The sequence below is a fragment of the Corynebacterium gallinarum genome (genome assembly GCF_014837045.1).
In the GTDB taxonomy this organism is placed as follows: Bacteria; Actinomycetota; Actinomycetes; order Mycobacteriales; family Mycobacteriaceae; genus Corynebacterium; species Corynebacterium gallinarum.
In genome coordinates, this window is record NZ_JACSPR010000002.1 from 114,269 (window position 1) to 344,954 (window position 230,686).

A 230,686-nucleotide genomic window follows, 5' to 3' on the forward strand; every position below is an offset into this window, starting at 1 on the left:
GCATTTGATCTCGGTGTCCAGCGGCAGCGCGGTACCCGGTTCGATGGAGGCCGCCAGTTTCTTGTCACGCAGCTGCACCCGCCAGATGCCGGATCCGGTGGAACCGCGGTTCTGCTTGAGCACCCGCTCGCCGTAGGACAGCGAGGTCGGGAACGTGGCGTGGAAGGTCTCCACATCGTAGTAGGCGTGGGTGTCGGTGGGCACCAGGTCGGTCGATGACAGCTTCACCAGTGCATCCTTGGCACCGTAGGCCATCATCTCCTCCGGGGTGGACATGCCCACCAGGCCGGCCTCCGACAGACGGGTGAGCAGATCGAAATACCCACGCTCACCGCCCGGGATATTGCCCGGATTCACCCGCGAGATATAGCCGTCGAAGGCGCCGGTGACGTAGTCGAAGATGTCCTCGGTCCACTCGGGCCGGTAGTAGACCACCTCGGCGCTCCACCCCTGTTCGGTGATGGAGTTGATGATCGGCATGGTGTCCCTGCGGTGGCCGTCGAGGTACTTGTCGGAGCCGCCTTCGACCTCAAAAACAACGATGCTCTTGAACATGGTGGTGGATGTCACTTTCTCTTCAACCCCGGGGTGTGGCGGGTGCCTGGGGTGCGACATGGATACACGCCCCCAAGGGGCGGTGCTGACGCGACCGGGGTGGGAATCAACAGGATCAAAAATGGGGGGCAACATGGGAAACCCTCATGGCAGTCGATTCGCAGAGCAGCTTCGGGAGTCAGGTTCTTTCACGTTGACACCGATCACTTTAAAGCACGTGCCGAAAACCCGTGCATCGGGAGAACGCACAAGTAATTAAGGACACAGGCGGGTGGAAGGAATATGCTGGATAACGCAGTTAGAAAAGGATCACCTAATACACGGAAGGCAGCGACCTCACATGGCAGCACCGTTCGACCCGTTCCCCCCATTCCAGGAGTACGCACATCCTGAGCGGCTCGTCTCAGCGTCCTGGCTGTCAGCGCGACTGGGTTCACCTGGTCTGAAGGTGGTCGAGTCCAACGAGGATTCCATCCTGTATGACATCGGGCACCTGCCCGGCGCGGTGCGCATCGACTGGGAGAAGGATCTCAATGACCCGGTCACCCGTGACTTCATCGACGGCCAGGCCTTCGCGGACCTGATGAACCGCAAGGGCATCCACCGCGATGACACGGTGGTCATCTACGGTGACAAGTCCAACTGGTGGGCGGCGTTCACCCTCTGGGTGTTCGAGCTCTTCGGCCACGCCGATGTCCGTCTCCTCAACGGCGGCCGTGATGCCTGGATGTCCGAGGAACGCGACACCTCCTATGTGGTGCCCGCCTACCCTCCGACCAACTACCCGGTGGTCGAGCGTGTCGACGAAGGGCAGCGCGCCTTCGTCGCCGAGGTCCTCGAGAGCCTGCGCGGTGACGCCGGGATGAAGCTTGTCGACGTCCGGACAGCCGAGGAGTACCGGGGCCGTGACGAGGAGGGCACTCCCATCCCCGGCGAGGGTGTGCTGCGTGGCGGACACATCCCCGGTGCCGTCCACATCGACTGGGAGCAGGCGGTGCTGCCGAACGGTAACTTCCGCACCCGCAAGGAGATCGAGGAGGTCTATTCGCACCTCAACCCCGCCGAGGACACCGTGGTGTACTGCCGCGTGGGGGATCGCGCGGCCCACACCTGGTTCGTGCTGAAGTATCTGCTGGGATTCGAGAACGTCCGTAACTACGACGGTTCCTGGTCCGAGTGGGGCAACATGGTGCGCATGCCCATCGTCCAGGGTGACGAGCCGGGTTCGCTCTAACCACCCCGGGGTCACCTCCCTGGTCACCCCCGGACCCTCCCGGGTACACCCCGGGGCCGAAGTGTGGCAGGGATCTCTCCCGACTGTGGCCACCGGGAAACTTTGCCTGGGAAATGACCATCCAGTACCGTTATGCAGGTATGTTAACGCGGTCACAGGGTACACCGGAATCCGGGTTGTCTAACCCCCTTAGCGGGATTCGCTAAAAGATCACCGAGTTAGTGTGCAAGAATAATGCTGATCGCAGGGGCACTGACCTACGCTGTCATGCCGTCAATGAACAGTGCGGTGCTCTGTCGTGAAGAAAATCAAAACCAGGAGGGTTTTAGTGTCAGTCGAGACCAGGAAGATCACCAAGGTACTTGTCGCCAACCGTGGTGAAATTGCAATCCGTGTTTTCCGCGCAGCCCGGGACGAAGGCATCGCCTCTGTCGCCGTCTACGCAGAGCCGGACGCAGATGCCCCTTTCGTCGAGTATGCCGATGAGGCCTTCGCACTCGGCGGCCAGACTTCCGCAGAGTCCTACCTCGTCATTGACAAGATCATTGACGTAGCACGCAAGTCCGGTGCAGACGCTGTCCACCCCGGCTACGGCTTCCTCGCCGAGAACGCCGACTTCGCTGAAGCCGTCATCAACGAGGGCCTGATCTGGATCGGACCCTCCCCTGAGTCCATCCGCTCCCTCGGTGACAAGGTCACCGCCCGCCACATCGCCAACACCGCCAACGCACCGATGGCACCCGGCACCAAGGAGCCCGTCAAGGACGCCAGCGAGGTTGTCGCCTTCGCCGAGGAGTTCGGTCTCCCCATCGCCATCAAGGCTGCCTTCGGTGGCGGCGGACGTGGCATGAAGGTCGCCTATGAGATGGACGAGGTCGCTGACCTCTTCGAGTCCGCCACCCGTGAGGCCACCGCCGCCTTCGGTCGCGGCGAGTGCTTCGTGGAGCGCTACCTGGACAAGGCCCGCCACGTCGAGGCACAGGTCATCGCTGACAAGCACGGCAACGTCGTGGTCGCCGGTACCCGTGACTGCTCCCTGCAGCGTCGTTTCCAGAAGCTCGTCGAGGAGGCACCGGCACCGTTCCTCACCGATGAGCAGCGTGACCGCATCCACTCCTCCGCCAAGGCCATCTGCCGCGAGGCCGGTTACTACGGCGCCGGCACCGTGGAGTACCTGGTCGGTTCCGACGGACTGATCTCCTTCCTGGAGGTCAACACCCGCCTGCAGGTGGAGCACCCCGTCACCGAGGAGACCACCGGCATCGACCTGGTGCGCGAGATGTTCCGCATCGCCGAGGGCGCCGAGCTCTCCATCAAGGAGGACCCGACCCCACGCGGCCACGCCTTCGAGTTCCGCATCAACGGCGAGGACGCAGGCTCCAACTTCATGCCCGCACCGGGCAAGATCACCCGCTACCGTGAGCCCGCCGGCCCGGGTGTCCGCATGGACTCCGGCGTTGTCGAGGGTTCCGAGATCTCCGGTCAGTTCGACTCCATGCTGGCCAAGCTGATCGTCTGGGGCCAGACCCGTGAGCAGGCTCTGGAGCGTTCCCGTCGTGCACTCGGCGAGTACATCGTCGAGGGCATGCCGACCGTCATCCCGTTCCACTCCCACATCGTCTCCAACCCGGCATTCGTCGGTGACGGCGAGGGCTTCGAGATCTACACCAAGTGGATCGAGGAGGTCTGGGACAACCCGATCGAGCCGTTCGTCGATGCAGCCGACCTGGACGACGAGGAGAAGACCCCGTCGCAGAAGGTCATCGTCGAGATCGACGGCCGCCGCGTCGAGGTCGCCCTCCCTGGCGATCTGGCTCTCGGTGGTGGCGCAGGTGGCGCCAAGAAGAAGCCGAAGAAGCGTCGCGCAGGTGGCGCCAAGGCCGGTGTCTCCGGTGACTCCGTCGCCGCTCCGATGCAGGGCACCGTGATCAAGGTCAACGTCGAGGACGGCGCCGAGGTCTCCGAGGGTGACACCGTCGTGGTTCTCGAAGCCATGAAGATGGAGAACCCGGTCAAGGCACACAAGTCCGGTACCGTCTCCGGTCTGACCATCGCCGCCGGCGAGGGCGTGACCAAGGGTCAGGTTCTCCTCGACATCAAGTAAGCCCTGTCTGAGGGAACAGAAATCCCTGTTCTGAGCTGAAGCACCCCGTCTGATCGCGGGGTGCTTCACTCGTTTCACCTGCTCCCCCTACGGTCGGACACCCCACTCTTTGGTAAAGGATCTTTCATGGAACCGATGGATATCAACGGCGGGCGTTTCTACGCCCGGAAACTCACCAGCGACGAGCGCATCAACGATCTGCCCGCCCTGGCCACCGCACTCGGGCACCCGGTGGATGATGATGCCGTGGCCCGCAGCTACCAGGCATGGGAGGAGGACACCGTATACACCTGGGCCATCTGTGAGCAGACCAGCGTGGAGATGCTGGCTCTGGCCCGCCTGCGCCGCGGCGATGATGACACCGCCGACCTGGAGGTCCTCCCCGTCGGGGATCCCGCGACCCCCGTGCCCAATGATCCGATGCTCACCCCGGTCACCATCGCGGATGCCGTTGAACAGGGCGGGGCGACCATCCGACGGTGGGCGACGGGGTTCCTGGGCATCCACGTCTGAGGCTTCCGGCTCCCGCTCATCGCTGGTCGATCGGCACCACCTCACGCTGCTCCACACCGTTGTAGGCCGCCAGCGGGCGGATGAGGGAGTTGTTCTCATACTGTTCGACGATGTGGGCGGTCCACCCGGCCAGACGGGCCAGGACGAACAGCGGGGTGAAGAAATCCACCGGGAAACCGAGGATGTGATAGGCCGGGCCTGCCGGGAAATCCAGGTTGGGTTTGATGCCGGTGCGGTCCTCCATCACCTGCTGCATCTGCTCGTACATGCGCACCCACTTCTCCGCATCGTGACGCTGCGCCAAGGCCCGCAGGGACTTCTCCATCGACGGCACCCGGCTGTCACCACTCTTGTACACGCGGTGGCCGAAGCCCATGATCAGGTCCTTGTTGTCCAGGGCCCGGTGCACCCAGGCCGCGGCCCGGTCCGGATCGTCGATGTCCAGCATGGTGTGCATGACGAATTCATTGGCACCACCGTGCAGGGGTCCCTTGAGGGCACCGATGGCCCCGGCGATCGCGGAGTAGGCATCCGAGCGGGTGGAGGTGATCACCCGGGAGGTGAAGGTGGAGGCGTTGAAGGAGTGTTCGGCATACAGGATGAGGGATTTCTCGAAGTCGCGGACATCCTCCGGGGTGGTGGCCACGGAACCGGGTGCGGTTCCGAAGACCATGGACAGGAAGTTCTCGGCAATCCCCTTGTCAGGGTCGGGTGCGATGATGTCCGCCCCGCTGCGGCGTCGGATGTCCATCGCCACCACCATCGGCAGCTGGGCCAGGAGGTTGTGGCCGATCCGCAGCACGTGGTCGGCTCCGGTGGTGAAGGGTTCCGGGTCCTGGGTGCCCATATAGGACACCGCGGTGCGCAACACATCCATCGGGTGGCAGCCCAGGGGCAGGGAATGGATGAGGGCGATCAGTCCGGCATCGAGCACCCGGTAGGACCTGCCACGGGTGTTGAACTCCCGCAGCTGGTCGGGTGTGGGCAGTTCACCGTTCCACAGCAGGTAGATCACCTCCTCGAAGGAGCAGTGTTCCACCAGGTCCTGCACCGGGTATCCGCGGTAGGTCAGGGAGTTGGTTTCGGGCATCACCTTGGAGATGGCGGTGTAGTCGGAGACCACCCCGTAGAGACCCCGGCGGACCTCCACGTTCTTGTCATTCATGTCTGGGTTCCTTCCCGTGAGTTCTTGGTCAGGTTTTCGGCCGGTAGGTGAACAGGTTCTGGTCGAAGACGTTGAAATCGGCGTAGCGGACAAGTTCATAGAGGCGACTGCGGTGCTGCATCCGGTCGACCCAGCCCGCCTGGGTGCCGGCATCCGCCATCTCCCACAGGGCCTGCTCCACATGGCCCATGGCGATGCGCAGGGTGGTCACCGGGTAGATCACGGCGTCGTATCCGATCTCCTCCAGCTCCCGGGTGGTGAGCAGTTCGGTCTGTCCGAATTCCGTCATGTTGGCCAGCAGCGGCACATCCGGCACCGCGCGGCGGAACATCTCGAAGTCCTCGCGGGTGTGCAGGGCCTCGGGGAAGATGAGATCCGCCCCGGCGGCGGCGTATTCGTGGGCGCGGTCAATGGCATCCGCCATACCCTCGATGCCCGCGGCGTCTGTCCGGGCGCAGATGAGGAAGTCGGGGTCTCGGCGGGCGGAGACCGCGGCACCGATTCGCCGGACCATCTGCTCGGTGGTCACCACCTCCTTGCCGTCCAGGTGACCGCAGCGTTTGGGGTTGACCTGGTCCTCGAGCTGGCATCCGGCAACACCGGCGTCCTCGAGTTCGGTGACGGTGCGAGCGGCGTTGATGGGTTCGCCGAAGCCGGTGTCGGCGTCGACAAGCACGGGCAGGTCCGTGGCACGGGCGATCTGGCGGGCCCGGTTGGCCACCTCGGTGAGGGTGGTCAGGCCGATATCCGGCAGAGCGAGGTCGGCGGCGACCACCGCGCCGCTGACGTAGACCCCCTCGAAACCGGCCTCCTCGATGGAGCGGGCGACCAGCGGGGAGAAGGCTCCCGGGAGTCGCACGATAGGTTCGGCCGCCAGGGCCGCGCGGAGAGCCTGACGACGCTCCGATGGTGTCTTAGCCGTTGAGAACATGTTCATAACAATCCCTTTCCGATGTCCGGGGCGGTAGCCAGGGTGGCGTGATCAAGCATGATGTTGAGCTCCGTCAGATCACTCAGATCCGGCAGTGCCTGGGCGGCGGTGAGGAACCGGTCCTGTTCCGCCTCGGGGAGAATGCCCTGGGCCAGCGTCCGGAATTTGTCGATGTACTGTTCCCGCCCGAAGGGGCGTGCCCCGAGCGGATGTGCATCGGCCACGCCGAGTTCCCCCTCGATCACCTCACCACTGCGCATGGTGATCACCGCCCGCGCACCGAAGGCCTTCTCTGAAGGGTCCTCGGAGTGGTAGCGGCGGGTCCACTCGGGATCCTCCACCGTGGTGATCTTCTGCCACAGCTCGACCGTGTCCGGGCGGGTGGCACGTTTGCGGGTATAGGAGTGTTCGTGGTGCCACACGCCGTCCTGCAGGGCGACCGCGAAGATATACATGATGGAGTGATCCAGGGTTTCACGGGAGGCCTGCGGATCCATCTTCTGGGGATCCTGGGCACCCGTGCCGATGACATGGTGGGTGTGGTGGCTGGTGTGCAGGACCACCGATTCCACCTCCGTGATGCCCCCGGCTTCCTCCACCTGCGGTTTGAGGCTGCGTGCCAGGTCAATCGGTGCCTGGGACTGGTATTCCGCGGAGTGTTCCTTGGTGTAGGTCTCCAGAATTCCGCGTTTGGGTTCTCCCTGTTCCGGCAGTGGCACATGGTAGGTGTGATCCTTGCCGGACAGCAGCCAGGCGATCACACCGTCCTCCCCCTCCCAGATCGGTGCCGGGGCGCCCTCCCCGCGCATGGCGCGGTCCACCGCCTCGATGGCCATCTTGCCGGCGAACGCCGGGGCGAACGCCTTCCAGGAGGAGATCTCCCCCTTGCGGGACTGCCGGGTGGCGGTGGTGGTGTGCAGGGCCTGCCCGATGGCGTGGTAGATCACTTCCGGAGGCAGGTGCAGCAGTGTGCCCAGCCCCGCCGCGGCCGCCGGACCCAGGTGCGCAACATGGTCGATCTTGTGTTCATGCAGGCAGATTCCCTTGACCAGGTCCACGTGGATTTCATAGGCGGTGGTGATCGCCCAGATCAGGTCCTCGCCATTGCTACCGTGGGACTGCGCCACCGCCAGGATCGGTGGGATGTTATCTCCCGGGTGGGAGTAGTCCGCCGCCAGGAAGGTGTCGTGGAAATCCAGTTCCCGTACCGCGGTGCCATTGGCCCAGGCCGCCCATTCCGGGGAATACCGGCCGGGGATCCCGAACACCGTCGCCCCGTGGGACTCACGTGGGTGCGCCTGCGCCTGGGCCCGGGCGGTGGTGACCGGGCGACGCAGCAGGGAGGCCACCGCCACCGCGGCATTATCGATGATCCTGTTGATCACCATCTCCTGCACCTCGGGCAGCACCCCCACCGGGTCCACCGCCACCTGCGCGATCTTCCACGCCAGGTGGTCCTCAAGCGGGAAATGCTCGGCCGAGGGACGGGTTCGGACTTCATGGATACGCATGACGGGCTCCTTACAGGTCACACACCCTCAAGGGCTCACCTTCCCACACCATCTACGCGCCCTCGGAGGTAATGAAACTCGTTTCTCTTTCCTCCACCTTATGCCCTAATTGTGCTGTGGGCCACACCCCGCTTACCCCGCAAACTGGAGCTTCGCATGTCGTCGTTTTCCCGAACCGGAATCGTCACCATTGTGCAAGAGTCAAGATCAACGTAGTTGGACGTAGTTGGACGTAGTTGGACGTAGTTGGACGTAGTTGGACGTAGTTGGACGTAGTTGGACGTAGTTGGACGGTACAATCACCTACAAATACGCATTCCCACTACCTTGTTAGGGATCACATTGAAAGACCTGAGTACCGACAGTCTTAATAAGACAACTGATGAGCTAGTGAAGGAAATACGACGTAAACAATCAGAGCTTCCCGACGTGGAGCTCAAAGAGAGCCGTACAAAGCTCTCCAAGAATTTGGTAGAAACCATAAGCGCCTTCGCCAACACGAAGGGGGGCGTAATATTGCTCGGCCTAAGTGACCCAGCGAAAGGCGCTCTTCCCGTAGAAGGCTTTTCACCCGAGAAAGCGCGGGATTCCATGGAGTCCCTCCTGCAGAAGCTGCAACAAATACCCAAGACTCAAATAGATATTGAAGTCATAGACGAACAGCGCATTCTCCGAGTCGACATCAAAGAACTGGAAAATGATCTCAAACCGTGTTTCATCCAAGAGCGAGGAATGTACAGCGGAAGCTATACGAGAACCGGTGAAGGCGAACGAAAGTTAACGCACTATGAAATTGATCGTCTATTAGAAAACAGATCGGTTCCAGATCACGACCAACAAGCAGTTGACGGGGCGACTCTTGACGATCTGGATAAACATATTCTTCAGAAGCTGGTGGATCAGCAAAAAGCTACTAAGCCCAGAGCTTACGGCGACAGCAGTGACATTGAGATTCTGAATAGTCTTAGCGTTGTCAAAAAAGACCCAACTGAAGGAATCTACGTAACACTCGCAGGTTTGCTCGCAACTGGTCTTGACCCCCAGCGCTTCTACCCGCGATTGCGCGTGACATATGTCGAATATCCTACTAATGAACCGGGGGCAAACGGACCAGACGGTGAACGATTCATCGTTAATGAATCCGTCGAAGGATCCATTCCAGAAATCGTTGCCCAGACTTTAACCATCATGCGTAGATATATGAGTAAAAAGACCTATATTCAAGATGGAAAACGAATTGACAAATATCCATATCCACTCACAGTAATACGTGAGTTGCTGGTCAATGCCCTGATGCACAGAGACTACTCGCCGGCAGGCTGTTTGAACCAAGTGCAAATAGAGGTGTTCCCTAACCGCATTACGATCTCTAATCCCGGTGGTTTACACGGCAGTATCAACGAAGAAGATTTGGGAGCCGAATATGTTTCCTCCTCCCGAAATCCAGTGCTATCCCGGCTCCTAGAATTTGTTGAGCTTCCCCAAGGAGGGGCAGTAGCCGAAAACCGTGGCAGCGGAATTCGAACGGTATTCAAAGAATTGAGCGATGCGGGTATGAATCCTCCAGCGTTCAAATCCAGTTTGAAGCAAATGTTAGTAACAATCACGCCCGACTCTCTCCTCGATCCAGAGACGGTCGAGTGGATCGAGAGTTGCGGTCTCAGTGACTTAACTAGTCAACAAATGCAAGCGATCGCCACAGCCTATAAAGGAAACCGAGTTACGAATGCAACCCTCCAGAGCTGGGGTTTGCATCAAGCAGATGCCACCAAAGAACTCACCAAACTCGTTGAGTCGGGGATTTTTCTCAAAGAAGGCGATCGTCGCGGTGCATCATATGTACTCAATGAAGCTTATGAACCACCTGCATCGACAGGGCTGGGGATATCGGACTTATCCCCAGCTGGTGAATCCGTTTACACATACTTGATGGGAGAAACAGACTCTAAGTCAGCTCGGGATATTGCAGCTGCAACAGGTTATGAAATACGTACTGTCCAAAAACACCTATCAACGCTTCTCCGCAGTGGGGCAATTGAGAGACTGGGGAAACCTCGTTCACCGCACCTTAAATACCGCAAGGTTGGTTCTCAGGACTCGGCAAACCCAAGCCACTGACCGGTATTATCCTTTTCTACGCTAATTCCCCCAAGGGTGATCCAATTTTGACTCAACCCTAAACTACGGAAATATACCGCGGGTTTGAGTATTGGGTATCTCCTTTCTCCACGGAGGCGAGGAGCTGGCCTTCTGTAACCAGCTCCTCGCCTCTGAGGCAGTTCGACTCCTTAGTCACGGTGACAGCTCGCCGATAGGAAGCGTGAGTAATCTACCGTGAGGTCCATGCGCACAAGCGACGGTTCTAGGCCACAACCACGATGAGGTCGCCGCCCTCCACCTTGGTGGCGGCGGGCACCACGACGCGGTCGATGACACCGTCGACAGGCGCGGTGATGGTGGCCTCCATCTTCATGGCCTCGATGATGGCCACAGCGTCGCCGGCCTTGATCTCATCACCCTCGGTGACGGTCACGGTGACCACACCGGCGAACGGTGCGGCGACATGTCCCTTGTTGGTGGCGTCGGCCTTCTCCGCGGTGGCGGTGACGGATTCCACGGAACGGTCGCGCACCTTGATGGGGCGGATCTGTCCGTTGACGTTGACCACCACGTTGCGCATGCCCTTGTCATCCGGTTCGGACACCGCATCCAGGCGGACCACCATCGGGGTGGATACACCGGGCAGGCGGATCAGCTCCTCGCGTCCCTCCTTCAGGCCGTAGAAGAACTCACGGTCATCCAGGGCGGAGGTGTTGCCGAAGCGACGGCGGTGCTCGAGGAACTCCTCGGTCGGCTTCGGGAACAGCAGGCGATTGAGGGTGCCACGGCGCTCCGCGGAATCATCGGAATCCAGGTGCGCCTGCTCCTCGGCGGGGATCTCCGCCAGCGGGGCCTTGCCCTGGGAGCGGCCCTCGAGGGCACGGGTGCGCAGCGGTTCGGGCCAGCCACCGGGAGGGGTGCCCAGTTCGCCACGGAGGAAGGCGATGACCGAATCCGGGATGTCGTACTTCTGCGGATCGGCGGCGAAGTCCTCCGGGCTCACACCGGCACCGACGAGGTGCAGTGCGAGGTCACCGACGACCTTGGAGGACGGGGTGACCTTGGTCGGGCGGCCCAGCATCTCGTTGACGGCCGCGTAGTAGTCCTCGATGAGCTCGAAGCGGTCAGCCAGACCCAGGGCCACGGCCTGGGCACGAAGGTTGGACAGCTGACCGCCGGGAATCTCGTGGCGGTAGACGCGTCCGGTCGGTCCCGGGGTGCCGGATTCGAACGGCAGGTACAGTCCGCGGACCGCCTCCCAGTACGGTTCCAGGTCGGAGACGGCCTGCAGGTTGAGACCCGTGTCGCGTCGGGTGTGCGCGAAGGCGGCAACCAGGGCGGACATCGACGGCTGGGAGGTGGTGCCGGACAGTGGTGCGGAGGCGGCGTCAACAGCATCGGCACCGGCGTTGGCGGCGGCCAGGTAGGTGGCCAGCTGACCACCGGCGGTGTCGTGGGTGTGCACGTGCACGGGCAGATCGAATTCGCGGCGCAGGGCGGTGACCAGCTTGGTCGCCGCGGCTGGGCGCAGCAGGCCGGCCATGTCCTTGATGGCCAGGATGTGCGCACCGGATTCGACGATCTGCTCAGCCAGCTTCAGGTAGTAGTCCAGGGTGTAGAGGTTCTCTCCCGGGTTGGACAGATCACCGGAGTACGCCATGGCGACCTCGGCGACGCTGGTGCCGGTCTCCAGGACGGCGTCGATGGCCGGGCGCATCTGGGAGACGTCGTTGAGCGCATCGAAGATCCGGAAGATGTCCACGCCGGACTTGGCGGCCTCCTGCACAAACGCGCGGCACACCGAATCGGGGTACGGGGTGTAACCGACGGTGTTGCGGCCACGCAGCAGCATCTGGATGTTCACATTCGGCATGGCCTTGCGCAGCTCATCCAGGCGTGCCCACGGATCCTCGAAGAGGAAGCGCATGGCCACGTCGTAGGTGGCACCGCCCCAGGCCTCCACGGACAGCAGCTCCGGGGTGAGCTTTGCGACGGCGCGCGCCGCCGGGGTCAATGCGAAGGAGCGCACGCGGGTGGCCAAGAGGGACTGGTGGGCGTCACGGAAGGTGGTGTCGGTGACGGCCAGGGCATCCTGTTCGCGCAGATCCCGGGCGAATCCCTCCGGGCCGAGCTGCTTCAGGCGGTCGCGGGAGCCGCGTGGCAGTGGGTTCTCCACCTCGGGTAGCTTCTCCATGGGACGGGCTGTCTCGGGGCGGTCGCCGTGGGGCTTGTTCACGGTGACATCCGCCAGGTATTCCAGGATCCGTCCCTGCTCATCATCGGCCGGTGGGGCCTGGAGCAGGTGCTGGTGGGAGCCGATGAAGCCGGTGTCGATGCGCCTCTTGGTGAAGTCCTCCTCGCGCAGCAGTGCGCGGAGGAAGCCGATGTTGGTGGCTACACCGGAGACATTGAACTCGGCCAGGGCGCGCTGGGCGCGGGACACGGCGGTGTCGAAGTCGGAGCCGCGGCAGGTCATCTTGACCAGCATGGAGTCGAAGTGCGCGGTGATCTCGCCGCCGAGCTGGGCTGCGCCGTCGAGACGCACACCCGCACCACCCGGGGAGCGGTAGGCGGTGATCACACCGGTGTCGGGTCGGAAGTTGTTGGACGGATCCTCCGTGGTGATGCGGCACTGCAGGGCGGCACCGTGCGTGGTGATCTTGTCCTGGGTCAGGCCCAGTTCCTTCAGGGTGGCGCCGGCGGCCAGGTGCATCTGCGACTTGACCAGGTCGACGGAGGTGACCTCCTCGGTCACGGTGTGCTCCACCTGGATGCGGGGGTTCATCTCGATGAAGACGTGGTTGCCCGCCTCATCCACCAGGAACTCCACGGTGCCGGCACCCTGGTATCCGATGAATTTGCAGAACTTCACGGCATCCGCGCAGATGCGGTCACGCAGTTCAGGGTCGAGGTGCTGGGCCGGGGCGATCTCGACGACTTTCTGGTGACGGCGCTGCAGGGAGCAGTCGCGTTCATACAGGTGGATGACATCACCGGTGTGATCGCCCAGGATCTGCACCTCGATGTGCTGGGGTTTAATCACAGCCCGCTCGACGTAGACGGCGCCGTCACCGAAAGCAGCCTCGGCCTCACGGGAGGCCTCCCTGGCCAGCTCGCGCAGGTCCTCGGGCTTCTCGACGAACCGCATGCCGCGCCCGCCACCACCGGCGACGGCCTTGACGAAGATCGGGTAGGTCTGACCCTCTGCACTCTTGACGATCTCATCGATGTCGGTGCTGGGGGTGGACTCCGCCAGGACGGGCAGGCCGGCCTTCTTCGCGGCGGAGACAGCCTTGGACTTGTCACCCGTGAGGTCGAGCACCTCCGGGGTGGGGCCGATGAAGGTAATGCCGTTCTCCGCGCATTCACGCGCGAGCTGGGCGTTTTCCGAAAGGAAACCATAACCCGGGTAGACCGCGTCCGCTTTCACCTTCTTGGCGGCATTGATGATCTCATCAATATCGAGGTACGCCTTGACGGGCGAGCCCTCGGTTCCGATCCGCACCGCCTCGGAGGCAAAGGAGCGGTGGAAGGAGCCACGGTCCTCCCGCGGGTAGATGGCCACGGTTGCGGCCCCGGTCTCATAGGCGGCACGGAATGCCCGCACCGCGATTTCACCTCGGTTGGCCACCAGGATCTTTTTGAACGCAGGCAGCGTGGAGGGTGTTGTTGTTACCACTGTTTTTGTTCCTTTCGACGAGTACCAGCCTGTTGGGTGATGGCAGTCACTCTCTAGAACATCGTAATGGCCAGTTGGTAAAACCACGTATAACTTTCCGTTTTCGTTCTGGTTTCCACCGCGTACCGGGGAGTGACCTGCGGAATTTCACCGCCCCGGCATGAAAAGATTGCCCCCGATCAAGACCCCCATTGCCGTTTTTCTACATCCCAGGGGGAAGGTTAACGTCGCCCCCAGCAACTCCACTTCTGTCACATAAATGCGCTCCACCTGCGGACATCTTATCTCTATCGACTTTGCAGACTTTGCAAAAAGGGAGGCACTCTTCACAGAAAGCCACTTCCCCGCCCCAGTCAACCCCTGAAACGTCAAAACCGGGCATGATCACAGATCAATCTGTGATCATGCCCGGATGGGCGGCGGGAGCAACTACCCGAGGTCGTCGTGCTGCACCAGCTGGCGTGCAGCCTCCGTGATGGAACCGGATAGCGACGGGTACACCGCGAAGGTCTCCGCCAGATCGGCGACGGTGAGACGGTTGGTCACCGCCACCGCGATCGGCAGGATGAGTTCAGAGGCGGTCGGGGCAACCACGACACCACCGACGATGAGACCGGAGTTGCGACGGCAGAAGAGTTTGACGAAACCGTGACGCAGGGACCGCATCTTGGCGCGCGGGTTGGTCACCAGCGGCAGGACCACGGTGCGGGCGGTGACCTCACCGGCATCCACCTGGGCGTGAGTAACACCGACGGCGGCGATCTCCGGGCGGGTGAACACGGCGGTGGCGACGGTCTTCAGGCGGATCGGCGACACACCCTCGCCGAGTGCGTGGTACATCGCGATACGGCCCTGCATGGCCGCCACAGAGGCCAGGGGGAACAGATCGGTGCAGTCACCCGCGGCGTAGACACCGGCCACGGAGGTACGCGAAACACGGTCAACCTTGATGTGACCCGACGGGGCGAGTTCGACACCGATGTTCTCCAGGCCGAGGTTCTGGGTGTTCGGGATGGAACCGACCGTCATCAGCGCGTGGGAGCCGTAGATCTCACGACCGTCGGCGGTACGCACGCACACACCACCATCCGGGGTGCGGGTGACCGAATCCACGCGGGCGTGCTTCTCCAGGGAAACACCGCGTTCCGCGAGGACGGTTTCCAGGACGTCGGCGGCGTCCGCATCATCGTGGGGCAGGATGCGGTCACGGGAGGCCACCATGGTGACCTTGACGCCGAGTTCGGCGAATGCGGAGACGAACTCCGCACCGGTGACACCGGAACCGACCACGATGAGGTGGGTGGGCAGCTCGTCGATGTCATAGACCTGACGCCAGGTGAGGATGCGCTCCCCGTCCGGCTCCGCGCCCTTGAGGATGCGTGGGGTCGCACCGGTGGCGATGAGCACGAGATCACATTCCAGGCTCTCCGTCTCCCCGGTCCCGTTGTGGGTGACCTGGACATAGTGGGTGGTCTGCTTGGTGCTGTAATCATCGAAACGGCCATAACCGTCGATCATTCGGACACCGGCGCGCTTGAGCTGACCTGCGATATCACCGGACTGGTGGTTCGCCAGCGCCTTCACACGCTTGTTCAGCGCATCGATCTCCAGGTGTGCCTTACCCAGTCCACGGTTGAGACCCATGTCATCCGCACGGCGGAGGTCTGTCTTGATCCCGGTGCCGGCGATGAAGGACTTGGAGGGAACACAGTCGAGAGTGACCGCCGCCCCACCGATTCCAAAATCCTCGATGAGGGTGACATCGGCGCCATACTTTGCACCTGCCAGCGCCGCCTCATAGCCTGCAGGGCCTCCGCCGATGATTACGATCCTCTTTGCCATTAATGGCACCTCCACACGTGTGAGCTGGGTGAATGCTAGTTGGAATCACTGATGCGTGACCCAAGTCTAAATCAAAGAGGCCAGACTCGTGCCGGGTTGGGCAAGACTGGCCGTTTAGATCCAGCCCTTGATACTACCCACACTAGGGGTGAAGAAAAGCCTCAGATTTGCTGCTGTACTGCTGTACCAGACTACCGAAAAGTTTCACGCCCACACCGATGCAGCGTTCATCGACGTTGAGATCCGATTGGTGCAGGTCCTGGCGGGGTCCTTGCCCCGACCAACAACCCAGACGGGCCATGGAGCCGGGGACATGTTCGAGGTACCAGGAGAAGTCCTCACCACCGGATGACTGCGGTGCCTGGACCACCGACTGGGGATCCAGATCCCGCGCCGCACTCGCCAGCAGCGCGGTGGCCACATCGTCATTGAGCACCGGGGGCACACCCGGGTTGTAAATGAGTTCATGCTCCACACCGGTGGGTGCCAGGACCTGGGCCACCAGCTCCCCGATCAGCGGGCGCATGCTGCGCCAGGTTCCGATGTCGGCGGTACGCAGGGTGCCGCTGACAATCCCAGATTCGGGGATGGCGTTGGAGGCGAAACCGGCGTTGATGGTGCCGAAGACCAGGACTGTGCCGGTGCGGGGATCCACCCGGCGCGAGAGCAGGGTGGGCAGTTCGGTGACCAGCTTGCCCAGGGCATAGACCACGTCCTTGGCCAGGTGCGGGCGGGAGGTGTGGCCACCCTCGCCGCGGACCCGGACCTCGATGACATCGGAGGCCGAGGTGATCGCACCCGCCCGGACACCGACGCGACCGACCTTGAGTTTCGGTTCCACGTGGAGGGCATAGATGGCGTGGACCCCCTCCAATCCACCGAACTGGATGACGTCGGTGGCACCACCGGTCATCACCTCCTCCGCCGGCTGGAAGATCACGCGGATACCCAGCGGCAGGTCGATGGAGTTGAGGGCACAGGCCAGCGCCAGGGCGATGACGGTGTGGATGTCATGCCCACAGGAGTGCGCGACCCCGGGGACCGTGGAACTGTAGTCCAGGCCGGTGGTCTCGGTGAGGGGCAGCGCGTCGATATCTGCCCGGAAGGCCAGGCGTTCGCCCTCCGACGGTCCGATATCCACCATGAGCCCCGTACCGGGGAACAGCGTCGGCGTCATGCCGTGCTCGGTCAACACCCCGGCGAGGTACTCCGTGGTGTTGTACTCCATGTGGGAGAGCTCCGGGTGGCTGTGCAGGTGTCTGCGCCATCCGATCACCTCGTCATGGTGGCGGTCCATCCATGAGGTAACCAGCGCACCAATATCCGTCACAAGAAGGCCCTTCCTAACTCTTCGGCGGGCATGTCCGGCAATACCCGCATAGCGGTAGAGTCAAGTCTAGTAGCGAATCCAACCCTATTGAGGATCGGGGTGTTCATGGACGAGTCCCGTCAGCTCTCCTTCGGCACGGCAGGCATGCGGGCACCGGTGGGTCCCGCCGCGCATCAGATGAATGTTCTCCAGGTCACGCGCACCACCGCGGGGGTCGCCAGCTGGCTTGCCGCACGGGCCGCGGAACACCGGGTGCCCCATCTCGTGCCCGAGGATGAGGCCGGCATCGGCCGTACCTTGTACCCACAGGACGGTCCTCTGCGCGTGGTGGTCGGTTATGACGCCCGCTATGGTTCCCACACCTTCGCCGCCACCACTGCGGAGGTGTTCGCCGGTGCCGGGTTCGAGGTGATGCTGCTGCCCACCCCGGGCCCCACCCCCCTGATTCCCTGGCTGGTGCAGAACCGGCGGATGGATGCCGGGGTGCAGATCACCGCCTCGCACAACGGTGCCGCGGACAACGGCTATAAGGTGTTCCTGGCCAACGGTCGGCAGCTGTATTCGGAGATGGAGGCCGACCTGGAAGCGCATATCCAGGCGGTGGAGGATCCCGTGCAGGTGCCCCGGGTGACCGTGCGCCCGGCCGGTGATCAACTGCGCCGGTACATCGATGAAATCGTCTCCCTGGTCACCCCCGGCCAGGCGGATCTGCTGCGGGTGAATTCGGAACGGGCGAACCTGCGCATCATCTACACCGCCCTGCACGGGGTTGGTGGTCGGGCGATGTCGAATGCCTTCCAGTTCGCCGGGTTCCCCCTGGCCCATCCGGTGCGTGAACAACAGCACCCGGACCCGACTTTCCCGACGGTGCCGTTTCCCAACCCCGAGGAGCCCTCGGCGATCGAGCTGTTGTTGGCCCGGGCCGCGGAGGAGGATGCGGATATCCTGTTCGCCCTCGACCCGGACGCCGACCGGTGTGCGGTGGGCATCCGCACCCCCGATGGTGGCCACCGGATGCTGACCGGTGATGAGACCGGCACGCTTCTGGCCACGCGGATCGTACCGGAGTGGGACGGCCAGGGGGCTGCTCCGGTGGTGGCAACCACCGTGGTCAGCTCCCAGCTGCTGCGCGTGATCGCCGAGGACAAGGGGTGGGATTACCAGGAGACCCTGACTGGTTTCAAGCATCTCTCCCGCGCTGCGGATGGTCGCCCGGGCCCATTGGCCTTCGCCTATGAGGAGGCAGTGGGCACCTGCCCGGCGCCGGATATCGTGCCGGATAAGGATGGTATCGCCACGGCGCTGTTCACCGCGGCGTGGGCCGCGGAGCTCAAGTCCGCGGGCATCAGTCTGCAGGACCGGCTCGACGAGCTCTACCGCCGTCACGGGTACTTCACCTCCACCCAGGTTGCGGTCCGCACCACCAGCCCCAGGGAGCTTGTCGACGCCTGGTGCACCACACCCCCGACCGAACTGATCGGTGTGGCACTGAGCAGTTCCGCCCTCCCCGAGAATCAGGGCGTGGTGCTCAGGGGGTATCTCGGCGGGACCCAGCTGCGGGTGATTGTCCGGGTCTCCGGCACGGAGGCGAAGGCGAAGATCTACATCGAGATCGCGCAGGCCAATTCACATGCGGAGGCCACCCAGCTGCTGGAGAAGCTCCAGGATGAGGTTGAGGGCTGGGGTCGCAGCCTCTAGCGCGGGGGCTGGTGGCCTACTCGCTTGGGGTTCTCCGGGGGTGTGAGGGGGACGTCGAAAAGCACCTCGTCCCGGGGCGCGGGCCAGCGCACATCGACGGGGAGGGACTCGTCGACGCAGATGGCCTGCGGTTTCTCCCCCACCGCGGGCAGGAGCGCTGCGGGTGGCACGTCAAGGGCCCAGGACAGTTTGTACACAGTGCTCAGGCGCGGATCGCCCGGTTTGCCGTTGTTGTTTTCATTGCGTTCCAGGTTGGAGATCGCATTGCGGCTCATGTCGACGATCTCCGCGAGCTCCTCCTGGCTGTAACCGCGGATCTTGCGGATTTCGCGCACGCGGGCACCCAGGGTGTGACCGTAACTCGGCCAGTGGAGCTGTTCTCTTCCCTCATGCACGCGACCCAGAATGCCCACTGGGATGGGAATTCACCGCCAACTATAGTGGGCAGCAAAAAGGGGTATTACAAATCGATGTTCCGTGGTCCGTAGAGACGATCACCGGCATCACCCAGACCGGGGACGATGTAGGCATCCTCGTTGAGTTCGGGATCGATGGCCGCGGTGACCAGGCGACACGGCAGGCCGGAGTTCTTCAGGGCATCCACACCCGGCTGCGCGGAAACCATGCAGATGGCGGTGATGTCGGTGGCGCCACGCTCAGCCAGCAGGCGGATGGCGTGCAGGAGGGAACCTCCGGTGGCCAGCATCGGATCAACGAGGAAGACGGGCTGATCACTGAGATCCTCCGGCAGGGCCTCCAGGTACGGGACCGGCTCATGGGTCTCCTCATCACGGGCCAGGCCGATGAAACCGACCTGGGCATCCGGGATCATGGACAGGGCGGGGTCGATCATGCCGAGACCGGCGCGGATGATCGGAACGATGATCGGGGGGTTTTCCAGCCGGGTACCCTCGGCGACGGCGACGGGGGTGTGGGTGTCGAAATGCTCCACGGCGAGTTCGCGGGAGGCCTCGTAGATGAGCATGGCGCCCAGATCGGAGGCGGCGGCACGGAAGGCCGCGTTGTCGCTACGCTCATCGCGCATGAGGGTCAGCCGGCTTGCGACGAGGGGATGATTGACGATGGTGATGTCCATGCCCATCATGTTAGGGCATGCGTGGGGGTGGCCAATTCGTCGAAAAGCACCCCAGGGATGACCCTGGGACAATGTGGTAACACTTTCCCACCTCGTGGGAAACGTCGGTGTTTGCCCACCGGTGGGAACCTCCCGGGTGTTTGCACAGTCCTACCGGGCATGAGGATGGATATCGATCACGCCCGCACACTCGCCCAGACACTGCTGCACCTGGAGTTAACACCGGTGGCCGGCTCCCCACCGCCGGACCCCGATCCCGGGGATAACGCATCCGGCTTCCACGGTGCCCTGGCAAAAGCCCTGGCCATCTATACCCGGAATGCCTCCACCCTGACCCGGACCACCCACCTGATGGCCGACAGTGCCCTGCACACCCTCGACGTGGTGGGGTCCGTCGATGCCCGGCTCTCCGGTGATTTCCGGCAGAGGGCGGGGCAGCACCCATGATCGATCTCACCACGGCTGTGCGCCTGATTTTAGGACATGCGCCCGCCCCGGTGCCGGAGGTGATCTTGCCCACCCTCCCGGATGTCAGCCCGGCCCTCGGCCTGGCCGCCGAGCTGGGCACCTCTCCCGCCGCACTGCTCACCCTCGCCGGTGAACTGGAGGGGCAACGCACGGTGATCATGGGTGCCCTGCGTGATGCCACGCCCCACCTGGAGGCCGCCCGCCTCGATCTGCACCACCTGGTCACCGACCTCATCCACCGGGTGCCCGCACTGCTGATGGAGTCCTGGTCCCCCAACCCCGGCGCGGCCGTGTCCGCCCGGATGCAGTTGATGGCCCTGCCCGGGATCTTCATCGACGCCGCCGCCTCCCGGGCGCTCGAGCTGGTCACCGCCCTGCAACCGGTGGCCGCCCGACTCGAGGAGAAGGTGGTGGCACTCCAGGCCGGTGAGATCGGGATGGTGCAGGAACCGGAGGCCACGGGGAGGACCGGGTTGGTTGCCCCGGTCCCGGGCCAGCCTGCAGACGCCCCGGAGGAGATCAGCTACCAGCCCGCAGCTCACACAGCCCACACGGTCCACAGCACCGGGTCCAGCTCGGACTCACGGGCCACCGGGGAACAGGCGGTGGCCGCGGCACGCAGCATGATCGGGACACCGTATGTGTGGGGTGGCACCACACCGGGTGGGTTCGACTGCAGCGGCCTGACCCAGTGGGCGTGGCGGGAGGCCGGGGTGGAGATCCCCCGCACCGCGGATCAGCAGGCGGTGGGCCGACAGGTTGCCTATGAGGACCTACAACCCGGGGATCTGCTCATCTGGGATGGGCACGCCGCGATGTACGCCGGTGAGGGCCAGATCATCGAGGCCGGAAACCCGGTGCAGACCAACCCGGTGCGGACCTCCAACATGGGTATGGCCTTCCACGGCTTCTACCGGCCGACCGGTTAACCCCACCTGACTGCGGTTTCCCTCCTATCGGTAGAGATAGGTGACGGAGAAATATCTCACCGGCTAGGATTTAGCAGCATGGCTGAAAATGGAATCGTTCCCGTTAGACTCTCCCTCACTGAAGGTGACTTCTACACCCTCTGGGCCCCCAGCTGGAGGGAGCACGGCAGTGAGTGGCAGGCGTTTCTCGGTGCGAATGAGGAGCTGTATGTCTTCAACTCCCCTGAGGAACTGCTTGTCTTCCTCGAATCCGATTCCCGCCACGATCTGACCTCGCACCCCGGGTGGGCATCCTTCAACGCCGGTGACGCGACCCGCGTAGTCCCGGATGACAATGAGCAGCACGATATCATCGGTGCTCCCGCCCTGTTGGCAGAACGTCCCTCCTATGTCAATGTCAAGACCATCTCCCGCATCTTCGCGGTGGTGCGCAGCCTGGGCAATGTCACCTCCGCCATGCCGGTCAGTGGTTTCTTCTCCTCCCACTCTGTGCTTGGCAATGTGGACCGCGGTGCCGACCACTTCTCCGGCCCCAACGGCCTCGGGGAGTGGTCCGCCATCGGTCGCGCGGTCCTGACCAACTGGTCAGGAGTGGTGGATGCACTCGATGAGTGCGTCACCGTCAAGGAGGTGGACAAGGTCTTCGTCGACGATGCCGCCACCCGCATCCGCGAGGCTCAGGCCGCCCGTGAGGCAGCCCGCGAGGCGGAGGAGCAGATCGCCAAGGAGGAGGCCGAAAAGGTTGATCCTTATGACACCTCCGCGTGGGGCCTGGCCGGCATCGACCCGATCAAGATCAGCATCGACGGTCGTTCCGTCTACACCCTGCGCACCTACATCGAGGGCCAGCCGGTGTTCCTGGGCAAGTTCGGTGAGATCTTCACCTTCAACAGTCAGAAGGCCCTGCTGCGCTGGCTGGTGGAACACGACGACCACGACCTGGCCCGCGCCGCCACCTGGCCCGACCTCATGCTGGGTGTCAACGCCGGTGAAACCGACCTGCTGGTCCACAGCGACAATGTATACTCCTTCAACGGCCTGGCCCAGGACATCAACACCTCCGTGGATGCCGTTGACACCACACAGATGGGTCGCGCCTATGAGCTCATGGCCGACGCCGCCGACTGGGCCGGTGATGACTCCATGAACTCCTACTTCCTGGCCAACCCCCGGATGCAGGATTACATCTCCTACATGCTCGGTTCCGGTGACACTGCCGGTTATGTCCCGCACGCCCCCTTCAACGATCACTCCCAGTCCTGGCGTGAACTGGAAGACATGCTGACCAAGCGTTTCTCCAAGTTTTAAGAGGTTGCGCCTGTCCGGTGGCAGGTTGAGCCCACTATTGCCCTGTGATGGATCGCATTGGCGGTCTATCACAGGGCATACGAATTTCAGCCACTCTTATCCCCCACCAGGGCCGCCCTTGTGGTGGTTGGGCATTGTTCCACTGGACTCCCGAACCCCAACTGTAGAACAGCGCCCGCGCGCAGAAGCTGGCAGAGACTAAGATCACCGCGTTGATCACCGCTCCTTTAGGCTTCCACTCAGGAAAACGTCATAGAACTAGCTCCTGACTACTGACGGGACTCATATCACCAGGTGTTGACTGCCCCCAGTTGCCGCGACCCAACTGACATTCAGAGTGGTCCCCTGTCACACTGCCCCCAAAAAACAGGTCTTGTCGGCTTTCTGTAGACCACAGGAGAATGAATGTAGTCCCACTTTCCAGATCAAAAGGAGTTTGACGGTGTTCTACTACGATGCTTCCCCCTCTCAAAATGGCAACGCCAACGTCCGACGCGTGTGTAAGAACAACAAGTGCAATGGCACCTTCTACGTCACTGCCAACGCGCAGTGGTTCCGCTGCCCACACTGCGGGCACAACCAGTAGCGAATCACCAGGGACCGGGATGGGCGCCACACCACCCCCTGTGAAATCACAAACTGCTGCCCGGGGTTATGCCCGCCACAACTTATGCCTCAGGCATGCACGACGCACTCTTAACGTAATCCCATACTGCTTTTTAGTTCGTGGACTGATTCCTGAATGCCCCTGGCGTACACGGGAAATGGACCATGAGTGTGAAAGCGAAAGGCAAACTACCGTGACGCAAAGCCTCATCAACCCCACCATTCACGATCTTCTACTGCAGCTCAGCTTCACGTGGGCAGACGCAGAAGAGGTTTATGGCACCAGCACCAAGATTGAGGAGACCGGAGTCTCCCAACCTATCTTTCTTCTCCCCAGAAACGGAAAGTTTCTCATTCTTTGCTGGATCGGAGAACGCCAAGAACTTGAGCCAGCCTTCCTCGAAGGTGCCCGCACGGATAATGACGGATACAGTGTCGAGATCTTCTATCAGAATAGTGCTCTCTGCGATGCTAGTACCTCGATCGCCGAAGCAGAAGAAGACCTGAAAGGGTTCATTGACAGAGTATTTGCTCTAGCCAAATACACGGCCCACCTGGATGAGCAGATCAACCGGAATATCACCCGCTTCAATGAATTGCTCAACGAATGGGATCCCTACTTCAAGAATTCTGAAACCCTTACTCACCCCGAAGCTGCATATGTCATTCCACTCCTGAAAGAGAGCCTGGATCTTCGTCCCTCCAGGGACATGTGGAACTGGATGAGCGGATCAGCCGCCGGATTCGAACAATACCAATGGGCGATTGGAGTAGAAGAGAAACTGGGGAATCAGCCCTGGTCCCCGGTTGATTCGTTCCTTAGGGAGTACGGTGAGGCACGTGGGTGGAAGCTGAGCTGAACCATCCCCCCGACGGTGGTGAGAACGGTAGAACCGATCCGGATATCGATACCGCCATCCGAGTGTTCTTCCGCAGAGTCACGGGTCTATTTCGGCCTATCACTCAGCCCTTACCGGACAGCGGTACTATTTAGTCCCCATGAGGACAACCCTTGTGGCGGTTACCACCGCACTCACCATCGCCCTGTCGCCCACCCTCGGCGCAGCCACCGCCCAGGACACTCTCCCACCGGAGCCCTCTCCACCGGCGGTGACCGCGGAGAATGCTGAAACCCTGGACGAGCAGCAGGACGACGGTCAACCCACCACCCGGGAGCGGGCACCGGACACTGATGACTGCCCGCACCTGGAGTCCCCCGCCACCGCTCGCACCACCTCCGAGGCGGTCGCACCCGGTGGCCGGGCACCGGTTGTCCTGCCGGTCCCCGAGGTACCCGCCGGTGGCCCGCTCATGGCCAGCTGCGGTGTCATCGCCCCGGCGGGTTTCACACTGCCGGAGAATCAGACGGCCTCTGCCTGGATGGTCTTCGACCTGGATTCCGGGGAGATCCTCGCCGCCAAGGATCCTCACGGCCGGTACCGTCCCGCCAGCATCATCAAGGCGCTGATCGGTCTGATCGCCATTGAGCAGCTCGACCCGGCGCAGAAGGTGACCGGCACCTGGGATGCCGCCAATATCGAGGGTTCCCGGGTCGGTGTCGGTGAGGGTGGTGAATACACCGTCGATGAGCTCCTGCACGGTCTGCTGCTGGCCAGTGGCAATGACGCCGCCTATCTGCTGGCGCAGGAACTCGGTGGCGATGAGGCCACCCTGGAGATGGTCAATGAGCGGGCCCGTGAGATCGGCACCCAGGACACCTTCGTGGCCACCTACTCCGGCCTGGATGCGCCGGGGATGTCCACCTCGGCCTATGACATGGCCCTGATCTATCAGCACGCATGGGAAAATGCGCGTTTCGCGGAGATCGTGGACACCGAGTTCGTCGACTTCCCCGGCTGGGGCGACAACGAGGGATTCCAGGTGTGGAATGACAACGGCCTGTTCATGAATGACCCGGACGGCATCGGCGGCAAAACCGGTTACACCGATGACGCCAACCACACCTTCGTCGGTGCGCTCAACCGCGAGGGACGCCGCATCGGTGCTGTCATCCTAGACACCACCATCGACAAGGGGCGTCCCTGGGAGCAGGCCAGGGAGCTTATCGACGCCTCCCTGGTCACCCTCCCGGGCGAAGGTGTGGGGCAGCTCGGGCAGCCGGGTGAGGAGGAGAACACCACTCCCACCCAGCGCCCCGAACCGTCAGCCTCCCCCGCCCCGCAGGCGCAGGACGGTCAGGACACCACCGCCCTGGACATCGCGCGGGTGGTACTGCCGATCAGCACCATCGTGGTGCTGCTGCTCGCCGCACTGGCGTGGACCTTCGGACGCAGGCGCCGGGGGTAGCTCCCCTAACCCTGTTTCTTCACCACCTCGGCGTTGGCCAACTTGTCGTGGCCACCGCGCATGTTGTTCTCCTCATTGATCTGGCTGCCGTAGTAACCGGCCATCACCAGGGTGACGATGCTGGCCGGGGGCACCAGGTTGAGGAACTTCCACCAGTTGCGCTTCAGGGAGGCCTGGGCGGACAGACGGGAATGGGTGTCCACATCGCGGACCTCATATCCGAAGAATTTCTTGGCCGGTGTGGCACCCATGACGGTCTCGGAACCCACCACGTAGGCAATCATCACCAGAGCGGTGACGATCCACCCACCGAACGCATTCATCCCGAGAATCCCCACGATGATGCCCGAGGCCATGGATGCCAGGATGAGATCCAACCAGGCCATACCCAGGCGGGCGCCGGCGGTGGGGCGCTGCACATTCATGGTGTGGTCGAATCCGAAGGGAGCCACCTGGGAGGCACTGAACGCCGAGGATCCCGCCATCGAACTGTGGACCTGCTGGTCGAAGGGGTTGAAGGCGGGTGAGGAATACTCCGCGGTGGGCTGGCCGAACTGGTACCCGAAGGTGGTGTCCGGTTCCGGCTGCGGGGCGGGTTGCGGAGTCTGGTGGAACGACTGCTGTGGGGGTGCATCGGGAATGGTGCCGAAGTTACCGAGGTGCTGGATCTGATCCCAGGTCAGGGGTGTGCCGGAGTCCAGTTTTTCGTCGTAAAGCGCCCGCCTGGTGGGGTCGTTGAGCACCGAGAACGCCATCACCGTCTGGGTGCGACGGGGATCATCGGGAAGCACACCCATCTGCTCCAGGCGCAGATCCCGGGCGGACAGGACGATCCCGAGCGCATCACAGTCATCTCTCCGATCGAGATCAAACGCGGTGTACAGGTTGGGCAGATTCGTGTTCATACCTTCTACTCTATGCAACAGGGCATCCCCCGGGAATCGGGGAATGCCCTGAACGTCCACCCAACCTGCGGGTCCTGGCGATTACTTCCTGCGCAGCAGCGCGAGCGCACCGGCAGCAGCCGCGCCCACGGCCACACCGATGCCGACGTTGCGGGCGGACTCCACCGGCGGTGCCTCGGGGGAGATCTCATTGCGCACCCGGATCACCGCGGGCTCCGGGGTGGGCACCGCGGCCAGACGCATGGATTCCTCACTGGTGGCGGCCCAGGCGGAGCAGTACATCAGGATGCGCCACACCAGGTAGAGCACCACCATGATGCCGATGATCGGACCGAAGGTGGCACCCGCCGGGTTGCCCAGGGCGTTGGAGGCCAGCACGGAAGCCAGCTGCTTGACCACCTCGAAGGCCAGCGCACCGAACAGCGCCCCCTGGACGGCGGATTTGAGCGGCACCTTGGTGCGTGGCAGGAATTTGATCAGCCAGAAGAACACCAGGAAGTTGGCCAGAATACCGACCAGCAGCGCCACCGTCCAGGTGATCACGTTGATTCCGGGGATGTCCCCGAACCCGACCCATTCCAGCAGGGTGGTGGTCAGACCGGAGGCACCGATTGCGGTGACGCCGAAGGCGATGGCGAGGGCGAGCAGGAGAAGAATCAGACCGAGCAGGTCATTGAGCTTCTTCATCACGAAGTTGCCCTCGGTGGGGTCCAGTGACCACATGCGGCTGACACCGAACCGGAGGTTGTTCATCCACCCCAGTCCCGACCATAGGGCCGTCAGACCACCGATGCCCAACACCGCACCACGCTGGGCGATCGCGCTCTCCAGGATACTGTTGACGGTGTCGCCGACCTCACCGTCGAATGCCCCCGCGATCTCCTCCTGCACCCGGGTCAGCAGATCCGGGTTGCCGGCGAGGACGACACCGAGCAGTCCGAAACCGAGCATTGCAATGGGGAATACGGACAGCACCGAGAAGTAGGTGATGCCCGCGGAGAGCTGGTTGCCACCCTTGGAGCTGAACCGCTCCTGCATGCGCATGATGTGATCGAACCATTCGTACTTGTCCCGCATCTTGTCGACGAAGCCGGGGTCATCCTCGTTGATGCGCTCGATGCCGAAATCGTCGGTGTTCCGTTCGTCTGGCGAGGTTCTTGTGGCCATGAGGGTGTTGATCCTTCGAGGGTCTCAGGGAGATTCCCGAGGCGATTGCTCCGGGGGTTCTCGGCGGGCGGTGTGGACAGATACCCCCAAGGATAGGAAAATCCGGCCACCGAGGCTCGTCGCGTGGCCGGATTGTAATAATCACCCGGTTACCAGCAGTGCTGATACACCTGGGTTGTTACCTGGAACGTGGTGCCAGGAAACCGATCTTGTCGTAGACCTCAGCCAGCACCTGGGTGGCAATCTCCCCGGCGCGTTCCGCACCGATGGCCAGGACCCGTTCCAGCTCGGCGCGGTCGCTCATGTACTCCTCGTACTTGGCGCGCAGCGGGGTGGTGAACGCCTCCAGCGCGTCGGCGGTGTCGGTCTTGAGCGCGCCGTAGCCCTTGCCCTCGTACCCGGCCACGAGCTTGTCGACGCTCTCCCCCGTCAGCGCGGACTGGATGACCAGCAGGTTGGACACACCCGGCTTGTTCGCCACGTCGAAGGCGATGACACCGTCATTGTCGGTGACGGCGGACTTGATGCGCTTGGAGGAGACCTTGGGATCATCGAGCAGGTTGATCAGGCCCTTGGGGTTCTCCCCGGACTTGGACATCTTGGCGGTCGGGTTCTGCAGGTCGTAGATCTTGGAGGCGCCCTCCGGGATGAAGCCCTCCGGGACCTCGAAGACCTGGCCGAAGCGGTTGTTGAACCGTTCCGCCAGGGTGCGGGTCAGCTCCAGGTGCTGGCGCTGATCCTCCCCGACCGGCACCAGCTGGGGGCGGTAGAGGAGGATGTCCGCGGCCATGAGCATCGGGTAGGTGAACAGGCCGGCTGAGGTGCGGTCCGCGCCCTGCTTGGTGGACTTGTCCTTGAACTGGGTCATGCGCGATGCCTCGCCGAAACCCGTCAGGCAGGTCAGGACCCAGGACAGCTCGGCGTGCGCCGGGATGTGGGACTGCACAAACAGGGTGGACCGCTCCGGGTCGATGCCCAGGGCCAGCAGCTGGGCGGCACCGGAGACGGTGCGGGCACGCAGTTCCTCCGGGTTCTGGTCCACGGTGATGGCGTGGAGATCCGGGATGAAGTAGAACGCGTCATAGGAATTCTGCAGGTCAATCCACTGTTTGACGGCACCCAGGTAGTTACCCAGGTGGTAGGAATCAGCGGTGGGCTGGATTCCGGAAAGGACGCGGGCGGGGGTCTGTGCGGTGTGATCATTATCCTGCGAAGTCATGGTTAGACAGTCTAGTCACCCGCAGGTGCCAGGCTGGGGTGAGGCGAGGTTAGCTGCTGGGCGGAGGGCGTCGATGTCCCCGGGTTTTAAGATGATCTTTATGCAGTGGTCACCCGAAAGTTTGGGGTTTTGCTCATCCGGTTGGCTAAGCTGGTCAGGTACTCTTTTAAACGTAATTTTCATTAAGGGATGTAGTGTCGCGAACTCACAGCAGGTTGACCACGCCGGTCGTGATCATCGGATCACTCATTCTGCTCGTGGTGTCCTTCGTGGTCTCCCTCATGATGGGCCCGGTCACCGTGCCGCTGGCCGATCTCGCCTCCTCCCCCGTGGTCACCGAGATCCGTGCCCCGCGCATCATCATCGCTGCCCTCGTCGGTGCCGCCCTGGCGGTGTCCGGGGCGATCATGCAGACGGTGTTCCACAACCCACTGGCCGACCCCGGCATCGTGGGTGTCTCCTCAGGCGCCGCGGTCGCCGCGGTGTTGGCGATTGTCACCGGAGCCAGCTTCTTCGGCGAATGGACCATCCCCTTCGCCGCCTTTGTCGGCGCCATCATCACGGTGGCGGTGGTCTACCTCATCGCCAGTTCCAGGGCGATGGACGGCCGGGGCGCTGACCCCGCCACGCTGGTGCTGGTCGGCCTGGCGATCACTGCCTTTCTGGGTGCGGTGATCTCCGCGGCCACCGCCAACGCCCCACAGGATTCGGAGCTGCGGTCAGTGGCCTTCTGGCTCAACGGTGATCTGGTGTCCCGGACCTGGGACCATGTGGGGGTGTCGGTGATCCCCATCCTCCTGGGTCTGATCCTGGCGGTGGGTGCCTCCCGTGACCTCAACCTGCTGCTGCTCGGTGAGTCCACCGCGCAGACCTCGGGGCTCAACGTCGGGCGGGCACGCATCTTCCTGCTGGCCCTGGCCGCACTGCTCACCGCCACGGCGGTCGCGGTGTCCGGCACCATCACATTCGTAGGACTGGTGGTTCCCCACCTCATCCGCATCGTCATCGGCGCGGACCACCGGGCTCTGCTGCCCGCCGCGGCGATCCTGGGTGCCACCTTTGTGATCGTGGCCGACACGGTCGCGCGCATGCTCTTCTCCCCCATCGTCCTGCAGACCGGCGTAGTGGTGGCCTTCATTGGTTCCCCGATCTTCCTCTACCTGTTGCTGACGGTGCGCAAACGCAGGGGGTTGGGCCTGTGAGCGTGGATATCGCCGTGGAGCATCTCGATGTCACCTTCCCCACCCACCACGCCGTGCGTGATGTGTCCTTCCGGGCACCCGCCGGTCGGGTCACCGCGCTCATAGGCCCGAACGGTGCCGGCAAGTCGACCGCCCTCAATGCCATCGCCGGCCTGATCCCCAGTACCGGGAAGGTGCTGATCGGAGGGGCGGATGTGACGTCGCAAAGCACCCCGGAACGCGCGCGGCAGATGTCGCTGGTGCCGCAGAACACCGAGCTGCGGATCGGGTTCGCGGCGCGCGACGTGGTCGCGATGGGCCGCTACCCGCACCGGAAACGGTTCACGGCCGAATCCGAGGAGGACCGCCGCGCCACCGAGGAGGCGCTCGCCGCCATCAATGCCCTCGACATCGCGGACCAACCCGTCAACGAGCTCTCCGGCGGGCAACGCCAGCTCATCCACATCGGGCGCGCCCTGGCGCAGGACACCGCCGTGATGCTTCTCGACGAACCCGTCTCCGCCCTCGACCTGCGCCACCAGGTGGAGGTTCTCCAACTGCTGCGCACCCGCGCGGCAGCCGGCACCACCGTGGTCGTGGTCCTCCACGACCTCAACCACGTGGCCAGGTGGTGCGATCACGCCGTGCTCCTGCACCGGGGTGTACTCGCGGCCGCCGGCAGCGTGGCCGAGGTGCTGCAACCCGGCACCCTCTCCGATGTCTACGGGCTGCCCATCGCCGTGGACAGTGACCCCCTGACCAGCAGCCTGCGTGTGACACCGCTGCCCACCAACCCCGATCCACTGCTGTAACAAGATTGAAGGATGATCCCCCAGTGAAAAAGACCATCGGTACACCCGTGAAGTTCACCACCTCCCTGCTCGCGGCGGTGCTGTGCGCACCACTGGTGCTGACCGCATGTTCCCCGGCGGAGGAGAACCCCTCCAGTAGCGGGGCAGACACTGCCACTGTGTCCGCCGATGTGGATGACACCGGGGCGGCCTACCCCCGCACCGTCACCATCGACGACCAGGAGATCACCCTGGAATCCGAGCCGGTGCGCATCGCGGTGGTCACCCCCGAGGCGGCCTCCCTCGTGCTCCCGCTCGCCGGTCCGGAACGGGTGGTGCTCACCTCGGAGATGAACCCCGAGGACGAGGACCTCTACACACTGGCCGAGCAGGTCCCCACGAAGGTCAAACCGGGTGGTTCCGTAGACCCCGAACAGGTCATGGCCGCTGATCCCGATCTGGTGATCGTCAGCGCCCGGTTCGACACCGAGCAGGACACCATCGACATCCTCGAGGGCTTCGGGGTGCCGGTGGTCAACTTCGACATCGACGGGTGGAACGGCATCGACTCCATCATCACCCACATGACCTACGTCGGTGAGCTCGTCGGCGCGGAGGAGGAGGCCGCCCGGGCCATCGCCGAGATCGAGGAGACCCGCGCGGAGGTCGAGCAGCCGGAGGAGGCACCGCGGGTACTGGCCATGATGCAGCGGGGACCACGCCAGATGATCATGCCGGAATCCTCCATGATGAGTGGCCTGATCCGTGAGGCCGGCGGCATCCCCGTGGTGGATTCCCTCGGCGCGACCGGCACCGTCACCGCCGACCCCGAGCAGGTGGTGGCCATGAACCCGGACATCATCATCATCCAGGACTACCTGGGCCGCGGCCGGGAGGATTTCGCCGATCTGCTGAACAATCCGGCGCTGGCGGAGGTGCCCGCGATCGCGGAGGACAAGGTCTTCTACGCCGACACCCGCACCACCGGTTTCACCGCCGGCACCGACATCACCCAGGGCCTGCTGGAGGTCTCGGAGATGATCCGCTCCTAGACGATTGACTCCAGCCCATCGAAGAAGACGCTCCACTTTTTGGTAGTACATTCTCTTGGCGAGCACAATACCCAGTTGTGCGTATCCGTGACACAAACATAGTCGGTCCAATTATTGGGAATGGAAAAACGCAGACTGCAGCTCGGGCAGATGCACATGCTCAGATTCTCTAGCAGTATGGAATCGGATACCACTTCCATCGCGGCGCACCCCCACGGTTCAGCGGTGCGGGCGGTAGCGGTGGCTGGTAATTTATTTCAAACTACGACAAAGGTAGTAAACATACCCCAGTATGTTTACTACCTTTTATCATCCGGCACGGTCTCTTCACTGAAGCTGCTAAAGTGTTCTACGCCCTCAAATTGTTTCATCACCTCGGAAACAATGGAGTACACCTGCATGCTGAGAACATCAAGTTTTGTAGTTCCATCAGAGGTAAAGAGAAAATCAACACGTAATAATACATGAGCGTAAGGATTATTGCTCTCGCCGAATTGTTGTTGCCAATAATCTTTTAGGCCCATTTCATCTTCCTCCAGTGGTTGGCCAGTGACACCCTGAACGAAAAGATGTGGTGCTAAACGCACAAACTGCTTTTGTAATGTCTTCGAAATCGTTTCGATCTGCTCAGGAGTGGCATAGAGGACAAGCTCTTCTACATATTTCTTTAATTCATTCATGTAGGAAGAATATCTGGCGACCCCAATTTTGATTCTAGAACGGGCCTGACCCCCGTTTGGTAGACGCTCTGAAACAATCATGACGCTGGGAACGATACCTGCCACCACGCCAAGCGAGACCAGTGCCGATGAGTTTAAATGCCTTCACGGTGCCAGGACCTTCCCTAATCTCTTGGTCTGTCGCCGTGACTTTTCCGCTGGTGTAACCGTTATAGACGGTGCAGGAAAAACGATAGTGCCACACCATCCCTCCATAATGGGGAAAGGGTGTGGCACCACTGTTTCGATCTCTCACCCGCACCGGGGCGGGGAGTAATCCTTAGAGCTTGCGGGAGGTGGGGGAATGGATGTCCAGGGCCACGCTGATACCCCACACGATGATGCCGCCACCGAGAGCGATGATCAGCGCTGCGACGATGGCCATCACGGCGTATCCGACAGCTGCCGCGTACCAGATACCTGCGGCCAGAATGACGGCGCCCAGGATGAGAAGAATGAATGCCTTGCCCATGTGCAATCCTTACGTTGTATTCCAACCGGGCCGAGTGCCCCACAGTTGATCTAACTCAAAAAAGTTCCGGCTAACACCCTACCCTGTCCTATCAATAACAGGGAAAATCAGGGCAATTCTTTCATAATCGGATACCGTCGCCGGTGGTTTACTTCTTCCAGTTCCAGAAACGCCAGATCCGATTAGTGGGATCACGCTGGACCTCACGCTCCTGGTATTCAAACACCGGCAGGGACCAGCCCCGCCACAGGGCGAGCAGGCGGGCGGTGAAGGCCACCAGCACGGACACGATCACCGTGGTGTTCTCCCCAGCGCCCAGGTACATCATGACGAAGTACACGCAGGTGGCCAGCAGGGCGATGGAGGCGTACAGCTCCTTCTGGAACACCAGCGGGATGCGGTCGCACAACAGGTCACGCAGCACACCACCGAAGACACCGGTGAGCACGGAGGCCACCACCGCAATGATGAAGCCGTACCCCATCTCCAGGGCGATCTGGGTGCCGATCACCGCAAACGCTGACAATCCCACGGCATCGAGCACCAGGAACAGCACCCGGAAGTGCTGCATCAGGTAGGAGATGGACACCGTCAGGATGGCGGCACCGATGATCAGCAGCAGGAAGTGCGGTTTCTCCACCCACACCAGGGGGTAGTGGCCCAGCAGCATATCGCGGATCGATCCACCGCCGATGGCGGTGACGCAGGCGATGACCGAGACACCGAAGAGATCCATCTTCTGACGCCCCGCAGCCAGGGCACCGGTCATCCCTTCCGCGGTGATGCCGATCACCCAGAGAATTGTCAGCAGCATATTATGAGTAAATCACATTCAGGGGCGAATGATCCGACCATCGCAGATCATAGGCGGCCGCCTTGTCCACCCAGCTGCGCTCGGCGCGCTCACACATGGGCTTCGTGGCGGCCTGGTAGTCGATGCGCCACCCGGCGTTCGTGTCGAAGGCCTTACCGCGGTAGGTCCACCAGGTGTACGGTCCCTCGCCCTCCGGCTGCAGGCGACGTGCGACGTCGAACCACGCCGGGTCGGGGTTCGCTTCACGACGCCCCGCTGTCCCCACATAGTCCACCGCCCCGAAGAAGTCTCCCCCGCCGACCAACTGGGACTGCTCATCCGGGAAACATCCGAAGACGGAATCCATCCAGGCGCGTTCATCGGGCAGGAAACCGGATTTCTTCTGGTTGGTCTTCCAGTTCTTCAGGTCCTCCCGGCGGTGGCAGATGTTCCAGTCGCCACCGATGACCATGTGCGGATGGGTGGCGGCACGCTCGGCGAGCACGTCGGAGAACTCATCGAGGAAGTGGTATTTCTCGTCCTGTTTATCCGTGCCGGTGGAACCGGACGGCAGGTACAGGGAGGCGACCGTCACGGGCACCCCGAGTGTGGTGTCCGCGATGGTGGCCTGGATGTAGCGGCCGGAGTCGAGGAAGGAACCGAAACCGATGGAGACGTCGCTAAGCGCGTGGCGGGAGAGGATACCCACCCCGGCCCTGCCCTTGGCGGCGGCCGGGGCACCGACATAATGCCACCCGGCCTCCAATACCGGCTGGAGGGCCTTCTCGGTGTCCTTCTCGCTGGCGCGGACCTCCTGGAGGAGGACCACATCACTGCCTGATTCCTCCAACCACGGGATGAATCCGAGGTTGGTCTCGCTGCGTTCCTTCACGGCCGCCCTGATGCCGTTGACGTTGACGGTGGTGATCTGAAAACTCATGGTTTCAACCCTAACCCGGGAGTGGGGCCCCTCCCCCATCCGCACCCCAGGCGGTTATGTCCGCCGGCGCAGCCACACCATCGGGAACCAGATGCCGATGGCAGCCGCTGCCAGGAGCGCACCGGCCAGGGCGGGTGCACTGTAGGAGTATCCGGCGGCGATCACGGCACCACCCATGGAGGCGCCCACCGCATTGCCGATGTTGAGGGCGGAGTGGTTGAGGGAGGCCGCGAGGGTCTGCGCCCGGCCGGCGACATCCATGAGGCGGACCTGCAGGGACGGCACCAGGGTGGAGCCGAAGAAACCGACCAGCCCGAAGTTGATGGTGCCGGCCACCGGGTGGTGGGAGGTGAAGTAGAAGCCGATGAGCACCACCACGATGCAGATGAGTGCGAGCAGGATGCCGCGGTCGACATTCCAGTCCGCCAGGCGTCCCCCGACGTAGTTGCCGATGACCATGCCCACGCCGTAGGCCATGAGCACCACCCAGATCAGGGAGGCCGGCATCCCGGCCTGCTCGGTCATGGTCCAGGAGATGTAGGTGTACACGGCGAACATGCCACCGAAACCGACGGAGCCAATGGCCAGCGTCAGCCACACCTGGCCCTTCTTCAGTGCGCTGAGTTCGGTCAGGGGGCTGGTGGTGGCCATCCGGGACATGTGCGGCATGAGGAACCAGAGCGACACCAGGGTCACCACGCCGATGGCCGTGACCAGCCCATAGGCCGCATGCCAGCCGAGGCTGGTGCCCAGCAGCTGCGCGGCGGGCACACCGATGACGGTGGCCACGGACAGACCCATGCCCACGAATGCCACGGCCCGGCCCCGCTGACCCTCCGGCGCCATGGAGGCCGCCGAGAGTCCCGCCACGGAGAAGTACGCGCCGTGCGGCAGTCCGGCGAGGAAACGGGCCACGAGCAGCATGGTGTAGGAGGAGTCGAACATCGACAGGGCATTGCCCACGACGAACGCCGCCATGAGGATGAGCAGCAGGCGGCGCCGGGGGATGCGCCCGGTGAAGGCGGTGATCAGGGGTGCGCCGATCACCACGCCGAGGGCGTAGACGGTGATGATCAGACCGGCCTGGTCCTCCGTGATGGAGAAATCCTGGGCGATCATGGACAACAGCCCCATGGAGACGAACTCGGTGACTCCGATGCCGAAACCACCCAGGGCGAGGGCGGTCATGACGATATAGCGGCGGGTGGAGGAGATCTCCGTCTGGCGGGGCACCCGGCGACGCTGCAGGCGCGGACCGGTACCACCACCGGTGGGTTCTGTGTGGGCGACCACCGTGACGGGGGAGTTTCCTGAGTCGTGCATGGAGGACACCCTAACGGACGCGGTGGGGAATCTCTCCATCATCCCAGGTCACTGTGGGCATTTTAGGCCCGGGGACTAAATGTGACCTGCGCCATTTAAACTTCACAGACCCCTCGTGTTAATGTTGGTCACCCTAACCTAAGTAAGGCTCCACTAAGCAACGAAAGCGATCCCCCGGACCATGCGACGATCACGCGGCATCAGCGGCCTTCTAGCCGTCACCCTCACCCTGACACTGGCGGCCTGCACAGATTCCGGCTCCCAGACCAGCACCCCGAATAACACCCCGCCGTCGGCCGAATCCAGCGACGGGACCTTCCCCGTCACCATCGAGCACGCCTTCGGCGAAACCACCATCCCGGCGCGCCCCGAACGTGTGGCCACCGTGGCCTGGAGCAACCACGAGGTGCCGCTGGCCATGGGTGTCACCCCCGTCGGTTTCGAGAAGGCCACCTGGGGTGATGATGACGGCGACGGTGTGCTGCCGTGGGTCGCGGAGCAGCTCGCGGTCCTGGGTGCGCCGGAGCCGGTGCTTTTCGACGCCACCGACAGCCTCCCCTTCGAATCGATCTCCAATACGCAACCCGATGTCATCCTGGCGGCCTATTCCGGTCTGACGCAGGAGGACTATGACCAGCTCTCCCAGATCGCACCGGTGGTGGCCTACCCGGAGCAGCCCTGGGGTACCACGCTGGAGGATCAGATCCTCATGAATGCCACCGCCCTCGGGTTGGAGAGCGAGGGTGAGCAGCTCGTCGCAAAGCTGGAGGGTGAGGTGGCTGCCGCGATGGACGCGCACCCACAGCTGCGGGAGACCACCCCGGTGTTCGCCTTCTTCGATGAGTCGGACCTGTCGCAGATCGGTGTGTACACCCCGCTGGATCCGCGGATGGGTTTCCTGCTGGACGCGGGCATGCAGCAGGCCTCCATCCTGGAGGAGTACGCCGGTTCCGACAGTTTCTATGAGCAGATCTCCGCCGAGAACCCCGAGGCCTTCGATGATGTGGATCTGATCATCACCTACGGCTCCGAGGATGCCGCCGTCAACGCCGCGCTCCTGGAGAAACTGCAGGCCGATCCCCTGCTGTCCCGCATCCCCGCCATCGCTCAGGGCCGGGTGGTGTTTCTGGGTGAGAACCCCATCGCGGCTGCCGCCACCCCGTCACCACTGTCAATCCCCTGGGGTATCGACGAGTACTTCGCCACCCTCGCCGGGGGACTCGGCTAACCAGCCATGACCACCGCCATCCTCTCCCGACACCAGCTCCCCCTCATCGTCCTGGGCATGCTCCTGGTGGCTGCATGCATCTGCTCGCTGATGTTCGGTGTGCGGTCCATCGGCGCCGGTGATGCCCTGCACGCACTCCTGGGGCACACCACCACCGCCGAGGAGGCCGCGGCCGCCAAACGCATTCCACGGACCGTGCTCGGCATCCTGGTCGGTGCGGCGCTGGCGGTATCCGGCACCACCCTGCAGGCGGTCACCCGCAATCCGCTGGCTGATCCCGGGATCTTCGGTGTGCTCTCCGGTGCGTCCCTGGCCGTGGTCACCGGCATCGCCTTCTTCGGCCTGTCCGCGGCGGTGCCCACCATGATGGTGGCGGTCGCCGGTGCGGCGCTGGCGGCGGTCTTCGTCTACACCGTGGGATCCATCGGTGGGGCCACACCCCTCAAACTCGCCCTCGCCGGTGCCGCCACCGCCGCCGCATTATCCTCGCTGGTCAGCGCGGTGCTGCTGCCCCGTCTGGAGGTGATGGACAGTTTCCGGTTCTGGCAGATCGGCGGGATCGGTGGCGCGGACTGGGAACGGATCACCCTCGCCACACCGGCGCTGGCTGTCGGTTTCCTCATCTGCCTTACGTGTGCCCGCGGACTCAATGCCCTGGCCCTGGGGGATGACATCGCCACCGGCCTGGGTGAACACGTCTGGCGGACCCGTCTGCTGGCCTCCGCCGGAGCCGTGCTCCTGTGTGGTGTGGCCACCGCACTGGCCGGCCCAATCGCGTTTGTCGGCCTCATCATCCCGCACCTGTGCCGCCTGGTCATCGGCACGGACCACCGGTGGCTCATCCCCGTCACCGCTGTCGCCGGCGCAGCTCTGCTGCTGTCGGCCGACACCGTCGGACGCGTACTCACCCGCCCCGAGGAGGTCGCCGTGGGCATCATCATGCCGCTGCTGGGGGCACCGCTGTTCATCTGGATCATCCGTCGGCAGAAGGTGAGGCAGCTGTGACCACCACCATGCGCATCACGGGGTTGCGTCGACAAGCCCAGGCCCGGCGCGCGGTCACCACCACCGCCCTGGCGCTGATGGTGATGGCCGTGTTCTGCGCCAGCCTGGTCTGGGGTGAGGTCATCTACTCCCCCGCCCAGGTGTGGCAGGTCCTGTCAGGTGAGCAGGTGGCGGGCGCCAGCTACGCGGTGGGCACACTGCGGTTGCCTCGGGCCGTGCTGGGTCTGGTTGCCGGGATCGCCTTCGGCGCGGCGGGTGTGGTCTTCCAGACCCTGCTGCGCAATCAGCTGGCCTCCCCGGACATCATCGGTATCTCCTCCGGTGCCTCGGCGGCCGGGGTGATCTGCATCGTCTTCCTCGGGCTGGGGCAGACCCTGGTGTCGGTGGTGTCACTGATCGCGGCGCTGGGGGTGGCGGTGCTGATCTATGTGCTGTCCCACCGCAGCGGGTTCTCCGGGGCGCGGTTGATCCTCATCGGCATCGGGATGGCCGCCATGCTCAACTCGCTGGTGACCTATTCCCTGTCCAAGGCCGACACCTGGGATCTGCCCACCGCCACCCGGTGGCTGACCGGTTCCCTCAACGGTGCGACCTGGGAACGGACCCTGCCCCTTATCGTCACTGTCGCGGTGCTCCTGCCGGTCCTGCTCGCCACGCAGCGCAACATCACGCTCCTGCGTCTGGGGGATGCCACCGCCACCGGCCTGGGGGTCAATGTCACCGCCACCCGGGTCATCGCCATCATCGCGGCGGTCGCGCTCATCGCCGTGGCCACCGCGGCCTGCGGTCCGGTCGCATTCGTGGCATTTGTCTCCGGCCCGCTGGCCATCCGGTTGCTCGGCCCGGGTGCCCCACCGGTCCTGCCCGCGGCACTGGTCGGTGCCCTCGTGGTGCTCACCGCGGATCTGGCCGGCCAGTACCTGCTGGGAACCCGCTATCCGGTGGGTGTGATCACCGGCGCACTTGGTGCCCCATTCCTTATATATATGCTCATCCGTTCCAACCGGGAGGCGGGATAACCCCCATGACCATCCACCACACACTCACCGCACGCGGGATCACCCTGGGTTATGGCGAGCGCATCGTCGCCCGTGACCTCACCCTCAACCTCCTGCCGGGTCGAATCACCTCCATCGTCGGCCCCAACGGATGCGGGAAATCCACCACCCTGCATGCCCTGTGCCGACTCCTGCAGCCGGTCGCCGGCACGGTGCAGCTCGACGGGGCGGCACTGTCCAGCTACCGGGGTAAGTCCCTGGCACGGGTGCTCGGTCTGCTGCCCCAGTCCCCCACCGCCCCGGAGGGCATCACCGTCACCGAGCTGGTCGGCCGGGGCCGGCATCCCCACCAGGGGCTGATGGGTCGCTGGAGCAGCCGTGACCATGAGGCGGTGGCCCATGCGCTGGACATCACGGGCACCGCGGATCTCGCAGACCGGTGCGTCGATGAGCTCTCCGGCGGTCAACGCCAGCGCGTGTGGATCGCCATGGCACTCGCCCAGGAACCGGACATCCTGTTATTGGATGAACCGACCACCTACCTGGATATCGCCAACCAGCTCGAGGTGCTGGATCTGCTCACGGACCTCAACACCCGGCTGGGCACCACCATCGTCATGGTGCTGCATGACCTCGGCCTGGCCGCCCGCTACTCCGATCACCTCATCGCCATGCACGCAGGTGCCGTCCACGCCACCGGCACACCTGCGGAGGTGATCACCCCGGCGACCATGCGCGAGGTCTTCGGTATCCGGGCACGGGTGATCCCGGACCCGGTCTCCGGCGCACCCCTGGTGCTGCCGCTCGGCAGACACCACACCACCACTGGAAAGGTCCCCTCATGAACACCACCACCCGGACACGTCCCACCCACGCACCGGTGCGTGCCGCGGTGGTGGGCGTCGACAAGCTCTCGGAACACTTCACCCGCATCACCTTCGCCGCGCCCGGGGTGGGCACGCCCGACGTCCCGATCTATGACCAGCGCATCAAGCTGATCTTCCCCGCCCCCGGCCACCCGCTGCCGGACCTGGGTGCGGACTGGTACGCCAGCTGGTGCGCGCTGCCCGAGGACACCCGTGGTGTCATGCGCACCTACTCCATCCGCGCACTGGACCTGAGTACCGAGCCCGCACGTCTCACCGTCGACTTCGTGCTGCACCCGGATCCCGGTCCGGCGGCGGCGTGGGCGGGGCAGGCCGCACCGGGTCAGGAGATCATCCTCGTTGCACCGCAACGGGGCGCGGATCCCTCCGGCATCGAATTCGCACCCGGGGCGGCCACGGATGTGGTGCTCGCCGGGGATGAGACCGCGGCACCCGCCATCGCACGCATCCTCGAGGACCTCGGGCCCGACATCACGGGGGTCGCCTTCATCGAGATCCCCACCCCGGATGACGCACTGCCGATCAGCGCACCACCCGGCATTGAGGTACGCTGGCTGGCCCGCGCCGGTGCCGCCCACGGCACGCTGCTCACCCCCGCCGTCCTGGGGCACCTCGGGGCGGTGCTTGTCGACGACGAACCCCCCGCCGCCGAACCAGTCGCCGATCTGGTGTGGGAGACACCCCAGTTCTCCTCACTGGGCGAACAGGTGTCCAAAACCCGTCCCAACAGGCACACTTACCACTGGATCGCCGGGGAGAGCGGCATGGTCACGCGCCTGCGGCGGGCACTGGTGAAAGATCACGGCCTGGATAGATCGCAGGTGGCATTCATGGGTTATTGGAAGCATGGAGTGGCCATGAGGGGTTGATATCACTTGCCTGAGGGTCCGCTGGCTTGCCTGACCCTGTATTCTTGATAGTTGAACAAAAGAGCCCACATTAACAAGGAGACTCATGGCTAAGATCATCTGGACCCGCACCGACGAAGCACCGCTGCTCGCGACCTACTCGCTGAAGCCGGTCGTCGAGGCTTTCGCCGCCACCGCGGGCATCGAGGTGGAGACCCGCGATATCTCTCTCGCCGGTCGCATCCTCGCGCAGTTCGCGGACCAGCTCCCCGAGGAGCAGAAGGTCTCCGATGCACTCGCCGAGCTCGGCGCAATGGCTAAGACCCCCGAAGCCAACATCATCAAGCTTCCCAACATCTCCGCATCCGTACCGCAGCTCAAGGCTGCCGTAAAGGAACTGCAGGAGCAGGGCTACGACCTCCCCGAGTACGAGGATGCCAAGGACCGCTACGCCGCTGTCATCGGCTCCAACGTCAACCCGGTTCTGCGTGAGGGCAACTCCGACCGTCGCGCACCGGTGGCCGTGAAGAACTTCGTGAAGAAGTTCCCCCACCGCATGGGCGAGTGGTCCGCCGACTCCAAGACCAACGTTGCCACCATGGCTGCCGATGACTTCCGTGCCAACGAGAAGTCCGTCATCATGGACGAGGCCGACACCGTGGTGATCAAGCACGTCGCCGCCGACGGCACCGAGACCGTGCTCAAGGACAGCCTCCCGCTGCTCAAGGGTGAGGTCATCGACGGCACCTTCATCTCCGCCAAGGCACTGGACGCCTTCCTGCTCGAGCAGGTCAAGCGCGCCAAGGAGGAGGGCATCCTCTTCTCCGCACACATGAAGGCCACCATGATGAAGGTCTCCGACCCGATCATCTTCGGCCACATCGTCCGCGCCTACTTCGCCGATGTCTACGCACAGTACGGTGAGCAGCTGCTCGCAGCCGGCCTCAACGGTGAGAACGGTCTCGCCGCCATCTACGCTGGCCTGGACAAGCTGGACAATGGCGCCGAGATCAAGGCAGCCTTCGACAAGGGCCTGGAAGAGGGCCCCGACCTGGCCATGGTGAACTCCGCCAAGGGCATCACCAACCTGCATGTGCCCTCCGACGTCATCATCGACGCCTCCATGCCGGCCATGATCCGCACCTCCGGCCAGATGTGGAACAAGGACGACCAGACCCAGGACACCCTGGCTGTCATCCCGGACTCCTCCTACGCCGGTGTCTACCAGACCGTCATCGACGACTGCCGCGCCAATGGCGCCTTCGATCCGACCACCATGGGCACCGTCCCCAACGTCGGCCTGATGGCCCAGAAGGCAGAGGAGTACGGCTCCCACGACAAGACCTTCCGCATCGACGCCGACGGCAAGGTGCAGGTTGTCGCCTCCAACGGTGACGTCCTCATCGAGCACGACGTGGAGAAGGGCGACATCTGGCGCGCCTGCCAGACCAAGGACGCCCCGATCCAGGACTGGGTCAAGCTGGCCGTCAACCGCGCACGCCTGTCCGGCATGCCCGCTGTGTTCTGGCTGGACCCAGCCCGCGCACACGACCGCACCCTGACCTCCCTGGTGGAAAAGTACCTGGGCGACCACGACACCGAGGGCCTGGACATCCAGATCCTCTCCCCCGTCGAGGCCACCCAGCACGCCGTCGACCGCATCCGTCGTGGCGAGGACACCATCTCCGTCACCGGTAACGTCCTGCGTGACTACAACACCGACCTCTTCCCGATCCTCGAGCTGGGCACCTCCGCCAAGATGCTCTCCGTCGTGCCACTGATGGCCGGCGGTGGACTCTTCGAGACCGGTGCCGGTGGCTCCGCCCCGAAGCACGTCCAGCAGGTCATCGAGGAAAACCACCTGCGTTGGGATTCCCTCGGCGAGTTCCTGGCCCTGGCCGAGTCCTTCCGCCACGAGCTCAACACCCGCGGCAACACCAAGGCCGGCATCCTCGCCGACGCCCTGGACCGTGCAACCGAGAAGCTACTAAACGAGGAGAAGTCCCCGTCCCGCAAGGTCGGCGAGATCGACAACCGTGGCTCCCACTTCTGGCTGGCCACCTACTGGGCCGACGAGCTGACCAACCAGACCGAGGACGCTGAGCTGGCTGAGACCTTCAAGCCTGTCGCCGAGGCTCTGAACTCCCAGGCTGCCGATATCGATGCAGCACTCATCAACGAGCAGGGCAAGCCCGTTGACCTGGGTGGCTACTACGCTCCCTCCGAGGAGAAGACCTCCGAGGTCATGCGCCCGGTGGCTGCATTCAACGAGATCATCGACTCCCTGAAGAAGTAGTTTCCTCTCCGGATTCAACGACCAACGGCCACGCTCCCCCACTCACGGGGGACCGTGGCCGTTGGTCGTTGCTGGCATTGGTGTATCCATTTCGGTGATAATGGTGAGATGAACAGCCCCCGTGTCCCCACCGTCCTGGCCGCCACCGTTTCTGCCGTGGGCCTGATCGCCACGCTGGGTGCCCCGGTTGCCCTCGCGGACACCATCACCGCGGACACCGAACGGGAAACCTGCGTGGCCAGCCAGAATGACAACTCCAGCGTGATCAGGTTCTGGGAGAATCTGGAGGACGATGTCCGCGACCAGCGTCTGACCGAGCTGGACGCCGAGGACCCCGGCATCAAGACCGACATCGAGGAGTTCATCGCCGAGGAGCCGGTGGCACCCTCCGCCGCCGAGCTGCAGCGACGTCTGGATGCGGTCGAGGCCGACGAGGGCCTGGCCATGCTGCTGCCGGAATCCCGTACCGACCCCGAGGTGGTGGACCTGCAGAACCGGCAGCGCTTCCAGACCGACTACACCTATGACGAGGCCCAGCAGATCATCGAAGACATCCCCGAGGACCCGGCGGCCAATGTCCAGCAACAACTCGACCAGGCCGCCGATGCCGGTACCCGACTGGCGGAGATCCGCTCCGAGGTGTTCTCCGAGCGCACCGAGGAGTACAACCAGACCCAGTTCGAACTGCGCGAGGATTTCCAGGCCTGTGTGGATGCGATCGACGACGCCCGGCCCATCCCCCTGCAGTACCTGATCCTGGGTGGCGCGATTGCCCTGGCGCTGGTGGCACTGGGCATCCGGGCGTGGAGCAATTCCCGTAAAGGCACCCGGCACGCAGGCTGATCCGGGGAGCGGCTGACAAAAAGCGTTGTTTTGTGCTCAGGAGGGGGCCGAAAATGCCTGTTTCTGACGCAGAACAACACTTTTTGTCAGCACCCCCCTCAACACGCACCACCCCGGCTCCTCCACGAGGGAGGGCCGGGGTGGTGGTTCGTCGATAAGCACGCGGTTAGCAGCAGCGGGCGCCGGGGTTGGCGTCCTGGGCGGCGTAGCGGGCGCGCCAGTACTCACGTTCGGTGGGCACGGGCGCACCGGGATGGTGTGCCTGCAGGTGCGCGACGTATTTCGCGTAGGCGGTATCCCCCATCAGCTCGGTGAGATACCACCACACGTGGGCGGGTGCCTTGAGGATGGTGCGGGTCAGACCGGTCATGGCCGCCACCCTAATGGCCCACGCCACGGTTGACGTGCACACCGGTCTCGGCTTCGCGCTGGTCCCACATGGCCTGGACCTCCTTGTCCCTGGCGGTGGCCACGAAACCGGAGGGGGCGAACAGCTCGGATTCCACGCCCGGTTCCTCGGAGGTGAGAACCTCCCCGCCACGCGCACGGGTCTGGATGGCCTTGGCGCACACCACCAGCGCGGAGATGACCACGATGAGCACCAGCACGGCGAACACGATGGACAACACACCCTGGATGAAGGTGTTGCGGATGACGGCGTCGATGGCCTCCGGGGTGGCGGCGGCACCGAACTCGGTGAGCCCGTCGGCCTTGGCCTGGCGGAAGTTGCTGTTCTGCGCCCAGTAACCGATGGCGGGGTTGGAGTGGAAGATCTTCTGCCAGGACGCGGTCATGGTCACCACCACATCCCACGCCAGCGGAATGGCGGGGATCCAGGCCCACTTGTACAGGCCCTTCTTCACCACGACCACCAGGATCAGCGACAACGCCATGGCTGCGAGCAGCTGGTTGGCGATACCGAACAGCGGGAACAGCACGTTGATGCCACCGAGGGGATCGGTGACACCCATGAGCAGGATCGCGCCCCACAGGGCACAGACCACAATGGTGGAGATCCAGTTGCCCACGGTCCACGTCGGGTCCTTGAAGCGGCGCAGGCCGGGGATGGAGCCGAGGGAATCGGTCATCATGAAGCGCGCCACGCGGGTGCCGGCATCGACGGTGGTGAGGATGAACAGGGCCTCAAACATGATGGCAAAGTGGTACCAGAACGCCTTCATGCCAGCCCCGCCGAAGATGTTGGCGAGGATCTCGGACATGCCGAACGCCAGGGTGGGTGCTCCACCGGTGCGGGAGATCACCGATGCCTCACCGACGCCGTCCGCGGCCTCCTGGATCTGGGCAGCGCTGAGATCATTGCCCGGCAGCCCGATGGAGTTGACCCAGGTGGCGGCTGACTCCGGGGTGCCACCGGTCAGTGCCAGCGGGGCGTTCATGACGAAGTAGAGGTGACGGTCGAGGATCACCGCGGTGATCAGCGCCATGATGGCCACGAAGGATTCCATGAGCATGCCGCCGTAACCGAGCATGCGCATCTGGGATTCCTTCTCCACCAGCTTCGGTGTGGTGCCCGAGGAGATCAGTGCGTGGAACCCGGAGAGGGCACCACAGGCGATGGTGATGAAGAGGAAGGGGAACAGGTCACCGGAGAACACCGGTCCGTTGCCCTCGAGGGCGAAGGAGGTGACGGACGGCATCTGGATCTCGGGGCGGTCAATGAGGATACCCACCGCGAGCAGGCCGATGACGCCGATCTTCATGAAGGTGGACAGGTAGTCACGTGGTGCCAGCAGCAGCCAGACCGGCAGGATGGCGGCCATGATGCCATAACCGATCAGGGCCAGTGCCAGGGTGGTCTTGGACCAGGTGAACCACTCCACACCCCAGGAAGTCTCGGCGACCCAACCGCCGGCGACGATCGCCAGCAGCAGCAGGGCCACACCGATGATGGAGACCTCGGTGACCCGGCCCGGGCGCAGGTAGCGCAGGTACAGGCCCATGAACATCGCGATCGGGATGGTCATGGTGATGGAGAAGACACCCCATGGGGAATCCGCAAGCGCATTGACCACCACGAGCGCCAGGACCGCGATGATGATGATCATGATGGTGATGGTGGCCAGGATGCCGGCGAAACCACCGACGCTGCCCATCTCATCGCGGATCATCTGGCCGAGTGAGCGGCCGCGGCGGCGGGTGGAGATCCACAGCACCAGGTAGTCCTGGACCGCACCGGCGAAGATGACGCCGAGGATGATCCACAGGGTGCCGGGCAGGTACCCCATCTGGGCCGCCATGACAGGGCCGACGAGGGGGCCCGCACCGGCGATGGCGGCGAAGTGGTGGCCGAAGAGCACGCGGCGGTCGGTGGGGACGAAGTCCTTGCCGTCATTGACGTATTCGGCCGGGGTGGCGCGGTTGTCCTTCGGCTTGACCACCTTGTACTCGATGAGGCGGGCGTAGAAGGAGAAGGCGATGATATAGGAGCCCACGGCGGCGAGCACGAGCCACACGGAGTTGAGGGTTTCACCACGGGCGAAGGCGATCGCACCCCAGCCGACCGCGGCCAGGACACCGAATATCAGCAGACCCACCCGGGCGGTGGGCGACATCTTTGCGGGTTTCACACCCACCGGGAGGTCGGTGGCATTACTGTAGACCAGGTTGTCATCTGTCCTGGCATCGTCTTGTTTAAGGGTCACGAGGTTCCAAGCTTTCTCTATGAGGCAGGCAACGCTGCGGAAATTGCGGGAAACTGCGGAGAACCCCATCCGCGCACGGTGCATGGGTGGCCGTGGTGCGGATCGGGTGGAAAGCTGTGAGCAGGCGTTTCTGCCCCGGGCGACCGGGTGATGGTCATCCTTGAGGGAAAAATATCACCCAAGTGTGATTAGCGCCATGGTTTCGCCCGGTTATCAACCAAAAGTGGTCTGTCCACACCCCCGCCTACCCCGCGTGGGGGCCGAACCGCTCGGTCTATTGCACTAGACCGAGCGGTTCATTAGGGTGGCTGGTATCGCTTTGACGCCGTCACCCCGGTCGCACCCGCGGGCTTGTCGACGACAAACACACCACTACATCAACAGAGGACTTAAATAATCATGGCACCGAAATACGACAACTCCGACGTTTCCGACTGGGGTTTTGAGACCCGTTCCATCCACGCCGGCCAGCCGGTGGATTCCGATACCGGTTCCCGCAACCTGCCGATCCACCTCACCACCGCCTTCGTCTTCAACTCCGCCGAGCACGCCAAGCAGCGTTTCGCCCTGGAGGATCTCGGCCCGGTGTATACCCGCCTGACCAACCCGACTGTGGAGGCCGTGGAGAACCGCATCAACAACCTCGAGGGTGGCGCACACACCGTCTTCTTCGCCTCCGGCCAGGCCGCGACCACCGCCGCGATCCTCAACCTGGGTGGCGCAGGTTCCCACGTGGTGACCTCCCCGCGCCTCTACGGTGGCACCGAGACCCTCTTCCAGGTCACCCTCAAGCGCCTGGGCATTGAGTTCACCTTCGTGGAGAACCCGGATGATCCCGAGTCCTGGCAGGCTGCGGTCCGCGACAACACCATCGCCTTCTTCGGTGAGACCTTCGCCAACCCGCAGGCCGATGTCCTGGACATCCCGGCTGTCTCCGAGGTGGCACACCGCAACCAGGTGCCCCTGATCGTCGACAACACCATCGCCACCGCCGCCCTCGTCCGCCCGATCGAGCTGGGCGCGGACATCGTCGTCGCCTCCCTGACCAAGTTCTACACCGGCAACGGTTCCGCCCTCGGCGGCGCGCTTGTCGACGGCGGCAAGTTCGACTGGACCGTTGAGCGTGATGGCAAGCCCGTCTTCCCCGACTTCGTCACCCCGGACCCTGCCTACCACGGCCTGAAGTACGCCGACCTGGGTGCCCCGGCCTTCGGCCTCAAGGCCCGTGTCGGCCTGCTGCGCGACACCGGTGCCGCCCCCTCCCCCTTCAACGCGTGGGTCACCAACCAGGGCCTGGACACCCTCTCCCTGCGCCTGGAGCGCCACAACGAAAACGCCATCAAGGTCGCCGAGTTCCTCAACAACCACGAGAAGGTGACCAAGGTGCACTTCGCCGGTCTGCCGGATTCCCCGTGGTACGCCACCAAGGAGAAGCTGGGACTGAAGTACACCGGTTCCGTGCTCACCTTCGAGGTCGCCGGCGGCAAGGACGAGGCCTGGGCCTTCATCGACGCCCTCAAGCTGCACTCCAACCTGGCCAACATCGGTGATGTGCGTTCCCTGGTGGTCCACCCGGCCACCACCACCCACTCCCAGTCCGATGAGGCCGGTCTCGCCCGCGCCGGTATCACCCAGGGCACGGTGCGCCTGTCGGTGGGCATCGAGAACGTCGAGGACATCATCGCCGACCTCGAGCGTGGTTTCGCCGCGATCTAAGCCGGTCACTGTCTGTTGATGCCCTGTCTGTGGGTGCGCGTTGCCGCGCGTCCTGCCGGACAGGGCATCACTGCGTTCACATCCCTTGGGGCCCATGCATGAAAGGCCACCGGAAACTGGCCTAGACAGAGCTGTCCATATAAACTTGGCCCGAGTTCCCACCCTAGAGTTCTAACCCCGGGTTCCCACCCAGCGACCCACCCCGACGCTCCAACAGTCTGAACAGGCGGTATTCCCGATGCCACAACTTGCCCCCGAAGGTCAGCTCACCACGCAGCAGATCGGTGACATCCGGACGGAAGCGGGTGCCGTCATCCCGGACGTGACCATCGCCTACCACCGCTGGGGCGAATACGAGGAGACCTCCGACGGGTCAACCAATGTCGTCCTCATCGAACACGCACTGACCGGCGACTCCAACGCCGCCGACTGGTGGTGCGACCTGGTGGGGCCGGGCAAGGCGATCGACACCGATCTCTACTGCGTGATCTGCACCAATGTCATCGGTGGATGCAATGGTTCCACGGGCCCGTCCTCCCAGCACCCCGACGGTGGATTCTGGGGCAGCCGCTTCCCCGCCACCGACATCCGTGACCAGGTCAAGGCGGAGAAGCAGTTCCTGGACACCATCGGCATCACCCGGGTCAAGGCGGTGCTGGGCGGGTCCATGGGTGGCGCCCGCACCCTGGAATGGGCAGCCATGTTCCCCGAGGTGGTGGACGCAGCCGCGGTGCTGGCGGTCTCCGCCCGCGCCAGCGCCTGGCAGATCGGCATCCAGTCCGCCCAGATCATGGCCATTGAAAATGACCACCACTGGCATGAGGGCAACTACTACGAATCCGGGTGCAACCCCTCCAAGGGACTCGGTGCCGCCCGCCGCATCGCCCACCTCACCTACCGCGGCGAGCTGGAGATCGACGAGCGTTTCGGCACCCAGGCGCAGAAGGGGGAAGATCCCCTCGGCCCCTACCGCAGTCCCGATCAGCGTTTCGCCGTGGAATCCTACCTGGACCACCAGGCCGACAAGCTGGTCAAGCGTTTCGACGCCGGCTCCTATGTCACCCTCACCGACGCACTCAACCGCCACGACATCGGCCGGGGGCGCGGTGGCCTGAACAAGGCCCTGGAATCCATCACCATCCCGGTGATGGTCGCGGGCGTCGACACCGACATCCTCTACCCCTACCACCAGCAGGAACACCTCTCCCGAAACCTGGGCAACCTGCTGGCCATGGCCAAGATCGTCTCACCTGTTGGCCATGATGCCTTCCTCACCGAATCCCGTCAGATGGATCGCATCCTGCGCAACTTCTTCAGCCTGATCTCACCCGAGCAGGAGAACCCCTCGACCTACATCGAGTTCTTCATCTAACTGTCCGGCTGGGTGGACCTGCCCGCCCCGCAAGCGCAGATAACAAAAGACCTGAGCTCCAACTCCCTCGAAGGGGGTTGGAGCTCAGGTCTTCATGGTCCTGCACTGCGCCTCAGCAGGCGATCAGGTTACTTCTTGTAGAGGGTGTCCACCTTCTCGGCGAGAGTGAGCACGTCATAACTGGCGACAATCTCATCGTTCTGGTTGTACAGCACGGCGTCCCAGCAGACCTCGCCGTAGTCATCGGTGACGCGCGGGGTGATGCGCTTGGCGGTCAGTTCGACGCGGATGGAGTCGTCGTAGGTCACCGGGGTGATGAAGCGGAGGTTCTCCAGGCCGTAGTTGGCCAGGACGGGGCCCGGCTGTGGCTCAACGAAGAGGCCGGCGGCCCAGGAGACCAGCAGGTAGCCGTGGGCGACGCGACGTGGGAAGAACGGGTTCGCCATGGCGGCCTCCTCGTCCACGTGGGCGTAGAAGGTGTCGCCGGTCTTCTCGGCGAATTCGAGGATCTCCTCGAGGCTGACCTTGCGCAGGTCGGAGGCGAACTGGTCGCCGATGCGCAGGGTGGCCAGGTCCTTGCGGAAGGGGTGCACGCCGGTGCCGGCCGTGACATCCGCGCGGGTGACACGGTTGACGGCCGCACCGCGGTGCCACTGGCCGGTGATGGCGGTGAGGTGGTCCGGGGTGCCCTGGATGGCGGTGCGCTGCATGTAGTGCTTGACGCCGCGGATACCGCCGAGTTCCTCGCCACCACCGGCGCGGCCCGGGCCGCCGTGGATGAGGTGTGGCAGTGGGGAGCCGTGGCCGGTGGAGGTGCGGGCGTCGTCACGGTCGAGGAAGTGCAGGCGGCCGTGGTGGGCGGCGATGCCCATGGCGAACTGGTTGGCCAGGGCCGGGTCGTGGGTGATCACGGAGGCCACCAGGGAGCCCTGTCCGCGGGCGGCCAGGCGGATGGCGTCGGCGGTGTCGGTGTAGCCGATGATGGACACGACCGGGCCGAAGGCCTCGGTGTCGTGCACGGCGTCGGCATCGGCGTTGTCGAAGGTGAGGATGGTCGGGGCGAAGAACGCACCGTCGAACTCTTCCGTGCCGCCCAGGCGCACGGTGCCGCCTGCTGCAATGAGCTTGTCGACGGCCGCCGCCACATCATCGCGCTGCTCCACGGAGACCACCGGTCCCATGGTGGTCTTCTCATCGCGGGGGTCACCGACGACGATCTTGGCGGTGATGCGGTCCGCAAGGGCGGAGGCCACGTCGTCGATAAGCCCCGCAGGCACGATGGCGCGGCGCACGGCGGTGCACTTCTGACCGGCCTTGGAGGTCAGCTCGCTGAAGAGGGTCTTGACGTAGGCGTCGAATTCCGGGGTGTCCGGGGTGGCGTCCTCACCGAGGATGGCGGCGTTGACGGAGTCTGCCTCGGCGCTGAAGCGCAGGCCGGCGTGCTGGACGTTGTCATGTGCGCGCAGGGTGGCGGCGGTGGTGGCGGAACCGGTGAAGGCCACGTGGTCACGGTAGTCCAGGTGGTCGAGCAGGTCGCGGGCGGAACCGGAGATCAGCTGGATGGAACCCTCCGGCAGGATGCCGGACTCGACCATGAGGCGCACGCAGGCCTGGGTGATGTAGCCGGTGGGGGTGGCGGGCTTGACCACGGAGGGCACACCGGCGATGAAGGACGGTGCGAACTTCTCCAGCATGCCCCAGACGGGGAAGTTGAAGGCGTTGATCTGGACTGCCACACCCGGCAGCGGGGTGTAGATGTGGGTGCCCTGGAAGGAGGAATCCTGGGACAGAACCTCGGTGGGGCCGTCGATGATCACATCGGAGTTGGGCAGTTCGCGGCGTCCCTTGGAGGAGTAGGTGAACAGGGTGGAGATGCCGCCGTCGATGTCCACGCCATTGTCGCGATTGGTGGCACCGGACTTATAGGCGATCTCGTAGAGCTCCTGCTTGTGCTCGCCGAGGTAGAGCGCGATCTCCTTGAGTTTCAGGGCACGCTCGTGGAGGGTGAGTGCGCGCAGGTTCTTCTGTCCCACGTCGCGGGCGTAGGCGACCGCTGCGCCGATATCCAGCCCGTCGGTGGATACCCGGGCCACGATCTCGCCGGTGGAGGCATCCGCGACCTCGGCGATGCGGGTGGGGTTGTCCGGGGTGACCCACTGGCCGCTGAGGTAACTGGGGACGATGGCCACCTCACGGTCGAGGATGGCGGTGGTGGAGGACTGGGTGTCGGTATGAGCTGTGGTCATTGGTCCTGTTTCCTTTCGGGAAGATAGGGCCGAACAAGTGATAGTTACCGAACGGCCGGTCAGTAATTACTGTTAGTATAGTCACAAACAGTGAAAGCACCAGAGGGTCTTTCACAATTATTCAGTCAAAGGAGTTGGAGAAGATGGAACCCTGGAAGATTGTTCTCGGCGAACTGGACGAGAAGATGGGCGTGAAGGTCATCGAGGAATCCGCCGAACGGGTGGTGGCCACGATGCCGGTGGAGGGCAACCGCCAGTCACTGGGACTGCTGCACGGTGGCGCGATGGTCTCCCTCGCCGAGGCGGTGGGCAGCTGGGCCGCCGTCATCCACGCCTCCACGATGGGCAAGGTGTGTGTGGGCGTGGACATCAATGCCACGCACCACAAGTCCAGCCGGGACGGACTGGTCACCGCGACCGCCACCGCGATCCGCCTGGGCCGCTCGGTCTGCAGCCACGAGGTGGTCATCACCAACGAGGATGGTGACCGCCTCTGTACTGCGCGGATCACGAATATGGTCGTGGATAAGCGCTAGCTGTAGTCGTAGAAACCGCGGCCGGACTTCCGGCCCAGCTCCCCACGCGCGACCATGTCGCGCATGAGCTGCGGTGGGGCAAAGCGCTCACCGAGGGTGGATTCGAGGTACTCGGCAATACCCAGGCGCACATCCAGGCCCACGATGTCGGTGAGCTTGAGCGGGCCGACGGGGAACTTGTACCCCAGCACCATCGCGTTGTCGATGTCCTCCGGGGAGGCCACACCCTCCTCCACCATGCGGATCGCCTCAAGTGCGATGGCCACACCCAGGCGGGAGGAGGCGAAGCCCGGCGCGTCCTTGACCACGATCGGGGTCTTGCCCAGACCGGCGACCCACCCGCGGGCCAGGTCCACCAGTGGCTCCGGGGTGGAATCAGCCACCACGACCTCCACCAGCTTCGATGCCGGCACCGGGTTGAAGTAGTGCAGACCGATGACCGGGTTGTCCACGGACAGGGCGAGATCACTCACCGACAGCGAGGAGGTGTTGGTGGCGATGACCGCCCCCGGTGCGGCCGCGGCGATCTTCCGGAAGGAATCAGCCTTGAGATCGATGATCTCTGGGACCGCCTCAACCACCAGGGGGTGATCGGCGAAGGCTGCCGCATCGGTGCTCAGGGTGAGGCGTTCCAGCCACTGCTCCACCGTGCCCTCGGCCCCACGTTTGATGGACCCTTCGATGTCGTTGGTGATGCGTTCGCGGGCGGCCTCGACCGCGGCGTCGTTGATGTCCACTACGGTGACATGCGCACCGGCGGCGAGGAAGGAGTGGGCGATACCCGCACCCATCCGGCCACCACCAAGTACGCCCACCACGGTGGGCACACCGACGTCGGTGGAATCGAAGGTGAGGTTGAAGGTGTCTGCTGGGCTGGTCATGGGTGTGTCTCCTGCTTACTTGTTCTTCTTGCGGTCGAGGAAGGCCTGCATCCGGTCGAACTTGGCCTCGGATTCAAAGAGGATCGCCTGGGCGATGTTGTCCACCTGGGGGTGGGCACCGGCGGGCATCGCCATGACCTGCTTGGAGATGCGCACGGCGAGGGGATCGAGCTTGGCGATGCGGCCGGCGAGTGCCAGGGCGGCGTCGAGAAGCTCTGCCGGTTCGTGCACCTCGGTGACCAGGTGGACGGCGAGCGCCTCATTGCCGTCGAGGACCTTGCCCGCCAGGAGGATCTCCTTGGCCACGGCCTCCCCGATCAGGGCCTTCAACCGCCACAGGCCACCGGCGGCCGCCACGATTCCGAGGCCGGCCTCCGGCTGACCGAACTTGGCGCCCGGGGTGGCGAGACGGAAATCGGCGGCCAGCGCCAACTCCATCCCCCCACCGAGTGCGTACCCGTCCACGGCCGCGATGACGGGGGCCGGCAGCTGGGAGATGCGGTGGAAGAGCATGTTGTTGATGCCGCGCAGGGCATCATCGCGGCGTCGTTCACGCATCTGGCCGATGTCGGCGCCGGAGACGAAGATGCCCTTACCGTTGGCCTCACAGCCGGTGATGATGAGGATCTTGGGATTGAGTTCGAGGTAGGAGCACACCTCATGGAGTTCACCGACCATGGTCTCGTCGATGGCGTTACGGACCTCGGGGCGGGTGATCTCCACCAGGAGGTAGGTGTCGGTCTCGGTGAGGGTGAGCGCGGTGAAGTCGCTGCTCAGGGTGGTGTCGGTCATGGTGTTGGTCACGGTGTTTCTACCTTTCCTAAACCTTCTCGATGGCGATGGCGGCACCCTGGCCGACCCCGATGCACATGGTGGCGACACCCTTCGTGCCGCCCTCCTGCTCCAACCTGTTGAGCAGGGTGATGGTGATGCGCGCACCGGAAGACCCCAGCGGGTGCCCCAGTGCGATGGCGCCACCCCAGGTGTTGACCTTGTCGGTGTCCAGTCCCAGTTCGCGGATGCAGGCCAGTGACTGGGAAGCGAAGGCCTCGTTCAGTTCCACGGCATCCACATCATCGATGGACCAGCCGGTGCGTTCCAGCACCTTCTTCGTCGCCGGGACCGGGCCCATGCCCATGATCTCCGGGGCGAGTCCGACGCTGGCGCCACCGACGACGCGGGCGCGGGCGGTGAGGCCATACTTCTCGAGTGCACGCTCGGAGACCACCAGAATCGCCGAGGCACCGTCATTGAGGGAGGAGGAGTTACCGGCGGTGACCACCTCTCCCCCGCCCACGACCGGGCGCAGCTTGGCCAGCACCTCGGTAGTGGTTCCCTCGCGGGGTCCCTCATCGGTGTCCACGACGGTGACCTTCCCCTTGCGGCCCGTGACCTCGACGGGGACGATCTCGGAGTCGAAGCGTCCGGCCTTGATGGCCTCGACGGCGCGTCGCTGGGATTCCACCGCGAAGGCGTCGGCGTCCTCGCGGCTGATGTTCTTCACGCGGGCGACCTCCTCCGCGGTCTCCGGCATGGAGTAGGTGGTCTTGTCCTGGGCGGCGAACACCGGGTTGGTGAAACGCCAGCCGATGGAGGTGTCGAAGATCTGTCCCGGCTTGGCGAACGCGGTTGCCGGCTTCTCCTGGACCCAGGGTGCACGCGACATCGATTCCACGCCACCGGCCACCACGATGTCAGCCTCGCCGGCCTTGATCATGTTCGCTGCCATGGTGATCGCGGACATGCCCGACGCACACAGGCGGTTGACGGTGATGCCGGGGACGGAATCCGGGTATCCGGCCAGCAGCCACGCCATGCGGGCCACATTGCGGTTTTCCTCACCGGCGCCGTTGGCGTTGCCGAAGATGACCTCATCCACGGCGGCCGGGTCGATGCCGGCCTCCTCAACGACAGCCTTGATGGTCAGTGCGGCCAGATCGTCCGGGCGCACGGCGGACAGGGCGCCACCGTAGCGTCCGACGGGGGTTCGACGGCCGGAGACCAGGTATGCAGTGGGGGTGGACATGGGTGGGGAGCTCCTTGGGTTCGTTGCGGTGTACGTGGTGCAGCAAGCTTGTCGACGCCCGACCTACCGGGCGTTGTCGCCAGCCTAACGGCCAGCGAATACCGGGGGGCGCTTTTCGTTGAAAGCGGCGAAACCCTCCGCGTAATCATCGGAGGAGCACAGCTCGCCCTGGGCGATGTTCTCCTTCTCCACCGATTCCCACAATCCGACGCGCTGATCGCGCAGATCCTGGATGAGGGCACGGCTGGTGAGGAATGCGCGGGTGGCTCCGGTGGCCGCCTTGTGGGCAGCCTCCCGGGTGACCTCCAGGAGCTGGTCAGCGGGGATGGCGCGGGAGAACAGACCGGCCTGCACCGCCTCCGCACCGGAGATGAGATCCCCGGTGACAATGAGGTCCATGGCGCGGTGGGCACCGAGACGCTCGAAGAAGAGGGCGTGTCCACCGGAATCCAGGGTGGCGCCCAGGTTGGCGAAGGGGGATCCGAATCTGGCGTCCTCGGCCACGTAGACGATGTCGGTGGCGATCACCAGGCCCAGTCCCACGCCCAGGCAGGCGCCCTGCACGGCGGCGAAGGTCGGTGCCGGGAAGTTGCTCATCTGCTTCAACACCGGGGTGACCTTGTTGGCCAGGTAATCGGTGGCGTCGTCCTCAGCCGGGACCACGCCGCGGATGTTGCGGCCCGCACAGAACCCCTTGCCCTCGCCCCGGAGGATGAGCGCCCGCACACCGCGGACCTCGGCCTCGGTGTAGGCGGCGGACAGATCCTTGAGGTCAGCCTCGGCCAGGGCATTGCGTGCCTGGGGGTTGTTCAGGACGATCTCGGCGGTGTCGTTCTCGATGTGCAGGTCAATCATGGACTGGTACTCCCTTGCGTGTGTGTTGTGTCTATGCGTCGTAGTCCACGACCAGGGTGTCACCCTTGGGTCGCGTCTGGCAGGTCAGGACATAACCGGCCTCGACCTCATCGGGTTCAAGGGCGTAGTTCTCCTCCATCTCGTACTCACCTTCGACGACCTTGGCGCGGCAGGTGCCACAGACGCCACCGGCGCAGGCGAAGGGGACATCCGGGCGGGCACGGAGTGCGGCGTTGAGCACGGATTCGCGGGCACTGGAGGGGGATTCGATGGTGCCGGAGAGCCCATCGAGGGTGAAGGAGATGGTGATGTTGTCACCCTCCGGGTCGGCGATGACGGGGCGTCCGGTGTTGCCCTGGCCCGGGCCGTCACCGGGCTTGCCGGTGGTGAACAGCTCGAAACGGACGTTGGAGGAGTCCACTCCCCTGCCCTCGAGTTCATCGCGGCACAGCTGGACCAGCTCGAAGGGTCCGCAGAGGAACCATTCCTTGACCTGGTCGGTGCGCAGCACCTGATCGAGCAGCAGGTTCAGCTTTTCGTCGTCAATGCGCCCGGAGAACAGCGGGTTGACGCGCTGCTCGCGGGAGAGCACATGGTGGACCGCGAACCGCTGGGGGTACTTATCCTTCAGGTCACCGATCTCCTCGGCGAACATGACATCGGCTCCACCCTTGTTGGCGTAGACGATCTCGAAGGTGGCCTTCGGGTTCTCCGCCAGCACGGTCTGGGCGATGGCCATGATCGGGGTGATACCGGAACCGGCGGCGATGGCCACCAGGTGGTTGTTGCCGGCCTGCTGGGCGATGGCCTCGGCATCGTTGAGGGAGGTGACGTGGGTCTTGGAGGTGAACGCACCCTGGGGGTTCATGACCTCGAGGGTGTCACCGGCCTTGAGCTCCTCGTTGGCCCAGGTGGAGAACAATCCACCGAGGTTCTTCTTCACCGCGACCCGGATGGTGCCCGGACGTGGGATGTCGCAGATGGAATAGGACCTGCGTACCTCGGCACCGTCGAGCTGGGTGCGCAGCGCCACGTACTGGCCCGGGACGTAGTCGTAGTCCGCCTGGAGTTCCTCGGGGACCTCGAAGCTGATCTCGACCGCATCGTCGGTGAGTCGGCGCACCTCTGAGACGGTGAGGGCGTTGAACTTTGCCTTTTGCTTAGGAAGGGTGGGAGTAGTCATTAGTGCACCTTGAAGTAGTCGAAGGGCTCGAGGCAGTCCAGGCAGTTGTAGAGGGACTTGCACGAGGTCGAGCCGAAGTGGCTGAGCTTGCGGGTATTGGTGGAGGAACACTGGGGGCAGGCGATGGTCTCGGGACGCATCAGGGTCAGGCGGACCACCCTGCTGCCCTCATCATCAGTGCGGCGGGCAGGCGGGGCGATGCCGTAGTCACGCAGTTGCTGACGTCCCTGCTCGGTCATCCAGTCTGTGCTCCAGGCCGGCTGGAGCACCAGCTCGACCCTGGAATCCTCATATCCGGCACCCTGGAGTGCCTCCCTGACATCACTGGTGATCCGGTCCATGGCCGGGCAGCCGGAGTAGGTCGGGGTGATGGTGATGACAGCGGTGGCCCCCTCGAACCGGGCACCACGCAGGATGCCCAGGTCGGCGATGGAGATCACCGGGATCTCCGGATCAGGAACAGTCGCTGCCAGATCCCAGAGCTCTGCTTCTGCTGCCGTGGTCGGTCGCAGTGGGTGAATCACAGTGTCAGTGGTGTCCACGGTTGCTCCTTATATATAGGGTGCGGATGAATGGGGGGTGATCGGTTACCAGGTGGCGCCGGGGTGGCGCCTGGCCAGGGACTGCATCTCGGCCAGGATGTAACCGCGGTACTCGTTGTACTTGCCGGTGCGCTGGCTGCTGCGTGCGGAGGGCACCTGCGGGATCTCCAGGCCGGCCTCCTCGAGGACGTAGGCGATGTTGCGGTCGAACTCATCCCGGAGGCTGGACGGCAGAACCGCCTCACCGGTCTCGGCGAGCTTGGTGTGGATGGGCAGGTCCTCGAAGAGTTCCGCCACGTAGGGCCACATGTAGTAGAGGCCCTCGGTCATGCGGCGGTGGGACTCCTCGGTGCCCAGGCCCAGTCGCAGGGTCCACTGGTTGGCGTGGTCGGCGTGGTATTCCACTTCCTTCACGGCCTTGGCGGCGATCGCGGCGAGGGTCTCGTCGGTGGAGTCCTGCAGCGCGGTGTAGAGGCCGAGGAAGTAGTGGGACATCAGCAGCTGACGGGCGATGGTCTGGCCGAAGTCACCGTTTTCGGTTTCGGTCAGGCGGGCGGAGCGGAACTCCTCCTCATCGCGGAAGTAGGCGAGGTCATCCTCGGTCTTGTTCCAGGCGGTGCCGGCGTAGCTGTAGAGGAACCGTGCATGTCCGACCAGGTCGAGGGCGATGTTGCCGATCGCGATGTCCTCTTCCATCTCGGGTGCGCGGGATACCCACCAGCCCAGGCGCTGGGCCAGCATGAGTGCGTCATCGCCGAGGGTCAGTGCGTAGTTGGCCACATCCTCGGTTGCGACTGCGCCGGTGGCCTGGATGTCTTCTGCTGTAATGCCGTCGCCCTGGGTCTGTCGGGTCGCGGAATCAACGGATGCGAAGCTGCTCACAGGTGTGGCACCCCCTCGGCCTTGGAGTAGTAGGTGGCGTGGCGGTAGTTCTTGCCCTGGGAGGACTCGAAGAACCCACCCTTGGAATCGGGATCGGAGGACACGACGACCTCGGCGGGGACGACCCAGACGGAGGTTCCCTCATTGCGGCGGGTGTAGAGGTCGCGGGCGTTGCGCAGCGCCATGGTGGCGTCAGCTGCGTGCAGGGATCCTGCGTGGACATGGGAGAGGCCACGGGAGGTGCGGACGAACACTTCCCACATGGGCCAGGACTGGTTAGACATGATGTGTCTCCTTATATATGGGGTGGTTTAGGCAGTGAGTCGGGTGGCGGCCGGGCGCTGGCGATCCGCGTAGGCGGCGGCCGCCTCGCGGACCCAGGCACCATCGTTGAATGCCTGACGACGGCGCTGCATACGCTGGACGTTGCAGGGGCCCTCGCCCTTGATGACGGACTTGAACTCATCCCAGTCGAGCTGGCCGTAGTCGTAGTGGCCGCGCTCCTCATTCCACTTCAGGTCCGGGTCCTCGAAGTGGAGACCCAGTCCCTCCGCCTGCGGAACGATCATGTCGACGAAGCGCTGACGCAGCTCATCGTTGCTGAAACGCTTGATCTTCCATTCCATGGACTGCTGGGAGTTCGGGGAATCCTCATCCGGTGGGCCGAACATCTGCAGTGCCGGGCCGTAGAAGCGGTTGATCGCCTCCTGGGCCATCTGCTTCTGCTCCGGGGTTCCGTTGGCCAGTTCGTAGAGGATCTCCCAACCCTGGCGCTGGTGGAAGGACTCCTCCTTACAGATACGGACCATGGCGCGTCCGTAGGGTGCGTAGGAGGCGCGGCACAGCGGGACCTGGTTGGCGATGGCGGCGCCGTCGACAAGCCAGCCGATGGCTCCGATGTCGGCCCAGGTACGTGCCGGGTAGTTGAAGATGGAGGAGTACTTCGCTTTGCCGCTGAGCAGCTGGTCAACCAGCTCATCACGGCCGGTGCCGAGGGTCTCGGCTGCGGAGTAGAGGTAGAGGCCGTGGCCGGCTTCGTCCTGGACCTTGGCCATGAGGATGGCCTTGCGCTTGAGGGACGGTGCGCGGGTGATCCAGTTGGCCTCCGGCTGCATGCCGATGATCTCGGAGTGCGCGTGCTGGGAGATCTGACGGGTCAGAGTCTTGCGGTATGCGGCTGGCATCCAGTCGGTGGGCTCGATGCGGGAATCCTGGGCGATGAGAGCGTCGAAGTGCTCCTGGGCCTGGGCATCATCGGTGGATGTCCGCTGCTGTGTGGCTGTCGTCATGAGGGTCCTCCTCGTAGTGTCGCGGTCTACCCGCAGGTTCGCCGCTCTCGGGCGAAGGAAGTGGCTGGGTGTGGAAGTTTGTGTGTCGGTTAGCCGGTTACCATTTACTAACCGACCGCCCGGTCAGTATATGGGGGAAATGTGATCTACGTCAACACTTTCACAGCCGACCCCGGACCGCGGGCGACCTCCCCCACACACCGCACCCACATTGATGCAGGTCACATCGTTGGGCCGGGGGTGTTTCCGGTACCCCCTACACCGCCTTCACCACGCGGGAGGTGCCACGGAACTCCGCCACCACACGATCCCCGACGCGGAGGATGACATCGGTGATCCCGTTACGACCCCAGGCCTGACGGCAGATAGCCTCCGCCTCCACAACCTCGCCCACCCGGGCCGGGGAGAGGTAATGGATACCCACCTGTGCCGCAACAGCGATATCGCCGGCCGCATTGCACACACCGGCGAACACGGCATCGGCAAAGGTGAACAGGATGCCACCCTGTGCGGTACCGTGCCCATTGCACATGTCCTCGCGGATGGTGAAGTGCCCCCGGGCCCCCTCGGGGGACAGCTCAGTGATCACCACGCCCAACATTTTCGAGACGGCATCATTGGCGAACATGGCGCGGACATGATCATATTCAGCACCCTCTGCAACACCGGGGGCGAGAATCTGGTCGGTTTCAACTGCATTAAGCATGTGTTTTCCCCTTTCGCAGGAAAAGTGGTGGAGATTACTTACCGAGTGGACGGTAATATCATGGGAGTGTACGGATCCAGGCACATTCCCGCGGGGAAATGAGAGCTTCACACCGTCCCCCACATCAGTCCGATGGTTCCGACAAGGAGAAACCATGAACTCTGTCACCACCGCCACCACCAACCGGGGTAGGCCCGGCTACGCACGCGAGGATGTCATCCGCATCGCGGTCGACCAGTTCAACACCCACGGCTACGAGGCGACCTCCATGGGCGCGCTCGCCACCACCCTCGGCGTGAGCAAGTCAGCCATCTACCACCACATCACCTCGAAGGAGGAGATCCTGGTCGAGGCCACCGACCAGGCCCTCGAGGCGCTTTTCGACGTGATCGAGGAGGCCGACGCCACGCCCGGCACCGCAGAGGACCGCCTGGCCGCGGTGATCAGCGGTGCCACCCGGGTGCTGTGCGAGAAACCCGAGAATGTCACCCTCCTCCTACGCCTGCGGGGCAATACGGAGGTGGAGAAACAGATCCTGGAGCGCCGACGCCTCATAACCCGCCGTTTCATTGACTTTGTTGCATCCGCCCAGGAGGAGGGCGCCGTGCGTTCCACTCTGGATGCCGGCATGGTCGCACGCCTGACCTTCGGCATGATCAACTCCCTGGTGGAGTGGTACCGACCCGATGGACCGATCTCACCTGAGGAACTCAGTGAAATCATGCCGGACTTCGTCTTCAGGGGGCTCGCTGCCCGATAAACAACTGCTAACCAGGGGCCTCTGCCCGTACGTCCTGCGAACAGGGGTACGGGATGGGGGCCCTTTTTCGCACAATTTATGACGGATTTCATTGTGACTCTGGAAATAGCTGATTCAATAATGTAGCGTCCATCACATACCAACTTACCGACTGGTCAGTTGGTAAATGGGAAACGTACTCACAGAGGATCCTGCACCATGACGCCCTCCTCCTCACAACCGGATGCCACACCGAGTCGCAGGCCAGGTCGCACCACACCCGTTGCGGGTAACGATGCGCGCCAGCACCACCGCGCACAGCCAGAAAGGAACATCCCAATGACCTCCGTCACTGAAATTCACTCCACCCACATCGGTCCTCAGACGGGTATCGAGTACGCATCACGCGATGAGATCACCGCACTGCAGATCGCACGTGCCAAGAACACACTGCGTCACGCCTACTTCAACGTCCCCCACTACCGTAAGGCCTTCAACGAGGCCGGCGTGCACCCGGACGACTTCCGTGATCTGTCGGATCTGGCACGGTTCCCCTTCACGGACAAGGAGATCCTGCGTTCGGAGTACCCCTTCGGTATGTTCGCGGTTCCCCAGAGCCAGATCGTCCGACTGCACGCCTCCTCCGGCACCACCGGGCGTCCCACCGTGGTCGCCTACACCCGCAATGATATTGAGAACTGGTCCGATCTGGTCGCACGGTCCCTGCGCGCGGGTGGTGTCCGCGCCGGCGACAAGGTTCAGGTCACCTTCGGTTACGGCCTGTTCACCGGCGGCCTCGGCGCCCACTACGGCGTGGAGAAGCTCGGCGCAACCGTCATCCCCACCTCCGGTGGACAGACCGAGCGCCAGATCCAGATCATGAATGACTTCCAGCCCGATGCGATCCTGGGCACCCCGTCCTACATGCTCACCGTTCTCGACCGGATGCGTGCCGACGGCGTGGATCCACGCGAGACCTCCCTCCGTGTCGGCGTCATGGGTGCCGAGCCCTGGACCGAGGGCATGCGCCGTGATCTGGAGGACGGCTTCGGCATCGACGCCACCGACATCTACGGCCTCTCCGAGGTCATGGGACCGGGCGTTGCCCAGGAGTGCGTCGAGACCAAGGACGGACTGACCATCTGGGAGGATCACTTCTACCCGGAGATCATCAATCCCGAGACCGGTGAGGTACTCCCCGACGGTGAGTACGGCGAGCTGGTCATCACCTCCCTGACCAAGGAGGCCTTCCCGGTCGTGCGCTACCGCACCCACGACCTGACCCGCATCCTGCCCGGCACCGCCTTCTCCATGCGACGCATCGACAAGATCAGCGCCCGTAATGACGACATGATCATCCTCCGCGGTGTCAACTGCTTCCCGAGCCAGTTCGAGGAGATCATCGTCGAGGACAAGACCCTGCGTCCGCGTTACCAGTGCATCCTGAGCAAGAAGGGCCGCATGGACCACCTCACCCTGGCCGTGGAACATGCACCCGGCTGCAGCGCTGAGGACATCACCCTGGCCACCCAGCGTCTGAGCAAGCAGATCAAGGACCGCATCGGCATCTCCGTCCAGGTTGAGGTCCGCGACCGCGTTGATTCCGGCGAGGGCAAGGCCAAGCGCCTACTCGACCTGCGCAACCAGTAGCACCCAGCAACACCCAGTAACACCCCTCCGGCGAAGTCCCCCGTCATCCCCGGGGACCGCCGCACCGGGATCCCGCCCACCGCTACCCCGCGCGGGCCGGGGCCATCCGGCACTTTCTCTCCACACCCCACATTGCACAGCATCCGCATCTTCCTGCCGGATGCTGTACTTCACGAACCCCGAAAAGCCCCCTACATCCCTACTTTTCGGGGTTCGTCCCCCCTCCCCTTCCGGTAGCACAGTGACAGTGACTGTGCCCAGCAGAAAGTTCCCCCGATGACCACCAACGAAATCCTCACCACAGGGCAGCGTGACACCACCGTCCTGACCACCAGCATCCCCACCGACAGCACCACCGCAGGCACCAACAACCCGCAACCGATCACCCCCGAGCACCGCAAGGTCCTGGCCGGTTCCATGGTGGGTACCACCATCGAATGGTTCGACTTCTTCATCTACGCCCAGGCGGCCGGCCTGATCTTCGCCACCCAGTACTTCAACCCCGCCAGCAACTCCAGCGCCTCCGTCGCGCAGATCATCGCCTGGGCCTCACTGGGCATCAGCTTCCTGTTCCGCCCGTTCGGTGCTGTCATCGCCGGCCACCTGGGTGACCGCTTCGGCCGCAAGCCCGTCCTCGTCCTCACCCTGCTGGGCATGGGTGGTGCAACCGTTGCCATGGGCCTGCTGCCCACCTACGCGCAGATCGGTCTGGCGGCTCCTCTGATCCTGGTGTTGCTGCGCATCCTGCAGGGCATCTCCGCCGGTGGCGAATGGGGTGGCGCGGCACTGATCGCCGTGGAGCACGCACCCCTCAACCGCCGTGGTTTCTTCGGGGCCTTCCCCCAGGTCGGTGTCCCGGCCGGTATGCTGCTGGCCACCCTGTTCATGCTGGTCATGACCACTGTCTTGAGCCCCGAGCAGTTCGAGGCATGGGGCTGGCGCATCCCGTTCATCTCCAGTGTGGTCCTCATCGCTGTCGGTTTCTTCATCCGTCGTCTGGTTCATGAGTCCCCCGTGTTCTCCGAGATGGAGGACCTGAAGAAGAAGGCCTCCGCCCCACTGTCGGAGCTCTTCCGCAAGCACCTCAAGACCGTCATCCTCGCCGCCCTGATCTTCGCGGGTGTCAACGCCGCCGGTTACCTGGCCATCGCCTTCTTCGTCTCCTACGGCACCGGTGTCCTGGGTATGGGTCGCCCCGTCGTTCTGCTGCTGACCTGCCTAACCGCCATCGCGTGGATCGTGTCCACCCTCTTCTTCGGTGCCGCCTCCGACCGTTGGGGTCGCCGCCGCACCTTCGCACTGGGTTACCTGGCCATGATCATCTGGGCCCTCCCGACCTGGATGCTCATCGACACCGCAAACCCGCTGTTCTTCGGTATCGCGGTGGTGGTTCTCGGTGTCCTGCTCGGTGTCACCTACGGCCCGCAGCCGGCGCTCTACGCTGAGATGTTTCCCGCCCAGGTCCGTCTGTCCGGCGTCTCCATCGGTTACGCGATCGGTTCCATCATCGGCGGTGCCTTCGCCCCGATGATCGCCGAGATGCTCCTTGATTCTACCGGCAGCTCACTGTCCATCGGTGTCTACATCGCCGTGATCTCCGCGATCTCCCTCGTGGCGGTTCTCATGGTTCCCCGCACGGGCATCCAGGGCAGGAATCTGCACCACTGATCCACCCCCTACCTGCATCACCACCGCATCCCCTGCCCCGGGGAATGCGGTGGTTTTCTTTCAAACTGTGTGCAGGTAGAAAACCTGGTGAGGTGTTCACAGCTAATTTAACGGTTTAACCATGGTCAGTGGTTTAGATTATTGGACGTGACTTTGATGATCTCCCCTCGTGGCAGGACCGCCTATGTGCTCCTGACCACTCTTGCGATCGGCAGCATGGCCCTGGTCGCCTGCGGTTCCGACCGCGGAGGCGGTCAGACGTCGAGTGAGGAGCCCCGTAAGGTCGCTACGGCGATGGGGACGCGGACCGCGGAGGCGTCGTCAAGCATCCCCAGCATCCCCCCGACCGCGAGCATGCACTACACCGCGGCGCGGGACACCACCCTGACCGCGCGGGCACTCATGGAATACCTCGATGAGGAGCAGCGGCATCTCATCACCGGTGACGGCCTGGATATCAACACCCTCACCCACGCGCAGAAACTCACCGTGTTCAAGGTTCTGGAAACCCTGCTCGATGAGGATTCCAACACCATGATGCGTGCGCTTCTGGAGTACATCGACATGAACCCCGATGCCGCGCCCCATCTGCTGCGGTTCTCCACCGTCCCGGCCCCCAGTGAGCAGTGGAGGATGGATCTGGAGGGGCCCATGCTGGGCCTGCACGCGATGTTCAGCGAGGAGGGCGACGTGGCGCTTGAATCGGCGCGTTTCAATCTGAGCAGCAATGATGTCAGAACCGTCATGGCGACCACCGGGACCGATGTGCCCAGTCATTCCACCGCCCACCAGCCCGTCGTCGACCTGCTCGACAGTCTCACCGATTCGCAGCGGGCGGCGCTGACCACCCCGAACCAGTCCGGGAACGGTGGTTTGCGGGGGGCTGCCCTCACCGAGGAACAGAAGGAGAGGCTGCTCGCCGTCGCCGCGCAGTGGATCTGCGTCGGGCATGAGCCCACGGCACAGTCGAAGCAGGAGCGGATCGCCGCGACCCTCGACGACACGGTGTTCACCCTCGCCGGTGTCACCGGGGAGCGTGACGACGAAGGACTGCAGCTGCGTATCGACGGCCCCGAGGTCTTCATCGAATTCCACCAGAGCTTCTCGGAGGATGGAACCCCCTCCATCCAGTCGGTCTTCGAGGACCCCAGCCTGTAACCTCAGCTGCCCAGTGAATCCACCGAGGCGGCCAGGAAAGCCATGGTGCCTCCGAGTGCGGTGCAGTAGAAGGCGTCGAAACGCCGTGACCGCACCGCCAGCAGACCCACGATCCTGGAATCACACGTCAGGCGGACAACCGCCAGGTAGATCATGGACACGCCGAGGGTGAAGGTGGCGCGCCGCCAGTGCTCGGTGACGGCGAACAGCGTCGCCACCACCACCGCGAGGACGAACAACCCCACCAGTATCCGCTGCGCGGTCACCGGCAGGGGCGAGGGGGCAAGACCCCGGTCATGGGGATTGTCCAGCCGCTCGGACGGGGTGAGGGGGGTGTGCATGAACCGCTCCCCTACAGACCCGCCAGTTTCTCTGCGCGCTCGACGACATTGTGGACCAGGAAGGCACGGGTCAGGGGGCCGACACCACCCGGATTCGGGGATACCGCGCCCGCAACCTCCCAGACATCGGGGTGGACATCACCGAGCAGCTTGCCGTCCTTGCGGGACACACCCACATCTAGCACCGCAGCCCCCGGCTTGACCATGTCGGCGGTGAGCATGTGGGGCTGGCCGGCGGCGGCAACGATGACATCAGCCGCACGGGTCTCAGCCGCCAGATCCTTCGTGCCGGTGTGACACAGGGTGACGGTGGAGTTCTCGGAACGGCGGGTGAGCATCAGGCCGATCGGACGACCGACGGTGACGCCGCGTCCGATGACCACCACCTTCGCACCATTGAGTTCCACGCCGAACCGGCGCAGCAGGCTGATGGAGCCATTCGGGGTGCACGGCAGTGGGGCGGGTTCGTTGAGCACCAGCTTGCCCAGGTTGACCGGGTGGAGGCCATCGGCGTCCTTGGCCGGGTCGATGCGCTCCAACACCGCATTCTCGTCGAGGTGCTTCGGCAGGGGCAGCTGCACGATATATCCGGTGCAGGACTCATCCGCATTGAGTTCATCGATGACCGCGAAGAGATCCTCCTGGGAGACATCGGCAGGCAGATCACGGCGGATCGAGTTGACACCGATCTGCTCGCAGTCACGGTGCTTCATCTTCACATAGGAATGGCTGGCGGGGTCATCACCGACCAGCACGGTCGCAAGACCCGGGACAATGCCCTTCTCCTTCAGCGCTGCGACGCGCTGGCCGAGGTCGGCGAAGATTTCATCGCGGTAGAGGTTTCCGTCAAGTTTGATAGCAGTCACCTTCGCCATTATTCCACGATCTACAATCTTTCCCATGTCTGTCCCACCTCTGCATGTTGTCTTCGATAATCCCGTCATCCCACCCAACACCGGAAACGCCATCCGGATGTGCGCGGGAACAGGCGCCCACCTGCACCTTGTCGAACCCCTCGGCTTCGATCTGACGGAGAAACACCTGCGCAGGGCGGGGCTCGATTACCATGACCTCGCCGATGTGACCGTGCACAAGGACATCGAGGACTGCTTCGCCGCCCTCCCTGGACGCATCTTCGCCTTCACCACCCAGGCCACCGGATGGTTCACGGACATCACCTTCCAACCAGGGGATGCCCTGCTATTCGGTACCGAACCCACCGGGCTACCGCGCGAGCACGTCATCCATCCCCGTGTGACGGCAGAAGTACGGATCCCGATGCTCGAGGGGCGCCGTTCCATGAATTTATCCAACTCCGCGGCGGTGGCCACGTATGAGGCCTGGCGACAGCTCGGTTTCCCCGGCGCGGTCTGAGAGACTCCCCAGGCCCCCTCCCACCGGGTCTTCACAGTGTGCGGAAGTACCGGTGGTGGATCTCCTTCAACTGCCCGGTGAGCTCGGGCACCGGGCCCTTCACCCGCACATCCGGGGCGACCCCATTGATGGGGAGTTTTGCCACCGGGGTGGGTTCGGCACCCCACTCCTGATACCACCGCCCCACCTCGGCACCGGAGACCACATAGATGATCCGGTCCAGCCCCACCCAGGCGTGGGCCGCAGCACACATCGGACAGTGCTCGGTGGAGGTGTAGACCACCGAGGTGGCGCGCTGCTGCGCCGTGAGATTCGCCGCCGCCCACCGGGCGATCTCGAACTCCGGATGCCGGGTATCGTCACCGTTGCCGTCGCGGTTATGATCCTCGAACAACACCTGCCCGGTATCGGCAACCAGCACTGATCCATAGGGACTGTTGCCCTTGTCCAGCGCAATGGCGGCGAGGGCCACGCTGCGGTTCAGATAGAACATGTCGGTCTCGGTCAACATCATCGAGCTCCTTCACGGTGCCGGTTTCCAGTACTCCCCCGTCAGAGAATCCAGTCTAGGGGAGTTAGTTTCCTCGGATGCTCAGATCAGCAGGCGGCAGCACCGGCGCCGGCGGCATCCTCGGAATCGTCTGCCTCCCCGGTATCAACCGAACACACCTCACCGGCCTGCATCACCAGCTGGTTACGCCCCTGGGCGTAGTCCTCATAGGAGGCCTCGTCCTCGACCTCGATTTTGCCATCAACGTAGTTGAAGGTCTCCTCCCGCACCTCGGTTGTGGTGACCTCGCCGGGAGGTGCGTAGTGACCGAACTGGACGATGGCCTGGTCATCAGCGTCATTGCGGTCGACGAAGGGAGCCGCACCCATCTGAACCGGTCGGGGATCGGTGACCAGGTCACCATCCTGGAAGAACACGACAAAACCGCTGGTGTCCTCCTGCTCCCCCTCCGGCTGGGTGGTGCCGGTCAAGCCCAGCCAGCTGATGTGATCGCAGGCGTCATAGTGGTTGTCGGCGACCTCGAAACGGAAGGGTTCATCACCGGTGGTCGGAATCTCACCGGAATCGAGGTACTGCGCAAATGCGGTGTCCTGCGGGGTTTTGTCATTACACGGGGCGGGGTTCTCATTCGGCGGGGAGGAACACGCCACCAGTCCGGCCGTGGTCAGCGCCATCGCGCCGACGATTCCCAGGGTCCTGCCCACACCTGCTGCGAAAAACTTTTCCATGTTCTACATCATGCCCTCTCCCCCGCCCGGAGTGGTATCCGCGGGGTGAAGGAGGCGTCGACAAGCACCCGCTCACACGCCGAGCCGCCTGACCAGCGCCGGGAACCCCTCGGCGGCCGTCGCCCGCCACGAAAACGTGGCGATCCGGGACAGGTCGGTCTCCTTCGGCGTGATCTCCAGAATCGGCACCCCACGCTGATGCGCCAGAACCGGCAGCGATGCCGCCGGATAGACAATCCCGGACGTCCCCACGATCACCACCAGGTCAGCCTCCCGCATACGACTCTCGGCGACCGCCCACTCCTCCTGCGGCAACGCCTCACCGAACCAGACCACCCCGGGACGCACCGGATTCCCACACAGCGAACACGTCGGCGGGGTGAGCCGCTCCACCGGTTCCGCCGGATAATCACCATCATCCCGCCACGGTTTGGAACAGATCGAACACCGGAACTCGAAGAGACTGCCATGCAGATGCGTGACCCCGGTGGACCCGGCCCGCTCATGGAGATTATCGATATTCTGCGTGGTCACATGCACCGTATCCACCAGGTGACTACCCTCCCAATAAGCGATGGCCTCATGACCCGCATTGGGCCGCGCCTTCATCGCCTGCCCGGCGCGCCACCGGTACCACGCCCACATCGGCTCCGGATCCCGCGCCCACGCATCGATGCTCGCCATCGCCTGCGGATCAACCTTCGACCACACACCCGTCTCCGGATCGCGGTAGGTCTCCAGGCCTGAATCGGCACTCATCCCGGCACCGGTGAACACCTCAATGTTGCGCGCCCCACGCGCCACGGCCACTGCCTGCATGATCGACTGCTCGTCCATGACCCCCCAGGGTAGCGGCACGCCTGCAGCCGCGCGGAGCAGAGACGAACAGTCAGGCGGACACGCTTAGACGGGAGCTGTAAATACCGCGCCCACCACGGGGTCTAAAGTGTGAAAGACAGTACTATCCGATAACAATTTCGAAGGCAGGGATGCACCAATGGTCATGGGCCCCACCCATGCGATGAGCGGCGCCGCGGTCGGCCTGGCCGTGGCCCAGATCCTCCCGACACAATGGGGCGGCGTGTCCACCGCCGAGGAGACATTCATCTACGCCGGCCTGGCCGCCGGAGCCGCCCTGCTCCCCGATCTGGATGCACCCTCTGCCACGGTATCCCGTTCCTTCGGGCCGGTGACACAGGTGATCTCCCGCTTCACGGAGAACATCGCACAGACCTTCGTCAACGTCACCCGGGGCCGCAAGGACAAGCCCTGCAAGAACGGCCACCGCACCGCCACCCACACAGTATGGGCTGCACTGGCGGCCGGCATCGGTGCCGCGGCCCTCATCGGTGCCTTCGGCAAACCCGCGGTGATCGGCCTGCTGTTCTTCCTCCTCGGCCTCGGCATCAGGGGGCTGCTGCCGGAATGGTCGAAGAAAACAGACTGGTTGATTGTCACAGGACTGTCCGCCGCCCTGGCCTACGCTGTGTGGAGTTATGTGCCCGAGGAATCATTCGGGGTGTTCATGGGGTCGGCGATCACCGTGGGATGTCTGACCCACATGCTGGGGGACCTCGCCACCAAACAGGGCATACCCGCCTTCGCGCCACTACTTCCATGGAAGGGCCGACGCTGGTGGAACCTGAAACTACCGAAATTCCTCAGCATCCGCGCCAACGGGCCAGCAGACAGGATCCTGCTCGCCGGTTTCACCATCGCCGTCATCGCCCAGATCGGCCTGGTGGCCTCAGGCAAGATGCGCGATGTGATGATGGGCCTGCTGCCCTTCGAGGTGGTGGCGCAGGGGCTGTCGCTTGCTGACCTGCATTAACCCAGAGATCCTGTTCCCAGAGACCGCGTGGCTTAACCCAGAGATCGCGGGTGCTTTCTGGGGACAGGATCTCTGGGTTATGCGGGTGGCCTGTCTGACCCCGACATCGCATCACAGACATCAGTACTGATGCCGTGGTTGGAGTGGTGAACGCCGCGGACCTGCCTACACCTGCACGGTGATCAGGGGCAGCTGGGTGACTGCGAGGGGGAAGCGCTGCCCGGTCTCCTCAACCACTGCTTCGACGATGCCGGCGAAGGGTTCCCTCGCAATGGTGATCCGGGATCCCGGGATCACGTCGTGTTCGGCGAGGTAGCGCAGCAGTTCGGGGTCGATGTCCTGGACGCGGGTGATGGTGACCGTGGCACCGGGTGCGGTGGTGGCGAGGGTGGTGTGGCCGAGGTCGTCGATAAGCCCTTCGGCGGTGGGGATGGGATCGCCGTGGGGGTCGCGGCGCGGGTGGCCGAGGTGGGCGTCGATGCGCGCGATGAGCCGGTCTGAGGCGGCGTGCTCCAGCAGGTCAGCGTCCTCGTGGACCTCATCCCAGGTGTAACCGAGCACGTCATGGAGGAAGGTTTCCAGCAGACGGTGGCGGCGCACCATCTCCAGGGCGAGTGCCTGGCCGGTGGGTGTGAGGGTGACACCGGAGTAGCGCTCATGGTGTACCAGGTCGCGGGTGGCCAGGCGTTTGATCGCCTCGGATGCGGTGGGGGTTTTCTGTTCGAGGATCTCCGCGATCTCACCGAGGGTGGCGGGGTGTCCGCCGTTGCGGTCGGTGATGTCCCAGATGGTCTTCAGATAGTCCTGGGTCTTGTCGGGAAGATCTGAGATGTGCATGTCGCTAATCGTAACCCACGGTCCCGGCGCGGTTTTCCCCGTCAGGCCCCGGGCCGGTCAGCTCCGGCAGGGACCTGCGCCGCAGCACGGTGAGCAGCTCCATCCCATCGGCATAGGTGAGGTCGCTGCCCTGCATGGACACCGGGCCGGGCACCAGGTTGAGTCTCACGGTGCTCAAGTTCAGCAGCTTCTGGATGGGACCGCGTTTGAGGGTGAGTTCCTGGATATGGCTGACATCGATGAGTGCCATGCGGTGGTAGAACCGGCCGGAGTGGACGATCACGGCGCGCGGGGCGGTATCGGCGCCAACGCCACCGGCCTCACCCACCAGCGTGACGCCCTGCTGTTTCCTGTCCACGGGTGAGACCCACGTGGCCTGCGGTGGACTGGTGTAGGTGGGTCGGGTGATGCGGGTGGGGTCGGCGTAGGTTTCAAGCTCCCCGTCGTCCAATGGGCCGACCACCTCCACGAGGTGGAGCGCCAGGTCCTTCGTCCCCACCGGCAGCAGACGGGTGGTGCCGCCCTGTTTGGTGTCCACGCCGTAACCGGCGACCGACACCGATACCGTCCACCACCCGAACAGGCGCCACAACAGCGGCTGGGTCATGGACACCCCGTGGATGCGGCCGAGGGGGATCGACTGGCGGCGTCGATCAGCGAGCCCGTAGGACACGTTGAGGATGTCGCCCGCGAGATCAGCCTGGAATTTCCATGACTTGTCGATGAGGTTCCACACCGAGGGAACCAGACCCACGAGAACCGGCACCAGGGCGGTGATCCCCAGCGGGGTGAAGACAATGATCAGCAGCGCCAGCACCGTGATGACGGTGTTGAGGGACAACGCGGTGCTGCCCAGGGTGCGCATGATGGGGATGGAGGGCACCACCTGCCTCCCGGTGCCAACCGGTGTCTCCATGACCCGGGGTGAGCCGATCTCCGATAACCCGAAACCCTCCTGCACCGGCTGCGACTCAGCCCGCCGGGCGTGGGTGGTGTCGATGAGTTGTCGGCGCAGCTCCTCGGCCTCGGCGCGTTTGAGGAAGGCGATCTCGATGACGGAGTTGGTGCCACCGGCGGTCTCCACGCGCACGGCGGCGACGCGGAAGATGCGGGCAATCACCGATTCCACGAGGTCAACGGCCTGGATGCGGTCGTAGCGGGCGGTACGCAGCTGGGTGTTGAGCACGCCGCGCCGGTGTTGGATCTCCTCGTCGGTCAGGCGGAATCCGGTGGCCTTCCACCAGATCCGTGACAGCAGCCAGATCAGTCCGCAGGCCAGCACGAATCCGCCGATGGAGGCCACCAGGGGCCAGATGGCGAGGTCGGTGTCCTCTCTCAGCACACTCCAGATCGCCTGCAGGGAGGACAGGTTGAGGTTGAGGACCAGGCCGGCGAACACGGCGAGGATGAGTGTCCAGAAGCGGAGCAGCGGGGTGAGAGGGTGGACCCGACGAAAACCATCGGTATGTTCAGCGGCGGTCTGAGCAGTAGTCACAGTCCACTCATCCTCTCCCGGGCCTTGATGGCGAGGCGGTCGCGCAGGGCATCGGCGACGTCGGCGGGCAGGCCCTTCACCGAGGAGTCGGTGGTGGCGGAGGCGGTGTTGAGTTTGACCGTCTTCATCCCCAGGGCGCGTTCAATGGGCCCGGCGGTGACATCGACGAACTGGATGCGCCCGTAGGGGATCACGGTGTAGGTGTGCCAGAGTTTGCCGCGGGTGAGCAGGAGTTCGTCCTCGGTCTCCAGCCAGCCCAGTCTCCTGACCTGCTGGGGAATGAGCCACGCCTGCCAGATCAGCATCACCACGGCCACGCCGGTGCCGATGTGAAACCACGGACTGCCCCAGAAACCGGCTGCCGCGAAACCAACCGCGATCAGCACCCACCACGGCAGGGTGCCGAGGTACCGGGCCGTGGTCAGTTTCGGTGAGACGGGATTCATGCCCTCGTGGGGCTCAGGTGCGGCGTGGTTCATGCCCACCATTGTGCCCGCCGCGCCCTGGCCAGGCGACACCGGGGCGACACCGGGGCGACACCGGCCCGACCCCGGCCCGACCCCAAGCCGACCCCAAGCAGACCCCGGGTATCAGGCCTGCAGATCCGCCGGTAGTAGGCGTTGGGGGACGATGGAGGCGTCGACAAGCCCGCGGCGCACGAGGCGGACGTAGACGGGCTCGCGTTCCCACGCTGAGCGGACGGTGTGGAAACCGCGTGCCACGCGGGTCCACAGCTGCCGTACCCCGAAGAGGGCGCGCGGGTCCATCATCACCGTCAGGTCGCGTTGGAACCACACGGTTTCGTGCGGGCGGACGAAGAAGGAGAAGTACATGTCCTCGTGCACGAAGGTGTTGGCCAGGTCGATGTCATCGCGGACTGCCCCCCACCAGGTCCTGCTCAGTGAGCAGTTGGAGCCGAAGATCGGATAGTGTCCGAGTGCCTGTTTCGAGGCCCAGCGGTAGGCACCCAGGTAGAGGTTGGCGCTCCACCGCCCGAGTCGTCCCGGGAGTTGGAAGGATCCGACGCCGGTCAGGGCAACCACGGTCCGGGTGGGGTCCTGTTCCGCCTGATCCCAGATGGCGTGGACCCGGGCGAGGTAGTCGACAGGCAGGGTGCAGTCGGCGTCGATACGCACGATCACGTCGCCACCTGCGGCGTTGTACCCGGCGGCGCTCGCCCAGGTGATGCCGCGGCGCGGTTCGCGGATGACGGTCGCGCCGGCTGCCTCGGCCACACGGACGGAATCATCGGTGCTGCCGTTGTCCACCACGATGATCTCATCCGGTGTCACGGTCTGGGCGTTGATCGAGGCGAGGCAGTCGCGGAGTAGGTCCGCATCATTGAGACAGGGGACGACGACGGTGAGTGTGCGGCGTGGGGAGGGCATTGTGACCCGGGCTTTCTACACAGAATGTCTACACATGGAGGTGGGTGCGGCGGGAGTGCCCGCGCGGTTTATTTTAGACTCGGTATCCATGAGCACCCCAACCGCGTCCCCCACCATCGTCTGGTTGCGCGATGATCTCCGCATCCGTGACAATGCCGCCCTCACCTGGGCCGCCGGCCGCGGGCCGGTGATCGGCCTGTTCATCGACGAGGACCAGCCCCGCCCCCTGGGTGGTGCGGCACGCTGGTGGCGTGAGCGCAGCCTCGGGATGCTTGTCGACGCCCTGGCCACCCACGGGGTTCCCCTCCTGCGGCGCTCCGGCGATCCGGTGGTCGTCGTCGCTGAGGTGGCCCGGGAAACCGGAGCTGACGCGGTGACCTGGAACCGCCGCTACCACGGGCCGCTGCGCGAGGTGGACGCTGAGATCAAGACGCAACTGCGGGAACAGGGGCTGGAGGTGCACAGTCACGCCGGGTTCCTCCTCACCGAACCGTGGGAGATCACCAGTGGCGCCGGCACCGGGTACAAGGTCTACACCCCATTCTCCAAGGCCGCTTTCCCCCTGGCAGAGGAGTCCGCCGCCCGGCTGGGTGATCCGATGCCCGCGCACCTGAGTGGCCCCGACACCCCGGTGGCAGAAAGCGGGTGGGCCCCGGCACCCGAGCCGTTCTGGGCTGCGGAGATGGCCACCCACTGCCACCCCGGTGAGCAGGCCGCCCTGGACCGCCTCGGGGATTTCCTCGACCTGATGCGTGAACGCGGCGGCTATGCCGACGGCCGCGATGAGATGGCCCGTGCGGTTACCAGTGGCCTGTCCCCCCACCTGCGGTTCGGTGAGATCAGCGTGCACCGGGTGTGGGCGGAGATCACGGCGGCCGCGGACGCGGGCGACATCGACGGCACCGATGCCCAGGTGTTCCGCAAGGAACTGCTGTGGCGCGATTTCGCCTGGCACCGCCTCTACGCCCTGCCCGACATGGCCACCACCAACGTCCGCGAGCAGTTCAACCGTTTCGGCTGGGCGTGGGATGAACACGAGGCCACCCGGCTTGTCGACGGCTGCCACCCCCTGTCCCCCACCTCCTCCGACGAGTTCCACGTGGCCCTGGCGGCCTGGCGCGCCGGGCGCACCGGCATCCCGCTGGTGGATGCCGGCATGCGGGAACTGTGGGCCACCGGTTCCATGCACAACCGTTCCCGCATGGTGGTGGCCAGTTTCCTCACCAAGAATCTGCAGATCCACTGGCGCCACGGCGAGGAATGGTTCTGGGAGACCCTCGTGGATGCCGACCCCGCCTCCAACGCCTTCAACTGGCAGTGGGCCGCGGGCAGCGGCGATGACGCCTCCCCGTATTTCCGGATCTTCAACCCCGAGACCCAAGCCAAGAAATTCGATCCGGACGAGACGTATATCCGACGCTGGATCCCGGAGTACGGCACCCCCGATTACCCCGCCCCGATCGTGGATCTGAAGGATTCCCGGCGGGAGGCCCTGGATGCCTATGAGGCGGTTAAGTAACCGAATCCACCCCGTCGCGGGCCGCCTTGAGGATATTGCGGCGCATGAAGGGGAAAATCACCGAGTGGAACGGTGAGACCACCCACCAGTAGAGGTATCCCTGCAACCCCTTGGGTTCAAACAGTGCGCGCTGGGTGTAGGTGGAACCGCCGTCCTCATTGTCCTCGACCTCGAAGACCAGCCAGGCGTTGCCGTCGACCTTCATCTCCGCGGTGAGCACCAACCGGTTGGGCGGTGAGACCTCCGTGACCCGCCACCAGTCGAGCCGGTCACCGGCCTTGAGGGTGCGGGGATCACGTCGTCCGCCCAGGCCCGGTCCGCCGATGAGGCGGTCCGCGACACCCCGCAGACGCCACAGCAGCGGTGCGGAATACCATCCGTTGGGCCCACCGAGCCCCTCGATGATCGGCCAGACCTGTGCCGCGGTGAGGTCGGTGGTCTCGGTGCGGACATCCTCGTAGAGGGTTTTACCCGCCCACTCGGGATCGGTGGGGTGGCTGGCCCAGGCGGGCACGCCATCCTCCGGGGTGTCACCGAAGCCTGTCCAGCTGCGGTCCCAGGAGGTGGGTACACCGCGGTCACCCTCGGCGGCCAGGGCGAGTTCCACAGCCTTGCGGTAACCGATGAGCCCTCCCGGGGGATCCGGGATGATGTCCTTGATGCTGTGCTCCTCGGTGACGGCATCCTCTGCCATGGACTGCGCCAGGGGGAAGGTGAGCTGGAAGGGCACCGGGGTGACCAGGCTGATCCAGAATCCGCTCAGCCTGTCCATGGGAAGATTGAGCGGAATGGAATGCACCCGTCGCTTTAACCCGCGCACATCGGCGTAGATGCGCAGCAGATCGGCGAATTCATAGGATTCACCGCAGCCGATGTCACAGGCCTGATTCACCGGTTCATCCAGATCCGCCGCCGAGACCAGGTAGTGCAGGGTGTCACGGATGGCCAGCGGTTCAATCTGATTGGTGATCCACTGCGGTGCAGTCATGATGGGCAGGCGTTCGGTGAGGTGGCGGATCATCTCGAAGGAGGCCGAACCGGAACCGATGAGGGTGGCTGCCCGCAGGATCAGTGCGGGGGTGTCACTGTTCAGCAGGATCTGCGCCACCCGTTCGCGCGAGCGCATGTGTTTGGACAGGTCCTCCAGGTCACGGTCGCGGGGGTGCAGGCCGGACAGGTAGATCATCTGTTTCACCCCGGCGCGGTCGGCGGCACCGGCGACATTCTCCGCGGTGCGGCGCTCCTGCTCCTCGAAGTCGACGTCCTTGCCGCCCATGGAGTGTACGAGGTAGAAGGCCACATCCACGTCCTCGAAGAGGGCATCCAGATCGGCGGGTTCGGTGAGGTCGGCCTCGACCATCTCCACCTCGCTGTGCCAGTCGAATCGTTCCAGGCTCTCTTTGCGACGGGAGGTGGCGCGCACGGTGAAACCGGCGGCGAGTAGTTCGGTGACGAGGCGACCACCGACATAACCGGTGGCCCCGGTGACCAGGACGCGGCGTTGTGGATGGCGGGCGCGGTAGGTGAGGGTGGGCTGGATGTGGCTGTTCATGGGCGCGAGTATAGGGATTTTCGGTGGTGGGGCTCAGGACAATGCCCTGAGGTGCATCTTTGCAGAGACATGCCGAACTAAACCGGTTTGTAGTACACTTCAAGAAGTATTAACTTCTGAGATAATATAAACAAAAAGAAAGGGAGTTCTTCATGCGCCTGTCCAGAAAACTCACCATCGCAGCCCTGTTGTCCGCGCTCTCCATCACCGGGGCCAGCACGGCCCAGGCCCAGGACGTCTTCGACGGTGGTCGCCTTGCCGGCGGCTCATCCCAGATCGCCAACCTCAGTTCCACCCCGGAGAGCCAGGCCCTGCCGGAGATCGACCAGAAGGTGGACCTCGAGCGCTACCAGGGCACGTGGTACCAGGTCGCGGCCATCCCGCAGCCCTACACCCTGCAGTGCTCCCATGACACCACCGCGCAGTACGGCGTGATCGACGAGAACACCATCTCCGTGGTCAACTCGTGTGGCACCCCGTTCGGCCCGTCCGTCATCGAGGGCAAGGCAACAGTGCGTTCCGACGCCTCCCTCAAGGTCACCTTCGGGGGCGTGCCCTTCCAGACCGAGGGTGGCGAGCCCAACTACCGCGTGACCTACCTGGAGGATGACTACTCCCTGGCGATTGTGGGCAGCCCCAACCGCCTGTCCGGTTTCGTCCTGTCCCGCACCCCGGACCTGAGCGCCGAGGACTGGACCAAGGTCCGCAACATCACCGAGGACCGCGGCTGGTGGTCATGCGCCTTCGTGACCGTGCCGGCAGCCGGTGGCAAGACCGACGTGGCACCACTCTGCACCCTGTAGAAACCACCGGGAAACAAAACAGGCCCCAGGAGGATCACTCCCCCTGGGGCCTGAAACGTTTTACGCCACTAGCCAGACTTGGCACCCTGGGCAGCCGGCGGTGCAGCAGCGCGTGAATCCGCATCACCCTCAGCCCAGGAGGCATTAGAAAGGGAGAGCTCATTGGCCATATCCTCCAGGAACCGGATGACCACCTCACGCTCCTCACTGGTGAGACGCTTGGCCGATTCAAAGCGACGCGCCTGGTGCTTCCCCAGGGTCTCCATGGCCTCGGCACGGGTGGCCGGAGTGACCTCCAGGGCGAACGCCCGACGGTCAATTGGGTGAACCTTTCGGATGATATGCTCCCCCTTCTCCAGGCGGTTGAGCATCTTGGTCACCGACGCCGGCGACAGACTCAGGTGGGCTCCCAGCATGCCCGGGGTCACCAGCTGGCCGGCATTGCCCGCCACCATTAGATAATGCAGGGCACGCATGTCCTGCGCACTGAGCGCCATGTACCGCGAGGCGGCCGCAGCGACCGCCCGCTCGGTGTCACGGAGATTGGCCAGCGCCTTCATCAACCGCCCGATCTGGGCGACATCAGCTGGTGACACGTCTGAACGGTCAATCAGCTCGCTGCGCGGGTCGCTGGATTTCACATCATAGAGATTGTTGAGTGGCGACTCGTCCCCGTGTTTGTTTTCGGATTCCTGCATAGATCAATGATAACGCCTTTTTCTTTCAATGTCAGATACTGTTACAACTTGAAAACATTAACCTTTAAGATACTATTGTCGGTGATGCAGGTATACTTGCTCACACCATCGTTGTTGGACGGCTATTTTCTCCGCCGAACACAGAACAGTCGTCGCGGGTGACGTGGTGGCGTAACTGACAGGTACTGACAGGGCGATATTCGAAATGGACAACGGCATGACACTGACAACAGAGCAGTCGGCTCCCCCGGGCTTCGACGTCAACGAGGAGATCTACCGGGAACTCAATCGAACCTTCTCCTCCCTGTCCGACCGGTGCAGGGACTACGGACCGGACTTCCGGTCCTGCCTCGACACCGCATTCCAGGCACTGCGCGGAGGCAAGCTGATCCGCCCCCGCATGCTCCTGGGCACCCACCGCACCATGACGAAAGGGGCAACCGGCCGAACCAACCACGACGCTGCACTACAGATCGCCGTGGCCACGGAACTGCTGCATTTCTCCTTCCTGGTGCACGATGATGTCATCGACGGTGATCTCTACCGCCGCGGCAAGCTGAACTTCATCGGCCAGATCCTCAAACAACGCGACCCGGACAATTTCTCCGACAGGGGTCCGGACCCGGAGCATCTGCACTGGGCATGCTCCAACGGCATCCTTATCGGCAATCTCTTCCTGGCCGCCACCCACCAGGTCTTCGCCCGCGTGGATCTCCCCCACCCCGTCCGCCTGCGCCTGCTGGACCTGCTCGAACACACCATGAACGACAGCCTGGTCGGGGAATTCCTCGACGTCGGACTCAGCAGCAGGGCAATCACACCCGATATCAGCACCGCCCTGGAGATGAGCCGGCTGAAGACAGCCACCTATACCTTCGAACTCCCCTTACGTGCCGCGGCCATCCTCGCCGGGTTATCGGAGGAGGACGAGCGCAGGGTCGGGGTGATCGGCACCCACCTGGGCACCGCGTACCAGCTCCAGGATGACTACCTCTCCACCTTCGGTGAGGCGGCGGAACACGGCAAGGACTCCTTCTCCGACCTCCGGGAGGGCAAGGAAACCACCATCATCGGATTCGCCCGCGCCACCCGGTACTGGAAGGACATCGAGGTCAACTTCAACAACGCCGATCTCACCACCGAACAGGGCGAGCATATCCGGGACCTGCTCATCCGGTGTGGCGCGGAGGAGTACTCCCGCGACACCGTCAGGCACCACCTGGACACCTGTCGCGCCTCCATCGAAGAGCTGCGTTCCAGTCTGAACCGCGAGGTCATCGACCTGCTGCTCACCCAGGTTGATCAGCTGGACAACCGCCGGTCCTGATCACCCGCATCCTTCACCCACCCCTCGTGAAACGAAAGCGACCACCATGTCTACCCGCATCACCACACCCCCCAACCCGGCACGGGCCGAGAAACCCCAGAAATCCGGGCCCGCGCGCTGGGTGCGGATTCTTCTCCCCGCGGTCCTGATCCTGGTCTGGCTCGCCGCCGCCGGGGTCGGTGGACCCTACTTCGGCAAGGTCGGTGAGGTCTCCTCCAATGACCAGACCTCCTACCTGCCGGAATCCTCCGATGCCACGCAGGTGCAGCAGCTGATTGGTGAATTCAGCGACTCCGATTCCATCCCGGCAGTGGTGGTCATGGTCGGTGATGAACCACTGACCGAGCAGGAGATCGGTGAACTCAATACGGTGGTCGCCGGATTGACCGATCTGGAGGGTGTTGGTGAGGATGTCTCCCCCGCCATCCCATCTGAGGACGGTCTGGCGGTCCAGGCGTTCGTACCCATTGACAGTGGCGCGGAGCTGGCGGATGTCGTCGACAAGCTCTCTGAGACGTTGAGTGGGCAGACGCCGGACAACGTGACCACCTACGTCACCGGACCGGCCGGGTTCAGCGCTGACCTCGGGGCGGCGTTCGCCGGTATCGACGGGCTGCTGCTGGCGGTCGCGCTCGCCGCGGTGCTGGTGATCCTGGTGGTTGTCTACCGTTCCTTCATCCTGCCGATCGCCGTGCTGGCCACCAGTCTCTTCGCCCTGACCGCCGCGCTGCTGGTGGTGTGGTGGCTGGCCAAGTGGGAGATCCTGCTGCTGTCCGGACAGACCCAGGGCATCCTGTTCATCCTGGTCATCGGCGCGGCCACCGACTACTCACTGCTGTATGTCGCCCGTTACCGCGAGGAACTGCGCAAGTACCGGGACAAGGCCACGGCCACCCTCAAGGCCATCCGCGCCACCGTCGAACCGGTGCTGGCCTCGGGCAGCACGGTCATCGCCGGTCTGCTGTGCCTGCTGTTCAGTGACCTGAAATCCAACTCCACCCTGGGGCCGGTGGCCTCCATCGGCATCATCTTCGCCATGCTGGCGGCCCTGACCCTCCTGCCGGCGCTGCTGTTTGTGTTCGGTCGGGCGGCCTTCTGGCCGAAACGCCCCGCCTATGAACCCGAGGTGGTCCGTGCGGAGGGTGGCATGCCGTCCAAGGGTATCTGGACCAAGGTGGCACGCCTGGTGAAGAACCATCCCCGCGCCATCTGGATCTCCACCCTCATCGTCCTGCTCGCCGGCGCCGCCTTCGTGCCAACCCTCAAGGCTGACGGTGTCTCCCAGTCCGACCTCATCCTCGGTGCCTCCGAGGCCCGCGACGGTCAGGAAGCCCTGGGCGAGCACTTCCCGGGCGGTGCCGGCAGCCCCGCCTATGTGCTCACCGATGAGTCCAACCTGCAGCAGGTCGCCGATGCCCTGCTCTCCGATGACAGCTTCGACGGCATCACCGTCTCCAGCACCGAATCCCCCGCCGGTTCCGCGCCCCTCACCGCGGACGGGATCGCACCCATGGGCCCCGGCCCCGCGCCTGCCCCGACCGTGGTGGACGGCCAGGTCCTGATCCAGGCCACCCTGGTCGATGCACCGGATTCCCAGGAGGCACAGAACAGTATCCGCGACCTGCGCGCCACCTTCGCCGAGGAGAACATCGATGCCCTGGTCGGTGGTGTGACCGCCACCGCCCTGGACACCAATGAGGCCTCCATCCATGACCGCACCCTGATCATCCCGATCGTGCTGGTGGTGATCCTGGTGATTCTCATGCTCCTGCTGCGGTCCATCGTGGCCCCGGTGCTGCTCATCATCACCACGGTGATCTCCTTCGGCACCGCCATCGGCGTCTCCGCGCTGCTGTTCAACAACGTGTTCAACTTCCCCGGCGCGGACCCGGCCGTCCCGCTCTACGGTTTCGTGTTCCTGGTGGCCCTGGGCATCGACTACAACATCTTCCTGGCCACCCGCGTGCGTGAGGAGACCGTCAGACACGGCACGAGGGAGGGCATCCTGCGTGGTCTGGCTGTCACCGGTGGTGTCATCACCTCCGCCGGTCTGGTCCTGGCCTCCACCTTCGCGGCGCTGTATGTCATCCCGATCCTGTTCCTCGCGCAGATCGCCTTCATCGTGGCCTTCGGTGTGCTCATCGACACCTTCCTGGTCCGTGCCTTCCTGGTGCCGGCGTTGTTCTACGATATCGGGCCGAAGGTCTGGTGGCCGTCTAAACTTGCTTCCCAGAAGCATGAGGATTCCGTGGCCGCCAACAAGGCACGCGCCACCAACGACCCCCGCACCGAGGAGCTTGTAGAGGCATGACGCAGCACCAGCTGACCAACCGGTCGGCATCCTTTCTCAACAGTGCACTGGGGCTCTACAACCGGGTGGCGGTCAAGGCCTCCCACCAGGTGATCAAGCGGTATTCCACCAGTTTCAGCATGTCCACCCTGATGCTGTCGCCGCAGATCCGACGGGATATCCGCAATCTCTACTCGGTGGTGCGCATCGCCGACGAGATCGTCGACGGCACCGCGCTGGCCGCCGGGTACACCCCAGCCGAGCTGGGGAGGCTTCTCGACGACTACGAGGCCGCCGTTCTCGCCGCGCCCGCGCAGCACTTCCACACCGACCTGGTCCTCCAGGCCTATGGCGATACCGCCCGGCGCTGCGATTTCCAGGAGGAGCACGTGGTGGCGTTCTTCGCCTCCATGCGCCGGGACCTGACCGCCAGTGAACACGACCCGGGCAGTTTCGAGGCCTATGTCTACGGCTCCGCCGAGGTCATCGGCCTGTTGTGCCTGAGCGTGTTCAACCAGGGCCGGCCGGTCAGTGCCACCCGCCAGCAGCAGATGCGGGAGGGCGCACGTGCCCTGGGTGCCGCCTTCCAGAAGATCAACTTCCTGCGCGATCTGGCTGAGGATCAGCAGGAGCTGGGGCGCACCTACTTCCCCGGCACCACGGCCGGGGCACTGACGGAACCGCAGAAACAGCAGCTCATCACTGATATCCGGGCGGATCTGGATACCGCCGAACGTTCCTACCCGGCGCTGCCGGTGCAGGCGCGGATCGGTGTGATCGCAGCGGCCCTGTTGTTTGAGGGTCTCACCGACCGGATCGAAGAGACACCAGCGGCAACACTGCTGGAAGAACGCATCAGCATCCCCATCACCACCAAACTCATGATCCTGGGCAGGGCCACCCTGAAGGGCCTGTCCATGAGCGTCTACAGAAAGAGGCAGCAGGCATGACCGGAAACAACAAGGTCGGTTCGGCAGTAGTCATCGGCGCCGGCGTGGCAGGACTGGCCACCGCCGCCCTCCTGGCCCGCGACGGCTGGGATGTCACCGTGGTAGAGAAGAATGCCGACGTGGGTGGCCGCGCCGGTTCCCTCGAGATCGACGGTTTCGACGGTTTCCGCTGGGACACCGGACCATCCTGGTACCTCATGCCCGAGGCCTTCGACCACTTCTTCGCCCTGTTCGGCACAAAGACCGAGGACCACCTGGAGCTGGTCGATCTGACCCCGGCCTACCGGGTGTTCTCCGGTGACACGACCAAGGTGGATGTACCGACCGGCCGTGAGGAGGCCGCCGCGCTCTTCGAGTCCATCGAACCCGGTGCCGGCGCGAAACTACTCACCTATCTCGACGGCGCGGAGGATGCCTATAACATCGCCATCGACCGCTTCCTCTACAACACCTTCTCCGAGCTCGGTCCCCTGCTGCACAAGGATGTGCTCAGCCGCGCCGGACGCCTGGCCTCCCTGCTGACCCGTTCCCTCGAGTCCTATGTCAACAGCCAGTTCGAGAACCCCATCCTGCGCCAGGTCCTCACCTACCCGGCGGTGTTCCTCTCCTCCCGCCCCGAGGGCACCCCCTCGATGTACCACCTGATGAGCCACACCGACCTGGTGCAGGGTGTGAAATACCCGATCGGCGGGTTCACGGCGGTGGTCAACGCGCTGCACAAGCTGGCCACCGAGCACGGGGTGAACTTCCGTCTGTCCACCGAGGCCGTCTCCATCAACACCGCCAAGGTCGGTGGCAAGACCATCACCACCGATGTCAGCATCCTGCATGACGGTGCACTGGAGAAGATCCCGGCGGACATCGTGGTCTCCGCGGGCGATCTCCACCACACGGAGAACAACCTCCTGCCCAAGAAGCTGCGCACCTACCCCGAGCGCTACTGGTCCACCCGCAACCCGGGCATCGGTGCGGTGCTGGTCTACCTGGGTGTGGAGGGAAAACTGGAGCAGCTGGACCACCACAACCTGTTCTTCAGCGAGGACTGGACCGATGACTTCGCCGTGGTCTTCGACGGCCCTCAGACCACCCGTCCCTCCAATGCCTCGGAGTCGATCTACGTCTCCATGCCGTCCGCCTCCGAAGACGGTGTGGCACCGGAGGGGCATGAGAACCTGTTCATCCTCGTGCCCACCAAGGCCACCAGCAGCATCGGCCACGGGGATGCCTACCTGCCGGAGGCCTCCGCGGCGGTGGAGGCCATCGCCGACCACGCCATCGACCAGATCGCGGCCCAGGCCGGCATCGAGGACCTGAGGGAGCGGATCGTCGTCAAGCGCACCCTCGGCCCGGCCGACTTCGAGCGCCGCTACCACTCCTGGCTCGGCAGCGCGCTGGGCCCGGCGCACACCCTGGCGCAGTCCGCGTTCCTGCGGGGGCGCAACAAGTCACGCAAGATCGATACCCTCTTCTACGCCGGTGCCACCACCGTGCCGGGCGTGGGTATCCCCATGTGCCTGATCTCGGCGGAGAATATCCTCAAGCGTCTCCACGCGGACACCACCCCCGGCCCCCTGCCGGAGCCGGTGCCCAATGCTGCCCGATCAGTAGGGTAAATACGTGACTGATTTCCTGATGTCCTTCATCTACCTGGGTTCGCTGATCGTCTTCATCGGCTGCATGGTGTTGTGTGACCACCGGTGGAAGCTCGGCTTCTTCCGCAACGCACCCCGTGCCGCCCTGGCGATCGGTGTCACCTATGTGGGATTCCTGCTGTGGGATGTGCTCGGTATTGTCACCGGCACCTTCTACCGCGGTGATTCCCCCTATATGACGGGCATCGACTTAGCTCCCCACATGCCGATTGAGGAGCTGTTCTTCCTGTTCTTCCTGTGCTACCTCACCCTGAATCTGACCTCCGCGGTGAGCCTGGTGTTGAAAACCCCGCTGCCCGAGCAGCGGGGGGCTACAACTAAGCCCGCCGACGCCGGCGCAACCACCGGGGAGGCCCGAGCATGACCTATGTCCTGATGAGTATCCCCTTCCTGGTGTTCGCGCTGGTGGCCTTCGTGCTCAAGCGGGCCAACGGCACCAGGAAGATCACCACGGTCACCCTGTTGACCACCCTCATCCTGTTCGTGTTGACGATCATCTTCGACAACATCATGGTGTGGGCTGACTTCTTCGGTTACGGCGACACCCAGCACTTAGGGATCTGGATCGGGCTCATCCCGATCGAGGACCTCTTCTATCCACTGTTCTCGGCCCTGCTGATCCCCGCGATCTGGTTGCCGGGCACACTGTGGCGCAGGAACAACACCACCGCAGACACATCTTCTGACGCCGAAAGAGCATAAATAACCGTGATGGACACAATCCGTGTGGTGTTCTCCTCCTCCCGCCCCATCAGCTGGGTCAACACCGCCTTCCCCTACGGCCTGGCCTACCTGCTGGGTGGCGGCAGCATGGACTGGCTGTTCTGGGTGGGCGTGGTCTTCTTCCTCATCCCCTACAACATCGCGATGTACGGGATCAATGATGTCTTCGACTATGAATCCGACATCCGCAACCCCCGCAAGGGTGGTGTTGAAGGCGCCGTGGTGCCCAAGAAATACCACCCCACCCTGCTGTGGGCCTCGGCGATCACCACCATCCCCTTCCTGGTGGTGCTCTACGCCGCCGGCACCTGGATGTCCGCACTGTGGTTGACCATCTCCGTGTTCGCGGTCATCGCGTATTCCGCGGCGGGCCTGCGGTTCAAGGAGCGTCCGCTGCTGGATGCGATCACCTCCTCCACCCACTTCACCTCCCCGGCGCTGGTCGGTGCGACCATCACGGGCGCCGATATCTCCACCGCGATGTGGCTCGCCCTGGGGTCGTTCTTCCTCTGGGGCATGGCCAGCCAGATCCTCGGCGCGGTGCAGGATGTGCGTGCCGACCGCGAGGCCGGCCTGGCCTCCATCGCTACCGCCATGGGTGCCCGCGGTGCCGCGCGACTGGCCACCGTGCTCTACCTCGCGGCCGCCGCCCTGGTGTTCCTGCTGCCCTCGCCCGCGTGGATCGTCGGCATCGCCGCGTTGACCTACGTGCTCAACTCGGGCCGTTTCTGGAACATCACCGATGACACCTGCGAGAGCGCCAACCGCGGCTGGAAGGTCTTCCTCTGGTTGAACTACCTGGTCGGCGCGGTCGTATCCATGACCCTGATCAGCGTCTACCTCGTCTAGGGAGCTTGTCGACGACCCACCCCGCCCCGGTTAACGGAAGGCAGAAAACAAAGCCCACCTGCTGATGGATCTCATCAGCAGGTGGGCTTCACCGTGGGATATCAGGGGGTGGGGACAGCTTCGTTCTGTGCGGTTTTCACCGCGATTTTCTGCTCGGCGCCCAGGTAGGGGCGGATTCCGATGAGTGCCACCGCTGCCAGCACCACGACCACGGCAACCGCGGCGTAGAGGGAAGGCGGGGTCCATCCGGCGTCGAGAAGCGCTCCGACGGTGATGGGTGCAAAGATGGCGCCGAAGCGGCCGATCCCGATGCCCCAGCCCACGCCGGTGGTCCGGAGAGCGGAGGGGTAGGCCGCCGGGGTGACGGTGTACAGACCGGCCACACAGCCGTTGATGAGCATGCCCACCAGGACACCACTGCCGAAGGCGAGCATCGGGATGGAGGTGGTGGTGATGAAGACAACCAGGGTCAGTGCCGACAGCACCGTGAACACCATGAGTGTGTGACGGGAGTTGAAGCGGGTGGTGATCACACCGTAGATCAGGGAACCGAACGTGCCACCCAGTGTCAGTGCGAGGCCACCGATGATGCCCTGGTTCTCCGTCATGCCCGATTCCACGAGCAGCTTGGGGGTCCAGGAGTTGGCGAAGTAGAACCCGAACATGATGAAGAAGAACGCAGCCCACAACTTGAGGGTGGTCACCTTGAACGGACCCGAGAGCAGGTCGGACAGCTTCACCTGGGCGGAATCCGCGGGATTCACGGTGCCCAGACCAAGGGTGTCGGGCTTGCCGATGCGTCGGGCGATCTTCAGGGCCTTCTCCTCCGCACCCGCCGGGCGCTTCACGCGCAGGTAATCAACCGATTCGGGGATGCTCACCACGACGAGGATGAGGCTGGCCAGGGTGGCTGCAGCGCCGGCGAGGAAGACCGACCGCCATCCGAATTCCGGGATCAGGCGGGCCGCCAGCAGTCCGCCCAGTGTCGCGCCCAGTCCGTACCCGGCGGTGTAGATGCTCACCGCCATGCCACGGTTCTTGTTGTTCGAGTACTCACTGGTGATCACCGTGACCGTGGCCAGGATGCCACCGATGCCGATGCCGGTGACCACCCGCCAGATCGCCAGTTCCGTCGAGGAACCGGCGGTGGCTGATAGTGCCAGACCCACCAGGTTGATGAGCAGGGAGATGATCAGGATGCGTCGGCGCCCCAGCTTGTCCGCGAACGGGCCGAGAATCAGCGAACCCATGGCCATGCCGACCAGACCCGCGCTGAGCAGCAGACCCAGCTGACTGCCGTTGAGTCCGAATTCCCCGGACACCGCATTGGCGGTGAAGGCCATGGCCAGGACGTCATAGCCGTCAAGGGCGTTGAGGAAGGTGGCCAACCCGACGATGTACCACTGGAAACCACTCATCGGTGTGGTGTCGATAGCTTTTCTGATGTCCATGTTCTTGCCTTTCAGGGCACGTCAATTGCCAGGTGGATGTTCCGCCCACCCGGGGCGGTGGAATCATTGTCCGGGGTGATCAGTTCAGTCAGGGAGTTGCCGGGCACCGGGGCAGCCGAGGTGGATGCCACCCGGGATACACAGGCACAGAGTTTCTCGGACGCCTTCTTCTGCCTGTCGGAGAAGAACACGTCGCGATGATCGATCTGGCCCTCTCTATCCAACACTGTGACCTGGCAGAGTCCGCATTCGCCACGTCGACAGTCGGACATCATCTCCACCCCGATCTTCTCCAGGACCTCGAGAATGGATTCATTCTCGCTGATCTCGGTGGAGACCCCCAACCGCGGGATGGTGACCCGGAAGCTCTCCGGCAGGAACCACCCGCTGTTGCCGAAGGTCTCGAAACGCAGGTTCGTGGGATCCAGTTCCCGCTCACGCCAGGATCGACGGATGGCATCCATGAGGCGGATCGGGCCACACATATACAGTTCTGTACCGGGATCGATGGTGTTGATGAGTGCGGGGATGTCCAGGTTGACGGACTCGGAATCAAGGTAGAGGTGCAGCCGGTCGCCGTGTTCCGCGATCAGTTCCTCGCGGTAGGCCATGGCCACCGGGGATCGGGCGGCGTAGTGGATGGTGTAGTCCGCGCCCAGCCGGCGGAGCAGACCGGCCATCCCGCGGATGGCGGTGATACCGATACCCCCGGCGACCAGGACGTATTTCGGTGCCCCGACGCGGAGTGGGAAATCCTGTTGTGGTCCCGTCACCCTGATGTGCTGGCCCGGGACCAGACTGTGCATGAAGGTCGACCCACCCCGGGAGGTGGGGGTGTGGAACACCGTGAGGGAGACCTCGGTGCCCTCCGGGTCCGCATCCACGATGGAGTAGGACCGTTCCGCCTGCTGCCCGTTGATGTCCACCTTCACCTTGAGGTGCTCACCGGGTCGCACCTTATGCGGGTTCTCCGGGCGGAGGGTGATGCGGCGGATGCGGTCGGCGATCTCGGTGGTGGCGATGACCTCGGCGTTCTGCCACAGGAGATTGGTTGCGCTGCCGGTGTCCATTAGGACTCCTTCCTGACCGGTGCGGAGGTGGTGGGGATGTGCAGGCGGTTCTCCGCCTCCAGGGCCTTTTCCAGGATGCGGCGAACCCACATGCCACCGGCATCGATATTGAGGTTGTAGAACTCGTAATCGGGGTTGGCGTCGATCGCCTCCTGCTGGGCGGTGAGCATCTCCTCATCCTCGCCGAAAACACCGTGCACACCGTCACGCAGCTGCGTGGTGATCAGCTGGCTGTCCAGGCGGTAGTTGCGCTGGAAGGACCAGAAGTAGTGGGAGGACCGGTCGGTCTCCGGGGTGATGGTGTTCATGACATAACCGTTGACACCCTGGCTGCGGTCCCCTTCCGGGGCACCGGTGCCGGCCTTGGCCACGCCCACATCAATGCAGATGGTGGAGGGGTAGTAGTAGTGGATGATCTGCCAGCGGTCCACCTTGCCCTCGTAGCCGGGGAATTTGTCATTCATGTTCTTCTGCCAGAACGGTGGTGGATCGATGTCACGCATCCAGCGGGACACCGTGACGGAATCCTCGGTGTGGGTGACCTCGAAGTCCGCCTCGCTGAGCTCATCCTGACCGATGGAGGACGAGTGGACGAATTCCTCGTGGGTCAGATCCATGAGGTTGTCCAGTACCAGCTGGTAGTTGCAGGCGGCGTCGATGGTCTTGCCGTCACCGGTCCACTCGGGGTGGGTCATCTGGTGCATATCCGGGACGGTGGTGGGATCCGCCAGGGTGGGATCGCCCAGCCACACCCAGATGTAGCGGTACTGTTCGACGACCGGGAAGGAGGTGACGGCGGCGGAGGGGTTGAGGGTTTCCTGGGCCGGCATGGACATGCACCGGCCTGCGGAGTTGTAGACCAGACCGTGGTAGGGGCACTGGATGCCATCCCGGCCGGTCAGCTTGCCCTTGGACAGTGGGGCCAGGCGGTGCCAGCAGGCATCGGCCAGGGCCACGGCACGTCCATCCTGGGTGCGGTAGAGAGCCAGTGGTTTGTTGGCAACGGTCCGGGAGATAATGCCCTTGGAGGTGACCTCATGGTCCCAGGCTGCGACATACCAGGCGTTGAGCGGATGCGGGAGGATTTTGGCGGTAGTGGTGGAGCTGGCTGCTGAGGTAGTGGTCATCGGTGATTCTACTTTCTGGGTGACACGTCAGGCGGTGACGGTGACTATCTAGGAAACTATCTAAACTCATAGATAGTTAGTGCCGTGAGTCACAACTTAGGCCAGCATGTGCGCTACGGCAATAGAAAATCGGGTAAAACTTGCGAGTATCACCCCCGCACATTTCTGACAGCCCAGGTCAGGGCGAGGACACCTACACCCGATGGACATGAGGCGGGGAGGGCACAGGGTACAAAAGAAGCGTGAGTCTCAGGAATGCACTTTTGGCACTGTTATCGTCCGGCCCCATGACCGGCTACGACGTGGCGAAGCGATTCGCCTCGTCCGTGGGTTTTCTCTGGCACGCCCCGAATTCCCAGATCTATCCCGAACTGCGGAAGATGGAACGTGAGGGCCTGCTGGCCACCCGTGAGATCCCCTGGGGCACGAAGGGGGTGACCAAAACGGAGTATTCGGTCAATGATGCGGGCCTGGACGCCCTGGCCACCTGGCAGGAGGAGCCCATGACCTACACCCCGGATCGTGACCCCGCCCGCCTCAAGGCCGCCTATTTCGAGATGGGTTCCCCTGAGGCAGCGCAGCACAACCTGCGGGAACACATCTCCCACTTCGAATACCAACGCTCCCAGGCCCTTGATGAGATCAACCGCATCGACTCCGGAACCAGCCCGACGCTCACCCGGCGCCTTCAGAACCTGCCGGAGGAGAAACACGCGAAAACCATCGCCTTCAAACGGTTCGCCTACGAGGGTCGTGTCATCCAGGCCGAGGCGGAGATCCGCTGGGCGCAACGGGGACTTGAGTTGTTGGAGAAACTCGACGACACCGGGGGCGGTTAAGCCCCAAGCCTCTACCGGAAATCCCGCGAGCCCCTGCTGAGCCACTCCCCGACCGGCAGGGGCTCCAACTTGTCCGCCACCACATTCACCGCCCCGGTGGCATTTTGCACAGTCCCGCGGATGATGAGCGTTTTCGCGGTGCGGGCCAGCACCCGCTGCCGGTCCCACAGTCCGGGTGAGACCATGACGTTCATCAGACCGGTGTCATCCTCCAGGCCGAGGAAGGTCACCCCGGAGGCGGTCTGGGGGCGTTGACGGTGGGTGACCACCCCGGCGATCCGCACGCGGGTGCCGTCCGCAACATCGGTGAGCAACCGGCCCGCGGGCACGACACCGAGGGCGTCCAGGTGGGCGCGCAGCAACGCCATGGGTTGGGCGTCGTGGGTGACCCCGGTGGCCGCGATGCTGGTCGCCATCAGCTCGAAGGCACTCATGCCGGGCAGCGCCGGCGCCTCGATCGCGGAGATCCCGGGCAGCATCCCGGGGCGTTCGGTGGCGGCGATGCCCGCCTGCCACAATGCTTCTCGACGACCAACCCCCAGGCAGTCCAGTGCCCCGGCGCGGGCGAGTGCCTCGATGTGGGCCACGCCCAGGTCAGCCCGGCGCGACAGGTCCGGGATGGAGGTGTACGGGGCATGCTCCGCGATGCGGCGCGCAGCCTCCTCCCCCAGCCCCTTGACCAGGTCCAGGCCCAGGCGGATGTGCCCGTCGGGGGCATCGGCCTGCACACCGGAATCGTTGATGCTGATGGGCAGGATCGTCACACCGTGGCGGCGGGCATCGGCGATGAGGGACTGCGGGGAGTAGAACCCCATGGGCTGGGCGCGCAGCAGGCCTGCGCAGAATTCAGCCGGGTAGTGGTGTTTGAACCACGCGGAGAAGTACACCAGGGTGGCGAAGGACTGCGAGTGGGATTCCGGGAAACCGTAGGCGGCAAAGGCCACCATCTTGTTCCACAGTTTGTCGGCGGTGTCCCCGGTGATCCCGTGGGTGTGGGCAAGGCCCTGGTAGAAACGCGACCGTAACGCCGCCATGCGGGTGGGGGAACGTTTGGAGCCCATGGCGCGTCGTAAAGCATCCGCCTCCCCGCCGGTGAACCCGGCGGCGTCGACGGCGATCTGCATGATCTGCTCCTGGAACAGCGGGATGCCGAGGGTCTTGCCCAGGGATTTCTCCAGGACGGGATGGTCATAGGTGACGGCCTCCTCGCCACTGCGTCGGCGCAGGTAGGGGTGGACGGACCCGCCCTGGATGGGGCCGGGGCGGATGAGGGCGACCTCCACCACCAGGTCGAAGAAGGTCCGCGGTTTCAGGCGCGGCAGGGTGGACATCTGGGCGCGGGATTCCACCTGGAACACCCCCACGGCATCGGCGCGGCAGAGCATGTCATAGACACCCGCGTCGGCGAGGTCGAGTTCCCAGAGATTGACCGTGACCCCGCGGTGGTGGTCCACCAGGTCCATCATGTGGTGCAGGGCCTCCAACATGCCCAGGCCGAGCAGGTCGAATTTCACCAGGCCGGCCGCAGCACAGTCGTCCTTGTCCCACTGCACCACGGAACGGCCCTGCATGCGGGCCCATTCGGTGGGCACCACATCAGCGATGGGGCGGTCGCAGATGACCATGCCCCCGGAGTGGATGCCCAGGTGCCGGGGCTGGCCCTTGAGCTGTCCGGCCAGTTCCACGACATCCGCCGGTGGTTCGGAGGTGCCCCTGGACCAGGCATCGACGGTGCCCTGCGGGTAACCGAGCGCGCGGGCGGCATCACGCAGCGCCCCCTTGCTGCGGTAGGTGATCACATTCGCCACCTGGGCGGCGTTGTCCCGGCCGTACCGGGTGTAGACATACTGGATGACCTCCTCACGACGGCCTGATTCGATGTCGATGTCAATGTCCGGTGGTCCATCCCGGTCCGGCGAGAGGAACCGCTCAAACAACAGACCGGCGCTGATCGGCTCGGCATTGGTGATGCCGAGGACGAAACACACCGCGGAGTTCGCCGCCGATCCCCTGCCCTGGCAGAGGATGTCGGTGTTGTGACAGAACTGCACCAGGTCATCGACGATGAGAAAGTATCCGGGGAATCCGAGCTGTTCAATGACCTCCAGCTCATGGCGGATCTGCTTCCGGGCGCGCTCGCGCACCTCCACGGGGCGGGAACGGTAGCGGCGGTCGAAACGCGCCTTCACCAGGTGGGTCAGCCAGGTCATCTCGGTGTGCCCGTCCGGGGTGTCCCACCGGGGCAGCTCGGGGGCCACCAGGTCGAGGGTGAAGGCGCACTCGGAGGCGATCTCCACGGTGGTGGCCAGCAGATCCACGCACTGCGGATACGCACGCGCCAGTGCCCCACCGCTGCGCAACCAGGTCCCACCCATGGGGTGCAGGCTGCTTTCCGCCTCGGCGAGGTTGGCGCGCAGGGCGAGTGCACGTTTGGCCCCGGCCAGTCGCACGTGGTCACGGGTGGCTGCCGTGGGGATGGTGCTGAGGATGCCCCGCAGGCCCGTCCGTGTCTGGATGGAGCGCAGAACATCATGGTGGTCGGTGTCCTCCGGCAGCATCCGGGCGGGGAATTCCAGCACCACATTATCGCGTCCGAAACACTCGATCAGGTGATCGATCTCCTCGCACCATTCCACACCCGCCAGCACGATCCAGTGGCCGGCCCCCTTTTCCGCCACCCGTGGCAGCGGCGGGTACTCCACGCTTCCCTTCTCCCCGGTGGACATGGCGGCATCGGTGATGAGGTGACTGAGTCGGCGATACCCCTCCACCCCTTTGCACACCACGGGCAGCACCCCCTCCCGCAGGGAGATCTCCGCCCCGAAGACGGTGTTCAGGCCCGCCGACGAGGCCGCCTCGGCGAAGCGGACCGCGCCGTAGAAACCATCACGGTCCACCAGCGCCAGGGCAGAAAGGCCCAGTTCCTGGCCCCGCTGCACCATTTCCTCCGGGTCGGAGGCTCCGGCCAGGAAGTTGTAACTGCTGGTGGCGTGCAGTTCCGCAAAGGGGATCTCCCCCGGCCGCTCCCCCGGCACCTCCACCGACCCGGGACCGGGTCGGGGCGTCGACAAGCGCTCAGGTTCCGGCTCGTGCAGCACCGGGCGCGGGGTGTCCACCTCGCGCCCGGAGAGGATCCCCTCCACCATCGACCAGGGCAGCGGCCGGCCGGTGATGCCCCGTGCTCCGGTATCCCATTCCATGCCCTCCAAATTACCGGATTAGAACACGCTTTCCATCGACACCCCACCACTCCGGCGCCGCCGCCACGCCGACCGAACTAGACCGAGCTGTACAGAATCCGGTCTAGAATGCTAGTGTCCTAGGCATTGATTCACCACCCACCCACCTCAAGACACAAGGGATGCCGAATACATGAAGCTTGGTCGTATCACCACCACCGCCATCGCGGGTCTGTTCGCCGCCACCGCCCTGGTTGCCTGCGGTTCCGACTCCGACGGCACCAGCGCCACCACCCAGGAGGGCGACGGCACCACCATCCGCATCGGCACCACCGATGCCGCCAAGGAGGCCTGGACCGTCTTCGAGGAGAAGGCCGCCGAGGAGGGCATCACCCTCGACGTGGTCAACTTCTCCGACTACTCCACCCCGAATGATGCCCTCGCCCAGGATCAACTGGACGTGAACCTGTTCCAGCACCTGAAGTTCCTCGCTGCCTACAACGTCGGCTCCGGCGAGGACCTCACCCCGGTCGGCTCCTCCGAGATCGTCCCCCTGGCACTGTTCTGGAAGGACCACGACTCCATCGACGGCATCGAGGGCGAGCAGGTCGCCATCCCGAACGATGAGTCCAATCAGGGCCGCGCCATCAACGTCCTCGTCCAGGCTGACCTGGTCACCCTGAAGACCCCGGGCATGATCACCCCGACCCCAGCCGACATCGATGAGGCCGCCTCCAAGGTCTCCGTCCTCCCGGTCGACGCCGCACAGGCCCCGACCGCCTACCACGAGGGCACCCCGGCCATCATCAACAACTCCTTCCTGGACCGCGCCAGCATCGACCCGAACCTGGCCGTCTTCGAGGATGACCCGAATTCCCAGGAGGCCGAGCCGTACATCAACGTCTTTGTCACCAAGGCCGAGGACGCCGGTGATGAGAACATCGCCCGCCTGATCGAACTGTGGCACGACGCCGATGTCCAGGCCGCCGTCGACCGCGATTCCAAGGGCACCTCCGTCGCCGTGAACCGCCCCGCCGATGAGCTGCAGGCCATCCTCGACCGCCTCGAGGCCGCCGACGAGTAACTCAGCTTACTTTTAACGCCCCGTTGAGAGCTTGTCGACGTCCCACCAACGTCACTTCTGCCCCGACGGGGCGTTAGACTATTGCCCTGTTCTTCTGTAACAGTTCTTCTGTAATTTTCCCCGATCCACCTCTGAAATGAGGACACCGCTGTGTCTACACCCGCGTCCACACCGGCGCCTGACGGAAGCCACCAACAGCGTGACCACCACCCCGGTACACGCGTTGAATTCCGTGGAGTGACCAAGGTATTCACCAACAATAAAAATACCGAGACCATCGCCCTCGATGATGTCTCCCTCACCGTCGAACCCGGCGAGGTCATCGGCATCATCGGATATTCCGGTGCCGGCAAATCCACCCTGGTCCGCATGATCAACGGCCTGGACACCCCCACCTCCGGTTCCCTGCTGCTCGACGGCACCGACATCGTGGACATGCCCGAGTCGCGGATGCGTAAACTGCGCAGCCGCATCGGCATGATCTTCCAGCAGTTCAACCTCTTCCAGTCCCGCACCGCGGCGGGCAATGTCGAATACCCGCTGGAACTGGCGAAGATGGACAAGGCACAGCGCAAGGCGCGCGTGCAGGAGATGCTCGAATTCGTCGGTCTGTCCGACAAGGGGAAGAACTACCCCGAGCAGCTCTCCGGTGGTCAGAAACAGCGCGTCGGCATCGCCCGCGCGCTCGCCACCAACCCATCCCTGCTGCTTGCCGACGAAGCGACCTCCGCTCTCGATCCCGAGACCACCCGGGAGGTCCTCGCCCTGCTGCGGAAGGTGAACAAGGAGTTGGGCATCACCATCGTGGTGATCACCCACGAGATGGAGGTGGTCCGCTCCATCGCCGACAAGGTCGCCGTCATGGAGGCCGGTCGTGTCGTGGAATACGGCAGTGTCTATGAGGTGTTCTCCAACCCGCAGACCACCGTGGCCCAGCGCTTTGTGGCCACCGCCCTGCGCAACACCCCCGACATGGTCGAGGAGGAGGATCTACTCTCCCACGAGGGCCGCCTGTTCACCATCGACCTGACCGAGGACTCCGGTTTCTTCGCGGCCTCCGCCACCGCCGCCGATAACGGCGTCTCCATCAACGTGGTGCACGGCGGCGTGACCACCCTGCAGCGGCAGTCCTTCGGCAAGATCACCGTCCGGTTAACCGGCAACCAGGCCGCGATTGAGGAATTCCACCGTTCGCTGACCCGCACCACGACCATCAAGGAGATCACCCGATGAACCAGATGATCATGGCAGCCGACTGGGACCGCCTGGGCGGCACCTTCCGCGATGCCATCCTGGACACCCTCATCATGGTCTCCATCACCATGGTGGTCTCCGGCCTGCTGGGACTTGCGGTGGGCCTACTGCTCTACACCACCCGCGCCGGTGGCATCCTGCAAAACAAGGTGGTCTATTCAGTACTGAATGTGCTGGTCAACTTCGTCCGCCCCATCCCCTTCATCATCCTGATCGTGGCGATGAAACCCCTGACCATCGCGGTGATGGGCACCTCGATCGGACGGGACGCCGGCATCTTCGTGATGGTGGTGGCCGCGATGTTCTCCGTCGCCCGCATCGTGGAGCAGAACCTGGTCACCATCGATCCCGGTGTCATCGAGGCGGCCCGCTCCATGGGTGCCGGCCCGTGGACGATCATCCGCACGGTGATCATCCCCGAGGCCCTCGGACCCCTGGTCCTGGGTTACACCTTCATCTTCATCGCCATCGTGGACATGTCCGCCATGGTCGGCTACATCGGTGGTGGCGGTCTGGGTGACTTCGCCATCGTCTACGGCTACCGTGCCTTCGACAATGAGGTGATGTACGTGGCTGTCTTGGTCATCGTCATCATCGTCCAGGCGGCCCAGCTGCTGGGTAACTGGCTGTCGAAGAAGATCATGCGGCGGTAGTAGTCACACCTCTTCCGGGTTCCCGGTCATGCCGACAAGGGCGCACCTATATATGGGTGCGCCCTTGTTCTGGTCACCGGCGGTTAACAATTCATCTGCTTTACAACGATTCGTTCACAATCCGCCCAAACCCTCTGACCTGCTTAGGTACAAGCCGAGCCTCGGGGTTACGGTAGGAGAATGATTGTGCAGCGTCCCTTCATCGCCCCTACCCGTCTGAAAATGGCCAGCCTGGCAGTTCTCAGTCTCGGCGCCCTCATGCTCACCGCCTGCGGAACCGAGAACACCCAGGCTGGTGACCCCCCTGCGCAGACCATGGCAGCCACCGCCGACGGGAAGAATGTCACCTCCCCCGGTAACGCGACCTCCGGCCCCGTCCCGCTCGGTTCCGCGGATGCGAGCATGAAGACCCTACGCCCTGAAACCCCTGCACAGCTCATGGTCACCGATGTACGCACCGGGTCCCATGCCGGTTTCGACCGGGTGGTCTTCGACCTCACCGGCGAGGGTGAGCCCGGCTGGTTCATGGACTACACCGACTCTCCCAGCCAGCAGGGCAGCGGAAACCCGATCAGCTACGAGGGTGCCACTGCGTTGAACGTCAACATCGACGGCACCGTGTACCCCTTTGACCTGGGCATGGAGGATCCCCAGATCGGCACGGTGGAGGGAGCTGGCAACCTGGTCACCGAGGTCATCAGCGCCGGCACGTTCGAGGGCCGCTCCCAGTTCGTCATCGGACTGGACGGCAAGCACCCCTACTCCGTGACCGTACTGCAGGATCCCCACCGTCTGGTCGTGGACATCCTCGCCCGGTAGCCCCTCGGGGTGTTAATAGATCGCTTCGATCCGCCACCTGCCCTTCAGCCAGATCAGCAGCCACGCCCGGGGTTCAGACTCTGGCTCGGCCCCTGCATCCCATGTAGTCCCTGTACCGGATACCGCCCGCCCCACCACCTGGAGGCGGGCGTATCGCTGCCCGGAGCTGTCCCACCAGCGGTCATCCACCGGCCACGGTCCTGCCCATGCTGTCACCAGGTACCGGCGTGGCCCCCAACCCAGGGCATAGGGTGAGTCGGTCAGACGCACCTCGGCCGTCACCGTGACCCGTGTGCCCGAGGCACTGATCAGCACCACCTGAGCCGCCGGGTGGTTGATGCCACCACCCAGCCGCGCCGGCAGCGGGGAGGGTAACCGGCCCAGCCACTTGCCGCCGGGTCTGCGCACCGGGTCGGGTTGCTCACCGTACGGCACGAGAACGATGCGTTCGGCCACTCCCCTGCCACCGGCGGGTACCGGCTGGAGCACCGCGGTGATCCCCAGAGTGGACTGCACACGCTCAATCACCTGACGCGCCACCGCCCGGTGACTGGTGCCGGTATCCCACAGCCCGTCGCTGGCCATCTCCGGGGGGACGCATTCCAGCGGGGTCAGCCACAGGGCGGTGATCCCACCATCGGTATCCTCCACCACACCGCGCGCGGTCAGCCAGCCATCCAGCTGCCAGCGCACCCGGTCTGCCGTGGCCCCTTCCGTCAGCGGTTCGCTGGTCCGCCACACCCTGCTGCTGGTGGTGCCATCGGTGAAATCAGCGGTCACCCGCAGCACCTGACAGACCACACCCGCCTCGGCCAGACGCGCATGCAGCTGCACCGCCAGGGCACGCGCACGAAACGCTGCGGCATCCACGCGGGTGATCGGTTCCTCCGGTATGTGGGAGATCTCCCAGTTCGCCGTATTGATCGGTGGGGCGACCCGACGTGACTGCCGGGCGGTGGCGATGGCATGACAGCGCAGACCGGCCTGTCCGAAACGGGTGGCCATCGACCCCACTGAAATCGCGGCGAGTTCCCCCAGCGTGGTGATGCCGAGGTCACCCAGCGTGCGGACCACCTGCTCATCGCATCCCAGGGCCTCCTCCGCCACCAGCACCCCGAGTGGTTGCCGTTCCAGGAAGCTTGTCGACGCGCCGGACCGCACCACACCGCCCCCGGCCACGCGGGTGGCAATGACCGCCGTGGTGACCTCGTCGGCAACCCCGGTGATGATATCGACGCCGGTGCGGGAGGCGGCGTCGATAAGCAGCTGGGCGGCGACCTCCTCCGAACCGTGATAGCGGGCGGCCGCGTCGGCGGCGATGATGACGAGCCCGGGACGGAGCACCTCCACGCTGGAGGCGACCTCACCGAGGGAGGCGATGATGCCCTCGAATATGCGGGCATCGCGTTCGGGGTCGGCGTCGATCACCTCCAGGTCGGGGCAGACCGCCCGGGCCTGACGGACCTTCATCCCGCGACGCACCCCGCGCCGGCGTGCGGACAGCCCGCACGCCCGGATCCGGTGGTGCTCGGCAATGGCCAGGGGATCATCCGCGGGGGCGGGATCATCCCTGCTCAAGCGCACCGCCTGCACCGGCCAATCGGGGAACCACAGTGCCATGATGCGCATGATGACCTCACACCACCCGGAGCCCGCGGTGGGGCCCACTGTGGTGTCCACGCTCCCCGAGCACCACCGTCCCGCCCGCCGGAGCATGGCCGCGGGCGGTGATGCTGATGCGCATCTCCACACCCCGAATGCGCCCCTGACCAGTTCCGATGCCCAGATAATTGGTGATTCGGGCATCCACCCTCACAGCCGGTGACGGCACGCCGGTGCCCACCATGATCAGGGCGGCGGTGCCCCGGCGGAGTTTGCCCAGCAGCGGCCGGGCCCGGGTGGGTGATAGCGTGGTCTCCGCCCCGTGATAGACCACCAGATCCAGTCCCTCACACAGCACCGCGGCGACATTGAGGGGCTGGGGTCCGGGGTCGGGGATGACGATGATGTTCTCGCACACCCCTCCGGATTCGACCACCCCGGCGTAGGCGAATTCCCGCCACCCAATCATCGCGGCGTATCCACCCCGGGCGGTAACATGAGCAAGAAGTTCAACCACCAGCAGTGGCTGATCGGGAAACAGCGTCACTGCCCGACGAGGGAACCCCTCCCCGGACAGGAACCCGGATAATACCTCCGGAGCTGGGAGAATATCTTCCTGCGTCGGCGGGGATTCCGGCTGGGGATCGTGCTCCTCCCGCAGTTGTGGAACGGCTGCGCCCATCGCGGACATGCGGGAACGCAACGCGTGGATGCGTTCCGATCTGCCCATCCCGGCGAGATCAGGGAGGGGTGACACCGGGCCATCCCCACCCACCTCTCGAACATGTGTTCCATTCATGAAATCCAGTTAACACGACGAGTTACATCGATGCAACCGGTTACCTCGGGAGGGGTGGCCAGGTACTACGGAGATTCACCCCTCACCGGTAATTGCTGCCATTTCCCCGGTGAGGGTAATTTCCATCCCGTCGATTAGGCTGAATCATCATGGACCCCATGAGCAGCTACAGCCAGATGCGATCCCACATCACCCCGATCCCGACCCCGCCCATCGTGCGGATCAGTGCATCGGTGTTGGTGGGTGGTGCGGTGGCCGTGCTCACCACGGATCTCGCCACCGGTGTGCAGGTTGGTATCACGGCAGCCTGCCTGGCCGCGGCATTCCTCATCACCCTGGGCCACCCCTACCGCGGTGAGTTGAAGAGGTACCGGGCCATGCATGGTGTGGCCATGGTGCCCACCATGGGGCAGATCATGCCGTTGTTTCTCACCTGGCTCGCCCTGATGCTGGCCCCGCTACTCAGTGGATCTGCCCTGTGGATCAGCATTGTGGTGTGGGTGGCAGTCGCCGGGTGGATGTTTCTCACCTTTCCGCATGTGGATGGCAGCCGGGCACTGGCGTTCGTCGACAAGCCCGGCCGGGATACCTGATCCCACCCCGCGCACGCGGCACCGCCTGAGAGGACCACCTTGAACAGTGGGGTCTCCGGGCGGTGTTTTTTCTCTATCGCTTACGTTTGCGGTCTTTTTCCTGTTCGTCCAGGATCTGTTTGTTCCGGCGGCCCATCTCGATGAGCTTGAGGTTGGCCCAGTTGTAGAAACTGTGGCCGAGGATGAAAAAGGCCCACACGATGAACCAGATGGGCAAGGCCCACCACAGGGAGAAACCTGACTGCCACATCACCAAGGCGGTGAAGATGATGCTGAACAGCAGGGTGCGGGTGGGTTGGAAGGTGAATTTGGCGGCCTTCTGGTCGAAGTTGTCATTCGACCCGGCACCGGCCGGGGTGGATCCCCCACGATTACGGGCCATCAGTCGAGATCCCTTGAATGAGCCCAGCGGGTGAGGGCGTGACGGTTGGACTGCTGGGTCTTGCGCAGGATGTTCGAGGCGTGGGTTTCCACCGTCTTCACGGAGATGAACAGCTCCTTGCCGATCTCCTTGTAGGTGTAACCGCGGGCCAGCAGACGCAGCACCTCCAGCTCACGGCGGGTCAGCGCATCCACGATCGGATCATCGATCACAGCACCCTTCTCCACGGCGGCATCCTTCTCCGGTGCATCCACAATGCCCGCACCCGCCCGGGAATCGGGGGCGGCGAAGGCGTCCAGGACGAACCCGGCCAGGCGCGGGGAGAAGAAGGCATCACCTGAGTTCACCCGGTTGATGGCCTCCACCAGCTCCGCACCGGAGATGGACTTGGTGACATACCCGCGTGCCCCGGCGCGGATGATGGCGATGACATCCTCCGCCGCATCGGAGACACTCAGGGCGAGGAAGATGGTCTCCACGCCGGCATCGAGAACCCGGCGGATCACGGCGAGGCCGCCACCGTCGGGCATGTGGACGTCGAGAAGCACCACGTCGGGACGTGTCATGGTGATGCCAGTGACGGCGTCGCCAACGGTGCCGGCCTCGCCGACGATCTCCACCGCCGAACCGAGCTCGGCCTTCACGCCCGATCGGAACACCGAGTGGTCATCAACCAGAAACACTTGAACCATGCCTCATAGGTTACCGCGCCCACCCCCTCCAGTCGCGCTTCGGTCGTGACGGGCCGGCCGGGAGATCCCCTCCAGCTATTTCTCAGCAATCATTCAGCGACAGGTATAGGGTGATGATTTGTGAAAATCAGATCTGCTCTTCTCTCCATTACCACTGCTCTTGCCACCCTGATTGTTCTTCCACCGCCCGCGGCTATCGCTGCCCCCTCCCGGGGCCTGTCGGTCGAACTGGGTTACGGCGCGGAGGTTGTCACCACGGTGGAGCTCAAACAGGGTGAGGTGCGGGACTTCTCCCTCCCATACCTCCGCCAGGTCCGGGCGGATATGTATGACAGAAATGTCCCTTTTCAGGACAGCTACAACCCCACCTACCGTGGCCTGCTCCGGGACGTGGTCGCCGCTTATGGCCTGACCCGCGACCAGTACGTCAATGGTCTGTCATGGAGCGGGGACATGGAACGGATCGCGGTGCAGCGCGCCGTGGAGGAGAAGTATTCCGGACGCATCAGTCACGCCCGCGCCAACTTCACCAGTTTGTCCACCGCCACCCTGCCCGGTGGTATCAAGGCCTCTGCGGAGAATCTCTGTCAGGGACACACCACGGTGGAACGCTGTCTGGAGGCGTTGACCTACGGGGAGGAACACGATCTGCGGCAGGCCAGCGGGAGGTTCACTTCTGCTTCAGGCCATCTCCATAACATCCTCAATCCCTATATTTCCTACGTGGGAATGGGGGCCGTCGACCGTTTCTACGTCACCAACCATTCCCCTTATCCCTCCATCAGACCCGCCGGGACCGACCTGGAGGGCCTGACCGTTCTCAGCATCGCTGTTCCGGAAAAGGACATCCGCTCTGATTTCTCGCTGGAACCCTTCTCCACAACGCTCTCCCCGGGTCACAGCACCGTGGTGGTCATGCGCAACCACAACGGTTTCGATCTTCCCGGCACCATCACCACCACGGACACCGACGTGATTTCCATCGACCGCGATATCGTCACCGCACTGGATTATGGAACCGCCACCATCACCTTCCGCAGTGATGATGGCCGATTCACCGATTCCACGACCATCACCGTCGCGGACCCACCCTCCTCCTCACTGTCGAATCTCAGTTCCGGTAGCTCCTAGCTGCATTTCCCCGGGGATGCTCGTCACATCCCCATCGTGATGGCGACCTCGGTGCCCTCCCCGATCTCGGATTGACCGCCGTGCCCGGTGTCTTCTGAGGATGACACCCGGTGACCGGGTGCTGGTCACGCTCTCGGGCATACCCCTGAAATTGGTTGATGACATCTGCTACCCGTCACATTCCCCGGGTTCACCGGGCGGTTCCCCGGTGACGTGCCTACGATCAACTGATGGTTACAGCACACACTGATTCCGCACACAGCACCCCATTGCGCACCGTTGTCGTTCCGGCGGCGGGCCTGGGGACCCGTTTCCTCCCGGCCACCAAGACGGTGCCCAAGGAGCTGCTCCCGGTGGTGGACACGCCCGGCATTGAACTGGTTGCTGAGGAGGCCGCCGAGGCCGGCGCCCAGCGACTGGCTGTCATCACCGCCCCCGCCAAGGACGGTATCCTCGCCCATTTCGGCGACTTCACTGAGCTGCGGGATCACCTGGTAATCAAGGGTAAGACCGCGGAGGCCGCCAAGGTCGCGCGGGCTGCGGAGATCATCACCGTCCAGGGTGTGGTCCAGGAGAAACCCCTCGGTCTCGGACACGCGGTCAGTCTCGCGGAGGCCACCCTGGATGATGATGAGGAGATCTTCGCCGTCATGCTCCCCGATGATCTGGTCCTGCCCATCGGTGTCACCTCCCAGATGATCCGGGTCCAGGAGCAGTTCGGTGGAACGGTGCTGTGCGCCATGGATGTGCCCCTGGAGGAGGTGTCCAAATACGGTGTCTTTGACATCGCGGACATCCCCGGCCAGCCCGGCGTCAAGCAGGTGCTGGGCATGGTGGAGAAACCCTCACAGGAGGAGGCGCCCTCCACCTTCGTGGCCACCGGCCGCTATGTCTTCGACCGTCATATCTTCGATGCGCTGCGTCGCACCACCCCGGGCAAGGGCGGGGAGATCCAGTTGACCGACGCCATTGATCTGCTCATCCGGGAGGGCCACCCGGTGCACATCCTGGTCCACGAGGGGCAGCGCCATGACCTGGGCAACCCGGGCGGCTACATCATCGCCTGCATTGAGCTCGGCATGGAACACCCCGTCTACGGTGCCTCCATCCGGGACGCCGTCACCCGCGCCGCGGCATCACTCACCGCGGTGTAACTCACCTTGGTGTAACCGCTCACATCCCCATCGTGATGGCGACCTCGGTGCCCTCCCCGATCTCGGATTTGATCCGTACCGTGCCCCCGGCGCGTTCCACACGGCCGTGCACCGATTCCGTCAGACCGTGGTGGCCGTTGGGGATGTTATCCGGATCAAAACCGCATCCGCGGTCGCGGACGAAGATGTTGAGCTCGCCGAGCAGGATCTCCGCATAGACATCCGCGGTGTCCACACCGGCGTGTTTGGCCACATTCACCAGCGCTTCACGCGTGGCCAGCACCGCGGCGTGGGTCTCATCGGTGAGGGGTTCATCGGTACCCACGGTGACCGGCACGATGCGCAGACCGTAGAGGTCCTCCACCTCACCACAGGCCCGTTCCAGGGCGGTGAACACGGTGCCGGTGGTCTGCGGGGTCTTGTCCTGGGAGTCGAACAACCACTGCCGCAGTTCGCGTTCCTGACCGCGTGCCAGACGGGCCACCTCGGCGGGGTCATCGGCCCGTTTCTGGATCAGCGCGAGGGTCTGCAACACCGAGTCGTGCAGGCGGGAGGCGATTTCGGCGCGTTCATCCGCGGCGGCCTTCTCCGCGCGTTCCTGTCCCAGCTGGTCCCACAATCGCACCCACAGTGGCACGCCGAGGGCGGCGACACCCAGCAGCGTGAGGATCACCGTGGCCAGGGCGGCGAAGAAGTTCGCGTGCCCGTCCCAGTTCATCACCACCACCACGATCGCGGACAGCACCAGCACCCCGCCGGTGGCGATGATGAAGATGTTGGTGCTGGACTCCAGTCCCCTGTCATAGGCGATCCACACCATCAGCACACCAATACCCACGACGGCGACGGGGATGAACGTCGCCAAGCCGAAACCGGTGGTCAGGGTGAGCGAGACGCCGGCGCCGGCGAGGGCGAGCGCAACCAGCAACCAGGACGTGAGCCGTCCCGGACGTGGTGTGCTTTGCGACGCCCCCTCCCGCCCCTTATCGCCCATCCTGGTGAAAATCCACACCAGCGCATAAGCCGCGATACCGACACCGTTGAGGAGCGAGGAGATGATGAGGAGTGCGCGCACCCAGAACAGGGACACCCCCAGGTGCTGCGCCAGACCCGATGCCACGCCCGCCACCACACGCCCCTCACGGGAGCGGGTGAACTTGGGATACAGCGGCGCCAACTGCTGCCCCGCCGGCTGCGGGGTGTACGGCACGGGTGTGTTACTCATGCCCTGATCTTGTCATGCACCCGTCGGCCCCGACCATCAGGGAACACCCTGATCCACCCGAACTCAGGGCATCCCCCGATGTGATTTCCCTGATAGAAGGGTCACAATGAACCTATGAGCACCCACGAGGAACAACCACCGCGTACCCACACCCAGCCCGGGTTCATCCCCTTTGCTCAAGAGGGTGCCACGTCCCAGGCCCCGACACCACCCACCGGGGTGCTGGGTCAGATGTGGGCGACGCGCCCGGTGCGTTTCCCCTCCGGCCAGGGTGGCAACGCCAAGGTGGCCGGGGTGTGTGAAGGCATCGCCATCCGCTATCAGATCGACCCCACCCTGGTGCGCCTGGCCTTCGTGGTGTTCGGTTTCCTCGGTGCCGGTGTGTCCGCCTATCTGCTGGCCTGGCTGCTCATGCCCCGCTATTCCGTCCCGGTTTCCCCACTTGAGGCGATCTGGACACCGGGGCATCCCCAGGACCGGACACACGGCTGGTGGTTAGCCATCTTCTTTGTGCTCTTCTCCGGAATGTTCACCTCGGGGACGGTGCAGCTGTTCGGTTCGGCCTCCCTGATCACCTACGCACTGCTGGGGGCGATGTGGTGGGGCCTGCACAGACGGCAGCCCCTGCCACCCCGCGGGCTACTCGCCACCGGCTACTACTCAATACAGGACCCCACGATGACCACTCCCAACACCAACTTCGATCCGAACCTCTACCCACAGCCCCAACCCGACCTGAGTGAGATGCAACCCGTCCAGGGTTACAGCGCCCCCTTCGCCCAGCAGTTCCGCGATGAGGTCCCAGCATGGGATCCACTGGCGCCAACCCACAACACCTGGGATATCCAGCATGTCCCCTCACCTCCGCCGGAGAAGAAAAAGAAGCGGGTCTGGCCGTGGGTGCTCGGCATTCTGGTGATCGGTGGCGTGGTGTCGACGGTGACACTGGGAACGATTATCGACGAGGCCTACAGCGAACTCGAGGACACCACCGCCATCGGTGACGTGATGCTGACCCCCACCAATGGCAATCTCCAGGATTCCTACACCTCCGGTGTGGGCGAGATGGAACTCGACCTCACCGCCCTGACCCCGGTCGACGAGGACCGCAGCGTCCAGATCTCCTCCGGTGTCGGTGAAATCACCGTCATCCTCCCCGAGGAAATCCCCGTGAACCTCACCTGCATGGCGGGCATCGGCACCACGCGTTGCGACGTCCCCGACCTCAACGCCAATGCCGACCAGGACGCAGGAGCCCTGAACATCCACGTCAACTCCGGCATCGGAGATGTGAAGGTCCAATACGCGGAGTAACGACGGCTCCTTTTTCAGCTTTCCCCCAGCTCCTCCCCAGCTGCACCGCCCCGATTCGGTGGAAGCTGTGGGAGGTTTCTCAATGCCCGAGATTGTACAGTTTTTACTCGACTCGGACTACACCACGGACATTGAGAATCCATCACCGCCCCATAACGAAACGACCGATCCTTCCTGCATAACCACCCCCATGGGGGGTGGAGGCCCCCTAATGGGTGTGCTTTTGTTCAGTGAATTACAGCCCCTCCAGCGAGGCGAAGAACCCCTCCTCCCACCTCCACCGATCGCTAAAAAATCGTTATCAGCTGGCAATTCAATCGGAGAATCATGCAAAACTGACTAATATCTAGGCCTCTATAGGTAAATAATACTTTTCGCATTCCATGGAATGAAGAGGAACCTGTGATTAGGGTGAGGGTTACTGAGTGCACACAGTGATTTGCATCTCTTTTAAGCAATTTGCTGTGAACGGGCTCAATAAATAATCAGGTAACACTCTCAAATCTGGAGGACCCTTGAAAATCAGGACATCCGCTCTGGCCATCAGCCGGAGCATGCGGATCGGCATCGCCGCCATCACGAGCACCGCACTGGTCGCGGGCACCCTCGTCGCCGTCCCGGCACACCCCCTACTCCCTGTTACAGCTGTAGCGCAGGCCCAGGAAGCCCCATTCGCCACCGCTGAAGGGCAGGTCATTGACCTATCCCTGTTCACCGACTCAGTGGACCCCGCGGACCGGGAGGCCTTCTTGACAGTCCTGGAAGCCATCCGTGCTGAGGCGCAGTACCCCGGAAACCAGAGCAACGACGCCAATGTCGATCTGACTCTCCTTGAGGGCATCGATGTCACCATTAGCGGTGTCAGCATCCCCCTCACCGATCTTCTTAACATCCAGGGTCCTGCAGGCGTCCTGGGGGCCACCGCGTCCACCCCAGCAGGTAACCAGGCCTACGCCGCCGCAGGTGTGCTTACCGACGACGGTTCCATTGACCTCAGCGCTACCTCCGGACCCGGTGGCGTAGAAACCGTCCTGGATCTGTCGGATATCCTGGCACCGCAGCTCACCGATGGAATCATCGACGAGCTGTCCCTCCGCGTCGGAGCTGTCAGTGCCAGCGCGGAACGCAATGGCGATCAGGTCACTTCTGAGTACGCCCTGGCCAATGCGGATCTGGTTCTCGACAGCCCGCTGGTGGCAAGCGTCACTGATCTCCTCATCAGCGAGGATTCTGCCGCCCCCGGTGTGGGCATGCAGGTTGACCGTCTGGTTACTGGACTCGGCGGTAATACCGGTCTGCTTAACGAGCTCCTTACTGATCTGGAGCCAGTTTTCGCACTCATTCGAGGTGCATCTCTGGGAATCGTCGATATCAATACGCCCGTTGTAACCCTTGATTCCAATATTCAGGAAACTCTGGATCTCCTCCTGGCGGAGCCACTCATCTCCAGCAGCGGGGCAGTGACCGTCAACCTCGCAACCGGTGAGGTCACCATCGATCTGGAAGCACTTGGTGGCACCTCCGCTGTTGATCCCAATACTGACCTGCTCACCGAGGCAGCAGTTGCTCAGATCTCCACTGAGCTCAATGCCGTCCTCACTGATCTGGTCGAACGGGTTAGAACTGCGGTTCTGAACGGACTGCTGGAGACCGCAGTCACGGTCGACATCAGTGTTGAAACAGGTCTTGGTGCCCTCGCAACTGAAGTTGCAGCTATAAACATCGACGGCACCCTGAACCAGATTCTCGACGGGGAGGATGTCGCGAATATCCGTCTAATCGGTCTCACCCTCCCGGGTGTCAACCAGACTCTCCAGAATCTCTTGGGTACCGTAGGAGATACCCTGAAAGGCGCTCTTAACGAAGCCGCCAATGGTGTGATCGACACTCTCCTCCAGGATGTCCTTGCTGATGTCGCAGCCCCGCTGACTGGCAACCTCAGCACGATTCTCCGCAATCGAGAGATTCTGTCGCTGACCCTCAATGCACAGCCAAACCCACTCGTGGCGAGCGCAACCAACACCAACTCTGCACGCCCGAATTCCTCCACCGGTGCCATCACCAACCCAGATGAAGAATTCACCGTCACCGGACTCCACATCCGTGTCCTGAACGGTGCGGTGGATCTTCCTCTGGCCCGCGCAACCGTGGATGCAGATGCTGCCTGGAATACAGTAGGGGCCCCCACTGTGGGACCGATTGCAGATCAGACCGTCACCCTGGGTGATGCCATCACCCCGGTTACCCCAGTGGTCACCCCGGCTAACGCTACCGTCGCCGTCGCGGGTCTGCCAGCTGGCGTGAGCTACAACAGCACCACCCGCACGATCACCGGAACCCCCACCGGTGCAGGAACCTTCAACATCACCGTCACCGCCACCAATGACGCGGGAACTGCCCGCGAACGGTTCACCGTGACCGTCATTGATCCCAATGAGGAGCCAGGTGTCATCGCTCCGACCATCGGCAACATCGATGATCAGACCGGGATTGTCGACCAGCCCATCACCCCGATCGATGTGGATGTCACCCCTGATACCGCTGAGGTCACCGTTGTGGGGTTGCCAGACGGCTTGACCTACAACGAGGACACCGGTGAGATCACCGGCACCCCAACCGAAGTTGGCACCTCACTCGTCACCGTTACTGCGGTCAATGATGGTCGCACCGTGACCGAGACCTTCACCATCACCATCACTGAGCGCGACGGCTCCGGTAACGGAAGCAGTGACAATGGTTCGGGTAACGGATCCAGCAATGGTTCCTCCGACAACGACAACGGCAACGGGTCGGGCAACGGATCCAGCAATGGTTCCTCCGACAACGGCAATGGCAATGGCAACGGCGACGTGGACAACGGTTCCTCCGCGTTCCTGCAGCAGTGCCTGAATTCCCCGGCTGCTGGCCTGGTCGGACTGCTCGCCGCCCTGGGTGCTGTCTCCGCCATCGCGGGCCCGGCACTTGAGCCACTGCTCAAGTCCATGGGCTCCGCAATTGAGCAGCAGATGCGCCAGCTGAACGCAGCCACCTCCGGTGCGCACCAGCCGGCATGGGTTCAGACCATCAACCGTGGTCTGAATGACGCAGCCAACGCGGTCAACCACCAGATGGTGTCCAACGCACTGTTCGCCACCGCTGCCCTGGCACTGGTCTCCTCCCCCCTCCTGTGCAGCACGGATGGCCCCGGATCCAGCGCTGGCTCCAGCATCGGTTCCAGCTAGTTAGACCCCAGGCCCACTGATCCCCCGGGATCGGTGAGCTGAAAACAACAGTGTCCCGGTGGGAACCTCACGGTTCCCACCGGGACACTGTTGTTTTGTCCTAATCCAGCTGCCCGCGCAGCTCCTCGGCGAGATCAGCCACCTCATACAGATCATCCTCATCGAAACGCTCCGACACAGCGTGTTCCTCAGGGGACAGTGCGAAGTACTTCAGTGCTGTGCTGATCTGGGTTTTCTCCTTGGCGTCCACATGCAGGGTCACCTCCCCCTTCTCCACGATCAGGGTGGCCAGGGCTGCGACAACCATGAAAGCATCGCCGTACCCATCCAGCTGGGTGTCGGTGTAGTTTCCGGACAGTTCGTCCAGCCCAAGCTCGGTGAACACATCGGTGACATCAATGGTCTCCCCCGACCGCTGCTGCAGGTGTTTCAACAGTGCGGTGGCCTCGTCGGAGGTACCGAATACGTTGTTCAGGTCGCCCATGGTCGTTTCTCCTCAATCGGTTAGCTGTAACTGATGCGTACCACCCTACGTGGGGGGAGCCTGGGCGTCGTCAAGCAAGGAGGGCGAGCACCGGAAACGCCGAAGGCGACGCACAACCGTCGAAGTTATGCGCCGCCTTTGCGGACAAGTGGGGATTTACTCCCACTCGATGGTTCCTGGTGGCTTCGAGGTTACATCGAGCACAACGCGGTTGACGTCGGCAACCTCATTGGTGATGCGGGTGGAGATACGCTCCAGGACCTCATACGGCAGGCGGGTCCAGTCGGCGGTCATGGCGTCCTCGGAGGACACCGGGCGCAGCACGATGGGGTGACCGTAGGTGCGGCCGTCACCCTGGACGCCGACAGAGCGGACATCCGCAAGCAGGACCACCGGGCACTGCCAGATGATGCCGTCCAGGCCGGCTGCGGTGAGCTCGGTGCGGGCGATCAGATCGGCGTGGCGGAGGGTCTCCAGGCGCTCCTCGGTGACCTCACCGATGATGCGGATGCCCAGACCCGGCCCCGGGAACGGCTGACGGGCAACGATGACCTCCGGCAGGCCGAGCTCGCGACCAACCGCACGGACCTCATCCTTGAACAGCAGGCGCAGAGGCTCAACGAGCTCGAACTCGACATCATCAGGCAGACCGCCCACATTGTGGTGGCTCTTGATGTTGGCGGTACCGGAACCGCCACCGGACTCCACCACATCCGGGTAGAGGGTGCCCTGAACCAGGAAGTCCACGGTGGACCCCTCCGGAGAATCCTCCAAAACACCAGCGACAGCGCGCTCGAAGGAACGGATGAACTCCGCGCCAATCGCCTTGCGCTTGGCCTCCGGCTCGGTGACACCGGCCAGCTTATCCAGAAACGCCTTGCGCTCATCGACGGTGACCAGCTTCGCACCGGTGGCAGCCACAAAATCCTTCTCCACCTGCTCACGCTCGCCGGCACGCAGCAGACCATGATCCACAAAAACACATGTCAGGCGGTCACCGATGGCACGCTGCACCAGGGCTGCGGCGACGGCGGAATCCACACCACCGGACAGACCACAGATGGCACGACCCTCAGGGCCGACCTGCTCACGGATCTTCTCGACGAGTTCCTCCGCAATGTTGGCCGCAGTCCAGTTCTGCTCCAGACCAGCGATCTCGGTGAGGAAACGGGTGAGAACCTGTTGACCATGCGGGGAGTGCAGCACCTCGGGGTGGTACTGGACACCAGCCATCTTCGCCTCAACGTTCTCAAAGGCCGCCACTGGCGCCGCCTCGGAGGATGCGGTGACGGTGAAACCCTCAGGGGCCTCGGACACGGCATCGCCATGGCTCATCCACACCTTGTGGGACAGCTCCAGGCCGTCGTGCAGAACACCACCCTTGACCTCAAGATCAGTACGGCCATACTCACGCTTGCCGGTGGCGGCGACCTTGCCACCCAGCGCGTGGGTCATAGCCTGGAAGCCGTAGCAGATACCGAACACCGGCAGCTCCAACTTCAGGATGTCCGGATCGATACCCGGCGCGTCCTCTGCATACACAGACGACGGTCCACCGGACAACACCAGCGCAACAGGGTTCTTTTCCTGAATCTCCTGCGGGGTAGCGGTGTGCGGGATGACTTCGGAGTAAATGCCAGCCTCACGCACTCGTCGTGCGATCAGCTGCGCGTACTGTGCACCGTAGTCGACAACGAGTACTGGGCGATGATTAGGTGTAAGGCTCACAGAACATCACTCTACTAGACACACCTGCAGATGTTATTTTCCGGGCTTGAGCACCGGGAATGAGGGGGTTGGCAGGGCATGATGAGGAGCTGCGGGGGACTGTCGGGGCGGGTCTGGGACTGGCCGGGGCTGCCGGTGGCTAGCCGGGGCTGGTCAGCAGGGGTCGGTCAACCAGAACTTGATGAATCCCGCCAGCTCATGGAAGACCTGGTAGATGATGATGTTCTCCTTGATGGTGCGCACATTGGCCACCTTGACCTCCGACAGTTCCGTGCACCGCTCAAAGAAGTACTTGACCCTCCTGGAGTGCGGCCGGCTGGTCACCATGATCGCCGATTCCCAGTTCTGCTCCTTCGCCAGCTCGCTGAAAGTCCGGGCCTCACCGGAGGTGATCACCGGGTAAGGATCCATGCACCAGGTCCTGGTCCCCTCGGGGCGGTCATCCCCGGCGCAGTGGCTGTAACCAACCTTGTCCTTGGCGCCCGCGGGGTTGGACACCACGAAATTCTTGATCCCGTATTTCAGTGCGATCTCCGCACCCAGTTCATGACGCCCATCGGAAGCGCCAGCGATGACCACCACCACATCGGCATTCTCCGACCGCTCATTGGGCGGGTAAACCGTCCAGAACATAAAGGCGGTGAAACCCATGATGGAAACCATGGTCAGCGCGACCACCATCACCAGCGCCGCCCGGATGGTCGCCGTGACCATGCCGATGCTGTTAATACGCTTTCGCTGTCTGATCCCCATGCCGTCCCATCACCGATGCTCCCCGAGTCCGGTGATGAGACTACCAGCAGCATCCGGGTAACCACCACGGGTAATCCGCCGGGTAGCGCATGCGCATGGCTAACCCAGAGATCCTGTCTCCAGAAAGCGCCAGCGATCTCTGGGTTAAGCACAGTGCTTTCTGGGAACAGGATCTCTGGGTTAAGTATGCCCCACCCCAAAAACACGACATCGCATCACCTACATCGGCACTGATGTCGTGGTTCAGCGCATTGATGCCTATGATGCGATGTCGTGGTTGTTGATTCACCGAGGGAAATACGACGCTACCCGCCGGGGAATCACATGCCAGCCTCAGGCCGGCAGGTTCACTCAACTCGCATGATGCACCGGGGCGAGTCCGTACACGGGGGTGTCTATCCCCTCATAACGTGCCTTGAGCTGGAGCGCGAGGTACCGGGAATAATGGCGCGACTGGTGCAGGTTGCCGCCGTGGAACCAGAGATTGTCCACCTGGGTGGGTTTCCACATATTGCGCAGCTCCCCCTCCCATGGGCCAGGATCCTTGGTGGTATCTGATCCCAGACCCCAGACACGTCCCACCCGGTCGGCAACTTCCTGGCTGATCAACTCTGCGGCCCAGCCGTTCATGGAACCGTAACCGGTGGCCAGGACGATGACATCGGCTGGCAGTTCCGTGCCATCGGTGAGCACCACGGAATCCTCGGAGACATGGTCGATGCTTACCTCGGAACGGACCGGGATGCTGCCATCCGCCACCAGATCCGAGGCGCCGACATCAATGTAATAGCCGGAACCACGGCGCAGGTACTTGAGGAAGAGCCCGGAATCATCATCCCCGAAATCCAGGAGGAAACCGGCCTTCTCCAGTTTGGAGTAGAACTCGGCGTCGTCCTCACGGATCTTGTCGAAGGCGGGGCGTTGCACATCGGGCAGGATCGCGTACGGCCAGGAGGCGAAGAGCAGATCAGCGGTGTCCGTGTCGATACCAGCCTCCAGCGCCTCCTCTGAATACAGAGGCCCGAACACTTCCCGCATGAGTGACTCCGAACGCACAATGTGGGTTGAGGAACGCTGGATCATGATCGGGTGCGCGCCGTTTTCGTGGAGATCAGCGGCGATGTCATGGGCTGAGTTGTTGGCACCCAGGATCACCACATTCTTGCCCGAATCCCCTGGCCCTCCTGGATGTTCGGATGAGTGTCGGATCTCGCCCTTGAAATTCTCCTGGCCTGGGAGGTGCGGCTTGTTGGGCACACCGGACATGCCTGTCGCCAGCACCAGTTGGGTCGGGTGGAGTTCAAGTTCTTCACCGTCGCGGTTGACTTGGACGGTCCAGGTGCCGGTGTCCTCATTGAACTCCGCTGAGATGCACTCTGTACGGGGCCAGAAATCCAGGTCCATGATCCCCACATAATGCTCCAACCAGTCCCCCATCTTGTCCTTCGGAGTGAACACCGGCCAGTCATCCGGGAACGGGAGATAGGGCAGGTGGTCATACCAGACCGGATCATGTAGGCAGAGGGAGTAGTACCGGGATCGCCACTGGTCCCCCGGTCGGTCATGTTTGTCCACCACAATGGTGGGTACACCAAGTCTCTTCAAGCGGGCTGCCAGAGCGATGCCACCCTGTCCACCACCGATGATGAGGGTATAGGGTTGTTCCGACTTGCCCAGGGTGGCTCTGCGTTCGGTCCGCTGATCGTGCCAGTTCTTCCGGTCGGGATGCACTCCGTGCTCCGCACCCTGCGGGCGCCTGCGTCCAGCTGGCTCCGGGTGTTCCTTCAATTCCCTGGCGGAAGTCAACAGGGTCCAGCATTTCCCGTCCCGCAGCCGGGCGATGCCCCGTGAATGGAATTCTGCGGTATCGAAGGTGAACTGTACGCGGAGGACCCCCGGGGATTCCTCGATAACCTCCTGCACCTCCACGTTGGAGATCGCGCATCGGGGATGGGTGGCGGTGATCATCTGGCGGATCTGCGTGGACCCCTCCGCGGTGGTGAGGTTCCAAGTGAAGGAAAGAAGGTCACGCCAGTATCCGTCTTCCTCAAAGAGGTCTGCCACGGCATCCGGGTCTCCGGAGGTCGTGGCAGTGGCAAGTGCGTTCAGCCACTCGGTGGCCATGGTGTTAATGTCGGGCGAAGCTGTGGTCATGAAGACTCCCTTGGTACTTTTTGTGCCTTGAATCACAAAACGGTCGCGATGGGAGTTAGGCTACATGAACCTTGCGGCATGTGTCCGAGAGTGACAGGGGCGACGCTGTCGGGAATTGCATTCCCGCTGCTTGCGCCGTTACGGCCCCCAGCTTCCAGACGACACACACTTCACCGGTGACATCCCCGGTGGTCGATTTGGCCCGACCACAGGGTGGTGTCCCAATATGCCAAGGAACCTATCGCACCCCTTCCTTCGGCCCGCACCACAGGCGGCCCTGGACGGAGCGTCGACAGGTTCTCGATTGCCAATCGGTCAGGTATTGGAATTCAGTCACGAAACCCAGAGATCCTCTCTCCAGAAAGCACCAGTGATCTCTGGGTTAAGCACAGTGGTTTCTGGGAACAGGATCTCGGGGTTAAGTATGCCCCACCCCGAAAACACAACATCGCATCACCGACATCGGCACTGATGTCGTGGTTCAGCGCACTGATGCCGGTGATGCGATGTCGTGGTGGTCGTGGTGGTTGATGCGGGTGAAGGAACCAGGCCCCACAACCTACCCGTTGAAGTGCAGTGGCACCTTCTGGAAGCTCTTCAGGTCGGTGAAGCCGCACTTGGCCATGGCGCGCTTGAGACCGCCGCTGAAGTTCTCCACACCCCATGGCAGGGTGGATGGGCCGTTGAGAATCTGCTCCAGGGAGGGAACCTCGTCGGTGAGGTAGCCGGAGTCGGTGACCAGGCCCCGTGGGAAGCGTGGGTGTGCGGCGACGGCTGGCCAGAAGTAGCCCTTGCCTGCGGCTTCCTTGGCACGCGCGAGTGGGGATCCGAGCACAACCGCGTCGGCGCCGCAGGCGATGGCCTTGACCACGTCACCGGAGTTGTCGATCTCACCGTCGGCGATGATGTGCACGTAGCGGCCCCCGGTTTCGTCGAGGTAGTCGCGGCGGGCGGCGGCCACATCGGCGATGGCGGTGGCCATGGGGACCTCCATGCCGAGTGCCAGGTCGTTGGTGTTCTCCCCGCCGCCGACGATGATGCCCACGGCACCGGTGCGCATCATGTGCAGCGCGGTGGTGTAGTCGTAGACGCCACCGGCGATGACGGGTAGTTCGATGGAACCGATGAACTCCTTGAGGTTCAGGGGTTCACCGCCGGTGTTGACGTGTTCGGCGGAGATGAGGGTGCCCTGGATCACCAGCAGGTCGGCACCGGCCTTGGCCACCACGGGTGCCAGTTCGCGGGCGTTCTGCGGGGAGACCCGCACGGCGACGATCTCACCGGAGTCGCGGACCTGTCCGATGCGTTCTGCGAGCAGGTCGGGGTCCAGTGGTGCGGCGTGCAGTGCCTGCAGTGCACGCGTGGCGGCGGCTTGGTCGCCACCACCGATGATCTCGAGTGCGCCTTCGCGGCCCCCGTCGCCTTCATAGGCGGACAGGACGGTCGCGATAGCGGCGTCCAGGTCGGCGTGACGTCCCCAGAGTCCCTCGGCGTTGATGACACCGAGTCCGCCCTGCCGGCCCATCTCGATGACGAACTCGGGGCTGGCGAGCGCATCGGTCGGGTGGTTCATGAACGGCAGCTCAAACTTGTAGGCATCGATGTGCCAGTTGGTGTCGACGTCCTTGGAAGAACGGGTGCGGCGGCTGGCGACAACAGCGATATCGTCCAGGCTGTAAGTGCGTCGTGCCTCGCGGCCGATGCCGATTTCTACGTAGTCACGCATCTGTGACAGGCCTCCCTTGAAGTTCGTATACCCCAAGGACATTACCCGAGCACCCGGACAGATACGTAAGCAGCCCGCCACCGTTGCGGTGGCGGGCTGCCGGATCCCTGCAGTGCTTTACGACGCCTGACAGCGCCCGAGGCGATTAGTGGTAGTTCGGTGCCTCAACGGTCTGCTGGATGTGGTGCGGGTGGGATTCCTTCAGACCCGCGCTGGTGATCTGGACGAAGCGTGCTCGCTGCAGATCGGCGATGGTCGCGGAACCGGTGTAGCCCATGGCTGCGCGCAGGCCACCGACCTGCTGGTGGATGATGCTCTCGATGGAGCCACGGAACGGCACGCGACCCTCGATGCCCTCGGGCACCAGCTTCTCCTCGCTGCGGACATCAGCCTGGAAGTAGCGGTCCTTGGAGTAGGAGCGCTTCTCACCGGACAGGCCACGGCCCTGCATGGCACCCATGGAGCCCATGCCGCGGTAACGCTTGTACTGCTTGCCATTGATGGTGATGGTGTCACCGGGGGCCTCGGCGGTGCCGGCGAGCATGGAGCCGAGCATGACGGAGCTGGCACCGGCGGCGAGTGCCTTGGCGATGTCACCGGAGAACTGCATGCCACCGTCGGCGATGATGGGGATACCGGCCTCGCGGGCAGGCACGGCGGCTTCCATGATGGCGGTGATCTGCGGTGCACCGACACCGGCGACCACGCGGGTGGTGCAGATGGAGCCCGGGCCGATACCGACCTTGATGGCGTCCGCACCGGCCTCGATCATGGCCTTGGCAGCCTCACGGGTGGCCAGGTTGCCACCGATGATCTCCACGCCGGGGAAGTCCTTCTTCACGCGGGAAACCATCTCCAGCACGCCACGGGAGTGGGCGTGGGCGGAGTCGACGACGAGGACGTCCACACCGGCATCCACGAGGGCGCCGGCACGCTGGTAGGACTCGTCACCGGTACCGATGCCCGCGGCGACGAGCAGACGTCCGGAGGCATCCTTGGAGGAGTTCGGGTACTGCTCGGTCTTGACGAAGTCCTTGACGGTGATCAGACCGACAAGCTTGTTGTCCTTGTCCACGATGGGCAGCTTCTCCACCTTGTGGGTGGACAGCAGCTTCAGTGCGTCCTCCTTGGCCACGCCCTCCTCGGCCACGATCAGCGGCATCGGGGTCATGACATCGGTGACCAGGCGGTTGGGGTCAGACTCGAAACGCATGTCGCGGTTGGTGCACAGACCCAGCAGGGTGCCGTCCTTGTCCACCACGGGAAGGCCGGAGATACGGAAACGGGCGCAGAGGTTGTCCACCTCTTCGATGGTCATGTCGGGGGTGCAGGTGACCGGGTCGGTAACCATGCCCGACTCGGAACGCTTGACCAGTTCGACGTTTTCAGCCTGCTCCTCGGTGGAGAGGTTGCGGTGGAGCACACCGAGGCCACCCTGGCGTGCCATGGCGATCGCCATGCGGGCCTCGGTGACGGTGTCCATTGCGGCGGAAATAATCGGGGCGCTCAGTCGGATGTTGCGGGTGACCTGGGTGGAGGTGTCAACATCGGACGGCACGATATCGGATGCGTCGGGCAGAAGAAGTACATCATCGAAGGTCAGTCCGACGAGTGCTACCTTGTTCGGATCGTCTCCGCCGGTGGAAACTCGGCTCTGGGTGGTCATTTTGCGACAATTCCTCCTCATTTGGTGTCCACAATTATCTAAACCTTAATGCCAAAACCTCATTTCAGATAACTTGGTAGGTTCCCCACCCGACCCGTCAACCCCCGGGAGCGGGGCACCTGGTTGCCCATTTCGCCCCGGGGGCAATAGGGTTACCTGTGTGAACTTTGATGCGATGATGCCCCGCGACCCGTTTGCCGACGATCCCAACGACCCGGCATCCTTCCTGAGCGACGATGCCGATCACATGGAGCCGTTGTCACCGGAGGAGCGCATCCATGTGCAGCAGGATCTCAAGCTGGTGGAGGAATTCAAGAAGGTGCTGCAGCCCCGTGGCATCGAGGGGATCTTCTTCATGTGCGAGGACTGCGAGGAATTCCACTACTACGACTGGGACATCATGGCAGCCAACATGCGCGCCACCCTCGCCGGTGAACTGAGTCCGGTTCATGAACCCAGTGTGCAGCCCAATGTTGAGGCCTACGTGCCGTGGGATTACTGCCTGGGCTATCTCGACGGCCTGGAATCTCGCTAGCCCAACACAGAAAAAGGCTGTTGCCCGCACACCCCCTGATCGGGAGGTGTGCGGGCAACAGCTCTTTTTGTTATTCGCCGATGATCTGCGGTGGGGCGACCTGTCCCCCGCCGGCGTTTGCCCCGGCGTTGGGGTTGGCGTTTCCACCACTGTTTCCCGGACCATCACCGTCACCGGTCGGTGGAACCGGCTCCACCGGAGGTGCCGGGGGCTGGAAGGTCTGGGTCGGCTGTGGCGTCCAGGCCGGTGCCTGAACCACGGTGGACACAACCGTCTGGGTCTGGGTCCGGGTGGCGGTTTCCGTGACGGTCTCCGGCGCAGGTGCCGGCGCCGGTTCCGCAGGTGCGTTCGTCTCGGTGACCGTCGCGGTTGTCGTGGCCGTTGCCGTCTCGGTCACAGGGACCGGTGCCGGGACATTGGCGCCACGGGGAGCGGAGTTGCGCTGACGCTCATCCATCTCGGCGAGCATGGACCTGGCCTGCTCCAGCAGTTCACGGGCACCCTCGACATCACCGCTGGCGGTGCGGCTGTCCACCTCCTCCAGGGTGGACGCGAGCTCCACCACACGGGCGTTGTCGCTCTTGCCGAACAGGGTGGTGCTCAATCCGTAGAGGGGTGAATCCGCATCGGCGCTGTAGATGGCGGTGCCACCACCGGCGATGACCAGGGTCGCTGCCGCAGCACCGACCAGCCCGTGCAGGAACGGATGCGACCTGCGTCCACCGGCCCCTGCGCCAGCTTCACGACGGGCACGCCTGGACCTGCGTGAACCCAGTGGGATCACGCCAGCGCCAGTGGGCTCCTCTGCGGCAGCATCAGCCTCGGCGGAACCGCCCGCGGGCACGGTGATCGGCGCGAATTCTGTGGTGCCCGGATCGGTGTCATCACCGTTGCCACCGGCATCGGGAAGCAGCACGGACAGATCCGGCACCGCCGGCATGTCTGCGCTGACCTCCTCCCTCATGCCGAGGAGGAGGCCTGCCAGGGCGTCATCACCATCGGAGGGGTCAACGCCGCGGGACAGACCGGTGAGGAATTCATCGTCATTGAACAGCTCTTTCAGCTGTGCATTGACCATGTCCTGACGATCCGGATCACCACCACTGGGACGTTGGGTCATTACTTATTCTCCTGCTGCTCGAGTGCGCTTCGAAGTGTCGTGAGCGCCCTGTGCTGGGCCACCCGCACAGCACCGGGGGTGCTGTCCACCATCTCTGCAGTTTCTTCTGCGGATAGACCCACCATCACTCTAAGAATTAGAATGTCGCGCGCCTTCTCACTGAGTAGATCGAGAAGTTCCCTCACTCTGTTACTTCCGTCCGCTACCAGTGCGAATTCCTCCGGGGTGTTGGAATCCGGTTCGGTGTCGGGGATCTCCTCCGTGGGGGTGGATTTGTCCCTGGCCATGGCGCGGTGGGCATCAGCGACCTTGTTGGAGGCGATGCCGTAGACGAAGGCCATGAAGGGACGGCCCTGGTCAACGAAATTATGGATGGATGTGGCCACCGCGAGGCAGATCTCCTGGGCAACATCCTCCGGGGTGGGTTGGCGGCCACCACCGATGCGTGCACGTGCGTAGCGCAGCACCACCGGGTGGATGATTTCCATGATGCGCTGGAGCGCCCGGCGATCACCGGCCGTTGCCTGGGGAACCAGGTCCGCGAGCTCACGCTCGGAATCAACCACCGTCACGCACCTTCCTGCCTTCTTGAACGGTCCACACATTTCCTCAACACACTTGGCCTGCAGGAATGCACCTGATCCGGGCAGCAGCAAGCGCCCGGCTATCCACCTATCCTAACAACACGGCACCCGGTTCATGGGTGCTATGTGGGGGACCTCAGCCTAACCGGTGGGCATCATCACAGTGAAATGCCCCCGAAAAACCCGGTTTACGCAGGGTTTATTTGCAGGGGAAAAGAATTCACCCGACATTCACCTATGACCAAGCGTGCAGGTCATCATGGGTATGGACTAGACAGTTTCCCGATAAATCAACACCCGGCAACAATTCAGCCACCCGCAGGTCACCAGGTGTTCATCATGGCCGTCAACACTGTCCCCTCGGGTACACAGCCCACCATATGTAATGCGAACTCGCTCAATAGGGAGTATATGAAGATGACATTGCCTCACCAGCTTCCGGGACCAAACGCTGACTTCTGGGATTGGCAGCTGCAGGGATCCTGCCGCGGCGAAGCCTCTGATGTGTTCTACCACCCGGACGGCGAGCGTGGCCGGGCCCGCCAGCGTCGCGAGCTCCGCGCCAAGGCCATCTGCGCATCCTGCCCGGTGCTCCAGGAATGCCGTCGGCATGCCCTCGCGGTGGCCGAGCCCTACGGCGTGTGGGGAGGGCTCTCCGAATCCGAGCGCCTGACCATCCTGCGCAAGATCGAGCGCAAACAGCCGGTGGCTGTTTAAACAGTAGTGACCCGGTTATTCCAACCGGGTCTTTTTGCTTCTCTAGGGTGGAGCATATGTATCCACTCCGTTTGACACCCGGGCCACTACCCCGGGACCTGGAAGAACACCTGCGTGGCCTCATCACCTCCGAGGTCACGCCCACCATCCCCGTCGAAGCACCCTTCGACGCAACCACCATCGGGCACATTCCCGAGGGGGGTCAGTCGTGCGTCGATAAGGCTTTCTCGCTCGCGCGGGAGGCGCAGCGCGGGTGGCAGGACACCCCGCATGCAACGCGGCGGTCCATCGTGCGTACCTTCCATTCCCTGGTGTTGACGCACCGGGAACTGCTCATGGACATGGTGCAGCTGGAGACCGGCAAGAACCGTGCGGCGGCGTTTGATGAGGTGATGGATGTCGCCTCCACCGCCCGGTACTACGCCGCGCGCGCCGAGAAACTGCTGACACCCAGGCGTCGTCAGGGAACCATCCCGGCGCTGTCCTCCACCGTGGAGCACTGCTACCCCCTGGGCGTGGTCGGGCAGATCAGCCCGTGGAACTACCCCCTGACCCTGGCGATCTCCGATGCGATCCCGGCCCTGCTGGCCGGCAACGCGGTGGTGTCCAAACCCGACGAGCGCACCCCGTTCACCGCCCTGCTGGTCACCAGTCTGCTTTACGACGCCGGATTGCCCCGCGCCATTTTCCACACCGTCACCGGACCAGGCCCCGTGGTCGGCGGTGCCATCGCCGGACAGTGCGACTATCTGATGTTCACCGGGTCCACGAACACCGGCCGCATCCTCGGGGAGACCGCCGGCAGGCGCCTCATCGGATTCTCCGCGGAACTGGGCGGTAAGAATCCCCTGATCATCGCCGAGGACGCCGACCTGGACAAGGCTGTTGATGGTGCCGTTCATGGCACAATCTCCAACTCCGGGCAGCTGTGCGTATCCATCGAGCGGATCTTCGTCGTCGGGTCGATGTACCCGAGGTTTGTCGAGGCCTACGTCCAACGATTGCAGTCCATCCATATGGGAGCCGGGTTCGACTGGGATGTGGAGATGGGCTCGCTGGCATCTAAGCAACAGCTGGACACCGTCACCCGCATGGTCGATGATGCCATGTCCAAGGGCGCGGAGGTGCTCACCGGTGGCCGGGCTCGGCCCGACCTGGGCCCCTATTTTTATGAACCCACCGTGCTCACCGGTGTCACCGAGGAGATGGAGCTCTACCGTAATGAGGTCTTTGGGCCGGTGGTGTACGTGGAGGCGGTTGCGGACCTGGCCGAGGCCATCGTCTACGCCAATGACACCGACTACGGCCTCAACGCCGGGATCTTCGCCGCCCGCGACACCGCCCTGGCTGCCGCCCCACTGATCCGGGCCGGTGGGGTGAATATCAACGATTCCTACTCCGCCACCTGGGGCAATATTGACACCCCGCTCGGTGGCGCGAAGGATTCCGGCCTGTCCGCCCGCCACGGCGAGGAGGGCCTGCTGAAATACACCCAGACGCAGAACATCTCCGAGCAGCGGTACCTGCAGCTGCGGGGGCCGCGGTCGCTCAACAGGAAGGCCTACGCGTCTCTCATGACCGCCGGGTTGAAGGCGTTGGCCATGATGCGTCGATAAGCACAAAAAACCGGCCGGGTGGGCACCCGGCCGGTTTCTGCTACGTCACCTCTTAGTGGTGGTGACCGTGACCATGGTCAGCGGTCTCCTCCGCAGGCTTTTCCACGATGGATGCCTCGGTGGTGAGCACCATGCGTGCAACGGAACTTGCGTTGACCACAGCGGAGTGGGTGACCTTGACGGGGTCGATGACACCCTGGTCAACCAGGTTGCCGTACTCCAGGGTCGCGGCGTTGAAGCCCTCGTTGTTGGGCAGATCCGCGATGCGTGCAACGATCACGGAACCGTCCAGACCGGCGTTCGCGGCGATCCAGTAGGCCGGCTTGCTCAGGGCAGCGGCCAGGGCGCGGACGCCCACCTTCTGATCCCCCTCGAACTCCTCGGCGTAGGCCTTGAGGGTCTCGGCGATCTGCACCAGGGCGGAACCGCCACCGGCGATCACACCTTCCTGTGCAGCGGCACGGGCGGCGTTAATGGCGTCCTCGACGCGCAGCTTGCGCTCGTTGACCTCGGTCTCGGTGGCGGCACCGACACTGATGACGGCGACACCGCCCGACAGCTTGGCCAGACGCTCCTCGGCCTTCTCCCGGTCCCAGGTGGAATCGGTGGTCTCGATCTCGCGGCGGATCTGCTGACGACGGGCCTCCACAGCCTCGGCGTCACCGGCACCGTCCACCAGGATGGTCTCATCCTTGGACACGGTCACACGGCGTGCGGTTCCGAGCACCTCGGTGCCAGCCTCGCTGAGGTTGATGCCGACCTCGGGATCCACGACGGTGGCGTTGGTGACAACAGCCAGGTCATCCATGAAGGCCTTGCGACGGTCACCGAAGTACGGGGACTTCACCGCGACAGCCTTGATGGTCTTGCGGATGGAGTTGACCACCAGGGTCTGGAGCGGCTCGCCCTCGATGTCCTCGGCGATGATGAGGACCGGACGGTTGGACTCCACGATCTTCTCCAGCAGCGGGAGGAAATCCGGCAGTGAGGAGATCTTGTTGCGGACCAGGAGGATCGCAGGATTCTCCAGCACCGCGGTCTGGGTGTCGGTGTCGTTGATGAAGTACGGCGACAGGAAACCCTTATCGAAGGAGATGCCCTCAGTGATATCCAGGGTGGTCTCCAGTGACTGGGACTCCTCGACGGTGACCACACCGTCCTTGCCGACCTTCTCCATCGCCTCGGCGACGATCTTGCCGACAACCTCATCGCGGGAGGACACCGTCGCCACGCTGGCGATCTCCTGCGTTGCGGACACCGGGGTGGCGCGTGCACGGAGTTCATCCAGGGTCTTCTGGGTGGCAGCCTCGATACCCTTGTTCAGCTCGATGGGGTTCGCGCCGGCTGCCACGTTGCGCAGACCCTCGGCGATGAGCGCCTGGGCCAGCAGGGTGGCGGTGGTGGTGCCGTCACCGGCGATGTCGTTGGTCTTGACTGCAACAGACTTGACCAGCTGGGCGCCGAGGTTCTCGAAGGGATCCTCAACATCGATGTCACGGGCGATGGTGACGCCGTCGTTGGTGACCAGCGGGCCACCGAACGCCTTGTCCAGGACCACATTGCGGCCACGGGGGCCCAGGGTGACCTTGACGGTGTTGGCCAGGGCATCCACGCCCCGGAGAATGCCTTCACGGGCGTCCTGGTCAAAAGCAATGAGCTTTGCCATGAACCTGCCCCCTACTTCTCGACGATTGCGAGAATGTCACGTGCCGACAGGAGCAGGTACTCCACGCCGTCGAACTTGATCTCGGTGCCACCGTAGCGGGAGAAGATGACAACGTCGTCTTCCTTGATGTCGAGCGGGATGCGCTCGCCCTTCTCATCGAAGCGGCCCGGGCCGACTGCAATGACGGTGGCCTCCTGTGGCTTCTCCTTAGCGGAGTCCGGGATGACCAGGCCGGAGGCGGTGGTGGTCTCAGCCTCGTTGATCTGAACCAGGATCTTGTCTTCGAGCGGCTTGATGTTGACGTTTGCCACGATGAATCCTTCCATGAGAAAAGAGTGTGTTGTTGTGCCGGTTGTGGATTTCCAGCACAGCCGTCGTCGCGGGTGAACAACTGTGTGTCAAACAACCTACTGGCACTCTACCCTCACGAGTGCCAGCACTCAACCGCTAAGGGTGCTAAAGCTGTTCGCTGTTCGCGAACATGGGTGGCCACCCTTTAGGAGTTCATGATCCGGTTCGCATTCGCCCGTGCCGTGGCCGCGGGGATGTACTCCGCGATGCGTGACGCCGAGGTGGGCGCATAACCGAATTCGGTGCGGGCGGACAGGATCGCCGCCACCGCATGGATACTCACCGCCGGGGCTACCATGGAATACACGGCTGTCTCGGGCAGTCGCATATCCGGGATGAACTCCGGCAACCGGCTCAGCTCCGCATAACTCTGCGCCAGGTGCGCACCGACCAGCCCGGAGAGCACATCACCGGAGCCGGGGGTCGCGGACCAGGAGTGGCCTGCGTTGACCACATAGGCATAATCCGAGGTGGCCACCACCGTGGCACGCCCCTTGAGCAGCACGCAGCAGTTCAGTTCACGGGCCGCGGCCAGGGCCGCACCGATCGGATCGGTGTGCGCGGACGGGATCTGGACACCCGACTCACGCAGAGCATCCGCCAGGCGTTCGAATTCCCCCTTGTGGGGGGTGAGGACAGTGGGTCCGGCACGGTGCCGGAGGGTCTCCAGCAACTCCGGTGAGCGGGCGATGAGGGTGATGCCATCGGCGTCGACAAGCACCGGCTCGGGATGCCCGAACAGGGTGGCCAGCTCCCGCACCTGCTCCTCCCCCGTGCCACGCCCGGGGCCGTAGACCCAGCTCTGTACGCGCCCGCTCTCCCCGATGGTCGGCGCGGCCACCACCTCGGGATGCGCCGCGAGGACCTGTCCGCGCACGGCCTCATCACCGACGAAACGGACCATCGAACTGGTCGCACGCACCGCGCCGGAACACGCCAGCACGGCCGCCCCCGGGTACTGCGCGCTGCCGGCCACGATGCCGACCACTCCCCCGGTGTACTTGTCGGATTCGGGCGTGGGTTCCATGTCGAGCAGGATGAACTGCGAACCGATCGGGAACACCCCCGGCACGGCCGGCACCGGTGCGGCATTGGGATTCTCCAGTTCCGTACGCCATGCCCGGGAGGTGTAGAGGGTCGGGCTGGCATCCTCGAACTGGACCTCCTGGAGTGCCTCAGCCAGGCTGAGCCCGGCACCCTGATTGGTGCCCTTGACGCGGATATCCGACATCAGCACATACCCGCAGGCCGCGGACACCGCATGCGCCCGGCGCAACCCACCGAAGGTGATGGTCACATCGGCATTGATGTGGGTCGGGATCTTCTGACGCGCGATCGGTGAACCTGTTTCATAACCCTCCAGCTGCACCAGCGTGGGTTCCGGCAGTGCACCGGTATCCGCATCAACGCCGGAGGGGATATCCACTGCGAGCACCGGGGTTCCCGAGGAGTAGAAATGCTCCATGAACTGTGCGGTGTTCACCTTGATGCCACCGCGTCCACCGATCCCGAGGATGCCGTCGATGACCAGGTCGTAGTCATAGTGGTGGGGTTTGCCGGTCATCATCGTGCCACCGGCGGCGGTGAAGAACTCACGGGCGCGCTCATGGACCCGGTCGCCGCCCATCAGGAGTGCATCCACGCGGTGTCCCTCACTGGCCAGGAACGCCCCGGCGTAGAGGGCGTCACCACCGTTGCCACCGGGACCAACCAGCAGGAGGATGTCCTCCTCCTCAACGGACTCCCCGGCCATCTCCCCGGCCGGATGCGTGAGCATCGCGCGGGCGACGGCGGCGACAGCGGTCGCCGCTGACATCATCAGCTCATCGGGGTGGTCCTGTACTGCAAAGAGTTTATTTTCGGCACGACGGATCTGGTCAACGGTGAACACCGACTTCATGCCGGTTAAGTCTAGGCTGTCAGAACACCTGAGGTGTCTCAACGGCCAAAGATGGGTCCGTTCCCACAGTCAGGGCGGATCCACCAGCGCCTTCGTGGATGCGTTGGGCGGCCAGGGCGGCGATCATCACGCCGTTGTCGGTGCACAGCTTGAAGCTGGGGACACGCAGTTCGATGCCGGCAGCGTCGCAACGCTCCCGGGCGAGCTCCCGCAGACGGGAGTTCGCGGCCACGCCACCGCCGAGCAGCAGCACCTTCGCCCCGACATCCTGGCAGGCGCGCACAGCCTTGAAGGTGAGGACATCGCAGACGGCCTCCTGGAAGCTTGCGCACACATCCTCCACGGAGATGACCTCGCCGGCGCGCTCGGCGGCCTCGACATAGCGTGCCACGGCGGTCTTGAGGCCGGAGAAGGAGAAATCATGGCGGGAATCGGACTTCTTCATCAGACCACGCGGGAAGGGAATGGCCTGCGGGTTACCCCGGCGCGCCAGCTTGTCGATGACCGGCCCGCCCGGGTACCCCAATCCCAGCAGGCGCGAGACCTTGTCATAGGCCTCACCGGCGGCATCATCGAGGGTGGAGCCGAGCTCCTTCATGGGCAGTCCGACGGCCTCCACCTCGAGCAGCTGGGTGTGCCCGCCAGAGACCAGCAGTGCCACCGAATGCGGCAGGGGTTCGCCGTCGAGGTTGGCCACGGCCACATGCCCGCCGAGGTGGTTGACGGCGTAGAACGGCACATCCCAGGCGGCGGCGTAGGCCTTGGCGGCGCTGGCCCCGACGAGCAGGGCGCCCGCCAGGCCTGGACCGACGGTGGCGGCCACCGCATCGGGTTTGCCGATGCCCGCCCGGTGCAGGGCCTCACGCATGACCGGGACCATGGATTCCAGGTGTGCGCGGGAGGCGATCTCCGGCACGACACCACCGAAACGTGCGTGGTCCTGCATGGAGGATGCCACCGCGTCGGCGAGGATGGTCAGGTTGCCCTGCTCATCCAGGTCGACCACGCCCACACCGGTTTCATCACAGGAGCTCTCAATACCCAGGACAATCATTGTTTAGAGAATAGTCCCCGGCATCAGTTTCCGGAACTTCCGTCCGAGCTTCCGTCACTGTCACGCCGGTCGCTCAGGCGGGGTCGCTGCATGGTGTAGGCGTCCGCACCGGAGGGACGGTAGTAGTTCTTGCGGGTGGCCAGGATCGTGAAACCGAAGGCCTCATACATCCGGATCGCGGGGAGGTTGTCGGTGCGGACCTCCAGGAACACCGGGCCGTCGTGGCTGTCGGCCACCTTCATCAGCTGATCCATGAGCACGCGTCCCAGGCCCCGGCGTTGGACGTCGGGGTCCACGCCGATGGTGTGGATCTCGAATTCGGGATCTTCAGCAGGACCCATCATCGCCAGTCCCGCGTAGGCGACCAGGTGGTCATCATCGAAGGCCCCGATATAGAAGTTGGTGGGGTGGGAGAACTCCACCACGAACACATCGCGGGGCCACGGGTTGTCCCCGGGGAAGAGCACCCGTTCCAATTCGGCGCAACGCTCGGCGTCACCGCGGTGTAGTTCCCGCAGTTCAAACTGGTTTGCGGTCATAATTCCACCTCCGGGATGGCAGTCGATCTCGGTTTCGGTTTCGGTTCCTTCGCGTCCGGTCGGCGCAGGTACATCGGCACCAGGGGTTCCGGGGTGGCGGTCAGGTCCGCGACCGCCACCAGGTGGGCGGGCAGCGGCATCAGGGAGAGCTTGTCGACGTCCCCGAGTGCCTCCGGCAATTTCTCCCCCAGGTGTGCCGGAATGGAGATGACATCCACCTCATGGGGTACCTCGAGGTGACCCGGCGCGATGACCTCCGGCCCGGCGGTGCGGGTGCCGTTGTCATAGGTGGCCCAGTAGATCTCACGCCGACGGGCGTCGGTGGCCACCAGGGCGCGTGGTGTGGCGGAGAAATCAATGCCGTGGGCGATGGCATCGAGTGAGCACACACCGTGCACGGGTATGCCGAGGGCGTCACCGAAGGCCGCCCCGGAGACCATGCCCACGCGCAGTCCGGTGAAGGGGCCCGGCCCGCAGCCGACCACGACGGCTCCGAGGTCGGCGAAGGTCAGATCGGCGTTGGCAAGCGCCGCCTTGACCATCGGGGTGAGTTGTTCATTGTGCTCACGGGTGTCCTCGATGATGCGCTGCGCCCGCGTGGTGCCGGTGGCTGCGTCGACAATGCCGACGATGAGGTCCGGGGTTGAGGTGTCTATGGCTAGTACTAACACGGGGAATCAGCGTACCTTCCGGCCGTGGGCCAGATCGATGAGGTGGGCGAGCACCCGGCCGTTGCTGGCTCGCAGGCCGTTGTGTTCATGCTCGCTGGTGATATACAGCTTCACCCCGGGCAGGTGACGTGCGGTCTCCAGGGAGAAGTCGAGGGGGACGAAGACATCATTGGCATAGACGGCTGCGGCACCCGTGGCCCCGGAGGCCTCCAGGGCGGCGGCGTCATAGAGTTTCGGCCACTCATGCTGCGCCAATGCGAGTGCCACGTCTTTCCAGGGGCGCAGTGCCGGGACGGTGTCCGCCCACTCACTGAACACGTGTTCACCGGTGAGCAGGGTGGGATCCCCCCGGAAGGCCTCGGGGTAGACGCGTTGTGCTGCCCAGTCGGTGACCACACCGTCGGCGTAGGAGGATTCATGCAGCACGTAGTAGAGGGGGTTGCGGGTACCGAAGGGCAGCAGGGTTGCCAGGTCATGGAGGAAGGCATTGGAGCGGGGATCGCGCTCCAGCAGGTGGTAGAGCTCCAGCCAGCCCTCATTGCTGCCGAGCAGATGCCCCAGTGAACGCAGACGCGATTCGGAGACCACCTCCCCGGTGGGCAGGATGATCTCACCCGCCCGGGCGCGTTCCACCAGCCGCTGGATGAGCACCCGGTGTTCCGGGAACCGCCGGTAGTACTGCTCGGAGTTGTACCGCATGCGTTCATAGCAGTTGGCATAGACATCCTCCGCCGGGCGGTCGATGGCGCTGAGCCCACCGGTGATGAACACATTATCCAGGGAATCCGAGTGGGTGGACAGGTAGTGCAGGGTGGTGAAACCACCGAAGGACTGGCCGAGCACAGTCCACTGCTTGACACCGAGATACTCGCGCACGGCCTCACAGTCCCGCACGATGCCGTCGGCACGCAGGTGGCTTAAGTATTCCACGACCTCGGAGGTGGTGTGCTCCTCCAGGATGCGATCGGAGACCGGGGTGGACAACCCGGTGCCACGCTGATCGAGCAGGACCACCCGGTAGTGGTCCAGGGCTGCCTCCAACCAGCTCGGGTTGAGGGGTTCCAGGCTGGGGCGGGGTGCCTCATTGCCGGGCCCGCCCTGGAGGAACACCAGGTAGGGCAGTTTCTCACCGCCCGGGCGGGTGGCGATGCGGGCGAAGATGTCGATGGTGCGCTCATCGGCCGCGTCCGCGGTCAGGGGGACGGTGAGGGTGAGTTCGTCCAGGCGCAGTTCCCCGAGGTGGGTGGTGCTCAGTTCAGTCATGCCACCCAGGTTACGCGCGGGGGTGGACACGGGTCCGCCCCCGGTCTGCCCCGGTCCAACTCCCGGGCGACCCGGCTCCTACAACAGCAGGAACAGCACCTGACAGGCCAGGATCTTGCCGATCATGGCGGTGGGGTACACCGTGGCATACCCACGGTTCGCCAGGTCCGTGCCGGTCTGGTCGTTGAGGTAGGAGATGATCGCCGGGTTGGTGGTGGCACCGGCGGCCACGCCCATCGATTCATCCCATTTCAGTTTCAGCAGCCACATGCCCACCACGGCACACACCAGCGCCGAGGTGACGGTGATGGCAAAACCCACCCCCATGTAGACGAAGGATTGCGGATCGGTCAGTGCCTGACGGAAACCCGCACCCGCGGAGGTACCCACACCGGCCAGGAACAGCGCCAGCCCCAGCGTGGAGATGGTCCTGTTGGCGTGGAAGGGCAGCTGCCAGGTGATGGGTCCGGTGCGGTTGAGGGCACCGAGGATGAGACCGGCCACGATGGGTCCACCACCGAAACCGAGGTACATGGTGGTGTCCCCGGGCAGCGGGATGGGGATCGCACCCAGCAGCAGGCCGAGGGATAGTCCGATGGCGAACGGCAGCAGGTTGACATCACCCAGGGCCTTCTCGGAGTCGCCGAGGAAGCGTCGCACCTCGCCCATGCGTCCCGGCGCGGCGACTACGCGGACGCGGTCGGAGTAGTTGAGCACGGTGTCCCGGTGCGGGACGATCTCGGTGTCCCCCTGGCGGATACGCGCGATCATGAATCCGTTGGCCACCGGATCCAGTTCCGCGACGGTGCGTCCGACGATGTCCGGGTTGGAGACGGTGAACCGGGAGTACACCAATTCGGTGTCCTCGATCTTGGTGTCGCATTCACCACCCAGTGCGGCGATCGCCCGGTCCACGGCGTTGGCGGTGCCGTTGATGACCAGTTCCATGCCGGGTTGGATGGGCAGGGTCGGATCTGCCAGGCGGTGTTCATGGGGGTCCTCCACGATGCGGGTGGCGATGATCTGCTGACCCGACAGCCGGGGCAGGTCCCCGATGGTGCCGCTGATACCGTCGCCGATGCGCACGCCCTTCCACACCAGGGGTTCGGTGACCAGCCCTTCGTCGCGGGCGTCCTCGGTGTGGTTGACCTTGAGCAGTTTCGCTCCCACGGCCGCCACCAGGATGGAGCCCAGCACGGCACCGGGGTAGGCCAGGGAGTAGCCGATGACGGGTTCACCGGCCTGGGCCGGGTCCATGAGTGCGACCACCGCGGCCATACCCGGCGTGGAGGTCAGCGAACCGGCAAACATACCGGCACCCGCCCCGGCACCGAGTCCGAAGGCCCGGATGAGCACCCAGGCCAGGGCCGTCAGGGACACCAGCAGCGCGATCATGAAGAGGGTGAGTTTCCATCCCCGCGAACGGAATTCCCGGAAGAAGGCCGGGCCCGCGGAGATGCCGATGACGTAGACGAACATCGCCAGACCCAGCCGGAACACGAAGGCCGGGATCTGGATGTCCGGGTTGAGGGTGGATACGGCCAGCGCCACGAACAACACCGCCGCGGCACCGAGGGACACCCCGAACAGGGAGATCCGACCGATGGCCAGACCCACCGCGAGGATCACCGCCAGGGCGATCAGTGGGTTTGCCGCAAGGAAATCAAGCACGTTGGGACCACTCCTTCAAGATCAGCGGATTTACACCGCAGAGATTCCTCCGGGTACCCCATGATCTCTACTCCACCGTGGTCACGGGTCCTGGGGCGCATTCTCCATTAGCTCCATGATCCCGCAGCACCGGACATAAAACAACAGATACAGAAACTTACCTCAGGAAAGCCGTGGTCAGCGCCTCAGTTTAGTGTCCGCTTCTCCACTGCCAGGTGAAGATGCGGGCCTCCGACTCCGGGTCCTCGGCCACGGCGGTCTCCCTGTCGATGGAGATCAGCAGGTAGGACTCGGTGATCTGCTCCACCAGTCCCCCACCCCATTCCGCCACCACCACGGCGGTGTCCAGGTCGGTGTCCAGGTCGAGGGAGTCCAGCGCGCCGATCGGGTCGGAATCCACATCCTCCGGGTCCTCACCGAGCAGACGGTAGGCATCCAGGTGGATGAGGGTGGGTCCACCGATCTCGGAGCGATGTTCCCGGGCGATGACGAAGGTCGGCGAGGTGATCCGACCCTTGACCTGCATGCCCCGGGCCAGGCCCTGGGTGAAGGTGGTCTTGCCGGCACCGAGGGGGCCGTCGAGGATCACCACGTCCCCGGCCTCCAGTGCCCGGCCGAGTTCCTCCCCGAAGGCCTGGGTCTGCGCCGCGGTGTCGAGGCGTCGGGTACCGGATGCGGGGAAATCGGGTTTCATTTGCCTTCTCCTGTGTAGTGGCGGACGGTGCGGCCGGTGGGCCGGCAGATGATCTCATAGTTGATGGTGCCCAGGGCGTCGGCAAGCTCAGTGGCGGACATGCCGGGACCACCGAAGATGATTGCCTCATCACCGGCGGCCACGCCGTGGGGATTATCACCGAGGAAGATGACGAACTGATCCATGCACACCCGCCCCACCTGTGGGTAGTCATGACCGTTGATATGGACCCGGAGGTGATCCTGGGCCGCGCGGGGCACACCGTCGGCGTAACCTGCGGGCACCACCGCCACGAACCCGTCCGTCTCGGCGCACCAGGTCAACCCGTAGGAGGTCCCCTCACCCTTTCTAATGGGCTTGACGACGGTGATCGCCCCCGCCCACGTCATCGCCGGCCGCAGGCCATGGTCCAGGCCCGGGATGGGTTCCAGGCCGTACAGGGCCACACCCGGGCGGACCATGTCCATGTGGAGATCCGGGCGGGTGAGCGTGGCCGGGGAGTTACACAGGTGGTTCTCCGGCACCTCCAGGCCCAGTGCGCGGGCCCGGTCGATGGCCCGGCGGAAGGTCTCCGCCTGGTGGTCGGTCTCGGGGTTGTCGGGTTCATCGGCGCAGGACAGGTGGGTGAACAACCCGGTGACCTCGATGGGCCCGCAGTCGCGGAGCAGGGTGAACACCGCATCCCAGTCCTGCTCATCCACGCCGGAACGGTGCAGCGCGGTATCCACCTTGACGCTGACGCGGATGGTCCGGGAGGTGGGGGGTGCGTCGACAAGCACCTGGGCGTGCCGCGGGGAGATCACCGCGAGGTCGATGCCCGCCTCGACGGCGGCGGCCCAGTCCTGCTCCGGGGACCAGATCCAGCACAGGATCGGTGTGGTGATGCCGGTGGCGCGCATGGCCAGTGCCTCGGCGATGGTGGCCACGCCGAACGCATCCGCACCGTTGGCTGCCATGACCGGGGCGACCCGGTCCATGCCGTGGTTGTACCCGTCCGCCTTGACCACCGCCATCAGTTTCGCCGCGCCCACCCGGTTCTTCAGCAGGCGGGTGTTGTAGGCGATGGCGTCCAGATCGATGCGGGTGGTGAGCAGATTCATGGTTTCTCATTGTGCCACCACCTCCCCGTCACTCCAACGGAAGGGACACCGTTGTCGCGGGTTCCTGATACCGGTGGCACACCCGGGTCGGATCATCCTGCCGTCCGGGGTGATGCTTTCCACTATTCTTGACCGTGTGGCTGAGAATCTGAAAAAACATCTGTCAAAGCTGTCCAAGCGTGGACCGCACCGGGTCATGGTCGGTGACCTTGATTATGCGGGTCTGCCCGGCAAGATCTATACCCCCGCCGAGGGCAACGGTGTACCCGGCGTGGCCTTTGGTCACGACTGGATGAAACCGATCAAGCACTATCACCAGACGCTGCGTCACCTGGCCAGCTGGGGTATCGCCGTGGCCGCACCCAACACCGAGACCGGGTTCCTCCCGGATCACCGTGGTTTCGCCGCCGATCTGGATTCTGCCCTGCAGATCCTCGCCGGTGTGAAACTCGGTGCCGGTAAGGTCACCGTCAACCCGGCCGGTCTCGGCATGGTCGGTCACGGCATGGGTGCCGGTGCCGCGGTCCTGGCCTCGGCCAACCGCACCGCGGTCCGCGCGGTCGGTGCCCTCTACCCCGCCCCCACCTCCCCGTCGTGTGTGGATGCGGCCCCCGCCGTGAAGGCCCCGGGGCTGGTCATCGGCACCGCACAGCTGGGGATGTTCGACGCCGGTGATTCCGCCAAGGTCGCCGCCCGGTGGGGTGGTGACGTGCTCTACCGCGAACTGGACAACGGCAACCAGCAGGGTTTCTCCGAGGACACCATGTTCAAACTGCTCGTCGGCGTGGGGCGTCCGCAGACCGCCGGCCAGGAACTGGCCCGTGGCCTGCTCACCGGTTTCCTCCTCCACCAGCTGGCCGGCGAACGCTCCTACAAGGCCTTCTCCGATCCCGAGGCAGAAGCGAAGAAGGTCACGTCCTACTGGGGTATCGACCTGGAGGAGAAGGCCTTCCCACAGGATGAGTCCCCGCTGCCGTTTCTGAACAGTAAATAACCCCAGGGTGGGACCCCACCTGGCGGTCAGGCCCGGCGCAGAATCGACTGCACGGGCCCGCGACCACGGGGTCGCCCACGCCCGGCCTGTTGCGGTGTCCGCGCCACCGGGCTAGTCGGTGTGACCTGCGGTGGTGACGTTGCCATCTGCTGTCGGCCCGGCTCACCCGGACTGGACTTAGCCACCTCGCCCTGTGCCTTGGCCAGGGCCTTTTCAAATTCCGCCATGCGGGCTGCCGTCCGTTCACGAAACTGCGCCACGAAAACCTCGTACTCCACCGCTACCACCCGCCTACCCTGCGGACACGGCCCGGAGCATCATCAGGGGCATCGCCCGGGGTACCACCCGGCGCGGGTGCTGCCGGCGGTGGTGTAACCGGGGCGACCGGGGTGGCTGCCTGCTGATACTCGACCTGCACCGGCTCCCCCACCGTGGGGTCATGGACGGCAGCTGTTGCCGCCGCCTGCACCATGCCCGGTTGTGGTTTGGGGGGTGGTTCGGCCACCAGATGCAACTCCGAGGCCGGGGTGGGCTTCGGAGTAGGTTCGGGGGTGGGCTCGGCAACAGGTTCCGGAGCCGGCACTGGTTCCACCGTAGGGGTAGCAGCCAGCGGGGTAGCGTCGGGAGACGGTGCAGGTGGCATCTGCGCCGCGTCCATGCCCATGGTCTGTGCGACCTCCCCGAGGAAATCAACCAGAACCCCGACCCCCACCACGAGCAGTCCGATGCCGATCCCACTGATCGCACTGTTTATGGTGTGTTCCCGGTTGCCATCCTCAGCGGGAGGAGTCTCCACCCCGGCCTCATCCTCATCCTGTTCCCCGTCCGGTTTCTCCTCGGGTTTCTCGTCCTGCACCGGTTCCGGATCACACGGTTGTGATCGTGGTTCAGGATCACAGGCTTCGGGTTCTGTCTTAACGGTGGGTTTGCCTGCCTCCGGGGAGTCCGCGGTCGGTGGGTCCACCGATGCGGGTGCCGTCCCGGGTGTGGCCCCAGGTGTTATCCCCGGTGTCGTCACCGGAGATTCCGGGACGGTACCGGCCCCGCCGCCGACGCCTCCCCCACCAGCTCCGGCACCACCGACCGCGGGCGCCACACCGGGTGCGGGGGCCTCACAGACCCTGCGGCCGTGCTCAATGAGTGCGCCATAACAGTTCTCGATGGCACGGTCCCGGTCCTCGCACAAACCGAGAACCATGGCGGCGGCATCGTTGATGATCTCCGCACCGGCCTGCACAGTGGCGATGAACGCCTCCGGATGCTCCGTCGGGTCCAGGGTGGACAGGTGGTTGGTGATCTGGGCGATGATCCCGGCGAGCTGCCCCAGGATGGCATCGACCCCGTCATCGGATTCCCGGACGGTGGTGTCGATGGCATCGGCGGCGCGGTCGGCGGCCTCCGCCACCTCCTCAGCCTCGTTGCGGTTGTCCGCCCAGTCCGACACCCGGTCCACCAGTTCGCTGATGATCATGCCTCCCGCCACACCGCCGAACATCCGGCCCAGGGGTTTGAGCAAACCCAGGAGACCGCCGATCTCGGAGTCGCCGGCAGCGGAGCGGCCCCCCGACCGCAGCTGGCCGGTGTCCAGGCCCGTGATAGTGTCATAGGCCTTCTTCAGCACCCGTTCCGGAATCGACGGACCGCCATAGGTTCCCCGGCTGGCAGCCTGCAGCTGCGACACCGCGCTGCCATAGGAGGAGATCGACGCGCTCACCTACCCTCACCGTCCACATGCCCCAGCTCACGGCCCACACCGGCATCCTCGTCGCGGAACACCCCGACCTCCCGGGCTGCGGCGTCGGCGGTGGCCTCCACCGCATCAAGACGCTTGTCGACGCCCCGGTGCAACTCCTCCAACATCGTCGCGACCTGGGAACCCCACGTCGAAAAGCCCTGGCCGGCAGCGGCCACCGGGAACGCCGGCGGGCCCGCACGGTGCCGTTGCCGCTGGTGTGTGGCCTCCCCCAGCATGGTGCGTACGGCGTTCAACGCCCCATCGACGTTGAGGTTGAATCCCGACATGACAATCCCCCTGTGCAATCAACTGTGGTGTACACCAGTGTTTGACTACGCAGGGGGTGAAATGGTTCCCGGGGAACCGGAATTGGCAGCTAGGCCTCGGCGACCACCGCGGCGAGACGCCCGGCGACACGACGGGCCTGCTCCTGCTCCGCGGCCTCGACCATGACGCGGAAGAGCTCTTCGGTGCCGGAGGCACGCAGCAGCACACGGCCGGTTCCACCGAGTTCCTCCTCGGCAGCCTCCACGGCAGCCTGGACATTGGGGTTTTTCATGATGGCGGACTTGTCGGCGACCGGCACATTGATGAGGACCTGTGGCAGCACGGTCATCGCGGCCGCCAGCTCGGACAGCGACTTGCCGGTCTCCGCCATGCGCGCCATGAGCGACAGACCGGTGAGGGTGCCGTCACCGGTGGTGCCGTGATCCGGCAGGACGATGTGACCCGACTGCTCGCCACCGAGCGCATACCCACCGGCGTTGAGCTCCTCCAGGACATAACGGTCGCCCACCTTGGTGGTGAGCAGCTGGATGTCGGCCTTCTCCATGGCCAGTTTCAGACCCAGGTTGGACATGACGGTGGCCACCAGGGTGTTCTTGCGCAGCTCGGAGTTCTCCTTCATGGCGATCGCGAGGATGGCCATGATCTCATCACCGTCGACAATGTTGCCGTCACTATCCACCGCGAGGCAGCGGTCGGCGTCACCGTCGTGGGCCAGTCCGATATCCGCGCCGTGCTCCAGGACAGCCGCCTGGATCTGGTCCATGTGGGTGGATCCGCACTTCTCGTTGATGTTGTAGGCATTGGGCGTGTTGTGGATGGCAATCACCTTCGCCCCGGCAGCCTCATAGGCCTGCGGTGCGACCACACTGGCGGCACCGTTGGCGGCGTCGACCACCACGGTGATACCCGAGAGGTCCGCGGGGACAGCATCAGCCAGGTGCTGCAGGTAGCGACCCCGGGCATCCGGCGCCTCCTCGATGACACGACCGATGCCGTGTCCGGTGGGGCCCTCCTCCGGGAGGTCATTCATCACGCGCTCGATCTCATCCTCCACCTCGTCGGGGAGCTTGTGTCCACCGGCGGAGAAGAACTTGATGCCGTTGTCGGGCATGGGGTTGTGGGATGCAGAGATCATGACACCCATGTCGGCGCCGTAGTCATCGGTGAGGAAGGCAACACCCGGGGTCGGGATCACGCCGACACGCAGCACATCCACACCACGGCTGGCCATGCCGGCAGCCAGGGCTGCCGCGAGCATCTCGCCGGACACACGGGGGTCACGGCCCACGATGGCCACCGGGCGGCGACCATGGGGGCGGGTACCTGCTGTGAGAACGTGGGCCGCTGCTGCACCGAGCTTCAGTGCGAGGGGCGCGGTGAGGGTCTTGTTCGCCAGACCACGAACACCGTCGGTTCCAAAAAGTCGAGTCATGCCTAACATTATGCACGTCCACCGCCTGATCGCCCGACACCACAACCGTTATTGCCCCAATTGGGGCAGATTTCTCGGTCGGCGATGGCGGGTCGTCGACAAGCAGGCCCTTGAAAAGCGGACAACCCGCCCACCGTGGGAACACGGTGAAGCGGGTTGAACAGGCAAGCGGAGAAAAATCAGCGCTTGGAGTACTGCGGGGCACGACGTGCCTTGTGCAGACCAGCCTTCTTACGCTCAACTGCACGAGCGTCACGGGTGAGGAATCCGGCCTTCTTCAGGGCAGGACGCTCAGCCGGGTTGTAGGCGTTGAGTGCGCGGGCGATGGCGAGGCGGAATGCGCCAGCCTGACCGGTAGGTCCGCCGCCACCCAGGTTTGCGTGGATGTCGAACTGATCCTCGCGGCCCAGCAGGACCAGAGGAGCCTTGATCAGCTGCTGGTGCAGCTTGTTCGGGAAGTAATCCTCGAGGGTGCGGCCGTTGCAGGTGATCTCACCGGAGCCGGCAACCACGCGGATACGGACGATGGCGCGCTTACGACGACCAACGGTCCAGATAGGGCCGTCGAGAACTGCAGGTGCAGCCTCGATGGTCTCTTCCTCGGTGGAGGTGGAGATCGCATCACCGATGGTGTTGGTGAACTCCTCGGTGGCAGCGGTTGCTGCAGCGATGTCGGCAGCGTCAGCGACGTTGCTCTCTACGTTCTCGTTCTGGATAGGCTCGGACATTACTGGGCCACCTTCTTGATCTCGTAGGTCTCCGGCTTCTGAGCAGCGTAAGGGTGCTCAGAACCAGCGAAGACGTGCAGCTTCTTCACAGATGCAGCGGTCAGCTTGTTGTGCGGCATCATGCCGGTGATGGATTCCTCGAGCACACGCTCCGGGTGCAGTTCCAGGGAACGGCCCAGGGTCATGGACTTCAGACCACCCGGGTAACCGGAGTGGCGGTAGCGCATTTCACGATCGCGCTTGTTGGAGGTGATGGCAACCTTGTCAGCGTTGATGATGATGACGTGGTCACCGCAGTCAACGTTGGGTGCGAACAGGGGCTTGCCCTTGCCGCGAAGCAGGTCGGCGGCGTGGGTGGCCAGGCGACCCAGGACCACGTCAGTGGCGTCGATGACGTACCACTTACGGGTGATGTCACCGCTCTTCGGGTGGTAAGTAGACACTATGACTCCTTAAATAAGTCTGTCTAGGAACTGCCAGCCAGGAACATGCACGGAAGAACTCATGACGGCGGCCGGTGGTGACCCGATCATGCTCTGCTGTTGGGGTACGCGCTTGAATAAACGCCACATCCCGACTCCACACACAGGGTTATAAGGGTACTCTTGTTGCCCCCGTATACCAAAACGGCCCCGGCGGCCACAGCAGCTGGCCGGGGTGCACGGGATTTACGGGGTGTTTCAGGTCTCTCCGTGTTCTCAGGGTTTTCAGGGGCGCTGCCGCACGACGGTGGCCACCCAGCCCTTCCCCACCTTCGGTTCATCGCCGCAGGAGGAGATGACTCCCTCGATGGTGCGCTGGTCCAGCTCGACCTCGAAGATCCGGCCATCCGGGTGGGTGACCACGACGGTCCCCGGCTGCGCATCCACCTCCAGTTGTCCCAACCCGACGGTCTCCCCGTTGCCGATCAGCTGCTCGGCGACAGCCAGTTCCGCGACCTGACCACGGGCATCCAGGGTGCCACGTCCCCGGTTGCCGGGGTGGAAGTATTCCCCACGCTGGGCTGTGGTGAGCAGCGCGGCGGTGGACTCGGCGTTGAGTCGGCCGAAGGAGTAGTTCCACGGCATCAGCAGCATCGAGGGTGCGAAACGGTGTCCCTTGGTGTGCGAGGACTCCCACACGAAACCGGAGGGGAACTGCGCGACCAGCTCCGCCGCCAGGGGCCTGCCCTTGATCGCGCAGCAGGCATCCCGTTTGGCGTGGGTGCAGATCAGCAGCACGGGGTGATCCACGCGCTGGGTGCCCAGGCCTGCCCCGTTGCGTCCGGGACCGGAGAGATCCAGGTCGAGGACCCCGGCCGGATCATCGATAACGAGGCGTTCGGTCACCGCCTGGTCGCTGAACACCAGGAACACGGTGTGCCCATCGATCTGGCGACCTTCCCGCCCGGGTTTGCGGATGAGCTGCAGGCCCATCTTCGCCGCCTTGAGGTGAGCCTCCAGGCGGGTGGTGAGCTCCGGGGTGAAAGTCCCACCGTCGAGGACATCGCGGCTCCAGGGGCCGGGGTGTTCCAGCAGGACAAACCCCTGGCCGGTCTTGGCGGTACCCGGCAGGGGTTCCACGCCGACATCGGAGCACCGTAGAGGGGACCCGCTAGTCGAGCCGGTGGTCGAAACAGAAGTCAAGGAATCAACGCCCATCATTAACAAGGATTTTCACCCCAGGATACGAGAACACCCCGGGTAGTTCCATCATCACGGTACCCACGGTCACCACCGGCGCCCCGACGCGACAGCAACACCCCGGTCGCCTGGGGTGCGACCGGGGTGTGTGCGGGGCCACCACTATCGTGGCCTTCTGCTGCGGGGCCGGTGGGGTGTCACCTCCCGGATCGGGGTGTGTCCAAGCCTTGTTATCAATGGGCTGGGAGGTGACGGGATACAAACCGGGGGCAGCAGGTTCTCATCTCAGATCATCTGCTCATGGGCCTCCTGGATACGGGGTTGACCAACAAGGTGTGCATGGGGTTATCCACCCCAGCTGGCGGCGGCCTGCCTGTTGACGTCACTCATGCGCTCGGCGCCCTGGGAGACGGTCTGGGAGATGGTGGCCAGGATGGTGTTGAGCTCGGCGGCTGCGTTGTCCCACTTCAACTGGGCCTCGTTGTAGGCCACGGCACTGTCACCCTCCCAGGTGGCGACCATCGGCTGGAGCTGCTGCTTCAGCCCGTCGAGAAGCGAGTTGATGCGACCGGAGGTGGAGTTGATGTCGGTGGCGGCACCCTGGATGGCACCGAATTCATAACGGATCATGTCCATGTGTTTTGTCCTTATATATAACGTGTCTGTGGATAACGTCTAGAGGTCCAGTCCCGCTCCGCCACCCACCGCGCTGAAGGCCTGGGCGTTGTCCGCCTCGGTGGAGTCGAAGGACCGGGCGTTGGCGCGGATGTTGGTGGAGATGGAATCAAGTGCCTCCTGCAGCTGGCGGGCGGAGTCATTCCAACGGTTCATCAGCCCGTCGAAACTCACCTGCGCCTGTCCTGCCCAGCTGCCCCGCACGGAGTCAACGACCCCGCGCAGACGGCTCAGCTCATTTTGTACCTGGTCGTTGGTGTCATCGACCTGGCCTGCGGTGGCCAGCATGACATCGGATTCTGTCCTGAAAAGATTCGACATGGGTTCGCCCCTCCTCGAACTAGTTGGTGTGTCAGTCCGGCACCGTGATCGGTGCCGGTCCCCCGAAAAGGCCTGTGTGCCCTTCCTGCCCTAGTAAGACTGCGCAAACCTCCCGGAGGTTCCCCGCATGCGGGAAATACTTTCCGCGCTCACCCGTACTCACCCGATCCGGAGGGAATCCAGCACGGTCCGGCAGGCGGCCTGCTGCACCACATTCGCCCCCAGGCGGGTGTGACAACCCACGCTGACCTGCTGGTCCGCCTCGAACCATGTGGTCCAGGCCACCTTCGATCCGTCACCGGGGTCCTCGGAGTAGACGATCCGCCCGTCGACGGTCGGTTGCCGTTCCAGGGTGGGGTCCTGCGCGATGACCAGCTCCATCTCCTCCGCCACCAGGTGCGGTTCCAGTCCGTGGAGGGGATCGAGGGCGATGTGGATCCGCAGATCCGGATCCCGACCGGTGAGCACATACATCCCGGGGTCCGCGTCGTCGCTGTCCAGCCGGTAGCCGTGCGGCGCGGCCACGAGGAAACCCTCACCCTCCAGAACCGCCGGGGCGGCTGGGGCCGTGCTTGTCGACGCCCCCGCCACCCCGGTCCCGGCCGTGGTCGTCGGGGGTGCGGGTGCCTGGGTGGTCCCGGTAACCGCAGCCTGGGTCGTGACCGGAGTGTCACCACCACCCAGCAGCATCCAGGTACCGGCAACCACACCGACGAAGATGACGGTCAGGGTGATGTGCAGCGGCCGGATGCCGTAGAAATCCCGGTGGGTCCGGCCCCGGGTCGGGCGGGTGACCACCGGGTCCGGCTCCGGTTCCTCCGCGGGCAGGGGATGTTCCCGGAGTGTCTCCGCTGGATAGGAGGTCACCCCCTTGCCGATGAAGGTGCGGGTGAGCACCTCGGTGACCTGGCCATCACCGTCGATGATCACCTCCACATCCGGCCAGTGCACCGAGCTGAGCTGCTGGACCTGATCCACCACCGCCGGCACCGCCCACCCCTCCTTGATGCCGGTGGCCATGATGTCATAGCGGTAGACGGTGTCGGGGCCCTCGAAGATGGTGGCGGTTTCCAACACGGTCACGGTCAGGGTCTCGTTCAGCGGTTCATTCAGTGTCCCCACCGGCATCTCATCCTGTATCCCGGTCATGACTACTCCTCCCCCATCCTGGCCACCTGACACACCCCGACCCGGGTACCCCGGATGCTCATCTGCGCCCTGCCCGGTGGCTGGTGGGTGGGACGCAGACCCAGGATGGTGCCCTCCTCGCGGTCGGCGTCGAACAGCAGCACCTGGGGTGACTGGTCCTTGATCTCGGCGAGCACCGGATCGTAGAGCGCCCGGGAGGCCCCACCGGATTTCCGGGTGAGCACCACGTGCAGGCCCACATCCCGGGCATGTGGCATGAGCTCCCGGAGTGGTTGCAACAGCCCGGCAGGCAGCAGATCGTGGTCATCGATCACCAGATAGATGTCCGGGCCGGCCCACCACGAACGCTCCCTCAGCTGGGCGGGGGTGATCTCCGGGCCGGGCAGACGCGCGGTGAGGGTGGCCACCATGTCGGTCACCGTGGACTGCGCCGCGGTGGAGGTCGCACAGTAGGCGGCCACCATGGTCTCATCGAGGGCACCGAGGTGCGCTCGCCTGAGATCCATCACCACCATCCGGGCGTGGTCACGTCCCACCACGCTCAGACCGGTGGCGATCGTGCGGATGAGTGTGGACTTCCCGCACCCCTGGGACCCGAAGGCCATGAGATGCTGGCTGGTGGCCGGATCCCAGGTGAGGGTGGATAAGGCGGCACCACCCCGGGCGATCGGGATGCCCGCATCCCTCGTCGGCCCCAGCTCATGCAGGTGGATATCGGCCGGCAGCACCCCGAGGCGGGGCACGGGTTCCTGCCCGGTCGCCTCCGCCTGGGTGCACACATGCGCGATGTCCTGGGTGGTGGACTGGGCGATGAGGATCTGCTCACCCTGGAGGTTGAGTCCCCGTCCCGGGGCCGCGGGGACCCGCAGCTGCGCCTTGCGGTCGACGACGGAATCCATCGCCTCACCCAGTTTCAGCTCCAGGCGACCCGGGATGAGATCCCGGATCGCCGGTCGCATCGAACTCCACCGTTGCGTGCTGATCACCAGGTGCACGCGGGAGGCCAGGCCATGGGAGGCGATGTCCACGAAGGCATCAAACAGGTCCTCGAAGTCCTGGGTGATGCTCTGCCAGCCGTCCACGATGAGGAAGGTGTGGCGGCCCTCCGGGGCGTCGATGAGCGCGGTCACCTCGTCGATGACCCGGCGCACCCGCTCCGGATCACCGCGGTGGGCAACGCCGGCGACATGCGGCAACCGCTCCAGGTGGGACAGGCTGGTCCCGGAGAGATCCAGCACATAGAACCGGATCGCCCCGGTGGTGTGGGTGGCCGCCAGGGATACCACGATGCTGCGCAGGGTGGTGGACTTGCCGGTCTGCGGACCACCGCACACCACCAGGTGCCCCGAACCACCGGAGGGGGAGAAATCCACCACGAGGGGATCCTGGCGCTGGTGGTAGGGCCGGTCGATGATGCCGATCACCGCCATGAGGGATCCCACCTCCTCGGCGACCCCGCCGATGGGGATCTCGGCGGGCAGTGGTGGCAGCCAGATGCGGTGGGCGCGCAACCCGCGTGTCTCGGCGGCGGTGGTTGGGGCGGTGATGATGGCGTCGATAAGCAGCTCCTCACCCTGCTCGAGGACCGTCTCCGCGGTGGCGACGTCCCACCCGGTGAACAGGCGCACCTGCTGTGGAGTGTCGGCGCGTCGCACCTGGCGGCTGACCGGGCCGGAGACATAACTGGCCTGGAAGCGGGTGATGGAATCAGCCGCGGTGCGCAGATACCCCGCGCCGGGCTGGTTGGGCAGGTGGTAGGCGTCGGTGATGCCGAGGACCTGGCGTGATTCGGTGGCGGAGAAGGTCTTCAGGCCGATGCGGTAGGACAGGTGGGAATCCAGGCCCCGCAGGCGGCCCTCCTCCAGACGCTGGCTGGCCAGCAGCAGATGGATGTGCAGCGACCGGCCCAGGCGCCCCACCGCGACAAACAGATCCGCGAAATCCGGGTGCTGGCCGAGCAGCTCGGAGAACTCATCCAGGACGATGAGCAGCGCCGGCATGGGTTCCAGGTCATCCCGGGTGGCGGCCGCGGCGTTGTAGTCATCGACGTTGGCGAACCCACCGGCGCGACGCAGGTGCTCCTGGCGACGGTTCATCTCACCGGAGATCGCATCGTGCATGCGCTCGACCAGGATGGATTCCTCCTCCAGGTTGGTGATCACCGCAGACGTGTGCGGCAGGGTCTCGAACCCCAGGAAGGTCGCCCCGCCCTTGAAATCCACCAGCACCAGATTGAGCTCCGCCGGGGAATGGGTGAGCACCAGCCCGGAGACCAGGGTGCGCAGCAGTTCGGATTTTCCACTGCCCGTGGCACCAATACACAGACCGTGCGGGCCCATGCCGCCGTGGGCGGATTCCTTCAGATCCAGCACCATGGGGGTGCCGTGTTCGCTCAGCCCGAGGGGCACCGTGAGGCGACTGCGCGGCGACCGTGCCTGCGCCGGGGTGGTCCACAGTGTCTCCGGGCGCAGGTGGGTGTGGTCCGGGATGCCCAGCAGGGGCAGCAGTTCCCCGGAGGTGCGGGCCTCGGTGGTGCTGGCCCGACGGTAGGCGGTGAGCATCCGTCCGAAGGTGGCGGCCACCGCGAAGGGGACCTGGTCAGGTACCCCGAGGGTTTCCACGCCCTGGGCGGTGAACACGGTCAGTTCCCTATCCACATGCAGCAGCAGACCCTCCTGCTCCGCGCGCTGCCCCAGTTCGGTGCTGGTCAGCGCCCCGACGTTGATGATGCACGTCCACCGCGGATCATCGATGAAGGTCTCAGTGCCGTTGGTCAGCTCCGAATCGACGATGAGCACCCGGTGGGCGGCATGGTCCGGCTCCCGCGCATGCGGCACCCACTTCAACCAGTCCCACCCACCGTCATCCGGTGCTGCACCCCGCGCGGTCACACTGACGGTCTCGGGCCCGTGGTGGAACAACAACTGCACCACGATCGCCCGGGCCAGATCATGCGCGCCGGGACCGTTGAGCCCTAGGTACCGGAACGCCTGCAACTGGACCGCCACCGGCATACCCTGCACCGACCCCACGGCACGCACCGTGTGGCGCAGCGACACCGCACACACCGGGTCCAGATCCTCCGGGGCACCGGCATCCGGGACCTCAATGCCCGGTTGCAGGCTCGTGGTACCCAGGCCGAAGCGGATCTCCAGGCAGTCCTGGTCCTGGGTGGAACGCTCCCACATGCGCCTCGACCCCAGGCGGGACCACAGACCCGACGGATCGGGGTGGCGGTGCAGCTCGTGGGCGCGCTGAGCCTGCGCATGATCCAGAGCCTGGTGGCGCAGGGCACCCAGATGACGCATATAGGTCCGTCTGGTCTCATCGGTGTCCCGGCCCTCTTGCGGGCTGAACATCATGGCCATGGACATGATCATCATGAGCGGGAAGATGAGCACCATCGGGTTGAGCTGACCGCTCATCATGATCATCAGCGCCACCATCGCCAGCACCGCCGCCACCATGATCACCGGCAGCAGCACCTTGATCAGCGGGCGCGGCGCCGGTCTCTCCGCCGCGGGCACCGGTTCCGCCACCAGGGGCACGGTGGGCAGCGGGGGTGCCGGATCGCGCTCGGACCAGGTCATCTGCTCCACGATGTAGCCGGCGACGCGCGCGGGATCGCCTACCGGGGTGCTTGTCGACGCCTGGTTGTCCCCCACTGCGCCACCGTCACCCGGGCCCGTGGTTGCTGCCCGACCGGGATAGACGATGCGTGGTGCCGGTGGTCTGGGTGGTCCCGGCGTGATGCCGGTGTCCCCTCCCGTGGTGAGTGTGGTCAATTGCGGTTCCTCCCCGAAATGGTCAACCTGTGTCATCGCCACCGCGGCCACCCGCGTGGAGACGACTCTCATCCATGGTTGGACTGCGCAACCGGCCCGGAGGTTCCCTCTCAGGGTCAAAATGGGTGTTTTCTCACCAAACCGTTTTCTGACCAGCATCTTTGGCAGACTTACGAGGCAGCACACCTGATTTCACATCATCTGAGGGGGAAAACGTGGCGATCGACAACGTGCTGCGGGTCAGCGTCCGCATCGATCTCACCGTGGGCAATAAACCCTTTGCCATGGCTGATCTGTCCCTGCCTGCCTGGTCGAGCCTGGCGGAGATCCTCGAGGAGGTCCTCGACCTCACCGGGGCCCCGACCATCTCCCGGCCGTGGGTGGCACGTACCGCGACGGGGATCCCCATCGACCCGGGCATCCCACTGTCACACACCCAGCTGGAACAGGGCGGGGTGCTCGTGCTGTCCCCCGAACGCGATCTGCCCGCCCCGGTGATCCGCGATGCCGCCGAGGCCCTGGTGGAGCTGTCCTCCAGTACCCGCACCATCGGCCTGGTGGATCTGCTCACCCTCACTGGTCTGGCGGCGGTGGCTGTCCTTCTGGCCGGGCCCGTGGCCGGTGGGGTGGATCCGGGTATCCGCATGCTCATCCTGGCGGTGATCTGCGTGATCATCCTGGCCTGGTTGCCGCGCAGCACCGCACCGGAGGCCGCGACCCCGGTCACGCGGGTGGTGCTTCCGGTGTTCATCACCCTGCTTGCGGCCACCGCCGCTCTGGTCACCGTGGTTGATCCACTGTCCGGCACCACCGGGGAACTCGCCTGGGGCCTGGTGTGTGCCTCCGGTGCGGGACTGACCGCCGTGCTCCTCCTGCACCTGGTGTTCACACCGGCGCTGATGGTCAGCGTCACCCTCACCACCCTCCTGCTCCTGGCACCGGTTGTCGCCGCCGGGGCGGGCCTGAGCCGGGCCGATGATGATGTCAGTGGTCCGGCCGCCATCACCATCGCCGTGATCATGGTGTTGCTTGGTGCGGCCCCGAAACTCTCCGCGGCACTCGCGGGCCTGCGCGTGCCCACGCTACCCACCGCAGGACAGGACCTCTCGGTCAGTGACAACGGGAGGACCGACCCCACCGCCACGGCCACCCGGGCGCAGACGCTGTACGACGCCCAGGTCCTCGCCCTCTCCCTCACCGGCGCGCTCCTCATCTTTGTCGCCTCCGGGCCGGGTACCTGGTTCACCACCCTGTTCGCACTGGTCACCACCATCGCCTGCCTGCTGCACGCCATCCGGCAGAGCAGGGCGGTTCCCACCTGGTCACTCATGGTGCTGGCCTGCGCCGCACTGATCACCACGGTGGTCTCCGCCTCCCGCCAGGAGGATTCCTGGGTGGCGGTGGTCCTGGGTGTTCTCATCGCAGCCCTCGCCGTCACCGTGGCGGTGTGGATCCCACGGATCCCCACCCCGGAACCGACCACCATCGTGTGGCTGGAACGCATCGAATCCATCTGCGTAGCCGCCACCCTGCCCCTGGCACTGCATCTGCTCGACGTGTTCGGCATGCTGCGCGCACTCAACATCGGTATGGGTGGGTGAGATCGCTCGTGACTCCACAGTTGTCCCCACGTCGGCCACGCCGTCTGCTGGCGTGCAGCATGATCCTCACCACGGTCGTGCTCCTCGGTGCCCCTGGTCCGGGAACGCGGGCCCAGGACGCCGGACCGGGCGTGGTGGAACCGATGGACTGCCCCGCGGTCTCCCCTGTTGATCCCACGCTGCACCCCATGGATGGGGACCTTGCCGATTCACTGGACCGGGCCCACCGGATCGCCACCGGCCATGATGTGACCGTGGCGGTCATCGACACCGGTATCTCACCCCATCCCCGCCTCCCCGGAATCCACCCCGGCGGTGATCTGGTCGGGGCGCATCAGCAGGAGGGGATCCCGGGTGAACTCATCGACTGCGACGGCCATGGCACCATCGTCGCCGGCATCATCGCCATGCGCCCGGACCACGGCTCCGGGTGGCCCTATGACGGCACCGGTGACAACCACGTCGGCATCGCTCCCGCAGCTAATCTCATCGCCATCAAACAGACCAGTGCCTTCGTGCGCCATTCCGGCGACACCGGTGTGGGCACCCTCGGCACCCTCGCGGATTCCGTCCACCGTGCCCTGGATCAGGGCGCCCACATCATCAACATCTCCGTGGTGTCCTGCATCCCCGCCACCCATGAGCACCCGGGGGCGATCCATCCCCTGGACGAGGCCCTCTGGCGCGCCGAACACCAGGGGGTGGTCGTGGTGGCCGCGGCCGGCAATGTGGGGCAGGACTGCCCCGAAGGTTCCACCGTCTACCCCGCCCACGCCGAGACCGTGCTGGCGGTCTCGGCGCGCTTCGACTCCCACACCATCGCCTCCTACTCCGTGGCCTCCGACCAGCAGCTGCTCTCCGCGCAGGGGCTCATCCCCACCGGGTTGTCACCACGCGGGGACGGGTTTGTCAGCGGGGTACTCGCCCAGTCCGGGCACAACCCCTTCGAGGGCACCAGCTTCGCCGCACCTGTAGTCAGTGGAACAGCAGCCCTGATCAGACAACGTCATCCCCATGCCTCACCCGCGGAGATAAGGGCACGCATCCTGGCCAGTGTGGATCCGGCCCGCGGTGCGGTGGATCCCTACCGGGCGCTGACCATGGAACCGGCACCAGCCCCCGTCCCGGCGCGCGAAGTCCACATCAGTGCCCCTGCCCCACCGGATGACTCCGCGAGGAGGAATGCGGTGGCGGTCCTGGGCATGGTGGCTGCGGTGGTCACCGCCATCGCGGTCACGACAGGCCGGTGGTGGGGGTCCCGTCAGCGGCTGAAGCCCAGCCACTCCATGAACTCATCCGCCCAGGGCAGGGTGCCGTAGTTCCACATCGCCCAGAACGTCACGGCGAACACGATCCAGATGAAGACAAGCAGCACCGCCATGGTGAGCATGCGAAAACGGAAGGATTTGGTGGCGTACCAGGCGAAGAAGCGGTCGTACTGGTGCACGCCCCACCCGAGTAATCGTTTGGCCCAGTCCTGTTCCAGGGACAGGATGCCCACACCGATGAAGGTGGTCAGCCAGCCCTGTCCGGGCAGTGGAATGGTGATCAGGCCGATGATCATCACCACCCAGCCCAGGATCAGCGTGGCGGGGCGGACGAGGAATCCGTATTTCTTCTTCTTGCTCCGCTCGTGGGCGTCCTGGAGGCGTTCGATCCGGTCCTGGACCAGTTCACGCATTGTCCCCATAGAGTCAGTACCGCCCCTGTGGGACGGGTGGAAACGGTGCGCACGCCACGATGGTGGTGGCACCGGCTGATCCGTGTGGGGTCATCGATGTATCCTGCCAAATCCTCAAGCCAATAGACAACAGTAGATAACTTTACCCAACGGGTGCCCCGCTCACCTGGCAGTTTCATCGGAGTTGTCACCCCAACTCCCCGGTGTCAGTACAACGCCCTAAGCGCATCCCCGGCGGACAGGTCACTGCCCTGCGGGAGCAGCGCCAGGATCTGCCACGGCACCTCCGTGACCTCCTCCACCCCCAATGCGCTCATGCTGGTGCCGTCGGCCACCGCATGCACCAGGCCGGTGTCGGCCACCAGGTAGTAGCCGTGACCGCTGTCCACCCCCACAGCGCCGGTGGGTGGGGCGTGGAACTCCACGGCCACGGACTCCCCGGACAGTTCCACCCCGGGTTCCAGGGAATCGACCATCATCACCCCACCCAGGCTGTCGGCGCACAGCAACCGGTCCTCCACCTCCACCCAGTCCAGCAGGGTGGCGGGCAGGGTCATCGGCAGGGCGGAGGTCTCGGGATAACCGCCGATGACCGGGCGGATCTCGTGGACGGTGTGGGCACCGGCGTCGATGAGCATCCCGTGTTGCAGCGCCGTGATCGGCTGCAGCGCCTCCCCCACCCGCATCCATGACCGGGAGCCCGCCTGCACCACCTCAGGCAGTGGATGCGGAAACGCCACGGCCGGGTGTTCGGGGATGAGGTTGAGCATGTCGTGGTTCAAATGCCACACCGGGGTCGCATCGGTGATCCCCAGGTGCCTGCGGATCACGCGCCCCTCAGGGGTCTCAGGTCCCGGCATGACCGCGCGCCCGGCGCCGGTGATCAGGTGCCAGGTCAACCCGCCGTCGACGCTTTGCGACGCCCCGACCACCCCCTGTCCCGCCCGCAGTGCCGGGGGTTGCTCTCCCAACACGGCCACGTGCATGAGGCCGGTGGCCTCATCCTGGCACCCCAGCCAGGTTGCCTCCCGGTTGGGGGCGTCGGCGATGATGGGTGGGGCGTCGACAAGCCCGACGGGCACCCCGCGCGGTGTGGCGTTGATGATGGCGTCGCTGGCGGGCACCGGGTCGACCGGTTCGCCGACGATCAGGCGCGCGGAGGCGAGGTTGACCACCGGGTGCACCTCCTCATCGAGGCGGACGAACAGAGCGCCGGACTCCGCGCGGATGACAGGTGCATCGCCGGGGTCGATGGCGGGGCGGAACAGGGCCATCGCCACGGAGGCGACAGCCATGAGCACACAAGCCACCGCGCCGAAGATCAGGGCCCGGCGGCGTCGGCTGAGCGGATCGTGGATCATGCGGACATCACCGAGCACCAGGCCGTGTTCCACCCTGCGCACCAGGAACTTATGCCCCGATACCTGCGCGCTGGTGGTGGGCATGAGAATCCCCTCAGCCATGGCACCCCTCCCCGCCGACAACACTAAAGACGCCTGTGACCTTAGTGCAGGTCACAGGCGTTTGTCCGGGGATGTGAGGTTGTCCACCCTGGAGCAACCGGTGGGAACCTTCCGCCCGGTTGCGCAGTCTAACCCTGGTTTGTGCCCACCGGCTCAACGGACTGCGGACCGGGTGTCCAGGAGTTGCGGGATAGGACCTCCTCGGTGGTTGTCAGCTGCGGGTCCGGGGCGAACGGGCCGTCCACGGCATCCTCGTCCTGATTCGTGGTGGGGCGGTGGTAGTAGGTCTCATCCCACTCCTCCTCGGTCTCCGCCAGACCGAGCTCACCCTTGGTGGGCAGTGGGGGCAGCGGCTCCGGGGAATTACCCGGTGCGCGCATCTGATCCAGCTGCTCATCGGTGAACAGCTGGTTCACGGCGAAGATGGTGACATTCTCCTGCCGGTAGACCGGGGTGACACCGGGGGTTGTCCACAGCTCATCGTAGATCCGCAGGTTCGGTTCCTGGAAGGCCCAGAACGGCCACGGGGAGGCGTAGAAGAAACCAGCATTGAGGTCCACTGCGGCCTGATCCACATCGTTGGCCTGATCGGGATCACCGTCATTGCCAGCGCCCAGCAGCTGGGGCCACCAGAACAGCAGGGCCGTGGCCGTGCCCTCACCGGCGGCCGGCCAGGCGTAGTGCCGGGAGACGGACTGCAGGCCGTTGTAGGCGTACATCCATCCATGGCCGTCAGCCGGATCGCCCATCACGCGTAGTTCCCTGCCCCCTGGCTGCTCGATCAGCCAGTCCCAGGCGGCGCGGTCGGCGTCGTTGACCATGCGGTCATTGTGCGGGGCCATGATGCTGAATTCCGACCCCTCCTCCACCAGGTCGCGTGCCCATGCCTGCACCGGCACCGCCACCACGAGGGCCAGCACCACCGACGCCGCGGCCGAGACCTTGGCGAACTGTTTCACCGGGCCCAGGCAGATCAGTCGGATCACCGCGGCCATACCGACGCCGGCCGCTGCGAAGGTGAACAGTGCCACCGGCATGATGAGACGGTGCCCGGTGGAATAGTGCAGACCACCGATGATGCCCAGCCAGTCACCCCACGGCTCACCGAACGGTTTGAGCGAGTTGACGGTCAGCGCCAGGCTGACGAAGTAGAACAGCGGCGCCCACAGGTTGATGCGCCACACCAGCGCCACCACGCCACCGATCGCGGCGAAGACGAGCAGCGGGGTGAGGTCGATGTCACCGAAGGAATCGACGTGGCGGGTCTCCATGGTCAGGGCCTTGATCCACGATTCCGTGCGGGTGACATCCACCTCCGCGGAATAGGACAGCACATCCTCGGTCTGTTCCGCCCCGGAGAGCACCTGGGGCAGCACAAGCAGGGCACCCACGATGCCGGTGACGGCGAGGATGCCCACATCCCGCAGGCGCACCAGGGCCCCGCGGGCAATGGTGGCGGAGGCGCGGCTGGGTTTCCACAGCAGGTGGGTCAGCCACCACAGCGCGAGGGCGAGCACGACAATGGTCACCGCCGACGGGTGGAGCTGGAACATACCGATGAATGCCACCAGCGCGGCGAGGATCCGCACCGGGGCGTACGGCAGCGACATGAACAGGGCGAGCACCACACCTGAGGCACCGATGGCGGCCACATACGGCCAGGCACCGACGTAGTTGCCCACCCAGAACAGCACCGGGGACGCGATGACCGCCAGGCCCGCGAACCCGGCACCGATCTGGGCGGTCAGCCCACGGTTGTTGATCAGGCGCCAGGCGATGAGCGCCACCGCCAGCGGTATCAACAGCCCCGACAGCACAATGCCGGTGAGGTTGGTGGCCTCATTGGGGGTCAGCTCCGCCAGGTCGGAGACGAGGAACGCGCCGGCGTGCCAGGCGGAGGGGTAGAACAGTTCCTGCTGCGTCTCGATGTTGCGCAGCTCCCCCATCCGGGTCGAGGACGCGATACCGGTCTCCGCGATGAACCGCACCGTGGACGCATGCCAGTGCACATCCCAGCCCTGGACGATGTCATCCAGGCCGTGGCGGGTGCTCAGCAGCAGATCAAGGGCACGGTCGATGATCAGCCAGGCCCCCACGCCCACACCGGCCGCGGGCAGCAGCCACCGGTGGTCGAGGAGCCCACCGTTGCGGGCGTAGGTGAGCACCGAGCGCCACCGGTTCGGGGGCTCAGACGTGTCCGCGGGCACCTCCTCCAGTGCTTCCTCAGATGCTTGTCGACGCCCCTCCCGCCGCCGTCGAACCACCGCCACCGTGATCCACCCCAGCCGCCAGACGAGCGCCACCACCGCTGTGATGAGGGTGGCGATGGTGGCGGAGCGGACGTCGAAACGCATATCCCACATGCCCAGCACCCAGGCGGCCATGCCGTAGATGCCGAAGGAGACCGGGATGGACGCCGCCGCCGCCCACGGCAGCTTGAGCCCGGAGATCCATGAGACCACCAGACCGGGGACGGTGAAAACGAGCAGAGCTATCCACACTGTGGTCAGCATGTCACCCCACCCACCGGATTTTTGATATCAGACACGCAATGAGTGTATCGCTGACCGTCGAGCCTGTGGTCGAAGGCTCGCGGATTCACCCGGCAGCACCAGGCAGCGCTTCACGCACGGCGCGGGTTTCCTCGGCACGGGCCAGGAGCTGATCATCACCGGGGTAGTCCACCCCGACCAGGCTCAGACCCTTCGCCGGGGCCACCGGCACATCGGGGCTGCGCTCGGAGGCAGTAAGCAGCTGTGCGGTGAAATCCCCCGCCCGGCGCCCCTCCCCGACCGCCATGCAGGACCCCACCAGGGAGCGCACCATGGACCAGCAGAAGGCATCGGCGACCACATGGGCCTCGTAGAGCTGGGGTTCGGTGGGGGTGGACACATCATGCCAGGTGAATTCCTGCAGCTCACGCACCGTGGTGGCATTCGGCTTGGCCTTGCAGAACGCAACAAAGTCATGGAGGCCGATGAGGACATCGGCGGCGGTCTGCATGGCCTGGATGTCCACCGGTTTGGGCCAGGTGGCGGTGTCCCGCACACGGGTGGGCAGCGGCCCGGCGGGGTGGGTGGTGATGCGGTAGACATAGTGTCGGCGCAGCGCAGAGAAGCGGGCGTCGAACCCCTCGGGGGCGTAGGTGACCCCGTGGACGCGGATATCCTCCGGCAGGAGTCGGCTCAGGCGGCGCACCAGCTTCGTGGGATCCCCATCGATGGAACGCTGCTGCAGCGCCTCCTGGGCGATATCGAAATGGGCGACCTGGCCGGCGGCGTGGACACCCGCATCGGTCCGACCCGCCACCGTCAGGTCAACGGGGGCACGCAGCACCATGCTGAGGTTGTCCTCCAGGACCTTCTGCACGGTCCGAAGATCACTGTCACCCTGCCTGGCCCAGCCGTGGAAATCGGTGCCGTCATAATCAAGATCAAGTCTGATCCGCACGGTTGGACTGGTTGTTGTCAAGAGTCTCCACTGCCTTTCTGAGGGCGTCATCAATTTCTTCCCGGTGGGCGTCGCGTTCACTGCGCCGCTGCCACTTCCGCTGTTCGTGCTGGCGCCAGGTGGGTTTACGCCACAGTGCAGCCCCCAGCGCAACCGTCCACACCGACAACGTCCCGAACCACACCCGCTCGAAGAAGCCCGGCAGGTTGGTGAACGGACCCAGCACCACCAGGGCCACGAAACCACCGATCGAGACCAGCAGCAACACGATGGTCCAGTTCAGGTAACGCCCGTGCAGCACCGGCAGCAGACCCCGGTCCACCGCATGGCTGGTTGTCTGGACCGCGATCATCATGGCCAGCCACATCGTCACCGCATAGGCCATCCCCGCGATGTCGTGGATACCACCCATCCCCTCACGGGGATACCATCCCACAGTACCCAGGCACATTCCCGCCACCGCCACCAGCACACCCACCCGCCGGCGACCGGCCACGGAATCCCGGCGGGTGTGTCGCCCACCTGCGAACAGCAGCATCACCGCCGCCACCACCTGCAGCGCACCGGCGAGCAGCATCCCCCGGTTGAACCAGTCATGACCTGGACTGCAGAGATAGCGGGGCCCGAACACATCGCGCAGATGGACGCACCCGGTCACACCGAGATCACCGATGAGGTGCTCAGTGGGATAGTAGTAACCCTGCCACCGCACAGCGGCCACCACCTGCCCGATCAGGCCCACGACCGCACTGACCACCAGGAGAAGGCCGGAGAGTCGGTACACCATGAATCCATTGTTCCACCCTGCCCGGGGGTTGGGAAGGCCACCTGACTGTGCCGGGAGATGAGAAACACCCCGCACCTCCTGCCGCGGTGGGCCGGTGGTACGGGGTGTGTCTTCAGTGGATCAGAGGAGGGGGAGAATTACTTCTCTTCGTCCTTCTTCTCCTCAGCCGGAGTCTCTTCTGCAGGAGCCTCGTCAGCCTGTGCGGCCTCGGTGGTCTCTTCTGCAGCGGTCTCCTCGGTTACCTCTTCAGCCGGGGTTTCTTCAACCGGGGCCTCATCGGCGGTCTGCTTGGAGGCTGCTGCGCGAGCGGCACGGGTGGCCTCTGCGGAGACGGTCTCCTCCAGAACGAGGGAGATCTGGGACATAGGGGCGTTGTCGCCCTTACGGTTCTCCAGCTTGATGATGCGGGTGTAACCACCGGCACGGTTCTCGAACTTGGGTGCAAGCTCGTCGAACAGGTAGGCAACGATGTCCTTGTTGGGGATCAGTGCCAGAACGTTACGACGGTCTGCGACGGTACCGGACTTTGCCTTGGTGATCAGCTTCTCGGCGTAGGGACGCAGAGTCTTTGCCTTGGCATCGGTGGTCTTGATAGCGCCGTGCTCGAACAGCGAAGCAGCCAGGTTAGAAAGAATCTTCTTCTGGTGGCTCGCGGAACCGCCGAGACGGGCGCCCTTCTTAGGGGTAGGCATGGTGTACTCCTCGTGTACGTATGGTGTGAGCGCGGCCCGGGGGCCTATTGCGACTTACTCGGAATCTTCCGGCTCAACATCGATGTAGCCACCAGTCTCGGCGTCGTAGCCTTCAAGGGTGGATGGATCGAAGTCTTCAGGAGCATCCTTCAGGGTCAGACCCAGACCGGCGAGCTTGATCTTGACCTCATTGATCGACTTCTGTCCGAAGTTGCGGATATCCAGCAGATCGGACTCAGCGCGCTCAGCGAGCTCACCCACGGTGTGGATGTCCTCGCGCTTGAGGCAGTTGTAGGAACGGACGGAGAAGTCCAGATCCTCAATCGGCATGCTGTAGGCGGCGATGTACTCGGTCTCCTGTGGGGAGGGTCCGATCTCGATGCCTTCAGCAGCGACGTTCAGCTCGCGGGCGAGACCGAACAGTTCAACCAGGGTCTTGCCTGCCGACGCCAGGGCGTCACGCGCGGAGATGGAGTTCTTGGTTTCAACGTCGATGATCAGCTTGTCGAAGTCGGTGCGCTGCTCCACACGGGTGGCCTCGACCTTGTAGCTGACCTTCAGGACCGGGGAGTAGATCTGATCGACCGGGATACGGCCGATGTCACCACCGGTTGCGGTCATGGTGGCGGGGACGTAACCACGTCCACGCTCGACGATGAGCTCAATCTCCAGCTTTGCATTCTCGTTCAGGGTTGCAATGTGCAGATCCGGGTTGTGGATCTCCACGTCTGCAGGTGGCTCGATGTCGCCGGCAGTGACGACGCCCGGGCCCTCCTTGCTGAGGTGCATGACCACCGGCTCATCAGAGTCGGAGGACAGAACCAGGCCCTTGATGTTCAGGATGATGTCGGAGACATCCTCCTTGATCCCGTTGATCGTGGTGAACTCGTGGAGCACACCGTCGATCTTCACGCTGGTGACCGCTGCGCCCGGGATGGACGACAGCAGGGTACGGCGGAGGGAGTTACCCAGGGTGTAACCGAAACCCGGCTCCAGAGGCTCAATGATGAACTTGGAACGGGAGGAATCGATGAATTCCTCGGTGAGGGTAGGTCGCTGTGAAATGAGCATTGAAGAACTCTCCTTGAATGACGCCCGCTATTTGACGTCGGTAGGCGGAAAGGATGATGAATGCAGGAAGAAACCTGCCAGCCCGGCGGAATGCCGGGTGGGCAGAAATTACTTCGAGTAAAACTCGACGATCAGCTGCTCCTGCAGCGGAATGTCGATCTGAGCGCGCTCGGGCAGCTGGTGCACGAGGATGCGCAGGGTAGACGGAACGACCTGCAGCCAGGCCGGAACGATGGCGTCGACGAGGTTGTCCTGTGCCTCTTCGAACCAGTTCATCTTCTGTGACTTCTCACGGACATCGATGATGTCGTACTGAGAAACGCGGAAGGACGGAACGTCGACTGCCTTGCCGTTGACCTGGAAGTGGCCGTGGGAGACGAGCTGACGTGCCTGGCGGCGGGTGCGTGCGAGACCTGCGCGGTAAACGACGTTGTCGAGGCGGGACTCGAGCATGACGACCAGGTTTTCACCGGTCTTGCCCGGGCGACGGTTAGCCTCGGCGTAGTAACGACGGAACTGCTTCTCCATGACACCGTAGATGAAACGAGCCTTCTGCTTCTCCTGGAGCTGCAGCAGGTACTCGGACTCCTTGATGCGAGCGCGTCCTGCCTGTCCCGGAGGGTACGGGCGACGCTCGAATGCCATGTCTCCGCCGATGAGATCGACGCGAAGGCGACGGGATTTACGGGTTGCTGGGCCGGTATAACGAGCCATTATTTATCCTCTTCCTTCCCTATTAAACGCGACGACGCTTCGGCGGACGGCAGCCGTTGTGTGGCTGTGGGGTCACGTCGGAGATCGAGCTGACCTCGAGGCCGGCGGCCTGGAGGGAACGGATAGCGGTTTCTCGGCCCGAGCCCGGACCCTTGACGAAAACGTCAACCTTCTTCATGCCGTGATCCATTGCCTTGCGGGCAGCGTTTTCAGCGGCCATCTGGGCAGCGAACGGAGTGGACTTACGGGAGCCCTTGAATCCGACGTGACCAGAGGAAGCCCAGGAGATAACGGCGCCGTTCGGGTCAGTGATCGACACGATGGTGTTGTTAAAGGTGGACTTGATGTATGCGTGGCCCTGGGCCACATTCTTCTTTACGACGCGACGGCCGGTACGGCGCGCGCCAGAGCGTGCTTTAGGAGGCATGTTCTACTTCTTCTTTCCGGCGATCGTCTTCTTAGGACCCTTACGCGTACGCGCATTGGTCTTGGTGCGCTGACCACGAACGGGCAGGCCACGACGGTGGCGCAAGCCCTGGTAGGAACCGATCTCAATCTTGCGACGGATGTCAGCCTGAACCTCGCGGCGGAGGTCACCCTCGACCTTCCAGGTGGCTTCGATGACGTCACGAAGGGAAGCGATCTGCTCGTCCGTGAGGTTGTCGGTGCGCAGGTCAGGAGAGACGCCGGTCTCCTCGAGAAGCTGCTTGGCTCGGGCTGGCCCGATGCCGTAGATGTAGGTGAGAGCGATCTCCATGCGCTTATTGCGCGGAAGATCAACACCAGCTAGACGTGCCATATGGCAGTTACCTTTCCGGTTGTTGCGATGGTTTGCTCCGTACTCGTCCACGCCAAACAACGCTTTCCCCGGACGGAAACCGGGATGTGGGTTGTGATTCGCGAGGCTCCAGCCATCGATACCTGGAGGTGAGTCAACGCAGACGGATGTCCCGCCTGCGCCCTGAAATACGGAGGCTCAGATGTTTACTTGTAGCGGTAAACGATGCGACCGCGGGTGAGGTCGTAGGGCGACAGCTCTACAACAACGCGGTCCTCGGGAAGGATACGGATGTAGTGCTGGCGCATCTTTCCACTGATGTGGGCGAGAACCTTGTGTCCGTTGTCGAGCTCGACACGGAACATTGCATTCGGAAGAGGTTCGACAATGCGACCCTCAACCTCGATAGCGCCTTCCTTAGCCATATCCTCCACATTCCCAGGGCTATGACTTTCGTCCGGCCCCTTCAAGTTTTTCCACTGCAAATTGCGGCATGCACACATGATGCGTGAACACCGTCGATTAAGATTACACGGGCCTGTGCTAAATACCAAACTCCGGCTCATCTGACAACGTGGACCCCCATCCTGCTCGCCGTCATGTGCGCCTACCAGCACCGACCAGCCACTCCCCCGGCCTCCGGCCGTGAATCTTTCCCCGCAGTCACCCCCACAATGGAGGAAGGGGCATCAGAACCCTGCCCTGATGCCCCTCATACCCGTGTATGTCCGGGGAAAACTAGTAGATGTAGACCATGTCGCCGATGCCGACGTTGTTGAAGTAGTGGATAGCGTCCTGCTGGTTCAGGCGGACACAACCGGCAGAGGTACGGGCCACGTTGCCCTGGTGGAAGGCGTGGCCATTGTAGGTGAAGTACATCGCGTACGGCATCGGTGCGTTACCGAACTCGTAGGAGATCTCATCCTTGACCTTGCGGTTGATGTAGAAGGTGCCACGCGGGGTCTCCTGGCCGATGCCACCGGAGGACACCGGGACTGCACCGTAGACGACCTGTCCGTTGTTCTGCAGCCAGGAGCGGCCACCGTCGATGTCGACGCACACATCGGCCGCGGGTGGGCAGGAACCACGGTCGAAACGGGCGGCGGCTGCTGCGCGCTCGGCGGCGGCCTGTGCTGCTGCCTGCGCCGCAGCCTGTGCCTCGGCCTGTGCGTTACGGGCGGCCTGCTCGGCGGCGAGCTTCTCCTGGATCAGACCGGGGAAGATGCCGTTGACGGCGGCATCGACAGCATTCTTGATCGGCAGACCAGAGGGCCCGAGTGGATCGACCTGGGCATGGATGTTGTTGCGGGTTACCCAGGCCCCCTCGCGGGAGTCACTGGTGATCTGCGCGATCGAGTTGGTGATCTCCGTGTTCAGTTCAGCACTTCCCGCTGCATAGTCCTGGGCCGAGGCGGTTGCCGGCGCACCGAGGACAGAGGCGGTTGCGGCGATGGCGCTGATGAGGGCGACCACCCCACGCTTGGCGGACTTGTTGGTGCGGGTGCGAGATGAGTTCTGCATGTGAAGGAGTATATAAGCAAATGCGAACATACTGGAGTTACCCGCTGAATAAAGTGCGCCCTCCACACCCGTCCCCTCGGTTTCACCGGGCAACAAACCATTGCATAACTAATCAAGCATCACACCCACAAAACTGGCAGTACCCCCGTTCCGCCAGAATTAGGGCGGGGGCGGGGTATGGGGATCTACCGACGTGGGGTGAGAATCCTCGGACCATCGGCGGTGGCGGCAACGGTGTGCTCCCAGTGGGCGGCGTAGGAGCCGTCCAGGGTGACCACGGTCCAGTCATCCTCCAGCACCGCGGAATCGGTGGTGCCGAGGGTGAGCATCGGCTCGATGGCCAGCACCGAGCCCTCCTGGATCATCGGCCCGCGGTTCGGTTTCCCCTCATTGGCCAGGTAGGGATCCTCATGCATGGTGCGGCCGATGCCGTGTCCTCCGTACCCGTCGACGATGCCCAGGTGGACGCCGAACTTCTCCTCCGCCCGACGGGTGGCCTTCTCCAGTGCGTTGGAGACATCGGTGAGCCGGTTGCCGGGCACCATGGCCTTGAGGCCTTCCATGAGGACCCATTCGGTGGCATTGTTGAGCGCGATGACGTCGTCGTCAAGCTCCCCGATCCCGAAGGACCACGCCGAGTCGCCCACCCAGCCCTCGAACGTCGCACCGCAGTCGACGGAGACCAGGTCGCCGTCCTCCAGGACGACCTCCTTCGACGGGATGCCGTGGACGATGACCTCGTTGACGGAGGTACAGATCGATGCGGGGAAGCCCTGGTACCCCAGGAACGTCGGGGTGGCACCGGCCTCGCGGATGACGGTCTCGGCGATCTGGTCGAGGTCGTGGGTGGTCATGCCGACGCGGGACTCCGCCCTGACCGCCTGGAGTGCACGTCCGACGATCTCGCCGGCGGCCTGCATCGCGTCGAGCTCGCCGGGGGTCTTGGCGGCGATGACGCGCTTTTTGGAACGGAAACCCATGGGGATCCTCTCTGGGTAGATAACTGAAAAGTTGGGAACGGCCCTGAGGCGGATAGGCAGGTATGCAACACAAATGGCCGGTCCCCGCAGTGAATGCGGATACCGGCCAATTCTGCGCTCTTCAGGCCCGCTTAATCAAATGGGCCATCAGAGTTGAAGCCTGGGAACTGGGGTTTACTTACCCAGCGCCTCGAGGGTGCGGGCGTTGATGTCCTCAACGGACCCTTCAGCCTCGATGTTGATGATCTTGTCGCCGTAGTGGGCGATCAGCGGTGCGGTCTCATCGCGGTAGACACCGAGACGGGTGCGGATGGTCTCCTCGTTGTCGTCGGCGCGACCACGGGAGAGCATGCGCTCGACGACGATGTCCTCGGAGACCTGGTAGTTGATGACACCGTCGAGTGGGTTGCCGGCCTCGTCGAGGAGGTCAGCCAGGATGTCGGCCTGCTCGACGGTGCGGGGGAAACCATCCAGGAGGAAACCCTCGGCGGCGTCGGACTCTGCCAGACGGGACTGAACCATGCGGGCGGTGACATCGGTGGGCACCAGCTTGCCGGCATCAATGTACTGCTTGGCCTCGATGCCGAGCGGGGTGCCCTCGCCGATGTTGGCGCGGAACAGATCTCCGGTGGAGATGTGCGGGATGCCGAGCTTCTCAGAGAGGATGGCTGCCTGGGTGCCCTTGCCGGCACCGGGGGGACCAAGGAGAACGAGTCGCATTATTTCAGAAGTCCTTCGTAGTTGCTTTGCAGGAGCTGGCTCTCGATCTGCTTGACCGTGGTCAGTGCAACAGAGACGAGAATCAGGATTGCGGTGCCACCGAATGGGGTGGCTCCGGCCGAACCGGCGTCAACGCCAAGATCCAGCATAATGTTCGGCAGCACCGCGATGAGCGCCAGGTACAGCGAACCGACGAAGAGCAGACGGTTCATGACGTAACCGAGGTACTGGGCGGTGGGGCGTCCTGGGCGGATACCCGGGATGAAACCACCGTACTTCTTCATGTTCTCCGCCTGGTCCGCCGGGTCGTACTGGACGGAGACGTAGAAGTAGGAGAAGAAGATCGTCAGGGCGAAGTACAGAACAATGTACTGCCAGGAGGACGGGGTCTGCAGGTGCGCGATCACATTGCGCTGCCACCAGTTGTCGGTGACCTCGAGGGAACCCGAGTTGACGATCTGGGTGATCAGCACCGGCATGTAGATCAGCGAGGACGCGAAGATCACGGGGATGACGCCGGCCTGGTTGACCTTCAGCGGCAGGTAGGTGGAGGAACCACCGTACTGGCGACGACCGACCATACGCTTGGCGTACTGGACCGGGATGCGGCGCTGACCCTGCTCGACGAACACGACACCGATGACCAGGACCAGCACGGAGGCCAGGACGACAGCGAAGACCACACCACCGGAGTTGCCGAGGATGTTCATGCCGTCGGTGGGCAGGCGGGTGGCGATACCGGCGAAGATGAGCAGGGACATACCGTTGCCCACGCCCTTCTCGGTGATCAGCTCACCGAGCCACATCACCAGGATCGCACCGGCGGTCATGGTGACGACGAGGATGAGCAGATCGAAGAAGGTGCGGTCCTCATTGAGCACCCGGATGCCCGCACCGAGCAGCTGCTCACGGTCCGCGAGAGCCACGATGCCGGCCGACTGCAGCAGTGCCAGCGCCAGGGTGAGGTACCTGGTGTACTGCGTCATCTTCGTCTGGCCGGACTGCCCCTCCTTCTTCAACTGCTCGAAGTGGGGAATGACCACGGTCAGCAGCTGCACGATGATCGACGCCGTGATGAACGGCATGATGCCGATGGCGAAGATGGACAGCTGCAGCAGCGCACCACCGGAGAACAGGTTGATCAGTGAGTAGACACTCGACTGATCCTGAGTCAGGTCGCGCAAGCGTCCGCTGATGGATGCGTAATCAACTCCCGGTGACGGGATCTGAGCACCGATGCGGTACAAAACGATCATCGCAATAGTAAAAAGAATCTTTTTGCGTAGATCGGCGTCCTTGAATGCCTGGATAATGGCGGACACGTATCCTCCTGGATCCCATACCGCCCAGCGGATCATCTATGGGAAAATGTCCGATAAGCAGCGGGATAATGTGTTTCTGGTCCTACCCCAATAGCAAATTGGGCATGATTGACTTTTTCACCCTACCAGCACCCTTTCATTTCCGGCATTTGAACAGCTCGATTGTTGGGTGTGTCATACCTCATCCACCCGGTCCTCACAGCCGGGCGTTCCGGGTGAATAATGACCGAACCGTTGAATGACATGCACCCACCCCACCAGAAAAGGAACCCACCCCATGGCAGGAGGCAACCGCACCCCGGGCAGGACGGTGACATCGAAGGTGATCGCCGTTCTGGGCGCCTTCGAGAAATCCACCCGCCCGCTCGGCCTGACGGAGATCGCGGAACTGGCAGATCTGCCGGCCAGCACCACCCACCGTCTGGTCAATGAACTCACCGAGGGAGGGCTGCTCAGCCGGAAGTCGGATGGGCGGTACCAGCTGGGTCTACGCATCTGGGAACTGGCGCAGAATACCGGCCGACAGCTGCGGGACACCGCCAAACCGTTCGTGCAGGATCTCTACTCCTTCACCGGGGAGACATCGCAGCTGGTGGTCCGGGACAACAATGAGGCCCTGCTCATCGAGCGTGTCTATGGATCCAAGAAGGTGCCCCGCTCCTCCCGCGTAGGTGGGCGCCTGCCATTGAGCTCCACCGCGGTGGGCCAGGTCCTGCTCGCCTTCGAGGAACCGTGGGTACGGGAGGCCTATCTCAAACTCCCCCTGGAGGCTACCACCGAGCATTCCGTCACCGACCCGGAGGTGCTGGCCGAGGAGCTCCGCAGGATCAGGACCCAGGGCTATTCGATCTCGGTGGATGAGCAGAGGATCGGGGCGTCCTCGATCGCGGTGCCGGTGTGGCACACCGGCAGGATCGGTGCCGGACTGGGCGTGGTGGTGGCCACCTCCCAGTCGGCGAACATGGAACGTTTCCTGCCTGTCCTGCAGGCCACCAGCCAACGCATCAACAAGGCGACCGCACACATCCCCCTGGACACACTTCTAGCCTCCACCCGGAGGGATTCCCGGAAGGATTCCCGGAAAAGTGGGAGGTGAGACACCACCTCCCACCTGCCCCGATCCACCTTGATTCCACTGAGTGGAAATCCAAATAGGCTTTACATCTCCCCCGGGCGCACAATTGGTCAACAATACAGAGTGACCACAATCACGATGTTGAACCGAGAGTGATTCGCAACATGGAACCCCGGTGCGGTAGCTCCCACCGCACCACCGGGATTCTGACAGGAGATGACATGACTTCCGACTCGACCACCGCACTGTCCACCGCACCCGAGGCCACCTCCGGTGGCTGCCCCTTCGGCCACGGTAACCCCGACGCGGCGAGCACCCCGGCCACCAGCCACCACGGTTATGAGCCCTTCAACATGACCAACCCCTTCCCCGCCTACGAGGAACTGCGCCGGGAGGAGCCGGTGATGTTCGACGAGCGCATCGGCTACTGGGTGGTCACCCGCTATGACGACATCAAGGCCACCTTCGACGACTGGGAGACCTTCTCCTCCGAGAACGCCCAGGCCCCGGTGCGCAAGCGCGGCCCGCAGGCAACGAAGATCATGGAGGAGGGTGGCTTCACCGCCTACTCCGGTCTCTCCGCCCGCATTCCCCCGGAGCACACCCGTATCCGTGCGATCGCCCAGAAGGCCTTCACCCCACGCCGGTACAAGGCCCTGGAGCCGGACATCCGCGCCAACGTGGTCGCCCGCCTGGAGACCATGCTCGAGCAGGGCGCCCCGGCCGACATCGTCCCGGCGCTGGCCTATGACATCCCCACTATCACCATCCTCACCCTCATCGGCGCGGATGTGTCCATGGTGGACACCTACAAGCGCTGGTCCGATTCCCGCGCGGCGATGACCTGGGGCGACCTCAGCGATGAGGAGCAGATCCCCCACGCCCACAACCTCGTGGAGTACTGGCAGGAATGCCAGCGCATGGTGGCCGACGCCCACGCCAACGGTGGTGACAACCTCACCGCGGATCTCGTCCGCGCCCAGGAGTCCGGCCAGGAGATCACCGATCATGAGATCGCCTCGCTGCTGTACTCCCTGCTCTTCGCTGGGCATGAGACCACCACCACGCTGATCTCCAACTGCTTCCGGGTCCTGCTGGCCCACCGCGACCAGTGGGAGGCACTCATCGAGGATCCGAAGAAGATCTCCGCCGCCATCGACGAGGTGCTGCGCTACTCCGGGTCGATCGTGGGATGGCGTCGCAAGGCGCTCAAGGACACCGAGATCGGTGGCCAGCCCATCAAGAAGGGCGAGGGCGTCCTGCTGCTCATGGGTTCGGCCAACCGCGATGAGGAGCGTTTCGACGATGGCGAGAGCTTCGACATCACCCGCCCGAATGCCCGCGAACACCTCTCCTTCGGTTTCGGCATCCACTACTGCCTGGGCAACATGCTGGCCAAGCTGCAGGCGAAGATCTGCCTCGAGGAGGCCACCCGCCTCGTCCCCTCCCTCGAACTCGCCGATGACCAGCCGGTGGAGTTCCGCGAGAACCTCTCCTTCCGTGTGCCCATCTCCGTCCCCGTGACCTGGTCCAACTAATACGGGCCCCATCAGAGTTAAAGGAAACCATCATGACCAACAGCCTCAACATCCCGTTCGTGCAGCGTTTCGACGAAGGTCTGCCTCCCCTGCTGGAGGTCCTGGGCGGCAAGGGCGCCTCCCTGGTGTCCATGACCGAGGCCGACATGCCGGTGCCTCCGGGTTTCGTTGTCACCACCGCCTGTTTCGACGAGTTCATCCGCGAGGCCGGCGTGGCCGCGGATATCGAGAAGTACCTCAGCGACCTCGACCCCGAGGATGTCAACGAGGTTGACCGCGTCTCCGCCGTCATCCGTGATGAGCTGTGCAGCCGCCCGGTGCCGCTCGTCGCCCGCAATGCCGTCCACGATGCCTACCGCGAGCTCATGGCCAAGTGTGGCGGGGATGTCCCGGTCGCGGTGCGGTCCTCCGCCACCGCCGAGGACCTCCCGGACGCCTCCTTCGCCGGCCAGCAGGACACCTACCTCTGGCAGATCGGCCTGGCGGCCGTCACCGAGCACATCCGCAAGTGCTGGGCCTCCCTGTTCACCTCCCGCGCCATCATCTACCGCATCAAGAACAACATCCCCAACGAGGGCCTGTCCATGGCCGTGGTGGTGCAGAAGATGGTCAACGCCCGCGTCGCCGGTGTGGCCATCACCATGAACCCCTCCAACGGTGACCGCTCCAAGCTCACCATCGACTCCTCCTGGGGTGTCGGTGAGATGGTGGTCTCCGGTGAGGTCACCCCGGACAACATCCTGCTGGACAAGATCACCCTCCAGGTGGTGTCCGAGCACATCGGTGACAAGCACGCCGAGCTGGTCCCCGACCCGGAGGCCGGCACCCTCATCCAGCGGGATGTCGAACCGGAACGCCGCTCCACCCGCAGCCTCACCGACACCGAACTCGAAGCGGTTGCCGTGATGGCCAAGCGCGCGGAGAAGCACTACAAGTGCCCGCAGGACATCGAATGGGCACTGGACGCCGACCTCCCCGACGGCGAGAACCTCCTGCTCCTGCAGTCCCGCCCGGAGACCATCCACTCCAACGGCGTGAAGAAGGACACCCCCACCCCGGCAGCAGCCGCACCCACCGCAGGTGCCTTTGATTTCAGCTCGATCACCGCCGCGATGACCGGCGCGAAGTAAGTTCCTCCCCTTTCCTAGACCACCTCGGCGATCATCTTTTCGTCGAAAAGCATCTTTTTCAGGAGTCTCATCATGGGCAACAAGTCCTTCCTCAAGCCATCCGACCTTCCGGTACCCGCAGGTGCCGAGGGCTGGGAATCGATCTACCCGTACTACCTGGTGTTCCAGGACAAGCTGATGGAGCAGGAGAACGAGAAGTTCTGGTTCTGCGACTCGCAGCACTGGCCGACCGTGTTCAAGCCGTTTGAGACCATCGGCGGGGAATTCGCCGTGAAGTGCCTGGGCCAGTACAACGCCCGCCACCTCATGATCCCGAACGCCAACGGCATCGAGTTCCGTGTGCATCTCGGATACCTCTACATGTCCCCCATCCCGGTGCCGGAGGAGCAGATCGCCGAGCGCATCCCGCACTTCCAGGAGCGCATCACCCACTACTTCCAGAACTGGGACACCAAACTGGCGGAGTGGAAGGAGCGCGTGCTCGGCACCATCAATGAGCTGGAGTCCCTGGAGTTCAAGCCACTGCCGGACATGGTCCCGATGGAGGACATCCTCTCCGGCAAGGCCAAGGACGGCACCGAGGTGCTCATGGAGAACTACGACCGTCTGATCCAGCTTGCGTACCAGAACTGGCAGTACCACTTCGAGTTCCTCAACCTCGGATACATCGCCTACCTGGACTTCTTCAACTACTGCAAGGAGATCTTCCCCGGCATCCCGGACCAGTCGATCGCCACCATGGTTCAGGGCGTGGACATGGAACTGTTCCGCCCCGATGACGAGCTGAAGACCCTGGCACACCTGGCGGTTGAGCTGGGCCTGCAGGCACAGTTCGCCAACCCCGATGACCCGGAGGCCACCCTCGCCGCGATCGGCAACGCACCCGGCGGCGACCAGTGGCTCGCCCGCTGGAAGGAAGCACAGGACCCCTGGTTCAACTTCACAGTGGGCAACGGCTTCTACGGCCATGACAAGTACTGGATCGAGCACCTGGAACTGCCCCTGGGCTACATCGCGGACTACATCCGTCGCCTGGACGAGGGGCAGGTCATCTCGCGTCCGAAGGAAGAGCTCATCGCGGAGAAGGACCGCATCGTGAGCGAGTACCGCGACCTCCTCGAGGGCGACCAGCTGGCCATGTTCGACGCCAAGGGCCAGCTCGCCGCCACCGCCTACCCCTATGTGGAGAACCACAACTTCTACATCGAGCACTGGACCATGTCCGTGTTCTGGCGCAAGGTCCGCGAACTCTCCCGCACCCTGCAGGGTTACGGTTTCTGGGAGAACGAGGACGACATGCTCTACCTCAACCGCACCGAGGTCCGTGACGTGCTCTTCGACCTGGCCACCGGCTGGGGTGTGGGCGCACCGGGTGGTCCGATCGGCACCATCATCTGGCCGGAGGAGATCGAGCGTCGCAAGAAGATCGTCACCGCGCTGAAGACCGCCCGCCCGGCACCGGCGCTGAACACCCCGCCGCAGACCATCACCGAACCGTTCACCCGCATGCTGTGGGGCATCACCACCGAGCAGGTCCAGTCCTGGCTCGGCAACGACGAGGACGCGGAGGAGGGTGTGCTCAAGGGCATGGCCGCCTCCCCGGGCCTGGTCGAGGGACGTGCACGCGTAATCATGGAGGCCGATGACCTCTCCCAGATCCAGCAGGGCGAGATCCTGGTCGCACCGGTCACCGCACCGTCGTGGGGCCCGATTTTCGGAAAGATCAAGGCCACCGTCACCGATATCGGCGGCATGATGAGCCACGCGGCCATCGTCTGTCGCGAATACGGTCTGCCCGCGGTCACCGGCACCGGTTCCGCTTCCACCACCATCACCACCGGCCAGCTGCTGCGTGTCGACGGCACCAAGGGCACCGTCACCATCGTCGATGAGTCCGCTGCCCCGATAGTTGAGGGCCCCGGCGCGCACAGTCACCACCACGGTGTGGATGCAGAACAGCCAGCAGGTCAGCCAGCTGCAGAGCCCGCGGAGGTCCCCGCCAATGTCTAACCCGACCTCCGAGACCAGTTCCCGTACTGTCCTCATCACCGGTGCCGCCGGTGGCCTGGGACGCGCGTTCGCAGAAGGGTTCGCCGCAGCCGGTGACCGCGTCGCGGTGGCGGATATCAACCTGGCCGGCGCGCAGGAGACCGCGGAGCTGCTCACCAACTCCGGGGCACAGGCGAAGGCCTTCCAGGTGGATGTCACCTCCCCGGAATCCACCGAGGCCCTGGCCGCGGCGGTCGCGGAGTTCGGCGGCGGGGCAATCGATGTGGTGGTCAACAACGCCGCGATCTACGCCACCGTCACCCGCTCCCCCATCGAGGAGATCGACCCGGCGGAATGGGATCTGGTCATGGGGGTCAACCTCAAGGGCCCCTGGTTGGTCACCCGTGCGGTCAGCCCGCACCTGTCGGAGAACGCCCGGATTGTCAACCTCTCCTCGGCCACCGTGATGTCCGGGTCCGCGCAGTGGGCACATTATGTCGCCTCCAAGGGCGGGGTCATCGCCCTGACCCGGGTGATGGCCAAGGAACTGGGTACCCGCGGGATCACCGTCAACGCGGTCGCCCCCGGTTTCACGCTCACCGAGGCCAGCCTCAACCTGATGGATGACGCCGCCACCTACGGCGTGGACCGCGGTTCCATCAAACGCGCCAGCCAGCCCGAGGACATTGTCGGCGCGACCCTCTTCCTCGCCTCACCCCAGGCCGGGTACATCACCGGTCAGACCCTGGTCGTCGACGGCGGCCGCCAGTTCATCTAAACCCCTCTCGCTTCACGACGCCGGCCCCCGGGACCTCCCTCCCCCGGGCACCCCGGGGGCCGGCGTCGATAAGCACCAGATAAGCACACGACCAAGCACACGACGTGAAGGAGAACATCATGTCCACCATTCATTTCACCGATACCGCCGGCGAGACCCGCACCATCGACGCCAACGTGGGTGACTCCGTGATGGAGACCGCGGTGCGCAACGGCGTGCCGGGCATCGTCGCCGAATGCGGCGGTTCCCTGTCCTGCGCCACCTGCCATGTGTTCGTCGAGCCCGCCGACTTCGAGACGCTGCCGCCGATGGAGGAGATGGAGGACGAGATGCTCTGGGGCGCCGCCGTGGACCGCGAGGACTGCTCGCGTCTGTCCTGCCAGATCCCCGTCACCGAGGGCATGGACCTGCGCGTGACCACACCAGAAACCCAGGTCTAGGAGAATCATCATGAGTACCGATGCAACAACCACGGGCCTGCTGATTGTGGGCGCGAACCAGGCGGGTGTGCAGCTGGCGGTGTCTCTGCGCGCCACCGGGTTCACCGATCACATCACCCTGCTGGGCGAGGAGGACCACCGTCCCTACCAGCGCCCGGCACTGTCCAAGGAGTTCCTGCAGGGCAAGATCGACAAGGAACGGCTGATCTTCCGCTCGAACGAGTACTGGGAGGACAACAACATCTCCCTGGTCAAGGGCGTGCGCATCGAGCGCATCGACCGCAACGACGACGGGTCCGGGGTTGCGGTGGGCCGGGACGGTTCCACTTACGCTTTTCGACGCCTCGCCCTCGCCGTGGGTGCCCGCCCCCGCCGCCTCGACCTCCCCGGTTCGGACCTGCGTGGCGTCACCTACCTGCGCAACGCCGATGACGCCCTGGAGCTCAAGGCTCTGGTCGGCGATGTGCGCGACGCGGTGGTCATCGGTGGTGGGTTCATCGGTCTCGAAGCCGCCTGCTCCCTGCAGGAACTGGGCAAGAACGTCACCGTCCTGGAGCACGGCCCCCGCCTTGTCGGTCGCGCCGTGGGCGAGGAGACCGCCGAGTTCTTCCTCGAGCAGCACCGGGCGCGCGGCATCGACATCCGCCTCAACGCGCGCATGACCGGGTTCGTCGGCGAGGACGGCGCGGTCACCGGTGTCGAGCTTGACGACGTCACCATCATCCCGGCCCAGCTTGTCATCGTGGGCATCGGTGTCATCCCCAACACCGAACTTGCCGAGCAGATGGGCCTGGAGGTCAACAACGGCATTGTCGTGGATGAACACGCCGTCGCCTCCGATGGCACCACCATCGCCATTGGTGATGTGGCCAATATCCCCAACCCCATCCCCGGCTCCCCCGCCGGTGAACGCATCCGCCTGGAAAGCGTCAACAACGCCATCGAGCACGCCAAGATCGCCGCCTACTCCCTGGCCGGCACCCCCGAGGCCTACTCCGGCATCCCGTGGTTCTGGTCCAACCAGGGTGATCTGAAACTGCAGATCGCCGGACTCACCCTCGGCTATGACCAGACCCTGATCCGGCGCGATGATGCCAAGAAGAAATTCTCCGTCCTCTACTACCGGGACGGGCAGATCATCGCCGCCGACTGTGTCAACGCCCCCCTTGATTTCATGGCGGTCCGCGGGGCCCTGTCCAAGCGGCAGAACATCCCCTTCGACGCCGCCGGTGACATCAACACCCCACTGAAGAAGCTCGCTGTTGACCTGGAGGTCGCATCATGACGAACAAGACCCTACCCGCGTGGGAACAGGCCGACGCCAGCACCCACGCCGACGATCCCCGGGCCGTCGCCTTCGCATCGCAGTACCCGGTCCGCCCGATCCCCGCCACCGGACCGGTCGTCACCGGCTCCATCTGCGCCACCCCGTCTGCAGGTTTCGATGCGCTGTGGAAGGCCATCGAACCCGAGACCCGCACCCGCGCCAACGACGTCCACCTGCCGGTCTCCACTGCCTACGCCTCCCGCCTGTGCGACGCCTACCCCGAGGCCGACCGCGAACTGGTCCTGGCCGCCATCATCCTCCACGACACCGGTTGGGCCCACGTGGATGAGGACCGGATCATCTCCGAGGGTTTCTCCAGCAACTGGCGCAAGGCCACCATCCGTTTCGAACACGAGGCGGAAGGCTGCGAGGTCGCACGCCGAGTACTGCCCGAGCTGGGCTACTCCGCGGACTTCGTGGAGAAGGTATGCGAAATCATCGACGGCCACGACACCCGCCAGGTCGCCTACTCCCTCGAGGATGCCCTGGTCCGCGACAGCGACCGCCTCTGGCGCTTCGATCGCGCCGGCATCATGGCCTCCTCCTCCTGGTTCGGCATGGCGATCTCCGACTACGTCGACCGCCTGCAGCGCGAGATCATCCCCGAGCTCATCACCGACGCCGCCCACCAGATGGCCACCGCCGATCTGGCCCGCGCCGCCGCTCTCCTACGCACGGAGGTAATCCGATAATGACCGCCGTCATCCCCGCTGCGCTGCAGCGACGCGACCAACTTGACCTGCCCTACACCCACGTCGACGACTTCTACATCAACGGTGCCTGGGTGACCGCCACCGGCGAGAAACGCAACCCCGTGGTGGATCCCGCCACCGGCCAGGAATGGGGTTCCGTCCCCGAAGCCGGCCAGGTGGAACTCGACCACGCCGTCGGCGCTGCCCGGGAGGCCCTGTCCGGTTGGAGTGGGCTTGCGGCCGCGTCCCGTGCAGAATATCTGGTGCGGATCGCTGAGGAAATTGAAAAGCGCGCCGAGGTGCTCGCCCTGACCAACACCCGCGAGAACGGCTCCCCCATCTCGGAGACCCGCGGTGCCGCGGCGAATGCAGCCGGTATCTTCCGGTACTTCGCCACCCTGGCCCCATTCCTTGACGATCCGGACATCCGCCCCTTCCCCGCCGGTGGTGCCGAATCCCTCGTGGACAAGGATCCCATCGGAGTCTGCGCCCTGATCGCCCCCTGGAACTTCCCGATCAACCTGGTCGTGATCAAACTGGCCCCGGCGCTGCTGGCCGGGTGCAGCGTGATCATCAAACCCGCCTCCCCCACCCCGCTGTCCATCCGGTTCATCATCGAGGCCGTCGAGGCCGCCGGTGTGCCCGCCGGTGTGGTCAACCTGCTGACCGGCTCCGGGCGCTTCGGTGACGCCATGGTGCGCCACCCCGGCGTGAACAAGGTCGCCTTCACCGGATCCACCCCGGTCGGACGCAAGATCGCCTCCGCATGTGGTGAACTACTGCGCCCGGTGACCCTCGAACTCGGTGGGAAATCCTCCGCCATCGTGCTGCCGGATGCCGACATATCAGTGCTGGCCTCCCGTCTCATCCGATCCTGCATGCGCAACACCGGCCAGACCTGCTATATCAGCACCCGCATCATCGCCCCCGCCTCACGTTATGAGGAAGTGGTGCAAACGGTGGCCGACACCATCGCCGCAGGCAGCCAGGGCGATCCCCTCGATGAAGACACCGTCTTCGGCCCCGTCGCCACCGCCTCGCAGTACGCGACGGTGATGGACTACATCGAATCCGCCCACGCCGAGGGCGCCCGTGCGGTGGCCGGTGGTGCTGCGACCACTGGACTGACCGGTGGCCTGGAGAACGGGGAATTCATCCAGCCCACCGTGTTCGCCGATGTCACCCCCGACATGCGGATCGCGGCGGAGGAGATCTTCGGACCGGTCATCTCGATTCTGAAATACGACGACTCCCAGGGCGTGGAGGAAGCAATCGAGATCGCCAACAACACCGAATTCGGTCTGGGTGGCCTGGTGTTCGGCGCCGATGAGGACCGTGCCCTGGAAGTTGCCCGTCGTGTGGATTCCGGTTCCGTGGGCATCAACTTCTTCGGGTCCAATCATTCCGCACCATTCGGTGGGCGTCATGATTCCGGCATGGGTGTGGAATACGGCATCGAGGGCCTCAGCGCCTACCTCAGTTACAAGTCGATCCACCGGATGGTGTGACTACCAGGTTGCGTGTGAACGAAAACGTTGGTTTGGGGTCCGGGGACAGGTAAAACCTCAGGACAGCTTTCACAAACCAACGTTTTCGTTCACGCACCCGTCCCCCCGCCGCACCCCGGTGACAAATTCTGTTGGTTTGCACCCCCGCGCCCGGCAAAACCCCAGGACGTCATTCACAAAACAACAGTTTTTGTCATTCCCCGCGTCTCAGCACCACCCCGGTGACAAATTCTGTTGGTTTGCACCCCGGGCGCCCGGCAAAACCCCAGGACGTCATTCACAAAACAACAGTTTTTGTCACGCACCCACCGCACAACACAATAAGGCCCCCGTCCCCGGGTAACCCGGGAGCGGGGGCCTTACTTGGTTCTACAGCTCTTATGCGGTGGTGACGGAGCCGCCAGCGGCTTCGATCTTTTCCTTCGCGGAACCGGAGAACTTGTGGGCGGTGACGTTCAGCTTGACGCTGATGTCGCCGTTGCCCAGAACCTTGACGAGCTCGTTCTTGCGAACGAGGCCGGCAGCCACGATGTCAGCGACAGCAATGTCGCCGCCCTGTGGGAATGCCTCGGCGAGGTCTGCAACGTTGACTACCTGGTAGTCAACCTTGTTCGGATTCTTGAAGCCCTTGAGCTTCGGCAGGCGCATCTGCAGTGGCATCTGGCCACCCTCGAATGCTGCCGAAACCTGCTTGCGGGCGCCAGTGCCCTTGGTGCCGCGGCCAGCGGTCTTACCCTTGGATGCTTCACCGCGACCGACGCGGGTCTTGGCCTTGTTTGAGCCCTTTGCAGGGCGCAGATCGTGGAGCTTGATTGGATCGCTCATTTGTTACCTACTCCCCCGCCACTTCTTCGACGACGATCAGGTGACGTACAGCCTGGACCATGCCGCGAACCTGAGGGGTGTCGGGACGGACCACAGAGTGGCGGATACGCTTCAGACCGAGGGAACGAAGATTTTCGCGATGCTTTGGCTTGGTGCCGATAGTGCCTTTGACCTGGGTAATCTTCAGCGCCATTTCTTACGCCTCCTGACCTGCGCGAGCGCGCAGAATACGTGCCGGAGCGACCTCTTCGACGGTCTTGCCACGACGGGCTGCGACCTCTTCAGGGCGGACCAGCTGCTTCAGGCCATCCACGGTTGCGTGGACGACGTTGATAGCGTTGTCAGATCCCAGGGACTTGGACAGGATGTCCTGGATACCAGCGCACTCAAGAACTGGACGGGCTGCGCCACCGGCGATAACACCGGTACCTGGAGCAGCTGGCTTCAGCATGACGATGCCTGCTGCTGCCTCGCCCTGAACTGGGTGGGTGATGGTGCCGCCGACCATGGGGACGCGGAAGAAGTTCTTACGAGCCTCTTCTGCACCCTTCTGGATAGCTGCGGGAACTTCCTTGGCCTTGCCGTATCCGACACCGACCATGCCCTGGCCGTCGCCAACGATCACGAGAGCGGTGAAGCTGAAGCGACGACCACCCTTGACGACCTTGGAAACGCGGTTGATGGTGACGACGCGCTCAATGTACTGGGAGCGCTCGTCCTGCTGCTGATTGCGACGGTCATCGCGGCGGCCTCCGCCACGACGCTCGTTGCGATCATTCGACTTGTTCTCGTCGGCGGATCGACCGCCGTCACGCCGTTCACGTCCCGGCATTACGCAATCCTTCCGTTGATGTTCTTAGAAATGGTCATCATTAGAACTTCAGACCACCTTCACGTGCGGCGTCGGCAAGTGCTGCGACGCGGCCGTGGTACTTGTAGCCGGCGCGGTCGAAGACGACCTGCTCGATGCCGGCTGCCTTGGCGCGCTCGGCGATCAGCTGACCGACCTTAGCGCCCTTGGCCTTCTTGTCTCCCTCGACTGCACGGACCTCTGGCTCGATGGACGAGGCAGCGGCCAGGGTGTGGCCTGCCAGATCATCAATGATCTGGACGTGCATGTGACGAGAGGAGCGGTGGACGACCAGACGTGGGGCCTCAGGGGTGCCACGCAGGGTCTTGCGAATGCGGAAGTGGCGACGTGCACGGGCAACGCGACGACGAGTCGCGATGTCCTTACCGACGGAAACGCGCTTCTGCTTGTTTTCAGTGTTGCTCATTGCTTACTTACCCGTCTTTCCGACCTTGCGGCGGATCTGCTCACCCTCGTAGCGGATGCCCTTACCCTTGTAAGGATCATCCTTACGGAGGCGGCGGATCACTGCTGCAACCTGTCCAACCTTCTGCTTGTCGATACCAGCGATCGAGAGCTTGGTGGTGCCATCAACCGCAAAGGTGACGCCCTCCGGAGCTTCGATGACCACTGGGTGTGAGTAACCGAGGGAGAACTCGAGGTTCTTGCCCTTCAGTGCAACACGGTAACCGACACCGAAGATCTCCATCTTGATGGTGTAGCCCTCGGTCACGCCAACAACGATGTTGTTGACGAGGGAGCGGGACAGTCCGTGCATGGAACGGCTGTTGCGGTGATCATCCGGACGGGAAACGAGGATCTCGTTGTTCTCGACGGATGCGGTGATCGGCTCCGGCAGGGTGACGTTCAGGGTGCCCTTAGGACCCTTGACGTCGACCAGGCGGCCGTCGATCTTGACCTCAACACCGGACGGGATGGTAATCGGGTTCTTACCGATACGTGACATAGTTAGTCAATCCTCCCTTACCAGACGTAGGCGAGAACTTCTCCGCCTACGCCCTTCTCGGTAGCCTGACGGTCGGTCAGGAGGCCCTGGGACGTGGAGATGATAGCCACGCCCAGGCCGCCCAGGACCTGTGGCAGATTGGTGGACTTGGCGTACACGCGGAGACCCGGCTTGGAGACACGACGCAGACCGGCGATGGAACGCACGCGGTTGCCGGTGTACTTCAGCTCGAGGGTCAGGGTCTTGCCGACCTTGGCGTCCTCGACGTTGTAGCTTTCGATGTAGCCTTCCTGCTTCAGGATCTCGGCGATGTTCGCCTTGAGCTTGGAGGATGGCATCGACACGGTGTCGTGGTGCGCATTGTTTGCGTTACGCACGCGCGACAGCATGTCGGCAATGGGATCAGTCATGGTCATAGAAAGTGACCTGATGCCTTTCTCGTTGGGGTTCCCTACCCACCAGAAGCGTTGACCGGGTGTTTTCTGGCAACTTTGCGCTCCCCGATTCAATAACCGGTTCGCTCGCCACCATTTCCCACTCGGGCCGCTGAGACGGCGGGGGGCCTACAACAAAGTAGGTGTGTTTACGTTTTACATGAACTACAAAGGCACAGATCCTCTATTGAGTTGTGTCTTTCAGTCCAAACGGACAGCGTACAGGACGCCGTCCCTATAACACAAGTCCCCACCAACGCGCTTGTCGACGCCCACCGCCCCACGCCGCACACCCCTCAGGGAGGGTGCGGCGAGCGGTGATCGGGGCGTCGACAAGCGTCTATTGTCGTGGCATGTACCGATTGACTACACCCGATGCTGACGGGTACCGGGAGTGGGCCGCGTGCCTGGCCGAGTTCGGTGACGGCCCGATCGACGGATCGGGGTTTGAGGGGCGACCGGACCTGTCCGCGGCGGCGTTCCAGGCCTATATCGCGGACCGTGCACGGTGGGCGGACACCTCGATCCCTGCGCCGGAGGGTTTCGTGCACTGTGATTTCCGGTGGATCACCGGTCCCGGCGGGCAGCTGCTCGGTTTCCTGGCGATCCGGCATACCCTCACCCCCTTTCTGCTGGAGCAGGGTGGGCACATCGGTTATTCGGTCCGGCCCACAAGCCGCAACCGCGGGGTGGCGGGGGCGGCGCTGGCACTCGGGCTGGCGGAGGCGCAGGCCCTGGGGATCACACCCGTGCTGCTGACCGTGCGGGAGGACAACCTGGCATCGCGTCGCGTGATCGAGCGCGCCGGCGGTAGCTATGAGGACACCCGGAACGGGTTCCGGCGCTACTGGTTTCCGGGCCCACACCGGGGTCAGTGACGCCTGCCCGCACCACACGGCGGGGGCAGGCCGTTCACAGCTCATATTGACCTTGGTGTGAAGAATTTCTAAAGTACAAGGTACCTACTGTTTGTTATTGGGGGAAGTCCGGTGTGAATCCGGCGCTGACCCGCAACCGTGTGGTGCATTGTGCACCGAGTCGGAATACCCAGGACAAAACTGTTGGCTCACAACCGTCGAGGACTACGGTTCTGAAGCCCGTAGTCAGGCATGTCAGCCTTTCTTCCGGGATGCTCAGAAACGTTTCCCATAAAGAAAGGGACCTGCCTTCATGGCATTTCTCGGGACACGCACCGCTGCCACAGCCCTGGCTCTGGCAACTGGCATCGCACTCATCACGCCCCACACCGCTGTTGCGGCAACACCCCCCACTGATTCCGAGCTCGAAAGCACCGCGGGCTTCCTGGCTGCCCAGCTCAGAAACAGCGAGAACGGGCTGTTGGATGGCCCGTTTTCGGGTAGGGCTGACCTCGGCCTGACCGCGGATTTCATCTTCGCCCTCGATGCCCTGGACATGCATCATGACCAGGCTGATCGCAGCTATGAGGCAATGGTCAACAATGCTGATGACTTCGTGTACTTCATGGGTGAGGTGGATGCAGGTCGTATGGCCAAGTTCGTCGCGCTGCAGAACACTCGCGGTGAGCGCAATGAGACCTACATTGCAGAACTCGTGGATGCGATCCAGGAGGATGGCCGCCTGATGAACGAAACAGACGGCGAACCCACCTCCAGCGCCCAGAATTTCTCCCAGTCCTGGGCCGTTATCGCCCTGGCACGCGCTGGTGAGACTGAGGCTGCTGAGAAGGCCGCAGACTTCCTGGAGAGCCAGATCTGCGAGGATGGCGGCGTCCCACTGTTCCCCGCAACCCCACCGAGCTGCAGCTCCGTGGATCCTGATTCCACAGGTATGGCAGGCCAGGCCCTCGCACTGGTCCGGGGCGCCGATGCTCCCTCCACTGGGAGCGTCCTGCAGTACCTGCGTGACAACACCACCGAGGAAGGCGGCATCAACAGCCGGTTTGCCGGTATCAACGCCAACTCCACCGCCCTTGCCGCCAGTGCTTTTGCCTACGTCGGTGATCTGGGTGCTTTCGAGCGCAACCACGCCTTCCTGGATGCTGTACGTCTCGATGACTCCGCACCTGAGGATCTTCGTGGTGGATTCGCCTACAAGATCAGCGATGTGGACAAGGTAACCACCGTCACCGATCAGATCCGTCGCGTTACCGCGCAGGCCGCCCTCGGTTTTGCAGGTGGCAGCTACGCCTCTTCTGACACCCTCTACCCGGTACAGGTTGATCCGGATCCGGTCGATCCGACCCCGACCGAACCCACCGAGCCCACCGAACCCGGTGACAGCAGCAATGGCTCATCCACGGGTGGCATCTTCCTCGGCGTACTTGCCGCCATCGCCGCGGTCATCGCTGCGGTCATCGGCTTCACTGGTCCTGCATCTTTCCTCCCGGCACAGTTCTAGGAGTCAGATCATGTTGAACCTCAACAGAATGACCGCTCGTGGCAGGCTGCTCACCATTACCATGGTGGCCTGGGTGGCCCTGGCCATGTCACCGTGGGTACCCGCCGCCCAGGCAGCCACCACCACCCCGTGTTCGGACGATGAAGTCACCGTGATGGTGCAGGGCTACCCCACCACCTGCTCCCCCGCGGGCGGAACCGGATACCAGACCCTGATCAACGCCGGTTTTTCTGTTGAGGGGACCCAGAAATTTCCCGAATTCATCTGCCGGATCAACGGTTTCCCCGATGCTGGTGTGGACAAGTGCCTCACCGCCTCTCCAGCCAGTGCCTACTGGACCTACTGGCATGCACCGCTGGGGGCCACTTCCTGGACCTACAGTGATTTCGGTGCCCACGCACGGTCCCCGCAGCCCGGCACCGTCGAAGCCTGGACTTGGGGCCCTGGCCTGGAACCAGGGCCGGTTCCGGTGAGCAGGTCCACGACCACGACGGAGACCACCACTCGTTCCGGCAGCCTCCGGGACTCCCCCATGCCCACCGTCCCGGCCTTCACCTGGACTCCGGAAACTCCGCGCAATGATAAGGACACCACCACGGCGGCCCAGTCCGGGGAGCCGACCCCGGAGCAGAATCCGGACAACCCGGATGAGGTGCTGGTCTTCCTCGATGCCGAGGGCAACCGGATCTCGAAGCAGGAATACGACCAACTTGTGGCGTCCGCAGCCCAGGCTGCCCAGGCACGCACCGCGCCGGGTGCCGTGCCCGGTGGCAGTGCCCAGGCACCGGGCTCCCCCGGTGGCGCTGTATCCGCAGCCACCGGCACGGGCGAGTCTGCAGAGACCACCACCGAGGAACCCGACCCGAAGAGCACCCGCGTCATGACCGCCCCGGCCCTGGAGGACACCACCCAGCTGCTCGCCGATGGCCAGACGGTCATGCCCAACTACGACCCCACCACCAACGCGCAGGACACCGGCGGGTTATCCCAGGCCTGGACCATCGGGCTGGCCCTGGCGTTCATCGCCCTGTTCGGCGGGGCGGCCGCCGCCACCTGGGTGCTGCGTCGTGGGGAAGTCCACGGGTGACCTATCCGGTTGCGGCCTCCCACCGTGGTGGCCACATAGTTGAAAAATGTGAAACACAGTGAAGACAATCAAGCGTTATCTCCTGTCCAGGCGTCTGATCCACCCCATGGCCTGGTGGGTGTGGGCCCTGGGTATCGCCGGGACCGTCAGCCTGACCACCAACCTCTACGTCCTGGCCATGGCGCTGGTCGTCCTGTGTTTCGTGGTTGCGCAACGTCGGGGTGCCTCCCCCTGGGCCCGGGCCTTCCCCATCTATTTCATCCTCTGCGGGTGGATCGTGGTCTACCGCGTGGTCATGCACATCCTCGTCGGCGCCAAGATCGGCCAGCAGGAACTGTTCAGCATCCCCTCCATCGACCTTCCGGAGTGGGCGGCGGGCATCAATGTGTTCGGCACGGTCTATGCGGAGGGGCTGTTGATGAGCGCCACCCAGGGACTGGTGCTGGGCACCATGATCGTCGCGGTGGGTGCCGCCAACTCTCTTGCCGATCCGAAGAAGCTGGTCAAGGCACTGCCCGGCGCGCTGGGTGATCTGGGCACCGCCATTGTCATCGGTATCTCGATTGCCCCGCAGATGGCGGAATCGGCCTACCGCATCCACCGGGCCCGCACCCTGCGCGGTGATGACACCGGCGGCATCCGTGGGTTCGCCCGGATCCTCATGCCCGTGTTCCAGGACACCCTGGACCGTTCACTCGCGCTGGCCAGTTCGCTGGATGCCCGCGGTTACGGTCGTCGCGCCGACACCCCGCTCATCGAACAGCGGATCACCTCCGCGTTCGGTGCCCTGGGCATCATCGGCGCCACCATCGGTATCTTCGTGGTGCTGGACGCCGGTGCCCCGATGTTCGTGGCGGTGCCGATCCTCATTGTGGGCGTCGGGTTCCTGGTGATCTCCCTGTTCATCGCTTCTCGACGAAAAACCTCCACCACCTACGACCAACTGCCGTGGGCCGGTGCGGAGTGGATCACCGCCCTCTCCGGGTTGGTTCCCCTCGCCGCCGCCCTGGTGGAATACAACCTCAATCCGACGTCGATGGTGACCACCTGGATCCCGCTGCACATGCCCACGCAGGTGCCTCTCCTGGTCATCCTGGGTCTGGTGGTCGCCACCGCCCCCGGTATCTTCACCCCCCGGTTGCCGCGCAATTCCTTCCGGGCCCGGCGCCGGACACCACGAGTGACCACCACACCAGACACGACACCAGCTGAGACCACCCGGCGCGCACCTGCCGGCCGGGGCCACCGCAGGAACCCCGAGCTGGCAGCAGCGACCACCACCTTCCCGGTTGTCGCCACCGCCGCTGCCACGGCCCCCAAGAAAGAGGCGTTGCATGAGTAACCACCACCGCGTCACCGGGACCACCCGGACCACCGGTACCGCCGTGAAACGCGAGGCATGGTCGGATGCCCCGGTCCTTGAGCTGGAGGATGTCTCCGCCTCCTACTACACCGATGAACGCACCCTGGACGAACCGCAGATCCACGGGGTCAATCTCACGCTCCACGAAGGTGAGATCCTCCTGGTTCTCGGGCGCACCGGGTCGGGTAAATCCACCCTGCTCAACGCCATGACCGGCGCGATGCCGCATGCCACCGGTGGGCGTCTCGACGGCCATGTCCGCGTCGTCGGGCGCGACACCCGTGACTTCCCACCGCGTCTGCTCTCCGATGTGGTGGGTGTGGTCGGGCAGGATCCGGCGGCCACGTTTGTCACCAACACCGTGGAGGAGGAACTGGCCTACGGCATGGAGCAGCTGGGACTGCCCCCGGCGGTGATGAGCAAACGGGTGGAGGAGACCCTCGACCTGCTCGGCATCGCCGAGCTGCGTGGTGTCCCCCTGTCCGAGCTGTCCGGTGGTGAACAGCAGCGCGTGGCCATCGGTGCGGTCCTGACCACCCGACCGGCCCTGATGGTGCTCGATGAACCCACCAGCGCCCTGGACCCCAACGGCGCGGAGGATGTCCTGGCGACGGTGACCAAACTCGCCCACGACCTGGCCATGACGGTGGTGCTGGCCGAGCACCGCATTGAACGCGTCCTTCAGTATGTCGACCGCGTGGCCCACGTCGGCCAGGATGGTCGCGTCACCCTCGGCACGCCGGCGGAGATCATGACCTCCGCGGATGTGGCTCCCCCGGTCATCGAACTGGGCCGCTGGGCGGGCTGGTCTCCCCTGCCGTTGTCCATCCGGGATGCCCGGAATCATTCCCACGCCATGCGCCGGCGCCTGTTCCAGCGGGGGCTCGTGGTGTCCAAGGTGCAGACCACCCGGCCGAACCCACTGCTCAGAGCGGAGGATGTCGTGGTGGACTTCCCGGAGATCCGTGCGGTCGACGGGGTGGATCTGACCCTCTATGAGGGTGAGGTCACCGTATTGATGGGCCGCAATGGGTGCGGGAAATCCTCCCTGTTGTGGGCTCTGCAGGGCACGGGTAAACGCAGCCAGGGCACGGTGTTCGTCCATGATGATGACGCCGCGGCACGCACACGCACCCGCAAGAACCGCGGTGGTGCCACCCCTGATTCACCGTGGTCGGATCCCCACCAGCTCAAACCCGCTGACCGTCGCCGCGTGGTGTCCATGGTGCCGCAGACACCCACCGATATCCTCTATGAGTCCTCCGTCGGGCTGGAGCTACGCCGTTCCGACAAGGATGCCGCCGCCACGCCCGGCACCACCCGCGCCATCCTGGACACCCTGGCTCCGAACATCCCCGATGAGATCCACCCGCGGGACCTCTCGGAGGGCCAGAAACTCTCCCTGGCTCTGTCCATCCAGCTGGCGGCACAACCACCGGTGGTGTTCTTCGATGAACCGACCCGTGGGCTGGATTACGCCGGAAAGAAATCCCTGTCGGACAGTTTCAAGGAACTGGCGCTGACCGGTCATGCGGTACTGGTGGTCACCCACGATGTGGAATTCGCCGCCCTGTGCGCGGACCGGGTGCTGTTCATGGCGGCCGGGAAGATCGTCGCCGACGGCCCGGCCGTGGATATCCTCGCGGCCTCCCCTGCCTATGCCCCGCAGGTGGCCAAGATCACCGCCGGCATCCAGGATCCGTCCTACTGGCTCACCGTGCCCGCGGTAAAGACCGCGCTAGGGGACGGTGCCCTGTGATCAGCGCTATCGCCCTCAAACCGAAGACCTACCTCACGCTGGGTGTGCTGGCGGTGTTGAGCATCATCATCTTCGTCTGGCCCCTGATTGTGAATCCGGAGTCGTTCCTCTCCGATGATGCGCAGGCGCCCCTCTACCTGGCGCTGGTGATCCCGCTGGTGCTCGCTGCGGTGATCTCCGAGATCAGTGAGGACGGTTTCGACGTCAAGGCCGTGGCCATGCTGGGTGTGCTCAGCGCCATGGTCGCGATCGTGCGTCCCTTCGGCGCGGGTACCGCCGGTTTCGAGGCCGTGTTCTTCATCCTCATCCTCGGCGGTCGCGCCTTCGGCCCCGGTTTCGGGTTCATCCTGGGCAACACCGGGTTGTTCGCCTCGGCGCTGCTCACAGCGGGTATCGGGCCCTGGCTGCCCTATCAGATGCTGGCCGCTGCCTGGGTGAGTTTCGGCGCCGGGCTCCTGCCACCATTGCGTGGCAAGAAGGAGACCATCATGATCATCATGTACGCGGTGGTCGCGGCTCTCGGGTACGGGTTCTTGATGAACATGAGCTTCTGGCCCTATGCCATCGGTGTGTCCACGGAACTGTCCTTCGTGCCGGGCGCCCCGGTGTGGGAGAACCTCCACACCTTTGTCCTCTTCACCCTGACCACGTCCCTGGGGTGGGATCTGGGTCGCGCGCTGTTCACCTCCGTGCTGCTGTTGCTCACCACCAAACCGGTGCTGGGTGCTTTACGACGCGCCAGCCGCCGCGCCGCGTTCGGTGTGGAGCGCAGCTTCAGCTGAGTGGGTGGTGCGTCGACAAGCTCCCTACCAGCCCTCAGGTCCGGCGGAACCCGCCGGGTACTCCTCCAGCGGGACCTCGTCGTTGGCGAACGCCGTGAGCACGGGCTCCACGATCTCCCATGCCCGGGCCGGGGCGTCGGCGGGCACCTCGGCGGTCTCGCCCAGGTCGAGGATGGCACGCACCACCCGGCCGTAGGCCGTGAGCTTCGAGGGCACCAGCTCGGTGCGCAGGGTCGCACGCTGCAGGTTGTGGCTGTAGCCGTGGTCGGAGACATTCGCCTCGAGCACGACCTCGTCGGTGAAGGGGAAGATCAGACGGCTGCCCGGTTGCAGCTCGGTTTCCTCCGGGTAGCCCTCGCGCCGGTAGCAGATGGCGATCTCCCTGCGTGGATTCCCCAGTGCCTTGCCGGACCGCAGGGTGACGGGCACGCCACGCCAGCGATCGGTGTCCACGTGCGCGGTGAGCTGGAAGAGTGTCTCGGTCCCCCGCTCCGGATCAACACCCTCCTCCTGTGCGTAGTCCGGCAACCGTTCGCCGTCCGCCTCGCCTGCGGTGTACCGGGCGCGGCGGAGGGAGTCGGGATCGATGTTGGTGGCGGCGAGAATGTCGGTGACCGTGTTGTCCGTGTCGGCGGCGAGGGCGTGGGCCATGACCTGCAACAGGTGGGATTGGAGCATGTCGCGCACCGCCCCGTTATTGTCGTAGAACTCGGCGCGTCCCTCCAGGCCGAGGGATTCGTCATAGACAATCTCAATACTCTCGACTGCCTTACTGTTCCACCCGGCGGAGAAGATCGCATTCGCCCCCATCAGCCCGACCAGGTTCGACAGCGCGGTTTCGCAGTTGAAGTGGTCAACGCGGAAGATGTGCTCCTCGTCGGTGATCTTCCACAATTTCTCGTTGAGTTCGCGGGCGGTGTCCGCGTCCTCGCCGAAGGGTTTTTCCATGGCGAGCACGATGCCCTCGGGCAGGGTGACCCCGGCCAGGGCGTCGACCGCCTCTGCGACCACTGCGGGCGACAGGGCGAAGTAGAGCACTGATCGGTCACCGGGTTCCTGGGAGTCGAGCAACTTCTGCAGCTCCGCAGGGTCGGTGGCATCCGACACCATGAAGGACGCATGCTCGGCCAGGCTGTCGACCACCCGGTCATCGACCTCTGTGTCTGATTCTGCGAGGGAGTCGCGCACCAGCTGCGGATAATCATCGATCTCCGAACGGCCCGAGGCGACGATGTTGATCCGGGTTCCCTTATACTCGCGGAGGTAACCCGCCATGCCGGGGATGAGCAGACGACGCACGAGATCTCCCGCGCCGCCGAGGATATAGAACGTCACGGTCTGCCGGTGGTCATGGCTTGTGGGATTCATGGCCCCACGCTAGCAACACTGTTCACCCCGGCGCAGGAGCTAAGAGGACAACCCCAGGATGGAGAACAGTCCGGACTGCAGGGCGGCGAAGATACCACCGAGCCTTCCCAGCAAGCCGCCGAGGACACCACCCTGGGAGGAGCCCACAGAGGAGGATGCCTCAACCGGCGCGGGCAGCTGCACCAGTGCCGGGGCGACGGAACCGTCGCTGACCGACCAGGCCTCGACGGTGCCGGCCTCCGGAGTGGAGATGGATGCACCCACCATGTAGGACTCGTAGGCCACGCTGTAGTCCTCGGCCACGGTGCCATTCCAGTAGCTCCAGAAAACCGGGTTCTCCGCGGTCCAGGTCGGTGCGACACCATCAATGCCGGTGAGGAAGCGCCCGAAGTCGCTCTCGGAGTAGGTGACCTCAAAGCCTGCGGATTCAAGTGCCTCGAAACCGTTGCTGAATTCAGTGGCGCAGGCACCGGTGGGCTCCTTGTCGGAATCCTCACCGTATTCGACGTAGACCCAGACGTTGTCGGCATCGACACAGTCGCGGGCGGTGGTGAACTCAGCGGCCTGTGCGGCCGGAAGGAGAGCAAGGGTGGTGGCGGTCGCGGCAACCAGGGTGGTGGCCATGCGACGGGTGGTGGTGTTCAAGGTCGTTCGCCTTTCGGAAAAGCACTGTGCAGGGATCCGGCTCTACGGTTGCGGGACAGCTACGGACTTGCTTGCGTATTCACCATGCACGGTGGGGGATGAAATACGGACGGTGGAGGGGATCGCACACCGTCCGAAAAAGCGGTGATCGCGTGCTGCGACCTCCGATATTGTATCCCGGGCCCTAACAATCCCCCTCCCCGCGGGGGTGTGGTGGTGGGGGTCTTTTCGTCGACAAGCACCCCCTGTCCGAGTGTGCCCCCGATCACCTAGACTGGCCACATGACCACCCCTCCTGAGATCTCCAGTGTCAATCCGCTCGCCAACAAGTTTGACCACCCGGATGTGGGTCGGCGGGTGAAGTCCGCGGCCGGGGTGCCCGGTGTCCTCCACGCGATGGAGCATGCCGTGCCCAACAGGGGTGTGCTGCCCCTGCTGACGATGAACAAACCCGGTGGTTTCGACTGCCCCGGGTGCGCCTGGCCGGAGCCCGCACCCCATGAGCTCAGCATCGCGGAATTCTGCGAGAACGGCGCCAAGGCGGTCGCGGAGGAGACCACCCCGGAGCGCGCCACCGCGGAGTTCTGGGCTGAGCACTCCATCTTCGACCTGCGGGAGAAAACTGATCACTGGCTGGGTAAACAGGGTCGCATCACCCAGCCGATGTTCTATGACCGTTCCTCCGGTGATGAGCACTACCGTCCGATCTCCTGGGAGGATGCCATCGCGCTGATCGCCTCCACCCTGAAGCGGATCGAACCGGATGAGGCGGTGTTCTACACCTCCGGGCGCACCCCGAATGAACCGGCGTACATGTTCCAGCTGCTGGCGCGCCGCCTGGGCACCAACAACCTGCCGGACTGCGGCAACATGTGCCATGAATCCACCGGCAGTGCCCTCGGTGAAACCCTCGGTCTGGGCAAGGCCTCGGTGGTCATCGAGGATTTCCACAACACCGACCTGCTCATCTCCGTGGGGCAGAACCCGGGCACCAACCACCCGCGTGCGCTCAGTGCCTTCAAGAAACTGAAGGAAAACGGCGGGAAGATCCTCACCCTCAATCCCCTGCCGGAGACCGGCCTGATGAAGTTCCGTGATCCGCAGACGGTCAAGGGCGCGCTAAGCATCTCCGAGGACCTCACCGATGAGTACCTGCAGGTCCGTCTCGACGGTGACCGCGCGTTCTTCCAGGCGCTGAACAAGGAACTGATCCGCCGGGACGCGCTGGACCACACCTTCCTGGAGAAGTTCTGCTCCGGGGTCGAGGAGACCATTGCCCACCTGAACAGCCTGGATGATGAGACCCTGCTGCGTGGTTGTGGGCTGACGGCCAGGGATATCCAGAAGGCTGCCGACATGGTGGAGGCCGCTGACACCGTGGTGGTGTCCTGGACCCTGGGTGTCACCCAGCACAAGAACGCTGTGTACACCATCCGGGAGATGGTGAACTTCCTGCTGCTGACCGGCAACATCGGCAAGCCCGGCGCGGGTACCGCTCCCCTGCGCGGCCACTCCAATGTGCAGGGTGATCGCACCATGGGTATCTGGGAGAAGATGCCGGAGTCCTTCCTCCAGGCCATTGAAGATGAGTTCGGTTTCGATGTCCCGCGTGAGGATGGCTGGGACACCGTGGATTCCCTGCGCGCCATGCGTGACGGCAAGACGAAGTTCTTCATGTCGCTTGGCGGCAACCTGGTGCGGGTGGCCTCGGATACCTCCGTGCTGGAGAAGGGCATGCAGTCCAATGAACTGACGGTGCATGTGTCCACCAAACCCAATGGTTCGCATGCCTGGCCGGGTGAGAAATCCCTGATCCTGCCGGTTCGCGCCCGCACCGACCGGGATGTGCAGAAGACCGGCCTCCAGACCGTCACCGTGGAGGATTCCGCCGGCGCCATCCACGGTTCCACCGGTAAGCGTTTCGCCAACCGGGATCTGGATCTGAAGTCCGAGTGTGATGTCATCGGATCCATCGGCCGGGAGACCTTCGGGGATGATTTCTGGCAGCCGATGATCGATGACTATGGCGTGATCCGTAATCACATCGAGGCCACCATCCCCGGTTTCCACGACTTCAACCGCCGCATCCAGAACCCCGGTGGTTTCCTCCTGCCGAACGGTCCGCGTGAGCGGGTGTTCAACACCTCCGACGGCAAGGCGCAGCTGACGGTCAATGAGACCAATGTGATCGAATTGCCCGAGGGGTACCTGCTGATGAACACGGTGCGGTCCCATGACCAGTACAACTCCACCATCTACGGCCTGGATGACCGTTACCGTGGGGTGCGCGGTGGTCGGCGCGTGGTGTTCGTCAACCCCGAGGACTGTCGTGCTCGCGGGCTGCGCGATGGTGACCTGGTGGATATTGTTTCCGTCTTCGATGACGGTGAGCGCCGGGCACCCAATTTCCGGGTGGTCGAATATGACACCGCCCGGGACTGCGTGACCACCTACTTCCCCGAGGCCAACGTGTTGGTGCCGCTGGATTCGGTGGCGGAGAAGTCCAACACCCCGGTGTCCAAGTCGGTGCTGGTGCGTCTGGAACCCCTGGGTATCCACGCGGACGATCTAGACAAGTAAGACTGACAGGTAACGCTGACAGGTAACCCCGCGGGATTTTCCCTGCCCGCACCCGTGTTGCACCGGGTGCGGGTTTTATATTGAGAGGACGGATGCTGGTGAGTGATCAGGACACTGAAGCGGACAGGATGGACCGCATGTATGAGTGGCTGGGTGTGGTGTGCGCTGAGTTCGACATCGACCGGGAGCTTCTCGACGCTGTCGTGCCCCAGCTGCTCGACCTCACCCGCGATGTCGCGCACGGCCCCTCCCGCCCGGCCGCCCCGATGACGGCGTTCCTGCTGGGTATCGCGGCCACTCGCGATGCTCGTGCCACAGATGGAACAGCCACCACGGAGACCGACACCGCGGCACTCGCCCGCCGGGTCCTGGAGGGTGCCACCCGCCTCCAAGAGATGATTGCCAAGGAGTACTAGATGGGAAGAATCACCCAGAACCTGCAGGTCCCCCGCGTGGTGTCCACGGACACCGAGGTGTTGGTCAACACCCGCCCGGACACGATCGCGGTGGAGGAACCACTGGAGATCCGCGTCAACGGCACCAACCTCACCACCACCATGCGCACCCCGGGCCATGACATTGAACTGGTCCACGGCCTGCTGCTGGCGGAGGGCCTGATCAGGGATGCCTCCGAGGTCTCCACCGCCCGCTACTGCGCGGGTGCGGTGGGACCGGATAACCAGAACACCTACAACGTCCTCGAACTGGATGTGGTGCCAACCAATCCCCGGCGCGAGTTGAACCTGGTCTCCGTGCAGCGCAACCTGCCCACATCGTCTGCCTGCGGGGTCTGTGGCACCACCTCCATCGAGCAGCTGATGGACAAGAAGGGTTGGCCGATCGAGCCGATCACCCCGGATCCGCGGATGATCATCACCCTCCCGGAGAAACTCCGGGAACGTCAGAAGATGTTCGACAAGACCGGTGGCGTGCACGCCGCGGGCCTGGCCACCCTCGACGGTGAACTGCTGGTGGTGCGTGAGGATGTCGGCCGCCACAACGCCGCCGACAAGGTCATCGGCCACATGCTCATGAATGGTCGGCTCCCGCTGAGGGACACCATCCTGGTGATGAGTTCGCGTGCCTCCTTCGAGTTGGTGCAGAAGGCCGCGATGGCCGGCATCCCCGGGGTGATCGCCGTGGGGGCTGCCACCTCCCTGGCCGTGGATGCCGCCCGCGATGCCGGGATGTTCCTCGCCGGCTTTGTGCGGGGCAACAAGTTCAACCACTATGCCGGGGAACTCGCCGGGTGAATATGGAGGAGGTGAGACAGGAGCTCACCACAGTTTTCCCTCAGTGGTTCATTTCCGCCGCCGAACACCATGAGGTGTCTCTGGGGCAGGTCATAAGATTTTCAACCTCGCGGTGGTTCTTCCCCGACTGCAACGTTGTGTACACCAATAACGGGGAACGCGTCTACCAGGTTTTTCTCCTGGTCGAGATCGATTCCACAGTGGAGAACCTCCTTGCCCATCCCCCTGGGAGCTTCCACTACCCGGGGGCCACGCTTTCTTACCCCGCGGCCTGGGAGGAGCTGGATGCCACCCAGATCAGAGACTGCCTCTGGCATGCCCTGGATGAATGGTTCACCTATTTTGATTACCATGTGGTGTTCGAGATCGACCAGGTGGAGTACAACCGGGGACAGGAACCCGGTGATCTTCGGGTCGGATGCCAGCTGGAGGGGTTCTCCACCCGGCACAATATCCAGTTTCTTCACGAACTGGATGCAAAGCCCTCCTGATCCCAACCTCCACTAGCCTGGCTGCTATGACCATTCCACTGATTGATCTCCCACCCATCGGTTTCGGCACGGTCCACCTCGACGGTGCCGCCGGTGTGCAGGCGATGGTGTCCGCCATCCGCACCGGGTACCGGCTCATCGACACCGCCTACAACTATGAAAATGAAGACGCGGTCGGTGTCGCGATCCGCGAATCCGGCGTGCCCCGCGATGAGCTCATCGTCACGAGCAAACTCCCGGGACGCTTCCACGAGTTCGATCTGGCACGCCCCCGCATCGAGGAGAGCCTCTACCGCCTGGGCCTGGGCCACATAGATCTGCTGCTCATCCACTGGCCCAACCCCGCCCGCGACCTCTACGTGCAGGCGTGGCAGGCGCTTATCGACGCCCGCGACCGCGGCCTGGTCCGCCACATCGGGGTGTCCAACTTCCTGCACGAACACATCGACCGCCTCGACACCGAGACCGGCGAGCTGCCGGTGGTCAACCAGATCGAGCTCCACCCCTATTTCCCACAGGTCGAGCAGGTGGAGTGGCACAACGCCCACGGTATCGTCACCGAGGCGTGGAGCCCGTTGAGCAACGGGCGTGGGCTTGTCGACGAACCCCTGCTCACCGACATCGGCCGGCGCTACGGCGTAGGTGGCGGCGAGGTGGCCCTGGCCTGGCACCACGCCCGCGGCATCGTGCCAATCCCCCGGTCCACCAATCCGGAGCGTCAGAAATCCAACCTGGAGGCGGTGCACCTCACCCTCACCGATGAGGAGGTCGCGGCCATCACCGCGCTGGGTCGCCCCGATGGGCGCATCAAGGATCAGGATCCGGCGGTCTACGAGGAGTTCTGATCCCTGCCGTCTCAGCCGATGCGCTCGGCCAGGAGTTCCGCCGTCACCCCATCGCCCTTCACCGAGGGGTGCCAGGGCATGCCGAGGGACGGCACCCGGGCATCGACAACACCATTGACCCAGGGATCCGCCGTACAGCTGCTGTGCCCGCTGGTGGCTGCGCGCAGATCCACATGCTCCACCGCCAGGATCTCCGCGGCACCACTGATGGCCCCCTCCAGCCGTTCCATGAAGGACACCAGCGCCCAGGCATCCGGTTTACGGATATCCACACCACCCAGGCGCACGCAGATCTCCCCACCGGTGCGTGGCAGGTACTCCTGGTACCCCATGAGCGTGATGGTGGCATTCGGGGCGTAGTAGCGCAGGTAGTCGATGACCGGTGCCATGCGCTGCGCGTAATACTCAGGGGTCACCGCCGCGGGGTCCTGCATGGTGCCGGCGGCGATCGCCCGGTCACCACAGCCGTTGACCAGATCGGTGAGGCAGTTGATCACCGAGTACCGCAGACTGATGTCGGGGTTGCCCCAGTGGTCGTTCTTGCCGAACTGGATGATGATCTCCTCGGTGCGCGGCCCGATCGCACCGAGTGATTCGGCGTGGCGGACCTCATCGGAGAGATGCAGACCGTCTGAGTTGATGGAGGCGCCGTTGCAGGAGGCGTCGATAAGCTCTCCCGTCGGGAGGCCGAGGCGCACCTGCAGCTGGGCGGGCCAGGAACGCGCGCCCTTGAGACAGCCACGCTCGTCGGCGGTGAAGGGGGCGTTGGTGCCGGAGGAGTGGGAATCACCGAAGACCACCACGCGTGCCCCACCCTCCGGGGCGCGGGTGTCCGCGATCCCCTCAGAGGAGGTCAGCGCGCGCAGTGTCCTGGCGTCCTGTGCGTGGGCGGGTGCCACCCCGATCATCATCACTACCGCAACCAACGCCGCCACAACACGCGCGAAACCGAACCTGGGCATCAACATTTCTCCTTTTCCCCCGACTGCTGAAAAGATATTAGCAGTACAGCAGCCCCCGGGGATGCAAAAAGCACCCACCCTTCCGGGTAGGTGCTTTTCGTGTGTTCAGCCTATGACAGCTGTACTACTGCTTCTTGCCGTCTTCGCCCTTGAAAGGGAAGCCGAGCTCGCGCAGCAGTGCGCGACCCTCATCGTCGGTCACAGCGGTGGTGACGACGGTGATGTCCATGCCGCGAGGACGGTCGATCTTGTCGACGTCGATCTCGTAGAACATGGTCTGCTCGGTGAGGCCGAAGGTGTAGTTACCGTGGCCGTCGAACTGCTGGTCGGAGAGTCCACGGAAGTCGCGGATACGTGGCAGGGCCACGGTCAGCAGACGGTCCAGGAACTCCCACATGCGGTCGCCGCGGAGGGTGACCTTCGCGCCGATCGGCATGCCTTCACGGAGCTTGAAGTTGGCGATGGACTTCTTCGCACGGCGAAGCTGTGGCTTCTGACCGGTGATTGCGGTGAGGTCCTCGAGTGCGCCGTTGATCATCTTGGAGTCACGGGCAGCGTCGCCGACGCCCATGTTCACGACAACCTTGGTGACGCCCGGGATCTGCATGACGTTCGAGAAATCGAACTCGGTCTGCAGGTTGGGGCGGATCTCGTCCTGGTAGCGGGACTTGAGACGCGGGGTGTAGTTCTCAGCCATTAGATATCCTTCCCGGAACGACGAGAGACGCGAACCTTCTTGCCGTTCTCGTCAACGCGGAAACCAACACGGGTTGGGTTTCCATCGGCGTCGATGACCATCACGTTGGACACGTGGATGGGAGCTTCCTGGGTCACGATTCCGCCGGACTCTGCACCACGCTCGGGTGCGGAGTTGGCCACGTGCTTCTTGATGCGGTTAACGCCTTCGACCAGAACCTTGTCGGCCTTCGGGAAAGCCGCGATGACCTTGCCCTTAGCGCCCTTGTCTGGACCTGAGATGACCAGAACCATATCGCCCTTGTGGACCTTCATTCTTAAATCACCTCCGGTGCGAGAGAAACGATCTTCATGAACTTCTTCTCACGGAGTTCACGTGCGACAGGGCCGAAGATGCGGGTACCGCGTGGCTCGTTGTCGTTCTTGATGATGACGGCGGCGTTCTCATCGAAGGAGATGTAAGAACCGTCGGCACGACGGGTCTCCTTCTTGGTGCGCACGATGACAGCCTTGACGATCTCGCCAGACTTCACGTTGCCGCCGGGGGCTGCTTCCTTGACAGTGGCGACGATAACGTCACCAATGCCAGCAAAACGTCGGGTGGATCCACCGAGAACGCGGATGCACAGAATTTCACGTGCACCAGTGTTGTCGGCGATCTTCAGACGCGATTCCTGCTGAATCACTACTGGTCTCCTGACCTGGATTAATGTGTGCTGGATTTCCGTCCCAAACACACGTGGTCTTTGTCCTACCGGCGTCTACATACACTTGATTACACAAGGCAACGAACACTCACCAATGGTGGCGTCGAGGGGTCTCGGAAGCATGATTCGGAAAAGCACCACTACTTCCGACCTACGCAGACGACTCAGATATTTAACCACACCCCCGGTGCCTAATCCAAATAACGTGACACCCTGTCGCATGCGTGGTGGCAGGGTCTGTGCTATGGGAAACCGGTGCGCGAACACCCGCCACGCCCTACTATGGGGGTTCCCGCAGCCCTGTATGAGGAGAGCACCACATGGCAAGGAAGCACGCGCACGCCGTTCCCCTTGTTCTCACCGCTCTACTGCTTGCCGGGTGTGTGAACACACCCGACACCGCCGTCGACATCACCACCGGTGAGGTAGCTGTCGACGACACCACCACTCCCCCTCCCGTCGGCACCCCATCACGGCCTGCCGAGGTGCCGGAGGAGGACGTGCCGGATGAATCATCCGTCGACAAGCCCCCGGCGCCGTGCACCGACAACCCGATGGCATCCGACTTCGCCCCCTTCCTGGAACAGGGAATCATTCCTGTCGGCGCCCTGGGTGCCACACCGGACTCCACCGCCCCGGTCGACGATGTCTACTACCACTTCCAGATCGGCGAGAACGGCTACGATTCCTGCGCCGCCCTCAGCTACCTCGTGCTCAACGGGGCCAACGGCGATGCCGAGCGGTCCGCGGGTATCGGCGCCGCCATCCACGACGCGGTGGTCCTCTTCCACCGCGGTGAGATGATCAGCGCGCCCGCCCCCTTCCAGATGAAGACCGTGGAGAAGGTTACCCGGACCGCGGATGACCGCATCGAGGTGCTCTACGGCCATGCGGGGGGTGCCAGCGCCCAGGGGGTGACCGAGCGTCACCTGTTCACCTTCATCCACACCGGCGACGGCCTGACCGGGGAGGGCTCCCTGCCGGCCGACATCGATGACCATGCGAGGCTCGACCTGCAGCAGGCGAACCTGCCCTAGACCCAGGGAGGGACTTAGGGCAGCAGAAAACCCCACCCGGTGTAATACCGGATGGGGCTTGTCTCGAACGTATCCTCCCCGAGGGGAAGAAGCATTCAGTTACTGCTTAAGCAGACTACTTGGCCTTCTCGATGATCTCGATGAGACGGTAGTTCTTGTCCTTGGACAGCGGACGGGTCTCCTCGATGCGGACCAGGTCGCCGATACCGGCGGTGTTCTCCTCATCGTGAGCCTTGACCTTCTTGTTGGTGCGAAGGATCTTGCTGTACAGAGCGTGCTGCTTACGATCCTCGAGCTCGACCACGATGGTCTTCTGCATCTTGTCAGAAACCACGTAGCCGGTGCGGACCTTGCGGACGCCCTTTTCCTGGTTGTTCACGTTTGCCTCACTCATAATTAAGCCTCAGCTCCCGGAACGACGGACAGGCCCAGTTCACGCTCGCGGATAACGGTGTAGATGCGGGCGATGTCGCGCTTGACCGTGCGAAGGCGGCGGTTGTTGGTCAGCTGGCCGGTGGCGAGCTGGAAGCGAAGGTTGAACAGTTCTTCCTTAGCCTCGTTGAGGCGGTTGACCAGTTCTTCCTCATTGAGTTCACGGAACTCGTGTGCTGGGGTACCGATAGCCATTAGAGCTGATCCTCCCTCTTGACGATACGGACCTTGCAAGGAAGCTTCTGGCCTGCACGACGCAGAGCCTCGAGAGCCATAGCCTCATCCGGGTAGGACATCTCGAAGAGAATGCGGCCCGGCTTGACGTTGGCGACCCACTTCTCCACAGGACCCTTACCGGAACCCATACGAACGCCGAGTGGCTTCTGGGTCAGGGGGCGGTCCGGGAAGATGTTGATCCAAACCTTGCCACCACGCTTGACGTGGCGGTTGATGGCAATACGTGCAGATTCGATCTGACGGTTGGTGATGTAGGCAGGCTCGAGAGCCTGGATGCCGTACTCACCGAAGGTGACGCGGTTGCCGCCCTTGGAGATACCGCTACGGGTGGGGCGGTGCTGGCGACGGTACTTAACGCGCTTAGGGATAAGCATGTTTAGCCCTCCTGCTTCTGCTCAGCACGCTGACGGCGCTGGCCACCGCGACGCGGGCGTGCCGCATTGCGGTCGCCGCGGCCACGGCGCTCGGCCGGTGCGTTGATCTCGGACTCGCGACGGCCACCGACGACGTCACCCTTGTAGATCCACACCTTGACGCCGATGCGTCCGAAGGTGGTGTGGGCCTCGTAGGTGCCGTAGTCGATCTCGGCGCGCAGGGTGTGCAGTGGAACGCGACCCTCGTGGTAGCGCTCGGTGCGGGACATCTCGGCACCGCCGAGACGACCGGAGCACACAACCTTGATGCCCTTGACCTGTGGCTGGCGCATTGCGGACTGGATAGCCTTACGCATTGCACGACGGAAAGCCACGCGGTTGGACAGCTGCTCGGCGATGGACTGAGCCACCAGCTGAGCGTTGGCATCGATGTTCTTGACCTCGAGGATGTTGAGGGCAACCTGCTTCTTGGTGAGCTTCTCCAGCTCACGACGGATGCGGTCAGCCTCAGCACCACGACGGCCGATGACGATGCCGGGGCGTGCGGTGTGGATGTCAACGCGAACACGGTCGCGGGTGCGCTCGATGACGACGTCGGCGATGCCGGCGCGGTCGAGGCCCTTGGACAGGAAATCGCGGATCTTGATGTCCTCGGCGACGTAGTCAGCGTAGGACTGGTCGGCGTACCAATGGGACTTCCAGTCGGAAGTGATGCCCAATCGGAGGCCGTGTGGATGAATCTTCTGGCCCACTAGTTGGCTCCTTCCTTCTGGCTTTCAACGACCACGGTGATGTGGCTGCTGCGCTTACGGATCTGGAATGCACGACCCTGAGCACGAGGCTGGAAACGCTTCATGGTTGGGCCCTCGTCGGCGTAAGCCTCGGAGATGACCAGGGTGCGGGGATCCAGACCGAAGTTGTTCTCAGCGTTGGCGGCTGCAGATGCAACAACCTTCGCAACAGGCTCGGAAGCGGCCTGCGGAGCGTACTTCAGGATGGACAGCGCCTCGACAACGGTCTTGCCGCGGACGAGATCGATGACACGACGTGCCTTCATCGGGCTCACCCGGACGAAACGAGCGGTCGCGCGGGCGGAGGTGATGTTGTCACTCATCGCTTATCGACGTCCCTTCTTGTCGTCCTTGATGTGACCCTTGAAGGTCTTGGTCGGGGCGAATTCGCCCAGCTTGTGGCCGACCATTGCATCGTCGATGAACACCGGCACGTGCTTGCGTCCATCGTGGACAGCAAAGGTGTGACCGATGAAATCGGGGAGAATGGTGGAACGGCGGGACCAGGTCTTGATGACCTGCTTGGTGCCCTTTTCGTTCTGAGCATCGACCTTGTTGAGGAGGTGCTCATCGACGAACGGGCCCTTCTTAAGGCTGCGTGGCATTCTTCGTTACCTCCTCTTAGCGCTTCTTGTTCTTGTTGGCGCGACGGCGACGGACAATCATGTCATCGCTGTAACGCTTCGGGCTGCGGGTGCGGCCTTCCTTCTGTCCCCATGGGGACACAGGGTGACGACCACCGGAGGTCTTACCCTCACCACCACCGTGCGGGTGATCGACCGGGTTCATGACGACACCACGGACGGATGGGCGCCAGCCCTTCCAACGCATACGACCGGCCTTGCCCCAACGGATGTTGATCTGGTCGGCGTTGCCGACCTCACCGATGGTGGCGCGGCAGCGGATGTCGACGCGACGGATCTCAGTGGACGGCATACGCAGGATCGCGTAGGAGCCTTCTTTACCGAGCAGCTGAACGGAGGAACCGGCGGAACGAGCCAGCTTTGCACCAGCGCCCGGCTTCAGCTCCACGTTGTGGAGAGTGGTACCGGTCGGGATGTTGCGCAGCGGCAGGTTGTTACCCACCTTGATGTCGGCGTTGGCGCCGGACTCAATAACGGTGCCCTGGGTCAGACCCTTCGGAGCGAGGATGTAACGCTTCTCGCCATCGAAGTAGTGCAGCAGAGCAATGTTGGCGGTACGGTTCGGGTCGTACTCGATGTGAGCGACCTTGGCCAGCACGCCGTCCTTGTCATTACGACGGAAGTCGATGACGCGGTAACGGCGCTTGTGTCCACCACCGCGGTGACGGGTGGTGATGTGACCGTGAGAGTTGCGGCCGCCGGTCTTGGACAGCGGGCGCAGGAGAGACTTCTCAGGGGTCGAACGGGTGATCTCCGAGAACATGGAAACGGAGCTTGCGCGGCGACCCGGGGTTGTCGGCTTGTACTTACGAATAGCCATAATGTGTCCTTTTCTATCGACGTCTTAAGCGACGGAGCCGTTGAAGATGTCGATGGAGTCGCTGCCCTCACGAAGAGTGACGTAGGCGCGCTTGGTGGCCTTGCGGACACCGAAGCCGGAGCGGGAGCGCTTGCGCTTGCCCTCACGGTTGACGGTGTTCACGGAAGCAACCTTGACGCCGAAGACCTCTTCGACAGCAATCTTGATCTGGGTCTTGTTGGCGTCACGGGCAACGAAGAACGTGTAGACGTTCTGCTCCATGAGGCCGTAAGACTTCTCAGAGACGACCGGTGCGAGGATGATGTCGCGTGGGTTGGCGATGGTAGCCATTAGTTCTGCTCCTCCTGTGCCGCGCCGGTGGCACGGTTGATGAAGGTGTGGAGAGCCTCAACGGAGAACACGATGTCATCAGAGTTGAGGACGTCGTAGGTGTTCAGCTGATCAGCGGCCAGGATGTGGACGCCGGGCAGGTTGTTGGCACTCTTCTGTGCGTTGATGTCCTCACGGCCGATAACCAGCAGGACGGACTTACGCTCGGTCAGACGCTCGATGAAAGCCCTTGCAGACTTGGTCGAGGGAGCCTGGCCTGGCACCAGTTCGGAGATGACGTGGATGCGCTCGTTGCGAGCACGATCGGACAGGGCGCCGTAGAGGGCGGCCTTGATCATCTTCTTGGGGGTGCGCTGCGAGTAGTCGCGTGGCTTCGGGCCGTGGGAGATGCCACCACCGGTGAAGTGAGGAGCACGGATCGAGCCCTGACGGGCGCGGCCGGTTCCCTTCTGGCGGAATGGCTTACGGCCACCGCCACGCACCTCAGCGCGGGTCTTGGTGGAGTGGGTGCCCTGTCGAGCTGCTGCAAGCTGTGCGTTGACAACCTGGTGCAGCAGAGCGACGGAGACCTCACGGTCGAAAATCTCAGCAGGGAGGTCGACAGTGCCGTTGGTGGTACCTTCAGCAGTCTGGACGTCCAGCGTCAGATTGGTCATGCGTGTGCACCGCCCTTCACTGCGGTCTTAACGGTAACGATGCCGCCACGGTTGCCCGGGATCGCACCCTTGATCAGGATGAGGTTGGCATCGGCGTCAATCTTCTGAACCTTGAGGTTCTGGGTGGTGACGCGGTCATTACCCATGCGGCCAGCCATACGCTTGCCCTTGAAGATGCGGCCCGGGGTCGCAGCTGCACCGATACCACCGACGCGGCGGTGTGCAGCCTGGTTACCGTGGCCGGCACCCTGTCCGGAGAAGCCGTGACGCTTCATGGCGCCAGCGTAGCCCTTACCCTTGGAGGTACCGGTGACATCAACGAACTTAACGTCGTTGAAGATCTCCACGGTGACATCCTGTCCAACCTCGTAACCGGAGACATCGTCCATACGAATCTCGGTGACGTGGCGGCGGGGGGTAACGCCAGCCTTCTTGAAGTGACCAGACAGTGGCTGGTTCACCTTACGTGGGTCGATTTCGCCGAAGGCGATCTGGATGGCGTTGTAGCCATCGGTCTCAACGGTGCGAATCTGGGAAACAACGCATGGTCCAGCTTCAACGACGGTGACCGGGATAACACGGTTTTCCTCGTCGAAGATCTGAGTCATGCCGAGCTTGGTGCCCAGAATGCCCTTGATCTCGTTTTCACTCATTATTTATTCTCCGCTACCAAAGTTCCGTCGATCACTGAATGTTCACATCGACGCTGGCCGGAAGGTCGATACGCATGAGAGCGTCAACCGTCTTCGGCGTCGGGTCGAGGATGTCAATCAGGCGCTTGTGCGTGCGCATCTCGAAGTGCTCGCGAGAGTCCTTGTACTTATGGGGAGAACGAATAACGGCGTATACGTTCTTTTCAGTGGGCAAAGGCACCGGTCCTACGACTCGGGCACCCGTACGGGTGACCGTCTCGACGATCTTGCGCGCAGACGCATCAATCGCCTCGTGGTCATAGGCCTTGAGCCTAATGCGGATTTTTTGTCCCGCCACGCTAATCCTCTTCCTCGCTCGTCCCACATCTTCCATTTTTGGAGAGCGGTGGGAATTCGCTTCATTCTTTTCTCTATAACGTTGTCCGGGCTTGGGGCTCGGGCGCAACGCCAGTGTTTAACCTGACTGTCAATGTGTCTGACATGGATCACGGGCGCTGTACAAACAAACGCGCCACGGATCACCTGCACGTACCAATAATGGCGTGGTCAGGAAATCGGAAGGGACCGTGAAATATATCGCGTGGCCCTAACGTAACTGCCGCTGTTTATTTGCCATGCCCCTTCTCCGGTTCCGCCGTCACCGGTGCAAACCCGGCTTCAGGGGACCCTCTGGAGTTGAATCCCATCCGGACGAACCGAATGCTCCTCGACCCCGATGAAGGTGTCATGTTTGCCGAACCAGCGTCACGCTCATACTCACGGACATCCATCTGTGCAGGTGGATGCGCATGGCGATACGTGCCCTGTTAAGGCAACTCGACTAGTTAACCACATTGTCACCTGGAATACAAGCCCGAAATATGAGCTTTATCTGCGGAAAGTCCTGATGTGCCACTGATGCCCCCGCGGTGTTGCGGGCATCACCCACACCAGCCCCCGAATGACAAATCTGTCATTCGCACCTGCCCGGAAAACGACCCCCCGCCCCCGGCGCAGTGGCCGGGGACGGGGGGCGGTCGGGCGTCGACAAGCGTTGTGGGCTTATGCGTTGCCCTTCATCGAACCGGTCTCATCCAGGTTGATGTGGAAGCTGAGCGCATCACGCAGGTTGTGCGGGGTGTGCTGGTGCTTGTTCTGCTGGGCGCGCTCGAAGTACTCCTCCAGCAGCGGACGGTAATCCGGGTGCGCGACGGAGATCATCTTCGGTGCACGCTCGCGTGGGCTCAGGCCACGCAGGTCGGCGTAACCGTATTCGGTGATGACCACCATGGCGTCGTGCTCGGTGTGGTCGATGTGGGAGGCGAACGGCACGATCGCGGAGATCGCATCGCCCTTGGCCACCGACGGGGAGATGAAGGAGGACACGAAGGCGTTTCGGGTGAAGTCACCGGAACCACCGATGCCGTTCATGATGCGGGTGCCGGCCACGTGGGTGGAGTTGACGTTGCCGTAGATGTCGGCTTCGATCATGCCGTTGGAGGCGATCAGACCCATGCGGCGGATGACCTCCGGGCTGTTGGAGATCTGCAGTGGGCGCAGCACCAGGCTCTTGCGGTAGGTGCTGGCCTCGCGGTTCATCTTCTCCGCGTACTCCGGGGACAGCGCGAAGGAGGTGGCGGAGGCCTGGGTCATCTTGCCGGCGTCGATGAGATCGAGCATGCCGTCCTGGACCACCTCGGTGTAGGCCTTGATGTTCTCGAACTTCGAGTCGAGCAGACCGGCCATCACCGCGTTGGGGACGTTACCCACACCGGACTGCATGATGTAGCCGTCGTAGGTGAGGCGGCCCGCGCGGACCTCGCCCTCCAGGAAGTCGAGGAAGTTGCCGGCGATCTGCTTGGAGGTCTCGTCGAACGGCTTGAAGGGGCTGTTGCGGTCGGGGGAATCGGTCTCCACGACGGCGACGACCTTGTTGGTGTCGATGCGGATGAAGGTCTCACCGATGCGGTCGTTGACGTTGTTGATCGGGATGGGGGTGCGGTTCGGCAGGTGGGGGACGCGGTAGATATCGGCCATGCCCTCGAGCTCCAGGGACTGCCAGGAGTTGACCTCGATGATGATCTTGTGGGCGGACTCCAGGTACTCCACGTTGTTGCCCACGCCGGAGGACGGCACGAGGTGACCCTCCTCGGTGATGCGGCAGACCTCGACGATGGCGACATCCAACTCACCGAAGAAACCCTGCTCCACCTGCAGACCCGAGTGGGACAGGTGGATGTCCTGGTACTTCATGGAACCGGCGTTGATCTTGCCGCGCATCTCGGGATCGGACTGGTACGGCATGCGGTAGTTGATCGCATCCGCCTCTGCCAGGACACCATCACAATCCGGGGCGGTGGAGGCGCCGGTGAGCAGGTTGATGGCGTACTCATCGCCCTTGGAGTGGGCCTCCTTGGCGCGGTTGGCAATGGCGGTCGGCAGCGCCTTGGGGTAGGCCGCACCGGTGAATCCGGACATGCCCACGGTGTCACCGTTGTTGACGAACTGGGCGGCTTCCTCGGCGGACATTACCTTCGAACGGATTTCTGCGCTCGCGATTCTCTCAGACATGCTTACTCCTCATGGGTTTGCGCGTCAGCCTGTCGGTGTTGCTGACATCACACACCAGTCTGCCGAGTGAGCTAGGCTATTGCCATGTCCTATCGGCCATAAAACATGAAGAATCGGACATCCGCTACATGTGACCAGGATTTTCCGTCCCACGACCCACCCTATGGACCAGCCCATGAAGAAGATTGCCCTGCTGATCTACGACGGCGTGACCATGCTCGATGTCTCCGGCCCCGCCGAAACCCTGAGCCGCGCCGACGGTTACGAACTGACGCTGCTATCCCCCACCGGCGGTTCCGTCACCACCGCCGCGGGCATCACCCTGAGCGAAACCCGGCCCGCCGCAGAGGTCAACCCCCGCGACTTCAACACCGTCATCATCGCCGGCGCCGACGAGCTGCCCATGTCCCCCATTCCCACATCGCTTCTCGACGCCACACGTCACCTCGCCGACGGCCCCCAGCGTGTGGCCAGCGTGTGCACGGGGGCGTTCATCCTCGCCGAGCTCGGCTTCCTCAACGGCAGACGCGCCACTACCCACTGGAAGAACGCCCAGGATCTCGCCCGACGCTTCCCCCTCGTACGGGTCCAGCCCGACACCCTCCACGTCCACGACGGCAAGTACATCACCTCCGCCGGCATCACCGCCGGCATCGACCTCTCCCTCTCCCTCATCGAGGAGGACCAGGGGGCTGAGGTCGCCCGCAGCATCGCACGCGACATGGTGATGTTCATGCACCGCCCCGGCGGCCAATCCCAGTTCGCCGCCGCCACCCACTCCCCCTCGGTGAGCAACCCCATCCTGCAGACCGTCCTGGACACCATCCGCAGCCAGCCCGGGAAGCAGCACACCATCGCCAGCCTCGCCGAGGACGCGGCCGTCAGCCCCAGGCACCTCGGCAGACTGTTCCGCGAGGAGCTCGGCACCACCCCCACCTCCTGGCTGGAACAGTTCAGGCTGAGTATCGCCCAGCAGCTGATCCTGGATGGCAACACCGTCACCGCCGCCGCCCGCAAATCCGGATTCCCCAGCGACGACAGCATGCGCCGCGCCTTCGAACGCCGCCTGCGCAGCACCCCCTCCGAATACCGCGCGAGGTTCAGCTCCACCTTCCGGTCAACGGCCTAGCCCTCCAGGAAGAAACACTCGGTGACGGGCCCCAGCTCCAGTAGGCCGGTGGGCTGCTCGATCACCAGGGGCTCCCCCGGGGTGACGGTGATCAGTCGGGTCCACGGATGTCGGGCATGGTCAACGGCCCGGCGGGTTGGCGTGAACACGCTGAGGCTGCGGGACACCACCACAGAGGTTCCGTCCTCCACGCGGATGAGGAGCACGCGGTCGTCGAGAAGCTCCCGGGTCAACCCACCCAGGGAGGTCTCCTGCCGCAGCGGATGATCACTGACCCGTTCGATCCCGGTGACCACCCCCAGGCGGTGACGTACCTCCTCCCGGTCATCGATGAGCAGCGGACTGCCCACCTCACACCGGATGATCCCGCTGTACTCCCACACCCCCGGCTGGGAAAAGGCCCCCGAGGGGCCCGGGCGGCGGACCACCACGCGGTGGGGATCAATCATCACCCGACAATCCGGACCGGTGGTGTCCACGATGAACCGTCCGGTGGCCCCGTTTTCCACCCGCGGTGGTCTGCGGTGGCGCAGTTCACGGAGGGCCTCGACGAGGGTGTCATCATCTGTCCCCCATCCGATCCCCCGGTTCTGCAGGATGCCGAAGAGGGTGGCCAGTTCCAGATCCGGCTGGCCCTCCCAGGTAGCTCGGAGTTCCTCCAGGATGCGGGGGATGCGTGTGGGATCCTTCATCCGGTCGATGTTAGTCCACCGTTGTAGGCGAGCTGGCCATGGTGTGGTCTGTGCCTACTGCGGGGGTTGGCAAAAACTGTTGGTTTGTGATGGAAAGGGGGTGATATCGGGGTCCTGTGAGCACAAAACAACAGAATTTGTCATTCCCGGGTGCTGGTGGGACCTCCGCATGAACGAAATCGTTGGTTTGTGGTGGAAACGGACTGATGTCGGGGTCCTGCGGGTGCAAACCCACGTTTTCGTTCACGCCCCGGGAGGAGAAACAACAAGAAACAACAAGAAAGGCCCAGAGGAACAAGTCCTCTGGGCCTTTCTCAAGGGTTCAGATCGTCACGGTCATACAACCGCGGGATCTGAGGAGATCATTACTTGATGATCTTGGTGACGCGGCCGGCGCCAACGGTGCGGGAGCCTTCGCGGATAGCGAAACGCAGGCCCTCGTCCATTGCGACAGGCTGGATCAGGGTGACGGACATGTCGACGTTGTCGCCGGGCATGACCATCTCGGTGCCCTCAGGCAGCTTCACAACACCGGTAACGTCGGTGGTGCGGAAGTAGAACTGCGGACGGTAGTTGTCGAAGAACGGGGTGTGGCGGCCACCCTCATCCTTGGACAGGACGTAGACAGAGCCCTCGAACTCGGTGTGAGGGGTGTATGCGCCTGGCTTGATGATGACCTGGCCACGCTCGATGTCTTCGCGCTTGATGCCGCGGAGCAGCAGACCACAGTTGTCGCCAGCCTCAGCGGAGTCAAGCAGCTTGCGGAACATCTCGATACCGGTGACGGTGGACTGAACAGACTTTTCCTTGATGCCGATGATCTCGACGTCATCGTTGACCTTCAGGCTACCGCGCTCAACACGACCGGTGACAACGGTGCCACGGCCGGTGATGGTGAAGATATCCTCAACTGGCATCAGGAATGGCTTGTCGGTCTCGCGGACTGGGTCCGGAACGGACTCGTCGACAGCATTCATGAGCTCGATGATGGCGTTGGTCCACTTCTCTTCGCCGTTCAGGGCGCCGAGGGCGGAGATGTGAACGATCGGAGCGTCCTCGTCGTAGTCCTGCTCAGCAAGAAGCTCACGAACTTCCATCTCGACGAGCTCGATGATTTCCTCATCATCAACCATGTCGCACTTGTTCAGGGCAACGAGGATGTAAGGAACGCCAACCTGGCGGGCAAGAAGAACGTGCTCACGGGTCTGTGGCATTGGGCCGTCGGTAGCGGCAACCACGAGGATTGCGCCGTCCATCTGAGCGGCGCCGGTGATCATGTTCTTGATGTAGTCGGCGTGGCCCGGTGCGTCAACGTGTGCGTAGTGGCGCTTCTCGGTCTGGTACTCAACGTGGGAGATGTTGATGGTAATACCGCGCTCCTTTTCCTCAGGAGCCTTGTCAATCGCGTCGTAGGCGAAGGACTCGTTGAGGTCAGGGTAAGCGTCTGCCAGAACCTTGGTGATAGCCGCGGTGGTGGTGGTCTTACCATGGTCGACGTGACCGATGGTGCCGATGTTTACGTGGGGCTTGGTACGCTCGAACTTCGCCTTTGCCACTGTATGTCCTCCTGGACTTCGTGGTGGCTACGACTTTCGCAGCCACGAATTGGTTTTGCCTTCACTGTGAGGACCAGCCACAAGGACTGTGGAACACAGATCTAGCGCATTACAAAATGTGCCAGTTACATGATCCTAGGGGCACCGGCGGTCAAATTCAAACTACCAGTTACCCTGTGGACATTCGCAGGGTAACGGCCAGCAGGGTCCATCCTCACTGCCTGTATAAACGACAGTTGGATGCAGCCTGCAGGCCGCTACCCCACACCACCCTACGCGTGCGCTGGCACAGCCCTACACGTGGGGTGGGTGGGAGGCGTACCTCCCGTTATCCGCTCAGGATTTAAGCGGTGCCGTTGCGCTCTGCGATGACGTCTGCAGCAACGTTGGCGGGAACCTCAGCGTAGGAATCGAAGACCATGGAGTAGTTTGCACGACCCTGGGTCTTGGAGCGGAGGTCACCGACGTAGCCGAACATCTGGGACAGCGGAACCTTGGCCTTGACCAGCTTGGCGCCGGCACGGTCCTCCATGGAGGAGATCTGTCCACGACGGGAGTTCACGTCGCCGATGACCTCACCCATGTACTCCTCAGGAGTGGTGATCTCAACGGACATGATCGGCTCGAGCAGAACCGGCTTCGCCTTGGCGACAGCTTCCTTGAACGCCTGGGAACCGGCGAGCTTGAAGGCCATTTCCGAGGAGTCGACGTCGTGGTATGCACCGTCTTCGAGGGTGGCCTTGACGTTGACCAGCGGGTAGCCGGCGAGGTAGCCGTACTGCATGGCGTCCTGGATACCTGCGTCCACAGACGGGATGTATTCCTTCGGGATACGTCCACCGGTGACGGCGTTGTTGAACTTGTAGATGGCGGATTCGCCCTCTTCAAGCTCTTCCTGGGCAGGTGCGTAAGGCTCGATGGAGATGATGACCTTAGCGAACTGGCCGGAACCACCGGTCTGCTTCTTGTGGGTGTAGCTGAGGGACTCAACCGACTTGCGGATGGTCTCACGGTAGGCAACCTGTGGGTCACCGATGTTGGCCTCAACCTTGAACTCGCGCTTCATGCGGTCAACCAGGACGTCGAGGTGGAGCTCGCCCATGCCGCCGATGACGGTCTGACCGGACTCGTCGTCCAGGTGGACGGTGAAGGTCGGGTCCTCTTCAGCGAGCTTCTGGATGGCGACACCCAGCTTCTCCTGGTCAGACTTGGTCTTTGGCTCGATGGCAACCTGGATAACCGGATCCGGGAAGTCCATGGACTCCAGGATGATCGGGTTGGCAGCATCACAGAGGGTGTCACCGGTGGTGGTGTCCTTCAGACCGATGAAGGCGTAGATGTTACCAGCGTGTGCGATGTCAACAGGGTTTTCCTTGTTGGCGTGCATCTGGAACAGCTTGCCGACGCGCTCCTTCTTACCCTTGGTGGAGTTCAGAACCTGCTCGCCTGGCTCGACCTTGCCGGAGTAGACGCGGACGAAGGTCAGCTTGCCGAAGAACGGGTGTGCTGCGATCTTGAAGGCCAGCGCGGACAGTGGCTCATCGTCGGAAGGCTTACGGGTCAGGGTGACCTCTGGGTCCTTCACGTCAACGCCCTCGACCTCACCGGTGTCCAATGGGGTCGGGAGGTAGTCGATGACAGCGTCGAGCAGCGGCTGGACACCCTTGTTCTTGTAGGCGGTGCCACAGAACACGGGGTAGACCTCGGAGTTGACGACCATCTTGCGGATGGCGCCCTTGATCTCCTCGGTGGTCAGCTCCTCGCCACCGAAGTAGCGGTCCATGAGCTCGTCGGAGGACTCAGCGACGGTCTCGAGCAGCTTCTCGCGGTACTCCTGGGCGCGGTCGACGAGATCAGCGGGGATCTCCTCGACGGTGGCCTCGGTGCCGATCTCGGTGGTGCCGCGCCAGGTCAGAGCCTTCATCTGGATGAGGTCGACGACGCCGTCGAAGGCATCCTCGGCACCGATGGGCAGCTGCATGACCAGTGGCTTTGCACCGAGGCGGTCCTCGATGGTGCCGACGGTGAAGTAGAAGTCAGCGCCCAGCTTGTCCATCTTGTTGACGAAGCAGATACGTGGGACGTTGTACTTGGTGGCCTGACGCCAGACCTGCTCGGACTGTGGCTCAACGCCTTCCTTGCCGTCGAAGACAGCAACCGCGCCATCGAGGACACGCAGGGAACGCTCGACCTCAACGGTGAAGTCAACGTGACCCGGGGTGTCGATGATGTTGATCTGGTTGTTGTCCCAGAAACAGGTCACCGCGGCGGAGGTGATGGTGATGCCGCGTTCCTTCTCCTGCTCCATCCAGTCGGTGGTTGCGCCACCGTCGTGGGTCTCGCCGACCTTACGGTTGATGCCGGTGTAGAAGAGGATGCGTTCGGTGGTCGTGGTCTTACCGGCGTCGATGTGAGCCATGATGCCGATGTTGCGGACCTTGTTCAGATCCTTAAGCACTTCTTGTGCCACAGTGGTACCCCAACTTGTTGGTTGTGGCGCTTTCCGTCTCACCGGGGCACCGGGTGATGAACCCATCAGGTCCATCTCCCGGTGCCCAGATAATCAGGTCAGACACCTACGGATAATTCTCTCGTTACATTTTGCCACTAAGTGGTGGTGCTGGCATAGTGCCAGCCGCAACCACGTGTAAGTTCCTGTGTAACACACTGCCCATGCAGCTGCGACCGGAGAGGTCGCGGGGTTTTGATCTCCACTAATGAGACCAAAAGCCCAGTCACCATTTCCCCACCATCACTGTGCGACGCGACCGTGGTACGGACGCAGTTGAACAGCCGGTGGAGAGAAGTGATTGGGCGGTCATGGCATTTCTTACTACCAGCGGTAGTGAGCGAAGGCGCGGTTGGCCTCTGCCATCTTGTGGGTGTCCTCGCGACGCTTCACGGAAGCGCCAAGGCCGTTGGCTGCATCCATGATCTCGTTGGCGAGACGCTCCACCATGGTGTTCTCACGACGCTGACGGGTGAAGGTCACCAGCCAACGCAGAGCCAGGGTGGTGGAACGTGCCGGGCGAACCTCGACAGGAACCTGGTAGGTTGCGCCACCGACACGGCGGGAGCGGACCTCGAGGTCTGGGCGGACGTTGCCCAGAGCCTTCTCGAGGGTGCCGACCGGCTCGAGACCGGTCTTCTCACGGCAGATTTCGAGAGCGCCGTAAACGATGCGTTCTGCGGTGGACTTCTTGCCGCCGATGAGGATCTTGTTCACGAGCTGGGTGACGAGCTCGGAATCGTATACTGGGTCCTTGACTACTGGACGCTTGGGAGCTGCTGATTTACGCATTTTTAATTATCCCCTCTTCGCGCCGTAGCGGGAACGAGCCTGCTTGCGGTCCTTGACGCCCTGGGTATCCAGTGCACCACGGATGATCTTGTAACGGACACCCGGAAGGTCCTTCACACGACCACCACGGACGAGCACCATGGAGTGCTCCTGGAGGTTGTGACCCTCACCCGGGATGTAGGCGGAAACCTCGATGCCGGAGGTGAGGCGCACACGGGCGACCTTACGCAGAGCGGAGTTCGGCTTCTTGGGGGTGGTGGTGTACACACGGGTGCATACGCCACGACGCTGAGGGGAGCCCTTCAGTGCCGCGGTGGCCACCTTGTTGGTCTTATCATGGCGGCCCTTACGGACCAGCTGCTGAATAGTTGGCATGAACCATCCTTGTTTCGGAGTTCTTTGTAAAGCGGACGTGTCACCTGATGAAAGGCGAACACGCAATGAGTTCTTGAAGGCGCATGGGATAGATAAAGTGCCCGAACACGCAAAAATAGGGGCTCTTTTCCGGGGCCCGACCGCGTGTCACGAGCAACCTACCGAAGCTCACATGCGCCTACACCCTCCGGTTTCCCGGTGGCGGATCAGCGCGTGAAGCGAGGTGCCGTCAATTCCCAACTACTGGAGTGGGACTCATCGGATCACCCTACCACCCACACTCCGGGATCACCAAACAGCACGTCCCGACCCCTTCGAAACAACACGGGTCTCCCCCGCCTGTGGGCCTTATACTCAAGGCATGACCGAGCCCATCCGCAAACGTGCCACCGATGACCACCGCACCGCCGCCGTCGATGAGCTCTCTGCCGCCGTCGCCCGGGGCCAGCTCACCCTCGAAGAGTTCGAGGAGCGCTCCGCGAAGGCCTGGTCCGCCCGTTTCGTCGATGATCTCCTGTCCCTGCTGGAGGATGTGATCGATGTGCCACCACACCTGCCCGCCCCGACGGGCTCCGCAGCAACCCTCGTGCCATCCGCCCCACAACATCAGCATCCCGCCTCCCAGGCCGTGGCACGCGTGCGCAGCCAGATCACCGGCCAGCCGAACGGTTCGACGTTGTCACTGTCACTCATGGGCGGGTCCGAGCGGCGGGGCAACTGGATCTGCCCCACCGCCCACACCACGATCGCCGTGATGGGTGGCAACGTCGTGGATCTGCGCGACGCACTGCTGGAGAGCGACCACATCACCATCACCGCCGTCACCCTGATGGGTGGGATTGAGATCATCGTGCCCGAGGGGGTCCGGGTGATCTGCGACGGCATGGGGCTCCTGGGTGGCTTCGGTTCAGAGACCCACAAGTCCGTGACCATCCACCCGTCCGACCTGCCCGGGGACGCACCCGTGGTGCGGGTCCGGGGGCTGGCCGTCATGGGCGGGGTGTCCGTGGTGACCCGGGCCCGTGGGTGACAGGCATGCTTGTCGACGCACAACCCCTCCCCCATCACCCCAGCTCAGGAGCCTAACGTTCCATTTATGGAACGTGGGTGTTCCATGGATGGAACACAAAAAGAACACCCCGCCCGGATGATCCGTGCGGGGTGTTCTTCTCAGCGACCAGTTATTACTCTGTGCCGGAGGGGGTCTTCCTTGCTCTAGAAGGCCTCATCCAGTGGGACGGAGGCACCGGTGAATTCACCGAAACCATCGTCACCATAAATCGACTCACCGTAGGTCGGGATCGAGTAGGCGGCGTTGCGGGCTGCCTCGGTCGGCTTGATGGAGATGTTGCGGTAACGGGAGATACCGGTACCGGCCGGGATCAGCTTACCGATGATCACGTTCTCCTTCAGACCGATCAGCTTGTCCGAGCGCTTGTTGATGGCGGCATCGGTCAGCACGCGGGTGGTCTCCTGGAAGGAGGCCGCGGACAGCCAGGACTCGGTTGCGAGCGAGGCCTTGGTGATACCCATGATCTCGGAACGCAGCTCTGCCGGCTGACCACCGTTGGCGATCGCCTCGGAGTTGGCCAGCTTCGCCTCGGACAGGTCCACGAGAGAACCGGGGAGGAACTCGGTGGAACCGGACTCGATGACGGTACCGCGACGCAGCATCTGACGGATGATGATCTCGATGTGCTTGTCGTGGATGGCCACACCCTGTGCACGGTAGACAGCCTGCACCTCATCGATGAGGTGCTGCTCCACACCACGACGACCCAGAACCTCCAGGACGTCATGCGGAGCGGCGGCACCGCGCAGCAGACGGGTACCGGTGGTGACGTGGTCACCCTCGGCCAGGGTGCGCTCGATGAACGCAGCCGGGTTGTGTTCCATCGGAACACGGATCGAGGCCAGGCCCTGACGCTTCGACAGCTTGTCGTAGATGACATTGTCGGAGCCATCATCCGGAACGAGGGTCAGGGTGTAGAAGTTACCCTCATCCTCGAGGTGGATGACACCGTCCGCAGAGGCGATCGGGGCGAGGTTCTTCGGAACACGCGCCTCGAACAGCTCCTGGACACGGGGCAGACCGCCGGTGATGTCGCCACCGACACCACCCTGGTGGAAGGTACGCATGGTCAGCTGGGTACCGGGCTCACCAATGGACTGTGCGGCGACGATGCCGACAGCCTCTCCGATGTCGACCTGCTTGCCGGATGCCATGGACTTGCCGTAGCACTTGGCGCAGACACCGGTCGGGGTCTGACAGGTCAGCACGGAGCGGACCTTAATCTGCTGGATACCGGCCTCGACGAGGAGGTCGATGTTCAGCTCGGTCAGATCGGAACCGGCGGTGAGGACGACCTCACCATCGGCGTTGGTGGCATCTCCTGCCAGGACACGACCGGACACGGAGGTCTCGATCAGGTCATGGCGGGTGTAACCGGACACCGCACCGGTGGCGTCCAGGACCTCGGCTGCGACGGGGACGCGGATACCCTGGCGGGTACCACAATCCTCGACGCGGACGATGACGTCCTGGGCCACGTCGACCAGACGACGGGTCAGGTAACCGGAGTCGGCGGTACGCAGGGCGGTATCGGCCAGACCCTTACGGGAACCGTGCGAGTTGTTGAAGTACTCGAGAACGGTCAGGCCCTCACGGAAGGAGGTCTTGATCGGTCGGGTGATGTAGTCACCCTTCGAGTTCACCACCATGCCCTTCATGCCGGCCAGGGTCCAGATCTGACGCATGTTACCGGCGGCGCCGGACTTCACGATCATCGGGATCGGGTTGTCGTCGGGGTAGATATCCTCGACGGCCTGACCGACCTCGTCGGTGGCGTCCTTCCACAGTTCGACCAGACGGTCGTAACGCTCACGGCCGGTGAGCTTACCGCGGCTGTACTTGGTTTCGATCTGTCGCGCTGCAGCTTCGTAGCGGTCGAGGATCTCATCCTTGTTCGGGAGAACCAGAACGTCGGACATGGCGATGGTGACACCCGAGCGGGTGGACCAGTAGAAACCGGCGTCCTTCATCTTGTCCATGGTCTGCGCCACGGTGATCATCGGGTACCTGGCGGCGAGGTCATTGACCACGTCACCGAGCATGATCTTGTCGGCTCCGCCACCCTTACGGACCATGACGCCCTCGAGGTACGGGTAGTTCCACGGCAGGATCTCGTTGAACATGACGCGTCCCAGGGTGGTTTCGGCGAGCCAGGTGTCACCCTGGTTCCAACCCTCCGGGAACAGTTCATCTTCACGATCCACCGGTGGACGCAGGTGGTCCAGGCGGATCTTGATCGGTGCCTGCAGGCCGAGCACACCACGGTCGTAGGCCATGATGGCCTCGGCGTAGGAGGAGTACACACCCTTCTCGGGTCCGTTCTCATCGGCTGGCTGGTAGGCACCCTGGCCACCGAATTCCTCGGGGGCCTTATCCAGGGTCAGGTAGTACAGACCGGTCACCATGTCCAGACGTGGCATGGCCAGTGGCTTACCGGACGCCGGGGACAGGATGTTGTTGGAGGCCAGCATCAGGATGCGTGCCTCAGCCTGTGCCTCGGCGGACAGTGGCAGGTGGACTGCCATCTGGTCACCGTCGAAGTCGGCGTTGAACGCCTCACAGGCCAGTGGGTGCAGCTGGATGGCCTTACCCTCAACAAGAACCGGCTCGAAGGCCTGGATACCCAGGCGGTGCAGGGTGGGTGCACGGTTGAGCATCACCGGGTGCTCGGAGATGGCCTCCTCGAGGACATCCCACACCTCCGGACGCTGACGCTCCACCATGCGCTTGGCTGACTTGATGTTCTGGGCGTACTCGTTTTCCACCAGACGCTTCATCACGAACGGCTTGAACAGCTCCAGAGCCATCAGCTTCGGCAGACCACACTCGTGCAGACGCAGCTGGGGGCCGACGATGATCACGGAACGACCCGAGTAGTCAACACGCTTACCCAGGAGGTTCTGACGGAATCGACCCTGCTTGCCCTTGAGCAGGTCAGACAGGGACTTCAGCGGACGGTTGCCCGGTCCGGTGACCGGACGGCCACGACGACCGTTGTCGAACAACGCGTCGACGGATTCCTGCAGCATGCGCTTCTCGTTGTTCACGATGATCTCGGGGGCACCGAGTTCGATCATGCGCTTGAGGCGGTTGTTGCGGTTGATCACGCGACGGTACAGATCGTTCAGGTCGGAGGTGGCGAAACGGCCACCGTCGAGCTGAACCATCGGACGCAGCTCCGGCGGGATCACCGGGATGGCGTTGAGCACCATGCCGGCAGGATCGTTACCGGAACGCTGGAAGGCAGCGACGACCTTGAGGCGCTTGAGGGCACGCATCTTCTTCTGGCCCTTGCCCTCGGCGATGATGGTGCGCAGTTCCTCGGCCTCGGCGTCGAGGTCGAAGCCACGGATGAGGGTCTGGATGGACTCTGCACCCATGCCGCCGGTGAAGTAATCCTCGTAGCGGTCGACAAGCTCGTCGTAGAGCTTCTCGTCGCGGATCATCTGCTTCGGGGCGAGCTTGATGAAGGTCTGCCAGATCTCCTCGAGACGGTCGATCTCACGCTCCGCGCGTTCGCGGATGTGCTGCATCTCCTTCTCGGCGGCGTTCTGCACCTTGCGGCGCGCGTCGGCCTTGGCTCCGGCGGCCTCGAGTTCAGCGAGGTCCTCCTCGAGCTTCTCGGCACGATCGGCGATCTCGGACTCGGCGTCCGCCTCAACGTCCTTCTTCTCCAGAAGCATCTCTGCCTCCAGGGTCGACTGGTCGCTGTGACGGGCCTCCTCATCCACACTGGTGATGATGTTGGCACCGAAGTAGATGATGAGGTCAAGGTCCTTCGGAGCGAGGTCCAGAAGGTAACCCAGGCGTGAGGGAACACCCTTGAAGTACCAGATGTGGGTCACCGGTGCGGCGAGCTCAATGTGGCCCATGCGCTCACGGCGAACCTTGGACTTGGTCACCTCAACGCCGCAGCGCTCACAGATGATGCCCTTGTAACGGACGCGCTTGTACTTACCGCAGGCGCACTCCCAGTCACGGGTGGGGCCGAAAATGCGTTCGCAGAACAGACCGTCCTTCTCAGGCTTGAGGGTTCGGTAGTTGATGGTCTCCGGCTTCTTGACCTCACCCTTGGACCAGCGGCGGATGTCGTCGGCGGTGGCCAGGCCGATGCGGAGCTCATCGAAGACGTTTACGTCGAGCACGTAAAACTCCCTTTCCCCCCGGTACCTTCTTCATGGTTCCCGGGGGATGTTGGCTTGATTTCTAGCGGTTGGTTGATCTGCTATGCGGTATCGGCGTCGGAACGCTCGTCACGGGACAGGTTGATGCCCAGTGAGGCGCCTGCCTGATCGAAGTCGTCGTCGTCGCCCGCGAGCTCCATCGGCGTGCCATCGGCGGAGAGGACCTCCACGTTCAGGCAGAGCGACTGGAGCTCCTTGAGGAGAACCTTGAAGGACTCCGGGATACCCGGATCCGGGATGTTCTCGCCCTTGACAATTGCCTCGTAGACCTTGACACGACCGACCACGTCATCAGACTTGATGGTGAGCAGTTCCTGCAGGGTGTAGGCAGCGCCGTATGCCTGCATCGCCCACACCTCCATCTCGCCGAATCGCTGTCCACCGAACTGCGCCTTACCACCGAGCGGCTGCTGGGTGATCATGGAGTACGGGCCGGTGGAACGGGCGTGGATCTTCTCATCCACCAGGTGGTGCAGCTTGAGCATGTACATGTAACCGATGGAGACCGGGTACGGGTACGGCTCGCCGGAACGACCGTCGATGAGGGTGGCCTTGCCGTCCGCGTTGACCATGACGTCACCGTCACGGTTCGGGCGGGAGTTGGCGAGCAGTCCGGCGAGTTCCTCGTTGGAGGCGCCGTCGAACACCGGGGTGGCGGTCAGTGAGCCGGCGGGAACGTCGTAAAGCTCCTTGGGCAGGGTCTTGACCAGCTCGGTGTTCTTCGGGTCCTCGGGGTCCACGGACCAGCCGGCAGCTGCCAGCCAACCCAGGTGGGTCTCCAGGACCTGACCGATGTTCATACGACGTGGAACACCGTGGGTGTTCAGGATGATGTCGACCGGAGTGCCGTCCGGGAGGAAGGGCATGTCCTCCTGTGGCAGGATCTTGCCCACGACACCCTTGTTGCCGTGGCGGCCGGCGAGCTTGTCGCCGTCCTGGATCTTGCGCTTCTGGGCAACGTAGACACGGATCATCTCGTTGACACCCGGGGCCAGATCGTCGTCGTCCTCGCGGGAGAACCTGCGGACACCGATGACCTTGCCGGTTTCACCGTGTGGAACCTTCATGGAGGTGTCACGGACCTCGCGGGCCTTCTCACCGAAGATGGCGCGCAGCAGGCGCTCCTCCGGGGTCAGCTCGGTCTCACCCTTCGGGGTGACCTTACCGACCAGGATGTCGCCGTCGCGGACGTCCGCACCGATGCGGACGATGCCGCGCTCGTCGAGGTCCTTGAGGACCTCCTCGGAGACGTTCGGGATGTCACGGGTGATTTCCTCGGCACCGAGCTTGGTGTCGCGGGCATCGATCTCGTGCTCCTCGATGTGGATCGAGGTCAGGATGTCCTGCTCGACGATGTTCTGGTTGAGGATGATCGCATCCTCGTAGTTGTGACCCTCCCACGGCATGAATGCCACGAGCAGGTTACGTCCCAGGGACATCTCACCGTTGAAGGTACCCGGACCATCGGCGAGGACCTGGCCGGCCTCAACGCGGTCGCCCTGGTTGACCAGTGGCTTCTGGTTGTAGCTGGTGCCCTGGTTGGTGCGCTGGAACTTACGCAGCACGAAGGTGTCGCGCTTGCCCTCATCGTCCATGATGGTGACGATGTCGGCGGTGACGTTCTCCACCACACCGGCCTTCGGGGTGATCACGAGATCGCCTGCGTCGTAGGCTGCGCGCAGCTCCATGCCGGTGCCCACGAAGGGGGCCTCGGCGCGGACCAGCGGCACGGCCTGCTTCTGCATGTTCGCACCCATGAGGGCACGGTTGGCGTCATCGTGCTCAAGGAACGGAATCATCGCGGTACCCACGGAGACCATCTGACGTGGGGACACGTCCATGTAGTCAACCGCATTGCGGGCGACCATGGCGATGTCACCGTCCTTCAGACGAACGGTCACGGACTCATCGGTGATTCGGCCGTCTTCGTCGTAGTGCGTGTTCGCCTGGGCGACAACGAAGCGGTCCTCCTCATCGGCGGTCAGGTAATCGATCTGCTCGGTGAGCTTGCCGTCGACAACACGACGGTAGGGGGTTTCGATGAAACCGAAGGGGTTCACGCGGGCGTAGGACGCCAGGGAACCGATCAGGCCGATGTTCGGGCCTTCCGGGGTTTCAATCGGGCACATGCGGCCGTAGTGGGACGGGTGAACGTCTCGCACCTCGATGCCGGCGCGCTCACGGGACAGACCACCCGGGCCGAGAGCCGACAGACGACGCTTGTGGGTCAGACCCGACAGCGAGTTGTTCTGGTCCATGAACTGGGACAGCTGCGAGGTTCCGAAGAACTCGCGGATGGCTGCGGACACCGGACGCACGTTGATCAGGGAGGTCGGAGTGATGGACTCCGCGTCCTGGGTGGTCATGCGCTCGCGGACGACGCGCTCCATGCGGGACAGGCCGACGCGGACCTGGTTCTGGATCAGCTCACCGACGGTACGGAGACGACGGTTACCGAAGTGGTCGATGTCGTCGGTCTCCACCGGGATCTCCTCACCGGTGGGTGAGGTCATGGCACGCTCACCTGCATGCAGGCGGACGAGGTACTCGATGGCGGTGGCGATGTCCTCTTCAGTGAGGGTCATCAGGCCGTCGTTGTCGCCGCCGAGGCCCAGCTTGCGGTTGATCTTGTAACGACCAACCTTGGCCAGGTCGTAGCGCTTGGCCTTGAAGAAGCTGTTGTCCAGGAGGGACTGCGCAAGGTCGCGGGTGGGCTGCTCGCCCGGACGCTGCTTGCGGTAGATCTCCAGGAGTGCCTCGTCGGTGTTCGCGACACCGTCGGACTCCAGGGTGGACATCATGATCTCGGAGAAGCCGAAGCGCTCGGTGATCTGCTCGGTGGTCCAGCCCAGTGCCTTCAGCAACACGGTGACGGGCTGGCGACGCTTGCGGTCGATGCGCACACCGACGGAATCGCGCTTGTCGACGTCGAACTCCAGCCACGCACCGCGGGAAGGGATCACCTTCACGGCATGCAGTGGACGCTCGGTGGACTTGTCGATGGTCTGGTCGAAGTACACGCCCGGCGAGCGGACGAGCTGACTGACCACAACACGCTCGGTTCCGTTGATGATGAAGGTTCCCTTGTCGGTCATCATCGGGAAATCGCCGATGAAGACAGTCTGGGACTTGATCTCACCGGTGGTGTTGTTGACGAACTCCGCGGTCACATACAGTGGTGCCGCGTAGTTGATGTCTTTTTCCTTGGCCTCGTCAATCGTGTTCTTGACGGGCTCGAAGCGTGGCTCCGAGAGGCTCAGGGACATGTTTCCAGAGTAATCCTGGATTGGGGAGAGCTCCTCGAGAATATTCTCGAGTCCGCTGGTGATGCGGGCTCCCTCGCCGAACTCCTCCTGCTGACGTGCACGCCATTCAGACGTGCCGATCAGCCAGGAAAAGGAATCGAGTTGAAGATCTAGTAGCCCGGGCACCTCGATGGGCGCGGACACCTTCGCGAAGGAGTAACGCTTGGGTGCACCGGGGATATCGACGACTGACTTGGTCTGGCGGGAGACTGCCAAGATGGGTCCTTCCAGCACCTCACGCGGGTGAATCACATCGGGCTGGTCAAGGCCCGTATGCTCATCACAACCGCTGGTATTTTTGAGCAATTGGTCTGCTGAGGAAACCGAGTCCCATATGGCCTCAGATAACACTGAATGACCTTGTCAAATCGGTTTTTCCAACCATTTTGATCAAGGTCTCGGGCATCATCCAGACGAAAAAGAGAGACGGATTCCAACGCAACGACTCAGCTTATACCACAGTCATACGAAAGTAAAGAGGGACATTTTTCCTCCGGTGCCTCCCGTGCTATCGGCGAGCATACCCGGCGGACGTTTTTCACGCCTGCGCCTGACGGTCAGCTACCGGTGATTTACAGCACTCTGGCGTTTCCCGGAGATCCCAACATCTCTTTCACTTAGGCACCCTAACAAACATTCGGGGGTTTTTCGCAATTCGGGCACTGAAATACCAGGGACATAACAGGTATCAGACCTGCGGAGAAACCCGGTCCGTGCCCCGTGACCGGCGTCGACGCGCGCGATCGAAGAGCCCGAAACTGCCCGCCAATCCGATGAGCGCGAGGACGCCTCCGACGATGATGCCGATGGTGTTGGCGGTCCGCGCCGACTCCCCCACCGGGATGTCGGCGGCCTGCGTGATGAGGTCACTGACCTGCCCATCGGAGATCGCCCCGTCGAACAGCAGGACCTGATCGTACTTCTCCCCCGTGCGGTCCCCGTAGAAGTCGTCGATGCGCTCGTTCATGTCCACGATCAGGCCGGTGCGCTGATCCACCCAGAAGTCTCGTACCACATCATGGTAGAGGTATCCGGTGGTGGTGCCGCCGTCCTCACGGGTCAGGGTGGTGGTGTTGGAGGGATCCGCGAAGGACTCCGCCACATTCGCCTTCTCGATCACCTGCCGGTAGTGCATGATGGTGCGCCCGTCGACCTCGGTGGATTCGACGAAGTCAGCCGGGCGGGCCTGCCGGAGGGTGGTGTCCAGCACCGGGTAGGAGGTGGCCTCGGCGTCCGTGGGGAACTTCAACCAGATCCCCTCCACCTCGTAGTTGAGGGTGGGGCTGGCGAGCTGACTGGTCACGGCCATCTCGGAGAGGATCTCACCGGTGAAACGGTCCACCCGGAAGTTGTACACGGAGGCCGACAGCAACCGCTCCTGATCATTGCCGTCAACACCCTCCACGCCGTGCAGGAGGGTGTCGCCGACGCGCAGGGTCGCCCGGTCCGCATCGGCGGGGTCCATCACCTGGAAGTGCAGCTGCCGGGTGATCGGGGTGGTGACCAGCCCGGCCTCGGGATCCGAGTTCAGCAGGGTCTGACCATCATCGTCGGTCAGCGTGTAGGTGGTGGCCTCGAGGTCCAGAGGCAGTCGACCATCAGCGTGCACAAAGCGGGGGGCCACAAGCCCCCACACGATCAGTGCCACACCAATTCCGAGCAGGAGCGCGGAGAAGATCCTGGTTTTAGGCAGCATGCGGTCGATGTTACCTCAGGCCTGCGGCGTTCCTTAACGGGACGGAGCTTTACGACGCCGGTCTCCACCGCCCGTAGCCAACCCCGCCGGTGGGATAACGGGAAAACCCCGTTGCCACGATAGAAATCGCGGAAACGGGGTTCCAGGCATCGTAGAAGATGCGTGTAAGAAGGTTCTTACTTGAGGGTGACCTTTGCGCCAGCCTCTTCGAGCTTAGCCTTGGCAGCCTCAGCGTCTTCCTTGTTTGCAGCCTCGATGATAGCCTTCGGTGCGCCCTCGACGAGCTCCTTAGCTTCCTTCAGGCCCAGGCCGGAGACGAGCTCGCGGACAACCTTGATCACGCCGATCTTCTTGGCGCCAGCGTCTTCGAGAACGACGTCGAACTCGTCCTTCTCTTCGACAGCAGCCTCAGCGCCAGCGGCACCTGCAGCAGCAACGGCGACCGGAGCAGCAGCGGTGACCTCGAAGACCTCTTCGAATTCCTTGACGAACTCAGAGAGCTCGATGAGGGTCATTTCCTTGAAAGCCTCAATGAGCTCGTCCTTGGTGAGCTTAGCCATGATGGCGTCCTTTCTGTTGGGGCGTCTTCACGCCCGTAAAAGTGTGGGGTAAAACTGTTGCGCCTGGTGGGGCGACTTAAGCGTCCTTCTTCTCCTGGAGCGCAGCTGCGAGGCGTGCGACCTGGGAAGCGGGGGCGTTGAACAGGCCTGCGGCCTTTGCCAAGTTGCCCTTCATGGCGCCGGCAAGCTTCGCAAGAGTGGTCTCGCGGTTGTCCAGCTCAGCAATTGCCTTGACCTGATCTGCGGTCAGGGCATTGCCGTCCATGTAGCCACCCTTGACTACGAATGCCTTGTTGTCGTCGCCGAACTTCTTCAGCACCTTTGCGGTATCGACAGCCTCACCCTTGATGAAGGCAACAGCGGTCGGACCGGTCAGGAGATCATCAAGGCCCTCGACGCCAGCTTCTTGAGCGGCGATCTTAACAAGGGTGTTCTTGGCGACGGAGTACTGGACATCGTCACCCAGTGCGCGACGCAGCTCGGTGGTCTGAGCCACGGTCAGGCCACGGTACTCGGTGAGAACGATGGAATCGGTCTCAGCGAACTGTGCCTTGAGCTCTGCCAGAGCTACTTCGTTCTTTGGATTTGCCATTACTTCGCCTCCTTCCTCTTATGTGTGTCTACTGATCCGCGGGACCTCCACCATGAGTAGGTCCCGGCAGGGATCAACTCATGAAAAAAGCCCCGTGCAAGAGCACAGGGCGCATCATATTCCACGTAAGGGAACCTAAGGCGTCAAAGTGTCTCCTGCGTGGGCCGTTCCAACAGATATGGAAACCTTCGATCCGCGTGAGCGGATGACCAACGGTCTTCGGTGAACCTTGAATACAACCGGATTAAAGGTTGTTCAAACTTCGGACTCTGACTTTATACCACACGATCTCTCATACCAAATCGTCGACAGGGGTCAGGAGAAATCGCGCAGAATCCGTTTGAACACCCAGTCAGCGGACATGCCGTGCACACCGCCACCGGGACTGGTGGAGGAGGATGCCATGTACAGTCCCGGCCCCAGCTTGTAGGGCACGCGACGCAGGGCCTGGATGCCAGCGGTGGCGCCACCGCCGACATCGCCGCCGATCAGGTTGGGGTTCCACTGTTCCAGATCCACCGCGCTGTTCTCCACCACCTTGAGAATACGGTCCCGGAAACCGGGGGCGAAACGTTCGATCTGCCGGAGGATCCGTGTGGTGGCCTGCTTGTCCTCAAATCCCTGTGGCACATGGGCATAGGCCCAGACCACCGTGGCGTCCCTCGGGCCGCGGGAGGGGTCGGCCACCTGCTGCTGACAGACCAGCACGAAGGGTTTCTCCGGCAGCCGGCCCGCCGCGGCCTCGGATTCGGCGAGCTGGATCTCGTCCAGTCCACCGCACACGTGCACGGTCGTGGCATCCGCCACCTCGGGATTCGACCACGGGATGGGGCCATCGAGGAGGATGTCGAGTTTGTAGGACCCGGGTCCGTACTTCCACTTCTTCATGATCCGGGACGCACGGTGGGACAGTTCCACACCCTTGAGCCGGGATACCTGGGCCGGGGTGAGGTTGAGCACGACCGCGTCGGCATCGGAGAACTCGCGCAGATCCTCCACCGGGTGATCCGTGTGGATGGTGCCGCCGAAACTCTCCAGGACGCGAACCAGTGCATCCACCACGCTCTGCGTGCCGCCGACCGCGACCGGCCAGCCGTGCACCATCCCCAGGGAACCGAAGAGCAGACCGAAGGAGGCGGTCAGGGGCTGCGCCGGCGGGGTGATGGCATGGACCGCGGACCCGGAGAACAACACCCGGGCCTCCTCCGTCTCGAAGGCGGCGCGGGCCAGGGTGCGTGCGGGCAGCAGGGCGAGCGCACCGAAGGTGGCCATCTTCACCGGGTGCGGCGGGAAGCGGAGCACCGGCCCCAGGACGTTTTCCAGGTGCTTGTCCAACCCCCGGGTGACCAGGCCGTGGACCTGTCGCCACCGGGAGGCGTCCTCACCCAGCTGGGTGGCGGTGGTGTCAAGACCACGGCTGAGAAACGCCGCGCGACCGTCGTCGAGGGGGTGCGCCATGGCGTAGCGTGAATGCGCCCACTCCAGGCCGTGTGCCTGCAGATCGAGGTCTTTGAATACCGGCGAGGCGATGCCGAACGGGTGGGCGGCGGCACCCATATCCACGATGGTCCCCTCCCCCAGCACGGGGGCGGATCGGGCCGCACCGCCCGGACGGCTGCCCTGTTCATACACGTCGACCTGCCAGCCCTCACGGGCGAGGAGACATGCTGTTGTCAATCCATTCGGACCCGACCCCACGACCACTGCACGGCGTTTTCTCTCAGGATGCTTCGTCACCCCACCTACGCTACCTTTCCCCCGCGATCAGGGTCGGGCACCCCAGGGTGGGTTCACCGCGGCGCGGGCCATCCGCTGGAGGATGTCGGCGATCTGATCGAACTCCGCCTGGGACTGGTTGATCAACTCCGCACCGCGGTGGATCATGGCGTCGATCAGGGGGCGGACCGTCTCCACCTCATCGCCCAGGAGTTCCCGCAGTGCCGGATCCAGGCCGTTGTGTGATTCCTGGACCCGTTCATCGGTGAAGGTCTCAGGCAGGGTGCTGGCCGCGGACATCAGTGGGCCGTGGGACCCCTCCACGAACAGTTTCAGGGTGACCCGGACATACGCCGCCAGGCGCTCCGCCGGGTCGGACCCCACGCGGTCGAGTTCCGCGGTGAGGCTGTCCAACCAGGCCGGGATGGCCTGCAGGAGCAACTGGATGATGAGATCCTTACCGGAGGCCACATAGAGGTAGACGCTGGAACGTGCCAACCCGACCTCGGCGGCCACCTCGGCGATGGTGGGGACCTTCCCATCACTGTCGACGATCAACCGCTCCGCCGCATCAAGCACGGCCCGGTGCTGGGCGGCCCGGTGCTCCGGGACTGATGGCTGGTTTATCCTAGGCATGCCATGAGCTTAATCCCTGGGTGTGAGCCGGCCATCGACCATGTCGTAGACGCGGTCGCAGTGCTCGATCACTTCGAGGTCGTGGGTGACCATGACGCCAGCGACACCGAGTTCGTGGCATTCGTGGGCCAGCAGCCGCACGATCTCATGGGCTCGGTTGCGGTCGAGGGCGGCGGTCGGTTCGTCGACAAGCAGCAGGTCCGGCCCGCCCACCAGGGCGCGGGCGATGCCGATGCGCTGACGCTCACCACCGGACAGGGTCGCCGGACGGTGATCCGCGCGGTGGGACATCCCGACGGCGTCGAGCAGCTCATCGTTGCTGCGGCGACCGCGACGACCCAGGATCCGGGCCGCCAGCTCCAGCTGATCGCGCGCCTTGAGGGCGGACGGCAGATTGCCGGAGGACTGGAAGACGAACCCGATGTGCTCACGGCGCACGCGCGCGAGCTCCTTGTCGGACAGGCCCGTGATGGACTCCCCCGCCACCTGCACATCGCCGGAGTTCGGGGTGGTCAGTGCGCCGGCCACAGCCAGGAGGGTGGATTTACCGGACCCCGAGGGGCCCACGATGGCGACGAATGCACCACGGTTGACCTGCAGGGAGACCCCGTCGAGGGCATGGACCTGCGAGTCGCCGTCGCCATAACTGACGCGGACATTGTCAAGAATGAGTGCGGGCGTGGTCATCGGTTCTCTCCCAGGGCAGAAAGCGGATCGGTTCGGGTGACTCGGTAAACGGCGATGAACGCGCCGATGAGTCCGGAGACAAAGAGCATGGCGGCACCGCCCAGGACGGAACCCCATTCCGTGGAGAACGGCATCGGGGTGGTCTCCAGCCACAGACCCAGCCCCACCGCGAGCGACACACCCACGAGGATGGACAGCGCGAGGATGACCACGGCCTGACCGAGGCTGTCGCGCAGGAGGAACCCGCGGGTGGCGCCGATCGCGCGCATCACGGCGATATCGGCGGAACGTTGGATGGTCCAGACCAGGAAGAAGGCGCCGGTGACCAGCGCGGTGATGATGTAGAGGAACCACTCGATCATGGACAGGGTCATGGTCTCCGCGGTGTAACCCGGTGAGGAACCGAAGCTCTCCTCCAGGGTGCGCACGTCAAGGCCGGTGTCAGCCGAGAGCGCGTCGGTGTCCGTGCCGGAAGCCTTGGCGACGATCACCGATGCCTGCCCGTAGGCGTAGTCGGCGGGTGCCTCACCTGCGCGGGCACCGGCATGGACCTCCTGCCAGGTATCCAGCGGGACATAGGCAAGATCGACGTGACCGAAGGTGCGCTGATCATCGGTGAAACCGGTGACGACGAACTCGGTCTCCAGACGGTCGACGGTGATGGTGTCACCAATGGAGATGCCGGCATCCTCGAGGGTGCCGGAGACGATGGTCTCACGCGTGGTTATGGTCGGCTGCCCCGGGACGCGATCAGCGTTGATGGCGGGCAGGCCCTCCGGGGCAATGAAGGAATCAGGTTCCACGCCCACGAGGGTGAGATCGATCGGGGCGCCCTCCTGATTGCGGGCATTGATGAGGGACAACCCCATCGGGGTGGCCTCCTCCACGCCGTCAACCGCGGCCAGGGTGTCGGTGTCATCCAGGTTCACCACCGAACGGGTGAAGGCGGAATCGGTCTGGGTGCCGTCCTCGAAGGCGATGACATCCGCATCAAGGGCCTTGAGACCGGAGACTCCGTCATTGACCAGACCGGCGGTCAGGCCGGAGATGATGACGATGAGGATGGACATCAGGCCCAGGACAAGGCCCATGAGCAGGAATCGGGTGCGCGCGAAGAGCATGTCGCGCCAGGCTAGAAACATGGAAATGTACTCCAGGTGGTATCGGGGGTGTGAACGCCGACCCGAAATAAACTTATCGACGCTGTGTCGATATCTTAACAACGCTGTGTCGGTAACTCTATTCGCGTTGTGGCCTGGGCGCTGGTTTTCCCGGGGTGCCACTGGGTTTGCGCAGGTTGCGGTGAGCGAGGTGAGGGGGACATCACAACTTGCACGCGGGAGGCCGAGGGGCGAGGGTGCCTGGAATGGGCTCCATGGCAAAAACTGTTGGTTTGTGGGTGCGGCGCTGGCAAAACCCCAGGATGGGTTTTGCAAAACAACAGTTTTTGCCAGTCACCCCCTCCACCCCGCGCCCCCGTGAACGAAATCGTTGGTTTACCCGCCCCACATCAACAAAACCCCAGGACACCTCCCACAAACCAACGATGTCGTTCAACCCGGGCACGAAAAGACGCCCCTCCCTCCCCGCATGGGGAAGAAAGGGCGTCAGTCAGAACCGGAGAACCGGTACAGAACCGATCCGTCGGGGCAGGTTTATGCCTCGGCGGTGTAGTTCTTGGTGATGTGGGTGTCCACTGCAACACCTGGGCCGGTGGTGGAAGACATGGTGATCTTCTTCAGGTAGATGCCCTTGGAGGAGGAAGGCTTGATACGGACGAGCTCATCGATGAGTGCGCCGTAGTTCTCAGCCAGTGCCTTGGCGTCGAAGGATGCCTTGCCGATGGCGGCGTGCAGGTTGGATGCCTTGTCAACGCGGAAGGAGATCTTGCCGCCCTTGACCTCTTCGATGGCCTTGGCGACATCGTTGGTGACGGTGCCGGTCTTCGGGTTCGGCATCAGACCACGGGGGCCCAGGACGCGGGCGATGCGGCCGATCTTGGCCATCTGGTCCGGGGTTGCGATGGCGACGTCGAAGTCGGTCCAGCCACCCTGGATGCGCTCGACGAGCTCGTCGGTGCCGACGAAGTCAGCGCCAGCGGCCTCAGCCTCGGTTGCCTTCTCGCCAGCAGCGAAGACGGCGACGCGGACGGTCTTGCCGGTGCCGTTGGGCAGGGAGACGGTGCCGCGGACCAGCTGGTCAGCCTTACGGGGGTCAACGCCGAGGCGGATGGCCACGTCGATGGACGGGTCGTAGTTCTTGGAGGAGGTCTCCTTGACCAGTTCTGCAGCCTGCAGTGGGGTGTACTCGCGGCCGGCGTCGATCTTGGCGGCGGCTTCGCGGAACGCCTTGGAGTTCTTGCTCATTGTGTAATTCCCTTTCGCGGAATTTGTGGTCTGCGGGCCGGAGCTGGCCCTGCCACAGGAAAAGTTATGGGGTGCACCCCGCCCCGTTTACCGGGTGGGGTGCGGGTTGAGGAATTAACCCTCGGAATTAACCCTCGACGGTGATGCCCATGGAGCGGGCGGTGCCGGCGATGATCTTGGCAGCGGCGTCGATGTCGCGTGCGTTGAGGTCTTCCTTCTTGGTCTCGGCGATCTCACGGACCTGAGCCATGGTGACCTTGCCGACCTTGTCGGTGTGAGGAACGCCGGAGCCCTTCTGCAGGCCTGCGGCCTTCAGCAGCAGCTTGGCTGCCGGTGGGGTCTTCAGCTTGAAATCGAAGGAGCGATCCTCGTAGACGGTGATCTCAACTGGGACCACGTTGCCACGCTGGTTCTCGGTGGCGGCGTTGTAGGCCTTGCAGAATTCCATGATGTTGACACCATGGGCACCCAGTGCGGGGCCGACCGGAGGAGCCGGGTTGGCCTGTCCTGCCTGGATCTGCAGCTTGATGAGGCCTGTGACCTTCTTCTTCTTCTTGGGAGCCATCGTTGGACCTGCTTCCTTGTTACCGGCTCGCACCTGGGACGATGAAACCCCATGGGCGCTGCCGTCCGGATGCTCGGTGCCGCTACCAACAGGCCTGCTCTGAGGTCGTCATTGGATCGTCACGTAACCGGGCCACCGGGGATGAACGTATGAATGCATGCCGAAAAACATGCGGTTGTCCACTCTACCCGCAGCGGACCCACAAACCAAAAGTGCTTTTCGGGTGCTTATCGACGCCGCCACTGTCGCCCGTCGTCAAGCTCGCCGGCGGGCGCACCCCTGCGACGACGACACCCCCTGGGAGAGCTCCCAGGGGGTGTGCGGTGAACGGAGGTTAGCTGATCTTCTCGACCTGATCGAACTTCAGATCAACCGGGGTCTCACGACCGAAGATGGACACCAGCGCCTCAAGCTTCTGGTTCTCCACATCGATGGAGGAGATCGTCGCGGACACCGAGGCGAACGCACCGGTGAGGATGGTGACAGCCTCACCGACATGGAAGTCCACGGTGACCTTCTGCGACGACGAGTCGGTGGGCATGGCCACAACCTGCTCGCCCTCGGCGGTGGTCGGGGCTGCCTCGCCGGCAACAACAGCGGATTCCTGCGGCATGAGGAACTTGGCCACATCGCGGTGCTTGACGGCGGTGGCGTTGCCCTCATTACCCACGAAGCTGGTGACACCCGGGGTGTCACGCACCACTGACCAGACGCGGTCGTTCATCTCCATGCGGACCAGGACATAACCCGGCAGGAGCTTGCGCTTGACCAGCTTGCGCTTGCCGTCGCGGATCTCGGTGACCTGCTCGATGGGGACGACAACCTCGTAGATGTCCTCCTCGACCTCGAGGGTCTGGGCACGCATATCGAGGTTGGCCTTCACCTTGTTCTCGTAACCGGAGTAGCACTGGATGATGTACCAGGAACCCGGCTGCTTCTTCAGATCGCGGGTGAACTGACGCAGACGCGCCTTGTACTCCGCATCGGCGTCCTGCTCACCGGTGTCACCCAGCGCTGCGGCGGCCTGTGCCACATCATCCGTGGCAACCTCGGCCTCCTCAGCGGGGACCTCGGCGAAAGGCTCAGCCTCCGGGGTTGCCTCCTCGGAAGTTTCGTCGAAGGTTTCCTCGGGGGTTTCGTCGGGGGTCTCCTCGCCGAACACCTCATCGAAGCCCTCGCCGATCTCGAGGTCGGCGTCCTGGACGGCCTGCTCCTCCACTGCGAACTCCTCAGCGAACTCGTTGTTGTTGTCTTCGCTCATCTTGCGTGTTCTCCAAACATGTATGTTTCACAATTCCCGACCCCACTGCCGAGATACCGTCGGGCAGCGCAGGCGCTGGGTAACGCTCCTGGGGTCCATGCTACTGCCCGGACACCCCGTTGACATTCACCGACCCAGCACGGACCGGGGGTTGGGATAAAGAATCATCCCGCCGGTTCCTTGCGGGAACCAGCGGGATGTTAAAGATTGTGTTGTCTACCTTACCTAGGGAGTAAGGGCCTTCTCAACTCCGAGGCCTGCGATGAAATCCACACCAGAAACCAGAGCGGTGAGGATGACCAGGAAGACCAGTACCACGATGGTGTAGGTGACCATCTGGCGCGCGGTGGGCCAGATGACCTTGCGGACCTCGGTGACCACCTCGGGCAGGAAACTGACAACGCCCCCACCATATTTCGCGTCCTTGGCAGGAGCCGAGGCCGCGACGGCGGGAGCGCGCTTCGCCTCATACGAGGCGGTGGAGACACCCGACAGCTGACGTTTACCAGTGGGACGTGAAGCTTCACTTGCACCGGTGTTCTGATCGTCGCTCAAGGCACTCCTCAGGTTGAAAAATCTTGCAGGGGCGACAGGACTTGAACCTGCAACCTACGGTTTTGGAGACCGTTGCTCTGCCAATTGAGCTACGCCCCTATGCGCCACAGTGTTCTGCAGCACGGATAACACTACCAGAAGTATCCGGTTACGCATGTAACATGACCGGTAAAACTGAAGATATCCGGGTTTTAGCGAAATAACTCCCACATGGAATTCAGCGAAACCATGCGGGGTTTAATTTTCGCAGTAGCGATGGCGAGAATTGAACTCGCGACACAGCGATTATGAGTCGCTTGCTCTACCACTGAGCTACACCGCCATTATTGTTCATCCCCACGATGAACCGATTGGGTGCAGCTGGAGAAAAACAATTGAGCCCCCTAACAGAATCGAACTGTTGACCTTCTCCTTACCATGGAGACACTCTACCGACTGAGCTAAGGGGGCATCGGCTTCTCTAGGATTCGGAGGCTTTTGCTTTGCCCCGCTCCGTTGAAGCCTTAAGTACATTAACCCGAATCGTTCACACAACACAAATCCGCAGGTTAGAGTGCATTTCTTAGCACCCTAAAACTCGCTTAAAACACGCAGTACCGCGCACACCCAGCGATATGGCCCGCAGATCCCTCCGAAGGCCCCATCCTGAGCCCGATGCGCGGGCGCCACGTCGCCCACCAGGGCAACAGCTGGTATCTCCGGCAGTCCTACCTATGAAGGGCTGGAGAATGCCCCAGGAACGTGGTCCCGTGAACGTTTTCGTTGGTTTGTCGGTGGTGGCCCCACATAACCCCAGGACGGGTTTCGCAAACCAACGATTTCGATCACCACCGCGCAAGGGCGCCCACGATCCCCCAGCACCCCGTGACAAAAACTGTTGGTTTGTGGGTCCGGCACGGTCAAAACCCCAGGAAGCCCATCGCAAAACAACGGTTTTTGCCAACCGTCCCGCCGCCAGCCACCCCGGGGAATGCAAAAAACACCCACCGAAGTAACTTCGGTGGGTGTTATCTGTGCCAGATGTAGGATTCGAACCTACGTAGGCGCAAGCCGACGGATTTACAGTCCGCTCCCATTGGCCGCTCGGGCAATCTGGCATGCACTGCTTGGTGCGCTACACACTTTACTATGAACAGTGTGCGTTAAGGCAAATCGGCAGGTCACAGGGGTTAAACCCGGGTCAATCGCAAGCCGCCTAGACCAGCCGGGTCTAGCCGACGCGCTGCACGGTGAAGATCGCGAGGTTGCGCAGGGCGTCCTTGACGGAATTGTCGGGTAGACGGTCGAGTTCGGCGTTGGCGATGTCCATGTAGCGGTGGACGTCGGCAAGC

The 230,686-nt window shown here is 63.7% G+C and carries 213 protein-coding genes, 4 tRNA genes and 1 riboswitch (2 of these 218 cut by a window edge); of the genes, 77 read left to right on the plus strand and 140 right to left on the minus strand.

What is annotated here, in order from left to right; genetic code table 11:
• On the minus strand, positions 1 to 555 hold the 5' portion of the coding sequence (locus H9627_RS03090) for a Cj0069 family protein (protein WP_191732573.1). Its footprint begins 507 nt before the window's first position; 555 of the gene's 1,062 nt are visible here — the first part of the coding sequence; the start codon lies at positions 553 to 555; its stop codon lies beyond the left edge, outside the window.
• Positions 556 to 895: 340 nt separating this feature from the next.
• On the opposite strand from H9627_RS03090, the gene H9627_RS03095 reads away from it, so the two are divergent.
• The 3 genes from H9627_RS03095 (at position 896) to H9627_RS03105 (ending at position 4,406) form a co-directional block, all read left to right on the plus strand.
• Entirely contained in the window at positions 896 to 1,789 is an 894-nt protein-coding gene (locus H9627_RS03095; protein ID WP_191732574.1) for a sulfurtransferase, read from the plus strand.
• Between the two features lie 328 nt (positions 1,790 to 2,117).
• On the plus strand, positions 2,118 to 3,893 hold the full coding sequence (locus H9627_RS03100) for an acetyl/propionyl/methylcrotonyl-CoA carboxylase subunit alpha (protein WP_191732575.1): 1,776 nt from the start codon (positions 2,118 to 2,120) through the stop codon (positions 3,891 to 3,893).
• A 126-nt stretch (positions 3,894 to 4,019) separates the two neighbouring features.
• Positions 4,020 to 4,406 (plus strand): hypothetical protein, encoded by a 387-nt coding sequence (locus tag H9627_RS03105; protein WP_191732576.1) that lies wholly within the window; start codon positions 4,020 to 4,022, stop codon positions 4,404 to 4,406.
• Positions 4,407 to 4,422: 16 nt separating this feature from the next.
• Here H9627_RS03105 and H9627_RS03110 read toward each other — a convergent pair whose 3' ends face one another.
• From H9627_RS03110 to prpD, 3 genes are read right to left on the minus strand one after another with little or no spacing between them, the layout of a single operon-like run.
• Positions 4,423 to 5,571: a bifunctional 2-methylcitrate synthase/citrate synthase gene (locus tag H9627_RS03110; protein ID WP_191732577.1), complete on the minus strand. Its 1,149-nt coding sequence runs from the start codon at positions 5,569 to 5,571 to the stop codon at positions 4,423 to 4,425.
• Positions 5,572 to 5,599: 28 nt separating this feature from the next.
• Complete coding sequence (gene prpB, locus H9627_RS03115) at positions 5,600 to 6,508, minus strand: methylisocitrate lyase (protein WP_191732578.1); 909 nt, start codon at positions 6,506 to 6,508, stop codon at positions 5,600 to 5,602.
• Entirely contained in the window at positions 6,505 to 8,013 is a 1,509-nt protein-coding gene (gene prpD, locus H9627_RS03120; protein WP_191732579.1) for a 2-methylcitrate dehydratase PrpD, read from the minus strand. Before prpD ends, prpB begins: the two co-directional genes overlap by 4 nt.
• A 342-nt stretch (positions 8,014 to 8,355) precedes the next feature.
• Here prpD and H9627_RS03125 point away from each other — a divergent pair, with 342 nt between their 5' ends.
• A complete protein-coding gene (locus H9627_RS03125; RefSeq protein ID WP_191732580.1) occupies positions 8,356 to 10,131 on the plus strand; it encodes an ATP-binding protein in 1,776 nt (591 codons plus the stop codon).
• 244 nt (positions 10,132 to 10,375) lie between these two features.
• Here H9627_RS03125 and H9627_RS03130 read toward each other — a convergent pair whose 3' ends face one another.
• The 3 genes from H9627_RS03130 to H9627_RS03140 all read right to left on the minus strand — a co-directional run bounded on the left by H9627_RS03130 (position 10,376) and on the right by H9627_RS03140 (position 16,931).
• The gene (locus H9627_RS03130) at positions 10,376 to 13,792 is read right to left on the minus strand and encodes a pyruvate carboxylase (RefSeq protein ID WP_191732581.1); all 3,417 of its coding nucleotides are present in this window, start codon (positions 13,790 to 13,792) and stop codon (positions 10,376 to 10,378) included.
• A gap of 429 nt (positions 13,793 to 14,221) precedes the next feature.
• On the minus strand, positions 14,222 to 15,634 hold the full coding sequence (locus H9627_RS03135) for an NAD(P)H-quinone dehydrogenase (RefSeq protein WP_191732582.1): 1,413 nt from the start codon (positions 15,632 to 15,634) through the stop codon (positions 14,222 to 14,224).
• A 142-nt stretch (positions 15,635 to 15,776) separates the two neighbouring features.
• Entirely contained in the window at positions 15,777 to 16,931 is a 1,155-nt protein-coding gene (locus H9627_RS03140; RefSeq protein WP_191732850.1) for a M20 family metallopeptidase, read from the minus strand.
• 138 nt (positions 16,932 to 17,069) lie between these two features.
• Between H9627_RS03140 and H9627_RS03145 the strand changes: the two genes are divergently transcribed.
• Positions 17,070 to 18,662: a phospho-sugar mutase gene (locus tag H9627_RS03145; RefSeq protein ID WP_191732583.1), complete on the plus strand. Its 1,593-nt coding sequence runs from the start codon at positions 17,070 to 17,072 to the stop codon at positions 18,660 to 18,662.
• On the opposite strand, the gene H9627_RS03150 is transcribed toward H9627_RS03145, so the two are convergent.
• The gene (locus tag H9627_RS03150; RefSeq protein WP_318247751.1) at positions 18,659 to 19,057 is read right to left on the minus strand and encodes a helix-turn-helix domain-containing protein; all 399 of its coding nucleotides are present in this window, start codon (positions 19,055 to 19,057) and stop codon (positions 18,659 to 18,661) included. The genes H9627_RS03145 and H9627_RS03150 overlap by 4 nt on opposite strands.
• A gap of 65 nt (positions 19,058 to 19,122) precedes the next feature.
• Positions 19,123 to 19,758, minus strand: coding sequence for a uracil phosphoribosyltransferase (upp, locus tag H9627_RS03155; protein WP_191732585.1), 636 nt, complete (start codon positions 19,756 to 19,758; stop codon positions 19,123 to 19,125).
• 159 nt (positions 19,759 to 19,917) lie between these two features.
• On the opposite strand from upp, the gene H9627_RS03160 reads away from it, so the two are divergent.
• From H9627_RS03160 to H9627_RS03180, 5 genes are all read left to right on the plus strand, one after another.
• Positions 19,918 to 20,205 carry a hypothetical protein gene (locus H9627_RS03160; RefSeq protein WP_191732586.1) on the plus strand — a complete coding sequence of 96 codons (288 nt, stop codon included), beginning with the start codon at positions 19,918 to 19,920 and terminating at the stop codon, positions 20,203 to 20,205.
• Positions 20,202 to 21,155 (plus strand): C40 family peptidase, encoded by a 954-nt coding sequence (locus tag H9627_RS03165; RefSeq protein WP_191732587.1) that lies wholly within the window; start codon positions 20,202 to 20,204, stop codon positions 21,153 to 21,155. Before H9627_RS03160 ends, H9627_RS03165 begins: the two co-directional genes overlap by 4 nt.
• Positions 21,156 to 21,233: 78 nt before the next feature.
• Positions 21,234 to 22,463 carry a hypothetical protein gene (locus tag H9627_RS03170; protein WP_191732588.1) on the plus strand — a complete coding sequence of 410 codons (1,230 nt, stop codon included), beginning with the start codon at positions 21,234 to 21,236 and terminating at the stop codon, positions 22,461 to 22,463.
• Between the two features lie 800 nt (positions 22,464 to 23,263).
• On the plus strand, positions 23,264 to 23,929 hold the full coding sequence (locus H9627_RS03175; protein WP_191732589.1) for a hypothetical protein: 666 nt from the start codon (positions 23,264 to 23,266) through the stop codon (positions 23,927 to 23,929).
• 139 nt (positions 23,930 to 24,068) lie between these two features.
• The gene (locus H9627_RS03180) at positions 24,069 to 25,376 is read left to right on the plus strand and encodes a D-alanyl-D-alanine carboxypeptidase family protein (RefSeq protein ID WP_225213430.1); all 1,308 of its coding nucleotides are present in this window, start codon (positions 24,069 to 24,071) and stop codon (positions 25,374 to 25,376) included.
• A gap of 5 nt (positions 25,377 to 25,381) precedes the next feature.
• Here H9627_RS03180 and H9627_RS03185 read toward each other — a convergent pair whose 3' ends face one another.
• From H9627_RS03185 to trpS, 3 genes are all read right to left on the minus strand, one after another.
• The gene (locus H9627_RS03185) at positions 25,382 to 26,281 is read right to left on the minus strand and encodes an RDD family protein (protein ID WP_191732590.1); all 900 of its coding nucleotides are present in this window, start codon (positions 26,279 to 26,281) and stop codon (positions 25,382 to 25,384) included.
• Between the two features lie 81 nt (positions 26,282 to 26,362).
• On the minus strand, positions 26,363 to 27,448 hold the full coding sequence (locus H9627_RS03190) for a YhjD/YihY/BrkB family envelope integrity protein (protein ID WP_191732591.1): 1,086 nt from the start codon (positions 27,446 to 27,448) through the stop codon (positions 26,363 to 26,365).
• A gap of 178 nt (positions 27,449 to 27,626) precedes the next feature.
• Positions 27,627 to 28,667 carry a tryptophan--tRNA ligase gene (gene trpS, locus H9627_RS03195; protein WP_191732592.1) on the minus strand — a complete coding sequence of 347 codons (1,041 nt, stop codon included), beginning with the start codon at positions 28,665 to 28,667 and terminating at the stop codon, positions 27,627 to 27,629.
• Between the two features lie 194 nt (positions 28,668 to 28,861).
• Between trpS and H9627_RS03200 the strand changes: the two genes are divergently transcribed.
• The 3 genes from H9627_RS03200 to H9627_RS03210 are packed head-to-tail and all read left to right on the plus strand — an operon-like array spanning position 28,862 to position 31,691.
• Positions 28,862 to 29,869, plus strand: coding sequence for a FecCD family ABC transporter permease (locus H9627_RS03200; protein WP_191732593.1), 1,008 nt, complete (start codon positions 28,862 to 28,864; stop codon positions 29,867 to 29,869).
• Positions 29,866 to 30,660, plus strand: a complete 795-nt coding sequence (locus tag H9627_RS03205) for an ABC transporter ATP-binding protein (RefSeq protein ID WP_191732594.1) — start codon at positions 29,866 to 29,868, stop codon at positions 30,658 to 30,660. Before H9627_RS03200 ends, H9627_RS03205 begins: the two co-directional genes overlap by 4 nt.
• 23 nt (positions 30,661 to 30,683) lie before the next feature.
• Positions 30,684 to 31,691 (plus strand): ABC transporter substrate-binding protein, encoded by a 1,008-nt coding sequence (locus H9627_RS03210; RefSeq protein WP_191732595.1) that lies wholly within the window; start codon positions 30,684 to 30,686, stop codon positions 31,689 to 31,691.
• Positions 31,692 to 31,990: 299 nt separating this feature from the next.
• On the opposite strand, the gene H9627_RS03215 is transcribed toward H9627_RS03210, so the two are convergent.
• The 5 genes from H9627_RS03215 to H9627_RS03235 all read right to left on the minus strand — a co-directional run bounded on the left by H9627_RS03215 (position 31,991) and on the right by H9627_RS03235 (position 35,938).
• Positions 31,991 to 32,371 (minus strand): hypothetical protein, encoded by a 381-nt coding sequence (locus H9627_RS03215; protein WP_191732596.1) that lies wholly within the window; start codon positions 32,369 to 32,371, stop codon positions 31,991 to 31,993.
• A gap of 319 nt (positions 32,372 to 32,690) precedes the next feature.
• On the minus strand, positions 32,691 to 32,882 hold the full coding sequence (locus H9627_RS03220) for a hypothetical protein (RefSeq protein ID WP_006769630.1): 192 nt from the start codon (positions 32,880 to 32,882) through the stop codon (positions 32,691 to 32,693).
• Between the two features lie 148 nt (positions 32,883 to 33,030).
• On the minus strand, positions 33,031 to 33,696 hold the full coding sequence (locus H9627_RS03225; RefSeq protein WP_191732597.1) for a trimeric intracellular cation channel family protein: 666 nt from the start codon (positions 33,694 to 33,696) through the stop codon (positions 33,031 to 33,033).
• A 1-nt stretch (position 33,697) separates the two neighbouring features.
• Entirely contained in the window at positions 33,698 to 34,615 is a 918-nt protein-coding gene (locus tag H9627_RS03230) for an exodeoxyribonuclease III (RefSeq protein WP_191732598.1), read from the minus strand.
• Positions 34,616 to 34,669: 54 nt separating this feature from the next.
• Positions 34,670 to 35,938: an MFS transporter gene (locus tag H9627_RS03235; RefSeq protein ID WP_191732599.1), complete on the minus strand. Its 1,269-nt coding sequence runs from the start codon at positions 35,936 to 35,938 to the stop codon at positions 34,670 to 34,672.
• A gap of 181 nt (positions 35,939 to 36,119) precedes the next feature.
• Between H9627_RS03235 and H9627_RS03240 the strand changes: the two genes are divergently transcribed.
• The 7 genes from H9627_RS03240 to H9627_RS03270 all read left to right on the plus strand — a co-directional run bounded on the left by H9627_RS03240 (position 36,120) and on the right by H9627_RS03270 (position 44,043).
• Positions 36,120 to 37,166: an iron-siderophore ABC transporter substrate-binding protein gene (locus tag H9627_RS03240; RefSeq protein ID WP_191732600.1), complete on the plus strand. Its 1,047-nt coding sequence runs from the start codon at positions 36,120 to 36,122 to the stop codon at positions 37,164 to 37,166.
• A 6-nt stretch (positions 37,167 to 37,172) separates the two neighbouring features.
• Positions 37,173 to 38,171 carry a FecCD family ABC transporter permease gene (locus tag H9627_RS03245; protein ID WP_191732601.1) on the plus strand — a complete coding sequence of 333 codons (999 nt, stop codon included), beginning with the start codon at positions 37,173 to 37,175 and terminating at the stop codon, positions 38,169 to 38,171.
• A 77-nt stretch (positions 38,172 to 38,248) separates the two neighbouring features.
• Positions 38,249 to 39,190 carry a FecCD family ABC transporter permease gene (locus H9627_RS03250; protein WP_404826191.1) on the plus strand — a complete coding sequence of 314 codons (942 nt, stop codon included), beginning with the start codon at positions 38,249 to 38,251 and terminating at the stop codon, positions 39,188 to 39,190.
• A 5-nt stretch (positions 39,191 to 39,195) separates the two neighbouring features.
• Positions 39,196 to 40,014 (plus strand): ABC transporter ATP-binding protein, encoded by an 819-nt coding sequence (locus H9627_RS03255; protein WP_191732602.1) that lies wholly within the window; start codon positions 39,196 to 39,198, stop codon positions 40,012 to 40,014.
• Positions 40,011 to 40,925 carry a siderophore-interacting protein gene (locus tag H9627_RS03260; protein WP_191732603.1) on the plus strand — a complete coding sequence of 305 codons (915 nt, stop codon included), beginning with the start codon at positions 40,011 to 40,013 and terminating at the stop codon, positions 40,923 to 40,925. The genes H9627_RS03255 and H9627_RS03260 overlap by 4 nt, the downstream gene beginning before the upstream one ends.
• 85 nt (positions 40,926 to 41,010) lie before the next feature.
• Complete coding sequence (locus H9627_RS03265; protein ID WP_191732604.1) at positions 41,011 to 43,200, plus strand: NADP-dependent isocitrate dehydrogenase; 2,190 nt, start codon at positions 41,011 to 41,013, stop codon at positions 43,198 to 43,200.
• A 108-nt stretch (positions 43,201 to 43,308) separates the two neighbouring features.
• The gene (locus H9627_RS03270) at positions 43,309 to 44,043 is read left to right on the plus strand and encodes a hypothetical protein (protein WP_225213432.1); all 735 of its coding nucleotides are present in this window, start codon (positions 43,309 to 43,311) and stop codon (positions 44,041 to 44,043) included.
• Positions 44,044 to 44,209: 166 nt separating this feature from the next.
• On the opposite strand, the gene H9627_RS03275 is transcribed toward H9627_RS03270, so the two are convergent.
• Entirely contained in the window at positions 44,210 to 44,413 is a 204-nt protein-coding gene (locus H9627_RS03275) for a YbdD/YjiX family protein (RefSeq protein WP_191732605.1), read from the minus strand.
• 10 nt (positions 44,414 to 44,423) lie between these two features.
• A complete protein-coding gene (locus tag H9627_RS03280; protein WP_225213477.1) occupies positions 44,424 to 46,616 on the minus strand; it encodes a carbon starvation CstA family protein in 2,193 nt (730 codons plus the stop codon).
• 489 nt (positions 46,617 to 47,105) lie between these two features.
• Between H9627_RS03280 and H9627_RS03285 the strand changes: the two genes are divergently transcribed.
• Both H9627_RS03285 and metX read left to right on the plus strand, forming a co-directional pair.
• Positions 47,106 to 48,422: an O-acetylhomoserine/O-acetylserine sulfhydrylase gene (locus tag H9627_RS03285; protein WP_191732606.1), complete on the plus strand. Its 1,317-nt coding sequence runs from the start codon at positions 47,106 to 47,108 to the stop codon at positions 48,420 to 48,422.
• Positions 48,423 to 48,660: 238 nt separating this feature from the next.
• A complete protein-coding gene (gene metX, locus H9627_RS03290; protein ID WP_191732607.1) occupies positions 48,661 to 49,794 on the plus strand; it encodes a homoserine O-acetyltransferase MetX in 1,134 nt (377 codons plus the stop codon).
• 128 nt (positions 49,795 to 49,922) lie between these two features.
• Here metX and paaZ read toward each other — a convergent pair whose 3' ends face one another.
• The gene (gene paaZ, locus H9627_RS03295) at positions 49,923 to 52,040 is read right to left on the minus strand and encodes a phenylacetic acid degradation bifunctional protein PaaZ (RefSeq protein ID WP_191732608.1); all 2,118 of its coding nucleotides are present in this window, start codon (positions 52,038 to 52,040) and stop codon (positions 49,923 to 49,925) included.
• A gap of 143 nt (positions 52,041 to 52,183) precedes the next feature.
• Here paaZ and H9627_RS03300 point away from each other — a divergent pair, with 143 nt between their 5' ends.
• Positions 52,184 to 52,576, plus strand: a complete 393-nt coding sequence (locus tag H9627_RS03300) for a PaaI family thioesterase (RefSeq protein ID WP_173362563.1) — start codon at positions 52,184 to 52,186, stop codon at positions 52,574 to 52,576.
• On the opposite strand, the gene H9627_RS03305 is transcribed toward H9627_RS03300, so the two are convergent.
• The 10 genes from H9627_RS03305 to paaI all read right to left on the minus strand — a co-directional run bounded on the left by H9627_RS03305 (position 52,573) and on the right by paaI (position 60,940).
• Positions 52,573 to 53,457, minus strand: coding sequence for a 3-hydroxyacyl-CoA dehydrogenase family protein (locus tag H9627_RS03305; protein ID WP_191732609.1), 885 nt, complete (start codon positions 53,455 to 53,457; stop codon positions 52,573 to 52,575). The two genes, H9627_RS03300 and H9627_RS03305, sit on opposite strands and share 4 nt — an antisense overlap.
• 15 nt (positions 53,458 to 53,472) lie before the next feature.
• Positions 53,473 to 54,249: an enoyl-CoA hydratase/isomerase family protein gene (locus H9627_RS03310; RefSeq protein ID WP_191732855.1), complete on the minus strand. Its 777-nt coding sequence runs from the start codon at positions 54,247 to 54,249 to the stop codon at positions 53,473 to 53,475.
• A 28-nt stretch (positions 54,250 to 54,277) separates the two neighbouring features.
• Positions 54,278 to 55,483, minus strand: a complete 1,206-nt coding sequence (locus H9627_RS03315) for a thiolase family protein (RefSeq protein WP_191732610.1) — start codon at positions 55,481 to 55,483, stop codon at positions 54,278 to 54,280.
• 84 nt (positions 55,484 to 55,567) lie between these two features.
• Complete coding sequence (locus H9627_RS03320; RefSeq protein ID WP_191732611.1) at positions 55,568 to 56,338, minus strand: enoyl-CoA hydratase/isomerase family protein; 771 nt, start codon at positions 56,336 to 56,338, stop codon at positions 55,568 to 55,570.
• A 31-nt stretch (positions 56,339 to 56,369) separates the two neighbouring features.
• Positions 56,370 to 57,521, minus strand: a complete 1,152-nt coding sequence (gene paaE, locus H9627_RS03325; protein ID WP_191732612.1) for a 1,2-phenylacetyl-CoA epoxidase subunit PaaE — start codon at positions 57,519 to 57,521, stop codon at positions 56,370 to 56,372.
• Positions 57,521 to 58,063, minus strand: coding sequence for a 1,2-phenylacetyl-CoA epoxidase subunit PaaD (paaD, locus tag H9627_RS03330; RefSeq protein WP_191732613.1), 543 nt, complete (start codon positions 58,061 to 58,063; stop codon positions 57,521 to 57,523). The genes paaE and paaD overlap by 1 nt, the downstream gene beginning before the upstream one ends.
• A 45-nt stretch (positions 58,064 to 58,108) precedes the next feature.
• Positions 58,109 to 58,945, minus strand: a complete 837-nt coding sequence (paaC, locus tag H9627_RS03335) for a 1,2-phenylacetyl-CoA epoxidase subunit PaaC (protein ID WP_191732614.1) — start codon at positions 58,943 to 58,945, stop codon at positions 58,109 to 58,111.
• A complete protein-coding gene (gene paaB, locus H9627_RS03340; RefSeq protein ID WP_191732615.1) occupies positions 58,942 to 59,229 on the minus strand; it encodes a 1,2-phenylacetyl-CoA epoxidase subunit PaaB in 288 nt (95 codons plus the stop codon). The genes paaC and paaB overlap by 4 nt, the downstream gene beginning before the upstream one ends.
• Positions 59,230 to 59,256: 27 nt before the next feature.
• Positions 59,257 to 60,234, minus strand: coding sequence for a 1,2-phenylacetyl-CoA epoxidase subunit PaaA (paaA, locus tag H9627_RS03345; RefSeq protein WP_191732616.1), 978 nt, complete (start codon positions 60,232 to 60,234; stop codon positions 59,257 to 59,259).
• A gap of 256 nt (positions 60,235 to 60,490) precedes the next feature.
• The gene (gene paaI / locus H9627_RS03350) at positions 60,491 to 60,940 is read right to left on the minus strand and encodes a hydroxyphenylacetyl-CoA thioesterase PaaI (protein ID WP_191732617.1); all 450 of its coding nucleotides are present in this window, start codon (positions 60,938 to 60,940) and stop codon (positions 60,491 to 60,493) included.
• A 154-nt stretch (positions 60,941 to 61,094) separates the two neighbouring features.
• Between paaI and H9627_RS03355 the strand changes: the two genes are divergently transcribed.
• The 4 genes from H9627_RS03355 (at position 61,095) to H9627_RS03370 (ending at position 66,155) form a co-directional block, all read left to right on the plus strand.
• Positions 61,095 to 61,700, plus strand: coding sequence for a TetR/AcrR family transcriptional regulator (locus tag H9627_RS03355; protein WP_191732618.1), 606 nt, complete (start codon positions 61,095 to 61,097; stop codon positions 61,698 to 61,700).
• A 318-nt stretch (positions 61,701 to 62,018) separates the two neighbouring features.
• Positions 62,019 to 63,329 (plus strand): AMP-binding protein, encoded by a 1,311-nt coding sequence (locus H9627_RS03360; RefSeq protein ID WP_191732619.1) that lies wholly within the window; start codon positions 62,019 to 62,021, stop codon positions 63,327 to 63,329.
• A 276-nt stretch (positions 63,330 to 63,605) separates the two neighbouring features.
• Positions 63,606 to 64,997, plus strand: a complete 1,392-nt coding sequence (locus tag H9627_RS03365) for an MFS transporter (protein WP_191732620.1) — start codon at positions 63,606 to 63,608, stop codon at positions 64,995 to 64,997.
• 156 nt (positions 64,998 to 65,153) lie between these two features.
• Positions 65,154 to 66,155 (plus strand): DUF3500 domain-containing protein, encoded by a 1,002-nt coding sequence (locus tag H9627_RS03370; RefSeq protein ID WP_225213479.1) that lies wholly within the window; start codon positions 65,154 to 65,156, stop codon positions 66,153 to 66,155.
• 2 nt (positions 66,156 to 66,157) lie between these two features.
• Here H9627_RS03370 and H9627_RS03375 read toward each other — a convergent pair whose 3' ends face one another.
• Both H9627_RS03375 and H9627_RS03380 read right to left on the minus strand, forming a co-directional pair.
• Positions 66,158 to 66,496, minus strand: coding sequence for a DUF3017 domain-containing protein (locus H9627_RS03375; RefSeq protein ID WP_191732622.1), 339 nt, complete (start codon positions 66,494 to 66,496; stop codon positions 66,158 to 66,160).
• A gap of 11 nt (positions 66,497 to 66,507) precedes the next feature.
• The gene (locus tag H9627_RS03380) at positions 66,508 to 67,362 is read right to left on the minus strand and encodes a bifunctional methylenetetrahydrofolate dehydrogenase/methenyltetrahydrofolate cyclohydrolase (RefSeq protein ID WP_191732623.1); all 855 of its coding nucleotides are present in this window, start codon (positions 67,360 to 67,362) and stop codon (positions 66,508 to 66,510) included.
• A 34-nt stretch (positions 67,363 to 67,396) separates the two neighbouring features.
• On the opposite strand from H9627_RS03380, the gene H9627_RS03385 reads away from it, so the two are divergent.
• Positions 67,397 to 67,870, plus strand: a complete 474-nt coding sequence (locus H9627_RS03385; protein WP_191732624.1) for a tRNA (cytidine(34)-2'-O)-methyltransferase — start codon at positions 67,397 to 67,399, stop codon at positions 67,868 to 67,870.
• 31 nt (positions 67,871 to 67,901) lie between these two features.
• On the opposite strand, the gene H9627_RS03390 is transcribed toward H9627_RS03385, so the two are convergent.
• From H9627_RS03390 to H9627_RS03400, 3 genes are all read right to left on the minus strand, one after another.
• Complete coding sequence (locus H9627_RS03390; RefSeq protein ID WP_191732625.1) at positions 67,902 to 68,381, minus strand: nucleoside deaminase; 480 nt, start codon at positions 68,379 to 68,381, stop codon at positions 67,902 to 67,904.
• Between the two features lie 86 nt (positions 68,382 to 68,467).
• Positions 68,468 to 69,109 (minus strand): hypothetical protein, encoded by a 642-nt coding sequence (locus H9627_RS03395; RefSeq protein ID WP_191732626.1) that lies wholly within the window; start codon positions 69,107 to 69,109, stop codon positions 68,468 to 68,470.
• Positions 69,110 to 69,181: 72 nt separating this feature from the next.
• The gene (locus tag H9627_RS03400; protein WP_191732627.1) at positions 69,182 to 69,946 is read right to left on the minus strand and encodes an NAD-dependent deacylase; all 765 of its coding nucleotides are present in this window, start codon (positions 69,944 to 69,946) and stop codon (positions 69,182 to 69,184) included.
• A gap of 160 nt (positions 69,947 to 70,106) precedes the next feature.
• On the opposite strand from H9627_RS03400, the gene H9627_RS03405 reads away from it, so the two are divergent.
• Positions 70,107 to 70,940 carry a metal-dependent hydrolase gene (locus H9627_RS03405; RefSeq protein ID WP_191732628.1) on the plus strand — a complete coding sequence of 278 codons (834 nt, stop codon included), beginning with the start codon at positions 70,107 to 70,109 and terminating at the stop codon, positions 70,938 to 70,940.
• A gap of 165 nt (positions 70,941 to 71,105) precedes the next feature.
• On the opposite strand, the gene H9627_RS03410 is transcribed toward H9627_RS03405, so the two are convergent.
• From H9627_RS03410 to H9627_RS03425, 4 genes are all read right to left on the minus strand, one after another.
• A complete protein-coding gene (locus H9627_RS03410) occupies positions 71,106 to 71,777 on the minus strand; it encodes a metal-dependent transcriptional regulator (RefSeq protein WP_191732629.1) in 672 nt (223 codons plus the stop codon).
• Positions 71,778 to 71,781: 4 nt separating this feature from the next.
• Positions 71,782 to 73,272 (minus strand): PH domain-containing protein, encoded by a 1,491-nt coding sequence (locus tag H9627_RS03415; protein ID WP_191732630.1) that lies wholly within the window; start codon positions 73,270 to 73,272, stop codon positions 71,782 to 71,784.
• Positions 73,269 to 73,718 (minus strand): PH domain-containing protein, encoded by a 450-nt coding sequence (locus H9627_RS03420; RefSeq protein ID WP_191732856.1) that lies wholly within the window; start codon positions 73,716 to 73,718, stop codon positions 73,269 to 73,271. The genes H9627_RS03415 and H9627_RS03420 overlap by 4 nt, the downstream gene beginning before the upstream one ends.
• A 144-nt stretch (positions 73,719 to 73,862) precedes the next feature.
• Entirely contained in the window at positions 73,863 to 74,660 is a 798-nt protein-coding gene (locus H9627_RS03425) for a glycosyltransferase family 2 protein (protein ID WP_191732631.1), read from the minus strand.
• 88 nt (positions 74,661 to 74,748) lie between these two features.
• Between H9627_RS03425 and H9627_RS03430 the strand changes: the two genes are divergently transcribed.
• Complete coding sequence (locus H9627_RS03430) at positions 74,749 to 76,179, plus strand: cryptochrome/photolyase family protein (RefSeq protein WP_191732632.1); 1,431 nt, start codon at positions 74,749 to 74,751, stop codon at positions 76,177 to 76,179.
• Here the strand turns inward: H9627_RS03430 and H9627_RS03435 are convergent.
• A complete protein-coding gene (locus H9627_RS03435) occupies positions 76,172 to 77,731 on the minus strand; it encodes an SDR family oxidoreductase (RefSeq protein ID WP_191732633.1) in 1,560 nt (519 codons plus the stop codon). The genes H9627_RS03430 and H9627_RS03435 overlap by 8 nt on opposite strands.
• A gap of 152 nt (positions 77,732 to 77,883) precedes the next feature.
• Here H9627_RS03435 and H9627_RS03440 point away from each other — a divergent pair, with 152 nt between their 5' ends.
• Positions 77,884 to 78,534 (plus strand): lipocalin family protein, encoded by a 651-nt coding sequence (locus H9627_RS03440; protein ID WP_191732634.1) that lies wholly within the window; start codon positions 77,884 to 77,886, stop codon positions 78,532 to 78,534.
• 68 nt (positions 78,535 to 78,602) lie between these two features.
• Here the strand turns inward: H9627_RS03440 and H9627_RS03445 are convergent, their stop codons facing one another.
• Positions 78,603 to 79,232, minus strand: coding sequence for a MarR family winged helix-turn-helix transcriptional regulator (locus H9627_RS03445; RefSeq protein WP_191732635.1), 630 nt, complete (start codon positions 79,230 to 79,232; stop codon positions 78,603 to 78,605).
• A gap of 205 nt (positions 79,233 to 79,437) precedes the next feature.
• On the opposite strand from H9627_RS03445, the gene H9627_RS03450 reads away from it, so the two are divergent.
• From H9627_RS03450 to H9627_RS03480, 7 genes are all read left to right on the plus strand, one after another.
• A complete protein-coding gene (locus H9627_RS03450) occupies positions 79,438 to 80,559 on the plus strand; it encodes a polyprenyl synthetase family protein (RefSeq protein WP_191732636.1) in 1,122 nt (373 codons plus the stop codon).
• A 121-nt stretch (positions 80,560 to 80,680) separates the two neighbouring features.
• Positions 80,681 to 82,870, plus strand: a complete 2,190-nt coding sequence (locus H9627_RS03455; RefSeq protein WP_318247756.1) for an MMPL family transporter — start codon at positions 80,681 to 80,683, stop codon at positions 82,868 to 82,870.
• Entirely contained in the window at positions 82,867 to 83,799 is a 933-nt protein-coding gene (locus H9627_RS03460; protein ID WP_191732638.1) for a phytoene/squalene synthase family protein, read from the plus strand. Before H9627_RS03455 ends, H9627_RS03460 begins: the two co-directional genes overlap by 4 nt.
• Positions 83,796 to 85,412 (plus strand): phytoene desaturase, encoded by a 1,617-nt coding sequence (locus H9627_RS03465; RefSeq protein WP_191732639.1) that lies wholly within the window; start codon positions 83,796 to 83,798, stop codon positions 85,410 to 85,412. Before H9627_RS03460 ends, H9627_RS03465 begins: the two co-directional genes overlap by 4 nt.
• A gap of 19 nt (positions 85,413 to 85,431) precedes the next feature.
• Complete coding sequence (locus H9627_RS03470) at positions 85,432 to 85,815, plus strand: lycopene cyclase domain-containing protein (RefSeq protein WP_191732857.1); 384 nt, start codon at positions 85,432 to 85,434, stop codon at positions 85,813 to 85,815.
• Positions 85,812 to 86,153, plus strand: coding sequence for a lycopene cyclase domain-containing protein (locus H9627_RS03475; RefSeq protein WP_191732640.1), 342 nt, complete (start codon positions 85,812 to 85,814; stop codon positions 86,151 to 86,153). The genes H9627_RS03470 and H9627_RS03475 overlap by 4 nt, the downstream gene beginning before the upstream one ends.
• A gap of 9 nt (positions 86,154 to 86,162) precedes the next feature.
• Positions 86,163 to 87,023, plus strand: a complete 861-nt coding sequence (locus H9627_RS03480; RefSeq protein WP_225213435.1) for a prenyltransferase — start codon at positions 86,163 to 86,165, stop codon at positions 87,021 to 87,023.
• 101 nt (positions 87,024 to 87,124) lie between these two features.
• Here the strand turns inward: H9627_RS03480 and H9627_RS03485 are convergent, their stop codons facing one another.
• From H9627_RS03485 to H9627_RS03495, 3 genes are read right to left on the minus strand one after another with little or no spacing between them, the layout of a single operon-like run.
• On the minus strand, positions 87,125 to 88,474 hold the full coding sequence (locus H9627_RS03485) for an MFS transporter (protein WP_191732642.1): 1,350 nt from the start codon (positions 88,472 to 88,474) through the stop codon (positions 87,125 to 87,127).
• 11 nt (positions 88,475 to 88,485) lie between these two features.
• Positions 88,486 to 89,544, minus strand: a complete 1,059-nt coding sequence (locus H9627_RS03490; RefSeq protein WP_191732643.1) for a PDR/VanB family oxidoreductase — start codon at positions 89,542 to 89,544, stop codon at positions 88,486 to 88,488.
• Positions 89,544 to 90,671: an aromatic ring-hydroxylating dioxygenase subunit alpha gene (locus H9627_RS03495; protein ID WP_191732644.1), complete on the minus strand. Its 1,128-nt coding sequence runs from the start codon at positions 90,669 to 90,671 to the stop codon at positions 89,544 to 89,546. Before H9627_RS03495 ends, H9627_RS03490 begins: the two co-directional genes overlap by 1 nt.
• A 242-nt stretch (positions 90,672 to 90,913) precedes the next feature.
• Here H9627_RS03495 and H9627_RS03500 point away from each other — a divergent pair, with 242 nt between their 5' ends.
• The gene (locus H9627_RS03500; protein WP_191732645.1) at positions 90,914 to 91,510 is read left to right on the plus strand and encodes a PadR family transcriptional regulator; all 597 of its coding nucleotides are present in this window, start codon (positions 90,914 to 90,916) and stop codon (positions 91,508 to 91,510) included.
• Positions 91,511 to 91,521: 11 nt separating this feature from the next.
• On the opposite strand, the gene H9627_RS03505 is transcribed toward H9627_RS03500, so the two are convergent.
• Positions 91,522 to 94,710, minus strand: a complete 3,189-nt coding sequence (locus H9627_RS03505; protein ID WP_191732646.1) for an error-prone DNA polymerase — start codon at positions 94,708 to 94,710, stop codon at positions 91,522 to 91,524.
• 172 nt (positions 94,711 to 94,882) lie between these two features.
• Between H9627_RS03505 and H9627_RS03510 the strand changes: the two genes are divergently transcribed.
• The 4 genes from H9627_RS03510 to H9627_RS03525 all read left to right on the plus strand — a co-directional run bounded on the left by H9627_RS03510 (position 94,883) and on the right by H9627_RS03525 (position 98,499).
• Positions 94,883 to 95,773: a MetQ/NlpA family ABC transporter substrate-binding protein gene (locus H9627_RS03510; RefSeq protein WP_191732647.1), complete on the plus strand. Its 891-nt coding sequence runs from the start codon at positions 94,883 to 94,885 to the stop codon at positions 95,771 to 95,773.
• 237 nt (positions 95,774 to 96,010) lie between these two features.
• Complete coding sequence (locus H9627_RS03515) at positions 96,011 to 97,006, plus strand: methionine ABC transporter ATP-binding protein (RefSeq protein ID WP_191732648.1); 996 nt, start codon at positions 96,011 to 96,013, stop codon at positions 97,004 to 97,006.
• Complete coding sequence (locus tag H9627_RS03520; protein ID WP_006769692.1) at positions 97,003 to 97,680, plus strand: methionine ABC transporter permease; 678 nt, start codon at positions 97,003 to 97,005, stop codon at positions 97,678 to 97,680. The genes H9627_RS03515 and H9627_RS03520 overlap by 4 nt, the downstream gene beginning before the upstream one ends.
• Before the next feature lie 180 nt (positions 97,681 to 97,860).
• On the plus strand, positions 97,861 to 98,499 hold the full coding sequence (locus tag H9627_RS03525) for an AMIN-like domain-containing (lipo)protein (protein WP_191732649.1): 639 nt from the start codon (positions 97,861 to 97,863) through the stop codon (positions 98,497 to 98,499).
• 12 nt (positions 98,500 to 98,511) lie between these two features.
• Here H9627_RS03525 and H9627_RS03530 read toward each other — a convergent pair whose 3' ends face one another.
• On the minus strand, positions 98,512 to 100,119 hold the full coding sequence (locus H9627_RS03530; RefSeq protein WP_191732858.1) for a Y-family DNA polymerase: 1,608 nt from the start codon (positions 100,117 to 100,119) through the stop codon (positions 98,512 to 98,514).
• 16 nt (positions 100,120 to 100,135) lie between these two features.
• Positions 100,136 to 100,900 carry a hypothetical protein gene (locus tag H9627_RS03535; protein ID WP_191732650.1) on the minus strand — a complete coding sequence of 255 codons (765 nt, stop codon included), beginning with the start codon at positions 100,898 to 100,900 and terminating at the stop codon, positions 100,136 to 100,138.
• 149 nt (positions 100,901 to 101,049) lie between these two features.
• On the opposite strand from H9627_RS03535, the gene H9627_RS03540 reads away from it, so the two are divergent.
• Positions 101,050 to 101,493, plus strand: a complete 444-nt coding sequence (locus tag H9627_RS03540) for a hypothetical protein (protein ID WP_191732651.1) — start codon at positions 101,050 to 101,052, stop codon at positions 101,491 to 101,493.
• Between the two features lie 73 nt (positions 101,494 to 101,566).
• Here the strand turns inward: H9627_RS03540 and H9627_RS03545 are convergent, their stop codons facing one another.
• Complete coding sequence (locus H9627_RS03545; protein ID WP_006769697.1) at positions 101,567 to 101,875, minus strand: hypothetical protein; 309 nt, start codon at positions 101,873 to 101,875, stop codon at positions 101,567 to 101,569.
• A complete protein-coding gene (locus tag H9627_RS03550; RefSeq protein WP_191732652.1) occupies positions 101,875 to 102,567 on the minus strand; it encodes a response regulator in 693 nt (230 codons plus the stop codon). Before H9627_RS03550 ends, H9627_RS03545 begins: the two co-directional genes overlap by 1 nt.
• Before the next feature lie 120 nt (positions 102,568 to 102,687).
• Between H9627_RS03550 and H9627_RS03555 the strand changes: the two genes are divergently transcribed.
• Together H9627_RS03555 and H9627_RS03560 are read left to right on the plus strand one after the other, a co-directional pair.
• A complete protein-coding gene (locus H9627_RS03555; protein ID WP_225213436.1) occupies positions 102,688 to 103,698 on the plus strand; it encodes a CAP domain-containing protein in 1,011 nt (336 codons plus the stop codon).
• Between the two features lie 230 nt (positions 103,699 to 103,928).
• A complete protein-coding gene (locus H9627_RS03560) occupies positions 103,929 to 104,852 on the plus strand; it encodes a UTP--glucose-1-phosphate uridylyltransferase (protein WP_191732653.1) in 924 nt (307 codons plus the stop codon).
• A gap of 19 nt (positions 104,853 to 104,871) precedes the next feature.
• Here the strand turns inward: H9627_RS03560 and H9627_RS03565 are convergent, their stop codons facing one another.
• Positions 104,872 to 106,077, minus strand: coding sequence for an ATP-binding protein (locus H9627_RS03565; RefSeq protein ID WP_225213437.1), 1,206 nt, complete (start codon positions 106,075 to 106,077; stop codon positions 104,872 to 104,874).
• Between the two features lie 114 nt (positions 106,078 to 106,191).
• Between H9627_RS03565 and H9627_RS03570 the strand changes: the two genes are divergently transcribed.
• Positions 106,192 to 107,391, plus strand: coding sequence for a PspC domain-containing protein (locus H9627_RS03570; protein WP_191732654.1), 1,200 nt, complete (start codon positions 106,192 to 106,194; stop codon positions 107,389 to 107,391).
• 515 nt (positions 107,392 to 107,906) lie between these two features.
• On the plus strand, positions 107,907 to 110,612 hold the full coding sequence (locus H9627_RS03575) for a choice-of-anchor G family protein (RefSeq protein ID WP_191732655.1): 2,706 nt from the start codon (positions 107,907 to 107,909) through the stop codon (positions 110,610 to 110,612).
• 100 nt (positions 110,613 to 110,712) lie between these two features.
• Here H9627_RS03575 and H9627_RS03580 read toward each other — a convergent pair whose 3' ends face one another.
• The 6 genes from H9627_RS03580 to guaB form a co-directional block, all read right to left on the minus strand.
• A complete protein-coding gene (locus tag H9627_RS03580; RefSeq protein ID WP_191732656.1) occupies positions 110,713 to 111,096 on the minus strand; it encodes an imm68 putative immunity domain-containing protein in 384 nt (127 codons plus the stop codon).
• Positions 111,097 to 111,252: 156 nt separating this feature from the next.
• Positions 111,253 to 112,824, minus strand: coding sequence for a glutamine-hydrolyzing GMP synthase (guaA, locus tag H9627_RS03585; RefSeq protein ID WP_191732657.1), 1,572 nt, complete (start codon positions 112,822 to 112,824; stop codon positions 111,253 to 111,255).
• 153 nt (positions 112,825 to 112,977) lie between these two features.
• Positions 112,978 to 113,538: a YdcF family protein gene (locus H9627_RS03590; protein ID WP_225213438.1), complete on the minus strand. Its 561-nt coding sequence runs from the start codon at positions 113,536 to 113,538 to the stop codon at positions 112,978 to 112,980.
• A gap of 390 nt (positions 113,539 to 113,928) precedes the next feature.
• Positions 113,929 to 115,731, minus strand: coding sequence for an NAD(P)/FAD-dependent oxidoreductase (locus H9627_RS03595; RefSeq protein WP_191732659.1), 1,803 nt, complete (start codon positions 115,729 to 115,731; stop codon positions 113,929 to 113,931).
• Positions 115,732 to 116,290: 559 nt separating this feature from the next.
• Complete coding sequence (locus H9627_RS03600; RefSeq protein ID WP_191732660.1) at positions 116,291 to 117,457, minus strand: GuaB3 family IMP dehydrogenase-related protein; 1,167 nt, start codon at positions 117,455 to 117,457, stop codon at positions 116,291 to 116,293.
• Positions 117,458 to 117,602: 145 nt separating this feature from the next.
• Positions 117,603 to 119,123 carry an IMP dehydrogenase gene (gene guaB, locus H9627_RS03605; RefSeq protein WP_191732661.1) on the minus strand — a complete coding sequence of 507 codons (1,521 nt, stop codon included), beginning with the start codon at positions 119,121 to 119,123 and terminating at the stop codon, positions 117,603 to 117,605.
• Positions 119,124 to 119,283: 160 nt separating this feature from the next.
• Here guaB and H9627_RS03610 point away from each other — a divergent pair, with 160 nt between their 5' ends.
• Positions 119,284 to 119,658, plus strand: coding sequence for a DUF5319 domain-containing protein (locus H9627_RS03610; protein WP_191732662.1), 375 nt, complete (start codon positions 119,284 to 119,286; stop codon positions 119,656 to 119,658).
• A gap of 70 nt (positions 119,659 to 119,728) precedes the next feature.
• On the opposite strand, the gene H9627_RS03615 is transcribed toward H9627_RS03610, so the two are convergent.
• Together H9627_RS03615 and H9627_RS03620 are read right to left on the minus strand one after the other, a co-directional pair.
• Positions 119,729 to 120,778 (minus strand): hypothetical protein, encoded by a 1,050-nt coding sequence (locus tag H9627_RS03615; RefSeq protein ID WP_191732663.1) that lies wholly within the window; start codon positions 120,776 to 120,778, stop codon positions 119,729 to 119,731.
• Positions 120,778 to 121,383, minus strand: coding sequence for a sigma-70 family RNA polymerase sigma factor (locus H9627_RS03620; protein WP_225213439.1), 606 nt, complete (start codon positions 121,381 to 121,383; stop codon positions 120,778 to 120,780). The genes H9627_RS03615 and H9627_RS03620 overlap by 1 nt, the downstream gene beginning before the upstream one ends.
• 396 nt (positions 121,384 to 121,779) lie before the next feature.
• Between H9627_RS03620 and H9627_RS03625 the strand changes: the two genes are divergently transcribed.
• Together H9627_RS03625 and H9627_RS03630 are read left to right on the plus strand one after the other, a co-directional pair.
• Complete coding sequence (locus H9627_RS03625; protein ID WP_041628404.1) at positions 121,780 to 122,079, plus strand: WhiB family transcriptional regulator; 300 nt, start codon at positions 121,780 to 121,782, stop codon at positions 122,077 to 122,079.
• Between the two features lie 56 nt (positions 122,080 to 122,135).
• Positions 122,136 to 123,695 carry a succinic semialdehyde dehydrogenase gene (locus H9627_RS03630; RefSeq protein ID WP_191732665.1) on the plus strand — a complete coding sequence of 520 codons (1,560 nt, stop codon included), beginning with the start codon at positions 122,136 to 122,138 and terminating at the stop codon, positions 123,693 to 123,695.
• A 52-nt stretch (positions 123,696 to 123,747) separates the two neighbouring features.
• On the opposite strand, the gene groL is transcribed toward H9627_RS03630, so the two are convergent.
• From groL to alr, 10 genes are all read right to left on the minus strand, one after another.
• A complete protein-coding gene (gene groL / locus H9627_RS03635) occupies positions 123,748 to 125,361 on the minus strand; it encodes a chaperonin GroEL (RefSeq protein WP_191732666.1) in 1,614 nt (537 codons plus the stop codon).
• An 11-nt stretch (positions 125,362 to 125,372) separates the two neighbouring features.
• Complete coding sequence (gene groES / locus H9627_RS03640) at positions 125,373 to 125,672, minus strand: co-chaperone GroES (RefSeq protein ID WP_035109804.1); 300 nt, start codon at positions 125,670 to 125,672, stop codon at positions 125,373 to 125,375.
• 185 nt (positions 125,673 to 125,857) lie between these two features.
• Positions 125,858 to 127,612, minus strand: coding sequence for a bifunctional ADP-dependent NAD(P)H-hydrate dehydratase/NAD(P)H-hydrate epimerase (locus tag H9627_RS03645; RefSeq protein ID WP_191732667.1), 1,755 nt, complete (start codon positions 127,610 to 127,612; stop codon positions 125,858 to 125,860).
• Between the two features lie 19 nt (positions 127,613 to 127,631).
• Complete coding sequence (gene tsaD / locus H9627_RS03650) at positions 127,632 to 128,666, minus strand: tRNA (adenosine(37)-N6)-threonylcarbamoyltransferase complex transferase subunit TsaD (RefSeq protein ID WP_191732668.1); 1,035 nt, start codon at positions 128,664 to 128,666, stop codon at positions 127,632 to 127,634.
• A gap of 23 nt (positions 128,667 to 128,689) precedes the next feature.
• Positions 128,690 to 129,205: a ribosomal protein S18-alanine N-acetyltransferase gene (rimI, locus tag H9627_RS03655; protein ID WP_191732669.1), complete on the minus strand. Its 516-nt coding sequence runs from the start codon at positions 129,203 to 129,205 to the stop codon at positions 128,690 to 128,692.
• The gene (tsaB, locus tag H9627_RS03660) at positions 129,202 to 129,876 is read right to left on the minus strand and encodes a tRNA (adenosine(37)-N6)-threonylcarbamoyltransferase complex dimerization subunit type 1 TsaB (RefSeq protein WP_191732670.1); all 675 of its coding nucleotides are present in this window, start codon (positions 129,874 to 129,876) and stop codon (positions 129,202 to 129,204) included. The genes rimI and tsaB overlap by 4 nt, the downstream gene beginning before the upstream one ends.
• 6 nt (positions 129,877 to 129,882) lie before the next feature.
• Positions 129,883 to 131,139, minus strand: coding sequence for an alpha/beta fold hydrolase (locus H9627_RS03665; RefSeq protein WP_191732671.1), 1,257 nt, complete (start codon positions 131,137 to 131,139; stop codon positions 129,883 to 129,885).
• 78 nt (positions 131,140 to 131,217) lie between these two features.
• Positions 131,218 to 132,810, minus strand: coding sequence for an aspartate:alanine exchanger family transporter (locus tag H9627_RS03670; RefSeq protein WP_191732672.1), 1,593 nt, complete (start codon positions 132,808 to 132,810; stop codon positions 131,218 to 131,220).
• A gap of 190 nt (positions 132,811 to 133,000) precedes the next feature.
• Positions 133,001 to 133,504: a tRNA (adenosine(37)-N6)-threonylcarbamoyltransferase complex ATPase subunit type 1 TsaE gene (gene tsaE / locus H9627_RS03675; protein WP_191732673.1), complete on the minus strand. Its 504-nt coding sequence runs from the start codon at positions 133,502 to 133,504 to the stop codon at positions 133,001 to 133,003.
• A complete protein-coding gene (alr, locus tag H9627_RS03680; RefSeq protein ID WP_191732674.1) occupies positions 133,501 to 134,604 on the minus strand; it encodes an alanine racemase in 1,104 nt (367 codons plus the stop codon). Before alr ends, tsaE begins: the two co-directional genes overlap by 4 nt.
• Before the next feature lie 136 nt (positions 134,605 to 134,740).
• On the opposite strand from alr, the gene H9627_RS03685 reads away from it, so the two are divergent.
• Positions 134,741 to 135,598, plus strand: a complete 858-nt coding sequence (locus tag H9627_RS03685; protein ID WP_191732675.1) for a dienelactone hydrolase family protein — start codon at positions 134,741 to 134,743, stop codon at positions 135,596 to 135,598.
• A 280-nt stretch (positions 135,599 to 135,878) separates the two neighbouring features.
• Here the strand turns inward: H9627_RS03685 and H9627_RS03690 are convergent, their stop codons facing one another.
• From H9627_RS03690 to eccCa, 10 genes are all read right to left on the minus strand, one after another.
• Positions 135,879 to 137,312 carry a hypothetical protein gene (locus H9627_RS03690; protein ID WP_191732676.1) on the minus strand — a complete coding sequence of 478 codons (1,434 nt, stop codon included), beginning with the start codon at positions 137,310 to 137,312 and terminating at the stop codon, positions 135,879 to 135,881.
• Positions 137,309 to 137,620, minus strand: a complete 312-nt coding sequence (locus H9627_RS03695; protein ID WP_191732677.1) for a hypothetical protein — start codon at positions 137,618 to 137,620, stop codon at positions 137,309 to 137,311. Before H9627_RS03695 ends, H9627_RS03690 begins: the two co-directional genes overlap by 4 nt.
• Positions 137,621 to 137,709: 89 nt before the next feature.
• Positions 137,710 to 139,053, minus strand: a complete 1,344-nt coding sequence (gene glmM / locus H9627_RS03700; RefSeq protein WP_191732678.1) for a phosphoglucosamine mutase — start codon at positions 139,051 to 139,053, stop codon at positions 137,710 to 137,712.
• Between the two features lie 179 nt (positions 139,054 to 139,232).
• Positions 139,233 to 139,781: a 30S ribosomal protein S9 gene (rpsI, locus tag H9627_RS03705; RefSeq protein WP_191732679.1), complete on the minus strand. Its 549-nt coding sequence runs from the start codon at positions 139,779 to 139,781 to the stop codon at positions 139,233 to 139,235.
• Positions 139,781 to 140,224: a 50S ribosomal protein L13 gene (gene rplM, locus H9627_RS03710; RefSeq protein WP_006769737.1), complete on the minus strand. Its 444-nt coding sequence runs from the start codon at positions 140,222 to 140,224 to the stop codon at positions 139,781 to 139,783. The genes rpsI and rplM overlap by 1 nt, the downstream gene beginning before the upstream one ends.
• A 264-nt stretch (positions 140,225 to 140,488) precedes the next feature.
• Positions 140,489 to 141,424: a sucrase ferredoxin gene (locus H9627_RS03715; RefSeq protein WP_191732680.1), complete on the minus strand. Its 936-nt coding sequence runs from the start codon at positions 141,422 to 141,424 to the stop codon at positions 140,489 to 140,491.
• A gap of 324 nt (positions 141,425 to 141,748) precedes the next feature.
• Positions 141,749 to 142,039: a WXG100 family type VII secretion target gene (locus tag H9627_RS03720; protein ID WP_191732681.1), complete on the minus strand. Its 291-nt coding sequence runs from the start codon at positions 142,037 to 142,039 to the stop codon at positions 141,749 to 141,751.
• 39 nt (positions 142,040 to 142,078) lie between these two features.
• Positions 142,079 to 142,399 carry a WXG100 family type VII secretion target gene (locus H9627_RS03725; RefSeq protein ID WP_191732682.1) on the minus strand — a complete coding sequence of 107 codons (321 nt, stop codon included), beginning with the start codon at positions 142,397 to 142,399 and terminating at the stop codon, positions 142,079 to 142,081.
• A gap of 159 nt (positions 142,400 to 142,558) precedes the next feature.
• Entirely contained in the window at positions 142,559 to 143,548 is a 990-nt protein-coding gene (locus tag H9627_RS03730) for a type VII secretion-associated protein (protein WP_191732683.1), read from the minus strand.
• 2 nt (positions 143,549 to 143,550) lie between these two features.
• Positions 143,551 to 147,138 (minus strand): type VII secretion protein EccCa, encoded by a 3,588-nt coding sequence (gene eccCa / locus H9627_RS03735; RefSeq protein WP_191732860.1) that lies wholly within the window; start codon positions 147,136 to 147,138, stop codon positions 143,551 to 143,553.
• Positions 147,139 to 147,548: 410 nt separating this feature from the next.
• On the opposite strand from eccCa, the gene eccD reads away from it, so the two are divergent.
• Positions 147,549 to 148,934, plus strand: a complete 1,386-nt coding sequence (gene eccD, locus H9627_RS03740) for a type VII secretion integral membrane protein EccD (protein ID WP_191732684.1) — start codon at positions 147,549 to 147,551, stop codon at positions 148,932 to 148,934.
• Between the two features lie 8 nt (positions 148,935 to 148,942).
• Positions 148,943 to 150,253: a type VII secretion-associated serine protease mycosin gene (gene mycP / locus H9627_RS03745; protein WP_404826190.1), complete on the plus strand. Its 1,311-nt coding sequence runs from the start codon at positions 148,943 to 148,945 to the stop codon at positions 150,251 to 150,253.
• Here the strand turns inward: mycP and H9627_RS03750 are convergent.
• From H9627_RS03750 to secY, 15 genes are all read right to left on the minus strand, one after another.
• Positions 150,196 to 150,624, minus strand: a complete 429-nt coding sequence (locus tag H9627_RS03750) for a TIGR02611 family protein (RefSeq protein ID WP_191732685.1) — start codon at positions 150,622 to 150,624, stop codon at positions 150,196 to 150,198. The two genes, mycP and H9627_RS03750, sit on opposite strands and share 58 nt — an antisense overlap.
• Before the next feature lie 197 nt (positions 150,625 to 150,821).
• Positions 150,822 to 152,078 carry a type VII secretion protein EccB gene (gene eccB / locus H9627_RS03755; protein ID WP_191732686.1) on the minus strand — a complete coding sequence of 419 codons (1,257 nt, stop codon included), beginning with the start codon at positions 152,076 to 152,078 and terminating at the stop codon, positions 150,822 to 150,824.
• 128 nt (positions 152,079 to 152,206) lie between these two features.
• On the minus strand, positions 152,207 to 154,591 hold the full coding sequence (locus H9627_RS03760; RefSeq protein WP_191732687.1) for a DUF6541 family protein: 2,385 nt from the start codon (positions 154,589 to 154,591) through the stop codon (positions 152,207 to 152,209).
• A gap of 85 nt (positions 154,592 to 154,676) precedes the next feature.
• Positions 154,677 to 155,579, minus strand: a complete 903-nt coding sequence (gene truA, locus H9627_RS03765) for a tRNA pseudouridine(38-40) synthase TruA (protein ID WP_191732688.1) — start codon at positions 155,577 to 155,579, stop codon at positions 154,677 to 154,679.
• Positions 155,512 to 156,315 carry a DUF998 domain-containing protein gene (locus tag H9627_RS03770; RefSeq protein WP_191732689.1) on the minus strand — a complete coding sequence of 268 codons (804 nt, stop codon included), beginning with the start codon at positions 156,313 to 156,315 and terminating at the stop codon, positions 155,512 to 155,514. The genes truA and H9627_RS03770 overlap by 68 nt, the downstream gene beginning before the upstream one ends.
• Positions 156,316 to 156,452: 137 nt before the next feature.
• On the minus strand, positions 156,453 to 157,007 hold the full coding sequence (gene rplQ / locus H9627_RS03775; protein ID WP_191732690.1) for a 50S ribosomal protein L17: 555 nt from the start codon (positions 157,005 to 157,007) through the stop codon (positions 156,453 to 156,455).
• Between the two features lie 54 nt (positions 157,008 to 157,061).
• On the minus strand, positions 157,062 to 158,078 hold the full coding sequence (locus tag H9627_RS03780; protein ID WP_191732691.1) for a DNA-directed RNA polymerase subunit alpha: 1,017 nt from the start codon (positions 158,076 to 158,078) through the stop codon (positions 157,062 to 157,064).
• Positions 158,079 to 158,186: 108 nt separating this feature from the next.
• Positions 158,187 to 158,792, minus strand: a complete 606-nt coding sequence (rpsD, locus tag H9627_RS03785; protein WP_191732692.1) for a 30S ribosomal protein S4 — start codon at positions 158,790 to 158,792, stop codon at positions 158,187 to 158,189.
• Between the two features lie 22 nt (positions 158,793 to 158,814).
• Complete coding sequence (gene rpsK / locus H9627_RS03790; RefSeq protein WP_011075047.1) at positions 158,815 to 159,219, minus strand: 30S ribosomal protein S11; 405 nt, start codon at positions 159,217 to 159,219, stop codon at positions 158,815 to 158,817.
• Positions 159,220 to 159,222: 3 nt separating this feature from the next.
• A complete protein-coding gene (gene rpsM / locus H9627_RS03795) occupies positions 159,223 to 159,591 on the minus strand; it encodes a 30S ribosomal protein S13 (protein WP_011075046.1) in 369 nt (122 codons plus the stop codon).
• 185 nt (positions 159,592 to 159,776) lie between these two features.
• Positions 159,777 to 159,995, minus strand: a complete 219-nt coding sequence (gene infA / locus H9627_RS03800) for a translation initiation factor IF-1 (protein ID WP_003854422.1) — start codon at positions 159,993 to 159,995, stop codon at positions 159,777 to 159,779.
• A gap of 313 nt (positions 159,996 to 160,308) precedes the next feature.
• On the minus strand, positions 160,309 to 161,091 hold the full coding sequence (locus H9627_RS03805; RefSeq protein WP_191732693.1) for a L,D-transpeptidase: 783 nt from the start codon (positions 161,089 to 161,091) through the stop codon (positions 160,309 to 160,311).
• Positions 161,092 to 161,276: 185 nt separating this feature from the next.
• Positions 161,277 to 162,071 carry a type I methionyl aminopeptidase gene (gene map, locus H9627_RS03810; protein WP_191732694.1) on the minus strand — a complete coding sequence of 265 codons (795 nt, stop codon included), beginning with the start codon at positions 162,069 to 162,071 and terminating at the stop codon, positions 161,277 to 161,279.
• A gap of 174 nt (positions 162,072 to 162,245) precedes the next feature.
• A complete protein-coding gene (locus tag H9627_RS03815) occupies positions 162,246 to 162,791 on the minus strand; it encodes an adenylate kinase (protein WP_191732695.1) in 546 nt (181 codons plus the stop codon).
• A complete protein-coding gene (gene secY, locus H9627_RS03820; protein ID WP_191732696.1) occupies positions 162,791 to 164,113 on the minus strand; it encodes a preprotein translocase subunit SecY in 1,323 nt (440 codons plus the stop codon). Before secY ends, H9627_RS03815 begins: the two co-directional genes overlap by 1 nt.
• 277 nt (positions 164,114 to 164,390) lie before the next feature.
• Between secY and H9627_RS03825 the strand changes: the two genes are divergently transcribed.
• The 9 genes from H9627_RS03825 (at position 164,391) to H9627_RS03865 (ending at position 174,590) form a co-directional block, all read left to right on the plus strand.
• Positions 164,391 to 165,209: an IclR family transcriptional regulator gene (locus H9627_RS03825; protein ID WP_191732697.1), complete on the plus strand. Its 819-nt coding sequence runs from the start codon at positions 164,391 to 164,393 to the stop codon at positions 165,207 to 165,209.
• Positions 165,210 to 165,409: 200 nt separating this feature from the next.
• Positions 165,410 to 166,726: a cytochrome P450 gene (locus H9627_RS03830; RefSeq protein ID WP_191732698.1), complete on the plus strand. Its 1,317-nt coding sequence runs from the start codon at positions 165,410 to 165,412 to the stop codon at positions 166,724 to 166,726.
• Between the two features lie 32 nt (positions 166,727 to 166,758).
• Entirely contained in the window at positions 166,759 to 167,856 is a 1,098-nt protein-coding gene (locus H9627_RS03835) for a PEP/pyruvate-binding domain-containing protein (RefSeq protein WP_191732699.1), read from the plus strand.
• A gap of 72 nt (positions 167,857 to 167,928) precedes the next feature.
• Entirely contained in the window at positions 167,929 to 169,866 is a 1,938-nt protein-coding gene (locus tag H9627_RS03840; protein ID WP_191732700.1) for a PEP-utilizing enzyme, read from the plus strand.
• Complete coding sequence (locus H9627_RS03845) at positions 169,859 to 170,623, plus strand: SDR family NAD(P)-dependent oxidoreductase (protein WP_191732701.1); 765 nt, start codon at positions 169,859 to 169,861, stop codon at positions 170,621 to 170,623. Before H9627_RS03840 ends, H9627_RS03845 begins: the two co-directional genes overlap by 8 nt.
• Positions 170,624 to 170,742: 119 nt before the next feature.
• The gene (locus H9627_RS03850; protein WP_191732702.1) at positions 170,743 to 171,063 is read left to right on the plus strand and encodes a 2Fe-2S iron-sulfur cluster-binding protein; all 321 of its coding nucleotides are present in this window, start codon (positions 170,743 to 170,745) and stop codon (positions 171,061 to 171,063) included.
• Between the two features lie 10 nt (positions 171,064 to 171,073).
• Complete coding sequence (locus H9627_RS03855; protein ID WP_191732703.1) at positions 171,074 to 172,348, plus strand: NAD(P)/FAD-dependent oxidoreductase; 1,275 nt, start codon at positions 171,074 to 171,076, stop codon at positions 172,346 to 172,348.
• Entirely contained in the window at positions 172,345 to 173,082 is a 738-nt protein-coding gene (locus tag H9627_RS03860) for an HD domain-containing protein (RefSeq protein ID WP_191732704.1), read from the plus strand. The genes H9627_RS03855 and H9627_RS03860 overlap by 4 nt, the downstream gene beginning before the upstream one ends.
• Positions 173,082 to 174,590, plus strand: coding sequence for an aldehyde dehydrogenase family protein (locus H9627_RS03865; RefSeq protein WP_191732705.1), 1,509 nt, complete (start codon positions 173,082 to 173,084; stop codon positions 174,588 to 174,590). The genes H9627_RS03860 and H9627_RS03865 overlap by 1 nt, the downstream gene beginning before the upstream one ends.
• Positions 174,591 to 174,968: 378 nt before the next feature.
• On the opposite strand, the gene rplO is transcribed toward H9627_RS03865, so the two are convergent.
• The 6 genes from rplO to rpsH are packed head-to-tail and all read right to left on the minus strand — an operon-like array spanning position 174,969 to position 177,648.
• Complete coding sequence (rplO, locus tag H9627_RS03870; protein ID WP_006769772.1) at positions 174,969 to 175,415, minus strand: 50S ribosomal protein L15; 447 nt, start codon at positions 175,413 to 175,415, stop codon at positions 174,969 to 174,971.
• 7 nt (positions 175,416 to 175,422) lie between these two features.
• Positions 175,423 to 175,608 carry a 50S ribosomal protein L30 gene (gene rpmD / locus H9627_RS03875; RefSeq protein WP_191732706.1) on the minus strand — a complete coding sequence of 62 codons (186 nt, stop codon included), beginning with the start codon at positions 175,606 to 175,608 and terminating at the stop codon, positions 175,423 to 175,425.
• 3 nt (positions 175,609 to 175,611) lie between these two features.
• Positions 175,612 to 176,247 carry a 30S ribosomal protein S5 gene (gene rpsE, locus H9627_RS03880; RefSeq protein ID WP_006769774.1) on the minus strand — a complete coding sequence of 212 codons (636 nt, stop codon included), beginning with the start codon at positions 176,245 to 176,247 and terminating at the stop codon, positions 175,612 to 175,614.
• Positions 176,248 to 176,287: 40 nt separating this feature from the next.
• Positions 176,288 to 176,692: a 50S ribosomal protein L18 gene (gene rplR / locus H9627_RS03885; RefSeq protein WP_011075039.1), complete on the minus strand. Its 405-nt coding sequence runs from the start codon at positions 176,690 to 176,692 to the stop codon at positions 176,288 to 176,290.
• Positions 176,693 to 176,695: 3 nt separating this feature from the next.
• Positions 176,696 to 177,232 carry a 50S ribosomal protein L6 gene (gene rplF, locus H9627_RS03890; protein ID WP_191732707.1) on the minus strand — a complete coding sequence of 179 codons (537 nt, stop codon included), beginning with the start codon at positions 177,230 to 177,232 and terminating at the stop codon, positions 176,696 to 176,698.
• A gap of 17 nt (positions 177,233 to 177,249) precedes the next feature.
• Positions 177,250 to 177,648 (minus strand): 30S ribosomal protein S8, encoded by a 399-nt coding sequence (gene rpsH, locus H9627_RS03895; protein WP_191732708.1) that lies wholly within the window; start codon positions 177,646 to 177,648, stop codon positions 177,250 to 177,252.
• Between the two features lie 371 nt (positions 177,649 to 178,019).
• Here rpsH and H9627_RS03900 point away from each other — a divergent pair, with 371 nt between their 5' ends.
• The 6 genes from H9627_RS03900 to H9627_RS03925 all read left to right on the plus strand — a co-directional run bounded on the left by H9627_RS03900 (position 178,020) and on the right by H9627_RS03925 (position 185,036).
• Positions 178,020 to 178,544, plus strand: coding sequence for a GNAT family N-acetyltransferase (locus H9627_RS03900; protein ID WP_191732709.1), 525 nt, complete (start codon positions 178,020 to 178,022; stop codon positions 178,542 to 178,544).
• A gap of 76 nt (positions 178,545 to 178,620) precedes the next feature.
• Positions 178,621 to 178,767: riboswitch (adenosylcobalamin (AdoCbl) riboswitch) on the plus strand.
• A gap of 69 nt (positions 178,768 to 178,836) precedes the next feature.
• Entirely contained in the window at positions 178,837 to 180,045 is a 1,209-nt protein-coding gene (locus tag H9627_RS03905; RefSeq protein WP_191732710.1) for a prenyltransferase/squalene oxidase repeat-containing protein, read from the plus strand.
• Positions 180,046 to 180,055: 10 nt separating this feature from the next.
• A complete protein-coding gene (locus H9627_RS03910) occupies positions 180,056 to 181,132 on the plus strand; it encodes an oxidoreductase (protein WP_225213442.1) in 1,077 nt (358 codons plus the stop codon).
• A 106-nt stretch (positions 181,133 to 181,238) separates the two neighbouring features.
• A complete protein-coding gene (locus tag H9627_RS03915; RefSeq protein WP_191732863.1) occupies positions 181,239 to 182,474 on the plus strand; it encodes an energy-coupling factor transporter transmembrane component T in 1,236 nt (411 codons plus the stop codon).
• Positions 182,467 to 184,254 (plus strand): ABC transporter ATP-binding protein, encoded by a 1,788-nt coding sequence (locus H9627_RS03920; protein ID WP_191732711.1) that lies wholly within the window; start codon positions 182,467 to 182,469, stop codon positions 184,252 to 184,254. Before H9627_RS03915 ends, H9627_RS03920 begins: the two co-directional genes overlap by 8 nt.
• Positions 184,251 to 185,036: an ECF transporter S component gene (locus tag H9627_RS03925; RefSeq protein WP_191732712.1), complete on the plus strand. Its 786-nt coding sequence runs from the start codon at positions 184,251 to 184,253 to the stop codon at positions 185,034 to 185,036. Before H9627_RS03920 ends, H9627_RS03925 begins: the two co-directional genes overlap by 4 nt.
• A 24-nt stretch (positions 185,037 to 185,060) precedes the next feature.
• On the opposite strand, the gene H9627_RS03930 is transcribed toward H9627_RS03925, so the two are convergent.
• Entirely contained in the window at positions 185,061 to 186,404 is a 1,344-nt protein-coding gene (locus H9627_RS03930) for a glucose-6-phosphate dehydrogenase (RefSeq protein ID WP_191732713.1), read from the minus strand.
• A gap of 39 nt (positions 186,405 to 186,443) precedes the next feature.
• Positions 186,444 to 187,049 carry a hypothetical protein gene (locus tag H9627_RS03935; RefSeq protein WP_225213443.1) on the minus strand — a complete coding sequence of 202 codons (606 nt, stop codon included), beginning with the start codon at positions 187,047 to 187,049 and terminating at the stop codon, positions 186,444 to 186,446.
• 282 nt (positions 187,050 to 187,331) lie between these two features.
• Between H9627_RS03935 and H9627_RS03940 the strand changes: the two genes are divergently transcribed.
• The 5 genes from H9627_RS03940 to H9627_RS03960 all read left to right on the plus strand — a co-directional run bounded on the left by H9627_RS03940 (position 187,332) and on the right by H9627_RS03960 (position 192,218).
• On the plus strand, positions 187,332 to 189,629 hold the full coding sequence (locus H9627_RS03940) for an FdhF/YdeP family oxidoreductase (RefSeq protein ID WP_191732714.1): 2,298 nt from the start codon (positions 187,332 to 187,334) through the stop codon (positions 189,627 to 189,629).
• Between the two features lie 92 nt (positions 189,630 to 189,721).
• The gene (locus tag H9627_RS03945) at positions 189,722 to 190,045 is read left to right on the plus strand and encodes a DUF6457 domain-containing protein (protein WP_191732715.1); all 324 of its coding nucleotides are present in this window, start codon (positions 189,722 to 189,724) and stop codon (positions 190,043 to 190,045) included.
• Complete coding sequence (gene fdhD, locus H9627_RS03950; RefSeq protein WP_191732716.1) at positions 190,046 to 190,882, plus strand: formate dehydrogenase accessory sulfurtransferase FdhD; 837 nt, start codon at positions 190,046 to 190,048, stop codon at positions 190,880 to 190,882.
• Between the two features lie 137 nt (positions 190,883 to 191,019).
• Complete coding sequence (locus H9627_RS03955; protein WP_225213444.1) at positions 191,020 to 191,373, plus strand: hypothetical protein; 354 nt, start codon at positions 191,020 to 191,022, stop codon at positions 191,371 to 191,373.
• A gap of 26 nt (positions 191,374 to 191,399) precedes the next feature.
• Positions 191,400 to 192,218 carry an aldo/keto reductase gene (locus H9627_RS03960; protein ID WP_191732718.1) on the plus strand — a complete coding sequence of 273 codons (819 nt, stop codon included), beginning with the start codon at positions 191,400 to 191,402 and terminating at the stop codon, positions 192,216 to 192,218.
• Between the two features lie 11 nt (positions 192,219 to 192,229).
• On the opposite strand, the gene H9627_RS03965 is transcribed toward H9627_RS03960, so the two are convergent.
• The 4 genes from H9627_RS03965 to rplN all read right to left on the minus strand — a co-directional run bounded on the left by H9627_RS03965 (position 192,230) and on the right by rplN (position 194,562).
• Positions 192,230 to 193,129: an SGNH/GDSL hydrolase family protein gene (locus H9627_RS03965; protein WP_404826192.1), complete on the minus strand. Its 900-nt coding sequence runs from the start codon at positions 193,127 to 193,129 to the stop codon at positions 192,230 to 192,232.
• A gap of 175 nt (positions 193,130 to 193,304) precedes the next feature.
• Complete coding sequence (rplE, locus tag H9627_RS03970) at positions 193,305 to 193,877, minus strand: 50S ribosomal protein L5 (RefSeq protein WP_191732720.1); 573 nt, start codon at positions 193,875 to 193,877, stop codon at positions 193,305 to 193,307.
• Positions 193,877 to 194,191, minus strand: coding sequence for a 50S ribosomal protein L24 (gene rplX / locus H9627_RS03975; protein WP_191732721.1), 315 nt, complete (start codon positions 194,189 to 194,191; stop codon positions 193,877 to 193,879). The genes rplE and rplX overlap by 1 nt, the downstream gene beginning before the upstream one ends.
• A gap of 2 nt (positions 194,192 to 194,193) precedes the next feature.
• Positions 194,194 to 194,562 (minus strand): 50S ribosomal protein L14, encoded by a 369-nt coding sequence (gene rplN, locus H9627_RS03980; RefSeq protein ID WP_011075030.1) that lies wholly within the window; start codon positions 194,560 to 194,562, stop codon positions 194,194 to 194,196.
• Positions 194,563 to 194,903: 341 nt separating this feature from the next.
• Between rplN and H9627_RS03985 the strand changes: the two genes are divergently transcribed.
• Positions 194,904 to 195,620 carry an LppP/LprE family lipoprotein gene (locus H9627_RS03985; protein ID WP_191732722.1) on the plus strand — a complete coding sequence of 239 codons (717 nt, stop codon included), beginning with the start codon at positions 194,904 to 194,906 and terminating at the stop codon, positions 195,618 to 195,620.
• Positions 195,621 to 195,735: 115 nt separating this feature from the next.
• Here H9627_RS03985 and rpsQ read toward each other — a convergent pair whose 3' ends face one another.
• The 12 genes from rpsQ to H9627_RS04045 form a co-directional block, all read right to left on the minus strand.
• Positions 195,736 to 196,014: a 30S ribosomal protein S17 gene (gene rpsQ / locus H9627_RS03990; RefSeq protein ID WP_191732723.1), complete on the minus strand. Its 279-nt coding sequence runs from the start codon at positions 196,012 to 196,014 to the stop codon at positions 195,736 to 195,738.
• A 2-nt stretch (positions 196,015 to 196,016) separates the two neighbouring features.
• Positions 196,017 to 196,247 (minus strand): 50S ribosomal protein L29, encoded by a 231-nt coding sequence (gene rpmC / locus H9627_RS03995; protein WP_006769797.1) that lies wholly within the window; start codon positions 196,245 to 196,247, stop codon positions 196,017 to 196,019.
• A complete protein-coding gene (rplP, locus tag H9627_RS04000) occupies positions 196,247 to 196,663 on the minus strand; it encodes a 50S ribosomal protein L16 (protein WP_006769798.1) in 417 nt (138 codons plus the stop codon). Before rplP ends, rpmC begins: the two co-directional genes overlap by 1 nt.
• A gap of 2 nt (positions 196,664 to 196,665) precedes the next feature.
• The gene (rpsC, locus tag H9627_RS04005; protein ID WP_191732724.1) at positions 196,666 to 197,415 is read right to left on the minus strand and encodes a 30S ribosomal protein S3; all 750 of its coding nucleotides are present in this window, start codon (positions 197,413 to 197,415) and stop codon (positions 196,666 to 196,668) included.
• Positions 197,415 to 197,777 carry a 50S ribosomal protein L22 gene (gene rplV / locus H9627_RS04010; RefSeq protein WP_191732725.1) on the minus strand — a complete coding sequence of 121 codons (363 nt, stop codon included), beginning with the start codon at positions 197,775 to 197,777 and terminating at the stop codon, positions 197,415 to 197,417. Before rplV ends, rpsC begins: the two co-directional genes overlap by 1 nt.
• A 3-nt stretch (positions 197,778 to 197,780) precedes the next feature.
• On the minus strand, positions 197,781 to 198,059 hold the full coding sequence (gene rpsS / locus H9627_RS04015) for a 30S ribosomal protein S19 (RefSeq protein ID WP_191732726.1): 279 nt from the start codon (positions 198,057 to 198,059) through the stop codon (positions 197,781 to 197,783).
• Positions 198,060 to 198,075: 16 nt separating this feature from the next.
• The gene (rplB, locus tag H9627_RS04020; protein WP_191732727.1) at positions 198,076 to 198,918 is read right to left on the minus strand and encodes a 50S ribosomal protein L2; all 843 of its coding nucleotides are present in this window, start codon (positions 198,916 to 198,918) and stop codon (positions 198,076 to 198,078) included.
• Between the two features lie 24 nt (positions 198,919 to 198,942).
• Complete coding sequence (gene rplW / locus H9627_RS04025; protein ID WP_191732728.1) at positions 198,943 to 199,248, minus strand: 50S ribosomal protein L23; 306 nt, start codon at positions 199,246 to 199,248, stop codon at positions 198,943 to 198,945.
• The gene (gene rplD, locus H9627_RS04030; protein ID WP_191732729.1) at positions 199,248 to 199,904 is read right to left on the minus strand and encodes a 50S ribosomal protein L4; all 657 of its coding nucleotides are present in this window, start codon (positions 199,902 to 199,904) and stop codon (positions 199,248 to 199,250) included. The genes rplW and rplD overlap by 1 nt, the downstream gene beginning before the upstream one ends.
• Positions 199,901 to 200,557 (minus strand): 50S ribosomal protein L3, encoded by a 657-nt coding sequence (gene rplC / locus H9627_RS04035; protein WP_191732730.1) that lies wholly within the window; start codon positions 200,555 to 200,557, stop codon positions 199,901 to 199,903. The genes rplD and rplC overlap by 4 nt, the downstream gene beginning before the upstream one ends.
• A 31-nt stretch (positions 200,558 to 200,588) precedes the next feature.
• Positions 200,589 to 200,894: a 30S ribosomal protein S10 gene (gene rpsJ / locus H9627_RS04040; protein ID WP_003854291.1), complete on the minus strand. Its 306-nt coding sequence runs from the start codon at positions 200,892 to 200,894 to the stop codon at positions 200,589 to 200,591.
• A gap of 704 nt (positions 200,895 to 201,598) precedes the next feature.
• Positions 201,599 to 203,107, minus strand: a complete 1,509-nt coding sequence (locus H9627_RS04045) for an acetyl-CoA hydrolase/transferase family protein (protein WP_191732731.1) — start codon at positions 203,105 to 203,107, stop codon at positions 201,599 to 201,601.
• Between the two features lie 175 nt (positions 203,108 to 203,282).
• On the opposite strand from H9627_RS04045, the gene H9627_RS04050 reads away from it, so the two are divergent.
• Positions 203,283 to 204,236, plus strand: a complete 954-nt coding sequence (locus tag H9627_RS04050) for a GlxA family transcriptional regulator (RefSeq protein WP_225213445.1) — start codon at positions 203,283 to 203,285, stop codon at positions 204,234 to 204,236.
• Here H9627_RS04050 and H9627_RS04055 read toward each other — a convergent pair.
• The 5 genes from H9627_RS04055 to rpsL form a co-directional block, all read right to left on the minus strand.
• Positions 204,233 to 204,928, minus strand: coding sequence for a hypothetical protein (locus tag H9627_RS04055; RefSeq protein ID WP_191732733.1), 696 nt, complete (start codon positions 204,926 to 204,928; stop codon positions 204,233 to 204,235). The genes H9627_RS04050 and H9627_RS04055 overlap by 4 nt on opposite strands.
• 365 nt (positions 204,929 to 205,293) lie before the next feature.
• On the minus strand, positions 205,294 to 206,484 hold the full coding sequence (gene tuf / locus H9627_RS04060) for an elongation factor Tu (RefSeq protein ID WP_191732734.1): 1,191 nt from the start codon (positions 206,482 to 206,484) through the stop codon (positions 205,294 to 205,296).
• A 343-nt stretch (positions 206,485 to 206,827) separates the two neighbouring features.
• Complete coding sequence (fusA, locus tag H9627_RS04065; protein WP_191732735.1) at positions 206,828 to 208,954, minus strand: elongation factor G; 2,127 nt, start codon at positions 208,952 to 208,954, stop codon at positions 206,828 to 206,830.
• Positions 208,955 to 209,317: 363 nt separating this feature from the next.
• Complete coding sequence (gene rpsG / locus H9627_RS04070) at positions 209,318 to 209,785, minus strand: 30S ribosomal protein S7 (RefSeq protein ID WP_191732736.1); 468 nt, start codon at positions 209,783 to 209,785, stop codon at positions 209,318 to 209,320.
• Positions 209,786 to 209,791: 6 nt separating this feature from the next.
• Complete coding sequence (rpsL, locus tag H9627_RS04075; protein WP_191732737.1) at positions 209,792 to 210,160, minus strand: 30S ribosomal protein S12; 369 nt, start codon at positions 210,158 to 210,160, stop codon at positions 209,792 to 209,794.
• Positions 210,161 to 210,521: 361 nt separating this feature from the next.
• Here rpsL and H9627_RS04080 point away from each other — a divergent pair, with 361 nt between their 5' ends.
• A complete protein-coding gene (locus H9627_RS04080; RefSeq protein WP_191732738.1) occupies positions 210,522 to 211,190 on the plus strand; it encodes a DUF1707 SHOCT-like domain-containing protein in 669 nt (222 codons plus the stop codon).
• 185 nt (positions 211,191 to 211,375) lie between these two features.
• On the opposite strand, the gene H9627_RS04085 is transcribed toward H9627_RS04080, so the two are convergent.
• The 18 genes from H9627_RS04085 to H9627_RS04170 form a co-directional block, all read right to left on the minus strand.
• The gene (locus H9627_RS04085) at positions 211,376 to 215,377 is read right to left on the minus strand and encodes a DNA-directed RNA polymerase subunit beta' (protein WP_191732739.1); all 4,002 of its coding nucleotides are present in this window, start codon (positions 215,375 to 215,377) and stop codon (positions 211,376 to 211,378) included.
• An 80-nt stretch (positions 215,378 to 215,457) separates the two neighbouring features.
• Positions 215,458 to 218,955, minus strand: coding sequence for a DNA-directed RNA polymerase subunit beta (gene rpoB, locus H9627_RS04090; protein ID WP_191732865.1), 3,498 nt, complete (start codon positions 218,953 to 218,955; stop codon positions 215,458 to 215,460).
• Positions 218,956 to 219,409: 454 nt separating this feature from the next.
• Positions 219,410 to 220,417, minus strand: coding sequence for a DUF3068 domain-containing protein (locus H9627_RS04095; protein ID WP_191732740.1), 1,008 nt, complete (start codon positions 220,415 to 220,417; stop codon positions 219,410 to 219,412).
• Positions 220,418 to 220,593: 176 nt separating this feature from the next.
• Positions 220,594 to 220,977 carry a 50S ribosomal protein L7/L12 gene (gene rplL / locus H9627_RS04100; RefSeq protein WP_191732741.1) on the minus strand — a complete coding sequence of 128 codons (384 nt, stop codon included), beginning with the start codon at positions 220,975 to 220,977 and terminating at the stop codon, positions 220,594 to 220,596.
• 76 nt (positions 220,978 to 221,053) lie between these two features.
• Entirely contained in the window at positions 221,054 to 221,569 is a 516-nt protein-coding gene (gene rplJ / locus H9627_RS04105) for a 50S ribosomal protein L10 (protein WP_191732742.1), read from the minus strand.
• Between the two features lie 315 nt (positions 221,570 to 221,884).
• Positions 221,885 to 223,306, minus strand: coding sequence for a phytoene desaturase family protein (locus H9627_RS04110; RefSeq protein ID WP_318247752.1), 1,422 nt, complete (start codon positions 223,304 to 223,306; stop codon positions 221,885 to 221,887).
• 27 nt (positions 223,307 to 223,333) lie between these two features.
• Entirely contained in the window at positions 223,334 to 223,921 is a 588-nt protein-coding gene (locus H9627_RS04115) for a TetR/AcrR family transcriptional regulator (protein WP_225213448.1), read from the minus strand.
• Between the two features lie 9 nt (positions 223,922 to 223,930).
• Positions 223,931 to 224,608, minus strand: a complete 678-nt coding sequence (locus H9627_RS04120; RefSeq protein ID WP_191732743.1) for an ABC transporter ATP-binding protein — start codon at positions 224,606 to 224,608, stop codon at positions 223,931 to 223,933.
• Positions 224,605 to 225,750, minus strand: a complete 1,146-nt coding sequence (locus H9627_RS04125) for an ABC transporter permease (protein ID WP_191732744.1) — start codon at positions 225,748 to 225,750, stop codon at positions 224,605 to 224,607. The genes H9627_RS04120 and H9627_RS04125 overlap by 4 nt, the downstream gene beginning before the upstream one ends.
• A 513-nt stretch (positions 225,751 to 226,263) precedes the next feature.
• A complete protein-coding gene (rplA, locus tag H9627_RS04130) occupies positions 226,264 to 226,974 on the minus strand; it encodes a 50S ribosomal protein L1 (protein ID WP_191732745.1) in 711 nt (236 codons plus the stop codon).
• A gap of 127 nt (positions 226,975 to 227,101) precedes the next feature.
• The gene (rplK, locus tag H9627_RS04135) at positions 227,102 to 227,539 is read right to left on the minus strand and encodes a 50S ribosomal protein L11 (RefSeq protein WP_191732746.1); all 438 of its coding nucleotides are present in this window, start codon (positions 227,537 to 227,539) and stop codon (positions 227,102 to 227,104) included.
• Between the two features lie 334 nt (positions 227,540 to 227,873).
• On the minus strand, positions 227,874 to 228,800 hold the full coding sequence (nusG, locus tag H9627_RS04140) for a transcription termination/antitermination protein NusG (protein ID WP_191732747.1): 927 nt from the start codon (positions 228,798 to 228,800) through the stop codon (positions 227,874 to 227,876).
• A 225-nt stretch (positions 228,801 to 229,025) separates the two neighbouring features.
• Positions 229,026 to 229,355 (minus strand): preprotein translocase subunit SecE, encoded by a 330-nt coding sequence (gene secE / locus H9627_RS04145; protein WP_191732748.1) that lies wholly within the window; start codon positions 229,353 to 229,355, stop codon positions 229,026 to 229,028.
• 26 nt (positions 229,356 to 229,381) lie between these two features.
• Positions 229,382 to 229,454: transfer RNA gene (locus tag H9627_RS04150), tRNA-Trp, on the minus strand.
• A 151-nt stretch (positions 229,455 to 229,605) separates the two neighbouring features.
• A tRNA-Met gene (locus H9627_RS04155) sits at positions 229,606 to 229,677 on the minus strand.
• Positions 229,678 to 229,732: 55 nt separating this feature from the next.
• Positions 229,733 to 229,805, minus strand: a tRNA-Thr gene (locus H9627_RS04160).
• Positions 229,806 to 230,369: 564 nt separating this feature from the next.
• Positions 230,370 to 230,452: transfer RNA gene (locus H9627_RS04165), tRNA-Tyr, on the minus strand.
• Between the two features lie 113 nt (positions 230,453 to 230,565).
• Positions 230,566 to 230,686 carry the final stretch of a polyprenyl synthetase family protein gene (locus H9627_RS04170; protein WP_191732749.1) on the minus strand. 932 nt of this gene lie beyond the right edge of the window, so only the last 121 of its 1,053 coding nucleotides appear in the window; its start codon lies beyond the right edge, outside the window; its stop codon occupies positions 230,566 to 230,568.

Coding starts and splice junctions, on each gene's coding strand:
- H9627_RS03095 (WP_191732574.1), top strand. CDS start 896: ATGGCAGCACCGTTCGACCCGTTCCCCCCATTCCAGGAGTACGCACAT.
- H9627_RS03105 (WP_191732576.1), top strand. CDS start 4,020: ATGGAACCGATGGATATCAACGGCGGGCGTTTCTACGCCCGGAAACTC.
- H9627_RS03110 (WP_191732577.1), bottom strand. CDS start 5,571: ATGAATGACAAGAACGTGGAGGTCCGCCGGGGTCTCTACGGGGTGGTC.
- prpB (WP_191732578.1), bottom strand. CDS start 6,508: ATGAACATGTTCTCAACGGCTAAGACACCATCGGAGCGTCGTCAGGCT.
- prpD (WP_191732579.1), bottom strand. CDS start 8,013: ATGCGTATCCATGAAGTCCGAACCCGTCCCTCGGCCGAGCATTTCCCG.
- H9627_RS03135 (WP_191732582.1), bottom strand. CDS start 15,634: ATGGCAAAGAGGATCGTAATCATCGGCGGAGGCCCTGCAGGCTATGAG.
- H9627_RS03140 (WP_191732850.1), bottom strand. CDS start 16,931: ATGGACCGCCACCATGACGAGGTGATCGGATGGCGCAGACACCTGCAC.
- H9627_RS03145 (WP_191732583.1), top strand. CDS start 17,070: ATGGACGAGTCCCGTCAGCTCTCCTTCGGCACGGCAGGCATGCGGGCA.
- upp (WP_191732585.1), bottom strand. CDS start 19,758: ATGGACATCACCATCGTCAATCATCCCCTCGTCGCAAGCCGGCTGACC.
- H9627_RS03160 (WP_191732586.1), top strand. CDS start 19,918: ATGAGGATGGATATCGATCACGCCCGCACACTCGCCCAGACACTGCTG.
- H9627_RS03165 (WP_191732587.1), top strand. CDS start 20,202: ATGATCGATCTCACCACGGCTGTGCGCCTGATTTTAGGACATGCGCCC.
- H9627_RS03170 (WP_191732588.1), top strand. CDS start 21,234: ATGGCTGAAAATGGAATCGTTCCCGTTAGACTCTCCCTCACTGAAGGT.
- H9627_RS03180 (WP_225213430.1), top strand. CDS start 24,069: ATGAGGACAACCCTTGTGGCGGTTACCACCGCACTCACCATCGCCCTG.
- H9627_RS03185 (WP_191732590.1), bottom strand. CDS start 26,281: ATGAACACGAATCTGCCCAACCTGTACACCGCGTTTGATCTCGATCGG.
- H9627_RS03190 (WP_191732591.1), bottom strand. CDS start 27,448: ATGGCCACAAGAACCTCGCCAGACGAACGGAACACCGACGATTTCGGC.
- trpS (WP_191732592.1), bottom strand. CDS start 28,667: ATGACTTCGCAGGATAATGATCACACCGCACAGACCCCCGCCCGCGTC.
- H9627_RS03215 (WP_191732596.1), bottom strand. CDS start 32,371: ATGAATGAATTAAAGAAATATGTAGAAGAGCTTGTCCTCTATGCCACT.
- H9627_RS03220 (WP_006769630.1), bottom strand. CDS start 32,882: ATGGGCAAGGCATTCATTCTTCTCATCCTGGGCGCCGTCATTCTGGCC.
- H9627_RS03225 (WP_191732597.1), bottom strand. CDS start 33,696: ATGCTGCTGACAATTCTCTGGGTGATCGGCATCACCGCGGAAGGGATG.
- H9627_RS03230 (WP_191732598.1), bottom strand. CDS start 34,615: ATGAGTTTTCAGATCACCACCGTCAACGTCAACGGCATCAGGGCGGCC.
- H9627_RS03235 (WP_191732599.1), bottom strand. CDS start 35,938: ATGCACGACTCAGGAAACTCCCCCGTCACGGTGGTCGCCCACACAGAA.
- H9627_RS03240 (WP_191732600.1), top strand. CDS start 36,120: ATGCGACGATCACGCGGCATCAGCGGCCTTCTAGCCGTCACCCTCACC.
- H9627_RS03245 (WP_191732601.1), top strand. CDS start 37,173: ATGACCACCGCCATCCTCTCCCGACACCAGCTCCCCCTCATCGTCCTG.
- H9627_RS03250 (WP_404826191.1), top strand. CDS start 38,249: ATGGTGATGGCCGTGTTCTGCGCCAGCCTGGTCTGGGGTGAGGTCATC.
- H9627_RS03255 (WP_191732602.1), top strand. CDS start 39,196: ATGACCATCCACCACACACTCACCGCACGCGGGATCACCCTGGGTTAT.
- H9627_RS03260 (WP_191732603.1), top strand. CDS start 40,011: ATGAACACCACCACCCGGACACGTCCCACCCACGCACCGGTGCGTGCC.
- H9627_RS03265 (WP_191732604.1), top strand. CDS start 41,011: ATGGCTAAGATCATCTGGACCCGCACCGACGAAGCACCGCTGCTCGCG.
- H9627_RS03270 (WP_225213432.1), top strand. CDS start 43,309: ATGAACAGCCCCCGTGTCCCCACCGTCCTGGCCGCCACCGTTTCTGCC.
- H9627_RS03275 (WP_191732605.1), bottom strand. CDS start 44,413: ATGACCGGTCTGACCCGCACCATCCTCAAGGCACCCGCCCACGTGTGG.
- H9627_RS03280 (WP_225213477.1), bottom strand. CDS start 46,616: ATGTCGCCCACCGCCCGGGTGGGTCTGCTGATATTCGGTGTCCTGGCC.
- H9627_RS03285 (WP_191732606.1), top strand. CDS start 47,106: ATGGCACCGAAATACGACAACTCCGACGTTTCCGACTGGGGTTTTGAG.
- metX (WP_191732607.1), top strand. CDS start 48,661: ATGCCACAACTTGCCCCCGAAGGTCAGCTCACCACGCAGCAGATCGGT.
- paaZ (WP_191732608.1), bottom strand. CDS start 52,040: ATGACCACAGCTCATACCGACACCCAGTCCTCCACCACCGCCATCCTC.
- H9627_RS03300 (WP_173362563.1), top strand. CDS start 52,184: ATGGAACCCTGGAAGATTGTTCTCGGCGAACTGGACGAGAAGATGGGC.
- H9627_RS03305 (WP_191732609.1), bottom strand. CDS start 53,457: ATGACCAGCCCAGCAGACACCTTCAACCTCACCTTCGATTCCACCGAC.
- H9627_RS03310 (WP_191732855.1), bottom strand. CDS start 54,249: ATGACCGACACCACCCTGAGCAGCGACTTCACCGCGCTCACCCTCACC.
- H9627_RS03315 (WP_191732610.1), bottom strand. CDS start 55,483: ATGTCCACCCCCACTGCATACCTGGTCTCCGGCCGTCGAACCCCCGTC.
- H9627_RS03320 (WP_191732611.1), bottom strand. CDS start 56,338: ATGATTGACCTGCACATCGAGAACGACACCGCCGAGATCGTCCTGAAC.
- paaE (WP_191732612.1), bottom strand. CDS start 57,521: ATGACTACTCCCACCCTTCCTAAGCAAAAGGCAAAGTTCAACGCCCTC.
- paaB (WP_191732615.1), bottom strand. CDS start 59,229: ATGTCTAACCAGTCCTGGCCCATGTGGGAAGTGTTCGTCCGCACCTCC.
- paaA (WP_191732616.1), bottom strand. CDS start 60,234: ATGACGACAGCCACACAGCAGCGGACATCCACCGATGATGCCCAGGCC.
- paaI (WP_191732617.1), bottom strand. CDS start 60,940: ATGCTTAATGCAGTTGAAACCGACCAGATTCTCGCCCCCGGTGTTGCA.
- H9627_RS03355 (WP_191732618.1), top strand. CDS start 61,095: ATGAACTCTGTCACCACCGCCACCACCAACCGGGGTAGGCCCGGCTAC.
- H9627_RS03360 (WP_191732619.1), top strand. CDS start 62,019: ATGACCTCCGTCACTGAAATTCACTCCACCCACATCGGTCCTCAGACG.
- H9627_RS03365 (WP_191732620.1), top strand. CDS start 63,606: ATGACCACCAACGAAATCCTCACCACAGGGCAGCGTGACACCACCGTC.
- H9627_RS03370 (WP_225213479.1), top strand. CDS start 65,154: ATGATCTCCCCTCGTGGCAGGACCGCCTATGTGCTCCTGACCACTCTT.
- H9627_RS03375 (WP_191732622.1), bottom strand. CDS start 66,496: ATGCACACCCCCCTCACCCCGTCCGAGCGGCTGGACAATCCCCATGAC.
- H9627_RS03385 (WP_191732624.1), top strand. CDS start 67,397: ATGTCTGTCCCACCTCTGCATGTTGTCTTCGATAATCCCGTCATCCCA.
- H9627_RS03390 (WP_191732625.1), bottom strand. CDS start 68,381: ATGTTGACCGAGACCGACATGTTCTATCTGAACCGCAGCGTGGCCCTC.
- H9627_RS03395 (WP_191732626.1), bottom strand. CDS start 69,109: ATGGAAAAGTTTTTCGCAGCAGGTGTGGGCAGGACCCTGGGAATCGTC.
- H9627_RS03400 (WP_191732627.1), bottom strand. CDS start 69,946: ATGGACGAGCAGTCGATCATGCAGGCAGTGGCCGTGGCGCGTGGGGCG.
- H9627_RS03405 (WP_191732628.1), top strand. CDS start 70,107: ATGGTCATGGGCCCCACCCATGCGATGAGCGGCGCCGCGGTCGGCCTG.
- H9627_RS03410 (WP_191732629.1), bottom strand. CDS start 71,777: ATGCACATCTCAGATCTTCCCGACAAGACCCAGGACTATCTGAAGACC.
- H9627_RS03420 (WP_191732856.1), bottom strand. CDS start 73,718: ATGAATCCCGTCTCACCGAAACTGACCACGGCCCGGTACCTCGGCACC.
- H9627_RS03425 (WP_191732631.1), bottom strand. CDS start 74,660: ATGCCCTCCCCACGCCGCACACTCACCGTCGTCGTCCCCTGTCTCAAT.
- H9627_RS03430 (WP_191732632.1), top strand. CDS start 74,749: ATGAGCACCCCAACCGCGTCCCCCACCATCGTCTGGTTGCGCGATGAT.
- H9627_RS03435 (WP_191732633.1), bottom strand. CDS start 77,731: ATGAACAGCCACATCCAGCCCACCCTCACCTACCGCGCCCGCCATCCA.
- H9627_RS03440 (WP_191732634.1), top strand. CDS start 77,884: ATGCGCCTGTCCAGAAAACTCACCATCGCAGCCCTGTTGTCCGCGCTC.
- H9627_RS03445 (WP_191732635.1), bottom strand. CDS start 79,232: ATGCAGGAATCCGAAAACAAACACGGGGACGAGTCGCCACTCAACAAT.
- H9627_RS03450 (WP_191732636.1), top strand. CDS start 79,438: ATGGACAACGGCATGACACTGACAACAGAGCAGTCGGCTCCCCCGGGC.
- H9627_RS03460 (WP_191732638.1), top strand. CDS start 82,867: ATGACGCAGCACCAGCTGACCAACCGGTCGGCATCCTTTCTCAACAGT.
- H9627_RS03465 (WP_191732639.1), top strand. CDS start 83,796: ATGACCGGAAACAACAAGGTCGGTTCGGCAGTAGTCATCGGCGCCGGC.
- H9627_RS03470 (WP_191732857.1), top strand. CDS start 85,432: ATGTCCTTCATCTACCTGGGTTCGCTGATCGTCTTCATCGGCTGCATG.
- H9627_RS03475 (WP_191732640.1), top strand. CDS start 85,812: ATGACCTATGTCCTGATGAGTATCCCCTTCCTGGTGTTCGCGCTGGTG.
- H9627_RS03480 (WP_225213435.1), top strand. CDS start 86,163: ATGGACACAATCCGTGTGGTGTTCTCCTCCTCCCGCCCCATCAGCTGG.
- H9627_RS03485 (WP_191732642.1), bottom strand. CDS start 88,474: ATGGACATCAGAAAAGCTATCGACACCACACCGATGAGTGGTTTCCAG.
- H9627_RS03490 (WP_191732643.1), bottom strand. CDS start 89,544: ATGGACACCGGCAGCGCAACCAATCTCCTGTGGCAGAACGCCGAGGTC.
- H9627_RS03495 (WP_191732644.1), bottom strand. CDS start 90,671: ATGACCACTACCTCAGCAGCCAGCTCCACCACTACCGCCAAAATCCTC.
- H9627_RS03505 (WP_191732646.1), bottom strand. CDS start 94,710: ATGGAATGGGATACCGGAGCACGGGGCATCACCGGCCGGCCGCTGCCC.
- H9627_RS03510 (WP_191732647.1), top strand. CDS start 94,883: ATGAAGCTTGGTCGTATCACCACCACCGCCATCGCGGGTCTGTTCGCC.
- H9627_RS03520 (WP_006769692.1), top strand. CDS start 97,003: ATGAACCAGATGATCATGGCAGCCGACTGGGACCGCCTGGGCGGCACC.
- H9627_RS03525 (WP_191732649.1), top strand. CDS start 97,861: ATGATTGTGCAGCGTCCCTTCATCGCCCCTACCCGTCTGAAAATGGCC.
- H9627_RS03530 (WP_191732858.1), bottom strand. CDS start 100,119: ATGGCACTGTGGTTCCCCGATTGGCCGGTGCAGGCGGTGCGCTTGAGC.
- H9627_RS03535 (WP_191732650.1), bottom strand. CDS start 100,900: ATGAATGGAACACATGTTCGAGAGGTGGGTGGGGATGGCCCGGTGTCA.
- H9627_RS03540 (WP_191732651.1), top strand. CDS start 101,050: ATGGACCCCATGAGCAGCTACAGCCAGATGCGATCCCACATCACCCCG.
- H9627_RS03545 (WP_006769697.1), bottom strand. CDS start 101,875: ATGGCCCGTAATCGTGGGGGATCCACCCCGGCCGGTGCCGGGTCGAAT.
- H9627_RS03550 (WP_191732652.1), bottom strand. CDS start 102,567: ATGGTTCAAGTGTTTCTGGTTGATGACCACTCGGTGTTCCGATCGGGC.
- H9627_RS03560 (WP_191732653.1), top strand. CDS start 103,929: ATGGTTACAGCACACACTGATTCCGCACACAGCACCCCATTGCGCACC.
- H9627_RS03565 (WP_225213437.1), bottom strand. CDS start 106,077: ATGAGTAACACACCCGTGCCGTACACCCCGCAGCCGGCGGGGCAGCAG.
- H9627_RS03570 (WP_191732654.1), top strand. CDS start 106,192: ATGAGCACCCACGAGGAACAACCACCGCGTACCCACACCCAGCCCGGG.
- H9627_RS03580 (WP_191732656.1), bottom strand. CDS start 111,096: ATGGGCGACCTGAACAACGTATTCGGTACCTCCGACGAGGCCACCGCA.
- H9627_RS03590 (WP_225213438.1), bottom strand. CDS start 113,538: ATGGTCACGGCGACCATCCGGGCGGCGCTGGTGATGGTGGTCGCGCTG.
- H9627_RS03595 (WP_191732659.1), bottom strand. CDS start 115,731: ATGACCACAGCTTCGCCCGACATTAACACCATGGCCACCGAGTGGCTG.
- H9627_RS03600 (WP_191732660.1), bottom strand. CDS start 117,457: ATGCGTGACTACGTAGAAATCGGCATCGGCCGCGAGGCACGACGCACT.
- guaB (WP_191732661.1), bottom strand. CDS start 119,123: ATGACCACCCAGAGCCGAGTTTCCACCGGCGGAGACGATCCGAACAAG.
- H9627_RS03615 (WP_191732663.1), bottom strand. CDS start 120,778: ATGACCCAACGTCCCAGTGGTGGTGATCCGGATCGTCAGGACATGGTC.
- H9627_RS03620 (WP_225213439.1), bottom strand. CDS start 121,383: ATGTGTGGACCGTTCAAGAAGGCAGGAAGGTGCGTGACGGTGGTTGAT.
- H9627_RS03625 (WP_041628404.1), top strand. CDS start 121,780: ATGACATTGCCTCACCAGCTTCCGGGACCAAACGCTGACTTCTGGGAT.
- H9627_RS03630 (WP_191732665.1), top strand. CDS start 122,136: ATGTATCCACTCCGTTTGACACCCGGGCCACTACCCCGGGACCTGGAA.
- groL (WP_191732666.1), bottom strand. CDS start 125,361: ATGGCAAAGCTCATTGCTTTTGACCAGGACGCCCGTGAAGGCATTCTC.
- H9627_RS03645 (WP_191732667.1), bottom strand. CDS start 127,612: ATGAAGTCGGTGTTCACCGTTGACCAGATCCGTCGTGCCGAAAATAAA.
- tsaD (WP_191732668.1), bottom strand. CDS start 128,666: ATGATTGTCCTGGGTATTGAGAGCTCCTGTGATGAAACCGGTGTGGGC.
- rimI (WP_191732669.1), bottom strand. CDS start 129,205: ATGACCGCAAACCAGTTTGAACTGCGGGAACTACACCGCGGTGACGCC.
- H9627_RS03665 (WP_191732671.1), bottom strand. CDS start 131,139: ATGACTGAACTGAGCACCACCCACCTCGGGGAACTGCGCCTGGACGAA.
- tsaE (WP_191732673.1), bottom strand. CDS start 133,504: ATGAAACCCGATTTCCCCGCATCCGGTACCCGACGCCTCGACACCGCG.
- alr (WP_191732674.1), bottom strand. CDS start 134,604: ATGAATCTGCTCACCACCCGCATCGATCTGGACGCCATCGCCTACAAC.
- H9627_RS03695 (WP_191732677.1), bottom strand. CDS start 137,620: ATGTCGGGATTCAACCTCAACGTCGATGGGGCGTTGAACGCCGTACGC.
- glmM (WP_191732678.1), bottom strand. CDS start 139,053: ATGACTCGACTTTTTGGAACCGACGGTGTTCGTGGTCTGGCGAACAAG.
- rpsI (WP_191732679.1), bottom strand. CDS start 139,781: ATGTCCGAGCCTATCCAGAACGAGAACGTAGAGAGCAACGTCGCTGAC.
- H9627_RS03715 (WP_191732680.1), bottom strand. CDS start 141,424: ATGATGGGCGTTGATTCCTTGACTTCTGTTTCGACCACCGGCTCGACT.
- H9627_RS03720 (WP_191732681.1), bottom strand. CDS start 142,039: ATGGACATGATCCGTTATGAATTCGGTGCCATCCAGGGTGCCGCCACC.
- H9627_RS03725 (WP_191732682.1), bottom strand. CDS start 142,399: ATGTCGAATCTTTTCAGGACAGAATCCGATGTCATGCTGGCCACCGCA.
- H9627_RS03730 (WP_191732683.1), bottom strand. CDS start 143,548: ATGACCGGGATACAGGATGAGATGCCGGTGGGGACACTGAATGAACCG.
- eccCa (WP_191732860.1), bottom strand. CDS start 147,138: ATGACCTGGTCCGAGCGCGATCCGGCACCCCCGCTGCCCACCGTGCCC.
- H9627_RS03750 (WP_191732685.1), bottom strand. CDS start 150,624: ATGGGGACAATGCGTGAACTGGTCCAGGACCGGATCGAACGCCTCCAG.
- eccB (WP_191732686.1), bottom strand. CDS start 152,078: ATGGCTGAGGGGATTCTCATGCCCACCACCAGCGCGCAGGTATCGGGG.
- H9627_RS03760 (WP_191732687.1), bottom strand. CDS start 154,591: ATGCTGACCACAGTGTGGATAGCTCTGCTCGTTTTCACCGTCCCCGGT.
- truA (WP_191732688.1), bottom strand. CDS start 155,579: ATGACGCCCTCAGAAAGGCAGTGGAGACTCTTGACAACAACCAGTCCA.
- H9627_RS03770 (WP_191732689.1), bottom strand. CDS start 156,315: ATGGTGTACCGACTCTCCGGCCTTCTCCTGGTGGTCAGTGCGGTCGTG.
- rplQ (WP_191732690.1), bottom strand. CDS start 157,007: ATGCCTACCCCTAAGAAGGGCGCCCGTCTCGGCGGTTCCGCGAGCCAC.
- H9627_RS03780 (WP_191732691.1), bottom strand. CDS start 158,078: ATGCTCATTTCACAGCGACCTACCCTCACCGAGGAATTCATCGATTCC.
- rpsD (WP_191732692.1), bottom strand. CDS start 158,792: ATGGCTCGTTATACCGGCCCAGCAACCCGTAAATCCCGTCGCCTTCGC.
- rpsK (WP_011075047.1), bottom strand. CDS start 159,219: ATGCCTCCTAAAGCACGCTCTGGCGCGCGCCGTACCGGCCGTCGCGTC.
- rpsM (WP_011075046.1), bottom strand. CDS start 159,591: ATGGCACGTCTAGCTGGTGTTGATCTTCCGCGCAATAAGCGCATGGAG.
- infA (WP_003854422.1), bottom strand. CDS start 159,995: ATGGCTAAGGAAGGCGCTATCGAGGTTGAGGGTCGCATTGTCGAACCT.
- H9627_RS03805 (WP_191732693.1), bottom strand. CDS start 161,091: ATGCAGAACTCATCTCGCACCCGCACCAACAAGTCCGCCAAGCGTGGG.
- map (WP_191732694.1), bottom strand. CDS start 162,071: ATGGGTTTCCGTTCCAAAAAGCGCGTCATCGCCGCCAAGACCCCCGGC.
- H9627_RS03815 (WP_191732695.1), bottom strand. CDS start 162,791: ATGCGACTCGTTCTCCTTGGTCCCCCCGGTGCCGGCAAGGGCACCCAG.
- H9627_RS03825 (WP_191732697.1), top strand. CDS start 164,391: ATGGCAGGAGGCAACCGCACCCCGGGCAGGACGGTGACATCGAAGGTG.
- H9627_RS03830 (WP_191732698.1), top strand. CDS start 165,410: ATGACTTCCGACTCGACCACCGCACTGTCCACCGCACCCGAGGCCACC.
- H9627_RS03835 (WP_191732699.1), top strand. CDS start 166,759: ATGACCAACAGCCTCAACATCCCGTTCGTGCAGCGTTTCGACGAAGGT.
- H9627_RS03840 (WP_191732700.1), top strand. CDS start 167,929: ATGGGCAACAAGTCCTTCCTCAAGCCATCCGACCTTCCGGTACCCGCA.
- H9627_RS03845 (WP_191732701.1), top strand. CDS start 169,859: ATGTCTAACCCGACCTCCGAGACCAGTTCCCGTACTGTCCTCATCACC.
- H9627_RS03850 (WP_191732702.1), top strand. CDS start 170,743: ATGTCCACCATTCATTTCACCGATACCGCCGGCGAGACCCGCACCATC.
- H9627_RS03855 (WP_191732703.1), top strand. CDS start 171,074: ATGAGTACCGATGCAACAACCACGGGCCTGCTGATTGTGGGCGCGAAC.
- H9627_RS03860 (WP_191732704.1), top strand. CDS start 172,345: ATGACGAACAAGACCCTACCCGCGTGGGAACAGGCCGACGCCAGCACC.
- H9627_RS03865 (WP_191732705.1), top strand. CDS start 173,082: ATGACCGCCGTCATCCCCGCTGCGCTGCAGCGACGCGACCAACTTGAC.
- rplO (WP_006769772.1), bottom strand. CDS start 175,415: ATGAGCGATCCAATCAAGCTCCACGATCTGCGCCCTGCAAAGGGCTCA.
- rpmD (WP_191732706.1), bottom strand. CDS start 175,608: ATGGCGCTGAAGATTACCCAGGTCAAAGGCACTATCGGCACCAAGCCA.
- rpsE (WP_006769774.1), bottom strand. CDS start 176,247: ATGCCGGGACGTGAACGGCGTGACGGCGGTCGATCCGCCGACGAGAAC.
- rplR (WP_011075039.1), bottom strand. CDS start 176,692: ATGAGCAACACTGAAAACAAGCAGAAGCGCGTTTCCGTCGGTAAGGAC.
- rplF (WP_191732707.1), bottom strand. CDS start 177,232: ATGTCACGTATCGGTAAGAACCCGATTACCATCCCGTCCGGTGTTGAG.
- rpsH (WP_191732708.1), bottom strand. CDS start 177,648: ATGACCATGACTGATCCCATTGCCGACATGCTGTCGCGCGTGCGTAAC.
- H9627_RS03900 (WP_191732709.1), top strand. CDS start 178,020: ATGTACCGATTGACTACACCCGATGCTGACGGGTACCGGGAGTGGGCC.
- H9627_RS03905 (WP_191732710.1), top strand. CDS start 178,837: ATGGCATTTCTCGGGACACGCACCGCTGCCACAGCCCTGGCTCTGGCA.
- H9627_RS03910 (WP_225213442.1), top strand. CDS start 180,056: ATGTTGAACCTCAACAGAATGACCGCTCGTGGCAGGCTGCTCACCATT.
- H9627_RS03915 (WP_191732863.1), top strand. CDS start 181,239: ATGGCCTGGTGGGTGTGGGCCCTGGGTATCGCCGGGACCGTCAGCCTG.
- H9627_RS03920 (WP_191732711.1), top strand. CDS start 182,467: ATGAGTAACCACCACCGCGTCACCGGGACCACCCGGACCACCGGTACC.
- H9627_RS03930 (WP_191732713.1), bottom strand. CDS start 186,404: ATGAATCCCACAAGCCATGACCACCGGCAGACCGTGACGTTCTATATC.
- H9627_RS03940 (WP_191732714.1), top strand. CDS start 187,332: ATGACCACCCCTCCTGAGATCTCCAGTGTCAATCCGCTCGCCAACAAG.
- H9627_RS03945 (WP_191732715.1), top strand. CDS start 189,722: ATGCTGGTGAGTGATCAGGACACTGAAGCGGACAGGATGGACCGCATG.
- fdhD (WP_191732716.1), top strand. CDS start 190,046: ATGGGAAGAATCACCCAGAACCTGCAGGTCCCCCGCGTGGTGTCCACG.
- H9627_RS03960 (WP_191732718.1), top strand. CDS start 191,400: ATGACCATTCCACTGATTGATCTCCCACCCATCGGTTTCGGCACGGTC.
- H9627_RS03965 (WP_404826192.1), bottom strand. CDS start 193,129: ATGATGATCGGGGTGGCACCCGCCCACGCACAGGACGCCAGGACACTG.
- rplE (WP_191732720.1), bottom strand. CDS start 193,877: ATGGCTGAGAACTACACCCCGCGTCTCAAGTCCCGCTACCAGGACGAG.
- rplX (WP_191732721.1), bottom strand. CDS start 194,191: ATGAAGGTCCACAAGGGCGATATGGTTCTGGTCATCTCAGGTCCAGAC.
- H9627_RS03985 (WP_191732722.1), top strand. CDS start 194,904: ATGGCAAGGAAGCACGCGCACGCCGTTCCCCTTGTTCTCACCGCTCTA.
- rpsQ (WP_191732723.1), bottom strand. CDS start 196,014: ATGAGTGAGGCAAACGTGAACAACCAGGAAAAGGGCGTCCGCAAGGTC.
- rpmC (WP_006769797.1), bottom strand. CDS start 196,247: ATGGCTATCGGTACCCCAGCACACGAGTTCCGTGAACTCAATGAGGAA.
- rplP (WP_006769798.1), bottom strand. CDS start 196,663: ATGCTTATCCCTAAGCGCGTTAAGTACCGTCGCCAGCACCGCCCCACC.
- rplV (WP_191732725.1), bottom strand. CDS start 197,777: ATGAGTGACAACATCACCTCCGCCCGCGCGACCGCTCGTTTCGTCCGG.
- rpsS (WP_191732726.1), bottom strand. CDS start 198,059: ATGCCACGCAGCCTTAAGAAGGGCCCGTTCGTCGATGAGCACCTCCTC.
- rplB (WP_191732727.1), bottom strand. CDS start 198,918: ATGGCTATTCGTAAGTACAAGCCGACAACCCCGGGTCGCCGCGCAAGC.
- rplW (WP_191732728.1), bottom strand. CDS start 199,248: ATGGCTACCATCGCCAACCCACGCGACATCATCCTCGCACCGGTCGTC.
- rplD (WP_191732729.1), bottom strand. CDS start 199,904: ATGACCAATCTGACGCTGGACGTCCAGACTGCTGAAGGTACCACCAAC.
- rplC (WP_191732730.1), bottom strand. CDS start 200,557: ATGAGTGAAAACGAGATCAAGGGCATTCTGGGCACCAAGCTCGGCATG.
- H9627_RS04045 (WP_191732731.1), bottom strand. CDS start 203,107: ATGTCTGAGAGAATCGCGAGCGCAGAAATCCGTTCGAAGGTAATGTCC.
- H9627_RS04050 (WP_225213445.1), top strand. CDS start 203,283: ATGAAGAAGATTGCCCTGCTGATCTACGACGGCGTGACCATGCTCGAT.
- H9627_RS04055 (WP_191732733.1), bottom strand. CDS start 204,928: ATGAAGGATCCCACACGCATCCCCCGCATCCTGGAGGAACTCCGAGCT.
- rpsG (WP_191732736.1), bottom strand. CDS start 209,785: ATGCGTAAATCAGCAGCTCCCAAGCGTCCAGTAGTCAAGGACCCAGTA.
- rpsL (WP_191732737.1), bottom strand. CDS start 210,160: ATGCCAACTATTCAGCAGCTGGTCCGTAAGGGCCGCCATGATAAGACC.
- H9627_RS04080 (WP_191732738.1), top strand. CDS start 210,522: ATGACCGAGCCCATCCGCAAACGTGCCACCGATGACCACCGCACCGCC.
- H9627_RS04095 (WP_191732740.1), bottom strand. CDS start 220,417: ATGCTGCCTAAAACCAGGATCTTCTCCGCGCTCCTGCTCGGAATTGGT.
- rplL (WP_191732741.1), bottom strand. CDS start 220,977: ATGGCTAAGCTCACCAAGGACGAGCTCATTGAGGCTTTCAAGGAAATG.
- rplJ (WP_191732742.1), bottom strand. CDS start 221,569: ATGGCAAATCCAAAGAACGAAGTAGCTCTGGCAGAGCTCAAGGCACAG.
- H9627_RS04115 (WP_225213448.1), bottom strand. CDS start 223,921: ATGCCTAGGATAAACCAGCCATCAGTCCCGGAGCACCGGGCCGCCCAG.
- H9627_RS04120 (WP_191732743.1), bottom strand. CDS start 224,608: ATGACCACGCCCGCACTCATTCTTGACAATGTCCGCGTCAGTTATGGC.
- H9627_RS04125 (WP_191732744.1), bottom strand. CDS start 225,750: ATGTTTCTAGCCTGGCGCGACATGCTCTTCGCGCGCACCCGATTCCTG.
- rplA (WP_191732745.1), bottom strand. CDS start 226,974: ATGAGCAAGAACTCCAAGGCGTTCCGCGAAGCCGCCGCCAAGATCGAC.
- rplK (WP_191732746.1), bottom strand. CDS start 227,539: ATGGCTCCCAAGAAGAAGAAGAAGGTCACAGGCCTCATCAAGCTGCAG.
- nusG (WP_191732747.1), bottom strand. CDS start 228,800: ATGAGCGAAGACAACAACAACGAGTTCGCTGAGGAGTTCGCAGTGGAG.